The organism is Paraburkholderia sp. SIMBA_054 (assembly GCF_046534875.1).
Taxonomy (GTDB): domain Bacteria; phylum Pseudomonadota; class Gammaproteobacteria; order Burkholderiales; family Burkholderiaceae; genus Paraburkholderia; species Paraburkholderia hospita.
The window spans coordinates 57672-288357 of sequence record NZ_JAWRXV010000005.1; the positions used below are offsets into that span (position 1 = coordinate 57672).

Annotated in this window: 202 protein-coding genes, 2 tRNA genes, 2 pseudogenes and 1 riboswitch (2 of these 207 only partly in view); of the genes and pseudogenes, 91 read left to right on the forward strand and 115 right to left on the reverse strand. The window is 62.7% G+C overall.

The window, feature by feature from the left end; genetic code table 11:
- The 4 genes from pyk to SB822_RS07665 all read right to left on the reverse strand — a co-directional run.
- A protein-coding gene (pyk, locus tag SB822_RS07650) for a pyruvate kinase (protein WP_090836001.1) crosses the window boundary here: on the reverse strand, positions 1 to 231 show its start. 1206 nt of this gene lie to the left of the window's left edge; only the first 231 of its 1437 coding nucleotides appear in the window; its start codon is at positions 229 to 231; its stop codon lies off the left edge, out of view.
- A gap of 479 nt (positions 232 to 710) precedes the next feature.
- The gene (locus SB822_RS07655; RefSeq protein WP_007742613.1) at positions 711 to 1904 is read right to left on the reverse strand and encodes a phosphoglycerate kinase; all 1194 of its coding nucleotides are present in this window, start codon (positions 1902 to 1904) and stop codon (positions 711 to 713) included.
- 217 nt (positions 1905 to 2121) lie between these two features.
- Positions 2122 to 2445: an AzlD domain-containing protein gene (locus SB822_RS07660; RefSeq protein WP_007590098.1), complete on the reverse strand. Its 324-nt coding sequence runs from the start codon at positions 2443 to 2445 to the stop codon at positions 2122 to 2124.
- Positions 2442 to 3197, reverse strand: coding sequence for an AzlC family ABC transporter permease (locus tag SB822_RS07665; RefSeq protein ID WP_007590096.1), 756 nt, complete (start codon positions 3195 to 3197; stop codon positions 2442 to 2444). Before SB822_RS07665 ends, SB822_RS07660 begins: the two co-directional genes overlap by 4 nt.
- 312 nt (positions 3198 to 3509) lie before the next feature.
- On the opposite strand from SB822_RS07665, the gene SB822_RS07670 reads away from it, so the two are divergent.
- The 6 genes from SB822_RS07670 (at position 3510) to SB822_RS07695 (ending at position 8312) form a co-directional block, all read left to right on the forward strand.
- Positions 3510 to 4433, forward strand: a complete 924-nt coding sequence (locus tag SB822_RS07670) for a branched-chain amino acid transaminase (protein WP_007590094.1) — start codon at positions 3510 to 3512, stop codon at positions 4431 to 4433.
- A 72-nt stretch (positions 4434 to 4505) separates the two neighbouring features.
- Positions 4506 to 4700 (forward strand): zinc-finger domain-containing protein, encoded by a 195-nt coding sequence (locus SB822_RS07675; RefSeq protein WP_007590092.1) that lies wholly within the window; start codon positions 4506 to 4508, stop codon positions 4698 to 4700.
- Between the two features lie 188 nt (positions 4701 to 4888).
- Positions 4889 to 5914, forward strand: a complete 1026-nt coding sequence (gene waaF, locus SB822_RS07680) for a lipopolysaccharide heptosyltransferase II (protein WP_079484343.1) — start codon at positions 4889 to 4891, stop codon at positions 5912 to 5914.
- 189 nt (positions 5915 to 6103) lie between these two features.
- Complete coding sequence (locus SB822_RS07685) at positions 6104 to 6550, forward strand: nuclear transport factor 2 family protein (protein WP_007590089.1); 447 nt, start codon at positions 6104 to 6106, stop codon at positions 6548 to 6550.
- Positions 6551 to 6628: 78 nt separating this feature from the next.
- Positions 6629 to 7711, forward strand: coding sequence for a hydrolase (locus tag SB822_RS07690; protein ID WP_244144571.1), 1083 nt, complete (start codon positions 6629 to 6631; stop codon positions 7709 to 7711).
- Positions 7704 to 8312: a DUF2946 family protein gene (locus SB822_RS07695; RefSeq protein ID WP_079484337.1), complete on the forward strand. Its 609-nt coding sequence runs from the start codon at positions 7704 to 7706 to the stop codon at positions 8310 to 8312. Before SB822_RS07690 ends, SB822_RS07695 begins: the two co-directional genes overlap by 8 nt.
- On the opposite strand, the gene SB822_RS07700 is transcribed toward SB822_RS07695, so the two are convergent.
- Positions 8309 to 9997 (reverse strand): M48 family metalloprotease, encoded by a 1689-nt coding sequence (locus tag SB822_RS07700; protein ID WP_007590084.1) that lies wholly within the window; start codon positions 9995 to 9997, stop codon positions 8309 to 8311. The two genes, SB822_RS07695 and SB822_RS07700, sit on opposite strands and share 4 nt — an antisense overlap.
- Before the next feature lie 235 nt (positions 9998 to 10232).
- Here SB822_RS07700 and moaC point away from each other — a divergent pair, with 235 nt between their 5' ends.
- Entirely contained in the window at positions 10233 to 10709 is a 477-nt protein-coding gene (gene moaC, locus SB822_RS07705; RefSeq protein WP_079484331.1) for a cyclic pyranopterin monophosphate synthase MoaC, read from the forward strand.
- 103 nt (positions 10710 to 10812) lie between these two features.
- On the opposite strand, the gene SB822_RS07710 is transcribed toward moaC, so the two are convergent.
- From SB822_RS07710 to recA, 9 genes are all read right to left on the reverse strand, one after another.
- Entirely contained in the window at positions 10813 to 12603 is a 1791-nt protein-coding gene (locus SB822_RS07710; RefSeq protein ID WP_410854445.1) for a PglL family O-oligosaccharyltransferase, read from the reverse strand.
- A 124-nt stretch (positions 12604 to 12727) separates the two neighbouring features.
- The gene (gene ltrA / locus SB822_RS07715; protein ID WP_410854446.1) at positions 12728 to 14434 is read right to left on the reverse strand and encodes a group II intron reverse transcriptase/maturase; all 1707 of its coding nucleotides are present in this window, start codon (positions 14432 to 14434) and stop codon (positions 12728 to 12730) included.
- A gap of 1261 nt (positions 14435 to 15695) precedes the next feature.
- A complete protein-coding gene (locus SB822_RS07720) occupies positions 15696 to 16313 on the reverse strand; it encodes a pilin (RefSeq protein ID WP_090835972.1) in 618 nt (205 codons plus the stop codon).
- A gap of 138 nt (positions 16314 to 16451) precedes the next feature.
- Entirely contained in the window at positions 16452 to 17177 is a 726-nt protein-coding gene (locus SB822_RS07725) for a TerC family protein (RefSeq protein ID WP_007590075.1), read from the reverse strand.
- Between the two features lie 160 nt (positions 17178 to 17337).
- Positions 17338 to 18219 carry a succinate--CoA ligase subunit alpha gene (gene sucD / locus SB822_RS07730; RefSeq protein ID WP_007737368.1) on the reverse strand — a complete coding sequence of 294 codons (882 nt, stop codon included), beginning with the start codon at positions 18217 to 18219 and terminating at the stop codon, positions 17338 to 17340.
- A gap of 115 nt (positions 18220 to 18334) precedes the next feature.
- A complete protein-coding gene (gene sucC, locus SB822_RS07735; RefSeq protein WP_007586116.1) occupies positions 18335 to 19504 on the reverse strand; it encodes an ADP-forming succinate--CoA ligase subunit beta in 1170 nt (389 codons plus the stop codon).
- 55 nt (positions 19505 to 19559) lie between these two features.
- Positions 19560 to 20309 (reverse strand): DUF2889 domain-containing protein, encoded by a 750-nt coding sequence (locus SB822_RS07740; RefSeq protein ID WP_007737367.1) that lies wholly within the window; start codon positions 20307 to 20309, stop codon positions 19560 to 19562.
- Positions 20310 to 20491: 182 nt separating this feature from the next.
- Positions 20492 to 21262: a recombination regulator RecX gene (gene recX, locus SB822_RS07745; RefSeq protein WP_090835971.1), complete on the reverse strand. Its 771-nt coding sequence runs from the start codon at positions 21260 to 21262 to the stop codon at positions 20492 to 20494.
- 7 nt (positions 21263 to 21269) lie between these two features.
- Positions 21270 to 22346 carry a recombinase RecA gene (gene recA, locus SB822_RS07750; protein WP_007586120.1) on the reverse strand — a complete coding sequence of 359 codons (1077 nt, stop codon included), beginning with the start codon at positions 22344 to 22346 and terminating at the stop codon, positions 21270 to 21272.
- A gap of 235 nt (positions 22347 to 22581) precedes the next feature.
- Here recA and SB822_RS07755 point away from each other — a divergent pair, with 235 nt between their 5' ends.
- From SB822_RS07755 to SB822_RS07770, 4 genes are all read left to right on the forward strand, one after another.
- Positions 22582 to 23322, forward strand: a complete 741-nt coding sequence (locus SB822_RS07755) for a response regulator transcription factor (RefSeq protein WP_007586121.1) — start codon at positions 22582 to 22584, stop codon at positions 23320 to 23322.
- A gap of 9 nt (positions 23323 to 23331) precedes the next feature.
- On the forward strand, positions 23332 to 24879 hold the full coding sequence (locus SB822_RS07760; protein ID WP_090835970.1) for a sensor histidine kinase: 1548 nt from the start codon (positions 23332 to 23334) through the stop codon (positions 24877 to 24879).
- A 228-nt stretch (positions 24880 to 25107) separates the two neighbouring features.
- On the forward strand, positions 25108 to 26766 hold the full coding sequence (locus SB822_RS07765) for an MFS transporter (protein WP_007586123.1): 1659 nt from the start codon (positions 25108 to 25110) through the stop codon (positions 26764 to 26766).
- Between the two features lie 89 nt (positions 26767 to 26855).
- A tRNA-Met gene (locus tag SB822_RS07770) sits at positions 26856 to 26932 on the forward strand.
- A 104-nt stretch (positions 26933 to 27036) separates the two neighbouring features.
- Here SB822_RS07770 and SB822_RS07775 read toward each other — a convergent pair.
- On the reverse strand, positions 27037 to 27480 hold the full coding sequence (locus SB822_RS07775; protein ID WP_007737366.1) for a MarR family winged helix-turn-helix transcriptional regulator: 444 nt from the start codon (positions 27478 to 27480) through the stop codon (positions 27037 to 27039).
- A 157-nt stretch (positions 27481 to 27637) separates the two neighbouring features.
- Between SB822_RS07775 and SB822_RS07780 the strand changes: the two genes are divergently transcribed.
- Positions 27638 to 29176 (forward strand): DHA2 family efflux MFS transporter permease subunit, encoded by a 1539-nt coding sequence (locus SB822_RS07780; protein WP_090835969.1) that lies wholly within the window; start codon positions 27638 to 27640, stop codon positions 29174 to 29176.
- An 11-nt stretch (positions 29177 to 29187) separates the two neighbouring features.
- Here SB822_RS07780 and SB822_RS07785 read toward each other — a convergent pair whose 3' ends face one another.
- The gene (locus tag SB822_RS07785; protein ID WP_176133862.1) at positions 29188 to 29865 is read right to left on the reverse strand and encodes a FadR/GntR family transcriptional regulator; all 678 of its coding nucleotides are present in this window, start codon (positions 29863 to 29865) and stop codon (positions 29188 to 29190) included.
- A gap of 281 nt (positions 29866 to 30146) precedes the next feature.
- On the opposite strand from SB822_RS07785, the gene dgoD reads away from it, so the two are divergent.
- Positions 30147 to 31295 carry a galactonate dehydratase gene (gene dgoD, locus SB822_RS07790; RefSeq protein ID WP_090835968.1) on the forward strand — a complete coding sequence of 383 codons (1149 nt, stop codon included), beginning with the start codon at positions 30147 to 30149 and terminating at the stop codon, positions 31293 to 31295.
- Between the two features lie 290 nt (positions 31296 to 31585).
- Complete coding sequence (locus SB822_RS07795) at positions 31586 to 31888, forward strand: hypothetical protein (RefSeq protein ID WP_007586135.1); 303 nt, start codon at positions 31586 to 31588, stop codon at positions 31886 to 31888.
- 50 nt (positions 31889 to 31938) lie between these two features.
- Here the strand turns inward: SB822_RS07795 and SB822_RS07800 are convergent, their stop codons facing one another.
- Both SB822_RS07800 and copC read right to left on the reverse strand, forming a co-directional pair.
- Positions 31939 to 32868: a CopD family protein gene (locus tag SB822_RS07800; RefSeq protein ID WP_007737363.1), complete on the reverse strand. Its 930-nt coding sequence runs from the start codon at positions 32866 to 32868 to the stop codon at positions 31939 to 31941.
- Positions 32865 to 33242, reverse strand: coding sequence for a copper homeostasis periplasmic binding protein CopC (copC, locus tag SB822_RS07805; protein WP_090835967.1), 378 nt, complete (start codon positions 33240 to 33242; stop codon positions 32865 to 32867). Before copC ends, SB822_RS07800 begins: the two co-directional genes overlap by 4 nt.
- A 441-nt stretch (positions 33243 to 33683) precedes the next feature.
- Here copC and SB822_RS07810 point away from each other — a divergent pair, with 441 nt between their 5' ends.
- The 4 genes from SB822_RS07810 (at position 33684) to SB822_RS07825 (ending at position 38275) form a co-directional block, all read left to right on the forward strand.
- Positions 33684 to 34415: a c-type cytochrome gene (locus tag SB822_RS07810; protein WP_079500062.1), complete on the forward strand. Its 732-nt coding sequence runs from the start codon at positions 33684 to 33686 to the stop codon at positions 34413 to 34415.
- Between the two features lie 20 nt (positions 34416 to 34435).
- Positions 34436 to 35734 (forward strand): cytochrome c, encoded by a 1299-nt coding sequence (locus SB822_RS07815; RefSeq protein WP_007586147.1) that lies wholly within the window; start codon positions 34436 to 34438, stop codon positions 35732 to 35734.
- Positions 35735 to 35909: 175 nt separating this feature from the next.
- Complete coding sequence (trhA, locus tag SB822_RS07820; protein ID WP_007586149.1) at positions 35910 to 36530, forward strand: PAQR family membrane homeostasis protein TrhA; 621 nt, start codon at positions 35910 to 35912, stop codon at positions 36528 to 36530.
- 197 nt (positions 36531 to 36727) lie between these two features.
- The gene (locus SB822_RS07825) at positions 36728 to 38275 is read left to right on the forward strand and encodes a DEAD/DEAH box helicase (RefSeq protein WP_090835966.1); all 1548 of its coding nucleotides are present in this window, start codon (positions 36728 to 36730) and stop codon (positions 38273 to 38275) included.
- A gap of 56 nt (positions 38276 to 38331) precedes the next feature.
- On the opposite strand, the gene SB822_RS07830 is transcribed toward SB822_RS07825, so the two are convergent.
- Both SB822_RS07830 and SB822_RS07835 read right to left on the reverse strand, forming a co-directional pair.
- A complete protein-coding gene (locus tag SB822_RS07830; protein ID WP_090835965.1) occupies positions 38332 to 38856 on the reverse strand; it encodes a hypothetical protein in 525 nt (174 codons plus the stop codon).
- A 129-nt stretch (positions 38857 to 38985) separates the two neighbouring features.
- Positions 38986 to 39813, reverse strand: a complete 828-nt coding sequence (locus tag SB822_RS07835; protein WP_090836000.1) for a ferritin-like domain-containing protein — start codon at positions 39811 to 39813, stop codon at positions 38986 to 38988.
- 426 nt (positions 39814 to 40239) lie between these two features.
- Here SB822_RS07835 and SB822_RS07840 point away from each other — a divergent pair, with 426 nt between their 5' ends.
- Positions 40240 to 41019, forward strand: a complete 780-nt coding sequence (locus SB822_RS07840; RefSeq protein WP_007586161.1) for a DeoR/GlpR family DNA-binding transcription regulator — start codon at positions 40240 to 40242, stop codon at positions 41017 to 41019.
- A 380-nt stretch (positions 41020 to 41399) separates the two neighbouring features.
- Complete coding sequence (locus tag SB822_RS07845; RefSeq protein WP_007586164.1) at positions 41400 to 41597, forward strand: hypothetical protein; 198 nt, start codon at positions 41400 to 41402, stop codon at positions 41595 to 41597.
- 184 nt (positions 41598 to 41781) lie between these two features.
- On the opposite strand, the gene SB822_RS07850 is transcribed toward SB822_RS07845, so the two are convergent.
- The gene (locus SB822_RS07850; protein WP_079500204.1) at positions 41782 to 42171 is read right to left on the reverse strand and encodes a hypothetical protein; all 390 of its coding nucleotides are present in this window, start codon (positions 42169 to 42171) and stop codon (positions 41782 to 41784) included.
- A gap of 203 nt (positions 42172 to 42374) precedes the next feature.
- Here SB822_RS07850 and glpD point away from each other — a divergent pair, with 203 nt between their 5' ends.
- The 3 genes from glpD to SB822_RS07865 all read left to right on the forward strand — a co-directional run bounded on the left by glpD (position 42375) and on the right by SB822_RS07865 (position 46374).
- Positions 42375 to 43904, forward strand: a complete 1530-nt coding sequence (gene glpD, locus SB822_RS07855; RefSeq protein WP_007586169.1) for a glycerol-3-phosphate dehydrogenase — start codon at positions 42375 to 42377, stop codon at positions 43902 to 43904.
- A 144-nt stretch (positions 43905 to 44048) separates the two neighbouring features.
- A complete protein-coding gene (gene glpK, locus SB822_RS07860) occupies positions 44049 to 45548 on the forward strand; it encodes a glycerol kinase GlpK (RefSeq protein WP_090835964.1) in 1500 nt (499 codons plus the stop codon).
- Between the two features lie 139 nt (positions 45549 to 45687).
- Positions 45688 to 46374: an HAD family hydrolase gene (locus SB822_RS07865; protein WP_007586173.1), complete on the forward strand. Its 687-nt coding sequence runs from the start codon at positions 45688 to 45690 to the stop codon at positions 46372 to 46374.
- 1292 nt (positions 46375 to 47666) lie between these two features.
- Here the strand turns inward: SB822_RS07865 and SB822_RS07870 are convergent.
- The 5 genes from SB822_RS07870 to SB822_RS07890 all read right to left on the reverse strand — a co-directional run bounded on the left by SB822_RS07870 (position 47667) and on the right by SB822_RS07890 (position 52681).
- Positions 47667 to 48818 (reverse strand): IS110 family transposase, encoded by a 1152-nt coding sequence (locus tag SB822_RS07870; protein ID WP_090835963.1) that lies wholly within the window; start codon positions 48816 to 48818, stop codon positions 47667 to 47669.
- Between the two features lie 83 nt (positions 48819 to 48901).
- Positions 48902 to 49636, reverse strand: a complete 735-nt coding sequence (gene ribB, locus SB822_RS07875) for a 3,4-dihydroxy-2-butanone-4-phosphate synthase (protein WP_007745306.1) — start codon at positions 49634 to 49636, stop codon at positions 48902 to 48904.
- Between the two features lie 217 nt (positions 49637 to 49853).
- A riboswitch (FMN riboswitch) is annotated at positions 49854 to 50024 on the reverse strand.
- 75 nt (positions 50025 to 50099) lie between these two features.
- A complete protein-coding gene (locus SB822_RS07880) occupies positions 50100 to 50804 on the reverse strand; it encodes a helix-turn-helix domain-containing protein (protein WP_090835999.1) in 705 nt (234 codons plus the stop codon).
- Positions 50805 to 51086: 282 nt separating this feature from the next.
- A complete protein-coding gene (locus tag SB822_RS07885) occupies positions 51087 to 52265 on the reverse strand; it encodes an MFS transporter (protein WP_090835962.1) in 1179 nt (392 codons plus the stop codon).
- 20 nt (positions 52266 to 52285) lie between these two features.
- Entirely contained in the window at positions 52286 to 52681 is a 396-nt protein-coding gene (locus SB822_RS07890; protein ID WP_007745312.1) for a VOC family protein, read from the reverse strand.
- Between the two features lie 114 nt (positions 52682 to 52795).
- On the opposite strand from SB822_RS07890, the gene SB822_RS07895 reads away from it, so the two are divergent.
- From SB822_RS07895 to SB822_RS07950, 12 genes are all read left to right on the forward strand, one after another.
- On the forward strand, positions 52796 to 53797 hold the full coding sequence (locus SB822_RS07895; protein WP_090835961.1) for a LysR family transcriptional regulator: 1002 nt from the start codon (positions 52796 to 52798) through the stop codon (positions 53795 to 53797).
- Between the two features lie 191 nt (positions 53798 to 53988).
- Positions 53989 to 55359 carry a tRNA (N6-isopentenyl adenosine(37)-C2)-methylthiotransferase MiaB gene (gene miaB, locus SB822_RS07900; RefSeq protein WP_086916968.1) on the forward strand — a complete coding sequence of 457 codons (1371 nt, stop codon included), beginning with the start codon at positions 53989 to 53991 and terminating at the stop codon, positions 55357 to 55359.
- Positions 55360 to 55392: 33 nt separating this feature from the next.
- On the forward strand, positions 55393 to 56475 hold the full coding sequence (locus tag SB822_RS07905) for a PhoH family protein (RefSeq protein WP_090835960.1): 1083 nt from the start codon (positions 55393 to 55395) through the stop codon (positions 56473 to 56475).
- A gap of 30 nt (positions 56476 to 56505) precedes the next feature.
- The gene (ybeY, locus tag SB822_RS07910) at positions 56506 to 56967 is read left to right on the forward strand and encodes an rRNA maturation RNase YbeY (protein WP_007745316.1); all 462 of its coding nucleotides are present in this window, start codon (positions 56506 to 56508) and stop codon (positions 56965 to 56967) included.
- Between the two features lie 87 nt (positions 56968 to 57054).
- Positions 57055 to 57708: a gamma-glutamylcyclotransferase gene (locus tag SB822_RS07915; RefSeq protein ID WP_039902966.1), complete on the forward strand. Its 654-nt coding sequence runs from the start codon at positions 57055 to 57057 to the stop codon at positions 57706 to 57708.
- A gap of 1009 nt (positions 57709 to 58717) precedes the next feature.
- The gene (locus tag SB822_RS07920) at positions 58718 to 59614 is read left to right on the forward strand and encodes an HlyC/CorC family transporter (RefSeq protein WP_007746529.1); all 897 of its coding nucleotides are present in this window, start codon (positions 58718 to 58720) and stop codon (positions 59612 to 59614) included.
- Between the two features lie 33 nt (positions 59615 to 59647).
- Entirely contained in the window at positions 59648 to 61387 is a 1740-nt protein-coding gene (lnt, locus tag SB822_RS07925; RefSeq protein ID WP_090835959.1) for an apolipoprotein N-acyltransferase, read from the forward strand.
- Positions 61388 to 61615: 228 nt separating this feature from the next.
- Positions 61616 to 62623 carry a glycine--tRNA ligase subunit alpha gene (gene glyQ / locus SB822_RS07930; RefSeq protein ID WP_007746531.1) on the forward strand — a complete coding sequence of 336 codons (1008 nt, stop codon included), beginning with the start codon at positions 61616 to 61618 and terminating at the stop codon, positions 62621 to 62623.
- A 15-nt stretch (positions 62624 to 62638) separates the two neighbouring features.
- A complete protein-coding gene (gene glyS, locus SB822_RS07935; protein WP_090835958.1) occupies positions 62639 to 64738 on the forward strand; it encodes a glycine--tRNA ligase subunit beta in 2100 nt (699 codons plus the stop codon).
- Between the two features lie 10 nt (positions 64739 to 64748).
- The gene (gene gmhB, locus SB822_RS07940) at positions 64749 to 65306 is read left to right on the forward strand and encodes a D-glycero-beta-D-manno-heptose 1,7-bisphosphate 7-phosphatase (protein ID WP_007746533.1); all 558 of its coding nucleotides are present in this window, start codon (positions 64749 to 64751) and stop codon (positions 65304 to 65306) included.
- A 38-nt stretch (positions 65307 to 65344) separates the two neighbouring features.
- Positions 65345 to 66103: a lysophospholipid acyltransferase family protein gene (locus tag SB822_RS07945; RefSeq protein ID WP_007746534.1), complete on the forward strand. Its 759-nt coding sequence runs from the start codon at positions 65345 to 65347 to the stop codon at positions 66101 to 66103.
- Between the two features lie 60 nt (positions 66104 to 66163).
- Entirely contained in the window at positions 66164 to 67021 is an 858-nt protein-coding gene (locus tag SB822_RS07950; protein ID WP_007746535.1) for a M48 family metallopeptidase, read from the forward strand.
- An 805-nt stretch (positions 67022 to 67826) separates the two neighbouring features.
- Here SB822_RS07950 and gloA read toward each other — a convergent pair.
- From gloA to SB822_RS07980, 6 genes are all read right to left on the reverse strand, one after another.
- Positions 67827 to 68213, reverse strand: coding sequence for a lactoylglutathione lyase (gene gloA, locus SB822_RS07955; protein WP_090835957.1), 387 nt, complete (start codon positions 68211 to 68213; stop codon positions 67827 to 67829).
- Between the two features lie 114 nt (positions 68214 to 68327).
- The gene (locus tag SB822_RS07960) at positions 68328 to 69455 is read right to left on the reverse strand and encodes a porin (RefSeq protein ID WP_090835956.1); all 1128 of its coding nucleotides are present in this window, start codon (positions 69453 to 69455) and stop codon (positions 68328 to 68330) included.
- 217 nt (positions 69456 to 69672) lie between these two features.
- Positions 69673 to 70503 carry a 16S rRNA (adenine(1518)-N(6)/adenine(1519)-N(6))-dimethyltransferase RsmA gene (rsmA, locus tag SB822_RS07965; RefSeq protein ID WP_090835955.1) on the reverse strand — a complete coding sequence of 277 codons (831 nt, stop codon included), beginning with the start codon at positions 70501 to 70503 and terminating at the stop codon, positions 69673 to 69675.
- A gap of 20 nt (positions 70504 to 70523) precedes the next feature.
- The gene (gene pdxA, locus SB822_RS07970) at positions 70524 to 71525 is read right to left on the reverse strand and encodes a 4-hydroxythreonine-4-phosphate dehydrogenase PdxA (RefSeq protein WP_007582674.1); all 1002 of its coding nucleotides are present in this window, start codon (positions 71523 to 71525) and stop codon (positions 70524 to 70526) included.
- A gap of 13 nt (positions 71526 to 71538) precedes the next feature.
- Entirely contained in the window at positions 71539 to 72918 is a 1380-nt protein-coding gene (locus SB822_RS07975; protein WP_007745139.1) for a peptidylprolyl isomerase, read from the reverse strand.
- Positions 72919 to 73033: 115 nt separating this feature from the next.
- A complete protein-coding gene (locus SB822_RS07980; RefSeq protein ID WP_086915859.1) occupies positions 73034 to 75403 on the reverse strand; it encodes an LPS-assembly protein LptD in 2370 nt (789 codons plus the stop codon).
- Positions 75404 to 75629: 226 nt separating this feature from the next.
- Between SB822_RS07980 and SB822_RS07985 the strand changes: the two genes are divergently transcribed.
- Together SB822_RS07985 and murU are read left to right on the forward strand one after the other, a co-directional pair.
- Positions 75630 to 76706 carry an aminoglycoside phosphotransferase family protein gene (locus SB822_RS07985; RefSeq protein WP_086915858.1) on the forward strand — a complete coding sequence of 359 codons (1077 nt, stop codon included), beginning with the start codon at positions 75630 to 75632 and terminating at the stop codon, positions 76704 to 76706.
- A 24-nt stretch (positions 76707 to 76730) separates the two neighbouring features.
- Entirely contained in the window at positions 76731 to 77420 is a 690-nt protein-coding gene (gene murU, locus SB822_RS07990) for an N-acetylmuramate alpha-1-phosphate uridylyltransferase MurU (RefSeq protein ID WP_090835998.1), read from the forward strand.
- An 800-nt stretch (positions 77421 to 78220) separates the two neighbouring features.
- On the opposite strand, the gene SB822_RS07995 is transcribed toward murU, so the two are convergent.
- Complete coding sequence (locus SB822_RS07995) at positions 78221 to 80104, reverse strand: ABCB family ABC transporter ATP-binding protein/permease (RefSeq protein ID WP_090835954.1); 1884 nt, start codon at positions 80102 to 80104, stop codon at positions 78221 to 78223.
- 268 nt (positions 80105 to 80372) lie between these two features.
- Here SB822_RS07995 and SB822_RS08000 point away from each other — a divergent pair, with 268 nt between their 5' ends.
- Complete coding sequence (locus SB822_RS08000) at positions 80373 to 80768, forward strand: acyl-CoA thioesterase (protein WP_007579793.1); 396 nt, start codon at positions 80373 to 80375, stop codon at positions 80766 to 80768.
- 73 nt (positions 80769 to 80841) lie between these two features.
- Here the strand turns inward: SB822_RS08000 and SB822_RS08005 are convergent, their stop codons facing one another.
- Both SB822_RS08005 and SB822_RS08010 read right to left on the reverse strand, forming a co-directional pair.
- Entirely contained in the window at positions 80842 to 83964 is a 3123-nt protein-coding gene (locus SB822_RS08005; protein WP_090835953.1) for an EAL domain-containing protein, read from the reverse strand.
- Positions 83965 to 84157: 193 nt separating this feature from the next.
- Positions 84158 to 84634: a nitrate reductase associated protein gene (locus SB822_RS08010; RefSeq protein ID WP_007579789.1), complete on the reverse strand. Its 477-nt coding sequence runs from the start codon at positions 84632 to 84634 to the stop codon at positions 84158 to 84160.
- Between the two features lie 116 nt (positions 84635 to 84750).
- On the opposite strand from SB822_RS08010, the gene fdhD reads away from it, so the two are divergent.
- Positions 84751 to 85572, forward strand: a complete 822-nt coding sequence (gene fdhD, locus SB822_RS08015; RefSeq protein ID WP_007745223.1) for a formate dehydrogenase accessory sulfurtransferase FdhD — start codon at positions 84751 to 84753, stop codon at positions 85570 to 85572.
- Positions 85573 to 85593: 21 nt separating this feature from the next.
- Here the strand turns inward: fdhD and SB822_RS08020 are convergent, their stop codons facing one another.
- From SB822_RS08020 to SB822_RS08110, 19 genes are all read right to left on the reverse strand, one after another.
- Entirely contained in the window at positions 85594 to 86358 is a 765-nt protein-coding gene (locus SB822_RS08020; protein WP_007579785.1) for an enoyl-CoA hydratase, read from the reverse strand.
- 894 nt (positions 86359 to 87252) lie between these two features.
- Positions 87253 to 88452 carry an acetyl-CoA C-acyltransferase gene (locus SB822_RS08025; RefSeq protein WP_007579783.1) on the reverse strand — a complete coding sequence of 400 codons (1200 nt, stop codon included), beginning with the start codon at positions 88450 to 88452 and terminating at the stop codon, positions 87253 to 87255.
- 113 nt (positions 88453 to 88565) lie between these two features.
- A complete protein-coding gene (locus SB822_RS08030; protein WP_090835952.1) occupies positions 88566 to 91001 on the reverse strand; it encodes a 3-hydroxyacyl-CoA dehydrogenase/enoyl-CoA hydratase family protein in 2436 nt (811 codons plus the stop codon).
- A gap of 126 nt (positions 91002 to 91127) precedes the next feature.
- Positions 91128 to 92915: an acyl-CoA dehydrogenase C-terminal domain-containing protein gene (locus SB822_RS08035; protein ID WP_090835951.1), complete on the reverse strand. Its 1788-nt coding sequence runs from the start codon at positions 92913 to 92915 to the stop codon at positions 91128 to 91130.
- Positions 92916 to 93009: 94 nt separating this feature from the next.
- Positions 93010 to 93615, reverse strand: coding sequence for a TetR/AcrR family transcriptional regulator (locus SB822_RS08040; protein WP_007579775.1), 606 nt, complete (start codon positions 93613 to 93615; stop codon positions 93010 to 93012).
- Positions 93616 to 93854: 239 nt separating this feature from the next.
- Entirely contained in the window at positions 93855 to 95117 is a 1263-nt protein-coding gene (gene clsB, locus SB822_RS08045; protein ID WP_007579773.1) for a cardiolipin synthase ClsB, read from the reverse strand.
- A complete protein-coding gene (gene nudB, locus SB822_RS08050) occupies positions 95114 to 95590 on the reverse strand; it encodes a dihydroneopterin triphosphate diphosphatase (protein WP_079500071.1) in 477 nt (158 codons plus the stop codon). The genes clsB and nudB overlap by 4 nt, the downstream gene beginning before the upstream one ends.
- A 174-nt stretch (positions 95591 to 95764) precedes the next feature.
- A complete protein-coding gene (gene aspS, locus SB822_RS08055; RefSeq protein ID WP_090835950.1) occupies positions 95765 to 97564 on the reverse strand; it encodes an aspartate--tRNA ligase in 1800 nt (599 codons plus the stop codon).
- 72 nt (positions 97565 to 97636) lie between these two features.
- Complete coding sequence (locus SB822_RS08060; protein ID WP_079497998.1) at positions 97637 to 98293, reverse strand: DUF502 domain-containing protein; 657 nt, start codon at positions 98291 to 98293, stop codon at positions 97637 to 97639.
- Positions 98294 to 98360: 67 nt separating this feature from the next.
- Positions 98361 to 98720, reverse strand: a complete 360-nt coding sequence (locus SB822_RS08065) for an FmdB family zinc ribbon protein (protein WP_086918014.1) — start codon at positions 98718 to 98720, stop codon at positions 98361 to 98363.
- A 132-nt stretch (positions 98721 to 98852) separates the two neighbouring features.
- Positions 98853 to 100553 (reverse strand): group II intron reverse transcriptase/maturase, encoded by a 1701-nt coding sequence (gene ltrA, locus SB822_RS08070; RefSeq protein WP_410854447.1) that lies wholly within the window; start codon positions 100551 to 100553, stop codon positions 98853 to 98855.
- Positions 100554 to 101802: 1249 nt separating this feature from the next.
- The gene (locus tag SB822_RS08075; RefSeq protein WP_090835948.1) at positions 101803 to 102450 is read right to left on the reverse strand and encodes a thiopurine S-methyltransferase; all 648 of its coding nucleotides are present in this window, start codon (positions 102448 to 102450) and stop codon (positions 101803 to 101805) included.
- A 22-nt stretch (positions 102451 to 102472) separates the two neighbouring features.
- Entirely contained in the window at positions 102473 to 104056 is a 1584-nt protein-coding gene (gene ubiB, locus SB822_RS08080) for a ubiquinone biosynthesis regulatory protein kinase UbiB (RefSeq protein ID WP_007579762.1), read from the reverse strand.
- Positions 104057 to 104071: 15 nt separating this feature from the next.
- Complete coding sequence (locus SB822_RS08085; protein ID WP_007579760.1) at positions 104072 to 104719, reverse strand: SCP2 domain-containing protein; 648 nt, start codon at positions 104717 to 104719, stop codon at positions 104072 to 104074.
- A 108-nt stretch (positions 104720 to 104827) separates the two neighbouring features.
- The gene (locus tag SB822_RS08090) at positions 104828 to 105817 is read right to left on the reverse strand and encodes a Tim44 domain-containing protein (RefSeq protein ID WP_090835947.1); all 990 of its coding nucleotides are present in this window, start codon (positions 105815 to 105817) and stop codon (positions 104828 to 104830) included.
- 38 nt (positions 105818 to 105855) lie between these two features.
- A complete protein-coding gene (gene ubiE / locus SB822_RS08095; RefSeq protein WP_007579755.1) occupies positions 105856 to 106587 on the reverse strand; it encodes a bifunctional demethylmenaquinone methyltransferase/2-methoxy-6-polyprenyl-1,4-benzoquinol methylase UbiE in 732 nt (243 codons plus the stop codon).
- A 71-nt stretch (positions 106588 to 106658) separates the two neighbouring features.
- Complete coding sequence (locus SB822_RS08100; protein ID WP_007579753.1) at positions 106659 to 107072, reverse strand: gamma-butyrobetaine hydroxylase-like domain-containing protein; 414 nt, start codon at positions 107070 to 107072, stop codon at positions 106659 to 106661.
- A gap of 7 nt (positions 107073 to 107079) precedes the next feature.
- Positions 107080 to 107508 (reverse strand): HIT family protein, encoded by a 429-nt coding sequence (locus SB822_RS08105; protein WP_007579752.1) that lies wholly within the window; start codon positions 107506 to 107508, stop codon positions 107080 to 107082.
- 33 nt (positions 107509 to 107541) lie between these two features.
- Entirely contained in the window at positions 107542 to 111621 is a 4080-nt protein-coding gene (locus SB822_RS08110) for a DUF3683 domain-containing protein (RefSeq protein ID WP_410854448.1), read from the reverse strand.
- A gap of 593 nt (positions 111622 to 112214) precedes the next feature.
- Between SB822_RS08110 and ilvA the strand changes: the two genes are divergently transcribed.
- The 3 genes from ilvA to queF are packed head-to-tail and all read left to right on the forward strand — an operon-like array spanning position 112215 to position 115474.
- Entirely contained in the window at positions 112215 to 113738 is a 1524-nt protein-coding gene (gene ilvA, locus SB822_RS08115; protein WP_007579750.1) for a threonine ammonia-lyase, biosynthetic, read from the forward strand.
- A 12-nt stretch (positions 113739 to 113750) separates the two neighbouring features.
- Positions 113751 to 114653 (forward strand): 5'-nucleotidase, encoded by a 903-nt coding sequence (locus SB822_RS08120; protein ID WP_090835945.1) that lies wholly within the window; start codon positions 113751 to 113753, stop codon positions 114651 to 114653.
- Positions 114650 to 115474, forward strand: coding sequence for an NADPH-dependent 7-cyano-7-deazaguanine reductase QueF (gene queF / locus SB822_RS08125; protein ID WP_090835944.1), 825 nt, complete (start codon positions 114650 to 114652; stop codon positions 115472 to 115474). Before SB822_RS08120 ends, queF begins: the two co-directional genes overlap by 4 nt.
- Positions 115475 to 115651: 177 nt before the next feature.
- Here queF and SB822_RS08130 read toward each other — a convergent pair whose 3' ends face one another.
- The 4 genes from SB822_RS08130 to SB822_RS08145 form a co-directional block, all read right to left on the reverse strand.
- Entirely contained in the window at positions 115652 to 116791 is a 1140-nt protein-coding gene (locus tag SB822_RS08130) for an IS481 family transposase (protein WP_410854449.1), read from the reverse strand.
- A gap of 709 nt (positions 116792 to 117500) precedes the next feature.
- Positions 117501 to 117887 (reverse strand): RidA family protein, encoded by a 387-nt coding sequence (locus tag SB822_RS08135; protein WP_007579747.1) that lies wholly within the window; start codon positions 117885 to 117887, stop codon positions 117501 to 117503.
- Between the two features lie 52 nt (positions 117888 to 117939).
- Positions 117940 to 119427, reverse strand: a complete 1488-nt coding sequence (locus tag SB822_RS08140; RefSeq protein ID WP_007579746.1) for an N-acyl-D-amino-acid deacylase family protein — start codon at positions 119425 to 119427, stop codon at positions 117940 to 117942.
- A 3-nt stretch (positions 119428 to 119430) separates the two neighbouring features.
- Complete coding sequence (locus SB822_RS08145; RefSeq protein ID WP_007579745.1) at positions 119431 to 120321, reverse strand: MurR/RpiR family transcriptional regulator; 891 nt, start codon at positions 120319 to 120321, stop codon at positions 119431 to 119433.
- Positions 120322 to 120462: 141 nt separating this feature from the next.
- Between SB822_RS08145 and SB822_RS08150 the strand changes: the two genes are divergently transcribed.
- The gene (locus SB822_RS08150) at positions 120463 to 121740 is read left to right on the forward strand and encodes an amino acid deaminase (protein ID WP_007579744.1); all 1278 of its coding nucleotides are present in this window, start codon (positions 120463 to 120465) and stop codon (positions 121738 to 121740) included.
- Between the two features lie 58 nt (positions 121741 to 121798).
- Here SB822_RS08150 and SB822_RS08155 read toward each other — a convergent pair whose 3' ends face one another.
- Entirely contained in the window at positions 121799 to 122269 is a 471-nt protein-coding gene (locus SB822_RS08155; RefSeq protein ID WP_007579743.1) for a MarR family winged helix-turn-helix transcriptional regulator, read from the reverse strand.
- Between the two features lie 35 nt (positions 122270 to 122304).
- Positions 122305 to 123900 (reverse strand): MDR family MFS transporter, encoded by a 1596-nt coding sequence (locus tag SB822_RS08160; RefSeq protein WP_007579742.1) that lies wholly within the window; start codon positions 123898 to 123900, stop codon positions 122305 to 122307.
- A gap of 143 nt (positions 123901 to 124043) precedes the next feature.
- On the opposite strand from SB822_RS08160, the gene SB822_RS08165 reads away from it, so the two are divergent.
- Positions 124044 to 124886 carry an EcsC family protein gene (locus tag SB822_RS08165; protein ID WP_090835004.1) on the forward strand — a complete coding sequence of 281 codons (843 nt, stop codon included), beginning with the start codon at positions 124044 to 124046 and terminating at the stop codon, positions 124884 to 124886.
- Here SB822_RS08165 and SB822_RS08170 read toward each other — a convergent pair.
- The 9 genes and pseudogenes from SB822_RS08170 to SB822_RS08210 all read right to left on the reverse strand — a co-directional run bounded on the left by SB822_RS08170 (position 124856) and on the right by SB822_RS08210 (position 136147).
- Entirely contained in the window at positions 124856 to 125806 is a 951-nt protein-coding gene (locus SB822_RS08170) for an alpha/beta hydrolase (protein ID WP_090835056.1), read from the reverse strand. The genes SB822_RS08165 and SB822_RS08170 overlap by 31 nt on opposite strands.
- 169 nt (positions 125807 to 125975) lie before the next feature.
- Entirely contained in the window at positions 125976 to 126410 is a 435-nt protein-coding gene (locus SB822_RS08175) for a CHRD domain-containing protein (RefSeq protein WP_007579738.1), read from the reverse strand.
- A 163-nt stretch (positions 126411 to 126573) separates the two neighbouring features.
- Positions 126574 to 131059, reverse strand: a pseudogene (locus SB822_RS08180) (ATP-binding protein).
- Complete coding sequence (locus tag SB822_RS08185; protein WP_079498024.1) at positions 131043 to 131789, reverse strand: aquaporin; 747 nt, start codon at positions 131787 to 131789, stop codon at positions 131043 to 131045. The pseudogene SB822_RS08180 and the gene SB822_RS08185 overlap by 17 nt, the downstream one beginning before the upstream one ends.
- 183 nt (positions 131790 to 131972) lie before the next feature.
- The gene (locus SB822_RS08190; protein WP_090835001.1) at positions 131973 to 132614 is read right to left on the reverse strand and encodes a response regulator transcription factor; all 642 of its coding nucleotides are present in this window, start codon (positions 132612 to 132614) and stop codon (positions 131973 to 131975) included.
- 87 nt (positions 132615 to 132701) lie between these two features.
- Positions 132702 to 133412, reverse strand: a complete 711-nt coding sequence (locus SB822_RS08195; protein ID WP_318225110.1) for a response regulator transcription factor — start codon at positions 133410 to 133412, stop codon at positions 132702 to 132704.
- 144 nt (positions 133413 to 133556) lie between these two features.
- Positions 133557 to 134201 (reverse strand): response regulator transcription factor, encoded by a 645-nt coding sequence (locus tag SB822_RS08200; protein ID WP_007743424.1) that lies wholly within the window; start codon positions 134199 to 134201, stop codon positions 133557 to 133559.
- A 425-nt stretch (positions 134202 to 134626) separates the two neighbouring features.
- Positions 134627 to 134821 (reverse strand): hypothetical protein, encoded by a 195-nt coding sequence (locus SB822_RS08205; protein WP_143055679.1) that lies wholly within the window; start codon positions 134819 to 134821, stop codon positions 134627 to 134629.
- 42 nt (positions 134822 to 134863) lie between these two features.
- The gene (locus tag SB822_RS08210; RefSeq protein ID WP_090834996.1) at positions 134864 to 136147 is read right to left on the reverse strand and encodes an MFS transporter; all 1284 of its coding nucleotides are present in this window, start codon (positions 136145 to 136147) and stop codon (positions 134864 to 134866) included.
- A 116-nt stretch (positions 136148 to 136263) separates the two neighbouring features.
- Here SB822_RS08210 and SB822_RS08215 point away from each other — a divergent pair, with 116 nt between their 5' ends.
- The 9 genes and pseudogenes from SB822_RS08215 (at position 136264) to SB822_RS08255 (ending at position 144356) form a co-directional block, all read left to right on the forward strand.
- Positions 136264 to 137157, forward strand: a complete 894-nt coding sequence (locus SB822_RS08215; protein ID WP_007579731.1) for a LysR family transcriptional regulator — start codon at positions 136264 to 136266, stop codon at positions 137155 to 137157.
- Positions 137158 to 137544: 387 nt separating this feature from the next.
- The gene (locus tag SB822_RS08220) at positions 137545 to 138258 is read left to right on the forward strand and encodes a c-type cytochrome (protein WP_007579730.1); all 714 of its coding nucleotides are present in this window, start codon (positions 137545 to 137547) and stop codon (positions 138256 to 138258) included.
- A complete protein-coding gene (locus SB822_RS08225; RefSeq protein WP_007743404.1) occupies positions 138255 to 139610 on the forward strand; it encodes a c-type cytochrome in 1356 nt (451 codons plus the stop codon). The genes SB822_RS08220 and SB822_RS08225 overlap by 4 nt, the downstream gene beginning before the upstream one ends.
- Before the next feature lie 42 nt (positions 139611 to 139652).
- Positions 139653 to 139835, forward strand: coding sequence for a hypothetical protein (locus SB822_RS08230; protein ID WP_007579728.1), 183 nt, complete (start codon positions 139653 to 139655; stop codon positions 139833 to 139835).
- A gap of 2 nt (positions 139836 to 139837) precedes the next feature.
- Entirely contained in the window at positions 139838 to 140410 is a 573-nt protein-coding gene (locus tag SB822_RS08235) for a cytochrome c oxidase subunit II (RefSeq protein ID WP_007579727.1), read from the forward strand.
- Positions 140397 to 142022 (forward strand): b(o/a)3-type cytochrome-c oxidase subunit 1, encoded by a 1626-nt coding sequence (locus SB822_RS08240; RefSeq protein ID WP_007743403.1) that lies wholly within the window; start codon positions 140397 to 140399, stop codon positions 142020 to 142022. The genes SB822_RS08235 and SB822_RS08240 overlap by 14 nt, the downstream gene beginning before the upstream one ends.
- Complete coding sequence (locus SB822_RS08245; RefSeq protein WP_007579725.1) at positions 142019 to 142831, forward strand: c-type cytochrome; 813 nt, start codon at positions 142019 to 142021, stop codon at positions 142829 to 142831. The genes SB822_RS08240 and SB822_RS08245 overlap by 4 nt, the downstream gene beginning before the upstream one ends.
- Before the next feature lie 369 nt (positions 142832 to 143200).
- Positions 143201 to 143740 carry a PAAR domain-containing protein gene (locus SB822_RS08250; protein WP_007743401.1) on the forward strand — a complete coding sequence of 180 codons (540 nt, stop codon included), beginning with the start codon at positions 143201 to 143203 and terminating at the stop codon, positions 143738 to 143740.
- Positions 143740 to 144356 (forward strand): annotated as a pseudogene (locus SB822_RS08255) (type VI secretion system amidase effector protein Tae4). The gene SB822_RS08250 and the pseudogene SB822_RS08255 overlap by 1 nt, the downstream one beginning before the upstream one ends.
- 498 nt (positions 144357 to 144854) lie before the next feature.
- On the opposite strand, the gene SB822_RS08260 reads toward SB822_RS08255, so the two are convergent.
- Complete coding sequence (locus SB822_RS08260; protein WP_086915761.1) at positions 144855 to 146504, reverse strand: methyl-accepting chemotaxis protein; 1650 nt, start codon at positions 146502 to 146504, stop codon at positions 144855 to 144857.
- 335 nt (positions 146505 to 146839) lie between these two features.
- Between SB822_RS08260 and SB822_RS08265 the strand changes: the two genes are divergently transcribed.
- On the forward strand, positions 146840 to 147664 hold the full coding sequence (locus SB822_RS08265) for a hypothetical protein (protein WP_007743396.1): 825 nt from the start codon (positions 146840 to 146842) through the stop codon (positions 147662 to 147664).
- 18 nt (positions 147665 to 147682) lie between these two features.
- Here the strand turns inward: SB822_RS08265 and SB822_RS08270 are convergent, their stop codons facing one another.
- The gene (locus tag SB822_RS08270; RefSeq protein ID WP_007743395.1) at positions 147683 to 148588 is read right to left on the reverse strand and encodes a LysR family transcriptional regulator; all 906 of its coding nucleotides are present in this window, start codon (positions 148586 to 148588) and stop codon (positions 147683 to 147685) included.
- Positions 148589 to 148723: 135 nt separating this feature from the next.
- On the opposite strand from SB822_RS08270, the gene SB822_RS08275 reads away from it, so the two are divergent.
- Complete coding sequence (locus tag SB822_RS08275) at positions 148724 to 149467, forward strand: SDR family oxidoreductase (protein ID WP_007579718.1); 744 nt, start codon at positions 148724 to 148726, stop codon at positions 149465 to 149467.
- Positions 149468 to 149870: 403 nt separating this feature from the next.
- Here SB822_RS08275 and SB822_RS08280 read toward each other — a convergent pair whose 3' ends face one another.
- The 6 genes from SB822_RS08280 to SB822_RS08305 form a co-directional block, all read right to left on the reverse strand.
- Positions 149871 to 150341, reverse strand: coding sequence for a hypothetical protein (locus SB822_RS08280; protein WP_090834984.1), 471 nt, complete (start codon positions 150339 to 150341; stop codon positions 149871 to 149873).
- Positions 150338 to 152377, reverse strand: a complete 2040-nt coding sequence (locus SB822_RS08285; protein WP_244144485.1) for an integrase — start codon at positions 152375 to 152377, stop codon at positions 150338 to 150340. Before SB822_RS08285 ends, SB822_RS08280 begins: the two co-directional genes overlap by 4 nt.
- A complete protein-coding gene (locus tag SB822_RS08290; protein ID WP_244144484.1) occupies positions 152370 to 153926 on the reverse strand; it encodes a site-specific integrase in 1557 nt (518 codons plus the stop codon). The genes SB822_RS08285 and SB822_RS08290 overlap by 8 nt, the downstream gene beginning before the upstream one ends.
- Positions 153913 to 155187: a tyrosine-type recombinase/integrase gene (locus SB822_RS08295; protein WP_090834981.1), complete on the reverse strand. Its 1275-nt coding sequence runs from the start codon at positions 155185 to 155187 to the stop codon at positions 153913 to 153915. The genes SB822_RS08290 and SB822_RS08295 overlap by 14 nt, the downstream gene beginning before the upstream one ends.
- A gap of 127 nt (positions 155188 to 155314) precedes the next feature.
- A complete protein-coding gene (locus SB822_RS08300; protein ID WP_410854450.1) occupies positions 155315 to 155857 on the reverse strand; it encodes a single-stranded DNA-binding protein in 543 nt (180 codons plus the stop codon).
- Between the two features lie 138 nt (positions 155858 to 155995).
- Positions 155996 to 157183, reverse strand: coding sequence for an MFS transporter (locus SB822_RS08305; protein WP_007579716.1), 1188 nt, complete (start codon positions 157181 to 157183; stop codon positions 155996 to 155998).
- Between the two features lie 285 nt (positions 157184 to 157468).
- Between SB822_RS08305 and uvrA the strand changes: the two genes are divergently transcribed.
- From uvrA to SB822_RS08320, 3 genes are all read left to right on the forward strand, one after another.
- Positions 157469 to 160591 carry an excinuclease ABC subunit UvrA gene (gene uvrA / locus SB822_RS08310; RefSeq protein WP_079484260.1) on the forward strand — a complete coding sequence of 1041 codons (3123 nt, stop codon included), beginning with the start codon at positions 157469 to 157471 and terminating at the stop codon, positions 160589 to 160591.
- A 21-nt stretch (positions 160592 to 160612) separates the two neighbouring features.
- Positions 160613 to 161698, forward strand: a complete 1086-nt coding sequence (locus tag SB822_RS08315) for an AI-2E family transporter (RefSeq protein WP_410854451.1) — start codon at positions 160613 to 160615, stop codon at positions 161696 to 161698.
- Between the two features lie 310 nt (positions 161699 to 162008).
- The gene (locus SB822_RS08320; protein ID WP_410854452.1) at positions 162009 to 163247 is read left to right on the forward strand and encodes a PepSY-associated TM helix domain-containing protein; all 1239 of its coding nucleotides are present in this window, start codon (positions 162009 to 162011) and stop codon (positions 163245 to 163247) included.
- A gap of 78 nt (positions 163248 to 163325) precedes the next feature.
- On the opposite strand, the gene purU is transcribed toward SB822_RS08320, so the two are convergent.
- From purU to SB822_RS08345, 5 genes are all read right to left on the reverse strand, one after another.
- A complete protein-coding gene (gene purU / locus SB822_RS08325) occupies positions 163326 to 164189 on the reverse strand; it encodes a formyltetrahydrofolate deformylase (protein ID WP_079484254.1) in 864 nt (287 codons plus the stop codon).
- Between the two features lie 70 nt (positions 164190 to 164259).
- Positions 164260 to 165108, reverse strand: a complete 849-nt coding sequence (locus SB822_RS08330) for an NUDIX hydrolase (RefSeq protein WP_410854453.1) — start codon at positions 165106 to 165108, stop codon at positions 164260 to 164262.
- A 38-nt stretch (positions 165109 to 165146) separates the two neighbouring features.
- The gene (locus SB822_RS08335; protein WP_007579710.1) at positions 165147 to 165761 is read right to left on the reverse strand and encodes a LysE family translocator; all 615 of its coding nucleotides are present in this window, start codon (positions 165759 to 165761) and stop codon (positions 165147 to 165149) included.
- Positions 165762 to 165797: 36 nt separating this feature from the next.
- Complete coding sequence (locus SB822_RS08340) at positions 165798 to 166364, reverse strand: adenine phosphoribosyltransferase (RefSeq protein WP_007579709.1); 567 nt, start codon at positions 166362 to 166364, stop codon at positions 165798 to 165800.
- A 121-nt stretch (positions 166365 to 166485) separates the two neighbouring features.
- Positions 166486 to 168489, reverse strand: a complete 2004-nt coding sequence (locus tag SB822_RS08345; RefSeq protein ID WP_007579708.1) for a monovalent cation:proton antiporter family protein — start codon at positions 168487 to 168489, stop codon at positions 166486 to 166488.
- A gap of 148 nt (positions 168490 to 168637) precedes the next feature.
- Between SB822_RS08345 and kdsD the strand changes: the two genes are divergently transcribed.
- The 11 genes from kdsD to SB822_RS08400 all read left to right on the forward strand — a co-directional run bounded on the left by kdsD (position 168638) and on the right by SB822_RS08400 (position 178248).
- Positions 168638 to 169621, forward strand: a complete 984-nt coding sequence (kdsD, locus tag SB822_RS08350) for an arabinose 5-phosphate isomerase KdsD (protein WP_410854486.1) — start codon at positions 168638 to 168640, stop codon at positions 169619 to 169621.
- Positions 169621 to 170181, forward strand: coding sequence for a KdsC family phosphatase (locus SB822_RS08355; protein ID WP_007579706.1), 561 nt, complete (start codon positions 169621 to 169623; stop codon positions 170179 to 170181). Before kdsD ends, SB822_RS08355 begins: the two co-directional genes overlap by 1 nt.
- Positions 170178 to 170774, forward strand: coding sequence for an LPS export ABC transporter periplasmic protein LptC (gene lptC, locus SB822_RS08360; protein ID WP_007579705.1), 597 nt, complete (start codon positions 170178 to 170180; stop codon positions 170772 to 170774). Before SB822_RS08355 ends, lptC begins: the two co-directional genes overlap by 4 nt.
- 30 nt (positions 170775 to 170804) lie before the next feature.
- Positions 170805 to 171482: a lipopolysaccharide transport periplasmic protein LptA gene (lptA, locus tag SB822_RS08365; RefSeq protein WP_007579704.1), complete on the forward strand. Its 678-nt coding sequence runs from the start codon at positions 170805 to 170807 to the stop codon at positions 171480 to 171482.
- On the forward strand, positions 171479 to 172261 hold the full coding sequence (gene lptB, locus SB822_RS08370) for an LPS export ABC transporter ATP-binding protein (protein ID WP_007579703.1): 783 nt from the start codon (positions 171479 to 171481) through the stop codon (positions 172259 to 172261). The genes lptA and lptB overlap by 4 nt, the downstream gene beginning before the upstream one ends.
- A 217-nt stretch (positions 172262 to 172478) precedes the next feature.
- Complete coding sequence (locus SB822_RS08375; RefSeq protein WP_007579702.1) at positions 172479 to 173999, forward strand: RNA polymerase factor sigma-54; 1521 nt, start codon at positions 172479 to 172481, stop codon at positions 173997 to 173999.
- 175 nt (positions 174000 to 174174) lie between these two features.
- Positions 174175 to 174534: a ribosome hibernation-promoting factor, HPF/YfiA family gene (hpf, locus tag SB822_RS08380; RefSeq protein WP_007579701.1), complete on the forward strand. Its 360-nt coding sequence runs from the start codon at positions 174175 to 174177 to the stop codon at positions 174532 to 174534.
- A 300-nt stretch (positions 174535 to 174834) separates the two neighbouring features.
- A complete protein-coding gene (locus SB822_RS08385; protein ID WP_035538101.1) occupies positions 174835 to 175350 on the forward strand; it encodes a PTS sugar transporter subunit IIA in 516 nt (171 codons plus the stop codon).
- Between the two features lie 258 nt (positions 175351 to 175608).
- A complete protein-coding gene (gene hprK / locus SB822_RS08390; protein WP_007579699.1) occupies positions 175609 to 176577 on the forward strand; it encodes an HPr(Ser) kinase/phosphatase in 969 nt (322 codons plus the stop codon).
- 77 nt (positions 176578 to 176654) lie between these two features.
- Positions 176655 to 177548 carry an RNase adapter RapZ gene (gene rapZ, locus SB822_RS08395; RefSeq protein ID WP_007579698.1) on the forward strand — a complete coding sequence of 298 codons (894 nt, stop codon included), beginning with the start codon at positions 176655 to 176657 and terminating at the stop codon, positions 177546 to 177548.
- 64 nt (positions 177549 to 177612) lie between these two features.
- Complete coding sequence (locus SB822_RS08400) at positions 177613 to 178248, forward strand: LON peptidase substrate-binding domain-containing protein (protein ID WP_007579697.1); 636 nt, start codon at positions 177613 to 177615, stop codon at positions 178246 to 178248.
- Between the two features lie 9 nt (positions 178249 to 178257).
- On the opposite strand, the gene mutY is transcribed toward SB822_RS08400, so the two are convergent.
- Complete coding sequence (gene mutY / locus SB822_RS08405; RefSeq protein ID WP_410854454.1) at positions 178258 to 179361, reverse strand: A/G-specific adenine glycosylase; 1104 nt, start codon at positions 179359 to 179361, stop codon at positions 178258 to 178260.
- Positions 179362 to 179368: 7 nt separating this feature from the next.
- Positions 179369 to 180199, reverse strand: coding sequence for a bifunctional DNA-formamidopyrimidine glycosylase/DNA-(apurinic or apyrimidinic site) lyase (gene mutM / locus SB822_RS08410; protein WP_007743381.1), 831 nt, complete (start codon positions 180197 to 180199; stop codon positions 179369 to 179371).
- Between the two features lie 290 nt (positions 180200 to 180489).
- Between mutM and SB822_RS08415 the strand changes: the two genes are divergently transcribed.
- The 8 genes from SB822_RS08415 (at position 180490) to hisC (ending at position 187607) form a co-directional block, all read left to right on the forward strand.
- A complete protein-coding gene (locus SB822_RS08415; RefSeq protein ID WP_007579694.1) occupies positions 180490 to 182331 on the forward strand; it encodes a tetratricopeptide repeat protein in 1842 nt (613 codons plus the stop codon).
- Entirely contained in the window at positions 182331 to 182963 is a 633-nt protein-coding gene (gene lolB / locus SB822_RS08420) for a lipoprotein insertase outer membrane protein LolB (RefSeq protein WP_079484239.1), read from the forward strand. The genes SB822_RS08415 and lolB overlap by 1 nt, the downstream gene beginning before the upstream one ends.
- 26 nt (positions 182964 to 182989) lie before the next feature.
- Positions 182990 to 183871: a 4-(cytidine 5'-diphospho)-2-C-methyl-D-erythritol kinase gene (ispE, locus tag SB822_RS08425; RefSeq protein WP_410854455.1), complete on the forward strand. Its 882-nt coding sequence runs from the start codon at positions 182990 to 182992 to the stop codon at positions 183869 to 183871.
- 51 nt (positions 183872 to 183922) lie between these two features.
- Positions 183923 to 183999, forward strand: a tRNA-Gln gene (locus SB822_RS08430).
- A 47-nt stretch (positions 184000 to 184046) separates the two neighbouring features.
- On the forward strand, positions 184047 to 185003 hold the full coding sequence (locus tag SB822_RS08435) for a ribose-phosphate pyrophosphokinase (protein WP_007579691.1): 957 nt from the start codon (positions 184047 to 184049) through the stop codon (positions 185001 to 185003).
- Between the two features lie 154 nt (positions 185004 to 185157).
- Entirely contained in the window at positions 185158 to 185769 is a 612-nt protein-coding gene (locus SB822_RS08440; RefSeq protein WP_007579690.1) for a 50S ribosomal protein L25/general stress protein Ctc, read from the forward strand.
- 121 nt (positions 185770 to 185890) lie between these two features.
- Positions 185891 to 186493, forward strand: coding sequence for an aminoacyl-tRNA hydrolase (gene pth, locus SB822_RS08445; RefSeq protein ID WP_007579689.1), 603 nt, complete (start codon positions 185891 to 185893; stop codon positions 186491 to 186493).
- 34 nt (positions 186494 to 186527) lie between these two features.
- Positions 186528 to 187607, forward strand: a complete 1080-nt coding sequence (gene hisC / locus SB822_RS08450) for a histidinol-phosphate transaminase (protein ID WP_410854456.1) — start codon at positions 186528 to 186530, stop codon at positions 187605 to 187607.
- A 65-nt stretch (positions 187608 to 187672) separates the two neighbouring features.
- Here the strand turns inward: hisC and SB822_RS08455 are convergent, their stop codons facing one another.
- The 3 genes from SB822_RS08455 to rsmD all read right to left on the reverse strand — a co-directional run bounded on the left by SB822_RS08455 (position 187673) and on the right by rsmD (position 189341).
- Complete coding sequence (locus SB822_RS08455; protein WP_007579687.1) at positions 187673 to 187930, reverse strand: YfhL family 4Fe-4S dicluster ferredoxin; 258 nt, start codon at positions 187928 to 187930, stop codon at positions 187673 to 187675.
- A gap of 145 nt (positions 187931 to 188075) precedes the next feature.
- A complete protein-coding gene (gene coaD, locus SB822_RS08460; RefSeq protein WP_410854457.1) occupies positions 188076 to 188585 on the reverse strand; it encodes a pantetheine-phosphate adenylyltransferase in 510 nt (169 codons plus the stop codon).
- A gap of 117 nt (positions 188586 to 188702) precedes the next feature.
- Positions 188703 to 189341, reverse strand: coding sequence for a 16S rRNA (guanine(966)-N(2))-methyltransferase RsmD (gene rsmD, locus SB822_RS08465; protein ID WP_007579685.1), 639 nt, complete (start codon positions 189339 to 189341; stop codon positions 188703 to 188705).
- A gap of 300 nt (positions 189342 to 189641) precedes the next feature.
- Between rsmD and ftsY the strand changes: the two genes are divergently transcribed.
- Entirely contained in the window at positions 189642 to 190802 is a 1161-nt protein-coding gene (gene ftsY / locus SB822_RS08470; RefSeq protein WP_410854458.1) for a signal recognition particle-docking protein FtsY, read from the forward strand.
- A gap of 87 nt (positions 190803 to 190889) precedes the next feature.
- Here ftsY and maiA read toward each other — a convergent pair whose 3' ends face one another.
- Together maiA and SB822_RS08480 are read right to left on the reverse strand one after the other, a co-directional pair.
- A complete protein-coding gene (gene maiA / locus SB822_RS08475; RefSeq protein WP_007579683.1) occupies positions 190890 to 191534 on the reverse strand; it encodes a maleylacetoacetate isomerase in 645 nt (214 codons plus the stop codon).
- Positions 191535 to 191568: 34 nt separating this feature from the next.
- Positions 191569 to 192267: a fumarylacetoacetate hydrolase family protein gene (locus SB822_RS08480; protein WP_079498078.1), complete on the reverse strand. Its 699-nt coding sequence runs from the start codon at positions 192265 to 192267 to the stop codon at positions 191569 to 191571.
- A gap of 266 nt (positions 192268 to 192533) precedes the next feature.
- Between SB822_RS08480 and ybiB the strand changes: the two genes are divergently transcribed.
- Together ybiB and leuA are read left to right on the forward strand one after the other, a co-directional pair.
- The gene (ybiB, locus tag SB822_RS08485) at positions 192534 to 193502 is read left to right on the forward strand and encodes a DNA-binding protein YbiB (protein ID WP_007579681.1); all 969 of its coding nucleotides are present in this window, start codon (positions 192534 to 192536) and stop codon (positions 193500 to 193502) included.
- A gap of 513 nt (positions 193503 to 194015) precedes the next feature.
- Positions 194016 to 195674, forward strand: coding sequence for a 2-isopropylmalate synthase (gene leuA, locus SB822_RS08490; RefSeq protein WP_410854459.1), 1659 nt, complete (start codon positions 194016 to 194018; stop codon positions 195672 to 195674).
- Between the two features lie 154 nt (positions 195675 to 195828).
- On the opposite strand, the gene SB822_RS08495 is transcribed toward leuA, so the two are convergent.
- Together SB822_RS08495 and SB822_RS08500 are read right to left on the reverse strand one after the other, a co-directional pair.
- Positions 195829 to 196212, reverse strand: a complete 384-nt coding sequence (locus SB822_RS08495) for a nuclear transport factor 2 family protein (RefSeq protein ID WP_079484215.1) — start codon at positions 196210 to 196212, stop codon at positions 195829 to 195831.
- Positions 196213 to 196257: 45 nt separating this feature from the next.
- Positions 196258 to 196821, reverse strand: coding sequence for an acyloxyacyl hydrolase (locus SB822_RS08500; protein WP_410854460.1), 564 nt, complete (start codon positions 196819 to 196821; stop codon positions 196258 to 196260).
- Between the two features lie 349 nt (positions 196822 to 197170).
- Between SB822_RS08500 and rpoH the strand changes: the two genes are divergently transcribed.
- From rpoH to cydX, 5 genes are all read left to right on the forward strand, one after another.
- Positions 197171 to 198106 (forward strand): RNA polymerase sigma factor RpoH, encoded by a 936-nt coding sequence (gene rpoH, locus SB822_RS08505; RefSeq protein WP_007579677.1) that lies wholly within the window; start codon positions 197171 to 197173, stop codon positions 198104 to 198106.
- A gap of 314 nt (positions 198107 to 198420) precedes the next feature.
- The gene (gene cydP, locus SB822_RS08510) at positions 198421 to 198693 is read left to right on the forward strand and encodes a cytochrome oxidase putative small subunit CydP (protein ID WP_410854461.1); all 273 of its coding nucleotides are present in this window, start codon (positions 198421 to 198423) and stop codon (positions 198691 to 198693) included.
- Complete coding sequence (locus SB822_RS08515; protein ID WP_007731567.1) at positions 198683 to 200272, forward strand: cytochrome ubiquinol oxidase subunit I; 1590 nt, start codon at positions 198683 to 198685, stop codon at positions 200270 to 200272. The genes cydP and SB822_RS08515 overlap by 11 nt, the downstream gene beginning before the upstream one ends.
- Positions 200273 to 200339: 67 nt before the next feature.
- Positions 200340 to 201476, forward strand: a complete 1137-nt coding sequence (gene cydB / locus SB822_RS08520; RefSeq protein WP_079484212.1) for a cytochrome d ubiquinol oxidase subunit II — start codon at positions 200340 to 200342, stop codon at positions 201474 to 201476.
- 26 nt (positions 201477 to 201502) lie between these two features.
- The gene (gene cydX / locus SB822_RS08525) at positions 201503 to 201622 is read left to right on the forward strand and encodes a cytochrome bd-I oxidase subunit CydX (RefSeq protein ID WP_007579673.1); all 120 of its coding nucleotides are present in this window, start codon (positions 201503 to 201505) and stop codon (positions 201620 to 201622) included.
- Between the two features lie 71 nt (positions 201623 to 201693).
- On the opposite strand, the gene nagE is transcribed toward cydX, so the two are convergent.
- The 5 genes from nagE to SB822_RS08550 form a co-directional block, all read right to left on the reverse strand.
- Positions 201694 to 203454 (reverse strand): N-acetylglucosamine-specific PTS transporter subunit IIBC, encoded by a 1761-nt coding sequence (nagE, locus tag SB822_RS08530; protein ID WP_007579672.1) that lies wholly within the window; start codon positions 203452 to 203454, stop codon positions 201694 to 201696.
- 109 nt (positions 203455 to 203563) lie between these two features.
- Complete coding sequence (ptsP, locus tag SB822_RS08535) at positions 203564 to 206152, reverse strand: phosphoenolpyruvate--protein phosphotransferase (protein WP_410854462.1); 2589 nt, start codon at positions 206150 to 206152, stop codon at positions 203564 to 203566.
- Positions 206153 to 206165: 13 nt separating this feature from the next.
- A complete protein-coding gene (locus SB822_RS08540) occupies positions 206166 to 207173 on the reverse strand; it encodes an SIS domain-containing protein (protein ID WP_410854487.1) in 1008 nt (335 codons plus the stop codon).
- The gene (nagA, locus tag SB822_RS08545) at positions 207166 to 208269 is read right to left on the reverse strand and encodes an N-acetylglucosamine-6-phosphate deacetylase (protein WP_410854463.1); all 1104 of its coding nucleotides are present in this window, start codon (positions 208267 to 208269) and stop codon (positions 207166 to 207168) included. The genes SB822_RS08540 and nagA overlap by 8 nt, the downstream gene beginning before the upstream one ends.
- An 83-nt stretch (positions 208270 to 208352) precedes the next feature.
- The gene (locus SB822_RS08550; RefSeq protein WP_007579668.1) at positions 208353 to 209087 is read right to left on the reverse strand and encodes a GntR family transcriptional regulator; all 735 of its coding nucleotides are present in this window, start codon (positions 209085 to 209087) and stop codon (positions 208353 to 208355) included.
- A gap of 377 nt (positions 209088 to 209464) precedes the next feature.
- Between SB822_RS08550 and SB822_RS08555 the strand changes: the two genes are divergently transcribed.
- Complete coding sequence (locus SB822_RS08555; protein WP_410854464.1) at positions 209465 to 210388, forward strand: GNAT family N-acetyltransferase; 924 nt, start codon at positions 209465 to 209467, stop codon at positions 210386 to 210388.
- A 94-nt stretch (positions 210389 to 210482) separates the two neighbouring features.
- Here the strand turns inward: SB822_RS08555 and SB822_RS08560 are convergent, their stop codons facing one another.
- On the reverse strand, positions 210483 to 211295 hold the full coding sequence (locus SB822_RS08560) for a MetQ/NlpA family ABC transporter substrate-binding protein (protein WP_079484196.1): 813 nt from the start codon (positions 211293 to 211295) through the stop codon (positions 210483 to 210485).
- A 332-nt stretch (positions 211296 to 211627) separates the two neighbouring features.
- Between SB822_RS08560 and SB822_RS08565 the strand changes: the two genes are divergently transcribed.
- On the forward strand, positions 211628 to 212446 hold the full coding sequence (locus tag SB822_RS08565) for an FkbM family methyltransferase (protein WP_410854465.1): 819 nt from the start codon (positions 211628 to 211630) through the stop codon (positions 212444 to 212446).
- Positions 212447 to 212453: 7 nt separating this feature from the next.
- Here the strand turns inward: SB822_RS08565 and SB822_RS08570 are convergent, their stop codons facing one another.
- The gene (locus SB822_RS08570) at positions 212454 to 214220 is read right to left on the reverse strand and encodes a methyl-accepting chemotaxis protein (RefSeq protein WP_410854466.1); all 1767 of its coding nucleotides are present in this window, start codon (positions 214218 to 214220) and stop codon (positions 212454 to 212456) included.
- Positions 214221 to 214436: 216 nt separating this feature from the next.
- Here SB822_RS08570 and SB822_RS08575 point away from each other — a divergent pair, with 216 nt between their 5' ends.
- Positions 214437 to 214727, forward strand: coding sequence for a YciI family protein (locus tag SB822_RS08575; protein WP_007579663.1), 291 nt, complete (start codon positions 214437 to 214439; stop codon positions 214725 to 214727).
- Between the two features lie 81 nt (positions 214728 to 214808).
- On the opposite strand, the gene SB822_RS08580 is transcribed toward SB822_RS08575, so the two are convergent.
- From SB822_RS08580 to SB822_RS08600, 5 genes are all read right to left on the reverse strand, one after another.
- Entirely contained in the window at positions 214809 to 215426 is a 618-nt protein-coding gene (locus tag SB822_RS08580) for an SCO family protein (protein ID WP_410854467.1), read from the reverse strand.
- Between the two features lie 4 nt (positions 215427 to 215430).
- Positions 215431 to 216336, reverse strand: coding sequence for a heme o synthase (gene cyoE / locus SB822_RS08585; RefSeq protein WP_007579660.1), 906 nt, complete (start codon positions 216334 to 216336; stop codon positions 215431 to 215433).
- 5 nt (positions 216337 to 216341) lie between these two features.
- A complete protein-coding gene (locus SB822_RS08590; RefSeq protein ID WP_007579657.1) occupies positions 216342 to 217451 on the reverse strand; it encodes a COX15/CtaA family protein in 1110 nt (369 codons plus the stop codon).
- A 51-nt stretch (positions 217452 to 217502) separates the two neighbouring features.
- Positions 217503 to 218174: an SCO family protein gene (locus SB822_RS08595; protein ID WP_079484182.1), complete on the reverse strand. Its 672-nt coding sequence runs from the start codon at positions 218172 to 218174 to the stop codon at positions 217503 to 217505.
- 69 nt (positions 218175 to 218243) lie between these two features.
- Entirely contained in the window at positions 218244 to 219011 is a 768-nt protein-coding gene (locus tag SB822_RS08600) for an SURF1 family protein (RefSeq protein ID WP_410854468.1), read from the reverse strand.
- Positions 219012 to 219098: 87 nt separating this feature from the next.
- On the opposite strand from SB822_RS08600, the gene SB822_RS08605 reads away from it, so the two are divergent.
- Positions 219099 to 219308 carry a twin transmembrane helix small protein gene (locus SB822_RS08605; RefSeq protein WP_007579652.1) on the forward strand — a complete coding sequence of 70 codons (210 nt, stop codon included), beginning with the start codon at positions 219099 to 219101 and terminating at the stop codon, positions 219306 to 219308.
- 342 nt (positions 219309 to 219650) lie between these two features.
- Here SB822_RS08605 and SB822_RS08610 read toward each other — a convergent pair whose 3' ends face one another.
- From SB822_RS08610 to SB822_RS08645, 8 genes are all read right to left on the reverse strand, one after another.
- Positions 219651 to 220508 (reverse strand): cytochrome c oxidase subunit 3, encoded by an 858-nt coding sequence (locus SB822_RS08610; protein ID WP_007579650.1) that lies wholly within the window; start codon positions 220506 to 220508, stop codon positions 219651 to 219653.
- A gap of 153 nt (positions 220509 to 220661) precedes the next feature.
- On the reverse strand, positions 220662 to 220868 hold the full coding sequence (locus SB822_RS08615) for a DUF2970 domain-containing protein (RefSeq protein ID WP_007579648.1): 207 nt from the start codon (positions 220866 to 220868) through the stop codon (positions 220662 to 220664).
- A gap of 36 nt (positions 220869 to 220904) precedes the next feature.
- Positions 220905 to 221519 (reverse strand): cytochrome c oxidase assembly protein, encoded by a 615-nt coding sequence (locus tag SB822_RS08620; RefSeq protein WP_410854469.1) that lies wholly within the window; start codon positions 221517 to 221519, stop codon positions 220905 to 220907.
- A gap of 63 nt (positions 221520 to 221582) precedes the next feature.
- Positions 221583 to 221720: a cytochrome oxidase small assembly protein gene (locus tag SB822_RS08625; protein ID WP_167306949.1), complete on the reverse strand. Its 138-nt coding sequence runs from the start codon at positions 221718 to 221720 to the stop codon at positions 221583 to 221585.
- A 104-nt stretch (positions 221721 to 221824) separates the two neighbouring features.
- Positions 221825 to 223438, reverse strand: coding sequence for a cytochrome c oxidase subunit I (gene ctaD / locus SB822_RS08630; RefSeq protein WP_410854470.1), 1614 nt, complete (start codon positions 223436 to 223438; stop codon positions 221825 to 221827).
- 47 nt (positions 223439 to 223485) lie between these two features.
- Entirely contained in the window at positions 223486 to 225159 is a 1674-nt protein-coding gene (gene coxB / locus SB822_RS08635) for a cytochrome c oxidase subunit II (RefSeq protein ID WP_024162998.1), read from the reverse strand.
- 71 nt (positions 225160 to 225230) lie between these two features.
- On the reverse strand, positions 225231 to 225710 hold the full coding sequence (locus SB822_RS08640) for a DUF2244 domain-containing protein (protein ID WP_035986818.1): 480 nt from the start codon (positions 225708 to 225710) through the stop codon (positions 225231 to 225233).
- Between the two features lie 269 nt (positions 225711 to 225979).
- Positions 225980 to 226939: a methyltransferase domain-containing protein gene (locus tag SB822_RS08645; protein ID WP_079484174.1), complete on the reverse strand. Its 960-nt coding sequence runs from the start codon at positions 226937 to 226939 to the stop codon at positions 225980 to 225982.
- Between the two features lie 89 nt (positions 226940 to 227028).
- On the opposite strand from SB822_RS08645, the gene SB822_RS08650 reads away from it, so the two are divergent.
- Both SB822_RS08650 and trmL read left to right on the forward strand, forming a co-directional pair.
- Positions 227029 to 227835, forward strand: coding sequence for a ComF family protein (locus tag SB822_RS08650; protein WP_410854471.1), 807 nt, complete (start codon positions 227029 to 227031; stop codon positions 227833 to 227835).
- Between the two features lie 18 nt (positions 227836 to 227853).
- Positions 227854 to 228324: a tRNA (uridine(34)/cytosine(34)/5-carboxymethylaminomethyluridine(34)-2'-O)-methyltransferase TrmL gene (gene trmL, locus SB822_RS08655; RefSeq protein ID WP_410854472.1), complete on the forward strand. Its 471-nt coding sequence runs from the start codon at positions 227854 to 227856 to the stop codon at positions 228322 to 228324.
- On the opposite strand, the gene SB822_RS08660 is transcribed toward trmL, so the two are convergent.
- The 4 genes from SB822_RS08660 to grxC form a co-directional block, all read right to left on the reverse strand.
- A complete protein-coding gene (locus SB822_RS08660) occupies positions 228297 to 228848 on the reverse strand; it encodes an O-acetyl-ADP-ribose deacetylase (protein WP_410854473.1) in 552 nt (183 codons plus the stop codon). The two genes, trmL and SB822_RS08660, sit on opposite strands and share 28 nt — an antisense overlap.
- Positions 228849 to 229002: 154 nt before the next feature.
- Complete coding sequence (locus SB822_RS08665; protein ID WP_410854474.1) at positions 229003 to 230001, reverse strand: NAD(P)H-dependent glycerol-3-phosphate dehydrogenase; 999 nt, start codon at positions 229999 to 230001, stop codon at positions 229003 to 229005.
- 21 nt (positions 230002 to 230022) lie between these two features.
- Complete coding sequence (secB, locus tag SB822_RS08670; protein WP_007577679.1) at positions 230023 to 230493, reverse strand: protein-export chaperone SecB; 471 nt, start codon at positions 230491 to 230493, stop codon at positions 230023 to 230025.
- 179 nt (positions 230494 to 230672) lie between these two features.
- Positions 230673 to 230686 carry the 3' portion of a glutaredoxin 3 gene (gene grxC, locus SB822_RS08675; RefSeq protein WP_007577681.1) on the reverse strand. It continues 250 nt past the right edge of the window, so the window shows 14 of its 264 coding nt (coding positions 251-264); its start codon lies off the right edge, out of view; the stop codon is at positions 230673 to 230675.

A 230686-nucleotide genomic window follows, 5' to 3' on the forward strand; every position in this document is an offset into this window, starting at 1 on the left:
TTTGCCGACACGAATTTTCGGGCCTTGCAGGTCGGCCATGATGCCGACCTCGCGGCCTGCCTGCCGGGCCGCTTCACGTACGAACTCCGCGCGTTGACGATGATCGTCGGCGGTGCCGTGCGAGAAGTTGAGACGCACCACGTCGGCGCCCGCCTGAATCATCTGCAGCAGGATTTCCTGCGTGCTGGATGCGGGTCCGATGGTTGCGACAATCTTGGTGGCGCGATGCATGAGTCTCCTCGTCTGGATAAGATCGCTGGGATGAACGTTGGGAGTCGGATGCGGAGGCTGCGCAACGACCGGTGCTACATGGGGTGGTGCGCCGTTCGTTCCCTTCGAACCTTGAAGGCCCGGCGTCGAATCGTGGGGGACTGCTGCGATATCTGCTGCCCGCGGCGCTTCGTGCGCCGTGGATCGAGATGCATCGGCTTCGGTGTTTGAGGCGAGAGACACCGTTGCGCTTGAACCGGCTGCCGTGTCTGCCGCATCTTCATGTTGCGTGACATCGATCACGGCCAGTTCGGAATTCTGTTCCTCGGCGACGGCTGTGGTCTGTGCCACTGGCGCGTTGCCGGAAAGTTGCGAGGCCGCCTGTTCGGCGCCCTCGGGTTGCAGCGCTTGTGCGGAGCGCGCTGCGCGCTCCCCTGCCGCTGCCGTGCGCGACGCGTTGCGCGTCTTCTGAGGCTTGTTGGGGGAGCGCGTCGCCATTATCAGGCCCGCGATTCCAGCACAGCGACTGCGGGCAGCTTCTTGCCCTCGAGGAACTCGAGGAAAGCGCCGCCGCCCGTCGAGATATAGCTCACCTTGTCGTGGATGCCGTACTTGGCGATGGCCGCGAGCGTGTCGCCGCCGCCTGCAATCGAGTACGCCGACGACTTCGCGATGGCTTCCGCAAGCGTCTTCGTGCCATTGCCGAACTGATCGAACTCGAACACGCCGACGGGGCCATTCCAGACGATCGTGCCGGCCTTTTCGAGCTGCGACGCGAGCGCCTTCGCCGTTTCCGGCCCGATGTCGAGGATCAGGTCATCGTCCTGGACGTCGGCGACCTGCTTGATTTCGGCCTTCGCGGTCGGCGAGAACTCCTTCGCGGTGACCACGTCCGACGGAATCGGCACCGATGCGCCGCGCGCCTTCGCGGCCTCGATGATCACCTTCGCTTCTTCGACGAGATCCGCTTCGACCAGAGACTTGCCGATCTTCAGCCCGGCCGCCAGCATGAACGTGTTCGCGATGCCGCCGCCGACGATCAGCTGATCGACCTTGTCGGCCAGCGATTTCAGGATGGTCAGCTTGGTCGACACCTTCGAGCCCGCGACGATCGCCACCAGCGGACGCTTCGGCGCGCCGAGCGCCTTGCCGAGCGCTTCGAGTTCAGCCGCGAGCAGCGGGCCGGCGCAGGCAACGCTCGCGTACTTCGCGATGCCGTGCGTGGTCGCTTCGGCGCGATGCGAGGTGCCGAACGCGTCGTTCACGTAGATGTCGCAGAGCTTCGCCATTTTCTGCGCGAGTTCGTCGGAATCCTTCTTTTCGCCCTTGTTCACGCGGCAGTTTTCGAGCAGCACGACCTGGCCGGGCGCGACGTTCACGCCGTTCTCAACCCAGTTCTGCACGAGCGGCACGTCGCGGCCGAGCAGTTCGGCCAGACGCTTCGCTACGGGGGCGAGCGAGTCTTCGGGCTTGAAGTCGCCTTCCGTCGGGCGGCCCAGGTGCGACGTGACCATGACGGCCGCGCCCGCGTCCAGCGCGGACTTGATGGCGGGCACGGAAGCGCGGATGCGGGTGTCTTCGGTGATGTTGCCGGCGTCGTCCTGCGGCACGTTCAGGTCGGCGCGGATGAACACGCGTTTGCCGGATAGTTTGCCTTCGGCGATCAGATCGGAGAGACGCAATACCTGTTTCATGATTGATATGCGAGTTGATTGGAAGGCGGTGCGGACGCTGCGCGAACAGCCAATCGAGAACGGTGCCGGCGGCTTCGCGCGTGTTCCGGGAGACAGCCATTTTAACCGATCGACGGACCGATCTAAGCCCGTCCGAGCGAATCCCAGTATTTGCCGGCCGCAGCGGGCGTTGCGCGATATTGCAGCGCAACATTCACGCGCCCGAAGGCGACCGCCCTCAGAAAATCAACCGCAGCGCCGTGAACACCAGCATTCCGACGACGATCGTGCCGAGCATCGTCCGCCGCCACAGGAACCACGCAAGGCCAGCGAGCGTGCCGTACAGCTCGTGATTCGACAGCGCGACGGACACACCGCTGTCCGTCACGAGCACGTCCGGTACGACCACTGCCGCGAGCGCCGCCGCGGGCGCGTAACGCAGCATCCGTTGCGCGCGCTCTGGCAGCACCGTGCGCTCACCCCCGATCAGAAACAGCGCGCGTGTCAGCGCTGTGACAAACATCATCCCGATGATCGCGAGCCAGATCTGCAGCGTGCTCATTGCGTATCTCCTGGACTCCCCGCTCTGTTGCGAATGCGGCGCAGGTCGGCGCGCTCGACCAGCGCGTCGGCGGCAGTGCCCGCGAGGATCGCCGTCACGACGGCAAGCGGCAGCGCGAGGCGATACGGCAGATCGAACGCGACCAGCGCGACGATACCCGCGACGCTCACGGCCGCCAGCGTGGAGCGCGACGAGATCGCCGACACCATCACGGGAATCAGCGCGAGCGTGCCCGCGAGCGAGAGGCCCCAGTTATCGGGAAAGAGGCTCGCCAGCAGGATGCCGATGATCGACGAGACCTGCCACGACAGCCAGCTTGCGACGGCCATGCCCCAGAAATACGCTTCCTTGCCGGGCACATAGCCAGGCTGGAAGCTTTTCTTCTGGAACAGCAGATAGATGACGTCGCCGTTGAAATAGCCGACCAGCAGCCGCCGGTACAGCGGCAGATACGAAAAGTGAGGTGCGAGGCCCGCGCTGAAGATCACGAAGCGCGTGTTGACCATCGCGGCCGTCAGCAGGATCGTCCAGACGGGCAGCTTGGCGAGCATCAGCGGCAGCACGGCCAGTTGCGACGAGCCCGCGTAGACCAGCAGCGACATCGCGAGCGACTGCGGCACGGTCATCACCGATTTGCTCATCGCGATGCCCGTCACGAGGCCCCAGGAGAAGATCGCCATCAGCGTCGGCGAGTAGGCGCGCGCGCCATCACGGAAAGCGCGGCGGTCGAGATCGGACAAACGAGCGAGCATGAGGCGAATGCAGCGCGGCGCGACGAGCGCCACGATGACAGGAGGTCAGCGCCAGATCGTGTAGCAGCCGCTGGCGCATCCGGTTAGTTTTCAGCGACCGCCGGATTATAGCGTCCGGGGTGCCCGCAAATGCCCGTTGATTGTGCAAAAGACGCTAAAATATCGCTTTTCGCTGTGTGGCCCGAACGCATCTGTCGTGGTCGCGCCACGCGCCGAACACTCGAAACCGACGCCACAGTCGAACGTCACTAGCGACGTCACGATCAGACGTCAGAATCCGAACCCGCGAACCCGCACCGCCTGGAGAATCGTATGTCAATGGCCGACCGCGACGGCAAGATCTGGATGGATGGCAAGCTCATCGACTGGCGCGACGCCAAGATCCACGTCCTCACCCATACGCTGCACTACGGCATGGGCGTCTTCGAAGGCGTGCGCGCCTACAAGACAGTTGACGGCGGCACGTCGATCTTCCGTCTTCAGGAACACACCAAGCGCCTGCTGAACTCGGCCAAGATCTTCCAGATGGACGTTCCGTTCGACCACGAAACGCTCGCCGCCGCGCAGCGCGAAGTCGTCCGCGAGAACAAGCTGGAGTCGTGCTACCTGCGCCCGATCATCTGGGTCGGCTCGGAAAAACTGGGCGTGTCGGCCAAGGGCAACACCATTCACGTCGCGATCGCCGCATGGCCGTGGGGCGCGTATCTCGGCGAAGACGGCATCAAGAAGGGCATCCGCGTGAAGACGTCGTCGTTCACGCGCCATCACGTGAACGTGTCGATGGTCCGTGCGAAGGCGTCGGGCTGGTACGTCAACTCGATCCTCGCGAACCAGGAAGCCACGGCCGACGGCTACGACGAAGCGCTGCTGCTCGACGTCGACGGCTATGTGTCGGAAGGCTCGGGTGAGAACTTCTTCCTCGTGAACAACGGCAAGCTGTACACGCCGGATCTCTCGTCGTGCCTCGACGGCATCACGCGCGACACCGTTATTACGCTGGCGAAAGATGCGGGCATCGAAGTGATCGAAAAGCGCATCACGCGCGACGAAGTCTATACGTGCGACGAAGCGTTCTTCACGGGCACGGCCGCCGAAGTCACGCCCATCCGCGAACTCGACAACCGCACCATCGGCTCGGGCACGCGCGGCCCGATCACGGAGAAGCTGCAAACGGGCTTCTTCGACATCGTGAACGGCAAGAGCGCGAAGTACGCGCACTGGCTGACGAAGATCTGAATCTGAACGGGCACGTCGCGGCAGGCAGAAAGCCGGGCGCGCCCGCATTGTGCATACAACGAGAAAGTCCCTATGAGCGAAATCAAGGAAATGCCGCTGGTCGAACTGTCGGCGAAAGATCTTCCCGCGTATTGCCCGAACCCGTCGATGCCGCGCTGGAGCAACCATCCGCGCGTCTTTATCGACGTGACGCACGGCGAAGCGCGCTGCCCCTACTGCAGCACGCGCTACAAGCTGCGCGACGGCGAAGTGATCAAGGGTCACTGATCCGCTGCACCGCTTCATCTGCCGCCTGGGCTGCGGCGCCGCGCGTCGCTCAATGGAGCGGGCGGAAGGTTGAACTTCCCGCCGCGCGCGCCGATATAGCCTGAGCTGCAGTCCACACTCCCTGACAACCCGGCACCGCGCGCCTCGAGCGCGCGGCGCCTTATTTTAGACATCGGAAACTCACCCTGATGCGTCGCGCGTTGGTTATCGCACCGAACTGGATCGGTGACGCATTGATGGCGCAGCCGCTGTTTGCGCGCCTCGTGAAATTGCATCCGCGTATCGCGATCGATGCCGTCGCGCCCAGTTGGGTCGCGCCTGTGCTCGAACGGATGCCGGAAATCCGTGATGTCTACGCGACCGATCTCGCGCACGGCAAGCTGCAGATGCTGCGCCGCTGGCAGCTCGCGAGCGACTTGCGCGACGTCGGTTATGACGCGGCTTACGTGCTGCCCAATTCGCTGAAGTCCGCGCTGATTCCGTGGATGGCGGGCATTCCGCTGCGCATCGGCTACACGGGCGAAAGCCGCTACGGGCTCTTGAACGTGCGGCACGCGAACCCGCGCAAGGACGAGCGTCCGCCGATGGTCGGCCAATACGCGGCGCTTGCGTACGCGCCCGGCGCGAAAGTGCCCGAGGATCTCCCGCCGCCCCGGCTCGACGCCGACCTGAACGAAGCGTCGCGCGTGTCGACGCGCTTCAATCTGGACACGCGCGTGCCGCTGCTGGTGTTCTGCCCCGGCGCCGAGTACGGCCCGGCGAAGCGCTGGCCGCCCGAACACTTCGCGGCGCTCGCGCAGATGGTCGGCCAGTCGTTCCCGTACACGAAGATCATCGCGCTCGGCTCGCCGAAAGACGCACCCATCGCCCAGGCCATCGCCGACCGCGCGCCGAACGTGCGCAACCTGTGCGGCCAGACCGCGCTGGGCGAAGCCTGTGCGCTGATTTCGCGGGCGAGCGCCGTCGTCACCAACGATTCCGGGCTGATGCACGTCGCAGCCGCGCTGCGCCGTCCGCTCGTCGCCGTGTACGGATCGACCGATCCGCGCCACACGCCGCCCTTGTCGGACCTCGCAAAGGTACAATGGCTGCATCTCGAGTGCAGTCCGTGCTTTCAGCGCGAATGTCCGTTGGGCCATCTGAACTGCCTGCGGCAACTGAGCGCCGAACAGGTGTTCGACGATCTGCGTGGAATGTTGCTCGCGCAACGCTGAGCGCCGGATCGCCGGGCCGCCGGATCGTCAAAGCACGTGATGCGCTATTCGTCGAGCTTCGCGCGGGGCGCCGCCCCGTGCGCCTGCAGCGTCATGCCCGCGTCTTGAGGCGCGAGCATGCTGGCGGATGGCCTGCTGCATATCACTGACCCGCAACCGCGTGCCTTGCGCGCAAGAGACTGACGAGCCATGCCACGTTTTGCCCACATCTTCGAAGCCGCTGCTGACACGTTGAATGCCTATTACCAGGCAGTCGCGGAGGTCAATATCGACAGTTTGATGGGCTTGTGGATCGACGAGGAATTCGTCAGTTGTATCTGCGCCGACGGCTCGCATCTGCACGGTCTCGACGCGATCCGCTCGGGGCTGACCGTTCAGCTCGAAGCGCAGCCGGTGTCGATCGAGCCACTCGACATCCGCGTTTACGACAGTCTCGGCACCGTTGTCTATGCGATTGCCGAAGCGCATCGGCCCGCCGACCCGGCCGCCGTGCCAGCGATGATCTTCACGACCTATGTGATGGTCCACGAGCGCGGCGAATGGAAGATCGCGCATATTCACGCGAGTGCGATGCCGAACGAAACCGCCTCGCAGTTTGCTGCGAAAATGAGACATGGTCAGGGCGCGCTGCACTGACGCGCCCCGCGAGACCAGCTTGACGGAAGTTCCGGCGAAAACTTCGGCCAGGCGCTTCGACTGAATACCGGTGTTGGCATGAGCACGACCCACGACAATAAAGCTTCTTCCAGACCGGCCCTCGATGCAGCCGCGGCTGCGGTTGGGGTTGCCGTGGGCACGTCAGTCGACGCGACCGTCGACATGCTTTACCGCGCCCCGCTCTGGCTTCCCAACAGCCACATCCAGACCATCGTTCCCGCGCTGTTCGGCCGCCGTCCCGAGGTGACCTACCGGCGCGAGCGCTGGGATACGCCGGACGGCGATTTCATCGATCTCGACTGGCTGGTGCCCGATCCGCTCGCGGCCTCTCCCACAGCCGATGCGCCGCTGTTCGTGCTGTTTCACGGGCTCGAAGGCAGCTCGGACTCTCACTATGCGCGCACGTTGATGGCGAGCGCCCAGATACGCGGCTGGCATGGCGTCGTACCGCACTTTCGCAGTTGCAGCGGTCCGATGAACCTGTTGCCGCGCTTCTATCACCTCGCCGACAGCAACGAAGTCGACTGGGTATTGCGGCGGCTGCGCGAGCAGCACCCGGGGCCGATTGTGGCGGCCGGCGTGTCGCTGGGCGGCAACGTGCTGTTGCGCTGGCTCGGCGAGCGCCGCGAAGACGCGTCGATCATCGCGGCGGCGGCGGCGATCTCCGCGCCGCTCGACGTGCACGCGGGCGGCCGCGCGCTGTCGCAAGGCTTCGGGCTGATCTACACACGCAGCTTCCTGAAAACGCTCAAGCTGAAGGCGCAGCAGAAGCTTGAACAGTATCCCGGCCTGTACGATCTGAACGACGTGCTTGCCAGCCGCACGATGCACGCGTTCGACGAGGTCGTGACGGCGCCGCTGCACGGCTTTCGCAGTGCGGACGACTACTGGACCCGCTCGACCACGCGCCCGCTGCTCCCCGAAATCACCGTGCCGACACTCGTGCTCAACGCGCGCAACGACCCGTTCCTGCCGGGCGCAGTCCTGCCGTCGCGCAGCGAGGTATCATCGACGGTGGAACTCGATCAACCGGAGCACGGTGGACACGTCGGCTTCATGACGGGCCCCTTCCCCGGCCGGATCGACTGGCTTTCGCGCCGGATCTTCGGCTACCTCGACCCGTTCACGCGACATGGATGACATCGTCAAGCAGGCCCTGGCCAAATGGCCAAACGTGCCGCATTGCACCGGCTGGCTGCTGCTCGACCGGCGCGGCAACTGGCGTATGCGCGATGAAGCGGCGCAAGCCGCAGGCGCGCCCGGCGAGCCGATCCGGCATACCGCCCTGCTCGGCTTCATCAACCGCAACTACGAAGCCGACGGAACAGGCCAATGGTTCTTCCAGAACGGGCCGCAGCGTGTATATGTCGAACTCGGCTACACGCCGTTCGTCGTGCGGCTCGCTCGCGATGACGTTAGCGGAAAACTCGTGTTGACGGATCAGGGCGGCAAGGCGTTCGAGCCGGCCGCCGTGTATCTCGACGACGAAGGCGGCATTCTTTTCATCGATCGCTCCACGCCCGCGCGTACCGCGGTGCTGCACGACCACGATCTCGATCTTTTCTCCGAGCACACGGATCTTGCGAGCGACGGTCAAAGCGGTGATTTCCACTGGCGTGTCGGCGAGGTCTTGAAGCTCGAGGCCTTGCGCAAGGCCGAGGTCGAGAAGCGCTTCGGATTCGTCGCAAGTCCTGCAGCGCATGTCGCTGCGGGCAGCGCCTCGTCCCAAGACAACCGCTAGCTGCTGTTCTTCTCGTCCTCGCGCTCTTCCTTATAGCGCGCCTCGAACTCATGCAGCCGCGCGTCGATCGTCGCGAGGTCGTAGTAGCCGACCGATTTAATGTCGCGCGCTTCCTTCAACTGCCGGATCGCCGACGGCCACGCCCCTTCCAGCGCGAACTTCTCCGCAAGCGCGCGATGCTGCGTCAGCGCGTCACCCGTTCCGACGCTCGCCTGCGCAAGATAACGCCACCAGACGGGCTGCTGCGGATCGGCGCGCGTCTCGCGTTGCGCCTGCGCTTGCGCCTCGCCGAAACGACGTGCGGTGAGCAGCGTCTGCAGACGCATCTCGATGGCCGCGTGCGATTGCGGCCAGCGCTTTTGCGCGATTTCCGCGAGACGCACGGCTTCGTCGTTGCGTCCGGCGCGCCGGGCGATATCGACGGCAAGTACGTCTAGGCTCGGCGAACTGCGTGAAGGATCGCCCTCGGCGCGCACTTTGGCGTCGAACGCAGAGCGCGCGGTCGCCAGCGAAGCCGAAGCGTCGTCGTATCGCTCGAGCAGCATCTGCGCGTACGCGATGCCGTACCAGTTGCCCGCCACGTTGAGCGCGGTACGGTCTTCGATTTCGGATCGCATCCGCGAGATGTCGTCCGCGTATTCGCTGCGCGAGCGGTCCTGCAGCACGCGCGCCCGCGCGCGCACGAACGTGTATTCCGACGACTGGCGCGGCTGCCGGTACGGCGAACGGCGCGCGCGGTCGGACATGTCGGCGATACGCTCGCCCGTCAGCGGGTGCGTGCGCGCGTAGGCGGGCGCGCCGGCGTCGCTCATCGACGCGCGATCGAGCCGTTCGAAGAACGACACCATCCCGTATGGGTCGTAACCCGCGCCCGCGAGCATCTGGAAGCCAACGCGGTCCGCTTCGTGCTCGGCCGCGCGCGAGAAGCGCAGCTGGTTGTCGACGGCATAGGCCTGCCCGCCAATGGCGATCGCACTGCCCAGATCGCCGCTATGCGCGAGGACGCCCGCCAGCACGCCGAGCAGCATGCCCGCGAGCGCCGCGTAGCCACTGTGCTCGCCCGCCGTGATCATCCGCGCGATGTGCCGTTGCAGCACGTGACCCATTTCGTGCCCGACGACGGACGCGAGCTCCGATTCCGTCTGCGTCGCGACGATCAGCCCGGTGTTCACGCCGATAAAGCCCCCCGGCAGCGAGAACGCGTTGATCTGCGCGTCGCGCATCGCGAACAGATCGAAATCCGGACGATAGCCGCCGATGAACTGCGCACTTGCAGCCGCCGCGAGCTTTTCGGAGATCGAGTTCAGATAGTCGCGTACGAGCCAGTCGTCGATATAGTCCGGATCGGCGCGGACTTCGCGCATCACGCGTTCGCCGAGCTTGCGTTCGGCTTGCGGCGTGAGCGAGCCGCCCGAGCCGTCGCCGAGATCGGGCAACTGCTGGGTCGACATCGGCGCGCGCAGGCTTGCGTTGCCGCCGGGGTTGCCCGAGAAGCGCGACTGCGCGCCGCCGTAGAGGCCGAACACACCTTGCGCGATGTCGGGCGGCACGGCTGTCGCGCCGTACGTGTCGAGCGGCCCGGTGACGAGCGGCAGTTCCGACAGGTTCGACGGCTGCGCGATGATCGCGGGCGGGACGGCGAGCGTGACGGACAACAATGCAGCGAGAAACCGTTTCAGACGCATTGCGGACGATGTGCGAAATCGAAAGCGGCGTAAGGTGCCGGAAGGAATGGGCCTTGTTTTCGATTGTACCGGGTGATGTGGGCGCTTCGGCTTCCTCGTCAGTGCACGGATGGCGGGTTGCCCACAGTCAGGCATCCGCACGCTTTGTGCGCTATCGTGATTCTTCGCCGTCCCGCGCCCGACTGCCCCGCGGCGCCCGCGCTGCTATGATAGGCGCCCTCTGAAGGAGCCAACCATGCCCGAACTCACTCATTTCGACGCAGCCGGCCAGGCGCATATGGTCGACGTCGGCGGCAAGGCGGAAACGAAACGCATCGCGGTCGCGCGCGGAACGATCCGTATGCTGCCCGCCACGTTCGATCTGATCCGCAAAGGCGAAGCGAAGAAAGGCGACGTGATCGGCATCGCGCGTATCGCCGCGATCCAGGGCGCGAAGCGCACCGCCGATCTGATTCCCTTGTGTCATCCGCTGGCGCTTACCCGCGTTGCGGTCGATTTCGAGCTCGACGAGTCGGGCCCAGCGGTGCATTGCCGCGTACAGGTCGAGACGCTCGGCAGGACGGGGGTCGAGATGGAAGCGCTGACGGCCGTGCAGGTCGGGCTGCTAACGGTCTATGACATGTGTAAAGCCGTCGATCGCGGGATGACCATCACCGATGTGAAGGTGATGGAGAAGCATGGGGGGAAGTCGGGGGATTGGGTGGCGGAGTGAGGTTTTGCTACGCACCTGCGTGGCTTGCCTGTTAAGTCTTACCCACTCTCGCTGAAGCAGCGGCGCGTCCAACGCGCCGCTTTCGTATTTGACGGCTGACGCATCAATCCTCGTCGTCGCCCTCTTCGTCGTCGTTGTTGATGTCCTTCGGCGGCGTGCCGTACTTCTTCATCAGTTCCGCCTTGAACGCCGCCAGCGTCTTCTGCTGATCACACAAATCGTACAGATACGCGAGCTGCGAAGGCCAGTCATGCAACTCCTCGGCGAAGATCTTCAGACGGTCGACGGTATCGAACGCGCCGTTGGTGTCGCCGCTCAACGCTTGCAACACCGCATAACGGCGCAGCACCGTTTCGCCCGGCAACAGCGCCATCGCCTGGCGGTGCATCGCGAGCTTGTGCGGCAGATCCTGCGCGTTCATCGGCAGGAGCGTCGCCATCCCGTACTCACCCCACGCACCGAACAGGAACGACGGGTCTTCACGATACTGGTCGAACGGATGCGAGCCGTAATACAGCACTTCGGAGCGCGCATAGTCGCGATAGATCGGATAGAGCGCAGCCAGTCCACCGAACACGATCACAAGGAACGCGCCGAACGACATGCCGCCCGGAATCAGCCGCAGCGGCTTCGTGTCGAGCAGACCGATCACGAACATCGCCGGCAGCAGGAAGAACATGTACTGCTGCGGATACTCGACGAGCGCATGCATCACCAGCACGCCGATCAGCGCGAGACCGAACACGCGCGCGGCCGTATGCGGCGCGCGCACGACGCGCACGAACCACGCAGCGAGACCGAGCAGCACGATACCCAGTCCGATCAGGCCCGTCTTCGCGAGCAGATCGATGAAGATGTCGTGCGAGTTGTTGGCAATCTCGACGCCGCCCAGCGCTTTCGCCAGATCGAACTGATAGCGCGGAAATTCGCCCCAACCGACGCCCAGCAACGGATGGGTGCGGAACATCGTCCAGCCGTACTTCCACAGCGCGAGACGCGGCGCGATCTGGCTCGAATCCTTCATGCGCTCGGCAGCCGACTGGGCCAGACCGAGATCGTAGTGAACGTTCGCCCAGCGGATCGCGGCATTCACCGCGAAAAACAACACGGCGAGCACGACGGGAATCAGCCACTCGCGATTGCTGCGGCGGCGCGACGGATTGCGGCGCTGCTCGGCAAACGCCATCCAGAACCCCGCGACGACGATCACGCCCATCTGCAGCCAAGGTCCGCGCGACACGGTCAGCGCCAGCCCGCCCGAAAAGATCGCCGTCACGAGCAGCCAGATGAATACGTTGATACGCCGCGTCTGCACGAGGTACATCGCGCCCGCAGTTGCGAACGCGATGTACGTCGCGAGGTGATTGGCCTGCGCCATGTTGCCGAACGGGCGGCGCTCGGTCATCACGCTGTATGCGACCACGAGCGGCGTCACCTTCACCTCGAGGTGAAACAGCTGGATCGTCTGGCAGAACACGGCAAAGAGGCCGCCCACGACCAGCGCGAACGCCGCCACCGTGAACGCGTTTTCCGTCAGATTCGCCCTGCTGAAACCGAAGCCGGCGTGCGTCGCCATGAACGCGGCAAGCAGGAAGCCGGCGCCGAGCCAGTTCATCGATGGCTGCGCGACGGGCAGCACGAGCGACTGCGCGACCAGCACGAGCCCGAAGCCCAGCGGCACCAGCGCGACGACGGGCGACGCGAACGCGACGCGCGGCCGTGCCGTCGACACCAGAAACGCGATACCCGCGCCCAGCAGCTGATAGAGCGACAGCGCCGTGAACTCGGCGTAGAAGGTCGGAATCGGATAGGTGTGGTTGACGACTGCATACGGCAGGATCAACGCACACGCCAATAAGAACAGTGAAAGATAGCGTGCGAAGGGGTTGGGCATGAGTAACCGGGGACGTCAGGTAGGGTAGCCCCCCTTCCTTGCGGAAGAGGGGCCCCCTAAGAACCGTACGTGCGAGTTTCCCCGCATACGGCTCAAGCCTACATATTTCTTATACGAAGCCCCGTTAGTGCTGCAACGGGGCCGGCTTAGCTACGACAAGTTTACCAACGTGCACTTGCCGGTGGCAGTCCGGGTGAAGCAATACCCTGTTCGATAGAGCGTCTGAACCGCCATACATCCGATACTCCAGATGATGGTCGTGCCAACCCGTCTCGTCCGTCAGGGCACAGCCACAGTGCGCACACCGCCCGCTCTGTGACATGTACAGCGAACCCCATTGCTTTCGGTAGCGCATCGAATCCCACATACGCTCCTGCCGCAGATGCTCGCCGTATTGCTCCCACACGAGATCAAAGGGATTGAATTCCCCCTTGACCTTCTTGTGGCGCCTGATTTCCGTACCGCTGATTTGGTACAACTCAAGCAGCCCCTTACTACCGTCCTCGCGAATGACAGGAGCAGCGAACACCCAATGCCGATTACCAACGGAGTGAAAGTACTTCCGCCTCACCCAGTCGGCGTTCTTATTCGGATGCCGCCGCTTGGACCACCGCCAGAGCCGCTGAAACACCAACGACTCCATGCGGCTGTACGCCTGCTTGGCCACTACAGGGCAGTGATACTGCGCCCAGCCCCGTAGTATCGGATTGAGCAGGCGGATTAACTCCTCCTGCTTGACCGCCTTATGACCGCTGATCGTATCCGCCACCTTGCGATAGAACGTCTGCACGTTCTTCTTGCTTGGCTTGATGAGTAGCGTTCCCGAGTACTTCCGGAAGTTCCACCCAAGGAAATCAAAGCCTTCGTCAATATGAACGATCCGGGTCTTCTCCTCCGATAGTTGCAATCCCCGCACTTCAAGGAAGGCTTCTACCCAAGGCCTGACTTCGCGTTCCAGCATCTCTTTCGAGTCGCCGGTAATGACGAAGTCGTCCGCGTATCGCACCACATTCACTTTCAGCTTCTTCGCCTTCCCGATTCCAAATTTCGCAGTGAGCTGCGCAACCAGTTCACGTTCCAGCCCGTTCAACGTCACGTTTGCCAGCGTCGGAGAGATGATGCCTCCCTGCGGCGGACCGGCCATCGTCGCCTGTAGCTGCCCTTTGTAAATCAGGCCAGCTTTCAACCATTTGCGGAGGATCACCCTGTCCATCGGGACATTGCTTTCCAACCACTTGTGGTTGATGTGGTCAAAGCATCCTTTGATGTCCGCTTCAAGTACCCATTGCGCTGATCTGCGACGGGCCATGACAACGAAAATCTGAGACATGGCATCAGCCGTCGAACGGTTAAGCCTGAACCCATAAGAGTTCGGGTCACTCGTCGACTCTGCTACCGGCTCCAAGGCCAGCAGATACAGGGCCTGCATCGCCCTATCCCGCATGGTCGGAATGCCCAGAGGGCGCTCCTTCCCATTGGCCTTGGGGATAAAGACCCTCCGTAATGGCAGAGCCTTATATCCGTGCCGCTTCAACCTGCCGACGGCTTCCCATCGGCTCTCAGGCGAATCCCATAGCTCGCGATCGACTCCAGCCGTTCGCGCACCCTGGTTCTGCGTAACACGTCGCACCGCATACAGCTTTGCGGACAACGTGCGGGTCAGCATCCGTTGCAGGGCTTTCACCCTGCGCCAGTCGCCTTCCCGCGTCGCCTTCGCAATTCGAATCTGCATCCCTCGCACGTTCCGTTCAACCCGACGCCAATCTACGGCGTGCCAGTTGTCCAGCGCGTGGGAAAGCGCAGATCCGGTCTTTCGACCAGATACTTTCATGCTGCTCTCCTACCTTGGATTAGACCCCCGGCAGAAGGCGCATCTCCCCCAGCGGGGAAGACACACCCCGCTGGGGAACAACAGAAACCTCAATATGAGCGCATGCACTCATATCTCGGACAAAAACCACAGTACGGGCGCATGCGCCCGCATCTAACCAAGTGACAGAGGGTAGTCAGCCGTCTTGCGACGGTAGACCAGACGGAAGTCTGCCCGCTTTCGCGTGGAGTGATGTTCCAACCCCTATCCGGACCATTACAGCCCGACCTTCGCTTTTTCCGTCCTCCCATACCTGCACAATCAACAGCGTCCCTTGCGGTTCGCCTGCCAGCCTGACCGCGCTGGCAACCATACAGGCTTACCACGTTCCCGGCATGTCACACGACTGACGTAGGTTCTGCCTCTTCCCCGGTGGCTGAGTGACGACGTAATCCGACGGTTGAGCGGATTAACCAGCCACGTACCTTTTGGTTAGAGCCCAATGTTCAAGCAGCTTTGGCTCCTCAGTGCTTACGAGGTTTATCAGCAGTTCACTTACGTTAACCTTATCAGCCAGCCTAGCTCCTCAACCCCCTTGCTGCTGGGAGTCTCCAGACCGTCCCTCACGGAACCAATCTGCCCGAAACGTCCGGGGGCTACATTGTCAGAAGAGCTTCACACCCCACCGTTGCCAGTGACGCATGTCTTCCTAGGCTACTGCTGGTCGTACAGCAGGTTCACTTCCTCGCCCAGACAGCAGGCGAGGCAAAACAATGACACACCGAGCTTTCGCTCGTATCGTCTAGCGACTCCGTTGCCTACTGGCGCAGGAATTGCACACATCACCCCGCCCTGTCGGCGGGAATGAAGCCGCTGACTGGGCGGGACCTGACGGTAATCAGGTCAATGCAATGCGGTATCCGGCAAACTGCTCCGGGTCCCGCTTTCACTAAAAAGCGTGCTCACAAGGAGCACGTCTACTGCTTCAATTGCGGCCCACAAGGGGGCCGCCTGCGGAGGGCATGGTGATCCGGCCAAGACCGTTTCAATAACCCTCTAGTCGATGCCCCGTAACGTAGGGCATACGGACACGAGCGTGCGTGTCGCACCAACCGGCGCACTATACAAAAAAATCCTTACGCTGTGCGCCGGCTCGGCGGAAATAACCCGGAATCGGGCCGTGGCATGGACATTTTTGCCACGGCCTTTGATGCGGGTTCGGTTTATACCGGGCTCATGCCGGACTCATGCCCGACTTACGTCGCGAATCTTCCACGTCCACTCAGCTGCGGCACTCGGGCGGCGCGAGATTCGACGGCAGCGTCGGAGCATCGGCGGGCAACGGACCAGCTCCCGGGGCCGGCAGCGACGAGGCAGCCTTGCCGCCCGCGAAGCATTCCCACGTGATGGTCCCCTTCTGCGCCGCGCCTTTCGTCAGCGCGACGCGGGCTGTGGGCGTGTCGGCGCTGTCGGGCGCAGACGGCACGAACACGATCGTGTTCGCGCCGTCGTCCGAGACGCGCGCCGCGAACGCGACGGTAATCTGGCCCGTGTCGTCGTCGATATGGATCGACTGCACGTTGCGTGTGGCGGGCGGCGACGCGTAGCCGCTGCCGAATGCATTGCCGCTGCCGGCGTTCTCACCGACGGTCAACTGCGCCGCGGACGCCAGCGACAACCCCTCGCCGACGCGGCTGCGCGCGAGATAGTCCTGATACGCGGGAATCGCATACGCGGCGATCACGCCGACGATGGCCAGCACGATCATCAGTTCGATCAGCGTGAAGCCCCACCAACGCCTGATGCGAGCAAGCGGGACGGGCCATGAGCCCGACGAACGGGCGCGCAGCCAGGGCGCACAAAACGTGGACAACGAAGCAACGGCAACGATAGCGGTCATCAGCAGGCTCCTCAAAACGAAAGCGCCTGCCCCGGGAATCAGGACAGGCGCTTCGATCGTAGCGAGCCGTGAATCGCGCCAACAGTCGGCCGAATGGCTAATGGTGCACGGGCGGATGCATCGGTAAAGTGACTGCGGTCAATGCGTGCCCGGCGGGGTATCGCCGGCGATACGGCTTGCGTTGCGCCGCTTCATCGCATAACCAAGGATCACGACGAACAGCGCGCAAGCGATGCTCATGCCGTACTCGGCAACGGGCGTATCGAGCACGGGCCAACGGTCGCCCGCCGGGTCGTTGATGATGAGACCGCCCGCGATCCAGCCGAGCAGCGCGCCGCCCAGCGTAATGACGACGGGATAACGGTCCAGCAGCTTCAGCACGAGCTGGCTGCCCCAGACGATCAGCGGAATGCTGACGATCAGCCCGAACACGACGAGGGCGATGCGGTGATGCGGCTCGGCGGCCTCGGCGGCGCCGGCAATAGCGATCACGTTGTCGAGGCTCATCACGGCGTCGGCCACGATGATCGTCTTGATGGCCGCGACCAGCTTGTCGGCGGGTTTGACATTCGCGTGCGCGTCGGGCGCGGGTGCCAGCAGGCGCACGCCGATCCACAGCAGCAGCAGGCCGCCCGCGAACTTGAGCAACGGCACATCGAGCAGAGCGACCGCAAACGCTATCAGCGCGACACGCAGCACGATGGCGCCCAGCGTCCCCCACAACACGCCCTTCGTGCGCTGCGCGGGCGGCAGGTTGCGGCACGCGAGCGCGATCACGACGGCGTTATCGCCACCCAGCAGGATGTCGATGACGATGATCTGGAAGACGGCGCCCCAGTGGAGCGTAGTGAGGAATTCGAGCATGGAAAGCAGGATAGAAGGTAGCGAAAGCAAACGGCAACAAAAAAGCGAGGCAGCAATTGCTCGCTCCCTCGCTTATCGTCGCGTCTTACGAAAGGACTTCGTAAGAGTATCAAAAAATGCCGGCACTGACCGGCGTTTCTTGAGCTTATCGCAACACTTCTTACAGCATCGCCTTCAGAAGACGCGCCATTTCCGACGGGTTCTTCGTGACCTTGATACCGCAGGCGTCCATGATTTCCAGCTTCGCGTCGGCCGTATCCGCACCACCCGAGATCAGCGCGCCGGCGTGGCCCATGCGCTTGCCCGGAGGCGCCGTGACGCCAGCGATGAAGCCAACCACCGGCTTCTTCATGTTGTCCTTGATCCAGTAAGCAGCGTTCGCTTCGTCCGGGCCACCGATTTCACCGATCATGATCACGGCGTCCGTTTCCGGATCGTCGTTGAACATCTTCATCACGTCGATGTGCTTCAGACCGTTGATCGGGTCGCCGCCGATACCGACTGCCGACGACTGGCCGAGGCCGATCGCGGTCAGCTGGCCAACTGCTTCATACGTCAGCGTGCCCGAACGCGACACGACGCCGATGCGGCCCTTGCGGTGGATGTGACCCGGCATGATGCCGATCTTCAGTTCGTCCGGCGTGATCGTGCCCGGGCAGTTCGGTCCGAGCAGCAGCGTCTTGCGGTTTTCCGCGCGCATGCGAGCCTTGAGTTCGATCATGTCGCGAACGGGGATGCCTTCCGTGATGCAGATCGCGAGATCGAGATCGGCTTCGACGGCTTCCCAGATTGCAGCAGCGGCGCCTGCGGGCGGCACGTAGATGACCGAGACGGTCGCGCCCGTTTCTTCCTTGGCTTCCTTCACGCTAGCGTAGATGGGAATGCCTTCGAAATCTTCGCCAGCCTTCTTCGGGTTCACGCCCGCGACGAATGCTTCGCGGCCGTTTGCATATTCACGGCATGCGCGCGTGTGGAACTGACCGGTCTTGCCGGTGATGCCCTGCGTGATGACCTTGGTGTCTTTGTTGATCAGAATCGACATGTATTGACCTCTGTTCGTTTGGTGGCGTGCTCAATAGCGTTGCGCGCGGCAAATACGCTTTGCCCGCGCCGCTCGCACGCCGCCATTCGTAATCCGGTGATAAGCGCCGGGGCGATCAGGCCTTGCCTGCGGCAGCCGCGACGACCTTCTGCGCAGCTTCTTCCATGCTGTCTGCCGAGATGATCGGCAGGCCGGAATCGGCCAGCATCTTCTTGCCGAGGTCTTCGTTCGTGCCCTTCATGCGCACGACGAGCGGCACTTGCAGATCGACCGCCTTCGAAGCAGCGATCACGCCTTCCGCGATCACGTCGCAACGCATGATGCCGCCGAAGATGTTGACGAGAATCGCCGTCAGGTTCGGGTTCTTCAGCATCAGCTTGAACGCTTCCGTGACCTTCTCGGTCGTCGCGCCACCGCCGACGTCGAGGAAGTTCGCCGGCTCGCCGCCGAACAGCTTGATCGTGTCCATCGTCGCCATCGCCAGACCAGCGCCGTTCACCAGGCAGCCGATGTTGCCGTCGAGCGAGATGTACGCGAGGTCGAACTTCGACGCTTCGACTTCAGCCGGATCTTCTTCGTCCAGATCGCGGTAAGCGACGATTTCCGGATGACGGAACAGTGCGTTCGAATCGAAGTTGAACTTGGCGTCCAGCGCGATCACCTTGCCGTCGCCCGTCAGGATCAGCGGGTTGATTTCGGCCAGCGATGCGTCCGTTTCCCAGAATGCCTTGTACAGGCCTTGCAGGATCGCGCGCGCTTGCGGGATCGATGCGTCGGGCACGCCGATCTTCTTCGCGAGATCGTCAGCTTCGGCGTCTTTCAGACCCGTCGACGGATCGACCGCGATCTTGTGGATCAGCTCGGGCGTCTTTTCTGCGACTTCTTCGACGTCCATGCCGCCTTCGCTCGACGCCATCACGACGATCTTTTGCGAAACGCGATCGATCACGAGACCGACATACAGTTCCTTCTTGATGTCAGCGCCTTCTTCGATCAGCAGGCGATTCACCTTCTGGCCTTCCGGGCCCGTCTGGTGCGTGACGAGCTGCATGCCGAGGATCTGGTTCGAGTACTCACGAACCTGGTCCAGCGACTTCGCAACCTTCACGCCGCCACCCTTGCCACGGCCACCCGCGTGGATCTGAGCCTTGACGACCCACACCGGGCCACCGAGCTCTTGAGCGGCCTTGACCGCATCATCCACCGAGAAGACCGGCTTGCCGCGCGGTACCGCGACTCCGAATTTCCGCAGGATTTCCTTACCCTGGTACTCGTGAATCTTCATGCGTGATTCCCTTCAGTCTGAGAGTTGGATTGAACTTCGCTTCCGGCTGGACCGCTTACTCCGGACGCGCCGTCTTCACGGCCTGTCCGTTGGGTGCGGCATCCGCGCGATCCGCTGAACGCGGCGCGTGGCCGTACCAGCGCGGATAAAACTGTCGCACCGCCTCGCCGTCGAACCGCAGCGCATGGCAGCGGCCCAACTGGAATGGCGGTTTGTCGTTTGATTGCTCGCTCGCCTGTTCGCTTGCTTGCCCGCTCGAAGCGTTGTCTTGGGCGTCTTGTCCCGTGCTGCCTTGCGTGCCTCGGGTTGAACCGTCTGCCGATCCAGTGGATGAACCCGCGTGCTCCTCGCTTCCTGGCCCGCCTTTGTCGGTATTCCACACGTCGCCCGCGAACGCCTGGATGGCGGCAGTCGGCAGGATTGCGCACAACTCGGTGAGATGCGTGCAGCCTGTCGTGCCGGCCAGCAAACGGGCAGCATCGCGACGGAAGTTTTGCAACAGATTGAGCCCGATGAGGGCGCGATAGGCGGGATTGGAGACTTCACACAGACCGGGATACGGAACCCAGTCGGACGACGCTTCAGCGTCGACGACATTGAGCTTGCGATCGATCGTGATGCGGAGCCAGAGTTCATGGATCGGCAGGCCGTTCGGCCGGACACCCGACGCAAGCTTAACGTCACGCGGCTTGTCGTCGGTGAGGCATGCCTCGATATCCCACAGCCCATCTTCACGCTCGTATGCGTCCGCTCGGATTGCGCGGCGATGGCGCAACTGTCGGGACACTGGCGGAGAGAGCGGCATGCGAGAACAAAGGCCGGATTTAAGAACCGTTGAATTTTAGCATACTGGGTATTTGAGACTGGCCGAAGCCCGCAGAGGCTTAATGGGGCCGGGTTTGAGCGGTCTCGAGGGTGGCGTGGCAGCCTGGTGTTTCGTGCAGTGCGTCATTTTTTTGCGCGTCGCACGCCGGCCTATTCGGACGGTCAGTCTTCGTCGATACCCTTGAGAATCTTCCCGATGATTCCCTGAGAAAAACCCCGCGTGGCAAGAAAGCGCGCCTGCTTTGCGCGTTCGTTGGGTGTTTCGGGCAACGCGCCGAACTTCTTGCGCCACACCGCCTGAGCCCGCGCCAGTTCGGTTTCGCGTAACTGCGCGCTCACTTCTTCGACCAGTTCCTGTCCGACCGAATGACGCTTGAGTTCGTTGACGATGCGGCCCGCGCCCATGCGCGATGCACGCCGATTAAGCAGGCTTTCCGCGAAACGAGAATCCGACAGCCAGCCTTCGCTTTCGAGCGAATCCAGCAATGCGTCGATTGATTCGCCCTCTTCCGCGTATGGCGAGAGCTTGCGCGACAACTCCGCGCGACTGTACTCGCGGCGCGAAAGATAGCCGAGCGCACGGCCTTTGAGAGAGCGTGTGGGACGTTGTGAGGCGCGGCTCGCTGTATCAGCGGGTTTGCCTTCGCCTGGCTGGCGACGCGAGCGCGTATAGGTGACTTCTTCGCTGCTGGCATCCGCGTCCGGGCGGTCACGCGAAGCGGCACCCAGACCGGCGGCACGATCGTGAGCATCGAACGATTCGAATGGATCGAAGTTGTCGGATGACGAGTCGTTTGAAAACGATGCTGCCGTAGAAGCAGACGGGCTTGAAGACAAGCGTGACGACGATTCGAATGCATCGTCGTCACGCGGGCCGCCCGCGCTGCGTCCTGCGCCCGTAGTCGAGGAAGCAGAGCGGCCCTTGCGTATCACGCGACGATTACTCCTCTTCGCCCACTTCCTCGTCGGCACTGACGGCAGCGCCCGCCGGCATGGCATTCACGCCCAGCGACTCACGGATACGGTTTTCGATCTCGCGTGCAATGTCCGGATTCTCGCGCAGGAATTCACGCGCGTTGTCCTTGCCTTGACCAATGCGTTCGCCGCTGTAGCTGTACCAGGCGCCCGCCTTGTCGACGATCTTTGCCTGCACGCCGAGGTCGATGATTTCGCCCTGACGCGAGATACCTTCGCCGTAGAGGATGTCAAAGATCGCTTCGCGGAATGGCGGCGCCACCTTGTTCTTCACCACCTTCACGCGCGTTTCGTTGCCGATCACTTCGTCGTTCTTCTTGATCGAACCGATACGGCGAATGTCCAGACGCACCGACGCGTAGAACTTCAGCGCGTTACCACCCGTGGTGGTTTCCGGGTTGCCGAACATGACGCCGATCTTCATGCGGATCTGGTTGATGAAGATCACGAGGCAGTTCGTGCGCTTGATCGTGCCCGTCAACTTGCGCAGCGCCTGCGACATCAGACGCGCCTGCAGACCCGGCAGCGAATCGCCCATTTCGCCTTCGATTTCGGCCTTCGGCACCAGCGCCGCGACCGAGTCGATCACGATCATGTCGATCGACCCCGAACGCACCAGCGCATCCGCGATTTCGAGCGCCTGTTCGCCGGTGTCCGGCTGCGAAACCAGAAGGTCGCTGACGTCCACGCCGAGCTTTTGCGCGTACTGAATATCCAGCGCGTGTTCCGCGTCGATGAATGCTGCCGTGCCGCCAAGCTTCTGCATTTCGGCGACGACCTGCAGCGTCAGCGTGGTTTTACCCGACGATTCCGGCCCGTAGATTTCCACCACACGGCCACGCGGCAGACCACCGACGCCCAGCGCGATGTCGAGCCCCAGCGATCCCGTGGAGACCACCTGGATATCTTCGACTGCCTCACCCTGGCCGAGCCGCATGACCGACCCTTTGCCGAACTGCTTTTCGATCTGCGCAAGCGCGGCCGCGAGTGCCTTGCTCTTTTCCGCAGTCAGTCCAGCCGAGCCTTTCTTGCTTTCTTCCATGAATCGTCCTTTGCTATGATGAACGGCGTCTGAGGCAGGTGTGCAGGCCGTTGTGAACCCGGTTCGACCAACCAGCACGCTAAACGCAGACACTGTATAAAAAAACAGTAGTCTTGGCAAGCCCGATTCGCATGCGGACGTCCACATGTGCAAACGGACAACACCGACTACCAACAAAATCTTTCGGAGACGCTGTGCGCCGGAGCACCCCGGTGCCGGCCGGGCAGGGCGCATCATGCGAATTCTCATTGCCGAAGACGACAGCATACTCGCGGACGGTCTCGTCCGATCACTCCGCCAATCGGCATACGCCGTTGACCATGTGAAGACGGGAGCGGAAGCGGATACCGCGCTGTCGATGCAGACTTTCGACCTCGTCATCCTCGATCTCGGCCTGCCGAAAATGTCCGGCCTCGAAGTGCTGCGGCGTCTGCGCGCGCGCAATTCGAACGTACCCGTGCTGATCCTGACGGCAGCCGACAGCGTCGACGAGCGCGTGAAGGGCCTCGATCTCGGCGCCGACGATTACATGGCCAAGCCCTTCGCGCTGAACGAGCTCGAAGCCCGCGTGCGTGCCCTCACGCGGCGCGGCGCGGGCGGCGGGCCGACCGTCGTCAAGCACGGCTCGCTGTCGTTCGATCAGGTCGGCCGGATTGCCTATGCCAATGAGCAGGTTATCGATCTGTCCGCGCGTGAGCTAGGATTGCTCGAAGTCCTGTTGCAGCGGATCGGGCGGCTGGTGTCGAAGGAACAGCTGGTCGATCACCTGTGTGAATGGGGCGAAGAGGTCAGCAACAACGCGATCGAGGTGTACGTGCACCGGCTGCGCAAGAAGATCGAACCGAGCGGCGTGCGCATCATCACCGTGCGCGGGTTGGGTTACTGTCTGGAGAAGGCTGCGCCCCAGACGCCGGCGCAGCAGTCCGAGCCGTCCGACGCGCCCGCTGCGATGCCAGCAAGCCACTACTTCAAGTAAAGGCGTTCCATGTCCGTCCGCGCACCGCGCGCCACGGCGCACGCGGCGGATCTCGACGAAGTCCGCGACGCGCGCTACGCGAATCCTTTCGCGCCGCCCGATGAAACCGAGGCGGCTGCGGAGACGCGTCCGCGTTCGCTCTTCGGCGAGATCCTCGACTGGATGCTCGCGCCGTTGCTGCTGCTATGGCCGATGAGCCTTGCCGTCACGTACCTGGTCGCGAAGTCGATTGCGAACGGACCGTTCGATCGCGCGCTCGAAACCGACGCCTACGTGCTCGCGCGGCAGATTCACCCCGTCAATGGCATCGCCGAGCTGACGCTGCCCGATTCGACGCGTGATTTTCTTCGTGCCGACAATATAGATAGCGTGTTCTATCAGGTGCTCGGCACACGCGGCGAGCTGGTTGCAGGCGACCGCGACATGCCGCTGCCGCGCGAGGAAGACCGGCCGCAGCCGGGCATCGTCGAGTTTCGCGACGACATGGTGCGCGGCAACGACATCCGCGTCGCGTACACCACCGTCGAGTTTCCGCAGACGCCGGGCGCGCAGCCCGTGCTCGTGCAGGTGGCCGAAACGCTCGATAAACGCAGCGCGCTCGCCAACGACATCATCAAGGGCGTGATCCTGCCGCAGTTCGTGATCCTGCCGCTCGCCATCCTGCTCGTGTGGTTCGGGCTGTCGCGCGGTCTTGCGCCGCTGCACGCGCTGCAGGCGCATATTCGCGCGCGGCGCCCCGATGACCTGTCGCCGCTCGAAGCGCGCCGCGCGCCGCCGGAAATCGAGCCGCTCGTCACGTCGTTCAACGATCTGCTGACGCGTCTCGAACAGAACATGGAACTGCAAAAGCGCTTCATCGCCGATGCCGCGCATCAGATGAAGACACCGCTCGCGGGCTTGCGTACACAAGCCGAGCTGGCGCTGCGCCAGGATGCGTCGGCGGAAGTGCATCGCTCGCTCGAGCAGATCGCGACGAGCTCGGAGCACGCCGCGCGGCTCGTCACGCAGTTGCTTGCGCTCGCGCGCGCGGAGAACCGCATGTCCGGCCAGATCTTCACGCCCGTCGAGATTGGCGACGTTGCCCGCAGCGCCGTGCGCGACTGGGTCCAGCCCGCGCTCGCAAAGCAGATGGATCTCGGCTACGAAGGTCCGGAGACGCCCGAAGAAGCGATCGAAGTGGAAGGCAACCCCGTGATGTTGCGCGAGATGCTGTCGAACCTGATCGACAACGCGATCCGCTACACGCCCGCAGGCGGACGGATCACCGTGCGGGTGCGGCGCGACGACGTCGCCCGCATGGCTCATCTCGAAGTAGAGGACACGGGCCTTGGCATTCCCGCCGCCGAGCGTGAACGCGTGGTCGAGCGCTTCTACCGGATTCTCGGGCGCGAAGGTGACGGCAGCGGACTGGGTCTGGCCATCGTCCGCGAAATCGCGACGATGCACGGCGGCACGCTTGCCATCGAGGACAACGTCTATCAGACGTCGCCGCGCCTCGCCGGAACCCTCGTTCGCGTCAGCTTAAGGATGATGGATCGTGTACGGGATTTACCCTAATCCGTCAGTTTCACGCATTTCAGTCAGCACTAACATGCCACCAGTTTAGCCGCAATAAAGCATGCAATAGCCGACGTTGCGAACATTAAGCGAGAAATTCCACGATTTTCAACACTCTCAAACAAACCCTTCCCGAGTCAGAAGGCCGTAAGTTTCCACTCCAATAATCGCTACACGGACACGCCCGACCTGGCGAGCCGCGACTGATATCAATACTGGAGACGACATATGGCTACCGTAAGCGGGCAAATCTCGCACGCGCCGATGACGAAAGAAGAGAAACGGGTAATCTTCGCGTCATCGTTGGGGACGGTTTTCGAGTGGTACGACTTTTATCTGGCTGGCTCGCTCGCGGCCTTCATCAGCAAGAGCTTTTTCTCAGGCGTCAATCCGACAGCCGCATTCATCTTTACCCTTCTCGGCTTCGCGGCCGGTTTCGCAGTGCGTCCGTTCGGCGCGCTGGTGTTCGGGCGGCTCGGCGACATGGTCGGCCGCAAGTACACGTTCCTGATCACAATCGTGATCATGGGCCTGTCGACCTGCGTGGTCGGTTTCCTGCCGGGCTATGCGGCGATCGGCATGGCATCGCCGGTGATCTTCATCGCGATGCGTCTGCTGCAGGGTCTTGCCCTCGGCGGCGAGTACGGCGGCGCCGCGACTTACGTCGCAGAACATGCGCCCGCCAACCGTCGTGGCTTCTACACCGCGTGGATCCAGACGACGGCAACGCTCGGCCTGTTCCTGTCGCTGCTCGTGATTCTCGGCGTACGCACGGCAATGGGCGAAGACGCGTTCGGCGCATGGGGCTGGCGCATTCCGTTCGTCGCGTCGCTGGCGCTGCTCGGCATCTCGGTGTGGATCCGGATGCAACTGCACGAGTCGCCGGCTTTCGAGCGCATCAAGGCTGAAGGCAAGACGTCGAAGGCACCGCTGTCGGAAGCCTTCGGACAATGGAAGAATCTGAAGATCGTCATTCTGGCTCTGATTGGCGTGACGGCTGGCCAGGCAGTTGTCTGGTACACGGGCCAGTTCTATGCGCTGTTCTTCCTGACGCAGACGCTGAAGGTCGATGGCGCTAGCGCGAACATCCTGATCGCGATCGCGCTGCTGATCGGCACGCCGTTCTTCCTGTTCTTCGGTTCGCTGTCCGACCGGATCGGCCGCAAGCCGATCATCCTGGCAGGTTGCCTGATCGCGGCGCTGACGTACTTCCCGCTGTTCAAGGCACTGACGCACTATGCGAACCCGGCGCTCGAAGCCGCGACGCAGAAGTCGCCTATCGTCGTGATCGCCAATCCGGACGAGTGTTCGTTCCAGTTCAACCCGGTCGGTACGTCGAAGTTCACGAGTTCTTGCGATATCGCGAAAGGCGCGCTGTCGAAAGCTGGCTTGAACTACGACAACGTGGCGGCGCCGGCGGGCACGCTCGCGCAGATCAAGGTCGGCGACACGACTATCGATACTTATGACGGCAAGGCCGCCGACGCCAAGGACGCGGGCAAGACGTTCGACAAGAACCTGGGCACCGCGCTGAAGACGGCTGGATATCCGCCAAAGGCCGATCCATCGCAGATCAACTGGCCGATGACCGTTGTGATCCTGACGATCCTCGTCATCTACGTGACGATGGTGTACGGGCCAATTGCGGCGATGCTGGTCGAGATGTTCCCAACGAGGATCCGCTACACGTCGATGTCGCTGCCGTATCACATAGGCAATGGCTGGTTCGGCGGCTTCCTGCCAGCGACGGCGTTCGCGATCGTCGCGGCGAAGGGCAATATTTACTCAGGGCTGTGGTATCCGATCATCATCGCGCTGGCCACCTTCGTGATCGGTCTGCTTTTCGTGCGGGAGACCAAAGACTCCAATATCTACGCCCAAGACTGAGCGCGGCGTAGGTAACCGGAGTTCTCGCAAAAAGTTGTCGCGCGGGGGTTGACAGCCCCCGCCGGCATCTTCATAATCTCGCTTCTTTTGGCGAATTAGCTCAGCCGGTTAGAGCGACGGAATCATAATCCGCAGGTCCGGGGTTCGAATCCCTGATTCGCCACCAGCTTCAAAAAAAGCCGCTGTTTCTCACGAAACAGCGGCTTTTTCATTTCCAGCTCAGCGGAAAATTCGAAGACCGCGCAATCGATCCAGACAAGGGCGCACTCTTCACTTATCGACGATCCTCGTCAAATTCCCCCGCACCTTCTGCAGCAACGAAATGAGCTGCTTCGTCTCTTCCTCGGTCAGCCCGCTCAGCCCTTCGGCCGCGACCTGATCGCCGACCCGCTTGGCTTCGTCGAGCGTCCGTTCCGCCTTCTCCGTGATCCTGATCTGCTTCTCGCGCCGGTCGCGCGGATTGCCCAACCGCTCGATCCAGCCGCCCTCCTCCATCCGGTCCAGCAACCGGCCAGCCGAAATCGGCGCGACTTCCAGCAGGTCCGCGAGCCGCGCCTGGTTGATATCGCCGTAAAACGACAGATACGCGAGCGCCCGACACTGCGCGCGCGTCAGATCGACCGACAGCCGCGCGAGGTCGTCGAAACGCTTGCCGACCAGCCGGCCGACATCCGAAATGAGAAAGCCGAAGCGCTCGTCAAAATGGGTTTTCATCGCGCGATTATACGAAGCGGCGCGCCATGCCAATTTCCCCAAAGCGCGCAGTACGCCCAAAACGCGCAGCGTACAACGACTTCGGGAAACTCAGCGTATGCATAAGAATCTTCGGCCTATACAATAAGCATGCTTACTATTCTGAAGACTCAGCCTCATGGCCTCCGATTCGCCGGCAGCAAAACCCGCCGTCGAGCTGAACCGTCCGATGATCACGATCGCGATCATGCTCGCGACGCTGATGCAGACACTCGACAGCACCATCGCCAACGTCGCGCTCCCGCATATGCAGGGCACCTTGTCGGCATCGCAGGATGAGATCACGTGGGTGCTCACGTCGTACATCGTGGCCGCCGCGATCGCGACGCCGCTGACCGGCTGGCTGTCCGACCGGCTCAGCGTCAAGCGTCTGCTGATGTTCGCAGTGGGCGGCTTCACGATCGCATCGGCGTTGTGCGGGCTGTCCGAAACGCTGACGCAGATCGTCGCGTCACGGCTGTTGCAGGGCATCTTCGGCGCGTCGCTGGTGCCGCTGTCGCAGTCGATCCTGCTCGACATCAATCCGCGCGACAAGCAGGGCCAGGCGATGGCCGTGTGGGGCATGGGCGTGATGGTCGGCCCGATTCTCGGCCCGACGCTCGGCGGCTGGCTCACCGACAGCTACAACTGGCGCTGGGTGTTCTTCATCAACGTGCCGGTCGGTGCCTTCGCGCTATTCGGCATACTGACCTTCCTTCCGTCGCGCGAACCGAAACATGACGCCAAATTCGACGCGTTCGGCTTCGCGACGCTCGGCCTCGCTATCGGCGCGTTGCAGGCGATGCTCGACCGCGGCGAACAGCTCGACTGGTTCGGCTCGCATGAGATCGTGATCGAAGCGCTGATCGCGTCGATCAGTTTCGCGTTCTTCATCGCGCATACGGCGACTGTCGGCAAGACGTCGTTCTTCAAGTACGAACTGCTGAAAGACCGCAACTTCGCGACGGGCACGATTTTCATCTTCATCATCGGCGCAGTGATGTACGCGACGCGCGCGCTGCTGCCGCCGATGCTGCAGAACCTGATGAACTATCCCGTCGCAACGACGGGTCTCGTGACGGCGCCGAGCGGCGCGGGGACGATGATCGCGATGCTGTTCGCGGGACGCCTGCTCAAACATATCGACGCGCGCCTGATGCTGCTCGCGGGCTTCGTCATATCGGCGTTCGCGCTGTGGCAGATGATGCAATACACGATCGTGCTGTCGGAGTCGGATATCGTGTGGCCGGGCGTGATCCAGGGCTTCGGCCTCGGTCTCGTGTTCGTGCCGCTGAGCGCGCTGACGTTCTCGACGCTGACGCCCGCGTTGCGTGCCGACGGTACTGCCACCTATAGCCTGATGCGCAATATCGGCAGCAGTATCGGCATTTCGATCGTGCAGACGCTGCTCACGCGCAACACACAGGTCTCGCACTCGGATCTCGCCGCGAACGTGACGGCGTTCAATCCCGTCGTTGCGCCGATCCTCGCAGCGGGTTCGCGCATGGACATGGCCGTGCTCGATGTGTCGATCACCCAGCAGGCCGCGATGATCGCTTATCTGAACGACTTCAAGCTGATGTTCGTCGCGACGCTGGCCGTGATCCCGCTCGTGCTGCTGATTCGCCCGTCGCGCAGGGTGCCCGACGAATCGGTCGCACATGCGGCGATGGATTGAGCCGCACGCTTTCAGCCTTCGATCCGCCCACGCGTCACGCCGAGCAACGAAGCCATCGCGTGACGCGCGCGCGGCGCATCGCGATCGCGGATCGCTTCGAACACGGCCGTATGCTCGGCCAGCGACGCGTTGAACACATCGGCGCGCTTCGCGTTCAGCCGCAATTGCGCTTCCAGCGTGCGTTCGATCAGCGTGCCGAGTGGTATCAGCAGTTCGTTGCTGCACGCGGCGAGCACGCTCAGATGGAATTGCAGATCGGCACGCACCCATTCGTCGACATTGCGCGCCGCGACCATCGCCGAATGCGCGGCGTCGAGCGCGCCGAACGTCGCGTCGCTGTGCGATGCGGCGGCAAGCGCAGCCGCGTACGGCTCGATCATCTCGCGCATTTCCTGCAGCTTGAGCGCGAAATCCATCGCGGGCGCCACGCGTGAATACCAGTCGAGCACATCCACATCCAGCAGGTTCCACGCGGGCTTTGGACGCACACGCGTTCCCACGCGCGGCCGCGATTCGATCAGCCCTTTCGACGTCAACGTGCGCAACGCTTCGCGCAGCACCGTGCGGCTGACGCCGAACGTCTCCATCAACTCCGCTTCGCGCGGCAGGATCGATTCGGGCGCATAGTCGCCGCGCAGAATGGCTGTGCCGAGCAGATACGCCACGCGGCCGTGCAGATCTCGCTGAATGTCGGTTCTCCTGATGCTGATTGTGGGTTGATCTTGTGCCCTGCACCGTGCGACGGGCCAACGCGGACCGCCCGCGATTATCTTCGATCGCATCTGCGAAACCCATCGCCACCGAACAAAACCTTTCGCCAAATAATACTATTAATAGTATTTAAAGGCGATTTTGTTGTAGGATGTGGCTCCTCAACGGCCGCCGCCGCCACGTCCAATTAGCGGGACGAACAGGCGCGCCGCGGCCATCAACTGCAATCGGCTTTGCAAGCAAAGGAGACGCTCCCGCCATGAAGATCACCAAAATCGAGACATTCATCGTTCCGCCGCGCTGGTGCTTCGTGAAGATCGAGACCGACGAGGGCATCGTCGGCTGGGGCGAGCCGGTTGTCGAAGGCCGCGCGCACACTGTCGCAGCCGCCGTCGACGAACTCTCCGACTATCTGCTCGGCAAAGACCCGCGCAACATCGAAGACCATTGGCAGGTCATGTACCGCGCCGGCTTCTATCGCGGCGGCCCGATTTCGATGAGCGCGATTGCGGGCGTCGATCAGGCGTTGTGGGACATCAAGGGTAAATTCCACGGCGTGCCCGTGCACACGCTGCTCGGCGGCCAGGTGCGCGATCGCATCAAGGTGTATTCGTGGATCGGCGGCGACCGCCCAAGCGACGTCGCGAACAATGCGCGCGCCGTCGTCGAGCGCGGCTTCAAGGCCGTGAAGATGAACGGCTCCGAAGAGTTGCAGATCATCGACACCTTTGACAAGGTGCAAGGCGTCATCAACAACGTCGCGGCTGTGCGTGAAGCGGTCGGCCCGAACGTCGGCATCGGCGTGGACTTCCACGGCCGCGTCCACAAGCCGATGGCGAAGGTGCTCGCGAAGGAACTCGATCCGTTCAAGCTGATGTTCATCGAAGAACCCGTGCTGTCGGAGAACGTCGAGGCGCTGCGCGACATCGTCAACCAGACGAGCACGCCGATCGCGCTCGGCGAGCGTCTGTACTCGCGCTGGGACTTCAAGCACATTCTCGCGGGCGGTTACGTCGACATCATCCAGCCGGACGCGTCGCACGCGGGCGGCATTACGGAGTGCCGCAAGATCGCGTCGATGGCGGAAGCCTACGACGTCGCGCTGGCGTTGCACTGCCCGCTCGGTCCGATCGCGCTTGCCACGTGCCTGCAGATCGACGCCGTCAGCTACAACGCGTTCATCCAGGAACAGAGCCTTGGCATTCACTACAACCAGGGCAACGATCTGCTCGACTACATCAAGAACCCGGAAGTCTTCAAATACGAAGACGGCTTCGTGTCGATCCCGCAAGGGCCGGGTCTCGGCATCGAAGTGAACGAGGAGAAGGTGCGCGAAATGGCGAAGATCGGCCATCGCTGGCGCAACCCGGTGTGGCGTCACGAGGACGGCAGCGTCGCCGAATGGTAAGCAACCAGACGCGATATCGCGAATGAAACACAAACGCCGCCTTCGGGCGGCGTTTGTCATCTGACAACCCGTAGTGTCTTCGAAGACGTTACGGCGGCATGCCGCGCGCGCGGCGTATCAGTAACGTTACACAGTTGACGCGCGACGCCTTTCGACGCCTCGCGCGGCGTTGGCGTTCACCGCGAAAACCCATGCCGGACAAGCGTTTCAGCCCGATGCACCGTGCTTCGCAACGCCTGGCCCACTCCTTGCTGAATGGTATGCAAACAACCATTCGAAGAGGGGCTGCCATGGGCGAATTCCTTCCCGACTATCTGATCCGCGAACAGGCCGCCATTGGCGCGCTGGTCGTATTCGGCGTGCTGCGCGTGATCGGCGCGGTGCTTGCGTTTCAGCGCGGCTGGCGCATCTCGACGGTCGAGCGGTGTTTCATCGCTGCAGCATTTATCTATTGCCTGCCGCAGCTGCTGGATCTGCTCACGCACATGACGAGTTCACACGTGGCGGCAGCGGAACTCGAAGGCAAGGTCGCGGGCTGCGCGATCGGTCTGTTCTTCGCGCCCGTCGTCGGCCACAAGCTCGGTTACGAATGACCGCTTGCAGCCGGCGACGGGCCCGACCGGCGCGACTGGCTTCATCGCGCTCAGCCGAGCGCCGCGAAACCCGGCACGCTATGCGACAGGACAGCGGCGGCCGCGAAGATGCCGAGCATCGCGAGCGCTTCGAGATACAGCAGGTTGGCGAACGTATGCGCGTCCATCGTCGACGCCGTGCGACGCAAGCGCGGCAACGCCGAAAAGCGGTTCAATCCGCCTAGCACCAGCGCCAGCGCAACCAGCGCGAGCTTGAGCATCAGCACGTGCCCCCAGGTACTCGTTTCGATCGCGAGGAACGAATTGCCCGAACCCCGCGCCGCGTTGAACACGCCTGAGAGCAGCACGAACACGACAGCAACCAGCGACACATTCGACAACTGCGTCGCCGTGCGGATCAGCACGCCGCGCGCGATCGACGTGCCGAGCGCCGGCAGCACCGAGAGCCCGGCCGCGAGCACGAGGCCGCCCCACACGGACGTCGTGAGCACGTGCAGCGTGTGCATGCCGATGGCCGCCGACGCCACGCCCGCATCCGCCGCGTGACCCAAGGTCGCCTTACCGCCCGCAATCGCGATCACGGCAAGCCACAGCAGCGCGTTGCGCAACACATTGGTCTGCCGTGCAAACGACACGAGCAGCAGCACCAGCGCCCCCGCAAACGCGACACTCCAGCCGAAGCCGACGTGCGTTTGCGACAGCATCGTCGGCACGACGCCGAACGCTTCCGGCAAGCGCACGCCCGCCATCTCGGCCGCCTGATAAAGCAGCCAGCCGAGATCGGCCAGCACCAGCACGATCGCGGACGCCTGCATCGACCGCTGCGCGCGCAACCATGCGGGGCGCGCGGGCGCGATCTTCGCCTGCGCATCGTTGACGAGCCACGCGCTGAGCAAGGCCGAACCGACGGCAAACGCAAACGCGACGTTCATGAGCGCGGCCATCGCGACCTGCCCGATCCACAATCCGTCGACTCTCATTTGACGGCGAAGGCGTAGCTGCCCTTCGTCCGATGTCCGTCTTCGGCGACAGCCGTCCATTGCACCGTGTAGCGCCCCGGCGCGAGCGGCTGCAGCCCGAGATGCATGGTCTTCGTGTCCTGCGGATCGACCTGCGAGGCTGCCGATGCAGCCGGTTTGTCGTTGGCATCGACGAGCGCGAGCTTGCTGAACGCCGGCTCGAGCGGCTCGCTGAAGTGGATCGTCACGGCCGAGGGCGCGGCGACTTCAGCGTCCGGCGCGGGATCGCGCGACGTGGGCGTCGCGTGGGCAAAGGCGTTCGACGCGACGGCGAGCGACACGCCGCACGCCGCGAGCCAGCGAAGCGGCAAGCGAGAAAGCAAGGAGAAATTCATAGGCTGGCTGTAGGTGGAAAACGCGGGGACGGTCCGGATAGTACGCTTCGATGTTTTGCGGCCCTGTCAGTTCAACAACGACCGGGCCTTGCCCGAGGCAAAGCGCCTACACGAATTCGCTCAAAACTGGAACATCGAGAGGCAACAAAGCGACAGCGGCCGTCGATGCAAAATGCGCAATCTTAAATTAGTTGGAAGCGCTACCGCCAGGCCGGCACTCAACCGGAAGCACGCCAAGAACGCGAACGATGGCGGCGAATTGCGTCAACTTGTCGCATCGAGCGTGTCGCTCGGGCGCGTCAGGCATGAAGTTCGTCGCATGTGGCAAATAGTCACCATTACCCATCGATGATAGAATGCGAGGTCGCTGCGCACCGTCCGCCGCATTCATCGCGCTGCACACACCGATCCGTTCGAAGTTCGGCCAGGCCCCCGATAATGATGGAGTTACGCGTGTCTTCAAGACGCATTTTTCGACCGCTGCTCGCCCTGTTGCTGATCGGGTGTGCAGGCGTATCTGGCGCTGTACAAGCGCAAACCCAGCCTAAAGCTCCGGACACGATGGAAGCGCGCGTGCAAGGTTGCACGGCGTGTCACGGTTCGAAAGGTCAGGGCACGGATAACGACTATTTTCCGCGTCTCGCCGGCAAGCCGGCCGAGTACCTGTACAACCAGTTGAAGAACTTCCGTGAAGGCCGGCGCAAGTACCCGCCGATGAACTACCTCGTCACGTATCTCTCCGACGACTACCTTCACGACATTGCAACGTACTTCTCGCAGCAGCGTCCGCCGTATCCGACGCCGTCGAAACCGACGGTCGCCGATTCCGTGCTCGCGCGCGGCAAGGAAATTGTGCTGAACGGCGACGCGTCGAGGCAGATTCCCGCTTGCGCGGCGTGCCACGGCAAGTTGCTGACGGGCATGGAACCGGCTATCCCGGGTCTGGTCGGCCTGCACATGGACTACATCAGCGCACAGCTGGGCGCATGGCGTTCGGGTTCGCGTCACGCAATCGAGCCTGACTGCATGCACACGATCGCCACGCGTCTGACGGACGCCGACGTGAACGCAGTCGCCGCGTGGCTGTCCACGCAGCAGGCGCCGCAGAACCCCGTGCCGGCACCCGCCAAATCGTTGAAGACTCCGCTTGCCTGCGGCAGCGAACCGCAATAAGGCACCGGGAGAGACAAACAATGAAACGCAAGTCTTTGTTCGCGCTTTCGGCCGTCGTCGTGGTAGCGGCTGCCGCGCTGGTTCCCGTCCTGTGGTCGGGCAGCGACTATCTGCATAACGGCACCGCCGTCGCAGCCACGCCGGCAGACCAGGCTGCAATGATCAAGAAGGGCGAGTACCTCGCCCGCGCTGGCGACTGTATCGCCTGCCACACGGTGCGCGGCGGCAAGGAGTTCGCCGGCGGCCTGCCGATGGCCACGCCGTTCGGCACGCTGTTCACGCCGAACATCACGCCTGACGACCAGTACGGCATCGGCAAGTGGTCGCAGGACGACTTCTACCGCGCGATGCACACGGGCCGCTCGAAGGACGGCAGCCTGCTTTATCCGGCCTTCCCGTTCACGAGCTACACGAAGGTCTCGCGCGCCGACGCGGACGCGATCTACGCGTACCTGCGTTCGGTCCCGCCCGTCGCGGTGCCGAGCCGTCCGCACGAACTGAAGTTCCCGTTCAACAACCGGAACCTGCTGATCGGCTGGCGCACGTTGTTCTTCCGTGAAGGCGAGTACAAGGCGGACCCGACCAAGTCGGTGGAATGGAACCGCGGCGCGTATCTGATCGAAGGCCTCGGCCACTGCGGCATGTGCCACACGTCGATCAACGCGATGGGCGGCCCGGTGAACTCGGCTGCGTTTGCGGGCGGTCTGATCCCGCTGCAGAACTGGTATGCGCCTTCGCTGACGTCGAACAAGGAAGCCGGCCTCGGCGACTGGGACATCAAGGACATTTCCGATCTGCTGAAGACTGGCGTGTCGCAACGCGGCGCGGTGTTCGGTCCGATGGCTGAAGTGGTTCACAACAGCCTGCAGTACATGTCGGACGAAGACATCCACGCCATGTCGACGTACCTGAAGACGATTCCGCAGAAGGACGAAGCGCCCGAGCATCTGCAACTGGAGACGTCGCAACAGTTCGGCAGCGAACTTTTGAAGCAAGGCCAGAAGATCTACGCTGACAACTGCGCGAAGTGCCACGCGGAGAACGGTCTCGGTATGCCGCCGTCGTTCCCGCCGCTCGCGAACAATCCGTCGATCCAGATGCCGTCGGCCGTGAACCCGATCCGTATGGTGCTGAACGGCGGTTATCCGCCGAGCACGGGTGGCAATCCGAAGCCGTATGGCATGCCGCCGTTTGCCCAAGCGCTGTCGAATCAGGAAGTGGCAGCCGTTGTGACGTACATCCGCCAGTCGTGGGGCAACCACGGCACGGCTGTGTCGCCGCAACAAGTGTCCGATCTGCGTTCGGCGCCGCTCGACTAAGCGTCGTCTGAAGGTTCAGGGCGCGGCCTGCGATAATCGCGGCCGCGCCCTTCGCTTTTTTCAGGAGCGTGGTTTCGAAGTTGATCGGCGTCGAAGACATCCGGCCTATCGGGCGTATAACGTTGGTCCCGTGTTGATTGTCGGATGAGATGGGCATCATGCAGGAGGAAGTGCCGTGCAAATCGGGGAGCGTCTGAACAGCATCACCCACCTCGTCGGCGCCGTGCTGTCGGTGGCGGGGCTGGCGACGCTCGTGACGATGGGCGCGCTCGACGGCGATGCGTACAAGGTCGTGAGCTTCAGCGTCTATGGCGCGATGCTCTGCGCGCTGTACGGCATCTCGACGCTGTATCACAGCGTGCGTCGTCCGCGTCTGAAAGCGATCTTGCAGAAGTGCGATCACTCTGCGATTTATCTGCTGATCGCGGGCAGCTACACGCCATTCACGCTGGTCACGTTGCGTGGTCCATGGGGATGGTCGCTATTCGGAGTAAGCTGGGGTCTGGCCGCGCTCGGGATCGTGCAGGAACTGACGCTCGGGCGACGCACCCGCAGCGTATCGATGGTGCTGTATGTGCTGATGGGATGGCTCGCGCTCGTTGCCGTCCGTCCGCTGGTCACTGCATTGCCGGCCGCGGGTACGGCCTGGCTGCTGGCTGGCGGAATCATCTATAGCGCAGGCATCTACTTCTTCATCAACGACGAGCGCATCCGGCACGGACATGGCATCTGGCACCTGTTCGTACTCGCCGGCAGTCTGTGTCAGTTCGTCAGCGTCGCGCGTTATGTCGCATGAGGCGCATGACGGCGGATGCAACTTAATGCCAGTCGACGTGTCTGCATAGCTCGTCGAGCAATTCGGCACGCATCTAGCGTGCCGCCGATTTCTCCGTGAACGGTGAGTGTCGGGCGAGCGATCATGCGAGTCGCCCGCGAACGCGCCTTCTGGCCGCGTTTGACACCGTTTGCACAATTGCATTGCAAAGAGTTTTTATGTCTTTTGATTCCCTCGGCTTGTCCGAACAGCTGGTCCGCGCAGTCAACGAACTCGGCTACACATCGCCGACTCCGATTCAGCAGCAAGCCATTCCCGCCGTGCTCAACGGCGGCGATCTGTTGGCCGGCGCCCAGACGGGCACGGGCAAAACGGCCGGCTTCACGCTGCCTATCCTGCAACGTCTTCTCACCATGCCGCCCGCGCCGGGCGGCAAGCGCGTCGTACGCGCGCTGATCCTCACGCCGACGCGTGAACTGGCCGCGCAGGTCGAGGAAAGCGTGCGCGCGTATGGCAAGTATCTGAAGCTGAAGTCGACTGTGATGTTCGGCGGCGTCGGTATCAACCCGCAAATCGATGCGTTGCGGCGCGGCGTCGATATCGTCGTTGCGACGCCTGGGCGTCTGCTCGACCACATGCAGCAGAAGACCATCGACCTGTCGCATCTCGAGATTCTCGTGCTTGACGAAGCTGACCGCATGCTCGACATGGGCTTCATTCACGACATCAAGCGCGTGCTCGCCAAGCTGCCGCCGAAGCGCCAGAACCTGCTGTTCTCGGCCACCTTCTCGGACGAAATCAAGGCGCTCGCCGACAACCTGCTCGATTCACCCGCGCTGATCGAAGTCGCACGCCGCAATACGACAGCCGAATCGGTCGCGCAGAAGATTCACCCTGTCGACCGCGATCGCAAGCGCGAGATGCTCACGCATCTGATCAAACAGCACAACTGGTTTCAGGTGCTCGTGTTCACGCGCACGAAGCATGGCGCGAACCGTCTCGCCGAACAGCTGACGAAGGATGGCATTAGCGCGCTCGCGATCCACGGCAACAAGAGCCAGTCGGCCCGCACGCGTGCGCTGGCCGAGTTCAAGAACAACACGCTGCAGGTGCTCGTCGCCACCGACATCGCGGCGCGCGGCATCGATATCGACCAGTTGCCGCACGTCGTCAATTTCGATCTGCCGAACGTGCCGGAAGACTACGTGCACCGTATCGGCCGCACGGGCCGCGCGGGCGCGACGGGCGAGGCGGTTTCCCTGGTGTGCGTCGATGAGCTTCAACTGCTGAAGGACATCGAGAAGCTGATCAAGCGCGCCGTGCCGCAAGAAGTGATCGCGGGCTTCGAGCCGGATCCGAATGCACGGCCCGAGCCGATCCTGCGCCGCGGCCAAGGCGGTGGTGGTGGAGGTGGCGGCCGTCAGCCGCGCCAGGGTCAAGGCCAGGGTCAAGGGCAGCGGCAAGCTCAAGGGCAGCAAAAGCGCGAAGGCTCGGCCAACGGGAACAATGGCGCATCGCGCGGCGGCCAACGCGCTTCGGGCGACAAGCCGAAGCAGCAAGCCAAACCGCAAGCGGCCAAGCCTGCGCAGGCGCGCGCCGATGGCTCGCGTCATCAGGACAACAAGCCGCGTGCCGTCGCGCATGAAGGCAACGCGCGTGCTCCGCACGCACCGCGCAAGCCGCACGGCGCCAATCCGGGTGCATTGCTCGGCGGTGGCGGCAAGCCGCGCTCTGGTGCGCCGCGCGGCGGTCAGCGCGGCAACTGACGCAACACGGAGACGCCCGGCATTTTCAATGCGGGCGTCTCACACTTGTCCGACTGCTATCTGCCAGCCGCCGCGCCGCCGGCGGCTTTCTTCAGGTACTCGATCTGCTGCGTCCAGCGCTCGAGCACTGCATCTCTCCCCTCTTCCAGGTCGAACGTGATGCCCGCCGTCAGGCGCGCATAGCGCACGCGATGCGCTTCGCCGGATTCGATCGACCCAGCGAAGCACGCAAGGCCCGCAGCATCCGCGCTCATCGGCGCGAGCGCGAGCTGAATCTGATAGAACGCCTCATCGAACACGAACGTCAGCGCGGCACGGCCGCTGCGCGCAATTGCCTGCGCGGCGCGCGATTGCGGCCACAGCGCGACGCATAGCGTGCGCGAGTCCGGCGCGTACAGTTCGCCGATGCCGAGCAGCGACGTACGCAAATGTGCGCCGCTTTCGTCGACGGTCAACAGCGATGCCGTAAAGCCGACCTTCGATGCGAGCGCCGAGCCGTCGAACAACGCGCGCAATTCGGCCGGCCATTCGTCGAATATCTGTTGATCGAGTGCGCGGTTTTGCTCCGCGGATGCGGTCATGGGTCATTCCTCCGTCGTAGCCACGCTGGCGCGCGGCGTTCAGCGCAAATGCAAATGGCCCGCTTGCAGGGCGGGCCATTCATGCGTCAACAGCCCAGGCCTTCGACGCCCGGCTGCGTACCGCGACGCTCAGCGAAAAAAGACGTGCTGCGTGATCTTCGCGAGCGGGTAATGGACACCTGGCTGAATCTTCGCCGGCAAATCGAGCGGCTTGAGCAGCATCTTCACACACATATCGGCCGACAGGTTGTGCCGCACGAGCTTGTTCACGCGTGCAGCCTTGTCGCGGTTATACACAGGGTCGTTGACGCGTTCGGGATAGCGGATCGCGAATACGTGACGCAGCGCGATCTCCGAGTCTTCGTTCTTGATCTCCATCACGCGCCGCATCAACGCGCCAAGCACGGCGAGCCGGCCATTGCCCTCGATCTTGTTGTACTTCTTGAAGTACTTGAAAAAGTGCTTGTAGTGACGGACTTCGTCGGTGCGGATGTTGTCGGTGATTTCCTTCAGCACGGGTTCGTCCGAACACACGCCGATCGCCCGATACAGCGTAGCCGTTCCCGTCTCGACGACGCAGCGCGCGACCATCTCCAGCGCGCGGGTCTTCTCGAAGTCTTCCATGTTGCAGGTCTTCGAATACTCTTCGAAGAAGTTGTGGAACGCCGTGTCCCAATCGAACTCGGGCCAGACGTGCGCGATGTACGCCTTCAGCGCGCGGCCGTGCTGCATCTCTTCGGGCTCCCATTCGTTGTTGAGCCACGCCGACACCTCGGGATCGCCGTTGAAGAACCTGCTCAGATTGCTCGTGTAAAGATCAGTACCGCTTTCGATAAACGAGGCTGCGCAAAGCAGTAACAAGAGGTCTTCATTGGCGACCGCGCGTTGACGGTCGATGTGATTGAGATCGATGTCTTCGATGCGCCAGGGCATCACGTGACCAGCCTCGTTGTGCATAAAAGTTCGCTCCGAAAACTGTAGCGCCTCGTGCGCGGGCTGAACCGCGCCTATCCCGGTTCGACCGCCGCCCTTGACGCCTACAGTGCCTTGCAACATTGAATTTTTATCTTCATCTTAGACGCTGCTCTGCAAATTCGCAGACAACAGAGCAGAGACCACGCGGGATCGACGCAGTTCCACCCGAACCTTGATTGATCGTGCGAATGCACAAAAGACTACACATCGGATGACTCGAACAACCTGGCAAGCGCGAAGTCGCACGACAAAGCTGCATCGCACAGGTGCCTTACGCTTCCTTTCGACCAGCGCTCCGGCGATCGAAAAAATTCGAACACAAACCAACGACGACGAACACAACGAAGGTCTTACAATACGGCCAAGCCAACCTTCGCCCGCTTCAGGTGCGGCGCTCACAAAAACATCATGACACGAGACCCCCGCCTCACGCTTAACGCACGTCAACAGGAACTGCTGGAGTGGGTGCAACGCGACGGCTTCGTCACGGTCGACGATCTGGCCGCGCACTTCGACGTGACGCCGCAGACGATTCGCCGCGACGTCAACTGGCTCGCCGACATGAATCTTCTGCGTCGCTATCACGGCGGCGCGAGTCTGCCGACCAGTTCCGAGAACGTCTCGTACAGCGCGCGGCAGCGGATGTTCCATGACGAGAAGCGGCGCATCGCGGCGCTGGTCGCCACGCACATTCCGGATCAGGCGTCTCTCTTCATCAATCTCGGCACGACGACGGAAGAAGTCGCACGCGCGCTGAACCGGCATCGCGGGCTGCGCGTGATCACGAATAACCTGAACGTCGCGAGCATGATGAGCGGCTACCCGGATTGCGAGGTGCTGGTGACGGGCGGGATCGTGCGTCCGTGGGACAAGGGCATCGTCGGCGAACTGACCATCGACTTCATCCGCCAGTTCAAGGTCGACTTCGCGATCATCGGCACGTCGAGCATCGAAACGGACGGCACGCTGCGCGACTTCGACACGCGCGAGGTGCGTGTCGCCGAGGCGATCATCGAACATTCGCGCACGGTCTTCCTCGCCGCCGACCATTCGAAATTCGGCCGCCCGGCGCTCGTACGCCAGGGGCATCTGAACCAGATCGATTCTCTCTTCACCGACGCGCCGCCGCCGCCCGACATGACGGAAACGCTGACGAACGCGGGCACGCAGGTCTATATTGCCGAGTGACCTTGGGCACGGCCTGCGACGCGAAGGCTAACGCAGGCCGGCGGCGTCGCGAGTCCGTTTCCGCCATGCTGCACCGCACGCAAAACCTCCAGTGAAATCAAGGATTTGCTGCGCCCAGCAGACCGCCTCTCACACGCGGCGCTGTCAACGGGAAAATTTACAGGGGCCCATTTGGACTTCCGGCCGCGATTGACTACACTCCAGTTCCCCAACGTCCTTAAACGTCCCTGGACTGAGCGGAATGCAGTGGACATGGGGTGAAGCAAGCACAACTTCAGGCCTGATCCGCGGGATTCACCGCCCGCTGGATCCTCCGTCTGCCGGCAGGGCCGTCGGCGGGCGCAAAGGCCACCCGACTACGCTTGACATGGAGAGAAACGATGCTGAGTCCGCATGAATTCGCCACGTTGTTGCTCGTCAAGGACGCCCCTAACCAGGTCGATATGGAACGCGAAGAACTCGACGCACTGCTCGAACGGCAGCTCGTGGAGCTCGAAAGACTCGCGTCGGGCTTGCAACAATGGCGCATCACGGAATCGGGAGACACGGCTCTTCGCGCGATCAAGCGCTTTTCCTGACGGCAATCGAGCGAACTTAACGCGCTTGCCAGTCATATCACTGCGGCCGTCGGCGTGTTCGCAACGGACACGCGAGCATACGGACGCCTGGACGGTCACGCGGCTTGCCCGCCTGGCCGTCTTTATGTTTTCAGGCTTGCCACGTCATCTTTGAACGACGCGCCCGCGCGCGCCAGTCGAGACCTTAGCCGCTGCGCAGCGTCGGATCGACGGCTGCGCGCCAGCTCAGCGCCTTTACGCGCTGAGTGTTGAAGAACTCCACCCACTGACGGCGCGCCTGCGGGTCCGCGCTCGCGCCCTGCGCCGCGTAGCGCTGCGCCAGCGCCGTCTGGAACGCGCAGTAATCCGCCCTCGACAACCCGCCACGCTTGTTCGCCACATACGCGTCGAACAGCGTCACATAGACGGATTGCGCGTCGCTGCCGTAGTCGGCCGGCTGGCTTCCGCACATCGCCTGCAGATCCGCGAACGACGGCGCGCCCAGCGTTCCGTTCAGGCTCGGCGTGCTGACGCATCCCGTCAACACCGCCGCGATCGACAGCGCCGCCGCGCCCGTTTTCCAGAGTCCACGCATGAAATTCACCTCGTATCGCCGCAATCCGGCTCGTTGCCGGAAGTATCGTCTGCGCGCGGCAAACGTGCCACCGGCGCGCGGAATCGCGCACCAATCCAAGGCAAGTCGAACTTTACTTTTTCGAATATGTTCATTAAAGTTTCGAAAACGAACATTACGACTTTACATCAACCCTACTTTTTCCTCCGTCAGGGGCATTCCGGGTGACGCAAGACTCCATTTACGACCTGCTCGTCGTCGGCGGCGGGATCAACGGCGCGGGTATCGCGCGCGATGCAGCGGGCCGCGGCCTGTCCGTGCTGCTGTGCGAACAGGACGATCTGGCTGCGCATACGTCGTCGGCCAGCACCAAGCTGATTCACGGCGGTCTGCGCTATCTGGAATACCGTGAGTTTGGGCTCGTGCGCAAGGCGCTGCAGGAACGCGAGACGCTGCTGCGCGCCGCGCCGCACATCATGTGGCCGCTGCGCTTCGTAATGCCGCATATGCCCGATCTGCGGCCCGCCTGGTTGATCCGCGCCGGTCTCTTTCTCTACGACCATCTCGCGCGCCGCGAATTGCTGCCCGGTTCGCGCGGCATCGACATGCGCAAGCACCCGGCGGGCAAGCCGCTCATCGACTCGATCAAACGCGGGTTCGTCTATTCGGACGGCTGGGTCGACGACGCGCGTCTGGTCGTACTGAACGCGCTCGACGCACAGGAGCGTGGCGCGACTATTCTGACGCGCACGAAGCTCACCGGCGCGACGCGCGTGAATGGCGAATGGCATGCGCAACTGCTGCGCGCGGACGGCTCCACTTTGACAGTGCGCGCGCGTTCGATCGCGAATGCCGCTGGCCCGTGGGTCGGCGACCTGCTGCGCGGGCCGCTTGCACGCGAGGCGAACTACAGCGTGCGGCTCGTGAAGGGCAGCCATATCGTCACGCGCCGCCTGTTCGAGCACGATCACGCGTACATCTTCCAGAACCCGGACAAGCGCATCATCTTTGCTATCCCTTACGAGCGCGACTTCACGCTGATCGGCACGACGGACCTCGAATACAACGGCGATCCGTCGAAGGTCGCGATCGAGCCGTCCGAAACGCAGTATCTGTGCGACTCGATCAACCGTTACTTCAAGCAGCACATCGCGCCGCGCGATGTGTGCTGGACGTACTCCGGCGTGCGTCCGCTGTTAGAGGACGAGAACGCGGACAACCCTTCCGCCGTCACGCGCGACTACCGGCTCGAACTCGACGCGCCGGCGGGCGAGGCACCGCTGCTGTCGGTATTCGGCGGCAAGATCACGACGTTTCGGAAACTCGCGGAAGAAGCCGTCGACGATCTCGCGCGCGTGTTGCAGCACGACAAGCCGACTTGGACCGCGGGCGCCCCGCTGCCGGGCGGCGATATCGCACATGCGGACTTCGAGCGCTTCGCGTCGCAGTTCGCACAACAGCACGCATGGCTTCCTGCCGCGCTCGCGCGCCGCTATGCGCGGGCTTATGGCACGCGTGCCGAACGCGTGATCGGCGCCGCTCGCTCGCTCGCCGATCTCGGGCAGCAGTTCGCGCCCGGGCTGTATGAAACGGAACTGCGCTATCTGCGCGAAACGGAATGGGCGACGACGGCGCGCGACGTGCTGTGGCGCCGTTCGAAGCTCGGCCTGCATGTTGAGCCCGGCACGCTCGAAAACGTCACGCGCGACATCGACGCGTGGTTCGCCCGCGCGACGACCAGGCAGCACGCCTGACGGCCGGGCGCACGCGGTCATGCGCCAGCGCGCGGCGATTCCGCCGCGCCGCCGTGCATGCAACAATCCGCGCAGGCACTTTATTTCGCGTGACCTGAGCGCGCCGCCGCGCCGGTCCGACAAAAAACGCATGGAGAAGAGACGATGCAGGATCAGTACATCCTGGCGCTAGACCAGGGCACCACGAGTTCGCGCGCGATGCTGTTCGATCGCAAGGGCAATGTCGTCTCGGTCGCGCAGAAGGAATTTAAGCAGATCTATCCGCATCCGGGCTGGGTCGAGCACGATCCGCAGGAAATCTGGGCGACGCAGGCGGGCGTCGCAGCCGAAGCTGTCACGCATGCGGGCCTGAACGGTACGTCGATTGCCGCGATCGGCATCACCAATCAGCGCGAGACGACGATCGTCTGGGATCGCGAAACGGGCCATCCCATCTACAACGCGATTGTCTGGCAAGACCGGCGCACGGCTGACTTCTGCGACCAGTTGAAGGCGCAAGGTCTCGAACAGACATTCCGCGCGAAGACCGGCTTGCCGATCGATTCGTACTTCTCCGCAACGAAGATCCGCTGGATTCTGGATAACGTCGACGGCGCGCGCGAAAAGGCGCGGCAAGGCAAGCTCGCGTTCGGCACGGTCGACAGCTGGCTGGTGTGGAATTTCACCAAGCACGAATTGCACATCACCGACGTGACCAACGCGTCGCGCACGATGCTCTTCAACATCCACACGCTGCAATGGGACGACGAGCTGCTCGACGCGCTCGACATTCCGCACAGCATGCTGCCGGAAGTGCGTCCGTCGTCGGAAGTGTATGGGCCGACCAAGACGACCGTGTTCGCGTCGAAGATTCCGCTTGCGGGCATCGCGGGCGACCAGCACGCCGCACTGTTCGGCCAGATGTGCACGCGCTCGGGCATGGTGAAGAACACCTACGGCACCGGCTGTTTTCTCGTGATGAACACGGGCACGAAACCGATCGAGTCGAAGAACAATCTCGTGACGACGATTGCCTGGCAGATCGGCGATCAGGTCAACTATGCGCTCGAAGGCAGCATCTTCATCGCGGGCGCTGTCGTGCAGTGGCTGCGCGATGGCTTGGGCATCATCCGCAGTGCGTCGGAGATCGAGGCGCTCGCGCTCGGCGTCGAGCACAGCGACGGCGTGTACCTGGTGCCCGCGTTCGCCGGCCTCGGCGCACCGCACTGGAACGCGCGCGCTCGCGGCACGCTGTTCGGCGTCACGCGCGGCACCACGTCCGCGCACATTGCACGCGCGGCGCTCGATTCGATCGCGTATCAATCCGTCGACGTGCTCAAAGCGATGGAAGCCGACTCGGGCATTCACATCGACGAACTGCGTGTGGACGGCGGCGCATGCGCGAACAATCTGCTGATGCAGTTCCAGGCCGACATTCTCGGCGTGGATGCCGTGCGTCCGCAGGTGAGCGAAACGACGGCGCTTGGGGCCGCATATCTCGCGGGACTCGCGACGGGCTACTGGAAGGACATCGACGAATTGCAGAGCCAGTGGAAGCTCGAACACCGCTTCTCGCCGTCGATGCCGGGCGATCAGGCGAAGGCCTGTCTCGACGGCTGGCAACGGGCGATTCGCGCGGCGAAGGCGTGGGCCGACGCGCCCTGATCCGACGCACGTCCGTGCGCGCCGTGTCGCGCGACCCATCCGGCGCGCCGGGCCGCAATGCACGTATCATGTCGCTTTCGGCCCGCAGCGTTGCTTGCGTCCTGGCTCTTGCGGGCCGCGCTTTCGTTCCATTTTCCGCATGATCGATCATCTCATTTGCGACTGCGACGGCGTGCTCGTCGACAGCGAAGTCATCGCCGACCGCGTGATGCACGACACGCTCGCCGCCACTTTTCCCGCGCTCGATTTCCACGAGATCTGCAAGACCGCGTTTGGTCAGCAGACTTCGCGCTTTCTGGAGAGCGTTCAAGCGGCATTCGATATCGAGCTGCCCGTCGACTTTTTGCAGACCGTCGAGGCCAATGTCGAAAGCGAGCTTGCGTCGTCGCTGTCGGCGATTAGTGGCGTGCGGGATGCACTGCTGCGCGTGTCGCTGCCTGCTGCTGTCGTGTCGAATAGTCGGATGATGCGGGTGAGCGCGTCAGTGCGCCGCGCCGGGCTGGCCGAGATTTTTGGACCGCGGGTGTTTAGCGCTGAGCAGGTCGCGCGGCCGAAGCCTTATCCCGATGTGTATCTGTTTGCTGCGGAGCAGCTGGGCGTCGAGCCGTCGCGGTGCATTGTGGTTGAAGACAGCGTCGCTGGGTTGAACGCCGCGCGGGCGGCGGGGATGATGACGATTGCGTTTGTTGGGGCTAGTCATATTCCTGATGGCTATGCCGATGTGCTGCGGAATATGGGGATCACGCGGATCATGCAGCATATGGATGAGTTGCCCTCAATTGTTCAGGCGGGGATGCGGGGGGAGTTTGGGGGCGTGCAGTCGTAGTTGAAGGTTTTTTGTCTGCGACGCTTTGGTTTGAGGCTTGTCGCCGGTATTCGTTTTTGCGGCTTCGCGGCGCGGGCGGTTTGGTTTTTTGTTTTGTTGTCTGCGACGCTGGGTGGTTGGCTTATGTTTTCGCTGGCATCCGCGTGTTGCCTTCGCGCTTCAGGCGTCGCCCCTGTGCGGGGCGGCACCTACTTTTCTTTGCCGCCGCAAAGAAAAGTAGGCAAAAGAAAGCGGCTCACACCGCTAATTCTTGTCCTTGCCTGACGGCCCCCAACTGGTCCCACGCTTCACACGGCAACCACGTGACTTATGTTCGTTGCTAGCGCTCTTGCGGTGCGCCTCACCCACTTCACGCGCCCGCGTCGCAGCATGCCGTGCCAGATATTCCACCGCCGCCCAGGTGGCAAACTGTGTGTAGGCCGTAGCGCTACACAGGCCTCACTTCGGACCGATAGCGCACGCATGCCATCATGTAAGAGCGCCAAGCTATACGACGGGACAACCTACACACAGTTTGCCACCTGGGCGGCGGAAACCATTCGCTGCCGCTAGCCCGAGTTCGGGTGTTTGAAGTGGGTGAGGCGCTCATTCGACACGTTGGCAACGAACGCGAACAGAAATGCTGCCGTGTGAAGCGTAAGACCCTTTGGGGGCCCTCAGGCAGGAAGAAGTGTTGGCGGTGTTAGCCGCTTTCTTTTGCCTACTTTTCTTTGCGGCGGCAAAGAAAAGTAGGTGCCGCCCCGCACAGGGGCGACGCTTGAAGCGCGAAGGCAACACGCGGATGCCAACGAAAACACAAGCAAACCAAACCGCTTGCGAAGCAAACACCGCATCGCGGATGCCAGCAAAACCCCAAGCACCCCACCCAGCGTCGCAGACAAAAAAACCTTCTATGGGGAATGGAAAGTCAAGCCCTGTTCAAGATAAAAATTCTGTTATGCGAAGTACATCTCCCTGTCCGTCGTCTACGGCCAGCCTGCGGGTCGCCTACTATGACCAGACGCAGGCTGGCCGTAGACGACCCGTGAAGCACAGCTGATGGCATACAGCTTTTTGCAGCCTGGCATGTCAATGTCGCGTTCAGGTCAGGGTGTCTGTTGACCGGTCAGTGCCGGGTCGACCTTCTATCCGTGCCGACCTGGCTGGCCGGTCACCTCATGCCGCATGCGCAAAGCGCTGGCGTCACCCTGTTACCGACGCGCCCCATCTCAAAGAAACGGCTACCTGCATGGGTAGCCCGGCTTTTTTCCGGGCGCGTTGACCTTTAGATGCCGTGCTGCGTGTGATGTCATTCAGGTGTTCGCGATATTGATCGTCCGTGGTTTGAGTATCGCCCCGTCGGGAATCTCGCCGTGTTCGAGATAGCGCCACAGCGCGATCGCGAGATGCCGTGCGAGCGCCACAATACCGATGCGCCGCAGCCGCTTGCCGGTCCCGGCAAAGCGCTGGTTGAACCAGTGGCTGAGCTGGCTGTCGGGCTGCCACCGCAGCCAGCTCCATGCAAGCTCCACCATCAGCCACCGGCATCGCCGGTTGCCGGCCTTGCTGATGCCCAGTTCGACCTCGCTGGTGCCGCTGGCATAGGGCGTGGGCGTCAGGCCCAGGCAGCCGGCCAGCTCCCGGCGGTTGCGAAACTGTCGCCAGCCAAATAGTTCCCTGACCAGGGTCCAGGCGCTGCCGGTACCGATGCCCGCAAGCTGTGCGAGCAGCGCCATGCCGGGGTGCGCGCCGCTGCGCACCTGCTGGTCCTGCTGCGCTTCGAGCCGGCGAATCTGCTGGCGCAGCAGCGTGAGCCGCTCATACTCGCGTTCAATCTCGGCGCGCAGGCCTGGCGGCAACTGCTCGCGCTGCCGGGTCCACCAGTGAGTCCAGATCCGGCCACCGACATACCGGACCCGAAGGTTATGCAGCACGAGCAGGGAGCGGATCCGGTTGGTGTGCGCGGTGCGCTCCTTGCGCAGGCGTTCGAGCTCACGGTGCAGGCGCCGGTCATCTTCCTGCTCGGGCGTCGGGATGCGCGCCACGGCCCATACCCGCCGCTCGCCGGTGTGATAGCGCATCAGCATCGAAAGCAGCTTGTCGCTGTCAAGCCGGTCCGTCTTCGCGCGACGGGCACGCCGGTTCACCTCGATACTGGCCGAATCCACCACGAGATTGGCGATGCCCTGCTCGGTCAGCCAGCGGTGCAGCCAGAAGCCGTCGCGGCCGGCCTCGTAACAGCTGTAGACAGGAGTATCGGCGCTGAGGTGGCAGCGCGCCCTGGCGTTTGCGATGGCGGTGAGGACCGCTGTGGTATCGCCTGCGGCGACCGTACAGCGGCTGGGTGCACGCTGGCCATCACCCAGTGAGAGCTTCCAGCTCTTCTCGCCCAGTTCAAAGGCCATGTACAGCCGGCCACCTACTGTCGTATTCTGCCCACGGAGGGTTGTGTCAGGCGCATCCATTTGCGTGCTCCTTCGGAGAAACGAGTCTGGAAACCCCGTTTTACTCCAGCGGGCTTCCTTCCACAGCCCTCCCGCATAGCATCTCAAACCTCGAGACAAGCCTCCCGCGCGAAGGCCATCGCGCGCCGAAACTCAACCAGTTCCGCGATAGTGAGCATAGGCATATCGTGCTGAGCGGCGAAACGCTCGACATCGGCACCTCGCATCATCGTGCCATCAGCATTCATAAGCTCACACAACACCCCAGCGGGCTTGAGCCCCGCCAAAGTCACCAGGTCGACAGTCCCTTCCGTGTGCCCACGCCGCGCCAACACCCCGCCCGGCATCGCCCGCAACGGATACACATGACCCGGACGCACAATGTCCGCTGGCTTCGCGTTATCAGCAATCGCGGCACGAATCGTCGTGAGCCGGTCAGCGGCAGACACACCCGTCGACACACCTTCACGCGCTTCGATCGACACCGTGAACGCCGTCGTGTTGCGACTTTCGTTATGAGCAGTCATCGGCGGCAATTCGAGCGCGCGCACCCTGTCGTCCGTCAGGCACAGACACACAATGCCGCTGCACTCGCGGATAAACAGCGCCATCATCTCGACGCTCATACGCTCAGCCGACATGATCAGATCGGCCTCATTCTCGCGATCGTGATCGTCCTGAAGCACAACGGCACGGCCCTCGCGCAACGCGTCGAGCGCGGCGACGATGCGCGGCGGAATGGATTCGGTGGCAAGCAGGGGAAGATCGGCGGCCGCGTCCTCAGCAACGACAGACGGCGCAGGCCAAACGAATGCAGCAGATGTAGATACTACGGACATGTGAAACGCTCCTCGCAAGAGTGTGGGCGAAAAACGTTTCAGGGCATTGCAAACAGACAAACGCGTCCCGCGAGCCGCAAGCGGCTGCCATGCAACAAATGGACAACGCATTCGCGCGCCGCTCGCAACGAGCAGCACGGCAGCGGCCATTCCGCACGGGACCGAAGTAAAGCGCACATGCGCCAACCCGGCCGACAGGAGACTCAGATGACTATCTGCACATCTTCTTCCATCCGGACTCTAACCGTCGGCTCTGGCCTCTCACCAGATCTGCTGACCCTGCAACTCAAACTACAACGCAGGCGCTCGCGGGCTCGCAGACTCGCGCTTCGTAAAGCGCCGCCTGCATACCGCCGGTGGGGAATTTCGCCCCGCCCTGAAGACGTACTGATTGCCGGATCGATCCGGCTCGCAGAGCATACAACAACCGCGCGTGGCGTGCAGCCAGCGCGTGCTTCATGTTTCAGCCTTCGGAATGCGCGTGCGCGAGCGGCGCATCATGCGGCACATCCCAACGCGGCGGCGTCTCCGCATTCACGGTCACGCGAAACGCGCGCGCTTCCGTGTCGCCGGGATTGCGCAGGCTGTGCGGCTGGTCGGCGTCGAAGACGATCGAATCCCCCGTCGCCAGCAACTGCCGGCGATCGTGCACGCTGACTTCGAGTGTGCCCACACTGACGACGAGATTCACCGTCGTCCCCGGCGCGCGACGCGTGCCAGGCTCGGTATGCAGCGGCGCGATACGCAGCTCGTGAAACTCCGCGGTCGACGGCTCGGAATCGGGATGCAGCGCGCGCGTCCAGTACCGGCCATTCGACGTGACGACGCGCGCCGAGCGATCCGCCGGCAAATGCTCGAAGCCGTTCACGGCATGCTGGCGCAGGAACGCCGCAACCGACACCTTCAACGCCGCCGCGACCTTGCACAGCACCTTGATCGACGGCACGCTGCGCGCCGACTCGATCTGCGCGAGCATCGCGCGCGACACGCCCGACGCACGGGCCAAAGCATCGAGTGACAACTGACGCTCCGCGCGCAACCGCGCGAGGTTCACGCCGACGCGGTGTTCGAGCGCGTCGAAATCCGAGGAACGCGTATCGTCGTGGGCGTGGGCTGCGTCGTGACCTTCGGACGCGCGGTCGCGCACGAGCGCAAGCGGTGACTGCATGATGACCTCCAGAAGCCCCGCATCGGTGCGGAGCAAGCACTAATGGAGGCAAGCCTAGCACCCGGTTTTCGCGCGCCCAACGAAGTTATCTTCACACTGTTATCACGATCGCAGAGGACCCTTATGCGCTGGCGTGCGATGCGTTCAGCACGCAGCGTCGGTGGTAGCGCGCGTTCCCGGGCGCGCGGACTTCATCGGCACGAGACGCAAAGACCGATGCCCACGCATCGCTGCGTGGGCATCGGAAACATCATACGAAGCGCGAACGCGCACTCGCCAAACTCAAACCCGCTCGCGCACATCCCGCGCGACGACAGCGGCGGGCGCATCCATCCGCGCTGCAATCCATGTCAGCGCCAACGCGGCCAGCGCGACGAGAGCGGCCACATACGGCAACGCGTCGAGCCCGTAGCCATGGCTGATCGCCAGCCCGCCGAGCCACGCGCCGCCCGCATTGCCGACGTTGAACGCGCCGATGTTGAGCGTCGACGCCAGATTCGGCGCTGCCTTCGCCTTTTCGACAACACGCATCTGCAACGGCGGCACGGTCGCGAACGCCGCGATTCCCCAGATGAACACCGTGACGGCTGCTGCAATCTGCGAATGGCTGGTGTGCGCAAACACGGCCATCACCACGGCGAGCGCGATCAGAATCCCCATCAGCGACGGCATCAGCGACCGGTCCGCCAGCTTGCCGCCGATCGTGTTGCCGACCGTGAGACCGACGCCGAACAGCACGAGAATCAGCGTCACGCCGTGCGGCGTGAAGCCACTCACCTGCTCAAGAATCGGCGCGATGTAGGTGAACACGACGAACACGCCGCCGAAGCCGAGCACCGTCATCGTCAGCGCAATCCACACTTGCGGGTCCTTCAGCACGCGCACTTCGTGACCGAGGCTCGCCGGGCCCGTGTCATGACGGTTCGGCACGAGCGCCGTGACGCCCGCCAGCGACAACACGCCGAACGCGGCGACGATCCAGAACGCGGCGCGCCAGCCGAACTGCTGGCCGATGAACGTGCCGAACGGCACGCCGAGCACATTGGCCAGCGTCAGGCCCGTGAACATCAGCGCGATCGCGCTTGCACGCTTTTCCTGCGGCACCAGCGACGCGGCCACCACCGCGCCGATGCCGAAGAACGAGCCGTGCGCGAACGACGTCACCACGCGCGCGATCATCAGCACCGAGTAGTCGGAGGCGATCGCGCACAACACATTGCCGACGATGAACACGCCCATCAGCAGTTGCAGCGCGAGCTTGCGCGGCATCTTGCTGGTGACGACGGCAAGCAGCGGCGCGCCGACGGCCACGCCGAGCGCGTAGCCGCTGACGAGCAGACCGGCGGAAGGAAGCGAGACGGCGAGATCTTTCGCCACGTCGGGCAGCAAGCCCATGATGACGAACTCGGTCGTGCCGATGGCGAACGCGCTGATCGCGAGCGCAAGCAAGGGAATGGGCATGGAAAGCTCCAGACGACGATTCAGAAGGACGCGCGCCGGACATTGCACGCCGCCGTCACGAACTCGATGACGACGGACGATGCCAGCGCGACGAACAGTTGCACTTCACCCGAAAGCGGCACATCGGCGGTCTGATAGGCGACGCCGGCCTTCTCCAGCCGTGCGAGCAGCGCCTGCCACTGCGTGTCGTCGTCGAGACGGAACGCGATGTGGTCGATGCGCGGCGTCACACGACCCGAGTGACCCGGCAACGTCGAATCGACGAGGTGGATCACGGCGCGGCCGTCGGCATAAAGCCAGTAACCGCCGACGCCGAACGGCGGCCGTGCGCCCTCCTCCAGCCCGACGACATCGACGAAGAAGCGTCGAGTGGCGTCGAGATCAGGGGTGACGATCGTCGCGTGGTCGAGATGCATGATGCGGGCTCCGGGTAAACGCGGATTTCGCGTTTTCAGGACCGGATTGTCCGTGAACCTCGTTCATTTGATAATTGGCGTACCATTTGAAGGATTTTCAAACGGTGTCGAATAATGACCGACAACCTGGGTGATATCCGGCTATTTGTCGAAGCGGCGCAGTTGGGCAGCCTGTCGGCGGCGGGCCGAAAGCTCGGCCTCACGCCCGCGGCGGCCAGCGCGCGCCTCGCGAAACTCGAAGGCGGACTAAAGGCGCGCCTGTTCGAGCGCACGACGCGGCAACTGCGTCTCACCGACGAAGGCCGTCTCTACCTGAACTGCTGTCAGCAGGCGCTGCGCGCGCTCGACGACGGAGAAGCCGCGCTTCAAGCCGGCCAGAACGCGGTGCGCGGCAAGGTGCGCATTTCCGCGACATCGGATTTCGGGCGCAATCTGCTGATGCACTGGCTCGACGAATTCAATCTGCTCTACCCGGACGTCACGTTTGCGCTGACGCTGTCCGATTCGCTACAGAATCTGGTGCAGGAAGACATCGACCTCGCGATCCGCTTCGGTGTGCCGCAGGACAGCTCGCTCGTCGCGCGCGGGCTCGCGCCGAATCCGCGGGTGTTGTGCGCGTCGCCGGAATACATCGCGCGGCGCGGCGAGCCGAAAGATCCGCTGGATCTGGCGCGCTTCGACTGCATCGTGCTCGGCACCGCGTCGGGGCCCGTCAACGAATGGCGCTTCACGCGCGGCGCTGAGACCGTCACGTACACGATTCCGCTCGAATCGGCGCGCGAAACCAATGACGGCGCGGTCGCCCGCGAATGGGCGCTGCGCGGCTACGGCATCGTGATCAAGTCGATGTGGGACGTCGAGGCCGATCTGAAAAGCGACGGCCTGCGCGTGCTGCTGCCCGAATGGCGTTATCCCGATGCGCCGCTGCACGCGCTCTATCACCGCAACCGTTTCATGGCGCCGCGCGTGCGCGTGCTGCTCGATTTTCTCGCCGAGCGCTTCACCAGGGTGACGGGAGAGCTGGAAGCGCAACTTGGCTTACCGCCGCAGGGCGGCGCCCGAAAGACGCCCGCGCGCACGCGCAAACCGCCCGCCAGCACGGAAACCGGTGCATGACGCCGTCCCGGCACGCCACCAAAGCCCCACGCAGCTAAGGGCTATAATGTTGGACTACGCTGTAAAAACGCGTTTCGGGCGCTTCGGACCCGCTTACCGTCCGATTCTCCGCGCTGCGGCGCCACGCGTTTTTTGTCTCTTCACCTTTTATTGACGCCCCCAGGTTAACTACTGCGACCGGCGAACACTCGATGACCAAGAAAGTTTATGTAAAGACCTTTGGCTGCCAGATGAACGAGTACGACTCCGACAAGATGGTCGACGTACTCGGTGCGGCCGAAGGCCTCGTCAAGACCGACACTCCCGAAGACGCCGACGTCATTCTGTTCAACACCTGCTCGGTGCGCGAAAAGGCGCAGGAGAAAGTCTTCTCCGATCTCGGCCGCGTGCGCGAACTGAAAGAAGCGAACCCGAATCTGCTGATCGGCGTGGGCGGCTGCGTGGCGAGCCAGGAAGGCGCGTCGATCGTTTCGCGCGCGCCTTATGTAGACCTCGTTTTCGGCCCGCAAACCTTGCACCGTCTGCCGCAGATGATCGACCAGCGCCGCGCGAGCGGCCGTCCACAAGTCGACATCAGTTTCCCGGAAATCGAGAAGTTCGATCACCTGCCGCCGGCGCGCGTCGATGGCCCGAGCGCGTTCGTGTCGATCATGGAAGGTTGCAGCAAGTACTGCAGCTACTGCGTGGTGCCGTACACCCGCGGCGAGGAAGTGTCGCGTCCGCTCGACGACGTGCTGACGGAAATCGCCGGTCTTGCCGATCAGGGCGTGCGCGAAGTCACGCTGCTCGGTCAGAACGTGAACGCCTTTCGCGGCGCGATGACAGTCGGCTCAACCGAAATCGCCGACTTCGCGACATTGATCGAATACGTCGCGGAGATTCCGGGTATCGAGCGGATTCGCTACACGACGTCGCATCCGAAGGAGTTCACGCAGCGCCTGATCGACACCTACGCGAAGGTGCCGAAGCTCGTGAGCCATCTGCATTTGCCCGTGCAGCACGGTTCGGACCGCATCCTGATGGCGATGAAGCGCGGCTACACCGTGCTCGAATACAAGTCGGTGATCCGCAAGCTGCGCGCGATCCGTCCGAACCTGTCGCTGTCGACGGACATGATCGTCGGCTTCCCCGGCGAGACGGAAGAAGACTTCGACAAGATGATGCAACTCGTGCACGACATGAGCTACGACACGAGTTTCTCGTTCATCTACAGCCCGCGTCCCGGCACGCCCGCCGCGAACCTGCACGACGACACGCCGCGCGAAGTGAAGCTGCGCCGTCTGCAGCATTTGCAGGCGACCATCGAGGAAAACGTGCAGCGCATCAGCGCGGCGATGGTCGGCAAGATCGAGCGCATTCTGGTCGAGCGCCCCGCGCGCAAGGACCCGAACGAACTCGCGGGCCGTACCGAGAACAACCGCGTGGTGAATTTCCCCGCGCCCGTTGATTCACACGCTCGCCTGATCGGGCAGATGATCGACGTGAAGATCGTGCATGCGTATCCGCACTCGTTGCGCGGCGAACTCGTGATGGTTCACGACACCGCACCCGCCACTCATTAAGCTGTAGCGCACTGACAGGACCGAACTCAAGCCTTGAAGACCACTCAGCAACATCTGGAATTCACTGCGCCGCGCGACGACAACGCGCGGCTTGCCAACCTCTGCGGACCGCTCGACGAAAACCTGCGGCAGATCGAGCAAGCGCTCGACGTTACGCTGCAACGACGCGGACACCGCATCAGCATTCGCGGGCGCGGCGCGAAAATCGCGCTCAATGCGCTCGAAAACTTCTACAACAGCGCGCGCGATCCGATCTCCGTCGACGACATCCAGCTTGCGCTCGTCGAAGCGCGCCACCCAGGCACCAACGGACGCGCGGGCGGCAACGGTGAGGCAGCAGCCGACGGGCGTTTTCGCGGCGACCCCGATCATCCGTTCGACGAACCGGCGCATGAAGGCGTAGAGGACGAGGAAGAACTCGGTCCGAAGCTGTATACGCGCCGTGCCGATCTGCGCGGCCGCACGCCGGCGCAGCGCGAGTATCTGAAGCAGATTGTCTCGCACGATGTCACCTTCGGCGTCGGCCCGGCGGGCACCGGCAAGACGTATCTGGCCGTCGCGTGTGCGGTTGACGCACTCGAACGCGATCAGGTGAAGCGCATCGTGCTGACGCGCCCCGCCGTCGAAGCGGGCGAGCGGCTCGGCTTCCTGCCTGGCGATCTCGCGCAGAAGGTCGATCCGTATCTGCGTCCGTTGTATGACGCGCTTTACGATCTGCTCGGCTTCGACAAGACCGCGAAGATGTTCGAGCGCCAGATGATCGAGATCGCACCGCTCGCGTACATGCGTGGCCGCACACTGAATCACGCGTTCATCATTCTCGACGAGGCGCAGAACACGACGCCCGAGCAGATGAAGATGTTCCTGACGCGTATCGGCTTCGGCTCGAAGGCGGTCGTCACGGGCGACACGACGCAGATCGACTTGCCGCGTGGCCACAAGAGCGGGCTGATCGAGGCGCAGCGCGTGCTCGAGGACGTGCGCGGCATAGCGCTCACGCGCTTCACGAGTGTGGACGTGGTGCGTCATCCGCTCGTCGCGCGTATCGTCGAGGCGTACGACGCGGCGTCGCAGAAGGAAGCGGCCGCCGCCGAAGCCGCCAACGCAGCGAAGTAACGCGGACATGACCCGGACGAAGAACGACGCATGAGCCGCGCCCCGAAACTGTCGCTGAACCTGCAATTTCCCGCTGGAAAAGCGTGGCCCGAGCACAAGGCGCTGTTGCCGAAGGCAACGGTCGCCGCGTGGATCAAGGCCGCGCTCTTCGCGGACGCCGAACTGACCGTGCGTTTCGTCGACGCCGACGAAGGCCGCACGCTGAACCGCACGTATCGCGGCAAGGACTACTCGACCAACGTGCTGACGTTCGCCTATGCGGAATCGGAAGACGATCCCGTCACGGGCGACCTGATCTTGTGCTGCCCTGTCGTCGAGAAGGAAGCGAACGAACAGGGCAAGCCGCTCGAAGCGCATTACGCGCATCTGCTCGTCCACGGCACGCTGCACGCGCAAGGCTACGACCACGAAGACGAGGCCGAAGCCGAAGAAATGGAAGCCATCGAAACCGAGGTGCTCGGCAAGCTCGGCTTCCCCGACCCGTACGAATAAGGCTCGATAGCAGAAATGTTGAGCCGGCATCGCCGCCTGGTCGATCGCAGGCTCTGACAACCCAGACAGCCAACCGATCGAATCAACGTGAGCCAACCCCTTTCATCACCGACGCCGCGTCAACCGTGCCCCGACTATCCGCCGTCGCTCGGCGAGTCGCGGCTGTTGACGGACGATGAACTGCGCGCGTCGCTCGAGTGCGCACTGAGAGACTGGGATCGCACTAGCGACTTGTGGCTGTTCGGCTATGGGTCGCTGATCTGGAACCCCGGTCTGCCGACTGTCGAGGCGTTGCGCTCGCGGGTGCATGGATATCATCGCGGGCTGTATTTGTGGTCGCGTGTTAATCGCGGGACACCGGAGCAGCCCGGGCTTGTGCTTGCGCTGGACCGTGGCGGGTCGTGTAGTGGGATTGCGTTCAGGCTCGCCGCTGAGGGCGCGATGCCGCATCTGGAAGCGCTGTGGCGGCGCGAGATGGCGATGGGTTCGTATCGTCCGGCGTGGCTGCCGTGCGTGCTTGCCGACGGGCGGCGCGTCGATGCGCTCGCGTTTGTGATGCGGCGGGATGTGGCTTCTTATACGGGCAAGCTGTCTGATGATGTTGTGAAGGCGGTGCTTGGGTGTGCTTCCGGGCGATATGGCACGACGCTTGATTATGTGAGTCGTACGGTTGAGGCGCTGCGGGAGAGTGGTATGCCCGATAGAGCGCTCGAGGCGCTGTTGGCGAGGTGTCGGGGGTAGGTTTTTTTGTCTGCGACGCTGCGAGGTTTGCTTGTGTTTTCGCTGGCATCCGCGCTACGGTGTTTGCCATTCACGCGTCGCCCCTGTGCGGGGCGGCACCTACTTTTCTTTGCCGCCGCAAAGAAAAGTAGGCAAAAGAAAGCGGCTAACACCGCCATTTCTTGTGTTTGCCTGAGGGCCCCCAAAGGTTCCTACGCTTCACACGGCAATCACGTGACTCATGCTCGTTGCCAGCGCATTGAACGAGCGCCTCACCTGCTCCACGCGCCCGCGTTGCGGCACGCCGTGCCAGATATTCCGCCGCCGCCAAGGTGGCAAACTGTGTGTAGGCCGTAGAGGCACACACGCCTCACTTCGGACCGATGGCGCACGCGCACCACCATGTATGAGCGCCAGGCTATACGACGCGACAACCTACACACAGTTTGCCACCTGGGCGGCGCGAACCATTCGCTGCCGCTAGCTTTTGTTCGGGTGTTTGAAGTGGGTGAGGCGGTCATTCGAAGCGTTGGCAACTCGCGTGAACAGAAATGCTGCCGTGTGAAGCGTAAGACCGGTTGGGGGCCCTCAGGCAAGAAGAAATGTTGGCGGTGTTAGCCGCTTTCTTTTGCCTACTTTTCTTTGCGGCGGCAAAGAAAAGTAGGTGCCGCCCCGCACAGGGGCGACGCATGAACGGCAAACACCGTAACGCGGATGCCAGCGCAAACGCGGGCACAGAGCGTTGAAAGCCCGCGCAGCCCCCCACCCGGCGTCGCAGACAAAAAAACCAAACCGCTGGCCCACTACGAAAAACCTAATTTTGACCACACGCCCCCCAACCCCCAGATATCAGTTAGGATAAAAGCGAGCGCTTTCCGCCGAAAACCATCGTACCCCCGGTGGAACCAGCCGGCCCAAACCGGAAAATACGCCCTGCACCACGCGGTGGCCCCAGGACACGGTCCTGCCACGCACGTGGTGTATCCTTAACACTCTGCAACAGCGCGTCCAGCTTTCCGGGCGCACCACCATGAACGATTCGTATCCCAGTCGACGCCATACCAGCGACAAACCCCAGGAAAAGCGCTCCCTCCTCGAGCGATTGACCGACTTCATCTCGCCCGAGCCCGATTCTCGCGGCGAACTTCTCGAAATCCTGCAGGACGCGCACGAACGCAATCTGATCGACGCAGATTCGCTGTCGATGATCGAAGGCGTGTTCCAGGTTTCCGAGCTCTGCGCGCGCGACATCATGATCCCGCGCTCGCAAATGGACGCGATCAACATCGCGGACGCCCCCGACGAATTCATTCCGTACATGCTGGAAAAGGCGCACTCGCGCTATCCCGTGTACGAAGGCAATCGCGACAATGTGATCGGCGTGCTGCTCGCGAAAGATCTGCTGCGCTACTACGCTGAAGGCGAAGCCGACGTGCGCGGCATGCTGCGCCCCGCCGTGTTCATCCCCGAATCGAAGCGTCTGAACGTGCTGCTGCACGACTTCCGCGTCAACCGTAATCACATCGCGATCGTCGTCGACGAATACGGCGGCGTCGCGGGCCTGATCACGATCGAGGACGTGCTGGAGCAGATCGTCGGCGACATCGAGGACGAATACGATTTCGACGAAGAAAGCGGGAATATCATCGCGTCGCCGGACGGACGCTATCGCGTGCGCGCGCTGACCGAGATCGAGCAGTTCAACGAAGAGTTCGGCACCCATTACTCCGACGAGGAAGTCGACACGATCGGCGGCCTTGTCACGCACCATTTCGGACGCGTGCCGCATCGCGGCGAGAAAGTAAAGCTCGACGACCTGATCTTCGAAGTGCTGCGCGCCGACGCGCGCCAGATCCACATGCTGCTCGTGCGCCGCGATCCGCTCGCTGGGCAGCGCGAACGCGACGCCCAGCACGTGCAGACCTGATTCCCCCGTTTCCCTGAAGCCGACCACGCAAGAATGGCCGACCCGATCACTTCCCGTCTGCGCCGCGGCGTGACGTCCGACGCAGCCGATGCAAACATCGGGCGCGCCCGGACGTTGCCGTGGTGGCACTACCTCGCCGCCGCAGCCGCCGGCGCGCTCAACACGCTATCCTTCGCGCCCACGCCGCACGGCGGCTGGCTCGAACTCGCGATCTTCGTTTTCTTCTTCGCGTGGCTCACGCGCACCACGGGCTGGAAAAGCGCGGCCCTCACCGGCTTCGCGTTCGGCTTCGGCAACTACGTGTCGGGCGTGTGGTGGCTGTACGTGAGCATGCACTTCTACGGCGGCATGCCGGCGCCCCTCGCGGGCACGGCACTCGTGCTGTTCTCGCTGTATCTGGCCGTCTATCCGGCGCTCGCAGCTGGCGTCTGGTCGTTCTGCGCAGGACACGCGCGCAACGGCAAACTCGTCGACGATCAGCCGTTTTCGCCCACCTGGCACGGCGCCTTTGCGTTCGCGAGCGCGTGGGCGATCGGCGAATGGCTGCGCGGCACGGTGTTCACCGGCTTTCCGTGGCTCGCAAGTGGCTACGCGCAGGTCGATGGGCCGTTTGCGGGATTCGCGCCGATTGTCGGCGTGTACGGCGTCGGCTGGGTGCTCGCGCTCGCCGCCGCGCTGATCGCGCAGGCCGTGCTGCGTTCGCTGACCTCGAAAAATGGCAATGCACCCGCTGCGCCGCGAACCGTGCGCGTTGCGGTGCCTGCCGCGATTGCCGTCGCGCTGATCGCAGCGGGCCTCGTGCTGCCGCTCGTTTCGTGGACGACGCCCGCCAACGCGACGCTGACCGTGCGCCTCCTGCAAGGCAACGTGAAGCAGGACATGAAGTTCGAAGAGTCGGGCGTGAAAGCAGCCATCGACGAATATCAGCGGATGATCACAGCAAAGCCCGCCGATCTCATCGTCACGCCGGAAACAGCCATTCCTGTGCTCGCGCAGGCGATCCCCGAGTCGTTCGCGCTCGCCGTGCGAAATTTCGCGGATTCGACGCATTCGTCGATTCTGTTCGGCGCGGTCGGCGGAACGATCACGCCGGAAGGACGCGTCGTCGATTACACCAACAGCCTGTTCGGCATCACGCCGGGCCAGACGGGCGTGTATCGCTACGACAAGCATCATCTCGTGCCGTTCGGCGAGTTCGTGCCGTGGGGCTTCCGCTGGTTCGTGAATCTGATGAACATTCCGCTCGGCGATTTCGCGCGCGGCGCGCCCGTGCAGAAGCCGTTCGTCGTGCACAACCAGCCGGTCGCCGTCGATATCTGCTACGAAGACATCTTCGGCGAGGAAATCGCGCGCACGGTGCGCGAGAGTGATTTGCCGGCGGGCGTGCTCGTCAACTCGACGAATCTCGCGTGGTTCGGCGACACGATCGCGCTCGATCAACATCTGCAGATCGCGCGCATGCGCTCGCTCGAAACGGGGCGCCCCATGCTGCGCGCGACGAACACGGGCGCGACGGCCGCGATCGACGCGCACGGCAACGTCATCGCGCGCCTGCCCACATTCACCCAAGGTTCGATCGAAACAACCGTGCAAGGCACGACGGGCTTCACGCCGTACGTGACGAGCGGCAACAACACGGTACTCGCCGTTTCGCTGCTGTTCCTCGCATTTGGTTTTGCGTTCGGTCCGGGCCGCGATCGGTCGGGCCGCGCCAAGGTGCGCAACGGCACGAACAGCGTAAGCACCGACACAAAGCACGACGACAACGCCTAACATCAAGTCATACGGGCGGCGCAACGCGAAACAACACAACGACGCGCCCCCGTCGAATCACCAGGCCCCAGAAAGTCTCAAGCCACCGGCAATCCGGTAAAATTCAGGGTTTTACAGCACTGGGCCGCGCAACCGGCCGGCTATGGAGCGGACGGCCAGCACGACCGGCACGCCCCCAGGCCGCACGGCATCCGCGTCCTGCCTGAAAGGCACCCTTCAAGGCACTTCATGCTCACGTTTCAGCAAATCATCCTGACGCTGCAATCCTATTGGGACAAGCAGGGTTGCGCGCTGCTCCAGCCGATCGACATGGAAGTCGGTGCGGGCACTTCCCACGTCCATACGTTCCTGCGCGCGATCGGCCCCGAGCCGTGGCGGGCAGCGTATGTCCAGCCGTCGCGCCGTCCGAAGGACGGCCGCTATGGTGAGAACCCCAACCGTCTGCAGCACTACTACCAGTATCAGGTCGTGCTGAAGCCCGCGCCGGAAAACATCCTCGACCTGTACCTCGGCTCGCTCGAAGCGCTCGGCTTCGACCTGAAGCAGAACGACGTGCGCTTCGTCGAGGACGACTGGGAAAACCCGACGCTCGGCGCGTGGGGCCTCGGCTGGGAAGTGTGGCTCAACGGCATGGAAGTGACGCAGTTCACGTACTTCCAGCAGGTCGGCGGCCTCGACTGCAAGCCGGTGCTCGGCGAAATCACGTACGGTCTCGAGCGTCTCGCGATGTATCTGCAGAAGGTCGAGAACGTCTATGACCTCATCTGGACCGAGTGGGAAGAACAAGGCCCGAACGGTCCGGAAATGCGCCGCCTCACGTATGGCGACGTGTATCACCAGAACGAAGTCGAACAGTCGACGTACAACTTCGAGCACGCCAACACCGATCTGCTGTTCACGTTCTTCAACAGCTACGAAGCCGAAGCGAAGCGGATGATCGAAGTGCCGCTCGCGCTGCCCGCTTACGAACTCGTGCTGAAGGCCGCTCACACCTTCAATCTGCTCGACGCGCGCGGCGCGATCTCCGTGACGGAACGCGCGGCGTATATCGGCCGCATTCGTGCGCTGTCGCGCCTCGTCGCGCAGGCTTACTACGACTCGCGCGAAAAGCTCGGCTTCCCGATGCTCGGCAATCCCGTGCATGGCGTACCCGGCCTCACCACCGACGAACAGGACGCCGCGATGCCCACGTGGGCGCCGCCGCTCAAAGTCGAACGCAAGATCGACCAGGACTGACGAGACCAAGAAGACATGACGCAATCCCATCAAGCCACCCTGCTCGTCGAACTGCTGACCGAGGAACTGCCGCCCAAAGCACTCGCGCGCCTGGGCGATGCGTTCGCGGAAGGCATCGCGCAACGTCTCGCCGCGCGTGATCTGATCGAAGGCGAACTGTCGTTCGAGCGTTACGCCACGCCGCGCCGCCTCGCCGTCACCATCAAGAACGTTCGTAGCGTCGCGCCGGAAAAACACGTACGCGAAAAAGTGCTGCCCGTGTCCGTCGCGCTCGATGCGAACGGCCAGCCCACGCCGCCGCTCGCGAAGAAGCTCGCGGCGCTCGGCTTCCCCGATTTCTCGGTGAACGATCTCGAACGCGCGAACGACGGCAAGGCTGACGCATTCTTCCTGCGCTATGCAGCGCCCGGCGCGACGCTCGCCGAAGGCCTGCAGACGGCGCTCGACGAGACGCTCGCCAAGCTGCCCATTCCGAAGGTCATGACGTATCAGCGCCCGGACGGCTCGAACGTGCAGTTCGTGCGCCCCGTGCATCGTCTGACGGTGCTGCATGACAAAGAGGTCGTGCCCGTCACCGCGTTCGGCATCGATGCCGACGACACCACGCTCGGTCATCGCTTCCTGTCCGAAGGTTTCGTGCAGATCCAGCATGCCGATCACTACGCCGAGACGCTGATGCATCGCGGCCACGTCGTGCCGAATTTCTCGGACCGCAAGGAAACCATCCGCACGCATCTGCTCGCGCAGGCAAACGGCGATCAGGTCGTGATGCCCGAGTCGCTGCTCGACGAAGTGACGTCGCTGGTCGAATGGCCCGTCGTCTACGCATGCACGTTCGAGGACGAGTTCCTGCAAGTACCGCAGGAATGCCTGATCCTCACGATGCAGACCAACCAGAAATACTTCGCGCTCACCGACGCGAACGGCAAGCTGCGCTCGCGCTTTCTGATCGTGTCGAACATCGAGACGAAGACACCTGTCGAGATCGTCGAAGGCAATGAGCGCGTGGTGCGCCCGCGCCTCGCCGACGCGAAGTTCTTCTTCGAGCACGACAAGAAAAAGCCGCTCGCGGACCGCGTGCCGCAACTCGCGAACGTCGTCTATCACAACAAGCTCGGTTCGGCGCTGCAACGTGTCGAACGCGTCGAAGCGCTGGCAGGCGCGATCGCGCAGATGATCGGCGCGGACGTCGCGCTCGCGAAGCGCGGCGCGCATCTCGCGAAGGCCGACTTGCTTACCGACATGGTCGGCGAATTCCCCGAGCTGCAAGGCACGATGGGCACGTACTACGCGCGCCACGACGGCGAGCCGGAAGAAGTCGCGCTCGCGTGCTCGGAACACTATCAGCCGCGCTTCTCCGGCGACGCGTTGCCGTCGACGGTGACGGGCACGATCGTCGCGCTCGCGGACAAGCTCGAAACGCTGGTCGGTATCTGGGGCATCGGCCTGCAACCGACGGGCGAAAAAGATCCGTTCGCGCTGCGCCGTCACGCGCTCGGCGTGCTGCGTATCCTCGTCGAAAAGCAGTTGCCGATCGACCTCGTCGAACTGCTGCGCGTCACCTATGCGCAATTCGCGAACGTGCCGAACGTCGCCGATTCGACGCAAGCTATTTACGAGTTCTGCATCGACCGTCTGCGCGGCCAGTTGCGCGAACGCGGCTACTCGGCAGGCGAAGTGGATGCCGTGCTCGCGCTCAACCCGACGCGTTTCGACGACATCGTCGCGCGCCTGGATGCCGTACGTGAGTTTGCGACGCTCGTAGAAGCGGCGTCGCTCGCGGCGGCAAACAAGCGCATCTCGAACATCCTGAAGAAGTCGGAAGGCGCGAACGCGAACGGCGTGCAGATCGCGCTGCTCGTCGAAGCAGCCGAAAAAGCGCTGCATGCGCAGCTCGAACAGGTCGCGCCGCGCGTGCAGTCGCAACTGGCCGCGCGCCAGTACACGGGCGCGCTGTCGGCGCTCGCGGCGCTACGCGAACCCGTCGACACGTTCTTCAACGACGTGATGGTCAACGCCGAAGACCCGGCGCTGCGCGCAAACCGCCTTGCGCTGCTCGGCGCGCTCCATCAACAGATGAACTGCGTCGCGGACATTTCGCGTCTGGCAGCCTGAGCGACGCATCATGGCGACTGCAAAGAAACTGGTAGTGCTCGACCGGGACGGCGTGATCAACGCCGACTCGGACGCGTTCATCAAAACACCCGACGAGTGGGTCGCGTTGCCCGGCAGCCTCGAAGCAATCGCGCGGCTCAATCAGGCCGGCTATCGCGTGGCGATTGCGACGAATCAGTCGGGTATCGGCCGCGGCCTGTTCGACATGGACGCGCTCAACGCGATGCATCTGAAGATGCATCGCGCGGCGGCTGCCGTCGGCGGGCGCATCGACGCCGTGTTCTTCTGCCCGCACACGGCCGACGACCACTGCGAATGCCGCAAGCCGAAGCCCGGCATGCTGAAGATGATCGCGGAGCGCTTCGAGATCGAACCGGAAGAGACGCCTTGCGTCGGCGATTCGTTGCGCGATCTGCAGGCAGGCGCCGCGCTCGGTTTCGTCCCGCACCTCGTGCTGACGGGTAAGGGCAAGAAGACGCTCGAAGCAGGCGGCCTTCCCGAAGGTACGGTCGTGCATAACGACCTGCGCGCGTTCGCACTCGACTTCCTCGCCGAAGAACAAGAATGATGCGTGCCTAGCACGCCCTCACCTCACTGACCACGCCGATGCGCTTCATCCGCTCGCTGTTGCTGCTGATATTTTTTGCGGTCTTCACGATTCCCTACGCGACCGCGTGCTTCATCGCGTTTCCGTTCATGCGCGCCGATAACCGCTACTGGATGGCTGTCGGCTGGTGCCGCACGACGCTCGCTGTCGTGCGCTGGCTGAACAACATCCGCTACGAAATACGCGGCATGGAAAACCTGCCGAACGGTCCCACCGTGTTGCTGTCGAAACATCAATCCGCGTGGGAGACGCTCGCGTTTCCCGCGTTGATGCCGCGACCGCTCTGCTACGTGTTCAAGCGCGAGTTGTTGTATGTACCATTCTTCGGCTGGGCGCTCGGCATGCTGAAGATGATTCAGATCGACCGCAAGGAAGGCAAGAATGCGTTTGCATCGGTGACGCGGCAGGGCGCGCGACGCATGTCCGAAGGCGCGTGGGTCATCATGTTCCCGGAAGGCACGCGCACGCCGACGGGCAGGCAGGGCAAGTACAAGACGGGTGGCGCGCGCTTCGCGGTTGCGACGGGCGCGGCCGTCGTCCCCATCGCGCATAACGCAGGGCGCGTGTGGCCGCGCAACTCGTTTATGAAATATCCGGGTATAGTCACAGTGTCGATCGGCAAACCGATCGACACCACCGGGCTCACGCCCGACGAAGTGAACACGCGCGTTGAAACGTGGATCGAGGCCGAGATGCGTCGTATCGATCCGGCCGCTTATGGCGACGAGCAAAGCACGCCCGCCGCCGCCCGTATCTGACGCGCCACGCTGCAATGCGCACATGCGCGCGTTGCAGCGTATCAGCGCGAAGTGAGTCCGATGCAGAAGTCTTCCAAGCCGCAGCCTGCTGCGGCGCTCGATAGCCGGCAACTCGATCTGCCGCTCTTCGACGAGCCGGGCAAATCTGCCGCGCCGCCGCAACCCAAGTCCGCTGCTCCCCTCGCTCCCGATGGTTCGAAACTGCGCAGCGTCACGCTTGGTGCGCGCACGTTGCATTACGGGCTGAAGCGTTCGTCGCGGCGCTCGATCGGGTTTGCGATCGACAGCACGGGGCTGACTATCACCGCGCCGCGGTGGGTCACGCTCGCTGATATCGAAACGGCGATCGCCGAAAAGCAGCGCTGGATTTTCACCAAACTCACTGAGTGGCAGACGCGCACCGAGCAGCGCGTGATGCCGCGCGTCGACTGGAAAGATGGCGCTGAGTTGCCCTATCTTGGGCGGACTGTGCGTGTGACGCTTGCGGCTGCGAATGGTCAGCTTGTGTACGATGCGGCGGGGAATATGCTCGCGTTGCCGCTGCCGGCGCAGGCTGATCCGCAGCAGATCAAGGATCGCGTGCAGGGGTGGCTGCAGAACGAGGCGAAGCGGATTTTCGGTGAACGTCTTGTCGTGTATGCCGAGAAGCTCGGGGTTTCGTATCGGGCTTATGGGCTTTCTTCCGCCGCGACGCGGTGGGGTAGTTGTTCTAGCGATGGAAAGATTCGCCTTAACTGGCGGTTGATTCACTTTCCTTTGTCCGTTATTGACTACGTCGTCGCGCATGAACTCGCGCATTTGCGCGAGATGAACCATAGTCCTAAGTTCTGGCAGACGGTTGAGTCGATTTTTCCCGAGTTTCGGGAGGCTAGGCAGACGTTGAAGCATCATCCGCCGGAGTTGTTGCCGACTCTGTGATTTGGGGTTTGTCTGCGACGCTGGTGTGGTTTGCTTGCCTTTGTGCTGGCATCCGGAGGGCGGTGTTTGCTGCGCCAGCTTTCTGGTTTGCATGTGGTTTCGCTGGCATCCGCGCTTTGTTAGCCTGCTTCACGCGTTGCCCCTGTGCGGGGCGGCACCTACTTTTCTTTGCCGCCGCAAAGAAAAGTAGGCAAAAGAAAGCGGCTAACACCGCCAGTTCTTGTTACTGCCTGAGGGGCGCCACAGGGTCTTACGCTTCATACGGCAATCACGTGACTCATGTTCGCTGCCAACGCTTCGAATGAGCGCCTCACCCGCTTCACGCACCCGCACTACTGCACGCCGAGCCAGATCGTCCACTGCCGCCCAGGTGGCAAACTGTGTGTAGGCCCAAGTGCTCCCCACGCCTCACTTCGGACCGAATGCGCACGCGTCCCACCCTGTAAGAGCGCTACCCTGTACGACGCGACAACCTGCACACAGTTTGCCACCTGGGCGGACGAAACCATTCGCTGCCGCTAGCTCATGTACGGGCGTTTGAAGTGGGTGAGGCGCTCATTCAGCGCGTTGGCAACGCCCGCAAACAAGAACGCTCCCGTGTGAGGCGTGGGGACGTTGGGGGCCCGTGGATAAGAAAAAGAATTGGCGGTGTTAGCCGCTTTCTTTTGCCTACTTTTCTTTGCGGCGGCAAAGAAAAGTAGGTGCCGCCCCGCACAGGGGCGACGCTTGAACCACGAAGGCAAATCGCGGATGCCAGCACAAAGGCAAGCAAACCACACCAGCGTCGCAGACAACAAAAAAACCCTTAACCCTTCCGCTGAATAAACTCGATCTTGTACCCGTCAGGGTCAGTGACAAACGCGATAACAGTCGTACCGTGCTTCATGGTCCCTGCCTCCCGCACAACCGTCCCGCCCTGTTCCTTGATCTTGGCGCATGCGGCATACGCGTCATCAACCTCAACCGCCAGGTGCCCAAACGCATCACCCAAATCGTACGACTCGGTATCCCAATTGTGAGTCAACTCGATAACCGTGCCATCTTTCTCATCTTCATACCCAACAAACGCAAGCGTAAACTTGCCCTCAGGATAATCATTGCGACGCAGCACTTTCATCCCGAGCAACTCGGTATAGAACTTGATCGAGCGGTCGAGATTGCCGACTCGAAGCATGGTGTGAAGAAGGCGCATTGTGCACTCCAGTATTGTGTAGGGATGTAGAGGGCGTAAATGTACAGAAAAACAGAAAACGCCGCGCTCGCCAAACCCAAGCTCGCGGCGTCCACACGCCCCATAAGCAAAACTTTAGAACAGATGCCGCAACCCTGTCATCAGCCCAATCTGCGTACCCTTCTGCGCAAGCCCAACACCATTCACACCCTGCAATTGCGCGCCAATCAGATCCCCGCGATACAGCGAGTAATCACCTTCCACATAGACATCCGTGCGCTTGGACAAACTGTAGTCAGCAACGATCTGATACTGCCACGCAGAGCCATCCTGCGCCGACGTCTTGCCGTCCTGCAATGTCCGCCACACATTCGCTGCGAAATGCCACGCAGCGCCCACCTGCTGGGTGATACCGCCCATTATCATCCGACGCCGTGAAAAGTCCGTGTACTTGAGCGCCGCAAGCACAGGCGCCGTAAACGGACCGTTCGCGAAATTCGAAAAGCCCGCGTCGTTCTGATTGACGATATAGCCGAGCGCGAAGCGCGTCTGGTTCCACGTGTACGACGCACCAAACGTCCACGCTTTCGCCGCGCTGCCATTGACGGAATCGCGCGACTCCTCATACGCGCCGCCCAGATTCACAGGCCCGCCACTAGGCGCATAAGCAAGGGCCGCCCCGTACTGCGAACCATACGACTGGTGCCCCGCGACCCCACCGAACGCATACCCGACCGACAACAACACGTCATGCGCGCGCGCCTGATACTGCACCTGATTGCTCGTCCAGATGCCGCCCGACATCGTCACTTCGGGCTGGAAGCTGAAGTCGTAAGGAATCCACGGGTTGCTGCCATAGCCACCAATCGTGATGCCTTCGATCAGCACGTTCGGCATCCGCCCAAAGATCAGCTTGCCGTACGACGACGACTGCACGCCGACCTGCGCCTCATTGAAAAACGGCAGCGTCGGATCGCTCTGACCGCTGTTGATGTAGATACGGTTTTCGAGCTTGAAGAAGGTCGACCAGCCACCGCCCAGGTCCTCGACGCCGCGCAAGCCCCAGCGGCTCTCCGACATGCCGCCATTGCCGAGGCCGACGCTCGAGTCACCGTTCTTGTTCACGTGCGTCATATAGCGGACGCTTTCGTCGACAATGCCGTATAAGGTGACGCTCGATTGCGCGTGTGCCGTCGCGCACGTCAACGCGGGCGAAAGCGCCGCCCACGCGCAGAACCTCAGTCTCTTGCTCCCCTTCGTCATACCGTCTCCTGATCCATCCTGCATGCGTAAGTGCGTGGGAATGTCTTAAAGCGGCGCGGCGTCGCTGACGCGCAAATAGGCGAACGCAAGCAAGCGTAAGATTAATCTGTATGAAGAGTCGGGAAGATAAAAGAAAGCCCGCGTGTTGCGGGCTGTCTACAGTGGCCTTTGCAGATACAACGAGTCGTAATTGTGACTTGACTCGCTGCGTTTCCGGCTACTTCGGCGAAGCCGCCGATACGGCCTGCGCGACGGATACATACTCTGCGACGGGCACGTCCTCCGCGCGGCGTTGCAGATCGAAGCCGAGCGCTTCGAAATCGACGGTATCGCGATATGCGGACAGCGTATTGCGCAACATCTTGCGACGCTGCGAGAACGCCGCCGTGACGAGTTCACCGAGCGTCTTTTGATCGACGGAAGGCAGTTCGTGCGGCGCGTACGGAATCATGCGGACGATCGCGGAATCGACTTTCGGCGGCGGCTGGAACGATTCGGGCGGCACGTCGAGCAGCTTGTCGATCACATAGCGGTACTGCAACATCACCGACAGTCGGCTGAACGCCTTGGTGCCCGGCTCCGCGACCATCCGCTCGACCACTTCGTTCTGCAGCATGAAATGCTGATCGATCACGCGCTCTGCGAAGGTGACGAGATGAAACAGCAGCGGGCTCGAAATGTTGTACGGCAGATTGCCAACAATTCGCAGCGTGGGCTTCTCGCCAGCTGCCGCGAGCGCGCCGAAGTCGAACGCGAGCGCGTCGCCTTCATGCAATTCGAGTAGCTCGCCGAACTTCTTCTTCAGACGCCCGATCAGGTCGCGGTCCAGTTCGACGGCGTGCAGCGGCGCTTCGGGCGTCGCGAGACGCCCGATCAGCGGCTCCGTCAGCGCGCCCAGCCCCGGTCCGATTTCGACCATGCGCTCGCCGCGTTGCGGACGGATCACGTCGACAATCGAATCGATGATGCCCAGGTCGACCAGAAAATTCTGTCCGAAGCGCTTGCGCGCGAAATGGCCCTGGTGCTGTTTGCTTGAACTGTTGGACATCGATAGAAGCTACAAAAAAATCATGCGGCGCGACGGTTGCGCGCCATGGAAACTGCGGTGTCGATTGCGGCGATCAGGCTGCCCGCATCGGCGCGGCCCGTGCCGGCGAGATCGAGCGCCGTGCCGTGATCGACAGACGTGCGAATGATCGGCAAGCCCAACGTTACGTTGATGCCTTCGCCGAACGTCGCGTATTTCAGAACGGGCAGGCCCTGATCGTGAAACATCGCCAGCACGCAATCGGCTTCGTTCAGATAACGCGGCTGGAACAGCGTGTCAGCAGGATACGGGCCGCGCGCGTCGATGCCCAGCCCGTTCGCCTGTTGCAGCGCCGGCGAGATCACGTCGATTTCCTCGCGGCCGAGATAGCCGTTTTCACCCGCATGCGGATTCAGGCCAGTGACGAGAATACGCGGCGCGGGCAGGCCGAAATGGTGCCGCAGGTCATGGTCGATGATGCGCAGCGTGGCGACGAGGCCCTCGACCGTCAACGCTGCCGACACGTCCTTCAGCGGCAGATGCGTTGTGGCGAGCGCGACGCGCAGCGGCCTTGCGCCCGTGCCCGCCAGCATCATCACGACGCGCGGCGTGTTGGTGCGCTCCGCCAGATATTCCGTATGACCGGTGAACGGCACGCCGGCATCGTTGATCGTGCTCTTTTGCAGCGGCGCGGTGACGATAGCGTCGAACGTGCCCGCGAGCGCGCCATCGATCGCGGCATCGAGCAGGCCCAGCACGTACGGCCCGTTCTTTGCGTCGAGCTTGCCGGCCTGCGCGGGCACGGCGAGCGCGTGATGTTGCGTGTCGATGCGGCGGCCCTGTTGCACCGCCCAGTCGATCCCGACAGCCTTCGCACGGTCGGTCATCAGGCCGCTGTCGCCGAGCACCGTGAAGTGCGCGTCGGGCCAGTGCGCGCCCGCCGCGGCGAGCGCCTGTGCCGTCAGTTCAGGACCGACGCCAGCCGGCTCGCCCGTGGTGATCGCGATGTTCAGCGGTGCGTTCGAGGGCTGGGCAGCGGTCATGACGATTCCAGAGTTATTGCGCGGATGTACCAGTGGTCGGGTTCGCCTTGTAATCGACATACGCGGTGTCGCGCAGTTCACGCAGCCAGTCGGCGTAGGCCTGTTCCGCCTTGCGCTGGCCGATGGCCTGGCGCGCGAGGTCCATCTGCTGCGAGACCGATCCCTCTGCTTCGCGGCGGCCGAGCACCTGAATCAGGTGATAGCCGTATTCGCTTCGCACGGGCTGGCTGATCTGGTTGTCCTGCAGCGCGTTCATCGCGCGTTCGAACTCGGGCACCGTTTCGCCTGGGCTGATCCAGCCGAGATCGCCGCCTTGCGACGCCGAGCCGTCCTGCGAATAGGTGCGCGCAAACTTGTCGAAATCGCCCTGGCCCGTTTCGATCTCCTGGCGGATTTCGAGCAGCTTCTGGCGCGCCTGCGGCTCCGACATGCCGTCGCCAACGCGCAGCAGGATGTGGCGCACGTGCGTCTGCGTGAGCTTGGTCGAATCGGCGGAAGCCGCGCCTTGGCCTGAACGGCGATCGACGAGACGCACGATCTCGAAGCCGTCGTTGGTGCGGATCACGGACGGATTGACCTGGCCCGGACGCAGCGTCGAAGCTGCCGTCACGAATTCAGCCGGCAGTTTGGACGGTGACTGAAAGCCAAGGTCGCCACCCTTCGATGCATCCGCCGCCTGCGAATTGGCCTTCGCGAGCTTCTCGAAGTTGTCGCCCTTCAATGCTTCCTGCAGCAGCCCATTCGCCTTCGTCTGCGCCGCTTCGATATCCGTCTGCGACGCGTTGAGCGGCGCCTTCACGAGGATATGCTCCAGGTGCAGATCGCTGGTGAGGCCGGCCGTCGGCCCACGCTGGCTCGCGATGTAGTTCGCCACTTCCGCGTCCGACACGGTGACCTTGCTGTCCACTTCCTTCTCGCGCAGACGCGACAGGATCAGCTCGGTCTTTGCGTCGCCCATGAAAGTCGACCAGGGCACGCCTTGCGCCTCGATACGCGCGCGATACATTTCGAGCGGCATGTTGTTGGCCTGCGCGAGACGTTCGAGCGTGCGTTGCACCTGCGCGTCGTCGACGTTGATGCCGTCTTCTCGCGCCCTCTGCAACTGGATGCGCTCCAGCACCATCTGGTTGAGCACCTGCTGGCGCAACTGATCCGCAGGCGGAATCGGCGCGTGCTGCTGGGTCAGCCGCTTCGTGATCAGGCTGACGCGCATGTCCAGCTCGCGCTGCGTGATGACGCCGTTGTTGACGACAGCCGCGATCGTATCGACCGTTTGAGCATTGTTGTTGCCGCCCAGCGCCTGCGCATGCGCAGGCGCTGCCAGCAGAATGGAAGCGGCCGCAGCGAAGCCGGTCGCGAACGTTGCCAGGCGAAGCTTTTTCATGATTGCCACAGATACTCCAGTGATGTCGGGCACGCTCGGCCCGTCTTGTCTGTTCTGCGAACGACGCGGCATCGATCTGTCACTCGCGACTCGCTCATAGGTGACCCCGTCATTCGCGACCCCGTCATTCGTAGTTGTTGAACTGCGATTCGGGCGGCGGCGGCGGCGGTGGCGGCTGATAGCCCGCCACGCTTGCGCGGAACGCGGACATCAGCCCGTTGTCGACGCTCGACAGCCCCTTGAACGTCAGCTGTGCGAGCACCCGCGTGCCGGACGTCTGGCTGCCCGTCGTGTTCACCCCGTTTGCGTAGCGCTGAAAACCCACGCCGAGCGTCCAGCAATCCGCGTCGTATTGCACGCCGAGAAGCGCGTCGACGGCGCGGTGTCCTTTCAGGTCGTAGTTGATTCGTCCTACGCCGAACACACGGTGCATCAGCGGCCATTGGCCCGAGATCAGCAGCTGGTTGATCGGCTGGTTGTCCAGCGTCGTGTTGGCGCGCGTGTAACGGTAGCCCACGTTGATGACCTTGCCTGCTGCCGGGCTGTACCCGAAGCCGACGCTGGTCTTGACCAGCTGGTTGTTGTCCGCATTATATTGGAACGCCGTTTCCGAGGCGAAACCCGCCCCGAGCTTCAGCGACGCGCCGAGAATCAGGTCCGAATGCGTCGCCTGTTCCGAAGACTGCGGCGTCTGGTTCAGCGTGACGCGCTGATCGCGGAAATAGTACTGCTGCGCGATCACGAAGCGCGCTCGCTCGTCGCCCGTCGCCGGGTTCAGGAACCGCGTGGTGAGGGCGGCCGTCACACGGTTCGCATCGGCGATACGGTCGTTACCGACGAACGTATTCGGCGTGAAGATTTCCGCGAGGCCGAAGTCCGACTCAGCGGTATCGAACAGCGGCGCGAAGTTCTGGTTGCGATACGGCGTGTAGACGTAGTACAGACGCGGTTCGAGCGTCTGGATGAAATCCTGCCCGAACAGGCGCACCGAGCGGTCGAAGATCAGGCCGGTGTCGAACGAGAAGGTCGGTATCGACTCCGTGAAGTTCTTCGGCTGGTTCGCGGGCGAGCCCGTGCCGATGTTGCTCAGGTCATACGACGCGAAGTGCCATTGCACCTTCGGCGTGACGAAGTAACCCGGACCGATGACGGAGTACGACAGGTACGGATTGAAGACGACGCGATCGCCTTCCGTCGCGTCCGCCGTCGTGATGCGAAAGCGCGTGTAGTCCGCTTCCGCGCCGAAGTCGAAGCCACCGACGTTGTACTTCGCGTACTTCACGTTCAACTGCGGCTCGCGGCCGTAAGGCGCGGTGGACGGCGAAAGCGTCTGCCAGTGCTGCTCGCGCGCGAGCACGGACCACGGCCCGTTGTTGTACGTGAGACCCGCTTCCTGCTGGTACAGCAGCTGCGTGCCGTTCAGGAACTGGTTCGTCGACGACGACAGGTCTTCCGGATAGGTGTTGTCCGAGACCTTGTTGTAGTAGATGTACCCGCCGAATCCCGAACCGAAATTCTGGTTGTGCTGGATATACAGCGCATACCGGTTCGTGTGGGTAATCTTGTCGTCGGGCAGATACTCACCCGTGATCGAGCCGCTATAGGTCGGCGACAGATAGCGGAAGTTCGCCTGCAACTGCACGCCGCGCTTCGACAGGATGCGCGGCGTCACCGTCAGGTCGCGGTTTGGCGCAATGTTGAAGTAGTACGGCAGCGCCAGCTCGAAACCATTGGTCGAACTGAGCGACGCCGTCGGCGGCAACAGGCCGCTGCGCCGCGCGCCCGACAGCGGGAACGACAGCCACGGGCTCGCGAACACGGGGACGCCCTGGAAGAACAGCACGCCGTTGTGCGCGACGCCGTCGTCGGCGCCCGTGTCGAAATCGAACTCACTGCCCTTGATGTACCATGCCGGATCTTCCGCGCACTGGCACGCCGTGTAGGTGCCGCGCGTGAACACCGAGCGCTCGTTGTCCAGCAGATCGACGCGCTCGGCACTGCCCGAACCGCCCGTCACCGTGAAGTGATATTTGGGCGTGGTCATGAAGCCTTCGCTCGACTCGATCTTCATGTGCGCTTCCGGGCCCGAGAACGTGGCGCCGTTGCCCGACAGATGGACATTGCCGTAAGCATCGGCCATGTCCGTATCCTGATCGTAATGAAGCGCGTCGGCTTTCAGCGCCGAGTTGGTGCGGCGGACTTCCGCGGCACCCTTGGCCGCGATGTCCTGGTCAGCCGTGCCCGTCGTCGAGTCGCCCAGCACGAAGGTGGCGGGGCTCTGGCCATTAGGTGTCGAATGTTCTTCGAGTTGCGGAGCCAGCCGCAGGCCCCACGGCGCGTCTATCGGCTGCGCCTGCGCCGCCTCTCCCGCCAGCTGCGCATGCGAGAGCGCGGGCAGCAGACCCGGAACGGCGACCAGCGCCGCTGCGAGCCGCCTTCTGCGCGGCAGGGCGTCAGAGGAGGAAGTGGTTCGGAAAAGCTGTCTAGGCGGCATGTATCGTTTGGCGTATCGGCCCTGCTGTCAGTTCATTTGCCCGGTCATCAGTCACGAGTTGCCGCCTGTGCAATCGGGCATCGAATGCACAACTATTGACGATTCATGCAGCGGTAAGGCGGGCGATCCAACGAGATGCGCGAGAACTGACGCGAGTCGCGTCAAAAAAGTCGTGGGGTATTATATGGCAAGACGTTGCCCACCCCGATTTTGTCCCCGGCTTTTCATGACGCTTCCCCTCGTATCTTCCCTTACATCCGCTTCTTCGACGGCGGACGCCCGGCTCGAGCTTCTTGGCGCCTGGCTGCAAACCCACGCCGGTCGCTACAGCCTTGACCTCGCCACGCTGAAGCCCGCTTCCGCCGATGCAAGCTTTCGCCGCTACTTCCGCCTCGCGGGCAGCGGCGCCGAGCTTGTTGCCGGCGGCGCGACGGTGATCGCCGTCGACGCGCCGCCGCCCGAAAAATGCCGTGAATTCGTGCAGGTGGCGGGTTTGCTGGCCGACGCGGGCGTGCACGTGCCGCGCGTGCTGGAAGTGGATCTCGACGCGGGCTTCATGCTCGTCACCGATCTCGGCACGCAGTCGTATCTGTCGACGCTGCAACAGAGCAGTCCCGCCGAAGCCAAAACACTGATGCGCGATGCGCTTGATGCGCTGATCCGCTGGCAGCTAGCCTCGCGCGAAGACGTACTGCCGGCCTTCGACGAAGCCTTCCTGCGCCGCGAGATGGAGCTGATGCCGGAATGGTTCATCGGCCGGCATCTCGGGCAGGAAGTGGATAAGAACACGCGCGGCGTGCTCGATCGCACCTTCGCGCTGCTGGTCGCGAGCGCGCGGGCGCAGCCGCAGGTTTTCATGCTGCGCGATTTCATGCCGCGCAATCTGATGATCGCCAGCCCGAATCCCGGCGTGCTCGACTTTCAGGACGCGGTGTACGGCCCGATCACATATGACGTTGCGTCGCTGCTGCGCGATGCGTTCATCGGTTGGGACGAAGAGTTCGAGCTGGACTGCTTCGTGTACTACTGGGAGCGCGCGAAAAAGGCAGGGTTGCCCGTCGATGCCGACTTCGGCGAGTTCTATCGACAGGTCGAATGGATGGGCCTGCAGCGGCATATCAAGGTGCTCGGCCTGTTCTGCCGGATCAACTATCGCGATAGCAAGCCGCATTACATGGCGGATCTGCCGCGTTTCATCGGCTATGCGCGCAAGGTATGCGAGCGTTACCGGCCGCTCGTGCCGTTCGCCAGGCTGCTCGATGACCTCGAAGGCCGCGCCGTCGACGTCGGCTATACGTTCTGACGGGTGAAGAACTTGAACAAAGCGATGATCTTCGCCGCCGGGCGCGGCGACCGGATGCGGCCGCTGACGGACACGTGTCCGAAGCCGCTGTTGAAGGTGGGCGGCAAGGCGCTGATTGAATGGCAGATCGAGCGGCTGGCAGACGCGGGGTTTACGACGATTGTCGTTAATCATGCCTGGCTCGGCGCGCAGATTGAGGATGCGTTGGGCGATGGTTCGCGGTTTGGTGTCGAGTTGCGTTATTCCGCCGAGCATGAAGCGCTTGAAACGGCGGGTGGGATTGCCAAGGCGTTGCCGCTGCTGGAGGACTCAGGCACGCCTGAGGTGTTCGTGGCTGTTGCTGGTGATGTGTACGCGGATTTTGATTATTCGACGCTGCTCGCGGCGGGTGCCCGTCTTGCTGCTGCGGATTTGCCGGGGATGCATCTCGTGATGGTGCCGAATCCTTCGTTTCATCCTGAGGGGGATTTTGTCCTCGGCGGCGATGGGCTGTTGGCGCTTGAGGGCTCGCCACGGTATACGTTCGGTAGCATCGGGCTCTATGACACCCGGATGTTTCGCGATCTCCCGGTTGGGACGCGGCGCGCGCTTACGCCGTTTTATCGCGAGACTATTGCGCAGGGGCGCGCTACTGGGGCGCTGTATGACGGGTTGTGGGAGAACGTTGGGACTCCGGCGCAACTTGAGGCGCTTGATGAATTGTTGAAGGTGTAGGTTTTTTTGTCTGCGACGCTGAGTGGTTGTTTTTGCTTTTGCGCTGGCATTCGCGATGTGGTGTTTGCTGCGCAAGCGGTTTGGTTTGCTTGTGGTTTTGCTGGCATCCGCGTTTTGCCTTCGCGCTTCATGCGTCGCCCCTGTGCGGGGCGGCACCTACTTTTCTTTGCCGCCGCAAAGAAAAGTAGGCAAAAGAAAGCGGCTAACACCGCCAACACTTGACTTTCACCCACGGGCCCCCAGCGTCCCCACGCTTCACACGGCAGCTTTTCTGTTCGTGCTTGTTGCCAACGCTTTGAATGAATGCCTCACCCGCTTCGAATGCTTCTGCACGGGCCAGCGGCAGCGAACGGTATGTGCCGCCCAGGTGGCAAACCGTGTGCAGGTTGTCGCGTCGTACACGTTAGCGCTCTTACAGGGTGGGGCGCATGCGCAATCGGTTCGAAGTGAGGCGTGCGAAGCACAGGAAGCCGACACACAGTTTGCCACCTGGGCGGCGGTGGACTGTCTGGCCCGGCATACTGGATTGTGGGTGCGTGAAGCGGGTGAGGCGCTGATTCAGAGCGCTGGCAACGAGCGTGGGTCACGTGATTGCCGTGTGAAGTGTAACACCCTGTGGGGGCCCTCAGGCAGGACCAAGAATTAGCGGTGTTAGCCGCTTTCTTTTGCCTACTTTTCTTTGCGGCGGCAAAGAAAAGTAGGTGCCGCCCCGCACAGGGGCGACGCTTGAAGCACGCTAACGCAATCGCGGATGCCAGCGAAAAAACAAGCAAACCACCCAGCGTCGCAGACAAAAAAACTCACGCCCCATCTCCAGGCAAATCCAAAACCTCTTCCGCGTGCGCAGCACGCTCCTGCTGCAAGGCCCACATCTGCGCAAACAACCCACCAACGAGAAGCAGTTCCCCAAAAGTCCCGCGCTCGACGATGCGCCCCTTATCCATCACGATAATCTGCTCCGCATGCACAACCGTCGACAACCGATGCGCAATAATCAAAGTCGTCCGCTCGCGAGCAATCAAATCCAACTCGTGCTGGATAGCACGCTCTGACCGTGAGTCAAGCGCCGAAGTTGCTTCATCAAACAGCAGCACGGGCGGATTCTTCAACACGGTCCGCGCAATCGCAACACGCTGCTTCTCACCACCAGAAAGCTTCAACCCACGCTCGCCAACAGGCGTGTCATACCCTTTGGGCAAACTCTCGATGAACTCATGAATATGCGCCGCGCGCGCCGCCGCGATCACTTCGTCGCGCGTCGCCGAAGGCCGGCCATACGCGATGTTGTAATAGATCGTGTCGTTGAACAACACAGTATCCTGCGGCACGATGCCGATCGACGCCCGCAGCGAATCCTGCGTTACATCGCGAATATCCTGCCCATCGATGCGAATCGCACCGCCCGTCGCGCGATCCAGATCATAGAAGCGAAACAGCAGCCGCGCGAGCGTAGATTTGCCCGAGCCGCTATGGCCAACCACAGCCGTGGTCGTGCCCGCTGCAATCGTGAAACTCACGTCATGCAGGATCGGACGTGCAGGCTCGTAGGCAAAGTTCACATGCTCGAAGCTCACCTGCGCGCCGCTCACGACGAGCGGCAACGCATCGGGTGCATCGGGCACTTCGCGCGCCGCGCCAAGCAGCGTGAACATGCGGTCCATATCGGTAAGGCTCTGCTTCAGTTCCCGATACACAACACCAAGAAAATTCAGCGGAATATACAACTGCAACATGAACGTGTTGATTAGCACGAGATCGCCAAGCGTGAGCCGCCCCGCCATCACACCCTGCGTCGCACGCCACAGGATAAATACGAGCCCCGTACCGATGATCGCCTGCTGCCCGAAGTTCAGCGCCGACAGCGAGTTCTGCGACTTGATCGCCGCCGCACGATAGCGCTTCAGGTTCTCGTCGTAACGCTGCGCTTCCCATTCCTCGTTGTTGAAGTACTTGACCGTTTCGTAGTTCAGCAGCGAATCGATGGCGCGCGAGTTCGCCTTCGAATCGAGCTCGTTCATCGTCCGGCGAAAATGCGTGCGCCACTCGGTCACCTTCACCGTGAACGTGATGTACGCGGCCAGCGCGATGAACGTGACGATCGCGTAGTACGCCTCGTATTTGACGACGAAGAAGCCGAGCACGAGACCGACTTCGACGAGCGTCGGCAGAATGCTGTAAAGCGAATACGAGATCAGTTGCGTGATGCCGCGCGTGCCGCGTTCGATATCGCGCGACATGCCGCCCGTCTGCCGCTCGAGATGAAAACGCAGCGACAGCGCATGCAGATGTCGGAACACTTTCAGCGCCAGTTGCCGCACCGCGCTTTCCGTCACCTTCGAAAAGAGAATTTCGCGCAGCTCGGTGAAAAGCGACGTCGACAGACGCACGACGGCATACGCGACCACCATCAGCCCCACGCCGCCCAGCAGCACAATGGCCGGCGCGTTCGTCGCGCGGCCGAGCGCCGTCAGGTGCTGCACGGAAGCCAGACTGTCGACGATGCGCTTCATCACGATCGGCACGCCCAGATTGGCAACCTTCGCGCCGATCAGGCAGCTGAGCGCGAACACGACGCGCCACTTGTAGGTCGCGAGGTACGGCAGCAGCGAGACGATAGTTTGCCAGTCGTTGCGCGGCAGATTCGAAATCGGCGACGGTTCGGACGAAGCGGAAGAGCGACGCATAGTTATGTTGTGGGGAAAGCCTGCACGCTTGACGCGTGACTCGTGGGGAATGTGACGGGCAAGTGCGTTCGACGAACAAAACGGCATCCCGAACGCGACACACCAGCAATAAGTGCCAACGTGCGCTTTCCCGTACAATTCCTGATCTAGCAACATTGTCGCAGAAGCCGGCTGGCGCCGCTTTCGCCGCGCTGACACTGGTCTTCCCGGTCATGCCGTCGTCGCGAGCGCCATCCCTGCCGACCCAACTGAATTCATGGATGCCCCGATGACCCAGACTCTCAACCTCCCGCAGAAACCGTGCGCGCTGCGCGTCGTCCCGCAACCGTCGGATGCGAACGTCCATGGCGATGTGTTCGGCGGCTGGATCATGGCGCAAGTCGATATCGCCGGCTCGATTCCCGCAAGCCGCCGCGCGAATGGCCGCGTTGCGACCATCGCCGTCAATTCGTTCGTGTTCAAGCAGCCGGTGTTCGTCGGCGATCTGCTGAGCTTTTACGCGGATATCGTGAAGACGGGCAACACGTCGGTCACGGTCGCCGTCGAGGTCTACGCGCAGCGCATGAGCCTCTCGGAAGAAACAGTGAAGGTGACGGAAGCGACCCTCACCTATGTCGCGACGGACAGCGACCGCCGCCCGCGCGCGCTGCCGGAACTGGACTGAGTTGCCGGACTGATTCCGGCAGGCCGCGCCCACGTAGCGCGCGGCCTTGAATGCTCCCCTGAAAGCCTGACGATCAGGCGTTCGCCGCGATCATCGCCGCGTTCTCGGCGCCCCGCTGCAGCATGCCGGGAATCGCATCGTGGGGCAGCGGCTTCGCGAAGAAATAGCCCTGCATCTCATCGCACGCGCGCTCCTTGAGGAAGTCGAGCTGCGTCGACGTCTCCACGCCTTCCGCAATCACCTGCAGATTCAGCGAGTGCGCGAGCGCGATGATCGCCGACGTGATCGTCTCGTCGTCCGACGATTCGCCGATATCCGACACGAACGACCTGTCGATCTTCAGCCGGTCCACCGGGAAGCGCTTCAGATAGCTGAGGCTCGAATACCCCGTGCCGAAGTCGTCGATCGCAAGACCGATGCCGAGCGCGTGCAGTTCGTTGAGCATCGACACGGCCTCTTCCGCGTTGCGCATGATGGTGCTCTCGGTCAACTCAAGCTCCAGATACTGCGGATCGAGGCCCGTTTCCTCCAGTACCTGCATCACGAGCTTCGCGATATCGCGCTGCTGGAACTGCCGCGCCGACAGATTCACCGACACGCGCGCGGGCGGCAAGCCTTCGTCCTGCCACGCCTTGTTCTGACGGCACGCTTCGCGCAGCACCCATTCCGACAGCGGCCCGATCAGTCCGCTTTCCTCGGCGACGGGAATGAACTGCGACGGCGGAATCAGGCCGACTTCCGGGTCGCTCCAGCGCACCAGCGCTTCCATGCCGACCACCTGCCCCGTTTCGATATCGACCTGCGGCTGGTAATGCAGCAGAAACTCGTTGTCGCGCAGCGCGCGGCGCAGACGCCGCTCCAGGTTCAGCCGCGCGCCCGCCGACACGTTCATCTCCGGCTGATAGAACTGGAACGTGTTGCGGCCCATGTCCTTCGCCCGGTACATAGCGAGATCGGCCTTCTTCATCAGCGTCTCTGCGTCGTCGCCGTCCTGCGGGAACAGACTCGCGCCCATGCTGCAGCCGACATACAGCTCCGTGCCGTCGAGCCACACCGGCTCCGAGATCGACGCCCGCACGCGCTCCATCCACGCGATCAGCGACTGCTCGTCGACGGTATCCGTCATCACGATCACGAACTCGTCGCCGCCGTGACGCGCGACCGTGTCGCTGGCCCGCGCGCAACGCGCGAGACGGTCCGCCACCACCGACAGCAGCCGGTCGCCGACGCTATGCCCCAAGCTGTCGTTGACATTCTTGAAGCCGTCGAGATCGATGAACACGACAGCCACGCCCTTGTGATGCCGCTGCGCGACGATCAGCGCATGCTGCAGCCGGTCGCGCAGCAGATTGCGGTTCGGCAGGCGCGTGAGGCTGTCGTAGTTCGCCTGATATTCGAGCTGTTCCTGATAGCGGATCAACGCCGTCACGTCGTTGATGACGGCGATGTGGTGCGTGGTCTGGCCGTCGGCGTCGGGCACGGGCGCGATATACAGCTGATTCCAGAACAGCGCGCCGTCCTTGCGATAGTTGCGCAGCACCGCGCTCACTTCGCGATTCGCCGACAACGCCTGCCGGATCGCGGCAATGCCTTCCTGATCGCGGTCGTCACGCTGCAGCAGGCGGCAGTCCTGGCCGATCACTTCCTGCGGATCGTAGCCCGTGATGCGCTTGAACGCCGGGTTCACGTACTCGATCAGATTGCCTTCCTTCGAAGGTGCGGTGATCAGAATGGCGTTGACGCTCGCATCGAGCGCGCGGCTTTGCAGGCGCAGCGCGAGGTCTGCGCGCTTGCGCTCGGTGATATCGGTGTACGAACCGAGCACGCCGATCACGCGGCCGTCGCTGTCGGTGAACGGCAGCTTGCTGGTCACCGTCGTGCGATGCACGCCGTCGATCACCATATCGGTTTCGTAGTTCATCTTCGGAACGCCGGAGGCCATCACCTCGGTATCCTGGCGGCTAAGCTCGTCGGCGAATGCGCGCCACGGCATGTCCTCGTCGCGCTTGCCGATCACCTGCTCCGGGTAGGCGAGGCCCGCGTCGCGCGCGAACGCCATGTTGCAGCCGAGATAGCGCAACTCCTTGTCCTTCCAGAAAATGCGCTGCGGGATGTTGTCGATCACCGTTTCCAGCATCTGGTTCGAACGCTGCGCTTCGGCTTCGGCGTTGATCTGCTCGGTGACGTCGTCGGCGAGCACGAACAGTGCGGGCCGGCCCATGAAAGTCATCGCGTGATACGAGATGTCGGCGCTGATCTGCGAGCCGTCCTTGCGCCGGTGATGCCAGATGCCCGCCATCGTGCGCGGGCCGCCCGGCGCCACGTCGCTGCGCTGCAAGTGCGATTCGAGCCGCGCGACCTCTGCGTGCGGGCGGATCGCGCGCACGGTCATCGCCAGAAATTCGCTCTCCGAGTAGCCGTATTGCTGCTCGGCCGCCGTGTTGACGGCGAGAAAGCGCAGCGTGTCGCGGTCGAAGATGTACATCGGCACGGGATGCTGCTCGAACAGCCCGCGAAAACGCTCGTCGTGCCGATGCAGCGCTTTCGCGATGCGCAGCTTTTCGCGCGCGACATTTTCCCGCGCGCCGAACGTGTAGATCAGCAGCCCGCTGCCCGCGAGCATCGTCACGATCAGGAACAGCATCGCGTAGCGAGAATCGCGCATCGATGCGTCGAGTGCCGCCTTCAGCGACAGGTCTTCCTGCACGCGCAACTGGTCCATCCGCGCTTCGAGCCCGTCGACTTCCATCCCAAGACGCGTATAAGTCTGCGCAGCCCATGCGCGTGAGCCGTCCTGCTCCGGCGCGGTGGTTTTGGCGAGCGCAAGCGCGATGTCCTGCTGAAGCCGCGTGCCGTCGGACGTGAGCTGCGCGAGCGCGCCAGCGACGTTTGGCTGGTTCGCCAGTTGCTCGCGCAGCGCCCTGTCGATCTTCGCAAGCGACGCGGACATCCCTGCCGCCGCCTCGGCGGGCGCCGGCGTGGCCGATGCCTCGTAACGGCCGAGCACGCCGAGGCCGTCTTCGAGCGTCGCGCGATAGGCTTCCAGATTCTGGCGGATAGCCGTCGAGCGGACCGTGCGCGCATCGGCGTCGCGCTGTCCGCAAATCTGCGTGTACGCGACGAAGGCGTTCGCGCCGACCGCCGCGGCGACGACCGCCAGATTGATCAGCAGCCGCTTCGATAGAAAAGAGATCATAGGTTCCGAACGTCGTTCGATCCTGCAGGCGGGGGCGCGCGGGAAGCCAGTCAGATGCGCAATCACATGCGGCGCGCACGGACGACGCGGACGAACGAGCGCAGCCGGGCGCAGCGCTTTACGCGCCAACCTTTGGATAACGGCAGCGATCGGAAGAGATTGAGGGCAAAAACGAAAAAATCTTGCGCCAGATTCAGCTGGCGAGGCCAAATTCCTTCATTGCCGGCAGGAAATCATGGTTGCTCGCCGTCTTGCGCGACAGTTTGGCGAGCACGTAGCGCTGAAACGGCTCGAGCCGCGCCCACTGCGTGGCGCTCGGCGCCATCAGACTGGCGAGCTGGGCCTGATTCAGAACGGTATCCGGCACGACTGCAGTGTCGCGCCATGCCGGGTTATCCTCGGGCGTGAACCATTCGGGCTCGATATTCGCGTGCGTGCGCATCATCTCGAAGAGGGCGTGATCGAAGTTCGGCTCGATCGCAGTGTCGTCTTCGACGGGAAAGCGCGCCAGCAGCACGCGGTCTTCGTGCGGCAGCATCTGCCATTGTTCGAGCGAGATCCGCAGCCCGAAACGGTCGAGATTGAATCGGACGACCATCGGTATGAATTTCAGATTCTCCGAAGATTCAACCTCGAAGTTGAACAGCAGGGGCGCATCATTGAGTCCCATGACAGATTCCTCTTGTTCGGCGGGCAACGCGCTATGCCGGTCTGAGGTATTTTAGAACCATATTGGCGGCGCGGCGGCCCTAAGCCGGGTCGCAGCATTCGTGCAGGAGTCAGCAGGTGAACGAACTGGAAACGGGCGAACAACCGGGCATCGTTGAGCAGGCGGTGCGCCGGCACCGCGGCGGCGCGGTCGAGAGCGTCGCCGATCATGTCGGCCAGGAGTGGCCCGTCGCGCTCGTCTTCAACGGCATTTCGCACGCGGTGATGATGTGCACGCCGCGCGACCTCGAAGAATTCGCGGTGGGTTTCGCGATTTCGGAAGGGATTGTCGAGCGCGGCGCGCACATTCAGGACATCGAGGTCGAGTTCCGCGACGGCAAATTGCCGCATGCGGAAGTGCAATTGACCGTCGTGCAGCAGGCGTTCGTCGCGCTGAAGGAGAAGCGCCGCGCGCTGTCGGGCCGCACGGGTTGCGGCGTGTGCGGAATCGAGAGCATTGATCTGCTCGATCTGGCGCCGGAACGCGTGCCCGACACGGGCTTTTTGCAGCGCCTGGCGCCCGATGCAATCGCTCGCGCCGCGAAGGAACTGCCCGCGCACCAGGCGCTCACGAAGATGACGGGCGGCCTGCACGCCGCCGCGTGGTGCGACGCGACGGGCGCGATCCACTATGCGTTCGAGGACGTGGGGCGTCACAACGCGCTCGACAAGCTGATCGGGCGGCTGTCGCTGGATCGCGTCGATACGAAGGAAGGCTTCGTCTTTCTGTCGAGCCGCGCGAGCTACGAACTGGTGCGCAAGGCGGCGCGCGTCGACATTCCGATGGTCGCGACGATTTCGGCGCCGTCGTCGCTGGCGATTACGATTGCACGCGAAGCGGGCGTGCGGCTGGTGAGCTTCTGTCGCGAAGCGGGCTACGTCGATTACGACACTGTCTGACGCGGCCGCCTCGTTTCCCGTTTAGCTGAACTGGCGGAAGTCTGGTTTGCGCTTCTCGAAGAACGCCTTGAACGCTTCCTTTGCTTCGGGTGCGAGCAGCATCTTGGCGAAGTGCACGGCTTCGTCGGTCATTTGGGTCTGGATTTCGTGCTGCGCGGCGCGTTTCATTAGTTGCTTGGTCACGCGGAGCGACGATGCGGGCAAGGCGGCCAGTTTTTGCGCCTGCTGCAGCGCGAACGCGTCCACTTCTGCCGCAGGCAGGATCCGGTTCACGAAGCCCATGCGTTGCGCTTCTTTGGCGTCGAACGGTTCGCCGAGCATCAGCTTTTCCGCTGCCCCTTGATAGCCAGCGACGCGCTGCAGCAGCAGCGACGATGCGGCTTCCGGGCACAGGCCCAGTTGTGCGAACGGCAGTGAGAAGGTTGCTGTGTCGGCGGCGTAGACCAGGTCGCAGTGCAGCAGCAGCGTTGTGCCGATTCCTACGGCTGCGCCGGCCACTGATGCCACTAGTGGTTTTTCCGCTGAGCTGATTGCGCGCAGGAACTGGAAGACCGGTGCGTCGTCGCTGACGGGTGGTTGCTTCATGAAGTCTTCCAGGTCGTTGCCGGCGCTGAAGATTCCCGCGCTTCCGCGGATGAGCACCGCGCGGGTGGCCGGGTCTTGTTGCGCTTCGACCAGCGCGTCGGCCATCGTTTGGTACATCGCTGCCGTGATCGCGTTTTTCTTTTCTGGGCGGGCGAAGGCGATTGTTAGCACGTCGTGCGTGCGGGTGATTTCGATGTCCATTTGTCACTCCTCCATGTTTTTGCGCTTCTGCGGTTGGCATTTGCGATGCCGTTCGCCTTTTCGCCTGGCGTCCGGGTTAAGGGGTTTGCTGCGCACGCTGGTGTGGTTTGCTTGAGGTTGCGCTGGCATCCGCGCTTTGCCTTCGTGCTTCAAGCGTCGCCCCTGTGCGGGGCGGCACCTACTTTTCTTTGCCGCCGCAAAGAAAAGTAGGCAAAAGAAAGCGGCTAACACCGCCAGTTCTTCTTCCTGCCTGAGGGCCCCCAACCGGTCCCTCACTTCACACGGCAACTTTCCTGTTCGCGTTCGTTGCCAACGCTCCAATCCAACGCATCACCCGCCTCACACACCCGCGTCGCAGCGTGCCGTACCAGATATTCCACGGCCGCCCAGGTGGCAAACTGTGTGTAGGCCCCAGGTGCTCCGCACGCCTCACTCCGGACCGACAGGGCAAGCGTCCCACCCTGTAAGAGCGCCGATTTATACGCCGCGACAACCTACACACAGTTTGCCACCTGGGCGGCGCAAACCATTCGCCGCCGCTAGCCCATGTACCGGCGTTTGAAGTGGGTGAGGCGTTCATTCGAAGCGTTGGCAACGCACGCAAACAAGGACACTGCCGTGTGAAGGTCGGGGACGTTGGGGGCCCGTGGATAGCAACACTGGCTGGCGGTGTTAGCCGCTTTCTTTTGCCTACTTTTCTTTGCGGCGGCAAAGAAAAGTAGGTGCCGCCCCGCACAGGGGCGACGCCTGAAGCACGAACGCAATGCGCGGATGCCAGCGCAAACACCCAAAAACCAAACAGCTTTGCGCAGCGAACACCGTATCGCCGATGCCAGCGAAACCAAATGCGAACCGCTAATACACCAGCGGCCCGCAAGCAAAACCCCACACCACTCAAACCCGCTCAATAATCCCAGCCGCACCCATACCGGTGCCCACACACATCGTGACCATCCCGTACTTCAAATTCCGCCGCCGCAGGCCATGAACAACGGTAGAGGCACGAATCGCCCCAGTCGCCCCCAGCGGGTGCCCCAACGCAATAGCCCCGCCAAGCGGATTAATCTTCGCCGGATCGAGCCCAAGATCGTTGATAACAGCCAGAGACTGCGCGGCGAAAGCCTCATTCAGCTCGATCCAGTCGATATCGTCCTGCTTGAGCCCTGCGGCCTTCAGCGCCGCCGGAATCGCTTCCTTCGGCCCGATCCCCATGATCTCCGGCGGCACACCGCGCACAGCGAAGCTGACAAACCTGGCCAACGGCGTCAGATTGAACTGCTTGAGAATCTTCTCCGACACCACGATCAACGCGCCCGCCCCATCCGACGTCTGCGAACTATTTCCCGCCGTCACCGAACCCTTGTTCGCAAACACCGTGCGCAACTTCGCAAGCCCTTCCATCGACGTATCCGCGCGCGGACCTTCATCGAGCCTCACCTCACGCGTCTTCACCTTCACTTCGCCCGTCGCGAGATCGGGGAAACGCTCGGTGATCGTGTAGGCCGCGATCTCGTCGTCGAACTCGCCCGCCTGTTGCGCAGCAACCGCCTTGCGATGCGATTCGACCGAAAACTGGTCCTGCTGCTCGCGGCTCACCTTCCAGCGCTCCGCAACCTTCTCGGCCGTCAGGCCCATCCCGTACGCAATACCGACGTCTTCATTGCGATCGAAAATATGCGGCGACAGCGACGGCTTGTTGCCCATCATCGGCACCATGCTCATCGATTCGCAACCGCCCGCGATCAGCACGTCCGATTCGCCGACGCGAATGCGATCCGCCGCCATCGCGAGCGCCGTTACGCCCGATGCGCAGAAGCGGTTCACCGTCACGCCGCCGACCGTGTTCGGCAAGCCGGACAGCAACGCGCCCATGCGCGCCACGTTCAAACCTTGCTCGGCTTCGGGAATCGCGCAGCCGACAATCGCGTCTTCGATCAGCGATGTGTCGAGGCCCGGCACCTGCGCGACAGCCGAGCGGATCGCGTGCACCAGCAGTTCGTCCGGGCGCGTGTTCCTGAACATCCCGCGCGGCGCCTTGCCGATCGGTGTGCGGCTCGCGGCGACGATATATGCGTCCTGCAATTGCTTGGTCATTTTTGAGGTTCTCCTGTCGACCAGAGTTGGCGGTTTAGCGCCTTACTCTGGTCCCATGGCATGTCGATCAGAGTTAGCGCTTCAGCGCTTAATCTGGTCCTATGGCGAATCGATCAGTTGCGCACCGGCTTGCCCGTCTGCAGCATGCCCATGATCCGTTCCTGCGTCTTCTGCGTGCCGAGCAACTCGACAAACGCGCGACGCTCCAGCGCCAGCAGCCATTCTTCATCGACGAGACTGCCCGCTTCGACGTCGCCGCCGCACACCGCTTCCGCGATGCGGCTCGCGATCAGGTAATCGTGCTCACTAATGAAGCGACCATCGCGCATGTTGACGAGCGACGCCTTGATCGTCGAAATCGCCGAGCGTCCGGCGACAGGCACCTGCGTCACGCGCAGCGGCGGACGATAGCCCGCGGCGGCCAGCGCGCGCGCTTCTTTCTTCGCGGTGTCGAGCAGTTCGAAGACGTTGAAGACGATCGTGTCAGACGGCTTCAGGTAGCCCATCGCGCGGGCTTCGAGCGCCGAGCCGGAGACCTTCGCCATCGCCGCGTTCTCGAACGACTTCTGCAAGAACTTGAGCAGATCGTTGGTCGCGCCGACTTGCGTCGCGGCCTCGGCGGCACGCAACGCCGCTTCCTTCAGCCCGCCACCCGCCGGCACGAGGCCGACGCCCACTTCGACCAGACCGATATAGCTCTCGACATGCGCGACGCGCTTCGCGCTATGCAACACCAGCTCGCACCCGCCGCCGAGCGCGATGCCCGACACGGCCGCGACCACGGGCACGTTCGAATACTTCACGCGCAGCATGCCTTGCTGGAACTTCTTCACGAACGGCTCGATGCCCTTCGCGCCGCCCATCATGAAAGCGGGCATCGCTTCTTCGAGATTCGCGCCCGCCGAGAACGGGCCGCCCGGCGCGCCGAGTTTCAGCGACGTCGGTTGCCAGATGACGACGGCCTTGTAGTCCTTCTCGGCGACATCGATCGCCTGCGTGATGCCGTCGATCACCGACGGTCCAATCGTGTTCAGCTTGCTCTTGAACGACACGATCAACACGTCGTTCTCGCCCGCGCGATCGTCGACCCATGCGCGCACGGCATCCGTCTCGAACACAGTCTTACCGTACGTCTTCGGATCGGCGCCTGTTTCGCCTGCGAGCGGCGCGCGGAACACTTGCCTGTCGTACACGGACAGCGACGAGCGCGGCACGAAGCGCTTTTCAGCCGGCGACCACGAGCCTTCGTTCGTATGCACGCCGCCCTTTTCGGCGACAGCACCTTCCAGCACCCACACGGGCAGCGGCGCGTTCGACAACGCCTTGCCTGCCGCGATGTCTTCCTGCACCCACTCGGCGATCTGCTTCCAGCCCGCCGTCTGCCAGCCCTCGAACGGACCTTCGTTCCAGCCGAAGCCCCAGCGGATCGCGAGATCGACGTCGCGCGCGTTGTCGGCGATCGACTCCAGATGCACGCCGATGTAATGGAACACGTCGCGGAAGATCGCCCACAGGAACTGCGCCTGCGGATGCTGCGATTCGCGCAACAGCTTCAGGCGTTCGGCGGGCGGACGCTTGAGAATGCGGCCGACCAGCTCATCCGCCTTCGCACCGCCATCGACATAGCTGCCCGTCTTCGCGTCGAGCACCTTGATCGCCTTGCCTTCCTTCTTGTAGAAGCCCGCGCCCGTCTTCTGGCCGAGCGCCCCTTGCTTCACCAATCCGGCGAGTACGGCAGGCGTTTCATAGACCGGGAAGAACGGGTCGTCGGTGAGGTTGTCCTGCATCGTCTTGATGACGTGCGCCATCGTGTCGAGACCGACCACGTCCGCCGTGCGGAACGTCGCCGACTTCGCGCGGCCGAGGCGGCTGCCCGTCAGATCGTCGACTTCATCGAAGCGCAGACCGAACTTCTCGGCTTCCTTGATCACCGCGAGAATCGAGAAAATGCCGACGCGGTTCGCGATGAAGTTCGGCGTGTCCTTCGCGCGCACCACGCCCTTGCCGACCACGCTCGTCAGGAAGGTTTCGAGTTGATCGAGGATTTCCGGGCGCGTCGCCGTGGTCGGGATCAGCTCGACCAGATGCATGTAGCGCGGCGGGTTGAAGAAGTGCACGCCGCAAAAGCGCGCCTTCAGTTCGTCGGAGAACCCGTTCGACAGTTCGGTGATCGACAGGCCCGATGTGTTGCTCGCGAAGATCGCGTTTCGGCCGATGTGCGGCGAGACCTTCTTGTACAGGTCGTGCTTCCAGTCCATCCGCTCGGCGATCGCCTCGATCACCACGTCGCATTCGGCGAGCTTCTCGATGTCGTCGTCGTAGTTGGCGGGCTGGATGTATTGCGCGTCGTCCTTCACGCCAAACGGCGCGGGCGACAGCTTCTTCAGGTTTTCGATCGCCTTCAGTGCGATGCCGTTCTTCGGGCCTTCTTTGGCTGGCAGGTCGAACAGCAGCACGGGCACCTTCGCGTTGATCAGGTGCGCAGCGATCTGCGCGCCCATCACGCCGGCGCCGAGTACGGCGACCTTGCGAATGATCAGATTGCTCACGTCGTTCCTCCGGGGCGTTATGCGGTGTCGCGAGTCACCGCGCGCGGGCTTAGATGGGCGGCGCGCGGCGTATGTGTGTGAGTGTGGCGGCGGCGCATGACTGTCGTGCGCCGCCTCGCGATGGCTTTAGAACAGCGCTTCGTCGACTTCCATCAACGTCTTCGAGCCGGCGCGCGCGGCGCGAATCGTCGAGGCCGTTTCGGGCAGCAACTTCGCGAAGTAAAAGCGCGCGGTGGCGAGCTTCGACTTGTAGAACGGATCACCGGATGCTTCGTTGTCGAGCGCGATGCGCGCCATGCGGGCCCAGAAGTACGAGAACACCAGGTGGCCGACCGTGCGCAGATACGGCACGGCCGCGGCGCCGACTTCGTCCGGGTTCTGCATTGCCTTCATGCCGATTTCCATCGTCAGCTTCTGCACCTTGTCGCCGATATCCGCGAGCGGATTGACGAACTCCTGCATCTCCGGCTTGATGCCTTCTTCCTCGACGAAGTCGGTCACCAGCTTGCCGAACTTCTTGAGCTTCGCACCCATGTCGCCGAGCACCTTGCGGCCCAGCAGATCGAGCGACTGAATCGAGTTCGTGCCTTCGTAGATCATGTTGATGCGCGCGTCGCGCACGTATTGCTCCATGCCCCACTCGGCGATGAAGCCGTGGCCGCCGTAGATCTGCATGCCCATGTTCGTGCCTTCGAACGCGTTGTCCGTCAGGAAGGCCTTGATGACGGGCGTGAGCAGCGCGACGAGGTCGGCGGCGTCCTTGCGCACGGATTCATCGGCGTGCGACAGCTCCTTGTCGATGTTCAGCGCGGCCCAGTACGTGAAGGCGCGCGCGCCTTCCGCGTAGGCCTTCTGCGTGAGCAGCATGCGGCGCACGTCGGGATGGACGATGATCGGATCGGCGGCCTTCTCGGGCGCCTTCGGGCCCGTCAACGAGCGCATCTGCAAACGCTCCTTCGCGTAGACGAGCGAGTTCTGATACGCGACTTCCGTCAGCCCCAGACCCTGCATGCCGACGCCCAGGCGCGCCGCGTTCATCATCACGAACATCGCGTTGAGGCCCTTGTTCGGCTCGCCGACCAGCCAGCCCTTAGCGCTGTCGAGATTGATCACGCACGTCGCGTTGCCGTGAATGCCCATCTTGTGTTCGATCGAGCCGCACTTCGCGCCATTGCGCTCGCCGGGGTTGCCGTTCGCGTCGGGTATGAACTTCGGCACGACAAACAGCGAAATGCCCTTCGTGCCTTGCGGCGCATCCGGCAGGCGCGCCAGCACGAGGTGAACGATGTTCTCGGCGAGATCGTGCTCGCCGCTGGAAATGAAGATCTTGGTGCCGCTGATCGCGTACGAGCCGTCGCTATTCGGCTCGGCCTTCGTGCGCAGGATGCCGAGGTCGGTGCCGCAATGCGGCTCGGTCAGGCACATCGTGCCCGTCCATTCGCCCGACACGAGCTTCGGCAGATAGGCCTGCTGCAGCTCCGGCGTGCCGTGCGCATGCAGGCACTCGTAGGCGCCGTGCGACAGGCCGGGGTACATCGCCCAGGCCTGGTTCGCCGAGTTCAGCATTTCGTACACCGCGTTGTTGACGAACGCGGGCAGGCCCTGGCCGCCGAAGTCGGGATCGCAGCCGAGCGCGGGCCAGCCCGCCTCGACGTATTGCCGGTACGCTTGCCTGAAGCCCTTCGGCGTGGTGACGACGCCATCGCCTTCGTATTTGCAGCCTTCCTGATCGCCGCTCTGGTTCAGCGGGAACAGCACTTCCGAGCAGAATTTGCCGGCTTCCTCGAGCACCTGGTTGATCGTGTCGGCATCGAGATCAGCGTGCTTCGGCATCTGTTTGATCTCGGCTTCGACGTTCAGCAGCTCGTGCAATACGAATTGCATGTCGCGCAACGGCGCGGCGTACTGTCCCATGAGTCTCTCCAATCAATCCAAAGGTGTTGGCTCGAGCTCCGCTGCCAGCCTCCGCGCCGTCTGGATCCATCCGATGAGGACCCACCCAGCTCCGCTAGCGGCTTGCGCTCTCGCTCTGATACGAAACAATCAGTTTTTCCAGCGCGGCCCACGTCAGGCGCACGGCATCGGGCAGATGCAGGAAGCGTGCGTCATGATGCAAGCCGAGCGTGAAGCTATACAGTTCGAAAAGCATCAGTTGCGGATCGGTGTCCGCGCGCAGATGCCCTTCGTCCATTGCCTGCGAAATGGCTCGCGTAAGCGCCGCGCGCCACATCGTGACGCTCGCGACCAGTTGCTCGCGCACCGCGCTGTCCGCGCGATCGTCATACTCGACCGCGCCGCTGATGTAGATACACCCAGTCGTCACTTCCTGGATGCGCTTCTCGATCCAGCGCGAGATCATCGCGCGCAAGCGCGGCAAGCCTCGGGGTTCGCGCAGACTCGGGAAAAACACCTCGTCCTCGAAACGACGGTGATATTCGCGCACCACTTCGACCTGCAGGTCTTCGCGCGACCCGAAATGCGCGAACACTCCGCTCTTGCTCATCTGCATGCGCTCGGCAAGCAGACCGATCGTCAGACCTTCCAGTCCGTCGCGGCTTGCCAGATCAAGTGCTGCATCGAGAATCGCGGCTCGCGTTTGTTCGCCTTTTCGCATAGCTGTGTACCGTCTGATTTGACCGAAAGAAAAATCGAACGGTCGTACCATTATTGTGGGCGACCGTCCGCGAGACAAGGACTTTATTAGAAACGGGTTTCTAACACGTTCTGATTTTCCGTCATTCGCCTATAAGAGGATGCGGAATTTTTAGAATCATTTGCCAGAACTGATCTGAGATGTCTCCGATTATTGATTATTATGAATAGGCTTTTGTCTGCCTTTTTCTGTATCGCCTCTTAATCGTAGCCGCCCACCGTCAGCAGCTTCATCGCGAGCCGGTAGGTGTTGTACGCAAACCAGTTCAGCAGACGCTCGCCGGCGGGACGCGCCGCATAGTGCTTCTCGTCGATGCGGCGCCCCTCGTCGAACGCGGCGACGATCGCGGTGCGCAACTGGTCGATCTCAGGGTGCAGCACGAGCACGACGTTCGCCTCGTTGTTCAGCATCAGGCTCAGCGCGTCGAGATTCGACGAGCCGACCGTGCCCCAGTTCGAATCGACCACGGCGACCTTGCCGTGCAGCATCGTCTTTTCGTATTCGGCGATCTTCACGCCCGCCTTCAGCAACGTCCGATACAGGAACGGCACCGCGTAATCGAGCATCGCGAATTCCTTCCTGCCGATCACGAGACGCACGTCGATGCCGCGTTGCGCCGCGTAGATCAGCGCGCGCCGCAGCTTGCGTCCGGGCATGAAGTACGGATTGGCCAGCAGCACTTCGGAGCGCGCCTGTCCGATCGCGGTGAGATACGCCTTTTCGATTGCGCGCCGGTTGACGAAGTTGTCGCGTGCGACGAACGCGACGCACGGCTCGGCCATCGCGCGCATGTCGGCCGTACGGGCGCTGCGGCGCACGCGCACGAAGCGTTCAGTCGCGGCCTGAGGCGTCGCGCCACCGACGGGCGGCGGCACGAGCGCCGGACGATGGCCGATGCGGATGCGCTCCCACTGCACGTCGAAGGCTTCGAGCACGTCGGCCACGACGGGGCCTTCCAGCTCGACGGCGAAGTCCCAGCGCGCGTAAGGCAGACGCGTGCCGTTCTGATCGTAGTCGTCGACGACATTGATGCCGCCGCAATACCCGAATTCGTCGTCGACGACGGCGAGCTTGCGGTGCGTACGCGAGAAGCCGAATCGCCCGAAGATATGCGGGTTATAGATGCGATGCTCGATGCCCGCGGCCTGCCAGTCGTTGAACATCGGCAGGCGTTCGGTGCCGACACCGTCGGTGATCACGCGCACGCGCACGCCGCGCGTGGCGGCGCGGACCAGCGCGTCGGAGACGGGACGGCCGGAGGCGTCGTCGCAAAAGATGTAGGTTTCCAGCGCGACGTTGCTTTTCGCCGCGTCGATCCGTTCGATCAGCGCAGCAAAGTACGTCTCGCCCGCCGTGAACAGGCGCACCGAGTTGCCGGAACAAAAGCGATACCTGGACCAGTAGCGCCGGCCGGGCAAATGCTGTGTCAGCCGGTCGAAGCGGCGGCCGTCGCCGCCGCTCATCGGCAACGCTCCTTCACGCGTTGCGGCAGTTGCAGGATCGCGTCGCGGTTGGACCACGAGAAGCAGCGCTCGGCCGCCTCTTGCCAGGGCAGCCACAGATGCGCGGTGTGCTCGAGCGGCGCCAGCGTCACTTCGAGACGCTGCGGCACCTGCAGGCTGAACCAGTGCTCGGTGTTGAGCGTGACGCCTTCCGCATAACGGTGACGCCAGGTCGGGAAAATTTCGAAGTCGATATGGTGATGCCAGTCGACGAGCGCCTCACGCGGCACGACCTCGCCGCCAATCACGATGCCCGTCTCTTCCGCCACTTCGCGGATAGCCGTCTCGCCGATCGGTTCGTCGATGTGATCCTTCGAACCCGTCACGGATTGCCAGAACGCCTCCCGGTCGGCTCGTTCGATGAGCAGCACGTCGAGATCGGGCGTATGAATGACGACGAGTACGGATTCCGGAATCTTCGGCGGTTTCGGCATGGTGATAAAGCGGGGCGCGGTTTTACTGACTGGACCGCGCGATTGCATGTCGGACGGCAGAGCTTACAACGACTGTAACGCAAAAAGCGAAAAAGGCGCATAACGCGCCTTTTTCGCTAGTGGTTTCGCGGGCACGTCGTTGTTTTAACGACGCAACCGCGCAAACGGTCACATTTACGCTTTCTGCTCGGGCTGACGCAGGCGGATGTGCAGTTCGCGCAACTGACGCTCGTCGACTTCGCTCGGCGCCTGCGTGAGCAGATCCTGCGCGCGCTGCGTCTTCGGGAACGCGATCACGTCACGGATCGAGTCTGCGCCCGCCATCATCGTGACGATGCGGTCCAGACCGAACGCGATACCGCCGTGCGGCGGCGCGCCGTACTGCAGCGCGTCCAGCAGGAAGCCGAACTTCAGACGCGCTTCTTCCGCGCCGATCTTCAGCGCGCGGAACACCTTGCTCTGCACGTCTTCCTGGAAGATACGCACCGAACCGCCGCCGATTTCCCAACCGTTCAGCACGATGTCATAAGCCTTTGCGAGGCAGCGGCCCGGGTCCGTTTCCAGATACTCGAGGTGCTCGTCCTTCGGGCTCGTGAACGGATGGTGCGCGGCGACGTAGCGGTTTTCTTCCTCGTCGTATTCGAACATCGGGAAATCGACGACCCACAGCGGCTTCCAGCCCTTCTCGACCAGACCGTTGGCCTTGCCGAACTCCGAATGGCCGATCTTCAGACGCAGCGCGCCGAGGCTGTCGTTGACGACCTTCGCACGATCCGCCGCGAAGAAAATGATGTCGCCGTCCTGCGCGCCCGTGCGCTCGATGATCGCCGAGATGGCCGCATCGTGCAGGTTCTTGACGATCGGGCTTTGCAGGCCGTCACGGCCCTTCGCCACTTCGTTGATCTTGATCCACGCCAGACCCTTCGCGCCGTAGATACGCACGAATTCCGTGTAGCTGTCAATGTCGCCACGCGACAGCTCGCTGCCCTTCGGCACGCGCAGCGCCGCGACGCGGCCGTCCTTCGTGTTCGCGGGCGTGCTGAACACCTTGAAGTCGACGTCCTTCATTGCGTCCGTCAGTTCGGTGAACTCGAGCTTGACGCGCAGGTCCGGCTTGTCCGAACCGAAACGGCGCATCGCTTCCGAGTACGGCATCACGGCGAACTTCGCGTCCAGTTCGACGCCGATCGTTTCCTTGAACACATGACGCGTCATGTCTTCGAACAGATCACGGATTTCCTGCTCGCCCAGGAACGACGTTTCGCAGTCGATCTGCGTGAATTCCGGCTGACGGTCGGCGCGCAGGTCTTCGTCGCGGAAGCACTTGACGATCTGGTAGTAACGGTCGAAGTTCGCGACCATCAACAGCTGCTTGAACAGCTGCGGCGACTGCGGCAGAGCGAAGAACTGGCCCGGGTTGGTACGCGACGGCACGAGGTAGTCGCGCGCGCCTTCCGGCGTGCTCTTGGTCAGCATCGGCGTTTCGATGTCGATGAAGCCGCGCGAATCCAGGTACTTGCGCACTTCCATCGTCACGCGATAACGCAGGCGCAGGTTGTGTTGCATCTGCGGACGACGCAGGTCCAGCACGCGGTGCGTGAGGCGCGTGGTTTCCGACAGGTTGTCGTCGTCGAGCTGGAACGGCGGCGTGACCGACGCGTTCAGCACGTTCAGCTCGTGGCACAGCACTTCGATCTTGCCGCTCGTCAGGCTGGCGTTGGTCGTGCCTTCCGGACGGTTGCGCACGACGCCCTTCACCTGGACGCAGAATTCGTTGCGCACGCCTTCGGCCGTCTTGAACATCTCAGCGCGGTCCGGGTCGCAGACGACCTGAACGAGGCCTTCGCGGTCGCGCAGGTCGATGAAGATAACGCCGCCATGGTCGCGGCGCCGGCTCACCCAGCCGCACAGCGACACAGTTTGACCCAGCAGGTGTTCGGTCACCAGACCGCAGTATTCAGATCTCATCGACATGATGTTTGTCTTTCGTTTTGCATTGGTTGAACGGCGCGCGCCGCACGGCATGGCCGGCGGCGCGAACCGGCATTACAGCGGTGGCTCGACGGTCGTGCGGCGCTCCGGCGCCGGCTGATTCGCGGGCGGAGCAACGACGCCCATCGAGACGATGTACTTGAGTGCGGCGTCGACGCTCATGTCGAGCTCGATCACTTCGCTTTTCGGCACCATCAGGAAGAAGCCGGACGTCGGGTTCGGCGTGGTCGGCACATACACGCTGACGTGCTCTTCCTTGAGATGGTTGACGACGTCGCCGCCGGGGATGCCCGTCAGAAACCCGATGGTGTAGGAGCCTTTACGCGGGTATTCGATCAGCAGCGCCTTGCGAAACGCATTACCGCTCGACGACAGCAGCGTGTCGGACACCTGCTTGACGCTGGTGTAGATCGGGCCGACGACGGGAATGCGCGCGACGATCAGTTCCCACCAGCCGACCAGCTTCTGCCCGACGAAGTTCTGCGTCAATAGACCGACAACAAAAATGAAAGCGAGCGTCAACACGGCGCCGAGACCCGGCAGGCGGAAGCCGAGCATCCGCTCCGGTTGCCACGAACGGGGCAGCAGCAGCAGCGTCTGATCCATCGTGCCGATGATCAGGCCGAGCACCCACAGCGTGATGGCAAGAGGCACCAGCACCAGCAGGCCAGTCAGGAACACCGATTTGAGCGTCGTCTTTTTCGTCGTCATGTATACCGCCAGAAATCCGCGCGACTGCATTGCGCGGCGTCTACGTCACCCTGAGGTGGCGAAACTGCTAGGTGCCCGAGCCGCTCGCGGGAGCGGGCGCCGCTGCCGGTGTCGGCGCGGCAGCCGGCGTAGTCGTGGAGGCTGCGCTGTCGGACGAACCCGTCGCCTCCGGCTTGCTGTCCGTTTTGGACGCCGACGCGTCCGGGGCATTGCTGGCAGCGTCGCCCGACTTGTTGCCCGAATTGCCGCCGCGGAAGTCCGTGACGTACCAGCCCGAACCCTTCAGCTGGAAGCCGGCGGCGGTGACCTGTTTGCGGAAAGCATCGGTTCCGCACTCCGGGCATTGCGTCAACGGGGCGTCGCTCATTTTCTGGAGCACGTCCTTCGCGAAGCCGCATGACTCGCAACGATAAGCGTAGATCGGCATGACCTTGTCCCTACTGAAAACTCTTTGAACGCTTGGTAGGGTAGCCCCCTTTCCTCTCGGAAAAGGGGCCCCCTAGGAACTGTACGTGCGAGTTTCCCCGCATACAGCTCGAGCCTACAAAACAAAGTCCTGCTAGTGCAGGACCGGCTTAGTTACAACCGTACCACGGGCATGAACCTGCTGATGGCAATGAGGGTGTAGCAATACACGATTTGACAGAGCGTCAGAGCCGCCATGCATCCGATATTCAAGATGATGGTCATGCCAGCCCGTTTCCTCAGTCAAGGCGCAGCCGCAGTGTGCGCAAAGCCCACTCTGTGACATGTACAACCGCGCCCATTGCTTCCGGTAGCGCATTAAGTCCCACATGCGATCCTGTCGCAACTTCTCGCTGTATTGCTCCCACGTTGGATCAAAGGGGTTGAATTCGCCTTGAATCTTGGTGGGGTACCGGATAGTTGTACCACTTAGCGAGTACAACTCTTGTATCGTCCTCGTACCATCCTCACGAACCACAGGGACACCAAACACCCACTGCCGACTCCCAACCGAGTGAAAGTACTTCGTTCTCACCCACGCGGTTGTCTTCTTTGGGTGCCTTCGCTTAGACCACCGCCAGAGCCTGCCAAAGATCAGATACTCCATGCGGCTGTACGTCTGCTTGGCTGAGACGCGATGGTGATACTGCGCCCATCCGCGCAACATTGGGTTCAACAGGCGAATCAGATTCGCTTGCGTGACCGTCTTGTTGCTGCTGATCGTATCCGCCACCTTGCGGTAAAACGCATGCGCGTTCTTCCGACTCGGCTTGATGAGGAGCGTTCCCGAGTACTTCCGAAAATGCCACCCAAGGAAATCGAACCCGTCATCTATATGCGTGATCTGCGTTTTCTGCTCCGAGAGCTGCAAACCTCTAGCAGCGAGGAATGCTTCCACCCAAGGCCTGACTTCCTGCTCCAGTATCTCTTTCGAGACACCAGTGATCACGAAGTCGTCCGCATATCGCACCACGTTGACTTTCAGGCCCTTCGCCTTCCCGATTCCGAACTTCACACGCAGGTGTGTTATCAGGTCCCGTTCCAGCCCGTTCAGCGTCACATTTGCCAGCGTTGGGGAGATGATCCCTCCCTGAGGCGTACCGGCCTCAGTCGCCTGAAGCTGACCCTGATAAATCAGGCCAGCTTTCAACCACTTCCGCAGGATTTCCCTGTCCATTGGGACATGGTTAATCAGCCAGTCGTGATTGATGTTGTCAAAGAACCCTTGGATATCGGCTTCCAGTACCCATCGGGACGAATCCTTCCGGGACGTGCAAACACGTATCTGGGCCATGGCGTCAGCCGTAGAGCGGTTGATCCTGAATCCATACGAATTCGGGTCGCTCGTCGACTCAGCCACAGGCTCAAGGGCCAGCAGATGCAGGGCTTGCATCGCCCTGTCCCGCATGGTCGGAATGCCCAGAGGGCGTTCTTTCCCATTGGCCTTTGGGATAAAGACTCTCCGTAAGGGCAGAGACTTATATCCGCGCCGCTTCAACTTGCCGATGGCTGCCCACCGGCTCTCAGGCGAGTCCCAAAGTTCACAATCGACACCAGCCGTTCGTGCACCCTGGTTCTGCGTAACACGTCGCACCGCACACAACTTTGCGGACAACGTGCGGGTCAACATCCGTTGCAGGGCTTTCACCCGGCGCCAGTCGCCTTCCCGCGTCGCCTTCGCAATTCGAATCTGCATCCCTCTCACGTTCCTTTCTACCCGACGCCAATCTACGGCGTACCAGTTGTCAGGCACGTGGGAAAGCGCAGACCCAGTCTTTCGACCAGATACTCTCATGCTGCTCTCCTACCTTGGATTAGGTCCCCGGTAGAAGGCGCATCTCCCCCAGCGGGGAAGACACACCCCGCTGGGGAACAAGAAAAACCTCAACGTGTGCGCAAGCGCCCACGTCTCGGACAAACAACTCAATACGGGCGGACGCACCCGCATCTAACCAAGTCACAGAGGGTAGTCAGCCGTCTTGCGACGGTAGACCAGACGGAAGTCTGCCCGCTTTCGCGTGGGATGATGTTTCAATCCCTATCCGGACCATTACAGCCCGGCATTCGCTTGCTCCGTCCTCCCATACCTGCACAATCCACAGCGTCCCTTGCGGTTCGCCTGCCCGCCAGAATGCGCGGGCAACCGTACAGGCTTACCACGTTCCCGGCACGTCACACGACTGACTTAGGCTCTGCCTCTCCCCCGGTGGTTTAACGACGACGTAACCCGAGCTTTGAGCGAGTTATCCAACCACACACCTTTTGGTTGATGCCGTAGCAGCTTCAGCACCACAATTCTTACGAGGTTTATCAGCAGTTCACATACGTTAGCCATATCAGCCAGCTTAAGGTCTCAACCCCCTCGCTGCTGGGAGAATCCAGGCGCTAATCTCACGATTCGCACCCACCGGTTAACCCGGGACCTATTGTCAGAGAAGCTTCATACCCCACCGTTGCCAGTGACGCATGTCCTCTTAAGCTACTGCTGGTCGTACAGCAGGTCCTCTATCTGCACCCGAGGGTTCAGAGCGGACAATGACACACCGAGCTATACGCTCATGTCGGTTCGCGAAATCCCTTGCCGTGGAGGGCGCAGGAAAATGCATACAACACCCCACCCAGTCGGCGGAGGTGAAGCCGCTGACAGGGCGGAGACCTAACGGTAATCAGGTCAATGCAATGCGAGGTCTCAGATAATGTGACATACCGAGCCTCGTCGGAACGAGATCCGGCATACCACTACCGGTCCCGCTTCGCTAAAACAGATGCCCCACTTCTGAGCAGTTGCGTCGAGGGACTCGCGCCCCTTCCCGATGCTCCGCGTGGCACCTTCGCGGTCGGTCAAGCTCGTACTGACGCCTCCTTTACCGCTAGTCGATGTCCCTTACGTTGGGACTACCCGGACACGAGCGTGCGTGTCGCACCAAAGCCTTGAATTATAGCCGCAAACAATGGCACGCCCCGGAATTCGGGGTGGAACGGCCGACGCAGCCGCCACACTTTAGATGAGGTCGGCGGAGTCGGGAATCAAGCCCTTGCCGCGTCTATGCACCGCGCCGACGCAAGGTCAGCCAGCGCTCGCGTCCGGCGAAGACGGGGATCGAGTCGTCGACGGGTTCGTCTTCCAGCAACTCGAAATGGGCCGACAGCAGCGCGTCGAGTTCGGCGCGCTCGATGATGAACGGCGGGCCTTTTGGCGAGCCTTTCGGCGAGCCCTCGCCGATGAAAAAGAAGCCAGCGAGCAATCCGCCCGCGGGCAAGAGTTCAGCCATGCGCGCCAGCCAGTCCCCGCGCCGCGACGGCGGGAGCGCGCACAAAAATGCCCGCTCGTAGATCCAGCCCGGCTCGAATGGCGGCGTGTACGTGAAGAAATCCGCTTGTTCGACGAGGCTCGCATGCGCGCCTAGTTGAGCGCGCGCGGCTTCGACAGCATGGGCCGCAAAGTCGATCGCCCGAAGCGTCCAGCCTTTCTCGGCGAGCCACCACGCTTCGTACGCGCTGCCGCAGCCGGGGATGAGCACCGGCATCGGCGCGTGCCGCTCGACGAACGCCTTGAACGCCGACGGCACGCCCGCCTGATCCCACGGCGTGAAACCGCGTTCGAAGCGTTCGTCCCAGAAGCCGGGCGCGTTCGGATCGCGGCTTTCGAAAGCTGGCGGCGCGGGAGAAACATTCGGCTTGGGATCGCTCATCGATAGATCTCGTGAAACGTGTTCAATAGCCGCCGTAAGCGATGGCGAGCCATGCGCGCGCCAGCACGGCACCGACGCCCACGGCCACGCCGAACATCAGCAGACCTTGCAGCAGCCGGTTCGTGCGCTTTTGCTCCAGCAGAATCTGGCGGATGGTTTCGTCGTTGATACCACGCTGCTGCGCGTCGTGACGCTGCGCCAGCATGTGATGGATCAGCCGCGGCAGTTGCGGCAGCGTCTTGCTCCACTGCGGCGCCTCGATCTTCAGCCGCTCGTACCAGCCTTTCGCGCCGATCTGCTCGTTCATCCAGCGTTCCAGATACGGCTTCGCGGTCTTCCACAAGTCGAGTTCGGGATCGAGTGAACGGCCCAGCCCTTCGACGTTCAGCATCGTCTTCTGCAGCAGCACGAGTTGCGGCTGGATTTCCACGTTGAAGCGGCGCGACGTCGAGAAGAGCCGCATCAGCACCTGGCCAAGAGAAATGTCTTTCAGCGCGCGATCGAAATACGGCTCGCAGACCGCGCGGATCGCGCTTTCCAGTTCTTCGACGCGCGTCGTGGGCGGCACCCAGCCAGACTCCAGATGCAGCGTCGCAACGCGGTGATAGTCACGCTTGAAGAACGCGAGAAAGTTCTGCGCGAGATAGTTCTTATCGAAGTCCGACAGCGCGCCGATGATGCCGAAATCCAGCGCGATATACCGGCCGAAGTGCACCGGATCGAGACTGACCTGAATGTTGCCTGGGTGCATGTCCGCGTGGAAAAAGCCGTCGCGGAACACCTGCGTGAAGAAAATCTCGACGCCCTCGCGCGCGAGCTTCGGAATATCGACGCCCGCCGCCCGCAGCGTATCGACCTGGCTGATCGGCACGCCGACCATCCGTTCCATCACGAGCACGTTCGCCGTGCAGTACTCCCAGTACATCTCCGGCACGAGCAGCAGATCGAGGCCCGCGAAGTTACGCCGCAGCTGGCTGCCGTTCGCGGCTTCGCGCATCAGGTCGAGCTCGTCGTGCAGATACTTGTCGAATTCCGCGACCACTTCGCGCGGCTTCAGGCGCTTGCCGTCCGCCCACAGACGCTCCGCCCACACGGCGATGTCGCGCAGCAGCGCGAGATCGGAATCGATCACAGGCAGCATGTTCGGCCGCAGCACCTTCACGGCGACCTGCTTACCGGCGTGCTGGCCCGTCTTCAAGGTCGCGAAGTGAACCTGCGCAATCGACGCGCTCGCCACGGGTACGCGCTCGAAGTCGTCGAAGATCGTATCGACGGGCGCGCCGAGCGACTTTTCGATGATCGCGATCGCCACCGCCGAATCGAACGGCGGCACCTGGTCCTGCAGCTTGGCAAGCTCGCTGGCGATGTCGGGACGCAGGAGGTCGCGGCGCGTTGACAGCACCTGGCCGAACTTCACGAAAATCGGCCCGAGACTTTCGAGCGCAAGACGCAGCCGCACGCCCGGCGGCTGGTCGAACTTCCGGCCGATCGTGGTGATACGCAGCAACATCCGCACGCGGCGGTCGTTGATGCGGCTCAGCATCATCTCGTCCAGCCCGAAGCGGATGACGGTAAAGAAAATCTTGAGGAAACGCAGAAAACGCATGGTTGAGCCCGGTGACTAGCGCGTGCCGCGCGACGTGGCGGCGCCGCCCGGCGCATTGGCGCCGCGGGCTTCGACCTTCTGTTCGAGACGCTCGATGCGCTTTTCGACGCGCGCGAGCGCGTCGCGGGCGCGCGCCAGCTCGACGTTGAAGTCGTCGAGCGCGGTGCGGCGCACGAGCTGCGGGTTTTCGTCCAACAGATATTCGGCTACCGATTCGACCAGATTACGGCCCGTGCGCAGCGCATGATCGCCGACCGTGCGCGCCACCGACGCGATCCGCCACGCTGGCCCGTCGCCGATCAGCTTCGCCAGATCCTCTTCCGGCTCCCAGCGCAGATGCTCGGCGAGCTTTGCGATGACCGTGGCGAACTCGGCGTCGCCTTCGATCTTCACGTGCTTCATCACGGCCGCCTGGCCGCCTTGCAGGAATACGGGGACGGCGTCCGGCGGCACGGAGACGGTGACGTCGAATGTGTTGTGCGCTTCGCTTTCGTCGACGGCGCTCAGATAGCCGTCCGGCTGCACCAGCAGGATCAGTGTGACGGGAGGACAGGACAGCCGCGCAATCTTGCCGGCGTACGGGGTGAGACGTTCGCGCGCCCACGTTTCGCGAGCGAGCAGATGGTTGACGGCAGCAGCGAAGGGCTTGGCGGCAAGGGTCATCGGCAGTGGAAAGAGAAAACCCGCGCCGGCGACTGCCGACGCGGGTTCCCATTGTAACGTCCGTTCGCTTCGAGCCTGGCTCTGCCGAACGGCTAATCCTTTACGGGATCAGTGATGATTCGCTTGCTGGATGCCTGCGAGCAACCAGCCTTCGCCGTTGCGCTTCGACAGATTCCAGATTTCCTCGAACGACTCCGCCGCACTGCCCGACGTTTCGCGGATCAGGCCGTGGAAGCGCACGCTCGCGAGATATTCGCTGCCGCGATCTTCGACGCCCAGCAGATCGGCGTCCAGCTTCACGACGTCCGTCTGGTTCTTTTCGGCGCCGCGCGAGCTCAGGTCGACCTTCACTTCGGCGAACATTTCGGGTGTCGTGAACTCGCGGATGTCGTCCATGTTGCCCGCGTCCCACGCAGCCTGCAGACGCACGAAGTAGACCTTCGAGTTGCGCAGGAACGCTTCCGTATCGAAGCCTGCCGGAACAACCGGCGCGGCTGCGACTTCAGGCGTCGTCAGCGGGTTGCCTTGCGGCCCGAGGTACGAACCAGCCGGCGGCGCCGTGTAGCGCGGCTCCTGCGCGTAACCCGTGCCGCCCGCGTTCAGCGTCGGCGCGCCGCCCGCGTACGCCGGCGTCTGCGCGTCGCGCTTGCGGCCGAGGAACTTGCGGATCAGCCAGACGGCGACAAACGCGATCAGCGCGATCACGATCAGGTTCGACATCATGCCGGCGAACGCTTCGCCAAGACCGAAGTGCGACAGCAGCGCCGCAATGCCGAGACCCGCCGCGAGACCGGCGATCGGCCCGAGCCAGCGCGAGCGGTTAGGCTGCGCGGCCGGCGTGGGCGGCGGCGTGGCGGGACGCTGCTGCTGCATCGCCTGCGACGGCGCGCCCGGCGACTGCGAAGGCGCCGACTGCTGTGACGGCTGGGTGATGTTCGACTGACGCCCGATACTGCGGCCGCCGCCCATGCGTTTCGCTTCGGCGTCGAGCGAGGCCAGCGTGCCGATCGAAATCAGGCCGACCATCGCGATCAGTCCGATTCTCCTCGCCCATGCCCCCTTAACCTTACAACGAGACGACAGATTCGAATCAGACATTTCTGCAATTTCCTTTTAAAAACGAGAAGTTAGGGACATTAGTATTTCGTCCCCACATGTAAGGCTACCACGCCAGCTGACAAATTGTAATATTTGACGGCTTCAAGGCCTGCTTGTTCCATGATCGTCTTCAAAGTTTCCTGATCCGGATGCATACGGATCGATTCAGCCAGGTAGCGGTAGCTCTCGGCGTCCTTCGCGAAGCGCTCGCCGAGCCACGGCAGCACCTTAAAAGAATAGACGTCGTACGCCTTCTTGAGTGGGTCCCACACTTTCGAGAACTCCAGCACGAGCACGCGCCCGGCCGGTTTCAACACACGGCGCATTTCCGCAAGCGCGGCGTCCTTGTGCGTCATATTGCGCAAGCCGAATGCCACCGTCACCACGTCGAAGTAGTTGTCCGGAAAGGGGATTTTTTCGGCGTCGCAGAGCAGCGTCGGGGTGATGATGCCCTTGTCGATCAGGCGGTCACGGCCCACGCGCAGCATCGATTCGTTGATGTCCGTGTGCCACACTTCGCCCGTCTCGCCCGCCTGCTTCGCGAAGGTCTTCGACAGATCGCCCGTGCCGCCCGCGATGTCGAGCACCCGGTAGCCGGGCCGCACATTGGCCTGCGCGATCGTGAATGCCTTCCACGCGCGGTGCATCCCGCCCGACATCAGGTCGTTCATCAGGTCATAGTTGGAGGCGACCGAGTGGAACACGCCGGCCACTTTCTTCGCTTTTTCCTGTTCGTCGACTGTCTGATAGCCGAAGTGGGTTTTGGTCATCGCGCTTCGTCCTTTCGCGTATTCTATGAAATTGTTGCGCCGCATCAAGCGACGGGAAGGCGGGCATCGTATCAGTGTCTGTGGCCGTGCGCAGGGCCGGATACGGGCATCGGCGCGTCCCGGTCGACGCCTGCCGCCTTAAGTTTGTCGAAATAGTCGGCCCAGAGTTCGTCCTGCCGGGTCGCGAGGTCCCACAGCAGGTCCCACGAATAGATGCCCGTGTTATGGCCGTCGGAGAAAGTCGGCTGCAGCGCATAGTTGCCGACGCCTTCTAGCGCCGTGATCGACACTTCGCGCTTGCCTGTCTGCAACGTTTCCTGACCCGGGCCGTGGCCGCGCACTTCCGCCGACGGCGAATAGACGCGCATCAGCTCGAACGGCACGCGGTAACTCTTGCCGTCCGCGTACTGCAATTCGAGCACGCGCGACACGGCATGAACGACGACGCCGGCGGGCACCGGCGTGTCGGGTTTCAATCCACTCATGATGACCTCAGGCGAGAGCGTGTTCGATTTCGCCGCGTACCGCTTCGCGCAGCAACGTGGCCTGCGCGCGGCGCTGCGACAGCATCGCCTCGGAAACCGTGCGCTGGCGCGGCGCCCAGATGGGCAGCGGGAAATGCGCGTCGTTGGAAAACCGGGGAATCACATGCCAGTGCACGTGCGGCACCTGGTTGCCGAGACTCGCCAGATTCACCTTGACGGGTTGCAGGATGCGCCGGATCGCGCGCTCGACGGCATACACCGCGCGCATCACACGGTCGCGCTCGCCGTCGCCCAGATCGGAGAACTCGGCGACATGCCTGTTCCAGATCACGCGGCAAAAACCGGGGTAGTCATGTTCGTCGGCGAGGACGACACGCAGCGTGTCGTCCTGCCACAGTACATCGCCGCCGTCCTCACGGCAGAAGATACAGTCCATCGTCGTCCTCGAACGGAGCCTTATATCGTGCCATTAGACCAGCACGCGCTCGATTCCGCCATTGTTCGCGCGCTGCACATAGTCGGCCATCCAGTTCTCGCCGAGCACGTGTCGCGCGATTTCGACAACGATATAGTCCGCTTCGATATTCGCGTCTTCGTTGTAGCGCGACAGGCCTTGCAGACAGGACGGGCAGCTTGTCAGGATCTTGACGTCGGGCGCTGCGCCGCTTGCGCCGTCCACGCCGTTCGGTTGCGGGCCGTCACCCGCCTTCACCACCGAACCCGGCTGCGCATTCGCGCCCGCATCGGCGACAACGGGAATGCCGCGCAGCTTCGCTGCACCCTTGCGGATTTCCTCTTCCTTACGGAAGCGCACCTGCGTCGAAATATCCGGACGCGTGACTGCCAGCGTGCCCGACTCGCCACAGCAACGATCGTTCTTCTCGATCTTGTAGCCGTCGTTCTTCTCGGCGCCCATCAGTTCGTTGACCAGCTTGACCGGGTCCATCGTCTTGATCGGCGTGTGGCACGGGTCGTGGTACATGTAGCGCATGCCCTTCACGCCCTCGAGCTTGATGCCCTTCTCCAGCAGGAATTCGTGGATGTCGATGATCCGGCAGCCCGGGAAGATCTTCTCGAATTCGTAGCCAGCCAGCTGGTCGTAGCACGTGCCGCATGACACGACCACGGTCTTGATGTCGAGATAGTTCAGCGTGTTCGCGACACGGTGGAACAGCACACGGTTATCCGTGACGATCTGCTCGGCCTTGTCGAACTGGCCCGAGCCGCGCTGCGGGTAGCCGCAGCACAGATAACCCGGCGGCAGCACCGTCTGCACGCCCGCTTCCCATAGCATTGCCTGGGTGGCGAGACCGACCTGCGAGAACAGGCGCTCGGAACCGCATCCGGGGAAGTAGAACACCGCTTCCGAATCGACGGTCGTGGCCTTCGGATTGCGGATGATCGGGACGATCTTGTTGTCCTCGATATCGAGCAGTGCGCGCGCCGTTTTCTTCGGCAGGTTGCCCGGCATCTTCTTGTTGACGAAGTGGATCACCTGCTCGACCACGGGCGGCTTGCCCGTCGTCGCGGGCGGATGCGCCGTCTGCTTCTTGACGAACTTCTTCAGCACCTCGTTGCCGAGGCGCTGCGCCTTGTAGCCGACGCCCATCATCGCGGTGCGCGCGAGATTGATGGTCTGCGGATTGGTCGCGTTGAGGAAGAACATGCCCGCCGCGTTGCCCGCGTTGAACTTCTTCTTGCCCATCTTGCGCAGCAGGTTGCGCATGTTCATCGTGACGTCGCCGAAGTCGATCTTCACCGGGCACGGCGTCACGCACTTGTGGCACACGGTGCAGTGATCGGCGACATCGTTGAACTCGTCCCAATGCTTGATCGACACGCCGCGGCGCGTCTGCTCTTCATACAGGAACGCCTCGACCAGCAGCGACGTGGCGAGAATCTTGTTGCGCGGGCTGTACAGCAGGTTCGCGCGCGGCACGTGCGTCGCGCAGACGGGCTTGCACTTGCCGCAACGCAGGCAGTCCTTCACCGAATCGGCGATCGCGCCGATATCGGACTGCTGCATGATCAGCGATTCATAACCCATCAGCCCGAACGACGGCGTGTACGCGTTGCGCAAATCCGCGCCTTCGAGCAGCTTGCCCTTGTTGAAGCGGCCATGCGGATCGATGCGCTGCTTGTACGCGCGGAATTCGCCGATCTCGTCTTCCGTGAGGAATTCGAGCTTCGTGATGCCGATGCCGTGCTCGCCGGAAATCACGCCATCCAGCGAACGCGCGAGCTTCATGATGCGCGCCACCGCGTGATGCGCGTCCTGCAGCATCTCGTAGTTGTCGGAGTTGACGGGGATGTTCGTATGAACGTTGCCGTCGCCCGCGTGCATGTGGAGCGCAACGAACACGCGGCCGCGCAGCACCTTCTTATGAATAGCCTGCGCTTCGTCGAGGATCGGCTTGAACTCGCCGCCGTTGAAAATCTGGCGCAGTTCCGCGCGGATTTCCTGCTTCCACGACACGCGCACCGTGCGGTCCTGGACGATATGGAATACGTTCGCGTCCGGCTGATCGTCAACGCGATCCGCGAATTTCTCCGCGAGCCCCGCATAGCCGAGCCCCACCAGATAGTGCTGCGCTTCACGCAACGACAAATCGAGCTTGTCGCGCAGGAATTCCCAGCGCTTCTTCACATGGCCGAGCAGTTCGAGCGCCTGCTGCACGCGATCTTCGAGCAATTCTGCGCTCGGAATTTCGTTCGCGTCGTCGCTCTTGCCGAGCGGCAGCTTGCCGCTCTTGAAGAACACTTCGAGCGCGTCGATCAGTTGCAGCTTGTTCTTGATCGACAGTTCGATGTTGATGCGCTCGATGCCGTCCGTGTACTCGCCCATGCGATTGAGCGGAATCACGACGTCTTCGTTGATCTTGAACGCGTTGGTGTGCTTCGCGATCGCGGCCGTGCGGCTGCGATCGAGCCAGAAGCGCTTGCGTGCCTCGGCGCTCACGGCGACAAAGCCTTCGCCGCTCTTGCCGTTGGCCATGCGGATCACTTCCGACGTCGCCGTCGCGACGGCGTCCGCATCATCCCCGACGATATCGCCGATCAGCACCATCTTCGGAAACGAGTTGCGCTTGCTCTTGGTCGCGTAGCCGACAGCGCGCAGATAACGCTCGTCGAGGTGTTCGAGGCCCGCGAGAATCGCGCCGCCCCGCTTCGACGTTTCGAACAGATAGTCCTTGATTTCGACGATGCTCGGAATCGCCTCGCGCGCCTGGCCGAAGAACTCGAGGCAAACGGTGCGCGTATGCGCAGGCATCTTGTGCAGCACCCAGCGCGCCGACGTGATCAGGCCATCGCAGCCTTCCTTCTGGATGCCCGGCAGACCGGCGAGGAATTTATCCGTGACGTCCTTGCCGAGACCTTCCTTACGAAAGCGCCGGCCTTCGATGTCGAGCATTTCCGTGCGCAGCAGCTTTTCGCCCGGCGCGTATTCGCCATCGAACCACTTGAGTTCGAAGCGCGCGACGGGAATGTCGTGAATCTTGCCGAGGTTGTGATCGAGGCGCGTGACTTCGAGCCAGTTCCCTTCCGGGTCGACCATGCGCCACCACGCGAGGTTGTCGAGCGCCGTGCCCCACAGCACGGCCTTCTTGCCGCCCGCGTTCATCGCGACGTTACCGCCGATGCACGATGCGTCCAGAGACGTCGGATCGACGGCGAACACATAGCCCGCCTGTTCGGCCGCTTCCGTCACACGGCGCGTGACGACGCCTGCGCCGGAGAAGATCGTCGGCACCTTGTGCGCGACGCCGGGCAGCTCCGTCAATTCGACCGCGCCGAGTTGTTCGAGCTTCTCGGTGTTGATGACGGCCGAAAACGGCGTAAGCGGCACTGCGCCGCCCGTGTAGCCCGTGCCGCCCCCGCGCGGAATCACGGTCAGACCGAGTTCGAAGCACGCCTTGATGAGACCGGCGATTTCGGCTTCCGTGTCCGGCGTCAGCACGACGAACGGGTATTCGACGCGCCAGTCGGTCGCGTCCGTCACATGCGAGACGCGCGCGAGGCCGTCGAAACGGATGTTGTCCTTCTGCGTCTGGCGGCCCAGCACTTTGGTCGAGCGGCGGCGCAGGTCGGCCATCTTCTCGAACTCGCCCGCAAACGCGTCGACGGCGCGGCGCGCGGCGGCGACCAGCGTTTCGACACGCGCCGCGCGATCGACGCCCGCATCGTCGCCGTGCTCGACGAGGTCGGCGCGGCGGCGCTTTTCGATTTCGGTCAGACGGTGATTCAGCGCTTCGATCAGCAGCGCGCGGCGCTTCGGGTTGTCGAGCAGGTCGTCTTGCAGGTAAGGATTGCGGCGTACGACCCAGATGTCGCCGAGCACTTCGTACAGCATGCGCGCCGAGCGGCCGGTGCGGCGTTCCGCGCGCAGCTCGTCGAGGGCGGCCCACGCTTCGTCGCCGAGCAGACGGATGACGATTTCGCGGTCGGAGAACGACGTGTAGTTGTACGGGATTTCGCGCAGACGCGGTTCGGCGTCGGCGGCGACGTTGGCGGCGGCGCCGTGCGGATCGAAAACTTGAGGTGCGTTCATGTTTGGACGACTCGGTAGGTCAGCGGCGTGCGCTCATCGTTGAGGCCCGCTGACAGTGCGCGTGGGGCGCAATGCTGGAAATCTTTCTAGTGTGCGAAGCCGCAACCGGCAGGCCAGCGCCCGGGATCGCCGGGGATATGGCTGGAACGTGGGTGGCCGGTCGCCTCGCGGCGATCAGAGGCAGCTACACGATCGTGCATGCCGCACGTGCCGCTGCGCCGCGGGACGAGACTCGCGCGGTACGGGCATCAAATGGGCGATCCGAGGCTGCCAGTGCATCTTCCGATCCTTGTTCCAAAATAGGATTCTACCGCATGATCCTATTGCGCGTTGACGCTCGAATGTAAGCGCGACAAGCCTTTGCGCGTTCGCTTGACAGAATTCGCCACGAAATTGCCAGGCGGCGACGCACCCAAAATGCATCGCATCCGTGCCCACGCTGAGCCCGATTTTTCGACCGTCCGGTCGGCTGGCCAAGCTTGCCGATAAAGCGAATGCAATCGGACAAATCCCGGATCAGCCACGTCCGGACAGACGGTTGGCGCTATCATTGATCCTTTCCCGTCCGAAATAGCGCATCGCGCGTGACCCGCATGGCTTCCCACGACTACCTGAAGAAAATCCTCACCGCCCGCGTCTACGACGTCGCGCGTGAGACCGAACTCGAACATGCGCGGAATCTGTCCGCACGGCTGCGCAACCCGATTTACCTGAAGCGCGAAGACAATCAGCCTGTCTTCTCGTTCAAGCTGCGCGGCGCCTACAACAAGATGGCGCACATTCCCGCCGACGCCCTCGCGCGCGGCGTGATTACGGCTTCGGCGGGCAACCATGCGCAAGGCGTCGCGTTGTCGGCGGCGCGTATGGGCGTGAAGGCGATCATCGTGGTTCCCGTGACGACGCCGCAGGTGAAGGTCGATGCCGTGCGCACACATGGCGGCCCGACCGTCGAAGTCGTGCAGTCGGGCGAATCGTTCAGCGACGCCTATGCGCACGCCGTCAAGCTGCAGGAGCAACACGGCCTGACCTTCGTCCATCCGTTCGACGACGAATACGTGATCGCCGGCCAGGGCACGGTTGCGATGGAAGTGCTGAGCCAGCATCAGGCGCCCATTCACGCGATCTTCGTGCCCATCGGCGGCGGCGGTCTCGCTGCTGGCATCGCGGCGTACGTGAAATCGGTGCGGCCGGAGATCAAGGTGATCGGCGTGCAAACCGACGATTCGTGCGCGATGGCGCAATCGCTGAAGGCGGGCAAGCGCGTGACGCTGAACGAAGTCGGTCTGTTTTCGGACGGTACGGCCGTCAAGCTGGTCGGCGAAGAAACGTTCCGCCTGTGCCAGGAATATCTCGACGAAGTGCTGACCGTGGACACCGACGCACTGTGCGCGGCGATCAAGGATGTCTTCCAGGACACCCGCAGCGTGCTGGAACCGGCCGGCTCGCTGGCCGTCGCGGGCGCGAAGCAGTACGCGGAACGTGAAGGCATCGAAAACCAGACGCTGATCGCCATCACGTCCGGTGCGAACATGAATTTCGACCGCATGCGCTTCGTCGCGGAGCGCGCGGAAGTCGGCGAGGCGCGCGAGGCTGTGTTCGCGGTGACGATTCCCGAAGAGCGCGGCAGCTTCAAGCGTTTTTGCGAACTGGTCGGCACGCGCAGCGTCACCGAGTTCAACTACCGTATTGCCGATTCGGCGTCGGCCCATATCTTTGTCGGCGTGCAGACTCGCAATCGTAGCGAGTCCGCGCAGATCGCGGGCGCGTTCGAGGCGCACAACTTCGCCACCGTCGATCTGACGGGCGATGAACTGTCGAAGCAGCACATTCGCTACATGGTCGGCGGACGCTCGCCGCTCGCGCACGACGAACGCCTGTTCCGCTTCGAGTTTCCCGAGCGGCCGGGCGCGCTGATGAAGTTCCTGTCCTCGATGGCGCCGAACTGGAACATCAGCCTCTTCCATTACCGGAACCAGGGCGCGGACTACAGTTCGATCCTCGTCGGCATTCAGGTGCCGTCGGCGGAAGATTCGGAATTCGCGCGCTTCCTCGCGACGCTCGGCTATCCGTATTGGGAAGAGACATTGAACCCGGTGTATCGACTGTTCCTTGGATAACGAAGCACGCGCATGGCCTTTTCGCTCGACGACAAACTGGTAGTGGCGATCTCCTCGCGCGCGCTGTTCGATTTCGAGGAAGAAAACCGCGTGTACGAGGATGGCAATCTGCGCGACTACGAAGCGCTGCAGCGCGAGCGGCTGAACGTGCCGGCCAAGCCGGGCGTCGCGTTTCCACTGATTCGCAAGCTGCTTGCGCTGAATACGGGCGCGCACTGCGTGGAAGTGGTGATTCTGTCGCGCAGCGATCCCATTAGCGGCTTGCGCGCCTTCAGTTCGTGCCGCGAACATGGCCTGGCGATCGAGCGCGGCGTGTTCACGCGCGGCCGCGCGCCGTTCGCGTATCTGAAGCCGCTGAATGCGTCGCTGTTTCTGTCGGCGAATCAGGACGACGTGCGCGATGCTTTGGCCGCCGGATTTCCCGCTGCACGCGTGTTGCCTGAATCGGCGAAAATGGCGAGCAAGTATCCGGACGAAATCCGCATTGCGTTCGACGGCGACGCCGTGCTGTTTTCCGACGAAGCGGAGCGCGTGTTTCAGAAGGACGGCTTGGGCGCGTTCGTCGGTCACGAGATCGACAACAAGGATTTGCCGCTTGCCGATGGACCGCTGAAGCCTTTGTTGAAAGCGCTGCATCGACTGCAGACGCTGGCTGACGAAGCAGCGCCGATGCACATTCGCACTGCGCTGGTGACCGCGCGTTCGGCGCCTGCGCACGAGCGCGCGATACGCACATTGATGGCCTGGAACATCGAAATCGACGAAGCGATGTTTCTTGGCGGGCTGGACAAGAGCGCGTTTTTGCGCGAGTTCGAGCCGGACTTTTTCTTCGACGACCAAATTCGCCACTGCGAGTCGGCCCGTGACGTGACAGCGATCGGGCATGTATTGAGTGGCATCGTGAACGCATCATGACACCCGAACAATCACCGCTGGGCAAACCGTCCAGCTACACCGAACAGTACGACGCATCGCTGCTCTTTCCGATCGCGCGGAAGAATGCGCGCGAGCAGATCGGTATTGGCGCGACGTTGCCGTTTTTCGGCACGGACATCTGGAACGCGTATGAGCTATCGTGGCTGAATGCGCGCGGCAAGCCGCAGATTGCGATTGCCACTTTTTATATTCCGGCGGAGTCGCCGAATATCGTCGAGTCGAAGTCGTTCAAGCTGTATCTCGGCTCGTTTGCGCAGACTTCGTTCGATTCGATCGAGACGGTTCGCGACACGATCAAGCGGGATGTTTCTGCTGCGTGTGGGTCGTCCGTGTCGTTGCATCTTTATCCGCCGGCGGAGTTTTCCAAGCTCGCGATGGATGAGTTTGAAGGGACTTCGCTGGATCGGCTCGATCTGGATACCGATGTTTATCTGCCGGATGCTGGGTTGCTCAAGGCTGCGCTTGATGAGGCGCCTGTTGAGGAGACGCTGTTCTCCAATCTTTTGAAGTCGAATTGTCCGGTGACGGGGCAGCCTGATTGGGGTTCGGTGCAGATCCACTACGTGGGGCCGCAGATCGATCAGGCTGGGCTGCTGCGGTACATTATTTCTTATCGAAACCACACTGGGTTTCATGAGCAGTGTGTCGAGAAGATCTTTCTTGATGTGCTCAAGGTTTGTCGGCCTGTGAAGCTGGCTGTTTATGCGCGCTATACGCGGCGCGGTGGGCTGGATATCAATCCTTTCCGTACTAACTTTAATCTGCCGATGCCGGATAATTTGCGTACCGCAAGGCAGTGAGTTGGTTTTTTGTCTGCGACGCGGGGTGGTTTGCTTGCCTTTGCGCTGGCATCCGCGATTCGTTAGCTTGCTTCACGCGTTGCCCCTGTGCGGGGCGGCAACTACTTTTCTTTGCCGCCGTGTACAGACTGGAGACATCGTTGACACATGTACAGGGACATCGCTGACACATGATGGTCAGGGTTTGGGCTCCTTCAGGTCAAGTTTTTCGACACGCTGATGGGCGAACCAGAACTCGATCACCCCGTCTTCGTCCTCGCTCGGGCGGGCTGCCACATGCAAGCCCTTGAGCGCAATCGAGAGCTTCAGTTTCTCGCCCCGGAAGCGCACCACGCCGCTTGAGTTGACCAGTAAAACTTCATCGCCGGACTCGTATTCGGGCTCCGGGAGGCGATCGGGCATCCTGCTCAGGCTGCACGCGTAGCGGGTGACCGGCGTGGCCATCCCGAGTGCCTCGTGTGGACGCTCGGTGTTGTACACCTGCCGCCAGCGATCCAGTTCCTGCTGCACGTGCTCGTGCGTGCTGAAGGCGTGCCGCTGCAGCACTTCGGCCTTCAGCGAGCGGTGAAACCGTTCGTCCTTGCCATTGGTCTGCGGGTGATACGGCCTGCTGTAGCTCACATGGATACCCAGCCGGATCAGCCAGACGGCGAGCTCGGTGAGCTGTCCCGGCGCGCTGGGCGAGCCCCACGGCGCGCCGTTGTCGGTGTTGATGCGCGAGGGTAGCCCGTAGCAGCGGAACGCCTGCTCGAGCGCTTCCTGCACGACCTGCGTGGTGGTGCGCGAGCAGGCGCTCAGCACGATGTTGTAGCGCGAGTGATCGTCGATGACCGTCAGCGGCGCGCAGCGCCCGCTCTCCAGGGTCGGGAAGTCGCCCTTGAAGTCCATCTGCCACAGCGAGTTCGGATGCTCGTGCTCGAAGCGTTGCCAGTGCTGGCGCTGTCGCGACGCGTGTTCGTCGATCAGCCCGTGGCGCCGCAGGATCTCGGTGATGGTGGCAGGCGCGGGCACCTCGGTCTGGCCCAGATCGCGCAGGCGCTGTGCGATCTTGCGTCCGCCCCAGCCGTGCTGGCAGCGCAGGTCCAGCACCAGCGCTTCGATGTGCTCCGGTGAGCGTGTGGGGCTGTGATGCGGGCGGCGGGAGCGGTCGGCCAGTCCGTCGACGCCTTCGCTCTTATGGCGTCCAAGCCACTTGTAGCCCGTCTGACGGGTGATCTTGTATTTGCGGCACAACTCGCTGAACGGCACCGCCTGCGTGGCGGCATCGCGCACGAAGTCTTCGCGGAGATTCATGGTGTCTTTTGCATCCCAGGGCATGGTTGGAATCCGGGCGTTTGATTACCCGAAAGTGTCAGTCATGTCCCTGTACACCTGTCAGCTATGTCTCCAGTCTGTACACCGCCGCAAAGAAAAGTAGGCAAAAGAAAGCGGCTAACACCGCCAGTTCTTGTGTTTGCCTGAGGGCCCCCAAAGGTTCCTACGCTTCACACGGCAATCACGTGACTCATGCTCGTTGCCAGCGCATCGAACGAGCGCCTCACCTGCTCCACGCGCCCGCGTTGCGGCACGCCGTGCCGGATATTCCGCCGCCGCCCAGGTGGCAAACTGTGTGTAGGCCGTAGAGACACACACGCCTCACTTCCGACCGATAGCGCGCGCTCCACCATGTAAGAGCGCCAGGCTATACGACGCGACAACCTACACACAGTTTGCCACCTGGGCGGCACATACCATTCGCTGCCGCTGGCCCGTGTATAGGAATTTGAAGCAGGTGAGGCGCTCATTCAGCGCGCTGGCAACGCAGGCGAACAAGGACGTTGCCGTGTGAAGCGTAGGACCGGTTGGGGGCCCTCAGGCAAGAAGAAATATTGGCGGTGTTAGCCGCTTTCTTTTGCCTACTTTTCTTTGCGGCGGCAAAGAAAAGTAGGTGCCGCCCCGCACAGGGGCAACGCTTGAAGCAAGCTAACGAATCGCGGATGCCAGCACAAAGGCAAGCAAACCACCCCGCGCCGCAAGCAAAAAAACCTTACACCGCAGGCTTCTTATAAGCGACGCAGTCAACCTCAACTTTACAGTCGATAACCATCGACGACACCACACATGCCCGCGCAGGCGGATTCGCCCCAAAGTACTCCTTGAACACCTTGTTAAAGGAAGCAAAATCCCGCGGATCATCGAGCCACACCCCACACCGCACGACGTGCTCAGGCCCATACCCGGCCTCGGTCAAAATTGCCAGCACGTTTTGAATGGTCTTGTGCGACTGCTCAACGATCCCGCCATTGATCACTTCGCCGTTTTCCATCGGCGTCTGCCCCGACACGAACAGCCAGCCATCCGCCTCGACCGCACGCGCAAACGGCATCACCTGACCGCCCGTACCTTTGCCACCTTCAACGCCATAACGCTTCATCGTTCAACTCCTGTAACGTAAGCGCGTCCGCACCCAATGCGAATGCAAAAATTCAGAAACCCTGCGTAAGCTCAGCCCGCGACGCCGCCGTCGCCCCACGCGCCACAAACCTGCCCGCGCGCTCGCCCGTCGGCTTGCCATCGAGATACGACAGCACGCCATTCACCCACACCGCGTCGATGCCGTCGGCCGCCTGCTGCGGCTTGTCGAACGTCGCCGCGTCGCGCACGCGCGCCGGGTCGAACAACACGAGATCGGCGTGATAGCCGATGTGCACCTCGCCACGCTCCTTTAACCCAAAGCGCCGCGCAGACAAACTCGTCATCTTGCGAATCGCCTCTTCCAGCGGAATCAACTGCTGATCGCGCGCATAGTGGCCCAGCACGCGCGGAAACGCGCCCCACAAACGCGGATGCGGCAGCGGATCGTTCGGCAGGCCATCGGAGCCGACCATCGTCGCCGGATGCGAAAGGATGCGCCGCACATCGTCCTCGGACATGTTGTGATAAACGGCGCCCGCCGGTTGCAGCCGCTTCGCCGCTTCCTGCTGCGGCACACCCCATTCCGCCGCGATCTCCTTCACCAACTTGCCCGCCATCTCGGGATGCGGCGTCGACCACGTGATCGTGATGTCGATATCGCCCGTCACCTGCTTCACGTCGAGCGTCGACGAACTGCGGTTGTACGGATAACAGTCGCAGCCGACAGGATGAAACTGCCGTGCGCCTTCCAGCGACGCCAGGACCTCGACACTGCGCCCCCAGTTCGACGGCCCCGCGCATTTCAGGTGCGAGATGATGACAGGCACGCGCGCGTGCTTGCCGATACGGTACGCCTCGTCCATCGCATCGAGAATCGCATCGAACTCGGTGCGCATGTGCGTCGTGTACAACGCGCCCGCCACCGCGAGCGGCTCGGCGAGTGCCATCACTTCTTCCGTCGGCGCGGCGAACGCGGAGCTATACGCGAGCCCTGAACTCAACCCCAGCGCGCCATTCAAGAGCGCCTCTTCGAGCTGCACGCGCATCCCGTCGATTTCCTCGTGCGTCGCCGCGCGGTCGAGCCGGTCCATATGGTTGTTGCGCAACGCCGTATGTCCGATCAACGCGCCGACATTCACGGACGGCTTCGCTTCATTCACGGCATCGACATAGGCGGCGAACGTCGGATACTGAAACGCATCGCGCGGGCCGAGCAGGTTCATCGGATCGGGTGGATCGCCCTTGAGCGACACGGGCGACGCGCTGATCCCGCAATTGCCGACGATCACCGTCGTCACGCCCTGCGTGATCTTCGGCAGCATTTGCGGCGAACGGATCACGTGCGTGTCGTCGTGCGTGTGCACGTCGATGAAGCCCGGCGCGAGCGCGCGGCCGTTCGCCTCGATCACCTCTTCGGCCAGCCAGTTCGACAGGTTGCCGATCGCGGCAATCCTGCCGTTGCGCAACGCGACGTCGCGTTCGGCAGGCGGCGCGCCCGTGCCGTCATACAGTTGCGCGCCGACGATCAGCGTATCAGCGGCTTCGGGGTGCGAATGCATGGATCAATCTCCTAGCGGTTGTCGGTCGCCGCCGCCGCGATGCGCATCGAGCGCATGCTTCATGCGGCGCAGCAGTTCGCGGCTCTCGTCGCCGAGGCTCACGGCCAGTTCGGTGACGAGCACGTCGAGCGCCATCATCATCGCGTAACGCGACGACGACGGCTTGTAGATGAAATCGGTTTCGAACGCGACGATGGGAATCACCCAGTCGGCCATCTTCGCAAGCGGCGACGCGGGCGCCGTCAACGTGATGAGCGTCGCGCCATAGCTGCGCGCGATCTTGCAGCTGTCGACCATTTCCGGCACGCGCCCTGTCGTCGAGAGCGCGATCACCACGGTATCGCGCGAGACCGTCGATGCAACCATGCGCTGCAGCAAACCGTCCTGATACGTCGCAACGGGCCGCCCCAGTCGCACGAGCCGAAAGCGCATTTCATCGGCAAGCGCCGTCGAGCCTCCGCCCATGCCGAACACGTAAATCATGCGCGCTTCGCGCAGCGCGGCGGCGGCCTGCGCCACAGGCGCCTGACACAGCAACTGATGATTGTGCGTGAGCGCCGTCTGCAGCTCGTCGAACACGCGCGTCGCCAATGGCTCGGGCGTATCGGCCTGCGCGCCAGGCTGCAGGAACCGCTGACCGACGGCAGCCGCCTGCGCGAGCCGCAGCTTGAGTTCGCGCACGTCACGGCAGCCAACCGCTTTCGCGAAGCGCGTAACCGTTGCGACGCTCACTTGTGCCCGCTCGGCCAACGCGCCGATGCTCGCCCGCGATGCGCCCGTCAGATCGTCGAGAATCAGCGCCGCGACCTTGCGCTCAGCCGAGCGCAATTCGGGCGCGCATTCTGCAATGCGGGCGACAATGTCGAAAGCAACGGGTTCGGCGGTGGAATTCATGGCTCGCAAGCACCACGCGCCGCCGGTAACATTGCTCGGCGCACGCGTGGTACTAAATAACATTTCATCAAACATCGTACTTTCGGTAACATACGAAAGTCAACTTCGATTCGATTTAACTGGCCGATGGAGCAGGATGACATGAAAGTTACAAACTATCAGGGAGCCACGATCGACCCTTATAGCAAGGGCTTGGGCAACGTACCGGGCGCGAGCATCCAACTGACGGACGCGCCGCGTCTCGAATGGAATCTGCTCGACGAAGACGTGAGTCTGCCCGCCGCCGTTCTGTATGCGGACCGTATCGAGCACAACCTGAAATGGATGCAGACGTTCGTCGCCGAGTACGGCGTGAAGCTCGCGCCGCACGGCAAGACGACGATGGCGCCGCAACTGTTCCGCCGCCAGATCGAAACGGGCGCGTGGGGCATCACGCTTGCGACGGCACATCAGGTGCGCGCCGCGTATCACGGCGGCGTATCGCGCGTGTTGATGGCGAACCAGCTGGTCGGCAAGCGCAACATGCTGATGATCGCGGAACTGCTGAGCGATCCGGACTTCGAGTTCTTCTGTCTCGTGGATTCCGTTGAAGGCGTCGAGCAGCTTGGCAACTTCTTCGGCTCGGTAAAGAAGCAGTTGCAGGTGCTGGTGGAACTCGGCGTGCCTGGCGGTCGCACAGGTGTGCGCGATGACGCGCAAACCCATGCCGTGCTCGATGCGATCGCGCGTTACCCGGATTCGTTGAAGCTCGCGGGCATCGAACTGTATGAAGGCGTGTTGAAGGAAGAACAGGAAGTGCGCGACTTCCTGCGCAGCGCCGTGAAGCTCACGCTCGAACTGTCGGACCAGGGTCGCTTCGCTCGCACGCCGGCCGTGCTGTCGGGTGCGGGTTCGGCGTGGTACGACGTGGTCGCGGAAGAATTCTCGAAAGCGTCGCGCAAAGACCGCATCGAGATCGTGCTGCGCCCGGGCTGCTATCTGACGCATGACGTCGGCATCTATCGCAAGGCGCAGACGGATATCTTCAAGCGCAATCCTGTCGCAAAGCGCATGGGCGAAGGGTTGTTGCCCGCGCTGCATCTGTGGGCGTATGTGCAGTCCATTCCCGAACCGGATCGCGCGATCATCGGCCTCGGCAAGCGTGACTCGGCGTTCGACGCCGGCTACCCCGAACCCGCGAAGCACTATCGTCCGGGCACGCAGGCGCCACGCGATGTCGCCGCCGATGAAGGTTGGGAAATTTTCGGCTTGATGGATCAGCACGCCTATCTGCGGATTCCCGCAGGCGCCGATCTGAAAGTCGGCGACATGATCGCGTTCGATATCTCGCATCCGTGCCTGACGTTCGACAAGTGGCGTCAGGTGCTGGTGGTCGATCCGTCGTATCGCGTGACGGAAGTGATCGAAACGTTCTTCTGATTGTTCTTCGATCGAAGCGGCGCTGCGTCTCACGACACAGCGCCGTTTTTTTATTGGCTCAGCGTCCGGTTTGCGTCGCTTCCACATCCGTCGCCGCAGACGCGGCTACTTCGCCGATGCGCGCTTCGAGCATCGTCAGCGCGCTCGACAGGCCAGCTAGCACATCGTCGGGCAAGGCGGCCATCGTGTCGTGCAGAAACGCATTGCGGTTCGGCAAGCTCGTTTCGATCGCGGCGCGGCCTTCCGCCGTGAGCTTCACATTCGTGATGCGGTTGTCGCGCTCGTCCATGCTGCGCGAGATCCAGCCCATCGCTTCGAGCGACTTCAGTTGCCGCGTCAGCGCGCCCGGATCGATACGCAAGCGTTCGACCAGCTTCTTCTGCGACGACTCGCCCGCCTGCTCGTACAACGCGAGCAGAATGCGCCAGCGCGGCATCGGATGCCCGACGCGGCCTTCGAACGCCGACATGAACGCGCGGTACGTGCGTCCAAACTGATGCAGGATAGCGACGCGGTCCTGTTCTTCCATGATCTATCTTCGATTCAAAAGCGCTTACATTCCCGTCAATCCGCGTGGATGACCGGCTCGATCTGCTTGCGCAGTTTGACGGGTGGCACGCGCCGGCTCTGCCAGATCGCGAACAGCGACACCAGCGCGCCGAGCATCAGGCCGATATGGATCGCGCCCACCAGCGACTCGCGCGCCGACTCCAGCAGCACGGCACCATTGTGCCCTGCCTTCGCGAGTTCGCTCAAAAGTGTGTGCTGCGCGTCGCGGTTCACGAGGATCTGCGGATCGCCGAGATCGGCGAACCATTGGCTCGCCTGATCGCCGTCGAGCGCGCTGCGCACGCCACTCGCATACATATGCGTGACGAGCGTGCCCGTCAGCGCCGTGCCGATCATCCCGCCGATCATCCGCAGCGATTGCAGCAGCGCCGTCGCGATGCCGAGATGCTCGCGGCCCGCCGTCTGCTGCGCGAACACGGTGAGATTCGGCAGCACGAAGCCGAGGCCAAGGCCGCCGAAGGTCATGAACAGCATCAGCAGCCAGTGCGGCATCGAGCGCGTCGCAATCACCACGCCGAGCGACGCTGCCGCGAATAGCGCAAAGCCGATGAACAGCATCACATTCGGGTTCGGCACGCGCGACACGATGCGCCCATTCGCAATACTGCCGATCGTGATGAACACGACGAGCGGCGTGATCACGAGTCCGGCCTCGTTCGGCGTCATGCCGAAGCCGCCCTGAAACAGCAGCGGCGCGTAGAACAGCAGCGAGAACATCGCGAAACCGCCGAGCACGGCCAGCACGAATAGCGCGGACAGGCTCTTGTTGCGGAACATGTCGATGGGCAGAATCGCTTGCGGGAAGCGCTTTTCCCACTTCCACAACGCAATCGCGCACGCGACGCTCACGACCAGCAACGCAAGCGCCGAAGCCGTGACGCCGTGCTTCGGCAGCAATTCGACGAACATCTGCAAGCTGCCGAGCGACAGCGCGATCAGCAGCGCGCCTGGCCAGTCGAGCCGCATCTTGCCTTTATGAACGACATGCCGCAGGTGCGGCAGATAACGCCACACGAAAAACAGCGACAACAAGCCGACGGGCAGATTCACGTAGAACACCGAGCGCCAGCCGTAGTACTGCGTGAGAAAGCCGCCGAGCGACGGACCGATGGCATTCGCAATGCCGAACGCCGTGCTCATCAGTACCTGCCAACGCAGCCGGACCACGGAATCGGGAAACAGATCGGGGATGCAGGCGAACGCGGTGCCGACCAGCATGCCGCCGCCGATGCCCTGCAAGCCGCGCGCGATCACCAGGAACAGCATGTTGTTGGCCGCGCCGCAGAGCACGGAAGCCGCCGTGAACACGACGATCGATGCAATGACGAACGGCTTGCGCCCGTAGTAATCGCCGAGGCGCCCGAAGATCGGCACGGTAATCACCGACGTCAGCAGATACGACGTCGCGACCCACGCGTAAAGTTCGAAGCCCTTGAGATCCGCGACGATGGTCGGCAGCGCGGTGCCGACCACGGTCTGGTCGAGCGCGACGAGCATCGAGACGAAAGAGACGCCGAGCATCGCCAGTAGCGACTCCCGGAACGGTAAGACTTGCCCACTCGAGTGGTGGGCGGCGGTATGCACGGCCATTTTTGATAGAGCAACAGTTGACGCGTCAACGATATGGAATCATACCATGCTGAATGGTTCTAATCCGGGTGCGTCGATTGCGGCCGTTTCATCAGACCCGTTTCATCCGACGCTTCTAAAAATTCCGAAATTCAGGGAGATTCATGGAACCGACTATGCTCGCCGCCCCGCCGCTTTCCGCGGACGACCTCGCGGCCCTGCGCCGCGCCAAACACGAGCTTGAAAGCCCGGCGCTGGCGATGAAGCTCGCCAGCATCGTCGGCTCGCCGATGGAAAAACTGATTTCGCGCATGCCGTCGATCGCCAGCGACAAGGTCAACGACGCGACCCAACTTGCGCTGCGCAAATGTCTGCAGATCGCGCTGCGCACGCTCGGGCGTCCGATGGCCGGCGCGCCGCTCGGCGTCAGCGACCGGCCGAGCAATCTGCTGCACAAGTTCGCGGTCGCGACGACGGGCGCGGCGGGTGGCGCATTCGGGCTGTTCGCGCTGCCCGTCGAGCTGCCTGTCACGACCACGCTGATGTTCCGCTCGATCTGCGATATCGCTCGCAGCGAGGGCGAGGATCTGACTTCCGTCGATACGCAACTTCAATGTCTGACAGTGCTAGGGATGGGCGGCACGTCGAAAGCCGACGACGACGCCGATTACGGCTATTTCATCATGCGAGGCGCGTTGGCGCAGGCGGTATCGAAAGCGTCGTCGGAGATCGCGACGAAGGGTTTCACGACGCACGGCTCGGCGGCGCTGCTGCGGCTGTTGAACACGATCGCGGCGCGCTTCTCGGTGCAGGTGAGCGAGCAGATCGCCGCGAAGTCGATTCCGGCGATCGGCGCGGTGCTCGGCGCGATGGTCAACACCGTGTTCATCGACCACTTCCAGCAGGTCGCGCACGGTCACTTCACCGTGCGCCGGCTCGAACGCCAGTACGGCATGGACGCCGTGCAGGCCGCTTATCAGGCGATCGACCTTTCGCTCGCCGGATGAACGTCGCGCGGCTCGCTCGTCACGCGCGCGACGAAACGCGCGGCGAGATCGAGCGCGCGGCGCGCTTCGGGAATGAACGGCGCCCAGAGCTGCCACACGTGCGGCATCTTGCGCCAGATCTCGAAGTCGATATCGACGCCCGCTGCGCGCGCCTTGTCCGCGACGCGGCGCGAATCGTCCAGCAGGACTTCTGTGCTGCTCACCTGCATGAAGAGCGGCGGCAGACCCTTCAGGTCTGCGAAGAGCGGCGATGCGTACGGATGGGTAGCCGGCGTGTCGCCGAGATACAGCCTCGCGGCCCGCGCGATGGAAGGACCGTGAAACATCGGATCGATGCCGTCGTTGGTTTGCAGCGACGCGCCCGTCGCCGCGAGATCGGTCCACGGCGAAAACAGGATCGCGCCTGCCGGCAACGGCTCACCCGCATCGCGCAACGCGACGAGCGTCGCGAGCGCGAGGCCGCCGCCCGCCGAATCGCCTGCGAGCACGATCGAGTCGGGCTTCGTGCCGTCTTCGAGCAAGCTACGGTACGCGGCCAATACATCGTCGAGCGCGGCGGGAAACGGGTTCTCGGGCGCGAGCCGGTAATCGAGCGAGAACACGCGCGCGCCGCTGCGCGATGCGAGACCAAAGGACGCCGCGCGATGCGTCTGCGGCGAGCAGAAGTAATACCCGCCGCCATGCAGATAGAGGATCGTCGCCGTGTGCCTGCCGTCGACGCGCGTCAGCCATTCGCCGCGCAACGGCCAGTCGTGCTCGCCATAGCGCTCATCCAGCGTCCAGCCCGACGGCACACGCGGCGTGTACGCGCGCTTCGCCGTCATCCTGCGCGCGCGTTCGGCGCTGATCGTCGGATGCCGCGTCTGCGGATGAAACTGACGGCGCAGGAACCAGCATGCCAAGGCGCTTTGCCAACTCATCGGGGCACTCTCCATCGCGGGTTGAATCGCCATGGTACGTGGCTTTCGACGCGCTTCAATCGAAGGCGGCTTCTATTGGCGACGTGGACAGGCGCGCGCCGCTTGAAAAGAAAAATGGCCGGAACCGCCGCTGACGGTTCCGGCCATCGTGTTCGATTGCGTGCTTCGTTTAATTCGCCGGCAACACCTGGCCGCGAATTTCACCCGTCGGATTCTGCGCGGTGTGAACGTTGAAGTACCACTGACCGCCCATCAGGTCGGTGACCTGTTGCTCTGTCAGCGTCGCGGAACCTTTGATAGGAGTGGCCAGCGCGTTCTTGTCGATGGGCACCTGCACCTTGGCGTTCTGCCCGACGGGTGCAGGACCGTGGAAGTGCGCCATCGTCACGGGTCCCGACAGGCTCTCGTAAGTCGCTGTCCACTTGAGTGTGTTCGTCGAAGTATCGAACGTGGCGTTCAGTGCGCCATGTCCGTGACTCACGCGCGGTGGCACTTCACTCGACGGCTCGAGGTCGGCCTTCAATTCCACCGTATCCGCCAGCGCGACACCCGACGCCAGCGCCCACAAGACAGCAACCATGCTCAGCTTTCGAATTGCAATCATCGTTCTCTCCGAGTCTTTGCGCTCAGGATCGGCGTCGCGTCACGCGCAGTGCGTAAGCGGACGCCGTCTCATGCGCCAGCACATACTAGTGTAATTCGGAGCGCTGCGCGTGACGCACGCGCAGCGGTGCAAAGCGTTGCGAAGCAGGAGAAGGAACGGGAAGTCAGGCGAGCAGCGCCGCCTGCTCTTCGATGCCGTCGAGCATCGTATTGCACGTGCGCACGAGCGCAATGCCCTCGCTGCGCAGTGTGTCCGACGGCGCCGAAGTCAAGTGCTGCCGGTACTGTTCGAGCGCGCCGAGCAGCGGCGGATACTGCAACACACCCACCGCGCCGGCGACGCGATGATGCCATTGACGCAACGCCGGGACATCGAGGTCGTTCAGCAGCGGCGGCAACGCGCGCAGATCGTCGCGCACGGCCGACACGAATGCATCGAGCAGCGACTTGACCGTCGACTCACTGCCCCAGATCTGCGTCAACTGGCTGAGATCGACGGGAACGAATGCGATGCTGCCGACGTTCGCAGGTCCCGCATCGGGGACGACAGCAGCCGTCGCGTCGCCTTGCGTGGCGGGCCGCGCGCTGTCCGCGCCGAACCAGCGGCTCAGATATTCACGCAAGGTGGCGAGGCGCGTCGGTTTGACGAGGCAATCGTCCATGCCTGCCTCGCGACATGCCTTCAGATCTTCGGGCGCAGTGTTCGCGGTGATCCCGAGTATCGGCAGGTGCTCGCCCGTCAGTTGCTCGCTTTCGCGCACGGATCGCGCCAGTTCGTAGCCGGACATGATCGGCATGTGACAGTCGGTAATCAGGAAGCCGTACGGTGTCGCATCGAGTGCTTCAAGTGCCTCGGCGCCGTCATTGACGACATCGCACGCGAAACCGAGCAGCGCCAGTTGATGACGGATCAGTTCCTGATTGACGGGATGATCTTCGGCGACGAGCACGAGGCGCCCGCTCGCAATCGCGCGCTCCCGATCCGGCGGCGCGGCGGCGGCTTCGGCGGCGCCGGGATGACGCGCAGGCGTCGGCGAAAGGCCCGTCAACGCGGCCGCGCACGCCGCGCTCAAGCCACGCCACGAGATCGGGTTGATGCTCACGCGCACGGCGTTATCAACGATCCGATAGCCCGTCGGCTTCGGCTTCTCGGTCAGGCTGATAATTTTCGCGCCGGACTGCGCGACGGCCGGCGGCAGCTCGACGCCGTCGCCGACGAACACAAGGTCCACACCTCGCAGCGCTCGCGGATCGCGCAACTCGACAAGGTCGGCACCGGCGCAACGCAGCTCGATGCCAAGCGCCGCGCCGAAGTGCGCAAGCGCCCTCGCGACGCACGCATCCGGCGTCGCGACGACGCCGCGCTTGCCGCGCAATCCGCCCGCCGTGTAGTGCTGCATTTCGAGCGGCATCCGCAACCGCAGCGTCATGTGCGTGCCTTCACCAGGCGTGCTCGACAACGACAGCGCGCCGCCCATCAACGCGATCAGTTTGCGGCAGATCGTCAGCCCGAGGCCCGTGCCGCCGAAGCGCCGCGTGGTCGACGATTCCGCCTGCACGAAAGGCTCGAACAGGCGAGCCTGGACTTCAGGCGCGATACCGATACCCGTATCGACGACGGTTATCTCGACCGTTTGTCCCGCCTTGCTCTCCTCGACTACCTTCACGTTCACATCGACCTCGCCCCGCGGCGTGAATTTGATCGCGTTGCCGAGCAGATTGAACAGGATTTGTCGCAGGCGTACGCTGTCGCCGCGCAGCGTTGCGGCGACCTGCGGATCGATATCAACGCGCACTTTGAGACCTTTCTCATGCGCACGCCCCGCCAACAGGCCAACCGCCGTATCGACCAGATCACGCAGGTCGATCGGCTCGGATTCGATGGTCAGTCGTCCCGCCTCGATCTTCGAATAATCGAGCAGGTCGTCGAGAATCTGCAGCAGCGCACCCGCCGATTCGTGAATCATCCCGAGCATCTCGCCCTGGTCGGCATCGAGCCGGGTGCGCTCCAGGACTTCGACAAGTCCGAGCACGCCATTCATCGGCGTACGGATTTCGTGACTCATCATCGCGAGGAAATCGTCTTTTGCGCGCGACGCCGCTTCGGCCAGATCGCGCGCGCGCCAGTTCGTCGGCGCGCAGCCGTTCGATGCTCGCGTCGACCCAATAGCCGCTCCAGACGGTCGCGTCACTCTGCTCGCGACGCGGCACGAGCTCCGCGCGAACCCAGCGCTGCTCGCCGGGACCATCGATCCGAAACTCCAGGTGCAGCGGCTCCGACATTTCGGCGGACCGCTCGAGTGCGGCGACGACGCCGGGACGGTCGTCCGCGCAAATGGTGCCGAAATTGAGCGTGGCGCGCCGCATCAGAACGGCACTGTCGTAACCCAGCAACTGTTTGGTATCGCCGCCCACATAGGGGAACGTGTACTGGCCATCGAGCCCGCGGCGCAACTGGAACACCACGGCCGGCAACGAGCTGGTTACGTCGACGAGGCGCCGCTGTGTTTCGTTTGCCAGCATTTCGGCGCGACGGATATCCGTAATGTCGACGAGCGTGCCGAGCACGCACAGCGGCGTACCGTCGACGCCGTTGCAGACGCACACGCAAAAGAGACCGTGCCGGCTGTCGTACTGACTGTCTTCGAACTCCAGTTCGATCTGTGTGGCCAAGCCGCTTTGCAGCGCCTCGCGTGTCAACTGCTCGAGACGCAAGCTGTTGTCCTCGCCCCAGGCATGAACGTCCGCGCTCGTGCGGCCGATCACGGCTTCGCGCCTGAGGCCCGTCGCTTGTTCATAAGCCCGGTTGACGCCGATGTAGCGCCCTTGCAGATCCTTTGCGACGAGCGGATACGGGACCATTTCCATCATCGTCTGCTGGAAGTTCAGTTGCGATTCGAGTTCGCGCTCGGTGCGCTCGCGCCGCGTGACTTCGCGCTGCAGCAACACGTACGCTCGCAACGTCAGCAGCAGCACGACGCCGATGCCGATCAGCACAGGCAGCAGCCGCAGTGCCGTCACGCTCCAGCCGCCTTGCGGCGGTGCGTCGCCTGTCACCCATTTCTGACGGATGCGCTGGCGCTCCGAAGCAGGCATCGCGAGCAGCGCGCGGTCGATCAGTCCCGCCAGCGTCGCGAGGTCGTCACGAACCGCGAAGCCGACAGGATCTGGCTCGCGCACTACGCCGACCACTTTCAGCACGCCCGCATATTCCCGTGTCAGCGCAGCATCGATTTCGGCGACGTTGCCAACCAGCGCGTCGGCGCCGCCGGCGGCCAGCAGTTTCAGCGCCGCATCGAGATTTGGCGCGACCGTCGCGTGCGTCGCGACGACGCCATACAACTCGAATGGCAACGCCCCTTGGCTATGCATCGACACCACGATGCGGCGCGCAGCAAAATCGTTGAGGCCGCGCGCAGCAGGTTCGGCTTCGCGCGCGACGATGACAAGCGGATACGTTTCGTACGCGCGGGTGAATGTCGCATGCTCCAGTTGGGGATCATTGCGCGTGGCAGTCGCGAGCAGCGGGACGTTGCCGCGGTTGAAATCGGCAATCGTGGTCGTCCAGTCCTTCGCCGGCGCGCGGTGGAACGAGAGGCCGAGCGTGCGGCCCAGATAGTCGAGATAGTCGGCGGCGATGCCCGAGGGACGGCCGAGGTCGTCGAGCGTGCTGAACGGCGCCCAGTCGGCGTCGAAACCAACAGAGAGCGGCGGAAGCGACCTGAGCCACGCCTGCTCTTCACGGCTCAGCACGAGATTGGACGCCGCCGATGCGGGCCGCGCTTCGAAGCTGCCGCCGATCCAGCGCGCCCGGATTGCGGCTTCGTCGTCCGGTCGCAGCGCGGACAGCCCGCGGTCCAACTTGTCGCGCAGGTCGCTTTTCCCGGCGGGCACGGCGAAGCGCATCTCGCTCGCCTGCCCCGTCTCCTCGAACGCGATACTCAGGTCACGGAATTCCGGATCCGCTAGATAATGCCGCACGGCAGGCGTAAAACCGAAATAGGCGTCGTCGTCACCCCGCTTGATTGCGCGCAACGCGGCAAGCGTGTCGGTGAAGCTATCGATATGTGCTCGAGGGAATCGCTCGCGCAGGACGGCGCCGAGCGCGAACCCGCGCTCGATGGCGACGCGCGCGCTTTGCACCTGGGCCTCGCCGGACAAAGCCATCGCATTGCTCGCCCGCGTCACGACGGAAGTCGATCCGCGGAAATACGGCACCGAGAATGACAGGCAATGCTCGCGCTCCGGCGTGCGGGCGATGCTCATCAGCACATCGACGCGATTCGCGCACGCCGCGGCGAGCAGCTGGTTCAGGTCTGGAAACGACTTCGTCGTGATCTCGACGTCCGGCCCAACGACGGCGCGCAGATAGTCGACGCTCAGCCCGGTGAACCGGCCTTCCTGAAACATCTCGAAAGGCGACCAGCCGCTGGCGAGCACGCCGACTATCAGTTTGGGAGGAAACGCTTGTGGACGCGCGCCGAGCGCGGCATTGGCCTGCTGACCGCTCAGCAGTATCAACAGCAACGCAAGGCTTGCCTTCAGCGCCAGGCGGACGCCGATCAGCCAGGCGCGATGTGTGGAACGAACACGGGAATGAGCGGAGATGCGCGAACAGTACATGTGCGTACGCTCACGCCGACTCGCCATGCCGGCTCTCGCGGGGCGGCCGCGCGAAGATATCGCCCGGGTCGCCGAACAGTCGCGAATGGAGCAAGCCGGCGAGCATGCCGCCCGCCAGCGGAGCCGCCCAGAAGAGCCACAACTGGTCGAGCGCCCAGTCGCCGACAAACAGAGCCGGGCCAGTCGAACGCGCGGGATTCAACGATCCGTTGGTGATGGGCGTCGCGACGACGTAACTCAGCATCAGCCACACGCCTGCCACGAGCGGATCGATCAGGTTCGCCGATTGGCCGTTGGACACGAGCATGCGCGCCAGCACGAACGCAAACGACATGGTGATTTCGACGGCCAGCGCGGAATGAAGCTGATAGTCGTCGGGAGAATGGTCGCCATATCCGTTCGCGCTGAATTCACTCGCTGCGAGTTCGAAGCCGGGACGGCCGCTGGCGATGTAGACGAGCAGCGCCGTGCCCGCGAGCGCACCAAGCACCTGCGCTGCGATATAGGGCGCGAGATCGCGGACGGGAAACCGCTGCGCGGTCACGTAACCGACGGTGACGGCGGGATTGAAGTGAGCGCCGGAGAAGCGCCCGAGTACGTAAGTCGCTGTAGCCAGCGCGAGACCGAATGCGAGCGGCACAGCTAAAACGCTATTACCTTGCGCGCCGGTGTTGAGCACGGCCGTGCCGCACCCAACGAACACGAGCCACGCCGTCCCGGCACCTTCGACAACCAATCGCTTTCCCAGCCCTGACATGCATCCTCCCGTAACGGCTCGTCCCGACAACTTTTTTGAGACGATTTACATGCTCGCGCCTGGTGTCGATTGATTTGCATGGCAAATCAATGGTGTTGGCGCCGCTCCCCCGCGATCCGGGAGTCCAACAGAAGATTGTTGTTCCGTTGAACGAGATAGAGAATCGGACAACTCCGAAATCATTCAGGTGAGGCCGATCTGGCAGGCATAGTCGATTACATCGGCCTCCGTCTCGAGCCCCAGCTTGCGCATCGCATTGCGCTTCTGCGTGCTGATCGTCTTCGCGCTGCGGTTCAGCTTGGTGGCAATCTGGCCGATCGTCAGGCCGCTCACGTACATCGTGAAGACTTTCCATTCGCCCGCGCTCATCACGCCTGCCCGCGGTTGCGGTGTGCCCGCCTTCGCAATGGCGGCGCGCGCGTGATCTGACAAATAACCCTGGCCAGTCAGCGCGGCGTCGATCGCGTGAACCAGCGATGCGGTGATATCGCGCTTGTCGACGATCGCGGCAACGCCATGCTGCAGCAGCCCCATCAGGATCGACGGCTGATGGATCATGGTGAGCACGACAACCGGCAACTGAGGCGTGTGATGCAGCAGCCGCCGCAGGAACTGGATCGCGTTGCTTTCTCCGTCGATGCCCGGCATGCCAATATCCGTTACGACGACGTCGCATGCGCACGCATCGAGCAGTTCGGCGAGTGCCTGCGTGCTCGCTGCTTCGCCCGCCACCGACACATGTGCGATCTGTTCCAGCAAACACCTGACGCCCATGCGCACGCACACGTGATCGTCGGCGACGATGACGCGAATCTTGTTTTCCATCTTGTTGTGATCTTGTTGACGGACCGTCACCGTACAGCGCGTTCCCCTCGAGGACGGTCACTTCGCCAGGGTCGCAGCTTCGCTGCGTCAGCCTCTTTTGCCCGACCCGCCTGGGCCACTTGATGGATCGTCAGGCACCAGACCGTGTTCGACGGCGAACCGGAACAGATCGGCATCGCTCTGCAGCGACAGCTTGCGCATTGCAGTACATTTCTGTGCGCTGATCGTCTTGACGCTACGACCGAGCCTCAGCGCAATTTCGGTCACTCCGCGCCCGGTCGCATAGTGCGTCAACACTTCGAGCTCGCGTCGCGAAAGAACCTGTCGGACATAGTCGATCCGGCGCGACAACGTAGCGTCGGCGAGCAACGCGCGAATGGCGGGACCGACATAGCATTCGCGCGCCAACGCGGTGATGATCGCCACATGAATCAGATCGATACGGTCGCGCTTGCTGACGACCGCACCCACGCCCAGCGAAATCACCTTTTGCAGGGAATCCGCCGCGATTTCCATGGTCAGCACCACGACCACGACGTCGGGATGACGTTCCTTGAACTGTCGAACCATATCGACGCCGTCGCCATATGCGCCACCGGGCATGTACAGATCCATGACGACAAGCTCGCATTTGACACGCTGCGCCTCGGCGAACAACTCCGATGAGTCCGTTGCCTTCCCAACGATCTCGATATTTGGAAACCCCGACATCAGATTCTCCATCGCGAGTAGGACCAGCGGATGGTCGTCGGCGATGATGGTGCGGATTGGCAGTGTCACATCCTTTCTGATATTCACGCGTGGTCGCTCCCTGTGCTCTGTAGCTTGGTATTGATTCGGCGAGCCCTTAGCCGGCTGAGGATCAGACATTCAACCGCTCCCCGACATAAGACTTATCTGAATTTGGAAGAATCATTTAGCGATGAAATTTGATTAGTTATCCTACGCAACTTTCTGCACAAGACCATACGCTCGCACGAACGCAAAAAGCCCCGGATCATTGCTGACGCCCAGCTTCGCCATTGCGTCGCGCTTTTGCCGGCTGACCGTCCGGACATCCCGCCCGAGGTCGCGGGCGATTTCGGAGATCGACTTGCCGCGCACGAACATGCGGATCACTTCGGCCTGGCGCGGGGAAAGATTGCGCATGGGCGACATCCCAAGCGGCTCACCGCTCGCTTCTGCGAGCGTCAGCAGGATTGACTGGCTGACGTAGGAACGGCCTGCGCCCGCCGCGCGGATAGCCGCGGCCAGCTCGTCCATCGATTCGCTCTTGTTGAGCATGCCGATCACGCCGTCGGACACGATCGACCGGAGAATGGCAGCGTTGGTCAGACTGGTCAGCACGACGATGCGCACCTCGGGCCAGCCGCCCCGGATGCGCCGGATGAGCCGCAGCCCGTCATCCGCGTCACCCGAAGCATCCGGCATGGTCAAGTCCGTGACCAGCACATCGCATGAGGTCTTACCCATCAGTTGAACGAGCGACGAAGGGCTCGTCGCCTCGCCGACGATCGTGAATCCTCCGTGCGCCACGAGCGTGGCCCGGATACCGAGCAGAACAAACGGATGATCGTCTGCCAGCATGATTCGAAGATTCACTATTGCCGCCTTGTTATTGGTTTGTGTTTGTCGATGTCGAAACGCTCATTTCGCAGCAACGTCGAAACGAGTCCGCTTTACGACAACGCTCGCGACATATAACGAATCATGTTCCGACAATATGAATCAAAACATTTGCGGCAAAAATGGAATATCAGAGAGTTCCGAATCAATGGCCGATTCAAAGACAAACTACAAGTTTCGTTGAGTAATTACCGATTTCAGACACTTCCATTGAGATAGTGCTTAACCATTTTCATCGCACTATTTCCGAAATTTCCAAAGGCATGTTAGGAAACCACAACGGGCAGGATGCTGGCGCGCAGAGGCAGTCGGCGCACTGGGCCCGCTCTCGCAAAATCGCGCCAATGCATCTTAGATTTGCAGTGAATACGAGGTACGCCACAGAGTCACTGTCGTGCAATATGCTCTTGAGAGAAGAACCCGCTTAGAAACCGAAACCCATAAAAATCAACCTCTAAAATAATTCCTACTTTCATGACGGAAATATCAGACGCATCACATCGATTTCCAGCCATAGGGTGAATTCGATTAATTTCACCTTGAAGAAATAACACCAAAATAAAAAAAGGCGTCCGGCTCATGACCGGACGCCAACAGAGATGTTCAAAAAAGTGTCGACGCGATCACGCCCTGGCTCTCGACGCATACCGCGCCGTGCGCACGGGCCGCGGGAAGACGGGCAGCGCAATCAGCGCGCACACGCTCGCGATTGCCCACACGGCCGGCCACGAGGTCGCCGCGAGCAGCGGCGGAATGGCAAGCGGTGTGACGAACAGGGTCATGAACGCGCACGTGTTGCCCATCGCCAGCGCGGTACCCGCGCGGCGCGTGCCCGCGAGCGTCGCAAGTTCCGTGTAGGCGACGCCGTGCCATGCGGACGCGCTCACGCCGCCGAGCACCACCATCGCCGCCAGCACGACCGCGATCGCGCCGTGCGCGCCGTTGGCGCCCGCGGCAATCAACGCGAGCGTCGCGAACAGCAGCGCCGTCAGCACGCTGCAGGCGCGCATGTACTGGCGCCGGTTGCCGTGCCGGTCCGTCCAGCGCCCGCTCCACACGCGCGCGACGGCGGCGCCCGCCTGCACGGCGACCATTGTCCCGCTGATCTCCAACACGCCTGCATGGCCGAAGTCGTGCAGAAAGACCGTCGCGAACGTCACGACGGCCAGTTGCGGCACGCACAGCACGCCGATGCCCAGCGCGACACGCCACACGCCGGCATCGCGCAGCGGCGAATGGGGCGTGGCGGGCGCGGCAGGCTCGGCAGGCGAAGCAGCGAGCTCGCCGCCAGCTGCATGCTGCCCGCCCGACGCAGCCGCTACGGGCGGCTCGTGCAGCCAGCACCACGCGAACCACGCGGTCACCGTGCACAGCACGGCGAGCACGCCATACACGGCCACAAAGCCGAAATGCGCGGCAAGCGACGGCAACGCCAGCGCGCCCAACCCGCCGCCTGCGGGCACGGCCGTCTGCCGGATGCTCATCGCGAGGCCGCGCTCGCCTTCGCGAAACCACGCCATCACCGCGCGCCCGCTCGATCCGTTGACGCTGCCGCCCAGCAGCCCGACAGCCAGCAATCCGAGCGCGAGCGGCACGATGCCCGGCGCATCGGCGCCGTTCGGCACCACGAAGCCTGCCATCGCGGTAAGCGCGGCCGCCGTCGTCAGAAGGCCGAGCAGCAGCACGCGCCGGTCACCCCAACGGTCGGTGAGCAATCCCCACGGCAATTCGCTGATGGCAATGCCGAGCCCCAGCATGCCGAGCACGAGGCCCAGCCCGCCGTTGCCGATGTGATAGCCGTTGCGCAGAAAAATCGCCGTCGTCGGAATGCCCGAAAAAGCGGCCGAGAAGCTCGCGTTCGCGGCAAAGCCGACGCCCAGCACCTTCCAGCGGTGATTGCCGCCCATTCCAGATCCCTGTCCCACGATCGCCTCCAGTTGTATCGGTTGACGGCTATCGTAGGATTGGACGATCAATCGGAAAAGCGGGAAAATAGGATGTCATCCATCGGAGAATCCGAAACATGATCCAGCGTGCGTTCGACCTTGCACAGTTGCGCACCTTCGTTGCCGTCGCGGAAGCGGGCAGCGTGTCGGCGGGCGCGGAACGCGTGTTCCTGTCGCAGTCGTCGGCGAGCGAGCAGTTGAAGAAGCTCGAAGAGCGCGCGGGCCAGCCGCTGTTCCTGCGCGGCAAGCAGGGCGTCACCCCGACGCCCGCAGGCGCGAAGCTGCTCGACCATGCGCGCCGCATTCTGGCGATGAGCGAAGCGGCATTCGAAGATCTGCAAGGCCGCTCGCTCGACGGCGAACTGCGCATCGCGATCACCGACTACTACCGGCCGCACGACGTCGCGCGCGTGCTGAAAATATTCTCGGAGCAGCATCCGCGGCTGCGTCTGCATGTGACCGTGCTGCCGAGCGCGGTGATCGACAGCAGCGTCGAAAACGACACCACGTTCGATATCGGCCTGTCGCTGCGCATCGTCGCGCCGGACACGAAGCGCGCGGCATCCAACAGGCCGCACGAGGCGAGCACCGTCGTGCGGCGCGAGAAGCTGGTGTGGGCCATGTCCGCCGACGCCGATCCGCGACACGTCGCCACGCCTTTCCATCTCGTGCTGCTGCCGTCCACTTGTCAGCTGCAGCGCTTCGTCGTCAGGTTGCTCGACGAGAACAAGGTGTCGTATCTGATATCGCATTCGGCATCGGGCATGGCGGGTCTTCAACTGGCGTTGAAGGCGGGGCTTGGTATCTCGTGTCTGAATGAATCGTCGATCGGCTCGGGCATGGTGCCGTGTCCGCCGACGATCGGCCTCCCTCAGTTGCCAGCCGTCGAATTTCATCTGCTGCCCGGACGTCCCGGCGAAAGCGCACGCGTCAGCGATGCGCGCGAAGCGTTCATGCGCCTGCTCGCGTGAATGCGATTGCAGTATCTGCACAAGTGCTTAGTTGACACGACAATTACTGCAACTGTTTTTGCTGCGTTGAAACGCGACCAATTGCCATCTATGATGATTGCAACGTCACCGTCATCGTGATGCCTTAATGTATCAATGCGTTTGCCTGATCGAAGGCAAGCGCGAAGCATGCGCGCGCGTCAATCCGTACCCTCATCTGCATGCTTTTGCGGACTTGACTAGACTGTCGGCGCCGCGCATCGCGCATGTAAGAGCAGCAATCATTCGCATGTCATGGGTCGCTGATGCGGCCGCGGTAGAGAAGCAAAAGAGAAGAGCGCAATGCGTCTCTTCCCAAGGGTGCAACACAACGATACCTACAAACCCTATTTCCCTACGAGGCCAGTCGTGCATCGCAGAACCATCGGCTCTTCGATCCTTTTGCTGCTGTGCGCCCTTTGCGCGCGAGCGTCATTCGCGGCGTCGAACGACGCACCCGCGCCGTCGGCGATGGACGAGAAAATGCACGCCTGCACGACCTGTCACGGCGCGCAGGGCCAGGGGCGCAACAACGATTACTTTCCGCGTATCGCGGGCAAGCCCGCCGAGTATCTGTTCAACCAGTTGACGGCATTTCGCGACGGCGGCCGCACCTATCCGCCGATGGGTTATCTGCTCGCGTTTCTCCCCGACGAGTACCTGCGCAAGATCAGCCAGTATTTTGCCGATCTGCAGCCGCCGTATCCGAATCCCGACACCAACCCGGTGCCGCAAGCGACGCTCGATTACGGCAAGCAGGTCGTCATGCAAGGCGACACGAAGCGCGGCATTCCGGCGTGCGCCGCCTGCCATGGCGAGCGGTTGACGGGACAGCAACCTGGCATCCCCGGACTGCTCGGTCTGCATGCGAGCTATATCGCCGGACAGATGGGTACGTGGCGCTCGGGCACGCGTCACGCGGTCGCGCCCGACTGCATGCACACCATCGCCGTGAAGCTGAGCGACAAGGACATCACCGCCGTATCGAGCTGGCTCGCGCGCCAGCCGCGTCCCGCCGATCCGCGTCCCGTGCCGCGATTGCCCGGCAAGCTGCCGCTCGCATGTGGGAGCCAACCGGAATGAAGACTCTCTCCTTTAGCTCCTTGTCGATCAGCTCCGTGTATCGCCTGCCACGCGCCGCGCGTGTCGCGCGCCGCATCACCGTGTCGCTCGCCGTGGGCGCCATGTTCACGCTCGTCGCGCTCGCGCCGCGCTCGCCGCTCGTCGCCACCGCGCATGCAGCAGAAACCACGGCGCCTGCGGGCCCAGACACTCGCCCCGAGATCGTCAAGCGGGGCGAGTATCTTGCGCGCGCGGGCGACTGCGTCGCCTGCCACACGGCGCCGCGCGGCAAGACGTTTGGCGGCGGCCTCGCGATGGAGACGCCGTTCGGCACGTTCTTCACGCCGAACATCAGCTCCGACAAGGAGTACGGCATCGGCAAATGGACAGCCGACGAGTTCTTCAAGATGATGCGCACGGGCAAAAGTCCCGACGGCAAGCTGATCTATCCCGTGATGCCGATTGCGGCCTACACCAAAGTCACGCGCGAAGACTCCAACGCGATCTTCGCGTATCTGCAGTCAGTGGAACCCGTGCATCAACCGAGCCGCAAGCTGGAACTGCGCTTCCCGTTCAATCAGCGCGAGCTGCTGATCGGCTGGCGCTCGCTGTATTTCCGCGAAGGCGAGTACCAGCCGAACCCGAGCCGTTCGGTCGAATGGAATCGCGGCGCGTATCTGGTGGAAGGACTCGGCCACTGTTCGATGTGCCACACAAAGATCAATCTGCTCGGCGGCTCGTCGAAGAGCGAGCAGTTCGCGGGCGGCCTGATCCCGGTGCAGAACTGGTACGCGCCGTCGCTCACGTCCGACAAGGACGGCGGTCTCGGTGACTGGAGCATCAAGGACATCGTCGATCTGTTGCAAGCGGGCATCTCGGATCGCGGCGCGGTCTACGGCCCGATGGCCGAGGTCACGTATCACAGTCTGCAATACATGACCGATGACGACGTGAAGGCGATGGCCGTCTATCTGAAGACGCTGCCCGACAACGATCCCGGCCGCAAGACGGGCCCGTCGGCGACCGTGAAGCCGGCCGTGTTCGAGAACGGCCAGCGCATCTACATGCAGAAGTGCGCGACCTGTCATGGCGAGCACGGCGAAGGCCATCTGCAGCACTATCCGCCGCTCGCGCACAATCAGTCGATCGAAATGGACTCGGCCGTCAACCCGATTCGCATCGTGCTGAACGGCGGCTTCCCGCCCGGCACGCGGCGCAATCCCGAGCCGTATGGCATGCCGCCCTTTGCGCAGGAACTGAACGACAACGATCTCGCCGCCGTCGTCACGTACATCCGCACTGCGTGGGGCAACCACGGTTTGCCCGTGACGGCGAAGCAGGTCAACGAACTGCGCAAGGCGCCGTTGCACTAGCCCACATCATTTGCATGAACCCTGTCCTCGGAGATATGGCAGATGGACCCTAACGATCACTCCGGCGACCACTACGGCAACGCTTCGGACGACGAAGTCGAACGCATCGTCGCGCAAGGTCCGCACGGCGCGATCGCGGTCGCGGGCGTCGCGGCCGTGGTGGTGCTGGCGATCTGGATCGGCTTCTACTTTTTCGTGTTTCTGCCGCGCGGCGTCATTCACTGATCATGTCGACCCAACCTTCCCATTCCCCGGATAACGGCCATGGCGTCGCCGAGCGCTCCGAAAAGCGCTGGGCCTACTTCGTCATCGCGATCGTCCTGTTCATGCTCGTGGTCGTCGTGTACTCCGGGCTGCACCAGGCCATGATGCCGCCGTCGCGCGTCGAAACCGTTGACCCGTCGCGGCTGCAGATGTCGGGTGAGTTCGTCGAAAGCAATCTTGGCACGGGCGTCGATCCCGACGGGACCGTCGTTGTGCGCTTCATCGCGCAGCAATACTCGTTCACGCCGCAGTGCCTGCTGGTGCCCGCCGGCACCGACGTCACCTTCCGCACGACGAGCGCCGACGTCGTGCACGGCCTGCTCGTCACGGACACGAACATCAACTCGATGGTCGTGCCCGGCTACGTCGCGACGTTTTCCTCCTCCTTCGACAAACCCGCCGATCACCTGATGCCCTGCCACGAGTTCTGCGGCTTCGGCCATCAGACGATGTGGGCGCACGTGAAGGTGATCGACAAGGCTGCCTTCTTCGAACAGGCAAAACAACATCGGAGGCTCAGCTGTGTTTCACGCTAAGCGACTCGTTCTCGCGCATTTCTGGCTCGCGTTCATCGCGTTCGGAATCGCGCTGCTGCTGGGCGCATGGCAGATGCTCGTGCGCAGTCCGCTGCATCCGTGGATCGGTGACCCGGAGCTGTACTACCGCTCGGTGACGGCGCACGGCACAGTCATGGCCTACGTACTGCCCACGCTCGTCGCAATGGGCTTCGGCTATGCGATCGTCGAACTGGCGCTGCAACAGGTGCTCGTCGGCCTGAAGTGGGCGTGGGCCGGGTTCATCCTGCTCGTGGTCGGCGCGGTGATGGCGATGGTGCCCGTTGCGGCCGGCCAGGCGTCGGTGCTCTTCACGTTCTATCCGCCGATGATCGGCAGCCCGTTCTATTACCTCGGCGTCGTGCTCGTGGTGGTCGGCTCGTGGATCTGGGTCGCGCTGATGGGCGTCAACCTGCACGTCTGGAAGCGCGCAAATCCCGGCAAACCGGTGCCGCTCGCGATGTACGCGAACGTGGCGGGCGCGTATCTGTGGGCATGGACGGCCGTGGGCGCCGCGCTCGAAATCCTGTTCCAGATTCTGCCCGTCGCGCTCGGCCTGAAATCGACCATCGACGCGGGCCTCGCGCGCGTGCTGTTCTCGTGGACGCTGCACGCGATCGTCTATTTCTGGCTGGTGCCGTCGTATATCGCGTACTACACGCTGGTGCCGCGCGCGATTGGCGGCAGGCTCTACAGCGATTCGATGGCGCGCGTGTCGTTCATCCTGTTCCTCGTGTTCGCGATGCCGATCGGCATTCACCACCTGTTCGCCGATCCGCAGGTCGGTGCGGGCTTCAAGTTCGTTCACGCGGTGTTCACGGGCATGGTGTCGGTGCCGACGCTGCTCACCGTGTTCACGATCTGTGCATCGGTGGAAATTGCCGGGCGGCTGCGCGGCGGCAAGGGCGCATTCGGCTGGCTGAAGGCGTTGCCGTGGGACAACCCGATGATGCTCGTCATCGCGTTCTCGTTCATCATGCTCGGCTTCGGCGGCGCGGGCGGGCTCATCAACATGAGCTATCAGCTGAACGAGACCATCCACAACACGCAGTGGGTCACGGGGCACTTCCATCTGATCTTCGGCGGCGCCATCGTCATCATGTACTTCGCGATCGCGTATGAGTTGTGGCCGCAACTGACGGGCCGCGCGATCGGCTCACTGCGGCTGATCCGCTGGCAGTTGTGGCTGTGGTTCATCGGCATGATGGTCGTCACGCTGCCGTGGCACTACGTCGGTTTGCTGGGCGCGCCGCGCCGCATGGCGTACTACGACTACAGCAATCCCGCGATTGCGCCGCAAGCTGTCTGGGTTGCCGTGTCGGCATTCGGCGGGTTGATTCTGGTGATCTCCGGGTTCCTGTTTCTCTACATTCTCGCGAAGGCGCAGTTCGGCGTTATCGAGCAGCCGAAGCAGTTCCGCTTCAGCGCACCCGTGCATCCCGTCGAACGCGTGCCCGCTGCGTTGAACAGCTTTGGCCTGTGGGTCGCGCTGATGATCGGACTGACGATCGTCAACTACAGCGTACCCATCGCGCAACTACTCGGCTTGCAGCAGACTTCGGTGCCGGCCGTATCGGTGGGAGCGCGGTCATGAGCGAAGAACGCGTCTTCAGCTTCAGCAACCGATGGTTCACGACCAGCGTCGGCGGCGTGATCGCGATTGCGATCGTGGCGGCTCTGATCGGCTTTATCTGGCTGCCGTCGAAGCATCCCGACTTCACGCAGCGCGGCTTATGGGCGACGATCTGCAGCGCAGCGGGCGCGCCGTCGACGTGGTTCACGCAAAGCGACAACGTCGCCGGCCCCGCGCCGAGCAACGTGCTCGTGCTGCCGCCTCTGCCGCCGTGGGGCCGCACGCGTCCCAGCGCCGAGTCGATCGGACGTGGCGCGACGCTCGCGCAGAACTGCTCGATGTGTCATGGCGTCGAAAGCCTGATCCAGGTCACAGCGCCCGTGCTCGCGGGGCAATATGCGGACGTGGTCTATAAGCAATTGCGCGACTACCAGAGCGGCCAGCGCGCGAACGCGATTATGCCGCCCATCATCGCGCAGTTGAACGACCGCGATCTGCACGATCTCGCGAATTACTATTCGACGCTGCCGCGCCCCGCCGCCGTCGAACAGGCCACGACCGAAGACGCGACCATCCGCAAGTTCGTCAACGAAGGCTCGCCGATGCGCAACATCGCGCCTTGCGCGGCCTGTCATGGCGATCGTGACCGCAAGGGCGCCGCGCCATGGCTTGGCGGGCAATCGTCGGTGTATATGGCGGCGCAACTGCGCGCGTTCGCGGACGGCGACCGTCACAACGACATCAACGAACAGATGCGCAACGTCGCGCGGAATATGACGCCTGAGGAGATCGACGGGGTCGCGAAGTATTACGCTGAAAGGCAGCCTTAGAGCGTGACGCTGGAAGACAAACGGCGGTGCAAGCCTGAAGGCTTGCACCGCCGTTTTGCGTTTTTATACGAACCGACCGAATGCACGGGGGCGCGATCTCAAGGCATAGCCAACACTACTTCACCAGACTGACGGGAATTCATGCCCGCCGCATTCATGTGCGCCAACTCGACGTCGAGCCCGAACTCTTGACTTTCTTTTACATAATCAGGGGCAAGCGCCGGTTATCCTCGTTAGACCACTTCATCCGTGGCTATTTGGCCTACGTGGAGACAAATCGATGCGTAGAAACAAGTACAACAAAATTATTCTCGTAGCTCCGAGAGTCAGTGCGTCCGCCGATACGCGCAGGAAATCTCGGGAGGTCGCATGACAACGTCGAGACTCGTCGCAAAAGGCGACACGACGACGACCAAAGGCCGCGTCATGGGCGGTTCGTCAACATGGTATGCAGACAACGGACAAGCATTCGCTCTGTATCACGACCGGGCAACGTGCGGGAATTGCAAAGGACTGTTTCCGATCCTGGGCAGCGCCCGGGACTGGATGGAAAACGGGAAGCCGATGGTGAAGCATATGGACCGGGTACTGTGTCCATGTGGGAAAAACCATGTACTTGCCAGTGGAGCTTCCTCGCTTCTGCACACGAGCGGCGCCGACGCAACGACGACAAGCAATGTCTCGTTCACGGCGCCAACAAACTCGACAACGTGTGATGAACAGGTTCATGCCGTCGCCCGCATGGCGCTCGATTTCTACTCCTACTTCATCGAAACGGCAGACGGGAGAGCTTTCTCGGGCCGCGTCGCCGAAGGTGGCGACCTGCCACGCGTTGCGACCAACACTGGGGCGGACTATCACATCTACTGGGGCGACGAAGCGCTGGCTAGAGAACAAGGAATTGAATAATGCCGAACAGCAGAACCATTGTCAGGACGAATTCCAAACAGGCTCCATCAAGGACGTGCAGCTGCGCGTGGTCACCTTCCAGGAGTTGTGGGACAACTATCCATCGGGAAATCCTTACAACAATTCAGTGTACAAGGATCAGTGCGCAATCCGCATGAGTGTGATGTTTCATCGTGTCGGCATCGAGATGAAGTCGTTTTCGGAAAAACTCGTCCGGCCTCTGTCGGATCGACCATCAATCGGGCGGATTATCCTCGACGGCAAAGCCACGGCCACTCGCGCCGACGAATTGGGAGAATGGCTGAAGTTGCAGCCGTTTGCGGGACTTCCAAAGGCCGAAGATATTACTGGCTCAGATTGGGAATCGAAGGTGAAAGGGCGCACGGGTATCGTTGAGTTTTCCCGTTATTGGACGCGCGCAGGTGAAACGACTTCCAATGCAAGCGGCGGCCACATCGACCTCTGGAATGGAGCACGCCTGACAATTAGCAGCGCGCCGGATGCCGTTGCAACGATTAGCCGCTATTTTGGCGGACAGTCCTTCTTTCCGGGAACGGATTTCGGCTGGTCCGACCTTCGGAACGCGAAGCAGATTCTGTTTTGGCAAATCAAATAATGCACCGATTCCTCGGGACCTTCGGGTTTGCTTTCATAGGCTTGCTCAGTGTCTTTGCGTGGTCCTCAATCGATACCCGGTTGTGTGACGCGTATGCCCGGCTATGTATCCCGCGCGCTGGTGAGTGCGGGGCGGATTAGACACTTGCCCTATCACGACGCAAGTGTTTGCCGAGTTCGCCTTATATCTGCTTGCCCCGCCGGTTCTCTTCGCAGGGCTAGGATATTTGCTATGCGCAAGACGCAGCAACTTTCCACTCGTAGCAAAATGCATTGCGATAGCGATAGTCGTGCATTGGCTCTCGACGTTCGTCGCGATGCGCGTCTTTCACATCTGAAAATTGCTTCCTGGAAGCGAAAAAGCCGCGCTCCCGCGCGGCTTTTTCATATGGCGTGGATCGATCTTTCGATGCCCACGAACATCCTTCGTTCGTTGGCGCTCCAGCCTGAATCGCCAACATCAATCGCGCGATGCATGAGGTACGAACTGCGCTGTGCATCAAACCGCTTCCACCGCCTCCATTTGCATCGCCACTCCCTGCTTCTGCGTCACAACCCGGCGCGCAGCACCCCGCGACGCCGACGCCTGCCCGCTATCCGTCCTGAACACGGCCACCGCTGTCGTCAGCCGGCGCGCCTGCTCTTCGAGCGAACTTGCCGCTGCCGCCGCCTGCTCGACGAGCGCCGCGTTCTGCTGCGTCACTTCATCCATCTGCGCGACGGCGAGATTCACCTGATCGATGCCCGTGCTCTGCTCGGTTGCGGCCTCGGCGATCTCGCTCATGATCGCGCTGACACGCGCGATTGCATCGACGATGTCCGTCATCGTCGAACCTGAGCGCTGCACGAGGTCCGCGCCCGCCGTCACGCGCTCGTTCGATTCGCCGATCAGACCTTTGATCTCCTTCGCCGCTGCCGCGCTACGCTGCGCAAGCGAGCGCACCTCGCTCGCCACCACCGCAAAGCCGCGGCCCTGCTCGCCTGCGCGCGCCGCCTCGACAGCCGCGTTCAACGCGAGAATGTTGGTCTGAAACGCGATGCCTTCGATCACGCCGACGATATCCGCAATACGCCGCGAGTCGTCGACGATCTTCTGCATCGTGCCGACCACCTGCTGCGTGAGATCGCCGCCCTGCGCTGCGAGCGTCGATGCGCCCTGCGCGAGCGAACTCGCCTGCTTGGCGTTATCGGCCGTCTGCTTGACGGTCGACGTGAGCTCCTCGATGCTCGCCGCCGTTTCTTCCAGCGACGCGGCCTGCTCTTCCGTGCGTTGCGACAGGTTCGTATTGCCTGCGGCGATTTCGCTCACGCCCGTATCGATCGAATCAGTGCCGTGACGCACGGTGTTCACCGTCGCGATCAGCGACTCCTGCATCTTGCGCAGCGCGGCCGCGAGACGTCCCATTTCGTTGTCGCTAACGTTGTCGATACGGCCCGTCAGGTCGCCGTTCGCGATGCGCTGGAACTGATCGATGGTGGCATCGACGGGATGCACGATTGCGCGGACCATCATCATGCGTCCGAGCCACGCGAAAATCAGCGTAGCCGCCATGCCGATCGCGACCGCGACACTGATCGTGTAGAACAGTTGCTGTGCTTCCTGGTACCGTTGCTCGGCGTGATCGAGCTGCAGTTTTTCGAGCGTCAGCATCGCCTTTTCATACGCGCTGTAAAGCGGCGACAGCTTGTGCGCCTGAAGTTGCTGGAAGGCCGCCTTGTCGCCGGACTTGAGCGCGGCGAGCGCAGGCTCGGCGCCTTCGTGCAGGAATGCATCGCGCTTGTCCTGCATATCCTTGATGAGACGCTGTTCGTCGGCGTCGTTGCTGGCCTTGCTGATGTAATGCGCGAGGCGTTCATTCGACACCTTCTGGTACGTATCGAAACGCTTCAGCACGGCGTCGGCGCCTTCCTGATCGTTCAGTTCGATCAGCGAGGAGTAGGTTGCCAATGCGAGACGCAGACGCAGTAGCTGGCCAGCGCTGCCTTCGAGATCCGCCACGGCGGGCGTATCGACGGTGTACATCTGTTGCAGCGACGCATTGCTCTCACGCAGCGATAACAGCCCCGCCGCCGCGCCGATCAGCAATACCACGCCGAACAGCACGACCATCAACGTGAGGTATGCGCGAATCGAAAGACCTTTCAACATGAAGCATGTCTCCTATGGCCGCCTGACGGGAATCTTCCGTTTCCACGGCAAGCTTGCTGCGCCCAGGCCCATCGGCAAGGTCCGCAACCCGATTAAAAGTTAAGCAAACGCACCACTCAGTTACGGCTGATTCGAAGAAAACTTTATGGCTTGTAAGGTCGCTTTCGGCTGAAACGCTCGCGAATTGATCTGGCGCATAGACATTCGTCGCCTTGCTAAATATTTCTTCTCGCTATTTGGGTTTGGCGTACGTGATTTAACGATTCCGATCGACACTTGCCCGCGCTTCGAAGTTGTTGGACAGTAGCGAAGCGACGGCTACGCGGACCATGCTCATGCAAGAGACCTTGTCAGCGCTCGTGGTGTTCGCCCTGCTTCTGGCGGGAACAGGCGTCGGCTTTTTCGGCAAGGCTTATCTGCCTGAAGAGCATCGCAGGCACGAGACGCTTCAGCTGATCCAGCTCGTGATGACGATGCTCGTGACGTTCGCGGCGCTGGTGCTGGGCTTGCTCACGGCATCCGCGAAAAGCAGCTTCGATACCGTCGGCAACGACTTCCGCTCTTATGCCGCCGAGCTGATCCAGCTCGACATGGCGCTGCGCCAGTACGGTCCCGAGGCGCAATACCCGCGCACGCTGCTGCGCTCGTACACCGCTGCGGCGATCGCCGCGACGTGGCCCGGGGAGAACCCGCCGTCGGGCGATTATCCAAGGTTCAAGAGCGATCTGAACCACGACAAGCTCGAAGGCATCGGGCTCGGCGAAATGCTGAACGAATCGTTCGTCGCAGTGCGCAAGCTGCAGCCCATCGACAGCTACCAGCAGCACACGCAGGCGGAATGCATCGCGCGTTTCGAGCGCGTGATCCAGGCGCGCTGGACGTTGATCGAAGAAGCGCATAGCTCGATCTCGAAGCCCTTTCTCACCACGCTCACCTTCTGGCTGATGATCATCTTTCTATGCTTCGGCATCGTCGCGCCTCGCAATGCGCTGGCGCTCGTGATGATCATGCTGGGCGCGGTGTCGATTGCATCGGCCGTGTTTGTGATCGTCGATCTCGACACGCCGCTGACGGGCCCGATCGTGTCCTCCAGCCTGCCGATGCGCGATGCGCTCGCGCATCTCGACCGCGCTTTAGCGCGACCCTCAGGCGACCACTAGCCGGTTATCGGCCGACCTTCAGCCGACCTTCAGCCCGCCCGCCGCGTCGAAGATCTCGCGCAGCCATTGTGCGAACACCCGCACGCGCGACGACAACTGACGGCTTTGCGGATAGAGCACGGTGACGGGCATCGGCGGCGGCGGGAATTGCGCCAGCACGACAACGAGGCTGCCCGCGGCGAGTTCGCTTTCCACGCGATAGCGCGGCACCTGCACGAGACCGAGCCCAGCGACGGACGCACCCGTGTACAGATCGGTGCCCGTCACGGAAACGACCGCCTCCAGATTCACCTCGACGATGCGTTCATCGACGGTGAATTCGAGCGGCAGCGCGTTGCCCGTCGCGCTCGACATGTAATTGACGGCGCGATGCGTGGTGAGCGCGGCGAGATCGCCGGGTACGCCGTGCCGGTCCAGATACGCCGGGCTCGCGACCGTCACCTGTTCGAGCCGCGCAACGCGCCGCCCGACCATCGACGAATCCTGCAGATTCCCCGCGCGCAGCACGCAATCGACACCCTCGCGCACCAGATCGACCAGGCGGTCGTCTTCGCCGATATGCAACTCGATGCCCGGATAGCGCGCCAGAAAATCCGGCAGCGCGGGCACGATGAAATGCCGCGCGAGCGTGCCTTGCAGATTCACGCGCAGCAGACCTTTTGGCGCGGCGTCGCGAAACGAACCTTCCGCTTCTTCCATGTCCGCAAGCAGACGTACGCAGCGGCGGTAGTACGCTTCGCCGTCGTGCGTGAGGCGCACGGTGCGCGTCGTGCGTTCGAGCAGCCGCGTGCCGAGCCGTTGCTCCATCCGCTTCATCAGGTTCGTGACGGTGGCGCGCGGAATCTGCAGATCGTCCGCGGCACGCGTGAAGCTCTGCCGCTCGGCGATGCGGACGAACACCTGCATTTCCTGAAAACGGTCCATGGCGGTGCGCGGCGGCTGGCTTCCGCGCAATTATTGAAGTGAATGGAATGATGATACCAACTTTCGGCTGATTATCTCTGCGTCGAGATATCCGATCATCCTTCTCACCCACTCACCACTTCAAGGAATCGGATCATGAACAACGTCAAGAATGCACAGGTTGCGATCGTCACGGGCGCGTCGCGGGGTATCGGCGCGGCAATCGCGCGTCGGCTCGCCAGCGACGGGTTTGCGGTCGTCGTGAACTACGCGGCAAGCTCGAAGGAAGCGGATGCGCTCGTCGCCGAATTGAAGGCGCAGGGCGCAGCGGCGATTGCGGTGAAAGCGGACGTCTCGAACGCCGACGACGTGCGCCGCATGTTCGAAGCGACGGAACAGCAGCTCGGCAAGGTCGACGTGCTCGTCAACAACGCGGGCATCCTGAAGACGGTGCCGCTCGCCGAAACCAGCGACGCACTCTTCGCGCAAACCTTCGATATCAACGTCCGCGGCACGTTCAACACGCTGCGCGAAGCAGCGACGCGGATGAACAACGGCGGACGCATCGTCAACTTTTCGAGCACGACACTCGCGTTGAACATGCCGGGCTACGCGATCTACAACGCGACCAAGGCGGCCGTCGAATCGTTCACGCACGTGTTCGCGAAGGAACTGCGTGGGCGGAACATCACGGTCAATGCCGTGGCGCCGGGGCCGGTGGCGACTTCGCTGTTCCTGGACGGCAAGACGGAAGAGCAGATTCAGACGTTCGCGAAGATGCCGCCGCTGCAACGTTTGGGACAGCCGGAGGATATTGCTTCCGTGGTCGCGTTTCTCGCAGGGACGGATGGCGCGTGGGTAAATGGACAGGTTTTGCGGGCGAATGGCGGGGTGGCTTGAGGCCCGGCGCCTGGCGCTTTACACGTAATTTGCCTTTGCGATTCGGCCGGAACGTCGGCATGTAAAAAAACACCCCGCTCGATGGCGGGGTGTTTTTGTGTTCGTTCGTCGACGCTTGCGGTCTGGGACGGATTAGAACGGTTCTGGGCACTTTTTAATGTAAATAGCGCCTGAAGTCCTTTATGAATAATGCCTTCATTGCTACAGAGTCATAGCAGATGTACATAAATTCGCGAGCTACAGGTTTTTTAGTTACGTTTTTGGTCAGCCCGGCGTAGCCGGGCTCTTGCTTTGTTTCTTCGCTTTTCGGTCAGCGATATCTCTCAACCGCTTTTCAGGGGGGCGTGGGGGAGCGCAGCGACAAGTTATCCACAGACTCCTATGCTGCAATGACCGGCCCCTCTCATCGAGGAGTCTTGCTGGCCACCGTTGGCTTCCGTGTCGAGCGCGACTGCTTGCTTTGTTCACGGTCCACGGCAGGAAGTGGATTGTTCAAGAACTCGTTGGTCAGGTTTCGAGTGTGGGCGTTGTAGGCCCAGCGAGCAAACTGCTCCAGCAGGGCATTGTTCTCGGCCACAAGCCGCCGGTTTTCCGCTTCCAGCCTGGCTACCCGGTCCAAGGCGACTTGCAACTCCGGCGACGTTGCCTCCCGGGGCTGTGCATCCTCTCCCGACAGGGCCTTCTTCCGCACCGCAAAGGCCAGCCGGATTCGCTCGTGACGGTGAAGCGCCTGCCGCGTGTATCTAAGGCCCTCGCGCCTCTCGACTGCTTCGATAAGCGCTTCCCAGGTCAACCTGCCGCTCCAGCCATCAAGCACTTCTACAATTTTGGCGACGACCGAGTCATCAAGGTTCTTCTCTCTGACCCGGGTCATGCTGCCTCCTCAAATGTCGGTGCGGAGTCTCCACCTGCGCGCGACGGCAGCAATGCACGCGCTTGCGCCGCCTGCTCAAGCCGGGACGGAATGTCTGCAGGCATCAACTGGATGACGGCACCGAGCGGAACAAAGGGGTCATCCAGAATGTCGAGCAGCGCCGTTATCCGGGCGAGTTGCACCCGATGGTGCTCGGCCCATTCGCCCGCGCCAAGTTCACCCTCGGCGTCCGCCTGCTCCGCCATCGCCAGCAACCGCGTCGCCTCGGCATGGGCCTGTCGGATGCGATTTTCCTTATCCGACTCGCCCTTCACGCAAACCTGTTCGCCGCAGTTGAGGCAATCTCGGTGCATCTGGCACGGCGACATCACATAGTCATGGATGCAGTAGCCGAAGTCCGTCGTGTGTGCCGTCGGCACCTTCAGCCGAGCGAATTCGTCCCGGGTGATGAATACTGCGCGGTGTCCAGTGGCCAGCGGACCAAACATACGCGTGTCGTCGCCGACTGCAGTCCGGATGCGCGCGACGACGGCCTCGGGCGTCTCATGGTCGTAGTAGCGGTTCTGCCGCACGTCCTTCCGGCCGGACCACTTGGCTATGTCAAGCTGGCTCAGACCACCAGCCTGCGCGAGTGTGTTCAGGTAGTGGCGGAATTGATGAGTATGGACGCGAATCGGACTGCCGTCCGGCTCGTAGAAGCCGCAACGGTCGAAGATGGACTGGATACCCTTGGTCGCCCCAGCGCCTAATCGAGGGTGAATATGCGAATCCGTCAGCCTTTCAATGACGCAGCGGATGCGCCCTCGCGACGCGTGCAGCGCATTGCGCTGAATCACGAAGAGCGCGTCACTGTATTTAAGGCCCGTTTTCTCATCAGCGACGGGAAATCCCCGAGGCAGTCGTCGAATCACCGCGGTCTGCACATCGGAGAAACGGACGTAGTTCTTCCCACCCATAGAATGCCTGGGGACTCGGTTGGTTTCGCACCATCCGCGTGGCGAACTCTCGTCCGTCGGGTCAGCAAAGACGATTTCTGCAATGTCGGCCATACTGAGCCATTCTCTCGTTCGGAAGTGCTCAATATCTTCAGGCAGGTAAAGTTGGTCCGGGTTCTTTTCGTACCAGTGGGCAACTTCACGCGCCTCATCGGTGAGCTTGCGGATTTTGCTGACCGCCTCCTCGACGACGCCACCCATCGACGGAATAATCCACTTGACCATTGGCGGGGCCCCCTTCGCAGGCCACCATCTCAGACCGTAGGCATCTTCATCGGAGCCCTCACGTTTCTGCCGCACTTCGCAATCGACCGGAAGGCATAGCAGTTCGCTGATACGGTCCGGAGCCGAGCAGAGTATTGCGGTGAACGACGAGACAAGGACGTCTGCCGGTGCAGTAGCCATCCGGAAGACATTTGGGAGCGCGTCAAGCGCCGCCTGGCTCGGCATCTTGGCCAACCGGCGCTGGTCAGCCTCCTTGCCAACCCTGACCGCATCGCTGGGCCGCTTCAGGGGATTCCGCCATCGGGTTGGTATAGCGGTCAAACAGTTGTCGCACAGGAAGTTGGCGATTTTTTCGAGTTGACCGGCGGTCCTGTATGCGGTGGTCGGTGCGGTTCGCTCACCGAGACGCTGAGCAGCGCGGTTTAGAACGTGACTATTAATCCGCACCGGGTCTGCTGTTCCAGTCTCCAGTAGTGCAGCTTCGAGTGCCCTGAGGGCAAGGATGCGCTTTCCTACGTCGTGCGTCGGGTTCATGCCATGCTGGTATCGCATGTAGGACTTCGCGAAGGACTTGAACGGTTCGCGCATCATGACGCGCACCGGGTTGTTGCACGTATCGAGGTCGCTGAATACCAGCCGCAGCGTCTTAACCTTTCCTGCAAGCTTGATTGTGTCGGACACGTCCCAGGAGTCAGCCTCAAAGTCGAGCGACTGGCCGAATATCGTGAGCTTGGTCCTGCACAGGTCGATGAGGGCCGCCAGATTGGCCTGCGCATCGAGGTCGGCCTGCGGCACAAACGTAACGAGGTTAGTCATTGGACGCGCTCCTTTCATCGCGAGCAGCCTCGCAGAGCTGTACGACCTCGGCAACAGCCAGGATGGTACGGTCGTTAATTGACGCGATTCGCGCATCGCCGGCCGCCATCAAACGCTCCCGCTCTGCAATTAGATACTCCAAGACCGTCTCATGCGGGCCATCGAGCCACGGTTCAAAACTGTTGCAGGTGTAGCAAGCGATAGGTTTCAGGAACCCGCAGAAGCCGTGTTTGCCACAGCTGGATATCGCCTCGAATTTGCCGGTTACCCCGGGTGCCCGTATCTGGCTCGCCGGGTCGTCGCTCCTCGTGGCCTCGGACGGACCGTTGATGAGCTTGCCGGCAAACGCCTGCGCGAGCGGAGCGAGCTGCATCGCGACTGCGCGGTCGATGCGTTCAACAATAGCCGGCGTAGACTGTACGTACACGCCGACGTTTTGCGTGTCGGAATGGTCGAGCAGCTCGGCTATCACCAGCTCGCCATGGCCTTCTTCGGCTGCACGAGTGCCTACCGTCTGGCGAAACCTCTTTGGCCCGATATGGATGATGTCACCGGTGCGCTCCGAGATGACCTCGAGCACCCTCATCACCGAATTAATCTTTCTCCCGATTTGACCAGATGTCTGGTGATAGTCAAACCCAGCAATCGCTCCGTCCACTTTCTCTCCGGGAAACAGCGGGGCGTCCAGGGGGGCCTCGAGCAAGCCGGCGAAACGCGTCTGGACCTCGTGAGCATGTCTGGCTACCAGCGCCCCAATCTCGGGAGTCAGCACGCGGTCCCTGAATTCGCCTCGCGCGTCACTGTCACGCCTCTTCGCCCTTGGCATCCGGAGTGAATAAGTCGTTGAGCCGTCCTTTTCATGAACAACAACAACATCGCGGACTTTCAACGCCGCGTACTGCGTCGGCCGCTGACCCAGCATCATCAGCAGCCAGCACAACACATACGCTTCCATGCCGACGTCACGCTGGGCATAGGCGGCGTTGAGTGCCGTTTGCAGCGCCTCCAGTTCCAGTGCCGTGAACGGCCCATTCACAGGGTCCAACGTGGCTACGTCTACTCCCTTAGGGTTACCTTTCAGCCGAATCTGGTCCAAGAGCATGTCGGCATCTGATGTGACGCCGGTATAACCAAGCAGCCGCCAACGCTTCAAGAAGCCTGAGACGGTACCCAAATACCATTCATTATCCGGTCCAATATGCGACCTGTAGTTCAGGAGGTCCACACTTGAAATCGCGACCAGAGGGGCTTTGCTCGTTTCGGCGACAAATCCAAACAGATGGCGCGCCCGATAGAACATGTTCCTCAAATGTGGCAGCGACTGATTCTGAGCGTACCAAACGAGTGTCGACCGGAACGCCAACTCGAAGTGGCTTCCGAGTTCAGGCAATGTGCCGAATTGGAGTTTTGCGCTGAAGGTGGGCTCTCGCAGTGCCCACTCGTCGTCACGGGGGTCGAATATTGCGCCCCCACGAGTCTTAACACTGACTGGCAGGGTACCGGCATATGGCACAACGACCGGCAAATCAACACCGTTACTCGTTCTCATTGTGTGGTTTCACCATCTTGTTCTGCAGTTGCAGCGAGGCCACGCGCGCCTTCCGCTCGATTTCCCGTCGGGTATAGGTTTCGGCCGTGCCCGACGTCTCCGACCAGCCCATCAGGTGCGACCGGGTCTTCTTTTCCTTTTCCGGGTCCATGCCCTGCTCGTCAGCGTTCTTCGAGAAGTTGTAGTTATTCGTGTGGCGGAACAGGTGCGGGAAGACACCCATCAGCTCAGGATGCTTTGCGCTGAGCACGCTGAATATCTTGTTCAGCCCTCGCAACGAGAGCGGCGCTCCACCGTTGGCCACGAACAGAAACGCATGCCTCCGTGCTTCGGGGAAGCGGCGTCGTTCCTCCAGAATGTAATGCCGCGTCCGACGCGCCAAATCGTCACTGATAGGTAGAAGACGGTCGGCCGTCTTGGCATTGGGCTGATGAACGCGCGGGTCGCTGGGGTCATCGGCGCGTCGGGCGATAAACACTTCGTTCGCCCGGAAGTTCACGTCGTTGACCTTTACGCCAAGTAGTTCACCGCGCCGAACGCCAAGGCCCATGAACCAGCGCACGATGAGTTCGTTGCGCACTCTGGCGTGCCGGCCTTGCCACGGATTCTCCGGCGAATTGATATCGACAACTTGCCAGAGACGTTCCTGTGCGGCGTCGTCGAGCGCCCTGCGGCTATGCGTTTTGTTGCGGCTTTTGCCTGTCGGAATTCGAGCAGCCAAGCCGGCGACCAGAATGTCCCTGGCATTGAGAAGTACCGCGCGCGAGGGATGGCGGGCGCTCAGACTCAGCAAACGCCGGTCGGCTAGCCAGCCAATGAACTGCCGGATGTACCGTATCCGCACACCAGCGGAATCGCCAGCGACTTCTGGAAGGCTTCTGTTCGCCCTAGCCCGGTAGCTTTCGATGGAAACGGCCGCTCGCCCGGACGCGGTCGTACACGCATCGACCTGCGCCTCGATATCCGACATCGGAAGACGGCACAGTTGCACGAGTGCATCGAGTTCGCCCAGTTCCAGCAGTTGTCCTTCCAGCATGCGCCTGGCCAAGTCGATTCGATGCTGGTCGCAGAAAAGCAGGAACACCTTCAGCGCGCGCAGCACCTGCTCAATGGTGGCGCTCGCCCGATTGCGCGCCCGGAACTCACTGAGGACGAAGACCGTGGGGTCGAACAACGGCACGCCAGTGCGGACGTCTACCAGCAGCGGGAAGCGCTCGCCTGACTCAAAAACGGTGTTCCTGACGGTGTAGCGTTCGGCCATTTATTTACATTTTTAAAGTGCCCGGTTCGCAGCACGATACAAGGCCACATAAAAAATGTAAATAATAAAAAAGCCCGCAACCACAAGGGTTACGGGCGAGATAACTACACTTTCCTAAAAGTACCCGTCAGAACGGAATATCGTCATCCATCTCATCGAACCCGCCGCCGGCCGGCGCGCTCGGACGGCTCTGACCGCCGCCACCGCCGCCCGACGCACGGCCAGCACCACCGCCGCCACCGCCCGACATGCGGCCACCACCGCCACCGCCGCGCTCCATCGACTCACCACGGCTATAACCGCCGTCATCGCCACCACCGGCGCCGCCCGCGCCGCCGCGGCCACCGAGCATCTGCATCTGTTCAGCGACGATTTCTGTCGAGTAACGGTCGGTGCCGTCCTGCGCCTGATACTTGCGCGTGCGGATGCGGCCTTCGATATACACCGCGGAGCCCTTCTTCAGGTATTCCGACACAATTTCAGCAAGGCGCCCGAAGAACGAAATGCGGTGCCATTCCGTCATTTCCTTGAATTCGCCCGACTGCTTGTCCTTGTAGCGATCGGTCGTGGCAAGGCGAATGTTCGCCACTGCGTCGCCGCTCGGCAGATAACGGACTTCCGGATCGGCACCCAGATTGCCGACGAGAATGACCTTGTTCACGGATGCCATGAGTTTCTCCTGTTGATTCCGTTGCAGGCGACGCGGCGCCGATGGCGCTTCGCGCCCCAGCCGCCTGTGTCAGTGAACGGAAAGCGCGCCGCTGCGCCCCGATTGACCGCCGCCTTGTAAATTCGTGCCGTAAAAGCTCTATGCCTTGCGTGGCGGCTGTTTCATGCTGGCCGCGATTATAAGCCAGCAAGCGACAAGCCCTGAGCATGCAAAAAACACGGCGCTCTGTCCATCCACTTTCAGAAGCCAGCCGCCGATCACACCGCCCATTGCAAGGCCGATCGACTGCGTGGTGTTGTAAACGCCGGCCGCCGCGCCCTTGCGGGTGCCCGGCGCCAGCTTCGACACCAGCGAAGGCTGCGAAGCCTCGAGAATATTGAAGCCGAGAAAGTAGACGAACAGAATCGCTGCCACAGTCAGAATGGTATGCGGTGCGATGCCGAGAAGTAACTGTCCGATCAGGATAAGACCAATCGCACCCAGCAGCACCGGCTTCATCTTGCCGCGCTTTTCCGCGGCGATGATCGCCGGGACCATCATCACGAACGCCAGGCCCATCACGGGCAGGTAAATCTTCCAGTGCGACGAAACGGGCAGGCCGCCCGCTTCCAGAATGCGCGGCACGACGAGGAACAGCGCGGTCTGCGTGGCATGCAGCACCAGCACGCCGAAGTTCAGACGCAGCAGTTCCTTGTTGTGCAGGACTTCGTGGAACGGCGCGGGCACATGCACTGGCTTCGGCGCATCGGGAACGATCCACAGCACCACACCGATCGCGAGAATCGAGAAAATGCCGACCAGCGTGAACAGGCCGCTCATGCCGAGGTAGTGGAACACGATCGGCGCGCCGACGATCGCCACCGCAAACGACACGCCGATCGAGCCGCCCACCATCGCCATCGCCTTCGTGCGATGCTCTTCGGCCGTCAGATCCGCGATGAACGCGATCACCGCCGACGACACCGCGCCCATCCCCTGGATCACGCGGCCGACGATGATCCACGTCATATCGTGCGCGGACGCGGCGACGAAACTGCCCAGCGCGAAGATCAGCAAACCCATTGCGATGACCGGCTTGCGGCCGATCATGTCGGAAACCCAGCCGTAGAAGATGTACAGCAGCGATTGCGTCACGCCGTACGCGCCAAGCGCAATGCCGACCAGCAACACGTTGTCGCCGCCCGGAATCGTCTTCGCGTAGATCGAGAAGACGGGCATGATCATGAAGAGACCCAGCATGCGCAACGCGAAGATCGCGGCAAGCGACACGGTCGCGCGCAACTCGGGCGCGCTCATGCGTGTGGAGGTGGCGGACGGATTGGACATCGGGAACGGTTATTGAATGAACGGACAGCGAAATCGCGTGGTAGCCCGCATGCACGACGCACGCGCAGCCTCCGACGCTGACCGAGCTTACAACGAGTGCCTGGTGCCTTGCAGAAGGCAGAAATCGCCCTTACATACGAGCCATTCCCCGCAACGCTGAACCGCGAAAAAACGACGCTTTCGTCTTTGTCAGCACGCCGTTTGCGCACTGTCAGGAAGCCGTAACGGCGGTCTGGAAAAGTCGTTATAGTAGCAGGTTTAGCCTTCTCCTCTTCCCGCCGGTTCATGGAACAAATCCGTATCCGTGGGGCTCGGACCCACAACCTGAAGAACGTCAATCTCGACTTGCCGCGTCACAAGCTGGTCGTGATTACCGGCTTGTCCGGCTCGGGCAAATCGTCGCTCGCCTTCGACACGCTCTACGCCGAAGGCCAGCGCCGCTATGTGGAGAGCCTGTCCGCGTACGCCCGGCAATTCCTGCAATTGATGGAAAAGCCGGACGTCGATCTGATCGAGGGTCTGTCGCCCGCCATTTCGATCGAGCAGAAAGCGACGTCGCACAACCCGCGCTCGACGGTCGGCACGGTCACCGAAATCCACGACTACCTGCGACTTCTTTACGCACGTGTCGGCACGCCGTATTGCCCGGACCACGAAATTCCGCTGGAGGCGCAAAGCGTCTCGCAGATGGTGGACGCCGCGCTCGCGTTGCCCGAAGACACGAGGCTGATGATCCTCGCGCCCGTGGTCGCGAACCGCAAGGGCGAGCACACCGAGCTGTTCGAAGACATGCAGGCGCAAGGTTTCATCCGTTTTCGCGTGCGCTCGGGCGGCGGCACGGCGAACGAAGGTGTCGCGAAGATCTATGAAGTCGACTCGCTGCCGCAGCTGAAAAAGAACGACAAGCACACGATCGACGTCGTCGTCGACCGTCTGAAGGTGCGCGCCGACGCGAAGCAGCGTCTGGCCGAATCGTTCGAAACCGCGCTGCGTCTCGCCGACGGCCGCGCAATCGCGCTTGAAATGGACACGGACAAAGAGCATCTGTTCAGCTCGAAGTTCGCGTGTCCGATCTGCTCGTACTCACTGCAGGAACTGGAGCCGCGCCTCTTTTCGTTCAACAATCCGATGGGCGCGTGCCCGGAGTGCGACGGCCTCGGCCAGATCACGTTCTTCGATCCGAAGCGCGTGGTCGCGCATCCGTCGCTGTCGCTCGCGGCGGGCGCCGTGAAGGGCTGGGACCGGCGCAACCAGTTTTACTTCCAGATGCTGCAAAGCCTTGCGGCGTTCTTCGAATTCGACATCGACACCGCGTTCGAAGATCTGCCGGAAAAGGTGCGCCATATCCTGCTGTATGGCTCGGGCAAGCAGACGGTGCCGTTCTCGTACATCAACGAGCGCGGCCGCACGTCCGTGCGCGAGCATGTGTTCGAAGGGATCATTCCGAATCTGGAGCGGCGTTATCGCGAGACCGACTCGGTCGCGGTGCGCGAAGAACTGGCGAAGTATCAGAACAACCAGGCGTGTCCGTCGTGCGAAGGCACGCGTTTGCGCCGCGAAGCGCGCTTCGTGCGCATCGGCACGGATGGCGACGCGCGCGGCATCTTCGAGGTCAGCGGCTGGCCGCTGCGCGACACACTCGGCTATTTCCAGACGCTGCGGCTCGAAGGCTCGAAGCGCGAAATCGCCGACAAGGTCGTCAAGGAAATCGTTGCGCGTCTGATGTTCCTGAATAACGTCGGGCTCGATTACCTGTCGCTGGAACGCAGCGCCGAAACGCTGTCGGGCGGCGAGGCGCAGCGCATCCGTCTCGCGTCGCAAATCGGCTCGGGGCTGACGGGCGTGATGTACGTGCTCGACGAACCGTCCATCGGCCTGCATCAGCGCGACAACGACCGCCTCATCTCGACGCTCAAGCACCTGCGTGACCTCGGCAACTCGGTGATCGTCGTCGAGCACGACGAAGACATGATCCGTATGGCCGACTATGTCGTCGACATGGGGCCGGGCGCGGGCGAGCACGGCGGCATGGTGATCGCCGAAGGCACACCTGACGAAGTGCAGGCGGACCCGGCGTCGATGACGGGCCAGTATCTCGCCGGCGCGCGCCGCATCGAATTCCCCGATGACCGCAAGGCGCCCGACGAGCGCCATCTGCGCATCATCGAGGCATACGGCAACAACCTGCGACACGTGACGCTCGATCTGCCCGTCGGTCTTTTGACCTGTGTGACGGGCGTGTCGGGTTCGGGCAAGTCGACGCTGATCAACGACACGCTGTATCACGCCGTCGCGCAGCATCTTTACGGTTCGTCCGCGGAGCCGTCGCCGTTCGAGGCGATCGAAGGGCTCGAGCATTTCGACAAGGTCATCAACGTCGACCAGTCGCCGATCGGCCGCACGCCGCGCTCGAATCCCGCCACGTACACGGGCCTCTTCACGCCGATCCGCGAACTGTTCGCGGGTGTGCCCGCCGCGAAGGAACGCGGCTACGATCCGGGCCGCTTCTCGTTCAACGTGAAGGGCGGCCGCTGCGAATCGTGCCAGGGCGACGGCGTGCTGAAAGTCGAAATGCACTTCCTGCCGGACGTATACGTGCCGTGCGACGTGTGTCACGGCAAGCGCTACAACCGCGAAACGCTCGATATCCAGTACAAGAGCAAGAACATCAGCGAAGTGCTGGAGATGACGGTCGAGCACGCATACGACTTTTTCAAGGCGGTGCCCGTCATCGCGCGCAAGCTGAAAACGTTGCTGGACGTGGGCCTCGGCTATATCCGGCTCGGCCAGTCGGCAACCACGCTGTCGGGCGGCGAGGCGCAACGCGTGAAGCTTTCGCTGGAACTGAGCAAGCGCGACACAGGTCGCACACTGTATATCCTCGACGAGCCGACCACGGGTTTGCACTTCCACGATATCGCGCTGTTGCTCGAAGTGATCCATCGGTTGCGCGATCAAGGAAATACCGTGGTCATCATCGAGCATAATCTCGATGTGATAAAAACTGCCGACTGGGTCATCGATCTCGGCCCCGAAGGCGGCGCCGGCGGCGGTCAGATCATCGCGCAAGGCACGCCGGAGCAGATTGCGAAGTCGAAGGCAAGTTTTACCGGACGGTATCTCGCGCCGCTGTTGCAGCGCGACAAGGCGGCAGACGAAGCGGCAGCAGGCGCGGACTATGCGAAGCAGGTGGACAGCGAAGAATCTGACGACGAAGCGGAGGCAACTGTCATCGAAGGCGCTGCAGAATCGGTGAAACCGGCCGTAAAACCGGCAAGGTCGAAAAAGGCCGTTGCCGCAGATGCGCCGAAACCGGCATCGAAATCGACAGCGAAACCAGCGGCAGGAACAGCAAGAGCAACGGGCAAGGCACCGGCGAAGGCCGGCAAGCCGAGCGTCAAAACCTGAGGTTGGAGACTATACAAAGCCATGGCCAAGCGTAATCCGGCCCGTGATGACGGGCAGGTGCAGGATCTGCGCCCTCGCCCGGTCAGGCTGACCAGCGACATGAGCCTGCCGAAACTGTCGGCGGTCGAAGTCGGCAGCTACATTGTCGCGCTCCTCGCGATGTGGGCGGTGCTCGAACTCAAGCTGCTGGGCGCGCTGCTCGCCGGCATGCTCGTGTTCCAGCTCGTCCATACGCTGGCGCCGCGCATCGAAAAACACATGTCGAGCGGGCGCGCGCGCTGGCTCTCGGTGGTGATTCTCTCCGCGGTGATAGTCGGCACGCTGACGGGCTTCACCGTCGCCGTCATCGACCACTTCGAGAAGGACGTGCCCAGCGTGCAGAAGCTGCTCGACCAGGCGATGTCGCTGATCGATCAGGCGCGCGGCCGTCTGCCTCAATTCGTCGCGCAGAACCTGCCCGTTTCCACCGAGCAGATGAAGGAAAAAGCCGCCGTGCTGATGCAAACGCATGCGAGCACGCTGTCGCAAGGCGGCAAGAACGCGGCGCGCATCTTCACGCATGTGCTGATCGGCATGATCATCGGTGCGATCATCGCGGTTGGCGCGACCAGGCATATACAGCGGCTGCCGCTGTCGACGGCGTTCATCACGCGCGTCAGCCGTTTTGCCGATGCGTTCCGCCGCATCGTGTTCGCGCAGGTGAAGATCTCGGCGATCAACACAGTGTTCACGGGCATTTTCCTGTTGCTGCTGTTGCCGCTCTTTCACGCGCCGCTGCCGATGGCGAAGACGCTCGTCATCCTCACGTTCATCGTCGGCCTGCTGCCCGTGATCGGCAATCTGATCTCGAATACGCTGATCGTGGCTGTGGCACTCTCGGTGAGCTTTCCGGCCGCTGTGACGGCGCTGATCTTCCTGATCCTGATCCACAAGCTCGAGTATTTCCTGAACGCGCGCATCATCGGCGGGCAGATCGAGGCGCGTGCGTGGGAACTGCTGATCGCGATGCTCGTGATGGAAGCCGCGTTCGGTATTCCAGGCGTGGTCGCCGCGCCGATCTTCTATGCGTACATCAAGCGCGAACTGATCTATCTGCGGCTCGTGTAACGCGACAAACGGGGTGCACACCAACACAAAGGGCGACCGCGAGGCCGCCCTTTTTCATTAGAAGTGGGCGACGATAGCGGCCCGGAAAGCCGTGCGCGACAATTTGTCGCACCCTCGCAACATTTACATTAACGGCACCGCGCCGGACGTCGCGTCGCGTCGCACGGAAATAAAAGACGTCCGTCCTTACGAAACTCTTGCGACATCCCCGTTCGCCCCATAAGGAATCGTTCTTATTCGCAAGGCATCACGCCGTCATGTCCGCCATTTTTCCGCCGTCCACGGCCGTCGCCTTCGACGGGAGCTGCGCATGAGACCCGTGCTCGTGCGTCTGCATCGCTGGTTCGGCATCGGCATCGCGCTGTTTCTGTTCGTCGCGGGACTGACGGGTGCGCTGATCGCGTGGGATCACGAACTCGACGCGATGCTCAATCCGACATTCTTCTATGCGCGCAGCGACGCGCAGCCGCTGCCGTCGCTGGAACTCGCGCGCCGCGTCGAAGCAGCCGATCCGCGCCTTCAGGTGACCTATCTGCCGCTATCCGTCGAACCGGGGCACGCGTTGCAGATGATGGTGCTGCCGCGCGTCGACCCGAAAACGAACCAGCCGTACACGCTCGACTTCAACCAGATCGCCGTCGATCCCGCGACAGGCGCAATCCAGAGCCGCCGTGAATGGGGCGCGCTGTCTGTTGCGCGGCTGAATCTGATGCCGTTCATCTACAAGCTGCACTACACGCTGTTCCTGCCGTTCACGGGCGGCATCGACATCGGTACGTGGCTGATGGGTATCGTCGGGATCGTGTGGATTTTCGATAGCGTGATTGCGCTCGTGCTGTCGTTCCCGAGCATGAAGGCGTGGAAGAAGTCGTTCGCGTTTCGTGTGCGGCGCGGTGGCTACGCGCTCACATTCGACTTGCACCGCTCGGGCGGTGTCTGGATCTGGGGATTGCTGCTGATGATGGCGGTGACGTCGGTGTCGATGAATCTGTCGGGACCTGTCGTGCAGCCGATCGTCAAGTTCTTCTCGACGCTCACACCGACGCCGTTCACCGATCCGTCGCTGCTGCCCAACGCGAAGCCGAACGAAGCGCCGATCGCGCGCGAAGCGATCCTGAAGCAAGCGATCCAGGCGCGCGCCGACAAGCACATCGAAGCGCCGCCGGGCGCGATCTACTACGCGCCGATGTTCCATGTGTACGGTATCGGCTATTTCGGCGCCGGCGACGACCACGGCGACGGCGGTCTCGGCAACGCGTGGACGTACTGGAACGCGCAAACAGGCCAACCGCTAGGCGCGCAGATTCCCGGCAAGGGAACAGTAGGTGACCTCTTCATGCAGGCGCAATTCCCTCTGCATTCGGGGCGCATTCTCGGCGTCGGCGGACGAATCCTGATCAGCTGTGTCGGCGTGATGGTCGCCGTGCTGAGCGCAACAGGCCTCTTGATCTGGTTGAAGAAGCTGAACGCGCGCCGCCAGGCGTCGAGCGCACGCAAGACAAAGACGCGCGTCGTTCAGACGCAGACGGAAAGCGCGGCTTCGCGCTAACGCATCACCCGTTTCGCCAAATAAAAAACCGGCGCTGCCGATCACGACACGCGCCGGTTTCAAGCAAAACAAAACGAATCAGCGGAACACGACCGTCTTGCTGCCGTTCAGCACGATACGGTGCTCGACGTGCCACTTCACCGCGCGCGCCAGCGTCACGCATTCGACGTCGCGGCCAATCGCCGTCAATTGATCCGGCGTCATGCTGTGATCGACGCGCTCCACTTCCTGCTCGATGATCGGGCCTTCGTCGAGATCCGTCGTCACATAGTGCGCGGTCGCGCCGATCAGCTTCACGCCGCGATCGAACGCCTGGTAATACGGCTTCGCGCCCTTGAAGCTCGGCAGAAACGAGTGGTGGATGTTGATCGCGCGCCCGGCCAGCCGTTCGCACAGTTCCGGCGACAGAATCTGCATATAGCGCGCGAGCACCACCAGATCCGCCTTGCTTTCGTCGATCACTTCGAGCACGCGTGCTTCCTGCTGCGCCTTCGCGTCCTTCGACGTCAGCGGGAAATGATGGAACGGAATGTCGTAGCTTGCGGCGAGCTGATAGAACTCCTTGTGATTCGAAATGATCGCCGGAATCTCGATGTTCAGTTGCCCCGTGCGATAGCGGAACAGCAGATCGTTCAGACAGTGGCCGATCTTCGACACCATGAGCACGACGCGCGGCTTCTCGTTCGCGTCGTGCAGTTCCCAGCGCATGCCGAACTGCTCGGCGAGCGTCGTGAACGCAGTGCGCAGCGCGTCGAGACCAGGATCGCCGCCCACCTGCTGGAAGTGGACGCGCATGAAAAATTCACCCGTGTGGCTGTCGCCGAATTGCGCGGAGTCGAGGATGTTGCTGCCGCGCTCGAACAGAAAACCCGACACGGCGTGAACGATGCCGGGCCGATCGGCGCACGACAGTTTGAGAATAAAGCTGTGTTCGGTCGACATGACCTCGGTGACTCCCTTCTTCAGTGCGTGTTTCGTGGTGTGTCTTGCCGCGCCTCGCTGCGTCTCGTCGTCAGGCGAGAACGGGCGGTGCGAATAGCGCGTCGATGCCTTCGCATGCATCTTCGTCGATCCAGCGCCGGCGCAACAGGCAATCGAGCGTCGCGAGGCTTGCATCGACGGTCATCGCGCCTTCTTCGATCGCCTGCGCGACATCTTCGATGCGCGCCAACCGATGCTCGCCGACTTCGCCGTCCTGATTGCGCGGCGCAAAGTCTTCAGGCAACGCGAGGTCATAGATGAAGATCTGCTCGGCCTGCGTGCCTTCGGGCAACGATTGCAGCACATGCGCGGTGCGTCCGGCGACAGCGCGCGCGGCGATCTCCTCCGGAATGCCCGCTTCCTCCCAGCACTCCTTGACGATCGTCTCGGCGAGGCTGAAGCCCCAGCCGATGCCACCCGCGACGACGTTGTCGAGCATGCCGGGATCGGTTGCCTTCGTGTCGCTGCGGCGCGCGATCCACAGCTGCGGCGCGCGACCCGTATATTCTACGACGCCGTTCAGATGCACCGCGTACGTCATCGTGCCGAAAAAGCGCGATGCCGCACGCTCGATATAAGCGAGCGGCGGCGCATCGAATGCATTGCGGATCGCATAGGTTTCGTCGCGCCAGCCGGGAATGCAGCCCTCGGCGGCAAGCGCGCCGATCACCGAACCAAGCGCCGCGCTGCGCAGATCGACGGTGCTGAATTGCGACGAAAGCGCGACCTGCTGCGCGTCGATGTCGAACACATCGGGCCAGCGCTGGAGCAGCGGCACGTCGCTCGCCCGAACCCATCCGACACGCTCGCCGTCGATCACAAACGGAACATGCAAGGCGGGATCGAAACGACGTGCGGCGACGATGCAAGGCAAAGACATGAAAACTCCGGACAGCGTGATGGATGAAGCGCGATGAATCAATCGCGCAGCGCGACGCGAATGCCGATTGCGATAAACGTCGCGCCCGCAAGCCGGTCGAGCCACACGCCCGCGCGCGGCCGGCGCTTGAGCCATCCGCCGATCATGCCCGCGCACACGCCGAACAGCGAGAACACAACGACCGTTTGCAACATGAACAGCACGCCCAGTTCGAGCATCTGCAGCGTGACGCTCTGCGCGCCATGCGGATCGACGAATTGCGGCAGGAACACGACGAAGAACAACGTCACCTTCGGATTGAGCATGTTGCCGATCACGCTCTGACGGAAGATCGACGCGAGCGGTTGCGGCGGACGCTCGTGCGCCGTCGCGAGACCTTTGCTGCGCAGTGCCTTGATGCCGATCCAGATCAGATACGCCGCGCCCGCGAGCTTGAGGACCTCGAACGCAACGGGCGACGAACGCAGCACGGCCGCGATGCCGAGCGCGGCGAGCGTCGTGTGAAACGAAATGCCGGCCGCGAAACCGAGCGCCGCGACGAAGCCTGCCGCGCGTCCCTGCGAAATGCCGCGCGCGAGAACCTGCAGGTTGTCGGGACCGGGCGCGAACGTGATCGCTATCGACGTCGCGAGGAAAAGCAGGAAGTTGGGCATCGCGCTTAAGCTCCGTTCAAGGGACGTGCAAAGGGATCAGTGGCCACCGAACGTCGTGACGGTGAAAAGCGGCAGGCCCGCTTCACGTAGCAGCTTCGAGCCGCCGAGATCGGGCAGATCGACAATCGCAGCACCTTCGATCACCGTCGCCCCGAGACGCTCCAGCAGCTTCTTGCCCGCCATCATCGTGCCGCCCGTCGCGATCAGATCGTCGACGATCACGACGCGGTCGCCAGGCTTGCAGGCGTCCTCGTGAATCTCGACAGTCGCCGTGCCGTATTCGAGTTCGTACGATTCAGACACCGTCTTGTACGGCAGCTTGCCGATCTTGCGGATCGGAATGAAACCGAGGTTCAGCTCGTACGCGAGAATCGGCCCGATGATGAAGCCGCGCGCATCGAGCCCCGCGACATAATCGAGCTTCTGGTCGATATAGCGCTGCACGAACAGATCGATCAGCACGCGCAGTGTCTTCGGCTTTTGCAGAAGCGGCGTGATATCGCGGAACTGCACGCCGGGCTGCGGCCAGTCGGACACCGTGCGGATCTGGCTGTTGATGTAATCGGCCGGATCGAAAGGCTGATTCGCAGGCGCGTTGGACATGATGACTCCAGACGGGTCCGTCAAGACCCTGATATTTCCAGTGAATTGCATGAATGCCGCGCGCGTTCGTCTAGCGTGGGAACGGCGCAGCGTGATCTACGGTGAAGAATGACAGCAAGCGTCAGGCCGCCGCCGCGCCCGCACGCCGATGCTTCGACAAACGTTCTTCCGCTTCGGACAGCGCTTCGGGCAGGCCGCGCAGCACGACGATGTCGCTCGCGCGCAGCTTGGTCGACGGATCGGGCTCGACGCCGCGAATGCCGTGCCGGCGAATCGCCGTGACGTCGACGCCAAGATCGAAAAGCCCGAGTTCTTCGAGCGTGCGCCCGACAGCATCCGCCTTTTCGTCGACGGGCACCGATTGTAGCCGCACCTGCTCGTGACCGTCGTCGTCCTCGACGTCGTCCGCGCCGTGGAAGTAGCCGCGCAACAGACTATAGCGCTCGTCGCGCAGTTCCTCGACACGCCGCACGACGCGCCGCATCGGCACGCCCATCACGACGAGCGTGTGCGACGCCAGCATCAGACTGCCTTCGACGATCTCCGGAATCACTTCCGTCGCGCCCGCGGCGAGCAGCTTTTCGAGGTCGGAATCATCGACGGTGCGCACGATCACGGGCAGCGTCGGTTCGAGTTCGTGGATGTTGTGCAGCACGCGCAGCGCGGACGGCGTGTTCGCATACGTGATCGCAACAGTCGCCGCGCGATGGATACCCGCCGCAAGCAGCGACTCGCGCCGCCCGGCGTCGCCGAACACGACTGACTCGCCCGCCGCTGCTGCAGCGGCGACGCGGTCTGGATCGAGGTCGAGTGCGACATACGAGAGGCCTTCGTGCTCCAGCATGCGCGCGAGGTTCTGCCCGGCGCGGCCGTAACCGCAGATGATCACGTGGCCGCTTTGCTTCAGGCTTTGCGTCGCGATGCGCGTCATCTGCAACGACTGCATCATCCATTCTGTCGACGACACGCGCAGCACGAGACGATCTGCGTTCTGGATCATGAACGGTGCGGCGAGCATCGACAGCAGCATCGCGGCGAGAATCGCCTGCAACAGCGTCGCGTCGACGAGATGTTTGTCGAGAATCAGGTTGAGCAGCACAAAACCGAATTCGCCCGCCTGCGCGAGCCCGATACCCGTGCGCATCGCCACGCCCGGCGTCGCGCCGAAGAGACGCGCGAGGCCCGTGATCATCACCGCTTTCAGCAGCACCGGGCCGATCAGGAACGCGAGCACGATCAACGGATGCTGCCAGATCACCATCGGATTCAGCAGCATGCCCGTCGTCACGAAGAACAGACCGAGCAGCACGTCGCGAAACGGCTTGATGTCCTCCTCCACCTGATGACGGTACGGCGTCTCGGCGATCAGCATGCCCGCGATGAACGCACCGAGCGCGAGCGACAGGCCGAATTTATCGGTGATGAACGCGGCGCCGAGCGTCACCAGCAGCAGGTTCAGAATGAACAGTTCCTGCGAGCGCCGCCGTGCGACCACGTTGAACCAGCGCGTCATGAACTTCTGGCCAACGATCAGCAGCAGCGCCAGCGCGATCACGATCTTGATCGACGCGATGCCGAGCGACTTCATCAGCTCTTCCGGATTGCCACCGAGCGCCGCGATGATGATCAGCAGCGGCACCACGGCCAGATCCTGGAACAGCAGCACGCCGAAGATATTGCGGCCATGCTCGGTTTCGATTTCAAGCCGCTCCGCGAGCATCTTGCTGACAATCGCCGTCGACGACATCGCGAGCGCGCCGCCCAGCGCGACGCTCGCCTGCCACGAGATATGCACCCAGCGTTCGAGCACGAAGCCGAGCGTGACCGCGACGGCAATCGTGCCGAGCACCTGCAACAGCCCGAGGCCGAACACGAGCCGGCGCATCGAGCGCAATTTCGCCAGCGAAAACTCCAGCCCGATCGAGAACATCAGGAACACGACGCCGAATTCGGCGAGGTTCTGCGCGCCGACCGAATCCGGCACGATGCCTAACGCGTGCGGCCCCACCACGATGCCGACGGACAGATAGCCGAGCATCGGCGGCAGGTTCAGATAGCGGAACACGACGACGCCCACCACTGAAGCCAGCAGCAGGAACAGCGTCATTTCGAGCGGGGAAATCATCGGCAAAAGCGCATTGAAAAGAGCATCCTGGTTCGTCGGCGGAGCCACGCGCAAACGCCCGCGCAGCAAGGTTCAGGGGCCCGTGAAGGCAATGTCCGGAAAGGTCGCTCCCGGCGCGGCGAACAAGCGCCTTTGCTATACTCCCCGGATGATAGCGAAAATCAATGGCGACCGGGCACTTGCGCTCGCTCGCGACGTGCTGGACATCGAAGCGGACGCCGTGCGCTCCCTTCGCGATCATCTCGACGATGCGTTCCTCGAAGCAATCGACTTCATTCTCGGCTGCCGTGGGCGTGTCGTCGTCTCCGGCATCGGCAAATCCGGTCATATCGCGCGCAAGCTCGCAGCGACGCTCGCGAGCACGGGCACGCCCGCGTTTTTCGTGCATCCCGCCGAAGCTAGCCACGGCGACCTCGGCATGGTGACGGCCGACGATGTATTCATCGGTATGTCGAATTCCGGTGAATCGGAAGAACTGGTTGCGATCCTGCCGCTCGTCAAGCGCCTCGGCGCGAAGATGATCGCGATGACAGGCCGCCCTGGTTCGAGCCTCGCCAGGATCGCCGACGTGCATCTATATTGCGGCGTCGAAAAGGAAGCGTGTCCGATGAATCTCGCGCCGACGGCCAGCACCACGGCCGCGCTCGCACTCGGCGACGCGCTCGCGGTCGCCGTGCTCGAAGCGCGCGGCTTCGGTGCCGATGATTTCGCGCGCTCGCATCCGGGCGGCGCGCTCGGCCGGCGCCTGCTCACCTACGTGCGCGACGTGATGCGCACGGGCGACCAGGTGCCTAAGGTGCTTTCGGACGCGACCGTGCGCGACGCGCTGTTCCAGCTTACGGCCAAACGCATGGGCATGACGGCTATCGTCGACGAAAACGAGCGGGTCAAGGGCATCTTCACCGATGGTGACCTGCGCCGCGTGCTCGAGCGCGACGGCGATTTCCGCGCACTATCGATCGATTCCGTGATGACGCACGGCCCGCGCGCGATCGGTCCCGACCGCCTCGCTGTCGAAGCCGTGGAACTGATGGAGCGCCACCGGATCAATCAGATGCTGGTCGTCGATGAAGCAGGCAAGCTGATCGGCGCGCTCAACATGCACGATCTGTTTTCGAAGAAGGTGATCTGATGGCTCCCGCCCTGACCGCAGCCGAACGCGCAAGCCGCGTGAAGCTGATGATATTCGACGTCGATGGCGTACTCACCGACGGCAGCCTGCTGTTTACGGCCGAAGGCGACACGATGAAGGCGTTCAACTCGATGGACGGTCACGGGGCCAAGCTGCTGCGCGAGGCAGGCATCGACACGGCGATCATCACGGGGCGCAAGTCGGGCATCGTCGAGAAGCGCGCAGAGAATCTGCGCATCACGCATGTGTATCAGGGCGTCGAGCACAAGCTCGCGGCATTTGAGCAACTGCTGAAGGAAACGGGCCGCACACCCGAAGAATGCGGCTACATGGGCGACGACTGGGTCGATCTCGCCGTGATGCTGAAAGTCGGCTTCGCGGCCGCACCGGCTAACTCGCACCCCGAAGTGATCGCCCGTGCGCACTGGGTCAGCGAAGCGCGCGGCGGCCACGGCGCGGTGCGCGAAGTGTGCGACGCGCTGTTGCGCGCGCAAGGCCGCTATGACGCGTTGCTCGCAGCCGCATGCAGCGGCGAGGTGCAGCGAGGCCTCGTCGGATGAACCAGTTTCGCTGGACCTCGCTGATCCCGCTCGTCGCGATGGCGGCGCTCGCCGGCATCACGTACTGGCTGCTGCAGGCTACGCTGCCGCGCCAGGACGAAGGCGTGGTCAGGCCGAAACAGCACACGCCGGACTATTTCGCGGACAACTTTTCGATATCCGAACTCGATCAGTCGGGCGCCACGCAATATCGGCTCACCGCATCGAAGCTCGTCCACTACGAGGACGACGAAGTGAGCGACCTCACCATGCCCGCGATTCGCGCGTTCCAGCCGGCCAAACCCGTCGTCACGGCGACGGGCGACCGCGGCACGGTGAACGGCGATGCGTCGATCGTCGATCTGTACGACAACGCGCGGATCGTGCGCGACGCGGGTTTCGGCGACCCGAGAATGCAGGCCGACTCCTCGCATTTCCGCGTGCTCGTGAACGACGATGTCATCGAGACAGAAAAGCCGGTTAAACTTCAGCGCGGCCAGTCGATCATGACGGCCAGCGGTATGAACTACAACAATGTCACCCGGGTCATCCAGCTATTCGGCAACGTGCGTGGCGCCATCGCCCCCGTCGACTCCGGCAGTTCCCAGAAGTAACCCGGGTAAATCCAATTCCAGCGTGACTGCATGAACGAATCGTTCCCCCGTTTTGAGTCCGGCCGCATGCGCGCGTATCGCACGAGCCGCGCCGGGCTTGCGGCACTCCTGATCGCCTTGCCGCTTGCCGGTTTTGCGCCGCTCGCGCATGCCGAACGCGCCGACAAGGACAAACCGCTCAATATCGAAGCGGACAACATGACGTATGACGACCTCAAGCAGGTCAACATCTTCACCGGCCACGTGGTCGCGACCAAAGGCACGATCGTGATCAAGGCGGATCGCGTCGAAGTGACGCAGGACCCGCAGGGCTATCAATATGCAACGGGCACGTCGACGGGCAAGAACCTCGCGTACTTCCGCCAGAAGCGCGACGGCTCCGATGAATACATCGACGGCGATGCCGAACGCATCGACTACGACGGCAAGCAGGACCTCACCACGCTGACCACGCGCGCAACCGTGCGCCGCCTGCAAGGTCTGAACACGATCATGGACGAAGTGCACGGCAGCGTCATCACGTACGACGGCCAGAACGACTTCTACACGGCGAAGGCCGGCAAGGACGTCGCAGGTCCGGGCAATCCGAACGGCCGTGTGCGCGCGATGCTGTCGCCGCGCAATGGCGGCGCCCAGCCGATCAGCGGTCCGTCGGCGACGCTGCAACCGACCAACCAATTCCAGGGACAAGGAACGACGAAGCCGTGAGCGCCCCCGCCCTTCCCCATCGAAAGCCGGCAGGCACCAGCAGTTCGCTCGTCGTCCGCAATCTGAAGAAGCGCTATGGCTCGCGCACGGTCGTCAAGGACGTCTCGCTCGACGTGAAGAGCGGCGAAGTGGTCGGCCTGCTCGGTCCGAACGGAGCCGGCAAGACGACGTCGTTCTACATGATCGTCGGCCTCGTGCCGCTCGACGCGGGCGAGATCGATCTCGACGGCAAGTCGATCAGCCTTCTGCCCATTCACAAGCGCGCGTCACTCGGCCTGTCATATCTGCCGCAGGAAGCGTCCGTGTTCCGCAAGCTCTCCGTCGAGGAAAACATCCGCGCGGTGCTGGAGCTGCAATTCGGCGAGGACGGCAAGCGTCTGTCGAAAGACGCGATCGCGTCGCGCACGGAAGCGCTGCTCGACGAACTGCAGATCGCGCACTTGCGGGAGAACCCTGCGCTGTCGCTGTCGGGCGGCGAGCGCCGCCGCGTCGAGATCGCGCGCGCCCTCGCCACCAATCCGAGCTTCATTCTGCTCGACGAACCGTTCGCGGGCGTCGACCCCATCGCGGTGCTGGAAATCCAGAAGATCGTGAAGTTCCTGAAGCAGCGCAACATCGGCGTGCTCATCACCGATCACAACGTCCGTGAGACACTCGGTATCTGCGATCACGCATATATCATCAGCGACGGTAGCGTGCTCGCGGCCGGCGCGCCCGGCGACATCATTGAAAACGAGAGCGTGCGCCGCGTCTATCTGGGCGAACACTTCCGCATGTAATACGCGCACGCGGCTCCTGGACGCCGCGTGCAGCGCCCTCACGGCCTGATCCCAGGCCGTTTCAATACACGGGTTCAGTAATTTTGACGGGCTACGCTGGCGTGGTATCGCCCGCGTAGTCGGCCGTCCGCGCCAAAATCTGGTGCACACGCGTTTTTGCGGGTGTCGCAAGGTATCGCGGTCGTGGCAAACTCTCTACAATGAATCACACATTGCCATGAAAGCCAGCCTCCAACTCCGCCTGTCGCAGCATCTTGCGCTGACACCACAACTGCAACAGTCCATCCGGCTGCTGCAGCTGTCTACGCTTGAACTGCAACAGGAAGTGTCGATGGCGATCTCCCAGAATCCGTTGCTCGAAACGGAGGACGACTGGATCGCGAGTCCGTTGCGCGTCGCCGCCGACGGCACGGTCATCTCGCAGACGTCGCAGAACACCTCGCCGGAAGGGATGTCGAGTTCGCCGCCGTCTTCGTCGTCGTCCACTTCCTCCGGCGAAAGCCAGGAGAGCGGCGAACCCCAAGGCGTCGACGAATACAACGGCATGGGTTCGGACTCGAACTCGGATGCCAACCAGTGGAATCTCGACGACTACGGCCGTTCGGGCAACGCATCGGACGACGACGATCTGCCGCCGCTGCAAATCCACGAATCGACCACGACGCTGCGCGATCACCTGACTGCTCAACTTCGTGTAACGGGAGCAAGCGCACGCGACCGCGCGCTCATCACGTTCCTGATCGAATCACTCGATGACGACGGCTATCTGACGGCCACCTTCGACGAAATCCTCACCGATCTCCCCGACGAACTGGAAGTCGATACCGACGAACTCAACGCGGCCCTCGCCTTACTGCACAGCTTCGATCCCGCGGGTGTCGGCGCGCGTTCGGCGTCCGAATGCCTGCGTTTGCAGTTGTGCCGGCTCGAGCCATCGCCCACGCGCACGCTCGCGCTCGACATCGTCGCGCATCATCTGGAGCTGCTCGCCGCGCGCGACTTCACGCGTCTGCGCAAATACCTGAAGGCAAGCGACGACGATCTGCGCGAAGCGCATGCGCTGATCCGCTCGCTGGAGCCGTTCCCCGGCGCGGCCTACGGCAAGGCCGAAGCGGACTACGTCGTGCCCGACATCATGGTGCGCAAAACGGCACAGGGATGGCAGGCGGAACTGAATCCGGAAGTCGTGCCGAAACTGCGTATCAACCATCTGTACGCGAATATCCTGCGCAACAATCGCGGCGATCCGGGCAGCGGTTCGCTGCGGCAGCAACTGCAGGAAGCGCGTTGGCTGATCAAGAATATCCAGCAGCGCTTCGAGACGATCCTGCGTGTCGCACAGGCAATTGTGGAGCGTCAAAAGAACTTTTTCGCCCACGGCGAAATTGCCATGCGCCCCTTGGTTTTGCGGGAAATAGCTGATACGCTGGGTTTACACGAGTCGACGGTCTCACGTGTGACAACCGGCAAGTACATGCTCACCCCATTCGGGACGCTTGAATTTAAGTACTTCTTCGGATCGCACGTATCCACCGACACGGGGGGCGCGGCCTCTTCAACGGCCATTCGCGCACTCATCAAGCAACTGATAGGAGCGGAAGACACCAAATCTCCTCTTTCAGACAGCCGCATTGCCGAACTGCTGGCGGAACAGGGTTTCGTCGTCGCTCGCCGTACCGTTGCGAAATACCGCGAAGCACTGAAGATCCCAGCAGTCAATCTGCGCAAGTCTCTTTAGCCCGCTACCTCCTGTGGCGGGTATTTTCCGGCCGCGCCGCTGTTTGGCGGAGCAGGCTGGCCGATGCGACCTGCCAGCAGCCTGTCAAACGGGGGACGGCGTGGCAGATCGAGGGAATCGACCGGCGCTCGCGCGATTCATGCGGACCAGGCGGCCACTAGCTTGGAGAAGCACTATGAATCTGAAGATCAGTGGACACCATCTCGATGTAACGCCAGCGTTGCGAGAATACGTGATCACCAAACTTGACAGGGTGCTAAGACATTTCGATCAGGTGATCGATGGCAGTGTGGTCCTCTCGGTCGACAACCACAAGGAAAAGGAAAAGAGGCAAAAGGTTGAAATCAACCTGCATCTGAAGGGCAAGGACATTTTTGTCGAAAGCTGTGATGGCGACCTGTACGCCGCGATTGACCTGATGATCGACAAGCTGGACCGGCAAGTCATTCGTCACAAGGATCGCCTGCAGGGCCATCAACACGACGCGATCAAGTATCAGCCACTGGCGGCACAACCCGAAGTGCCACCGCAATAAGCCAGTAGAGGCTTTTGCTTAGCCCCGCGAACCGCCCGATATCGGGCGGTTTTTGTTTAGGCGCATGTTGCTTGCGGCGCGTGGTGTTTCATGGGCGTGGTTCGCAGTCCCGCACGATCCGCAGGGCACGCCAATTTTGAGTCATGGCGCGGCGCACCATCGGTAGCAACCCTGTTCTATAATAAATCGGTTACCTTCGGGGTCTTTGTCCAGCCCGAGCCCTGCACAAAGGGATCATTGCGGGTCTCAAGAGCAGGGCTCATCGTGCGTCGCTGGATTCGCCATGAGCAGCTGCGAGGCATGGAACGCTTTTCAATCGCCACAGCGAGGAGAATCCAGGCGACCTTTGCGCCTGTCAACATGAATCGTTTAGCCAAATATCTTCCCCTCGAAAACGTCGTCGTCGGTCTCGCGGTTACAAGCAAGAAGCGCGTATTCGAGCAAGCGGGCCTGATCTTCGAAAACCAGAACGGCATCGCCCGCAGCACAGTGACTGACAATCTGTTCGCGCGCGAGCGCCTCGGTTCAACGGGGCTCGGCGAAGGCGTCGCGATCCCGCACGGCCGCATCAAGGGCCTCAAGCAGCCGCTTGCAGCGTTCGTGCGCCTTGCCGATCCGATCCCGTTCGAATCGCCGGACGGCCAGCCCGTCTCGCTGCTCATCTTCCTGCTGGTCCCCGAACAGGCAACGCAGCAGCACCTTGAAATCCTGTCGGAGATCGCCCAACTGTTGTCGGATCGCGAAGCGCGCGAACGGTTGCACACAGAAGAGGACCGCGAGGCGTTGCATCGCCTGCTGACTCAGTGGCAACCTTGACGTATCGGCGGCGTTTCGCGGCTGAAAACGTAGGAGCCACGGCGCCGGAGCACCGGGTTTGATTCGAGGCTTACGGCGAAGTCCGGCAAACCGGCGTCGCCGCGAGCCGAACATGTTCCGTGCACGCCGTCGCAACACTGGCAACAGCGGACCGGCAACAGCGGACCGGCAACAGCCGGCGCGCAGCGAGCAGGCGGCAGACACTAGCACGCCAGCAGCACCCTAGCGGCACATACGAGGTCAGGGAGTCAGGGATTCATGGATACGTCCAGCATCAACGCCCAAAGCATTTTCGACGACAACGCCGCCGCGCTGAAACTCAGCTGGCTGACGGGGCATGAGGGCTGGGAGCGCGGCTTCTCGGCGGAAACAGTTGCGACTGCAACGTCCAGCGCCGACCTCGTGGGCCACCTTAACCTGATCCACCCGAACCGGATCCAGGTGCTCGGCGAAGCCGAAACCAACTATTACCAGCGTCAATCCGACGAAGACCGCTCGCGCCACATGGCCGAGCTGATCGCGCTCGAGCCGCCGTTCCTCGTGGTCGCGGGTGGCGTCGCCGCGCCGCCGGAACTGGTCCTGCGCTGTACGCGCTCGTCGACGCCGCTCTTTACCACGCCGATGTCGCCGGCTGCCGTGATCGACAGCCTGCGCCTCTACATGTCGCGCATCCTTGCGCCGCGTGCAACGCTGCACGGCGTGTTTCTCGACATTCTCGGCATGGGCGTGCTGCTCACGGGCGACTCGGGCCTCGGCAAGAGCGAGCTTGGCCTCGAACTGATCTCCCGCGGCCACGGTCTGGTCGCCGACGACGCCGTGGACTTCGTGCGCCTCGGCCCGGATTTCGTCGAAGGACGCTGCCCGCCGCTCCTGCAGAATCTGCTCGAAGTGCGCGGCCTCGGCCTGCTCGACATCAAGACGATCTTCGGTGAAACGGCCGTGCGCCGGAAAATGAAGCTGAAGCTGATCGTCCAGCTGGTACGCCGGCCGGACGGCGAATTCCAGCGCCTGCCGCTCGAAAGCCAGACCGTCGACGTACTCGGCCTGCCCATCAGCAAGGTCACGATCCAGGTGGCGGCCGGCCGAAATCTTGCCGTGCTGGTCGAGGCGGCCGTGCGCAACACGATCCTGCAACTGCGCGGCATCGACACACTCCGCGACTTCATGGACCGCCAGCGCCTCGCCATGCAAGACCCTGACAGCCAGTTTCCCGGCAAGCTGATCTGACGCAATGCGCGCGAAGCCGCGGCGGCACAGCGGGTGACACCGGATGCTATGATGAACCCAACGGATTCCACGACTCCATGCGCATTATCCTGATCACCGGTATCTCCGGCTCCGGCAAGTCTGTCGCTTTGAACGCGCTCGAAGACGCGGGCTACTACTGCGTCGACAATTTGCCGCCGCGTTTTCTGCCCGAACTCGCCGCGTACCTCGCGGGCGACGGCCAGGACCGGCTCGCCGTGGCGATCGACGCGCGCTCGGGCGCCTCGCTCGACGACATGCCGCAAATGATCCGCGATCTCGCCGGCCTGCACGACGTGCGCGTGCTGTTCCTGAACGCCAGCACGCAGGCACTGATCCAACGCTTTTCCGAAACACGCCGCCGCCATCCGCTGTCGGGCTCGCCCGCACACGATGCCGACGTCGGCGTGCTGACGTCGCTTGCCGAAGCGATCGAGCGCGAGCGCGAACTCGTCGCTGGGCTCGCCGAATTCGGCCACCAGATCGATACCAGCAACTTGCGGGCAAACGTTTTACGCGCGTGGGTCAAGCGTTTCATCGAGCAGGAGCACACGGGCCTCGCGCTGATGTTCGAGTCGTTCGGGTTCAAGCGCGGCGTGCCGCTCGATGCCGACTTCGTGTTCGACGTGCGCACGCTGCCGAACCCTTATTACGACCGCGAACTGCGTCCGCTGACAGGACTCGACAAGCCCGTCATCGATTTCCTCAATGCACTGCCCGTGGTTCAGCAGATGATCGGCGACATCGAATCGTTCCTGCAGAAATGGCTGCCGCATTTCCGCGACGACAATCGCAGTTATCTCACCGTTGCAATCGGTTGTACGGGCGGACAGCACCGCTCGGTATTCATCGCCGAAACGCTTGCCGCGCGTTTCGCGAGCGAAGCAAACGTGTTAGTGCGGCATCGCGATGCGCCGATCAACGTCGACGACTCATCGAAACTGGTCGCCTGAGTAACCCGATGGTGGCCCGACCGGCCGTCGCTCGCAGCGGCGGTCCTAACCGAAGCGTTGCGCCATGTCCTCTACACCGTCCGTGCTTGCCGATGTGCCGCTGTTTCCTTTGCACACCGTTCTTTTTCCCGATGGACTGCTGCCGCTGAAGATCTTCGAGGCACGCTATCTCGACATGGCGCGCGACTGTCTGCGCGACAACACATCGTTCGGCGTGTGTCTGCTGAAAAGCGGCGGGGAAGTCGCGCAGCCCGATGAGCCGTCCGTGCCGGAGCACGTCGGTTGCCTCGCGGAAATCGACGTTTGCGATGTCGACGAGTTCGGCATGCTGCTGATTCGCGCGCGCGGCACCGCGCGGTTCCGGCTGCTGTCGCATCGTGTCGAACAGGGCGGCCTGCTCGTCGGGATGGCCGAGTTGATCGGCAGCGACGTGCCGCTCGAAGGCACCCATTACATGGAAAAGTTCGGAGCGTGTGCGGAAGTGCTGGAGCGCATCATCGCGACGATCCGCGAGCGCGATGCCGAGAGCCTGCCGTTCCTCGAGCCGTTCAGGCTCGACGATCCGACCTGGGTGTCGAACCGCCTGTCCGAAGTGCTGCCTATCGCGCTAAAGGCGCGGCAAAAGCTGATGGAACTACAGGACGCCGGCGCGCGGATCGACATCGTGCATCACTACATGCAGCAGCATCAGCTGCTGTAGCGCCGGCGTTCAGATCAGCGAACCCTGCAGCCCTTCGAGCAGCTTGCGCACAGGCGCGGGCACGCCATACGCGTCCAGTTCGTTCAGCGACATCCATACGGTGTCGGCGTCGCGTGCGCTCACGGCTTTCGCGGAGTGATCGAACTCCGCAATGCGCGGTTCGATATTCAGCTTGAAGTGCGTGAACACGTGCGTGAGCGGCGCGAGCGGCGACACGTCCGCTGTCGCGCCGAAGTCACGCGCGAGTTGCGCGAGCGCTGCTTCATCCGCCGCTTCCGGCAAGCTCCACAAGCCACCCCAGATACCCGACGGCGGGCGCTTTTCGAGCATCACCGTGTCACCGTCGCGTAGCAGCAGCATCCACGTGCGGCGCGTCGGCACCGTTTTCTTTGGGCGCGCCGCCGGTAGTTCGCGCTGACGGCCCGTCACGTTCGCCACGCAATCGACGGCGAACGGACAGCGCACGCAATCCGGCTTGCCGCGCGCGCACAGCGTCGCGCCGAAATCCATTAGCCCCTGCGTGTAGGCGCTGATGTCGTCGTCGGTCCCATTCACGGGCAGCAGCGACTCCGCCAGCAGCCACATGCCGTTCTCGACTTTCTTCTCACCCGGAAAGCCTTCGACGCCGAACACGCGCGCAAGCACGCGCTTCACGTTACCGTCGAGAATCGTCGCACGGGCGCCAAATGCGAACGATGCAATCGCGGCCGCCGTCGATCGTCCGATACCCGGCAACTCCGCGAGCGCTTCCACGCTCTCGGGAAAGCGCCCGCCATGCTGCTCGACGACGACCTGCGCGCAGCGATGCAGATTGCGCGCGCGCGTGTAGTAGCCGAGTCCGGCCCATAGCGTCATCACGTCGTCGGCGGGAGCAGCGGCGAGTGCGGCGACATCCGGAAAACGCGCGAGAAAGCGCCCGTAGTACGGGATCACCGTCGACACCTGCGTCTGCTGCAGCATGATTTCGGACAGCCAGATTCGGTACGGGTCGCGCGTGTTCTGCCACGGCAGGTCGTGACGGCCGTGTTCGCGCTGCCATGCGATCAGGCGCACAGAGAAATCGGACAGCGTGGGTATCGTAGGAAAAACAGTCGTGGAAGGGGGAACGGACATGAACGGATCAGCGCTGACAGGTCGGACAATAGTAAGTGGAGCGTTGCCCCTGCACGATCTGTTTGATCGGCGTGCCGCACACGCGGCATGGCAGACCCGCGCGATCATAGACGAAATAGTCGAGCTGGAAGTAGCCGCTCTCGCCGTTGCTGCCGACGAAATCGCGCAACGTGCTGCCGCCCTTCTCGATTGCGGCGGCAAGCGTGACGCGCACGGCGTCTGCAAGCAGACCGTAACGTACGAGCGAGATGCGGCCGGCGGCCGTGGTCGGCCGGATACCCGCGCGAAAGAGGCTTTCAGATGCGTAAATGTTGCCCACACCCACGACGATGTCGCCTGCGAGCAGCGCCTGCTTCACCGAAATCTTCCGTCCGCGCGTCTTTCGATGCAGCAGCGCGCCGGAGAACGACGGCGCGAACGGCTCGACCCCGAGGTCCACCAGCAGCGGATGTTCGAGCACGTCGCCCGCCGACCGCGTGTGCCATAACACAGCGCCAAAGCGGCGCGGATCGCGGAAGCGCAAAATGAAGTCGTCGAAAATCCAGTCGACGTGATCGTGTTTCGCAGCGGCCGGCGGATGCGGCACGTTGCGCAGGACCCTGAGCGTCCCCGTCATGCCGAGATGCACGATGAACCAGCCTTCGTCGATCTCGAACAGCAGATACTTGCCGCGCCGCGCCACTTTGTGAACCAGCCGGCCCTGCAGCAAACGCGCGAAACCGGGTGGGATCGGCCAGCGCAACGCGGGCGTGCGGACCTCGACGCGCTTGACACGGTGTCCAGCAACGTACGGTTCGATTCCGCGTCGGGTAACCTCGACTTCTGGTAACTCTGGCATGTTTAGGGCCTGTTATCGCTAACAACGGGCTTGCGCTCGCCGTCGGAATGACCGGGCGCAAAAAATGGAACGAAGTGGATACCGGACGTATCCACAACAAACATGACGCGGCGAATGGCCCTTCCGGTGGCCGACCGCACAAAGGATTTTGCAATCGTCGGAACGCGCCTTTGCGGCCGCAAGCCCGTTATGGGCGCGAATGGGCGCGACTGGTCTGCAACTTGCGTCCGCGCTTATGCGCTTATTGTAGCGAGCGCGTTACAATCGACTGAAACATTGAACGGATATGTATGAACCTGTCCATCGTTAAGCAGTTTTTGAAGCGCCGGACCGGCGCGAATGGCGTGCCGCACGCTGTTTCCGCACGCCGGCTGCTGGGTGTGGCCGCGCTGGCTGTCTGGGCGCTCGGCGCATTGCCCGCGCATGCGCAGGACCAATCGCCCGATACGGATGACAACACCGTCTCCGTGCAAGATGCTTTCGGCCCCGATTCCGCCGACGAAAAAGCCAATCTGCCCAGCGTCGCGTTGACGAGCCAGATCGTGTTCCAGGTGCTCGCGGCGGAAGTCGCGCTGCAGCGCAACCAGCCCGCGCCCGCGTATCAAACCTATCTCTCGCTCGCGCGCGACACGCACGACCCGCGCATGGCGCAGCGTGCGACGGAAATCGCGCTCGCCGCGCAGAGCCCGTCGGATGCGCTGACGGCTGCGCAATTGTGGCAACAGTATGCGCCGCAATCGGAACGCGCCGCGCAACTGGATGCGTCGCTGCTCGTGCTGTCGGGCAAGCCCGACGACGCGAAGCCGATGCTCGCGAAAGAACTCGCGAAGATTCCGCCTGAAAACCGCGGCAACGGGATTCTCGCGCTGCAACTGCTGATTTCGCGCGGGCCGAATCGCATCGGTGGCCTGCACGTGTTGCAGGATCTTGTCGCGAACGACCTGAACCGTCCCGAAGCGCAATTCGCAATCGCGCGTCAGCAACTCATTTCCGACGATGCGCCCGGTGCGCGCAAATCGCTCGAACAGGCGCTCAAGCTGAAGGCCGACTATCTGCCCGCTGCGTTGATGCTGTCGCAGATGGGACCGGAAGAGCGCAAGGAAGGCATTGCGTCGATCGAGAAATACGTGCAGGCGAATCCGAAGTCGCATGAGGCTCGGCTCGCGCTCGCGCAAATGTATCTGGCCAGTGACCGCCTCGACGACGCGCAGAAACAGTTCGAGTTCATGCAGAAGGACAACCCGAACGATCTGACGCCGCTGATGGCGCTCGCGCTCATCAAGATCCAGCAGAAGAACTTGCCGGAAGCGCAGAACTATCTGCAACAGTATGCGCAAAAGGCCGAGAAGACGCCGGGCGCCGATCCGGGTCAGGCCTATATCTATCTCGCGCAGCTGTCGCTTGAACAGAAAGATACGGCAGGCGCGAACCGCTGGCTGGACAAGATTCCCGCCACGAGCACGCAGTACATTCCCGCGCAGATCACACGTGCGCAACTGCTGCAAAGAGACGGCAAATCCGATGACGCGCGCAAGCTGCTCGCCGGCATTCGCACGCAGGACCCGCATGAGCAGGCGCTGATCGCACGCACCGACGCGGCGATCCTGTTTGACGCGAAGCGCTACCCGGAGGCCGAAGCGCGTCTTGCCCAGGCCACCACCGATTTCCCCGACGACCCCGATCTCACGTACGACTACGCGATGGCTGCCGAAAAGAACGGCCATTTCGACGTGATGGAAACGCAGTTGCGCAAGCTGATGCGCACGCAACCAGACAACGCGCAGGCGTACAACGCACTCGGCTATTCGCTCGCGGACCGCAACCAGCGTCTGCAGGAAGCGGACAAGCTGGTCGAGAAGGCGCTGGCGCTGTCGCCGAACGATGCGTTCATCATGGACAGCGTCGGTTGGGTCAAGTACCGGCTCGGCGATACCAACGATGCGATCAAGGTGCTGCGCAAGGCCTACGATCTGCAACCGAACGCCGAAATCGGCGCACATCTCGGCGAAGTGCTGTGGAAGAGCGGTGACCAGGATCAGGCGCGCGCGGCGTGGCGCGATGCCCGTAAGCTCGAACCCGACAACGATACGCTCGTCAAAACGCTCAAACGTTTTCAGGTGAACGATCTCTGATGTACTTTTCTTTTCCTGTGTTTTCCTCTCCAGCGCCGCGCCGCGCGGCGCTGGGTCTCGCAGCCGCAGCCATCGTCGCCTTGTCGGGCTGCGCGTCCGTCCAGCCGCAAGGTCCGTCCACGTCGAATGCAGCAACGGCCGTCACCGCTCAGACCACCCGCGCGTATCACGGCCGCTTCGCGGTTCAGTACGTCGACCAGAACGGCCAGCAGCGCAATGCGTATGGCAATTTCGACTGGCAGGAACGCGATGACACTGTGACGCTGCAACTGCGCAACCCGCTCGGACAGACAATGGCGATCGTCACGTCGTCGCCGTCGGCCGCCACGCTCGAACTGCCGAACCGCCAGCCGCTGACGGCCGATAACGTCTCCACGCTGATGCAGAACGCGCTGGGTTTCGCGCTGCCTGTCGAAGGGCTGCGCTACTGGCTGCAGCCTTCGGTTGCGCCGACATCGAAGGCGACGACCGAGAAAGATCCGCAGCAGGAAACGCGTTTGAAGGAGATTCAACAGGACGGCTGGACGATCGACTACATCGCCTATGCCGATGCGCCTGCAACCGGCGTGAAGCGCGTGAATCTCGCGCGCACCGAACCACCGCTCGACATCAAGCTCGTGCTCGACCAGTAATCCGCACGCGCGCCTTACAAAGACTCATGATCGAAACAAACGACTCGCTGCGCGACTGTCTCGCTCCAGCGAAGCTAAACCTCTTCCTGCATATCACCGGCCGTCTGCCGAACGGATATCACGCACTGCAGACGGTGTTCCAGTTGCTCGACTGGGGCGACACGCTGCACTTCACGCTTCGCGACGACGGCGCGATCACGCGCGGCACCGACATCGCCGACGTTCCCGCCGAGACTGATCTCACCGTTCGCGCGGCGAAGCTGCTGAAGGAACACACGGGCACGCGCCTGGGCGTGAACATCGAGATCGACAAAGTACTGCCGATGGGCGCGGGCCTTGGCGGCGGCAGCTCGGATGCCGCTACGACGCTGCTCGCGCTGAACCGTCTGTGGAAGCTCGATTTGCCGCGCGCGGAGTTGCAGGCGCTCGCATTGAAACTCGGCGCCGATGTGCCTTTTTTTGTTTTTGGAAAAAATGCATTCGCAGAGGGTGTCGGTGAAGCACTCGAGCATGTACAATTGCCGCCGCGCCACTTTCTGGTGGTGACACCGAGAGTTCACGTTCCAACGTCAGCAATTTTTTCAGAAAAAGCGTTGACAAGAGATACAAAGGCTCTCATAATTACGGACTTTCTTGCACAGCAAAGTTGCAGCGCAGAATGGCCTGATAGCTTCGGCCGGAATGACATGCAGCAAGTTGTCGTGGGAAAATACGCGGAAGTTGCGCAGGTGCTTAGATGGTTTGATAACATCGCGCCGGCGCGGATGACGGGATCAGGCGCAAGCGTTTTTGCAGCGTTCCGTAGTAGAGATGAAGCAGTCGCGGCGCAAGCCAAACTGCCAGTCGAATGGAACAGCGCAGTAACGGCAAGTCTGGATACGCATCCACTCTTTGCTTTCGCGGCATAAGTTTCGCGGCACTGAACGGCCTACACGTTCAGTGAAGCTCAAAGTTAGTGTAGGGGAGTCGCCAAGTTGGTTAAGGCACCGGATTTTGATTCCGGCATTCGAGGGTTCGAGTCCTTCCTCCCCTGCCAAAATTTCTCGCAGTTCCTCGCCTCCCACAGCCTGAAGCAGGTGCATGATGAGCAGCCATGACGGCCTGATGGTTTTTACTGGCAACGCAAATCCGGCGCTTGCACAGGAAGTCGTCAAAATCCTCGGTATTCCCCTCGGCAAAGCAATGGTCTCCCGTTTTTCGGACGGTGAGATCCAGGTCGAGATTCAGGAAAACGTGCGTGGCAAGGACGTCTTCGTCCTTCAGTCCACCTGCGCGCCGACCAACGACAATCTGATGGAACTGATGATCATGGTCGATGCGCTCAAGCGCGCATCCGCTGGCCGGATCACTGCAGCCATCCCCTACTTCGGCTATGCCCGTCAAGATCGACGCCCGCGTTCGGCGCGCGTTGCCATCTCGGCGAAGGTCGTGGCGAACATGCTGGAAATCGCTGGCGTCGAGCGGATCATCACGATGGATCTGCACGCTGACCAGATTCAAGGTTTCTTCGACATTCCCGTCGACAACATCTACGCGACGCCCGTTCTGCTCGGCGATCTGCGCAAGCAGAATCACGAGAACCTGCTGGTCGTGTCGCCGGACGTCGGCGGTGTGGTTCGCGCCCGTGCGCTGGCCAAGCAGCTGAACTGCGATCTCGCCATCATCGACAAGCGTCGTCCGAAGGCGAACGTCGCCGAAGTGATGAACATCATCGGTGAAGTCGACGGCCGTACCTGCGTGATCATGGACGACATGGTCGACACGGCCGGCACGCTCTGCAAGGCAGCGCAAGTGCTGAAAGAACGCGGCGCAACGAAGGTGTTCGCTTACGCGACGCACCCGGTTCTGTCGGGTGGCGCTGGCCCGCGCATCGCGGCATCGGCACTCGACGAACTCGTCGTCACCGACACGATCCCGCTCAGCGAAGAAGCCCGCTCGTGCACGAAGATCCGCTCGCTGACGAGCGCCGGTCTGCTGGCCGAAACGTTCTCGCGTATCCGTCGCGGCGACTCGGTGATGTCGCTGTTCGCGGAAGGCTAAAGTATTCGCGAAGACGCCGCATGATGAATGCGGCGCTTTTGCATTCGGCGTGAACGAACGAAGGTTCATGCCGGTTTGTCTGGGGTCTTCAGCCCATAAAGGGTAAGCAAGACCCGTTTTACTGCCTGGTCGCGGGCAGATAATGGAGATTCAAATGAAAGTAGTCGCTTTCGAGCGTAATTTGCAAGGTACGGGTGCGAGCCGCCGCCTGCGTAACTCGGGCAAGACCCCGGGCATCGTGTACGGCGCTGGCGAACCGCAACTGATCGAACTCGATCACAACGCGCTGTTTCACGCACTGAAGAAAGAAGCATTCCACGCGTCGATTCTCGACCTGGAAGTGGCAGGCAAGTCGCAACAGGTTCTGCTGCGCGACGTGCAATACCACCCGTTCCGTCAGATCATCCTGCACGTGGACTTCCAGCGCGTCGACGCATCGAAGAAGCTGCACACGAAGGTGCCGCTCCACTTCATGAATCAGGAAAGCAACCCGGCCGTGAAGACGGGCGGCGCGATCATCTCGCACGTCATCAACGAAATCGAAATCGAATGTCTGCCGGCAGCTCTGCCGGAGTTCATCGAAGTCGATCTGGTGAAGATCGAAGCGGGTCAATCGCTGCACGCAACGGATATCGTTCTGCCGGCTGGCGTCGCACTGGTTGCGCACCTCGTCGCAGAAAACCCGGTGATCGTTTCGGCGCCGGTTCCTGCTGGTGCCCAGTCGGAAGAAGCGTCGGCTGAAGGCGAAAAGCCGGCAGCTGCATAAGACCGCTATCCTCTCGATCCGTTTCAATGGAACGGTCGACGTAACCCGCCGCGGTTCGCCCCGGCGGGTTTTTTTTCGATTTTTTCCAGGCCACGTGGCATGCCGCGTGGTCCACTCGAACATGATCAAGCTGATCGTCGGGCTCGGCAATCCGGGTGCCGAATACACCGCGACGCGTCACAACGCCGGCTTCTGGCTCGTCGACCAACTGGCGCGTGAAGCCGGCGCGACGTTGCGCGACGAGCGGCGCTTTCACGGCTTCTATGCGAAAGCGCGTCTATATGGCGAGGAAGTGCATCTGCTGGAGCCGCAGACGTACATGAACCGCTCGGGTCAATCGGTCGTCGCGCTCGCGCATTTCTTCAAGGTCCTGCCTGATCAGATCCTCGTCGCGCACGACGAACTCGATCTGCCGCCCGGCACCGTGAAGCTGAAGCTCGGCGGCGGGAGCGGCGGGCACAATGGCCTGAAGGACATTTCCGCGCATCTGTCGACCCAGCAGTACTGGCGCTTGCGCATCGGTATCGGTCATCCGCGCGACCTGATTCCCGAAAGCGCACGCGCGGGCGCGAAGCCCGACGTCGCGAACTTCGTGCTGAAGCCGCCGCGCCGGGAAGAGCAGGACGTGATCGATGAATCGATCGAACGCGCGCTCGCGGTGATGCCGACCGTCGTCAAGGGCGAACTCGAACGCGCGATGATGCAGTTGCATCGCAATCCCTGACTGCCCGCCGCGACAGCTAACAGAGGAGCAGAACTTGAGCCGCTACTGGAGCGATATCGTTCACCGGTTGACGCCGTACGTGCCGGGCGAGCAACCCGCGCTCGCGCATCCCGTGAAGCTGAACACCAACGAGAACCCGTATCCGCCCTCGCCCGCCGTCGTGAACGCGATCCGCAACGAGCTCGGCGAGAACGCCGAGTCGTTGCGCCGTTATCCCGATCCGACGGCGCGCGCGTTGCGCGAGACTGTCGCCGCGCATCACGGGCTCAAGGTGGATCAGGTGTTTGCCGGCAACGGTTCGGATGAAGTGCTCGCCACGGTGTTTCAGGCGCTTCTGAAGCACGACAGGCCGATCCTCTTTCCGGACGTCACATACAGCTTCTATCCGACCTACGCGCGCCTCTACGACGTCGCGTACCGGACGATTCCTCTCGACGATGCCTTTCAGATCCGCATCGACGACTACACGCAACCGAACGGCGGCATTCTCTTCCCCAATCCCAACGCACCAACGGGCCATGCACTGCCGCTGTCGGATATCGAACGACTTGTCGCATCGAATCCGGATTCAGTCGTCGTTATCGATGAAGCGTATGTGGACTTCGGCGCCCAATCTGCGATCTCACTGATCGGCAAGTATCCGAATCTTCTCGTCGTGCATACGACGTCGAAGTCGCGCTCGCTTGCGGGGATGCGCGTGGGCTTTGCGTTCGGCGATGCCGCGTTGATCGATGCGTTGAACCGCGTGAAGGACAGCTTCAATTCGTATCCGCTCGACCGTCTCGCACAGGCCGCCGCGACCGCGGCATACAAGGACGACGCGTGGTTCCGCGAGTGCACCGAAAAGGTCATCGCGAGCCGCGAACAGATGACGGCGCAACTGACGGCGCTGGGGTTCGAAGTGGTGCCGTCGTCGGCGAATTTCGTGTTCGCGCGTCACGAAGGCTATGACGCCGCAACGTTGGCCGCGCGGCTCAGGGAAAAGGAAATCTTCGTGCGGCACTTCAAGCTGCCGCGCATCGATCAGCATCTGCGCATCTCGATCGGCACCGATGCCGAGTGCGACACGCTGCTGGATGCGTTGAAGGATATTCTTGGCGGGTACGTCGGCTAAGGCGCCGGCAACGATACAAACGGCGCGCCTCGAATGACACGTACGGCGCGCCGCTTTCAGATGAATCAGGCGCCCTTCGCAGCCTGCAACCCGTTGTACTTCTCCATCAACTGGTCCTGCGTCTCCAGATGTTCCGGATTGCGCGGAATACATTCGACGGGACACACCTGCACGCATTGCGGCTCATCGAAATGGCCAACGCATTCGGTGCACTTCTTCGGGTCGATCACATAGATTTCCGGGCCCATCGAAATCGCGTCGTTCGGGCACTCGGGCTCGCAAACGTCGCAATTGATGCACTCGTCGGTAATCATCAGGGCCATGCTGTTCTCACTTCATGCCGGCACGCGTGCTCTGCACGCCAGCTAACGTTCCGTAATCCGCAATTTTACGCCTGACGGACAGACCACGCTGAGCGTCCGGTTATCGCGGACAACGCACGCGCTACGCCGTCAGGCGCGGCCCGGATCACGGCTTGGCGGCGGCTCGTGCCTCTTCTAGCACGACGACCTTGTCCTGCAGCCGCTTTTCGACGGACGGGAACACGAACTTGCTTACGTCCCCACCGAGTTGCGCAATTTCGCGGACGATCGTGCCCGAGATGAACTGATATTGGTCCGACGGCGTCATGAACATGGTCTCGACGTCGGGCAGCAGATAGCGGTTCATGCCCGCCATCTGAAACTCGTACTCGAAGTCCGACACGGCGCGCAGTCCGCGCACGATCACGCGCGCGTTGTTGACGCGGACGAAATCCTTCAATAGCCCCTTGAAGCTCATCACCTGAACGTTCGGATAGTGGCCTAGCACTTCGTTCGCGATCTCGAGCCGCTCTTCGAGGTTAAAGAATGGCCGCTTGTTGCGGCTATCCGCTACGCCCACCACCAGCGTGTCGAAAATGCTCGATGCGCGACGCACGAGGTCTTCGTGACCGCGCGTGAGCGGATCGAACGTACCCGGATACACGGCGACAACCATGGGATTTCTCCTCTCTACAGACTAGAAGGCGTGCCGGAACACGCCCCGCAGGACTCGTCTGACGACGATACCGCGCGCGTAACGGCAAGCCGCCCGGCGCTTGTTATGGAACGCGCATTATTCCTCATTTTCGCGCTGCAGCAAATGAAAGTGGACAGCGCCTGCCTTGCCCTGCCGTACCACGGACCAGCCTTCCAACGCCGCATGTCCGGCGGCATCGAGCGATTCGCCGGATTCGACATACAGGAAGCCATCCGCGCTGATCAGCGGCGCCGCCAGTTCGAGCGCGCGGTCGAGCAGATCATCGCCGAACGGCGGATCGAGGAACACGACGTCGAACGAGCCGGGCGCGAGGCTCGCGGCGAGACGTAACCCATCGGCTTCGGCAACTTCGATTGCGCCTGCCGCCAGCTTGGCCTGATTTGCCCGCAGTTGCGCCGCCGCGCGCGCATTGCGCTCGACCATCAGCACGCGCGCCGCGCCGCGCGACGCGGCCTCGAAGCCAAGCGCGCCGCTGCCGGCGAAAAGATCGAGACAGCGCTGGCCGTCGAGCCGCTGGCCGAGCCAGTTGAACAGCGTTTCGCGGACGCGATCGGGTGTCGGCCGCAGGCCGTCGAGATCGATCACGGGTAGCGGCGTACGCTTCCAGTCGCCGCCGATAATGCGGATAGTGTGCGGCTGGCCACGGCCGGAAGGCGCGCTTTTTGCGCCGTTTTTTGCACCGGTTTTTGCGCGTGAGGGGGAAGTACGGGACATGCGATTCGTGTGTTGAGCGTGCGCCCGCCGATCGTCGATAAGTACCTCGATCGGGGGGCCGGAGCGCCAACGTTACCACACGCGCGCAGCCGCCTTCGCCAAAGTTCACTACGGCGGTGCACTCGTGCCGGCGCTCACGACGCCGCCTGACGCGCCTGATAAAATGTGCGGCTTCCAGCGCTTCGCATAATTCGCTGCCATGCGAACGCCGCCGAACTGTCGCGTGGCTCGCCGCCGTTCGTCGCCACGCGTTGCCGGGCCAAAGCAGGAATCCGGCGCAATCTCACTCCAGTCCAGACCATGTTCAGCTTTTTCAAACGATTCAAGGGTTCCAAGGCGCCCGACGACACGCCTGAAACGCCGCAGGCCGATTCCGGCGCCGACGTCGACATGCAGGACGTGGCTGAGCCGGAAGCGCCCGCGGCCGCGCGCTCGCAAGCCGTCCCGGACTCGGCTGATGCGCCTGAATTCGATCCCAATTACGTCCCTGACGCCGCCGACTTCGAAGATTCGGACGACGAAGCCGCCGAAATCGTCCCGCCGCCGGTGCCGGAAGCAGCCGAAAAGCGTTCGTGGCTCACGCGCCTTCGCAGCGGCCTGTCGAAGACCAGTTCGAGCATCACGGGCATCTTCGTCGGCGCGAAGATCGACGAAGACCTGTACGAAGAACTGGAAACGGCGCTGCTGATGTCCGACGCGGGCGTCGACGCGACCGAGTTTCTGCTCGAAGCACTGCGCGAGAAAGTGCGCGCCGAACGCCTCACCGATCCGCAGCAGGTCAAGGGCGCGCTGCGCACGCTGCTGGTCGATCTGCTGAAACCACTGGAAAAGTCGCTGACGCTCGGCCATTACCAGCCGACCGTGATGATGATTGCGGGCGTCAACGGCGCCGGCAAAACCACGAGCATCGGCAAGCTCGCGAAGCATATGCAGCACTTCAACCAGTCGGTGCTGCTCGCTGCGGGCGACACGTTCCGCGCCGCCGCGCGCGAACAGCTCGCGATCTGGGGCCAGCGCAACAACGTGACGGTCGTGCAGCAGGAAAGCGGCGATCCCGCCGCGGTGATTTTCGATGCCGTCGGCGCCGCACGCGCCCGCAAGATCAACGTGGTGATGGCAGACACGGCCGGCCGCCTGCCGACGCAGCTTCATCTGATGGAAGAACTGCGCAAGGTGAAGCGCGTAGTCGGCAAGGCGATGGACGGCGCGCCGCATGAGGTGCTGCTCGTCATCGATGCCAACACCGGTCAGAACGCGCTCGCGCAAGTGAAGGCTTTCGACGATGCGCTCGGCCTGACTGGCCTGATCGTGACGAAGCTCGACGGCACGGCGAAGGGCGGCATTCTCGCGGCGATCGCGCGGCAACGTCCCGTGCCGGTGTACTTTATCGGCGTCGGCGAGAAGGTCGAAGACTTGCAGCCGTTCAGCGCCGAAGAGTTTTCGGATGCGTTGCTGGGTTGATGTCTTGTGCTTTTAGGGCTGGCAGCGGTTGAAATACAAAGGGCGTCATGCATTCGCATGACGCCCTTTTTTCATTGCTTCAGAGCTTCACTCGGCATCAGGCTGCACGCCGGGTTCCGCGCGCGCGAACGCATCGAGCGTGTTCGCGTGCTCGCAGATGCGCCGGATGGTCGGATACGGACTCATATCGACATTGAAGCGGTTCGCGTTGAACACCTGCGGGACGAGACAGATATCGGCGATGGTGGGCGTATCGCCGAAGCACAGCTTGCCCGCGCGGCCGTCCGCGACGAGATATTCTTCGAGTGCGGCAAAGCCCGAGCTGATCCAGTGGCGATACCACGCGTCCTTCACCTCGTCGTTCACGCCCACGGTGCGCTTCAGATACTTCAGCACGCGCAGATTGTTCAACGGATGAATTTCACACGCGAGCTGCTGAACGATCGAGCGGACATACGCGCGATCGACGGGCTTCGACGGCAGCAGCGGCGGCTCGGGATGCGTCTCTTCAAGATACTCGATGATCGCGAGCGACTGCGTGATCACGTGGTCGCCGTCTACCAGCGTGGGAACGATGGCATCGTGATTGAGTTCGCGGTACTCGGGCTTGAACTGCTCGCCGCCGTCGCGCAACAGATGCACGGGCAGGTACTCGTACGGCAGGTTCTTCAGGTTCAGCGCGATGCGCACGCGATACGACGCCGAACTGCGAAAGTAGCTGTACAGCTTCATTGTCTTGTACTCCCCCTGAATGGCGCTGGCGATATCAGACGACGCGCACGCTGAACTCGCCCAGCCCGTCCACGCCACCCTTCATCAGATCGCCTTGAACGATCGCGCCGACACCTTCCGGCGTGCCCGTGAAAATCAGGTCGCCTGGTTGCAGTTCAAAGAGCGTCGACAGATACGCGATCGTCTCGGCGACGGACCAGATCAGTTGCGACACGTCCGAACGCTGCTTTTCCTCGCCGTTGACGGTGAGCCAGATCGCGCCCTTGCCGACGTGACCGACTTTCGAAACGGGATGGATCGGGCCGAGCGGCGCCGAATGGTCGAAGCCCTTTGCCGTGTCCCACGGACGGCCCAGCTTTTTCGCTTCCGCCTGCAGGTCGCGGCGCGTCATGTCGAGACCGAGCGCGTAGCCGTAGACGTGATCAAGCGCGTTGTCCGCCGAGATGTTCTTGCCTGCCTTGCCGATTGCCGCGACGAGTTCCATCTCGAAGTGCACGTTCTTCGACTGCGCGGGATACGGAAATTCGCCCGTTGTGCCCGGCGCGACATACAGCACGGCGTCGGCGGGCTTGGCGAAGAAGAACGGCGGTTCGCGATCGGGATCATGGCCCATTTCGCGTGCGTGCGCCTCGTAATTGCGACCGACGCAGTAAATGCGGCGCACCGCGAATTGATCGTCCGATCCGACGACTGGCACTGCCGTCACCGGCGCTGGCGCAAACACGTAACCCATTCCGTTCTCCGTCTTCTATTGAGCCGCTCCGACGCGGCGAAGCATTGAGTGTAACGCGCCGCCGATTCGCGCGTAGCCTGGCCGAACGGCCAGGTGGCGCGCGCTGAAGCCCTCCCGTAAGGTTCATGGCAGGCCATGAATTTGCTCGCATTCTGCAGGCGCACCCGGCGTGCGATACTCGAAAGGAAAACGTAGCGCGCCGTAGCAGCGCTCGCGGCGCGTGCAAAGCGTCGTTGCCCGCCGTCCCCCACATACCGATTTGCCCGATGACCGATCTCACCGACACCACTCCCTTTCCCTGCGCCCGATTCATCAAGGAAATCGGCCGCGGCCCCAACGGCGCGCGCGCGCTCACGCCGGAGGACACGCACGCGCTGTACAGCGCGATGCTCGACGGCCGCGTCTCCGACCTGGAACTGGGCGCGATCCTGTTGGCGTACCGTGTGAAAGGCGAATCCGCCGACGAGCTGGCAGCGATGCTCGCCGCCGCCCACGCTTCGTTCGCGCCCGTCAACGTGAAGCACGGTGCGTATCAGGCCGTGTCGATTCCGAGCTACAACGGCGCGCGCAAGCAGCCGAATCTCGTGCCGCTGCTGGCGCTGCTGCTCGCGCGCGAAGGCGTGCCCGTGCTGGTGCACGGCGTGACGGAAGACCCCGGCCGCGTGACGAGCGCCGAAATCTTTGCGCATCTGAACCTCGCGTCCGCGCAGACGCACGCGGCTATTGAAACGAGCCTCGCAAACCAGCGGATCGCGTTCGCCCCCATCGGCACACTCGCGCCGAAGCTGGCGCGGCTGCTGTCCCTGCGTCGGCGGATGGGCGTGCGCAATTCGACGCACACGCTCGTGAAGATTCTTCAGCCCTTCGCGCCCGCGGGCCTGCGGCTCGTGAACTACACGCACCCGCCGTATCGCGAGAGCCTGACGCAGTTGTTCGTCTCGCATCCCGATATGGCTGTCGGCGGCGCGCTGCTCGCGCGCGGTACCGAAGGCGAGGCCGTCGCCGATACACGCCGCCAGGTGCAGATCGATTGGCTGCATGACGGCATCTGCGAGACACGCGTCTCGGCCGAGCGCTCGTCGCCCGATGCGCCCGAGGTCGACTTGCCCGAAGGCCGCGATGCGCCGACCACGGCTGCGTGGATCGCCGCTGTGCTGGACGGCGAAGCGCCCGTGCCGGCTGCGATCACGCGGCAGGTCGAACTGATTGTCGACATCGCGCGGAAGGCCGCCTGACAAGGGCTGACGGCCTTCCCGCTCGCCTCGGCGAACGCTCCCAGGAACGCATCGCAGCGAATGGTGGGTTGACAGCCCCCCGCCGCCTCGCTTATCTTGTAAAAATGCGTTCCATTCCGAACACCCTCCGAATTACCCTCGGCCGCCTAGCGCGGCCCCTATCGCTACGTCTAGCGTAAGCAAGGCGTAGCGCCGCACGCAGTCGCCACAGCGGCTCGCGGCGGTCCTCAAAAGCAGTTCCTGTTTCACCCCAGTCCGTAGTTCCTTCATAACCTGTAGTCGTCCGTATTCGTCCGTTTACCACTCGGACGAATCGCGAGGGTCAAATGCACGTTGCATGGGCTTCCTTTCCGATCGTTGCCTTCGTCGTCGTTCAGACGACGCTGTTTGTTCGCGCCCGTTCGTTGCTCCCGCTAGCGCCCGGCTTGCGGGACGTGCATCTGTGGCAGCCCGCCAGCCGCTCGACGCCACCTCACCCAGCACACGACTAGACGAATCGAACGAGGCCTCAACATGTTGCGCAACCCTGCCGAGAAGTACCGCCCCTTCCCCACCGTCCGTTTGACCGGCCGCAAGTGGCCCACCCGCACGATCGAGCGCGCGCCGATCTGGATGAGCACCGATCTGCGCGACGGCAACCAGTCGCTGATCGAACCGATGAGCATCGAGCAGAAGACAGAGTTCTTCGAGATGCTCGTCGCGATCGGTTTCAAGGAGATCGAAGTCGGTTTTCCGTCGGCGTCGCAAACCGACTTCGATTTCGTCCGCAAGCTGATCGACGAAAAACGCATTCCCGACGACGTGACGATCGAAGTGCTCGTGCAGTCGCGCGCCGACCTGATCACGCGCACGTTCGAGGCGCTCGAAGGCGTGCCGCGCGCGATCGTCCATCTGTACAACGCGATCGCGCCGTCGTTCCGCAAGATCGTGTTCGGGCTGTCGCAGGAAGAGGTGAAGGCGCTGGCCGTCGAAGGCACGCGGATCATTCGCGAGCACGCCGACGCCCGCCCGCAGACGCACTGGACCTACCAGTATTCGCCCGAAACCTTCAGCATGACGGAGTTGCCGTTCGCGCGCGAAGTCTGCGACGCCGTCGCGCAGACGTGGCGCCCGACGCGCGATCACAAGATGATCGTCAACCTGCCCGCCACCGTCGAAGCCGCGACGCCGAACGTGTACGCCGACCAGATCGAGTGGATGGACCGCAATCTCGGCTATCGCGACAGCATCGTGTTGTCGGTGCATCCGCATAACGACCGCGGCACGGCCGTCGCCGCAGCCGAACTCGCGTTGATGGCGGGCGCGGACCGCATCGAAGGGTGTCTGTTCGGCAACGGCGAACGCACGGGCAACGTCGATATCGTGACGCTCGCGATGAACCTCTACACGCAGGGCATCGACCCCGGCCTCGATTTCTCGGACATCGATGCCGTGCGCCGCGTGGTCGAGCGCTGCAACCAGATTCCCGTCCACCCGCGTCATCCGTATGCGGGCGATCTCGTCTACACGGCGTTCTCCGGCTCGCATCAGGACGCGATCCGCAAGGGCTTCGCGCAGCAACAGCCCGATGCCGTCTGGGAAGTGCCGTATCTGCCCATCGATCCCGCCGACGTCGGCCGCAGCTACGACGCCGTGATCCGCGTAAACAGCCAGTCCGGCAAAGGCGGCGCGACGTATCTGGTCGAGCGCGGCATGGGCTTCGTGTTGCCGCGGCGCGTACAAATCGAATTCAGCCACGCGGTGCAGACGGTGGCGGATCAGTCAGGCGAGGAAGTGACGGGCGACGCGATCTGCGCGCTCTTTGCCCGCGAATACTTCGAGGCGGACGGTCCGGCACAGCGCGTCAGCGGATCGACGGTGCGCTGGAACAAGCGCGAGATCGCCGTGCCCGCGACGGCGGCGGCGAGCGTCGACGGTCATGAGGCGTATGCGAAGGCGGTCGCGCAGGAAATGGCGGCGGCTTCGAAGCAAACCATCGAAATTACATCGTTCGAGACGGCGCGCACCACGGACGGCCGCACGATCGTGTTCGTCGCCAGCCGCGTGGGCGAGCAGCCGATGCGTCATGGCATAGGCGTAGCGGAGGACGAAATGACGGCCGTCGTCGATGCCGTCGTCAGCGGCGTCAATCGCGCGGGTTGGGCGGCTGCCGACCGGCGCGTCGCGGCGTAACGGCAAGAAGTAACGTAACAGCAAACCGAGGCAAGGCGAAAACGAACAGGCAAGACCGCAGAAGCGCAAACGCCGGCGATTCAACCGTCGCCGGCGCGCACGGACCGCTCACAAAGTGGCCTCCGTCAGGAAAAGAGTGATGGTGCGATCCGCGTCACTCGATTGCGCAACGCGTCGCCTGCCACGCGATCAGCTGCCACTTGCCGTCTTCCTGCGCCTGAATCGCCATGTAGGCGATCGGAAAGAGCAGCGCGCCGCTATTCGCTTCCATCTCGATCAGCGCGCGCCCCGTGACGACACAAGTCTCGCGTCCGACAGGCATCACGTCCTGCGACTGCACCTCGATCTGGCGATAGCGGCGGCGCCCGGCCGTGATGGCGTCGATGAACTGCTGCTTCGACTCGCGCTTGCCGTTCGTGTGGACGTAAATGACGTTGTCCGACAGCAGCGCGTCGAGCTGCTGTCCGTTTCCTTCCACCATCGCGCGAAAGCGATCGCGCTCCAGCCCGCGAATCGCTTCAATCACTTTTGCCGGCATCGCGTTCGCCCCTATCGACGACGGCGCCGACAGCGGCAGCGGTCGTCAGAAGTTGTACTGCACGTAAATCTGCTGGAAATTTATACCAGGATTCGGCTCTTTGATACTTGCATTGGAGATGTGCTGAAAGCGGTAGCCAAATTGGTACTGCTGATGCGAGCCGAATTGCGCGCCGACGCCCACCATGTCGGCGAACTGGAACGCGGAACTGAGCGTGTAACTCGACGCGATGCGCGGATGGGTCAAAACCCGTACACCAATGCCCGCCTCGATGAACGGACGGATCGCGCCCGAGCCCTTGATGAACCGCACGACCGGCGTCACGCCGAATTCACCGATATTGTCGTGATCGTTGCCTTCGTCCGTATGCCACCACGCGGCGTGCGCCTCGCCGATCAGCGCGAAATGCCAGTCGCCGATTTCCCACCAGGTCAGATTAGGGTCCCAGACGAAGCCAAGGTCGAGCTTTCGAACGTGGTGCTCGGCGAGACCGCCCGCGATCTGAACGCCGAACTGGTCCGCCGAAGCCAGACCCGATACGCCGAAAAGCGCGGCAGCGACGGCAAATTTGAGTGCCAGATTCGACGAGGGGTTGTTCTTTTTTTCCATCGTACGTCCACCGAATACGAGGTTTAGCAGGGACATCGTGCAGCGACATTCTAGAGACCGCAGCAACTATCGGACCCTTAATAACAACTGAAAACTCACAAATAACTGCTTCTGTTTTCGAAAAAATCTTACCGACGATTTCAGAATCATGCCGCAGCCGAGGAATGCTAAGCGTTCGGTGCCAAACCCGCAGATGAGGTACGATGCTATTGAACGTGCATTTTCGATAGGAAAGAGGGAACTTGCATGCCCCTATGGCTTCTAAGTATTAGCACTCGGTAAATGAGAGTGCTAACATCCATCGTGGTCCGCTTTGGCGGACATTTGTCTGAATAAAGGAGTTTGCTACGTGAGCAACACATTGACCCTTCCGAGTACTTTGAGCCAGTCGTCGGCTAAGGCCGCTCCGGCAGGTGCACTGGCGCTCTCGCACGCTTCTCTTCTGCCCGGCCAGCTGGGCAATATCGACGCCTACATCCAGGCCGTGAACCGGATTCCGATGCTGACGCCGGCAGAAGAGCGCCAGTACGCCACCGAGTTCCGCGAGCAGAACGATCTCGGCTCGGCGCGCAAGCTCGTCTTGTCGCATCTGCGACTGGTCGTGTCGATCGCGCGCAATTACCTCGGGTATGGTCTGCCGCACGCCGACCTGATCCAGGAAGGCAACATCGGCCTGATGAAGGCCGTGAAGCGGTTCGACCCGACGCAGAACGTGCGCCTCGTGTCCTATGCAATGCATTGGATCAAGGCCGAAATCCACGAGTACATCCTGCGCAACTGGCGCATGGTGAAAGTGGCGACGACCAAGGCGCAACGCAAGCTGTTCTTCAACCTGCGCAGCCACAAGCAAGGCTTGCAGTCGTTCACGCCGGACGAGATCGAGGGCCTGGCGAAAGAGCTGAACGTGAAGCGCGAGGAAGTGGCCGAGATGGAAACACGGCTGTCGGGCGGCGATATCGCGCTCGAAGGCCAGGTCGAAGACGGCGAAGAAGCGTTCGCCCCGATCGCCTATCTGGCCGATTCGCACAGTGAGCCTACAGCCGTGCTGGCCGCGCGTCAGCGTGACCGTCTGCATAGCGACGGTATCGCGAGCGCGCTGGAGTCGCTCGATCCGCGCAGCCGCCGCATCATCGAAGCACGCTGGCTGCAGGTCGAAGACGACGGTTCGGGCGGCTCGACGCTGCATGAACTGGCCGACGAGTTCGGCGTATCGGCGGAGCGGATTCGCCAGATCGAAGCAAGCGCGATGAAGAAAATGCGCACCGCGCTGGCCGAGTACGCGTAACCTCAGAGAAGCAGCGGGCGCACGCCGGTTACCGGCCGCACCCGTTTCGAAACAGAGCCCCGCTCTTCGCAAGAAGGCGGGGCTTTTTCTTGCGCGTCGTCAAATATTGCGTCAATTCGCGTCAATGTCGAGACATTGCCTTGACCTCGCGCAGAACGTGACTTATTAGTGATAGGGACCGGCCACCTCGCGACACGATGACGCGGGCCCGTCCGTCAGCCCATTCCTACAATGGTTGTGCATGCGCCAGTGCCGCGAGTGATGCGCACTGTGTCCTGCCGGGTCAACCGGCGCGATGTCGTTGCCCATAAAACATGGCCATAACGCTCAATCACAGGAATGCCACCCGCCGCACGCTCGCCAGCCGCATCGTCGCGTGGGCTCGCGGCCCGACCTTCGCCCGCGACATCCTGATCGTGCTCGCGATCAAATTCGCGCTTCTGTTCGCACTCAAGTTCGCGTTCTTCAATCACCCGCAGGCGCAGAACATGTCGCTGCCACCTGCGCAGGTCGCCCAGGCGCTGCTGTCGGTGCCCGCATCCGTCCCACCGCCGCCTTCGACTCAAGGTGTCAACCATGCCCGCTAGCGACGTCGTCGATCTCTCTCGCCTGCAATTCGCCGTCACGGCGCTGTATCACTTTCTATTCGTGCCGCTGACGCTCGGGCTGTCGTGGCTGCTCGTCATCATGGAAAGCGTCTACGTGATGACGGGCAAGCCGATCTACAAGGACATGACGCAGTTCTGGGGCAAGCTGTTCGGCATCAACTTCGCGATGGGCGTCACCACAGGTCTGACGCTGGAGTTTCAGTTCGGCACCAACTGGTCGTATTACTCGCACTATGTCGGCGATATTTTCGGCGTGCCGCTGGCCGTCGAAGGGCTGATGGCGTTCTTTCTGGAATCGACTTTCGTCGGGCTGTTTTTCTTCGGCTGGAACCGGCTGTCGCGCATCCAGCATCTGATGGTCACGTTTCTCGTCGCGCTCGGCTCGAACCTGTCCGCGCTGTGGATCCTGATCGCGAACGGCTGGATGAACAACCCGGTCGGCGCGGAGTTCAACTACGAAACGATGCGCATGGAGCTGTCGAGCCTGTTCGCCGTGATCTTCAATCCCGTCGCGCAGGTGAAGTTCGTGCATACGGTGTCGGCGGGCTATGTGACGGCGTCGATGTTCGTGCTCGGGCTGTCGTCGTGGTATCTGCTCAAGCGCCGCGACATCGACTTCGCGGTGCGCTCGTTCGCCGTCGCGGCCGGCTTCGGGCTGGCGTCCACGTTATGCGTGATCGTGCTCGGCGACGAATCGGGCTACACCACGGGCGAAGTGCAGCGGATGAAGCTCGCCGCGATCGAGTCCGAATGGGAAACCGCGCCGCCGCCCGCGCCATTCACGATTGTCGGCATTCCGAACCAGCAGGCGGAGCGCACCGACTACGCGTTGCGGGTGCCGTACGCGCTCGGCATCATCGCGACGCGTTCGCTCGACGAGCCTGTCATTGGTCTGAAAGAACTGATGGCGCGCAACGAGACGCGCATCCGCAACGGCATGCTCGCGTACGACGCGCTGCAAAAGATCAAGCAAGGCGACGCCAGCGACGCAACGCATGCTGCCTTCGACCAGCACAAGCAGGACCTCGGCTACGGCCTGTTGCTCAAGCAGTTCACGCCGAACGTCACCGACGCCTCCGCCGAGCAGATCAAACAGGCCGCAAAGAAAACCGTGCCGCCCGTTCTGCCCGTGTTCTGGTCGTTCCGGCTGATGGTCGGCCTCGGCATCCTGTTCCTCACGACGTTCGTGCTCGCGTTCTTCTTCTGCGCGCAACGCTCGCTGCTGCGTGACAACCGGCGCTGGTTCCTGCGCTGGGCCGTGTGGGCGATTCCGCTGCCGTGGCTCGCGGCGGAGTTCGGCTGGATCGTCGCGGAAGTCGGGCGCCAGCCGTGGACCATCGCGGGCATTCTGCCGACGTCGCTATCGGCGTCGAGCCTGACGGCGGGCGATCTGTATCTGAGCCTCGCGGGCTTCGTCGTGTTCTACACCGCGCTTTTCATCATCGAGATCACGTTGATGTTCAAGTACGCGCGGCTTGGGCCTTCGTCGCTGCATACAGGGCGATACCACCACGAGCAGACCGCGAAGCCGGCGGTCGGCGCGAATACGGCGGCATGAGCGGCATCGACCGCGATATCGACAGTGACACCCTTGCCGTCGCAGGAAAACACGAGGAAACATCGCTATGGATTACGCAACCCTCAAAGTGATCTGGTGGGTGCTCATCGGCGTGCTGCTGATCGGCTTCGCGCTCACCGACGGCTTCGACATGGGCGCAGCGATCCTGCTGCCGTTCATCGGCAAGACGAACGCGGAGCGGCGCATCGTCGTGAACACGGTCGGCGCGACGTGGGAAGGCAACCAGGTCTGGCTGATCACCGCGGGCGGCGCGATGTTCGCCGCGTGGCCGCTGGTGTATGCCGCATCGTTCTCGGGCTTTTACTTCGCGATGCTGCTCGTGCTGTTCGCGCTGTTCTTTCGCCCAGTCGGCTTCGACTATCGCGGCAAGCGCGATGATCCGCGCTGGCGCACCGCGTGGGACTGGGCGCTGTTCGTCGGCGGCTTCGTGCCGGCGCTGGTGTTCGGCGTCGCGTTCGGCAACCTGCTGCAAGGCGTGCCGTTCCAGTTCGATCAGGATCTGCGTGTCACCTATCAAGGCAGCTTCTTCGAGTTGCTCAATCCGTTCGCCTTGCTTTGCGGCGTTTTGAGCGTGTCGATGCTGGCCGCGCACGGCGCGGCGTTCGTCAAGATGAAGGCGGATGGCGTCGTCGCGCGGCGCGCATCGATTGCGCTGCGCATTGCGTCGCTGGTCGCGGTCGCGCTGTTTCTGATCGGCGGCGTGCTGGTCGCGACGCTGGTCGGCGGCTATCAGATCACCGAACCCGCGCCATTCGATACCGTCGCGAATCCGCTGCTGAAAAACGTGATCGGCGCGCCGGGGCTGTGGCTCACCAACTACGCGACGTATCCGTGGATGGTCGCCGCGCCTGTCGCGGGCGTCGTCGGCGGCGTGCTCGCGCTCCTGCTGGCGAGTTCGCGTTTCGAGCGCAGCGCCTTTCTATCGACGTCGCTGATGGTGATCGGCGTGATCCTGACAGCGGGCTTTTCGATGTTTCCGTTCATCATGCCGTCGTCGCTCGATGGACGCAGCAGCCTCACCGTCTGGGATTCGACGTCGAGCCGGATGACGCTGCAGATCATGCTGATCGCGGTAATCATCTTTCTGCCGCTGATACTCATCTACACGAGCTGGGTGTATCGCGTGATGCGCGGCAAAGTGACCGCCGACATGATCGAACAGAACCATCATTCGATGTACTGACACGCCGCGCGCAAGAGGAGCGAACCATGTGGTATTTCAGCTGGATTCTCGGTATTGGACTTGCGCTCGCGCTCGGCATCATCAACGTGATGTGGCTCGAAGCGAACAATGCCGTCGAGCCTGACGCCGACCCGGACCAACGTTAAGCGGGTAAACGAAAATCGGCGCCCCGAGGGGCGCCGATTTCATTTGCCAAAAGCTCAGGCCAGGACGAACGTCAGGCCGTTGCCGTCAGGCGCGTCGACAGTTGCTGCGCGTAACGCTGCGCATCTTCGCCAACGACGATGTGGAACGTATCCGTCGACACCCACGCAACGCTCAGCGTGTCGAGACGCTGGCGATCGACGGCCGACGGATCGCGCACGACGATACGCAGACGCGTCGCCGCGACGGCTTCGAGCGAAGCGACATTGGTCGCGCCGCCGAACACAGCAAGCCAACGCAGCGGGTCCGGATCGAGCGGGCCGTTGCCCGTCGCAGCAGCCGGAGCCGCAGCGGCAGCAGCCGGCTTGGCCGACACAGCAGCAGGCGAAACAGCCGCCACCGCGCCGCCGCTCGCGATCGTCGTACGGATTTCATCGGCGATCATGTCCGCTTCCGGTCCGATGATCACCTGCACGTTGCCGCCGCCGCGATTCAACACGCCGCGCGCGCCGATCGACTTCAGACCGTTCTCCGACACCTTCTCCGAATCCACCACCGACAGACGCAGACGCGTCGTGCAAGCATCGACCACCGACAGATTCGCCGCACCGCCCAGCGCCGCGATGTAACGCTGCGCGCGCGTGCCCGACGCTGCCGGCGCACCTTCGACAGGTGCCACATAACCGGCAGACGCGTACGACTCATTGGCCACTTCCGGCGTTTCCGCCTCACGGCCCGGCGTCGCCATGTTGAACTTGCGGATGAAGAAGCGGAACAGACCGTAGTAGACGATGGAATACGCGATGCCGATGGGAATCGCTTCCCAGCCCTTCGTCGACAGGCCGTAGTTCAGCACATAGTCGATCGCGCCCGCCGAGAACGTGAAGCCGAGCTTGATGCCGAGCGCCGAGCAGATCGCAAGCGACAGACCCGTCAGCACCGCGTGAATCGCGTACAGCACAGGCGCGAGGAACATGAAGCTGAATTCGATCGGCTCCGTCACGCCCGTCAGGAACGACGTCAGGGCCATCGAGAACAGCAGGCCGCCGACCATCGCGCGGCGCTCCTTCGGCGCTTCATGGAACATCGCGAGACACGCTGCGGGGAGACCGAACATCATGACCGGGAAGAAGCCCGTCATGAACGTGCCCGCCGTCGGATCGCCCGCGAAGAAGCGGTGCAGATCGCCCGTTACAGCGGCGCCGCCCGGCGGCGTGAACGAGCCGAACACGAACCACGCGAGCGAGTTCAGGATGTGATGCAGGCCCGTTACCAGCAGCAGACGGTTCAGCAGACCGAACACGAACGCGCCGACTGCGCCCGCCGTCGTCAGCCAGTGGCCGGCTGCGTCGATGGCGCCCTGAACAGGCCCCCACGCGTAGCCGAACACGATGCCTAACACCAGACACGCCACCCCCGTGACAATCGGCACGAAGCGTTTCCCTCCGAAGAACGCGAGGTAATCGGGAAGCTTGATGTCCTTGTACTTGTTGTACAGCATCCCCGCGACGATACCGGCGATGATCCCCGACAGCACGCCCATGTTGAGCTTGTCGTTGATGTCCTTCATCACGGCCACTTCGATCAGATAACCGATCGCGCCCGCCAGCGCCGCAACGCCGTTATTGTCCTTCGCAAAGCCGACAGCGACGCCGATCGCGAACAGAAGCGGCAGGTTGTCGAAGATCGCGCCGCCCGCGTCGGCGATCATCTTGATGTTGAATACATCGGGCTGGCCGAGGCGCAGCAACAGGCCGGCGACGGGCAAAACCGCGATTGGCAGCATCAGTGCGCGGCCAAGGCGCTGAATCTTCAGAAACGGATTTCCATCCATTGATACCTCCACTCCTTTGTCTCGTGTAGTTGCGTAATTGCTTTACATGCTGGTTGAAATGTCGAGCTGACGGATCCGGCTTTTCAGACTGGTTGCGACGCAAGCGCCATCAGTCTTGCGGCCAGATTTCGCGGCTCAGGGCTCTTACCGCTTGTGCCGATTCGAGCGCCAGAGCGTCCTGGGCGCGCTGACGGCACAACTGATAATCGAGTTTGCGCACGCGCGCCTTGATGCCCGGCACGGATACGGGGTCAACGGACAGTTCCGTCACGCCGAGGCCGACGAGCAGCGGCACCGCGAGCGGATCGCCCGCAAGCGCGCCGCACACGCCGATCCACTTGCCGTGCTTATCGGCGCCCTGCACCGCCGCCGAAACGAGGCGCAGCACGGCCGGATGCAGGCCGTCCGCCTGAGCGGCGAGATCCGGCTGGCAGCGGTCCATGGCGAGCGTGTATTGCGTGAGATCGTTGGTGCCGATCGACAGGAAGTCCGCGTGCTTCGCCAGTTGATCGGCGAGCAGCGCCGCCGACGGCACTTCGATCATCACGCCGACTTCAATCTTCTCGGTGCGGCCCGCTTCGGCTGCAAGCTCGTCGATCCGCTTGCGCAGCCGCACGAGTTCGCCCACGTCCGTGACCATCGGCAGCAGGATGCGCACTTTGCCCAAGGGCTGAACTGCGAGCAGGCCGCGCAACTGGTCTTCGAGCAGATCCGGGCGCACCTGCGCGAGTCGGATGCCGCGCAGGCCGAGCGCCGGGTTCGGCTCGGGCGGCAGCGTCAGGTAATCGACTTCCTTGTCTGCGCCGACATCGAGCGTACGGATGATGGCCGTGCGGCCCTTCAGCGCCTCGACGATCGACTGATAGCTCTGGCGATGTTCGTCGACGGTCGGCGCCGCCTCGCGATGGATGAACAACAGCTCCGTGCGCAGCAGGCCCACGGCGTCTGCGCCGTTGTCGACAGCAGTGGTTGCGTCCTCGAGTGTCGCGATGTTGGCGGCGACTTCGATCGCGCGGCCATCGCTGGTGGCGGCGGCTTGCTGCGACGTGCGGCGATTCACTTCGCGCACGCCGGCCAGACGCTCACGCTCGTTGCGCGCCCGTTCGACATCGAGTGCGCTCGGCGCGTATTCCAGACGGCCCGCCGTCGCGTCGACGACGACCTGCGTGCCGTCGGCGATCGCGTGCAGCGCGTCGCCCATCGCGACCAGCGCGGGAATGCCCGCCTGACGCGCGATGATCGCCGCGTGCGACGTCGCGCCGCCGCGCGCCATCACGAGCGCGGTGACACGCTTGCGATCCAGCGACGACAGATCGGACGGCGTGAATTCGTCCGCGCTCAGCACGGCTTCATCGGGCAGCGAGCGCGAAGCCGCGTTCGAGTAACCGAGCGCGCGCAGCACGCGCTTTTCGAGGTCGCGCAAGTCGGCGGCACGTTCGGCGAGCAGCGCGTCATCGACCTTCGACAGCACGCCGATCTGCGCACGGATCGCGTCGCGCCACGCAAAGCCCGCGCTCTTGCCGAGGCTGATCAGATCGCGCGCGGCGTCGATCAGCGTCGGGTCTTCGAGCAGCACGCGATGCACCGCGAAAATGCCCGCTTCGCCATGCGCGCCGCGTTGCGACGCGTCGCGCACGGTCGTGTTCAGTTCGGCGTCGACGGCGGCGATCGCCTTGTCCAACTGACGGCTTTCCGCGGCGGGCGTGTTGCCCGTCGTCTCCGGCGGATCGATGTCGGCATCGTCCCAGCGCACGAGCTTGCCGACGGCGATGCCGGGCGCCGCGCACACGCCCGCGAGCGTGTTCGGCGCGAGCGGCTCGCCCGTCTTCGGCACGGTTGCAACGGGCGCCGGCGACAACTGGCGCGCGGGCTTTTCTTCCGCTTCGCCGTGCGCCTCGCGCGTCAGTTCGCGCACCACGGCCTCGACGGCCGCACCAGCCTGCGCGCCGATACCGACGATCTCGACCGTCGCGCCCTGCCCCGCGCCCAAGCCGAGCAAGCCGACGACACTTTCAATCGCCGCCTTCTTGCCTTCGAAACGCACTTCGACGCGCGCATCGAGACCGCGCGCCGCTTCGCGCGCACGCGCCGCCGGACGCGCATGCAGACCGCCAGCATGTTCAAGCACGATCGTCTGGCGCGCTTCTTCGCTCACGCTCGATGCTTCGCGCGATGCCGCCACAGCCGCGCCGTCGCGCACGCGCAGCGTCAGGAGCGGCGACTCGCCTGCCTTGAGCACGCCATCAGCCGCAGCGCGCTCGACGATCTCGAACGCATCCGAATTCGCAATCGCGATCACCGACACGAGACTCGGCGCACTGCGCGCAACCGCGTCTTGATCGAACTCGATCAGCACGTCGCCCGTGCGCACGCTCGCACCCTGCTCGATCATCGGCGCGAAGCCCTTGCCGTTCAGTTCGACCGTGTCGATACCGATATGCAGCAGGATTTCGGCGCCTTCCGCCGTCGTGATCGTGACAGCATGGCCGGTGCGCGCCAGATGCATCACGACGCCGTCGCACGGCGCAACGAGCTTGCCTTCCAGCGGATCGATACCGATACCGTCGCCGAACATGCAGCCCGAAAACACCGGGTCGGGCACCTTCGCGAGCGGGACGACGGGACCCGTCATCGGCGCGAGCAGGACAATATGGCCTTCGGAATGGCTCTTCAAACGGGACTCCTCGACACGTCGCATCTGCATCTCTCGATCAATGAGTTTCGGTGACTTTCATCAGATGGCGCGGCGCATCAGGATTGCGTCCGCGAGCGGCGGCGAGGCCGGCAGCCATCACATAGAAAGAAAGGATTGCGGCAATCGGATCGAGCGCGGCATGCGCCGTCGATACGAGCGGCAAGGTGGCTTCGGGCACGTCGTCCGGTGCGGCGAGCAGCACGCGCGCGCCACGTGCCTGCATGTCGCGTGCGAGCTGCAACAGGCCTGCCTGCTCCGGTCCGCGCGGTGCGAACACGAGCAGCGGATAGTCGCGGTCGATCAGTTCCATCGGACCGTGACGCACTTCGGCGCTCGAAAACGCCTCGGCCTGGATGCCCGACGTTTCCTTGAGCTTCAACGCCGCTTCCTGCGCGATCGCGAGGCCCAGACCACGGCCGATCACGATCATGCGTTCGGCGTCGCGCAGTTCATCGACGGCCTTCGACCAGTCGAGCGCGCCTGCGCGGCGCAGTGCGTCCGGCAGCGCCTTCAGGCCGTCGAGCAACGCTTCGTCCTTCTGCCAGTGCGCGACGAGTTGCGCCGACACGGACAGCATCGCGATATAGCTCTTGGTCGCCGCGACGCTCCGTTCGGGACCGGCAAGCAGCGGCAGATAGAACTCGCACGCGTCTTCGAGCGGCGAGCCGGGCACGTTGACAGCGGCCACGGTCAGCGCACCCGCTTCGCGCAGTGCCTGCATCGTGCCGACCAGATCGGGGCTCTTGCCCGATTGCGAAAACCCGAGCGCAAGCTGGTTGCGCACCTGCAGCGGCGCTTGTTGAAGGGTCGCAACGGACATCGGCAGCGACGCGACGGGCAGGCCGACGCGGCTCATCGTCAGCGAGGCGAAGTAACTCGCCGCGTGATCCGAGCTGCCGCGCGCCACCGTCAGCGCGACATGACGCGGCTCCTGTGCGAGCCGGGCCGCGAGCGCTTCCACGCGCGACGTATCGTTGAGTTGCGCGGCGACCACGTCAGCGGACGCCAGCGCCTCTTTAAGCATATTCGACAATCGATTCTCCTTCGACGTAAGTCGCCGTCAACGCCAGTTCGCGATCGAACACGACGATGTCTGCCCACGCGCCGCGCGCGAGACGGCCGCGGTCTTCGAGGCCGAGATAGTCGGCGGCGTAACGGGACATACGGTTTGACACATCGGCCATCGGCAGGCCGAGCGATACGAGGTTGCGCAGCGCCTGATCCATCGTCAGCGTGCTGCCTGCGAGCGTGCCGTCGGCAAGGCGTACGCCGCCGAGGCACTTCGTCACGTGCTGGCTGCCGAGGCGATATTCGCCGTCAGGCATGCCCGTCGCCGACGTGCTGTCCGTCACCACATAGAGGCGCGGAATCGCGCGCATCGCGGCGCGGATTGCGCCCGGATGAACGTGCAGCAGGTCGGGAATGATTTCCGCGTACTCGGCGTGCGCGAGCGCCGCGCCGACCATCCCGGGATTGCGGTGATGCAGCGGCGACATCGCGTTGAACAGGTGCGTGAAGCTGCGCGCGCCGTGCTTCATCGCGGCGACTGCGTCGTCGTACGTGCCGAGCGAGTGGCCGAGTTGCACGCGTACGCCGCGCGCGTTGATCTCGGAGATGATCTCCATGTGGCCGGAAATTTCCGGCGCGATCGTGACGACGCGGATGGGCGCGATCGACAGATACTTCAGCACTTCGTCGAGCACAGCCGACACGGCCGCGTCAGGCTGTGCGCCGAGCTTGCCGGGGTTGATGTACGGTCCTTCGAGGTGCACGCCGAGCACACGCGCGCCGCCCGACACACGGTTCTTCGCGACGTCGCCGAGGCCCGCGACGACGGCCATCAGCTCGTCGCGCGGCGCCGTCATCGTGGTGGCGAGCAGGCTCGTCGTGCCGAAGCGCGCATGCGTGCGCGTGATCGCCTCGATCGCGTTGCCCGCTTCCATCACGTCGGCGCCGCCGCCGCCATGCACGTGCAGGTCGATGAAGCCGGGCAGGATGTACAGCGCGTCGTTGGTCGACGGATCGGCGGCGTTGCCCGTGATGGCCGTGATGCGGCCGTTTGCGGATTCGATCGTGCCGTGGATCCAGCCTTCAGGGGTGAGTATGTTTCCGGTCAGCATGAGTCTCTCTGATGTTGCGTTATGCAGTGCGTGACTGATTCGCGGTTCCGTTTGTCTGCCGTCGCGCCTGTCAGCGCGCCAGCTCACAGCCGCAGTTCAGCGACGAAGTCGTAGTAGTCGTCCCGGCAATAGGTATCGGTGAGTTCGATGGCACGCTGATCCGCGCTGTAGCCCACGCGCGTGATCAACAACAGTGCGCTGCCTTGTTCGAGGTCCATCAGTGTGGCGATCTCGCTCGACGCATTGACGGCGCGAAAGTGCTGCAGCGCGCGCACGACGGGCATGCCGCGCTGCTCCAGGTAACTGTAGAGCGAGCCGCCGATGGCCTGCGGATCGGACACGATCGACACGGGCAGCGACGAATGCTCGACCGCCATCACAATGCCGTCGGCGCGGCGCAGCCGGCGCAGGCTCGCGACGGACGCGCCCGGCGACAGCCCCAGATGCACGATCTCGTCGCGCGTCGCGCTGCGGACCTCGCGTTCGAGCCAGATCGAATCCGGGCGGAAGCCGCGCTGCTCCATCTTCTTCGTGAAGCCGGTGAGACGCGACAGCGGATCTTCGACGCGCGGCGTGATGAAGCTGCCCGCGCCGCGCGCGCGCCGGATCAAGCCTTGCTCGACCAGCAGCGCAATCGCCTTGCGCGCCGTGATACGCGACACGCCGATCGCATCGGACAACGAGCGCTCCGACGGCAGTGCCTCACCCGCCGACCACACGCCGCAATGGATCGCCGTCGCCAGATTGCGGGCGAGCTGCAGGTACAGCGGCGTGACGTTGTGGGCGTCAGGTGTCAGTGCGGACCAACGGGTTTCCATATGGCTCGGTCGGGGATCGTGAGGAGACTGGACTGCTCGGCCTGCGAAACTGGAGCCCATTATATAACCACAATAATACCAGTCAACGAGCTGGTATCTAGCTGGTCTACACCAAGCAAACCCTTGCTCAATAAGGAATTCCGCGAATTAAGCGGTTTCCAACTGACAGCCCGCTGGCATTAGGACATACCCGCATCTGAGACCAGTTGCCCAACTGGTCCTCACGAATCGTCTGTCAAGTTGCGTGCGTTAACCCGCAAATGTCATACCTCTTTATTAACGATCTGGTGCAAACTTCGAAATTCGCGAGCGATCACTCGATGGAAACAACATAGCTTGGTGAACCGAATGACAGGCCAATACGGGGAGCGGAAACGGTGAACGATCCCGCTATAGTCCGGGCGGAAGCCGTCCGCCATTTCAATCGTTTTTACACGCAGTACATCGGGGCACTGCACGAACATCTGCAGAAAAGCCCGTATTCGCTGACCGAGGTGCGGGTCATGCACGAACTGTCGCGCAGCGAGCACCAGACGGCGGCGGCGCTCGCGCGCAATCTCGGCATCGACAGCGGCTATCTGAGCCGGCTGCTGTCGAGCTTCGAACGGCGCAACCTGATTTCGCGGCGGACGTCGGAGATCGACGCGCGCCAGTCGCTCGTATCGTTGACCGAGGCGGGGCTTGCCGCGTACCAGCCGCTCGACGCCGCCGCGCTCGACGAGGTCGGCGCCGTTCTCGCGCGGCTCGCGCCGCATTCGCAGGATCAACTGATCCACGCGATGAAGCTGATCGAGCGCCTGCTCGACGAGCGGCCGCGGCATAGCATCGTCACGCTGCGCGCGCCGCGTGCGGGCGAATACGGTTGGCTGGTGTCGCGCCAGGCGCAGCTGTTCGCATACGGCCACGGCTGGGACCACACGTTCGAAGCGCTGCTCGCGCAGCAGGCCGGGCGCTTCGCGCAGGGTCACGACACGTTGCGCGAAATCTGCTGGGTCGCGGAACAGGATGGCTTGATCGTCGGTTCGGCGCTCGTCGCGGCGGCATCCGACACGCAGGCGAGTGTGCGTATGCTGTATGTCGAACCGGACGTACGGCGGCTCGGCATCGGTGCGCAACTGATCAACGAATGCGTGCGCTTCGCGAAGCGCGCGGGCTACCGTACGCTCTCCGTCGAAAGCGAGAGTTCGCTCGACGACACGCGGCGGCTCGTTACGCAGGCTGGCTTTACGCTCGTATCGACGGCACCCGAACGGCGCTTTGGACGCGATCTCGTCATCGAACAATGGGAGCGCGCGCTATAGCGGCTGCGTCTCGTGCCTTCGCTACGCGCACAAAAAAAGCGCCACGGTCTCCCGTGGCGCTTCTCTTTCAAATCATGCGATCAGGCCGCGTCGCTTAGAACGACGGCACGACCGAACCCTTGAACTCCGTCTTGATGAACTGGCGCACGTCTTCCGACTGATACGCCGCGACCAGCTTCTTCACCCACGGCTGATCCTTGTCCTTGATACGAACGGCGATCAGGTTCGCGTACGGGCTGTGCACGTCTTCGAGCGCGATTGCATCTTTGGTCGGCTGCAGGCCGGCTGCCAGCGCGAAGTTCGTGTTGATCGCGGCGGCATCGACGTCGGAGAGCGAACGCGGCAATTGCGCTGCGTCCAGTTCGATCAGCTTCACCTTCTTCGGATTGTCGGCGACATCGAGCGGCGTCGCGTTGCTGCCGTTCGTGCCCGCGCCCGCCTTCAGCTTGATCACGCCTTGCGACTGCAACAGCAGCAATGCGCGATTTTCATTCGACGGATCGTTCGGAACCGCGACCTTCGCGCCTTGCGGCAGATCCTTCAGCGACTTCAGCTTCTTCGAGTAGACGCCAAGCGGCGAGATGTAGGTCAGACCGGCGTTGACGATCTTGTAGCCACGCTGCTTGATCTGGCTGTCGAGATACGGCTGATGCTGGAAGCTGTTCGCGTCGAGATCGCCTGCGTCGAGCGCGGCGTTCGGCTGCACGTAGTCGTTGAACTCGATGACCTTCACGTTCAGGCCTTCGCGCTTCGCGACCTTCTGCACTACCGACCAGATTTGCGCGTCGGGGCCGCTGATCGTGCCGACCTTGATGACCTTGTCGTCGGCACGTGCGCCGAAGCTCGTGACGAGCGCCGCCGAAGCGAGCGCTGCGGAAAAGACCTTGATGAGTGTTCTGCGCTGCATGTGATTCTCTCTTGACTGCCTTGTTTCGGATTCGTATTCGACAGCGGGCACATTGACGTAGCCCGCGAAGTGTCGAGCCCTAAATCGTCTCACAGCCGCGCGTCGATGGGAAATACAGGGTTCGCATATGGGTATGCGCGTTGTCCCGCGCGGCTTTGTCACGGGGTTGCATGGCGTGCCTCGTTGCGCATGGTGTTTTAGGAGTCGTCCTATAGGGGCATACCCGCCGCCTTTTTAAGATAAGCATGCCTACCAAGCCCAATCGATTCGTCGGGCGCATCTCACCCAGCCTTCGTTGCAGACACTCCACTCACGACTCAAACGAGAGACACATGTCATATCCCGCTCGCCCCATCGCCTTCGTTCTCGCCTCGACCAACCACGGCAACATGATCGTCAACCGCAACGATTTCGCGATCAAACAGGACGGCGGCGTGTTCGGCGTCGGCTTTCAGTTGCTCACGGCATCGCAGTTCGATCTCAACGAAATTAAACTCGCACTCCTGATTCTCGACCTGCGCCGCCGCCATTTCGGCGACGGTGTTGTCGCGATCGACGGTGGCGCGAACGTCGGTGTGCATACGATCGAATGGTCGCGGCACATGTACGGATGGGGCGAGGTGCATTCGTTCGAAGCCCAGGAAGCTGTGTACTACGCGCTGGCGGGCAACATCGCGCTCAACAACTGCATGAACGTGCGAGCGCGGCTGACGGCACTGGGCGAAAGCTGCGGAGAGATGATCGTGCCGCGGCCCGACTATACGCGGCCCGCGAGCTTCGGCAGTCTCGAACTGCGCCAACGCGAAAATACCGAGGCGATCGGACAACCGATCTCCTACGACACGCAGGACGGCGTCAAGGTGCCCGTGATCGATCTGCCTTCGCTGAGCCTCAATCGGCTGGACTTTCTGAAGCTCGACGTCGAAGGGATGGAACTCGACGTGCTGCGCGGGGCACGCGCCGTGCTCGAACAGCACCGCCCCGTCATGCTGATTGAAATGATCAAGTCTGATCGCGACGCGATTCAGACTTTTCTAACCGAACTCGGTTATCGTCAGTTCGACTATGGAATCGATCAACTGGCGATCCACGAATCCGACCCGACCTTGCAGCACATCCATCAAACCGAGAACGGTCTCGTTCTCGGTTGAGAAGCCGTTAGAAGGTGGTCCAATCGTCACCGGATGACGACGCCTTTACCGGACGCGCCGACGCATCCATCTTCATGGCGGGTCTCGCGGCCTCGCGCGCACCGAGATCCGCCTTCGTTGCCGTCGCGGCTGCGGCGGCTGCCGGCTTCGCGGCTGGCTTCGCCGCTGCATTCACGACCTTCTTCGCTGCCGCAGGAACCGTCTTCGCAGCGACCATCGGCTCACCGCCATTTACCCGGAACGCACCGATCGTCTGACGCAGACGCGTCGCCTGATCCTGCAGCGACGCAGCAGCCGCCGCAGCCTGCTCGACCAGCGCCGCGTTCTGCTGCGTGACCTCGTCCATCTGCGTGACCGCACGTCCCACCTGCGAAATGCCGCTGCTCTGCTCCTCCGACGCCGCGGCGATCTCACCCATGATGTCCGTCACGCGGCGCACCGCCTGCATGATCTCGCTCATCGTCGTGCCTGCCTGCTCGACGAGCGTGTAGCCGTTGTTGACGCGCTCCACCGATGCGCCGATCAGTTGCTTGATTTCCTTCGCCGCCGTCGCCGAACGTTGCGCAAGGCTGCGCACCTCGCCCGCGACGACCGCGAAGCCGCGGCCCTGTTCGCCCGCGCGCGCCGCTTCGACGGCCGCGTTCAGCGCGAGAATGTTCGTCTGGAACGCGATGCCCTCGATCACGCCGATGATGTCCGAGATCTGCCGCGAGCTGTCGTTGATCTCCGTCATCGTGCTGATCACACGGTTGACGACCTCGTTGCCCTTCGTCGCGATCTCAGACGCATTGTTCGCAAGGCCGCTCGCCTGGCGCGCGTTGTCGGCGTTCTGCTTGACGGTCGCCGTCAGCTCTTCCATGCTCGCCGCCGTTTCCTGCAACGACGCCGCCTGCTGCTCCGTGCGCTGCGACAGATCACCGTTGCCCGCCGCGATCTCCTGCGTAGCCGACGCAATCGACTCCGCCGACTGACGAATCTCGCCGATCGTGCGCTGCAAGCGGCTTTGCATCTCGTTCATCGCGGCCATCATGCTCGACGAATCGTTCGCGCGCACGGACACGATCTGCGTGAGGTCGCCCGTCGCGATACGCGCCGCGAGCTTTGCGGCATCCTGCGGCTCGCCGCCGAGGCTGCCGCGCACATTGCGGATGATCAAAAGCATCGCGAACGAAATCCCCGCGCCGATCACCAGCACGACGATGAAATGCTCGATCAGGTTCGCGTAGTAAGCGGTATCGATGTCGCGCACGAATACGCCACTCACGATGTTCCAGTCCCACGGCGCGAAACGCACGGCATAGCTGATTTTCGGCACAGCCTCTTCGCTGTGCGGCAGACGTCCGCGGTATTCGGCGAAACCTTTGCCCGTCGCCTTCGCCGCATCGACGATCGACACGTACAGGAGCTTGCCGTCCGGGTCCTTGAAGTCGCCCACCGCTTTGCCGTTCATCTGCGGCAAGGTCGGATGCATCAGCACGACGGGCTTCGAATCCATCACGAACAGATAACCGGACTCGCCGTAGCGCATCGTCGCGAGACGCGCGAGCGCTTCGCGCTGCGCATCGGCCTCGCTCATCTTGCCGGCCTGCGAAAGTGCGTAATAGCCGCTCACGACCCCTTGCGCGGCATCGACGAGATTCACCATGCCTGCCTTGCGCTCGTCGAGCATTGTCGAGCGGGTTTCCACCGCGCTCCACAATCCGACGCCCAGCAAGCCCAGCCATACGAGCACAAGCGATAACCACAGCTTGCGGTTCAGACTCATCCTACTCATTGTGTTGGTCTCTTGTGGTGTGGTCACATCTTTGGCAAATCTGCGGCGCCCGCTTAAGACAGAATGGGCGCAAACGATTGCTCTCCTGGATAACGGCAAATCGATGCGCCGACTTGAGGCGGCCCGCCAGTCACGCCCCGCGCCGTGTCAGCCGATAATGGCGGGATGCGGCGCCTACGCGCGCCGTTCGCCTCTTCCCCATTTGCGAGGTTTTTTATGTATGTCGTCTCCCTCAGCTACACGGCATCGCTGGATCGTGTCGACGATGCGCTGGAAGCGCACCGCGCGTTCCTGACGCGTCAGTTCGACGCGGGCGTGTTCATCATGGCAGGGCCGAAGGTGCCGCGCGACGGCGGCGTGATCATCGCGGCGGGTATCGAACGATCGAGACTCGACGAGATTCTCGCGAGCGATCCATTTGCGCAGCAGAAGGTGGCGCGCTATGACGTGACGGAGTTCAAGGCGACGCGGATGGCGCCGGGGATGAATCTGAAAGCGCCCGAGTGAACTGGGGCTTAGAAAATGAAAAAGGCTGCACGTCGTCGTGCAGCCTTTTTCATTTCAATGTGCGACTTTTGCGCCGCTCGCTCAGCCGAGCAACAGCTTCAGATCGTGCACCCACGGCGATGCGCCCTGCCCGTCACGGGCGAAAAGACGCAGCTTGCCGTCGGTATCGAACACGTAGCTCGCGGCCGTGTGATCCATCGTGTAGCTGTCGGGCGTCTTGCCCGGCACCTTCGCGTAGTAAACGCGGAAGTCCTTCGTCACCTTCGTCAGCTGCTCCTGATCGGCAGGGCGCAGGCCGACGAACGTCGGATTGAACGCGGGCACGTACTGCGACATCAGTTCAGGCGTATCGCGCTCGGGATCGACGGTGACGAACAGCACCTGCACGCGCTTCGCGTCTTCGGGGCCGAGTTGCTGGAGCGCCTGCGAAAGCTCGGCCATCGTCGTCGGGCAGACGTCGGGGCAATGCGTATAGCCGAAGAACATCACGACGACCTTGCCCTTGTAGTCGGCAAGCGAGCGCAGCTTGCCGCTCGTATCGGGCAACGAAAAGTCGGCGCCGAACTGCTTGTTTCCCGTGATATCGACGTTCGTGAACGCGGGCTGTTCCTTCCCGCATCCCGACATCAGCGCCGCGCCGCCGAGCGCGCACGCGACGAGAGCAACGCGCGCCGCGCGCGCGAACCGTTTAGTGAGCATGGTATTACGCGCCGATCAAGGCACGCGAATAGTGGTCGATCAACAGCGCCGCAAACAGCAGCGACAGATAAACGATCGAATAACGGAAGGTTTTACGCGCGAGGTCGTCGGAATATTCCCGATAAATCTTCCACGCATACGCGAGGAACACGGCACCCAACAGAACCGCCGACGCCAGATACACGATTCCGCTCATGCCCGAGATAAACGGCATCATCGTGACCGCGAACAGAATGATGGTGTACAGCAAGATATGCAGACGCGTGTACTGCTCGCCGTGCGTGATCGGCAGCATCGGCAGGCCAGCGTTTTCGTAGTCCTTTCGGCGATACAGCGCGAGCGCCCAGAAATGCGGCGGCGTCCACACGAAGATGATCAGCACGAGAATCCACGCGTCGCCGGGCACGGCGCCCGTCACGGCCGCCCAGCCGAGCGCCGGCGGCATCGCGCCCGATGCGCCACCGATCACGATGTTCTGCGGCGTATAAGGCTTGAGCAGCAGCGTGTAGACGATCGCGTAGCCGACGAAGGTGGCGATGGTGAGCCACATGGTCAGCGCGTTGGTGAACGTATAGAGCGTCCACATGCCAAGGCCGCCGAGCACGGCCGAGAACAGCAGAATCTGTGAAGTGGTGATCTCGCCGCGCGCCGAAGGACGCCACGCGGTGCGGCGCATTTTCGCGTCGACTTTCTGTTCGACGAGACAGTTGATCGCGAACGCAGCGCCCGCCAGCAACCAGATGCCGACTGCGCCGCCGATCAGCACCGTCCACGGCACCATGCCGGGCGTGGCCAGGAACATGCCGATCACTGCGCAAAACACGGCGAGCTGCGTGACACGCGGCTTCGTCAGCGCAATGTATTGAGAAATCCGGCTACCGGGCGAATGGGGGAGAGTTGTGCTGTCCATGTGGGTCACGCTGGCGCGGCGTCGCGCGCGTGAACGACGGCGCGGCCGGGACGGCTATAAGCGATTCGAAAGTTTAGCATAACGAGCAGGAGCAGCAGGATCGCGGCCCCGCCGTTATGGGCGACGGCAATGGGCAAAGGCCATTGCAAAACGATGTTCGACAGGCCCGTGATGAACTGGATCACGATCACGAGCAGCACGCCATTTGCGGGCCGCCGCAGCGACTCGAAGCGGCGCATTTTCAGCGCGAACCACAGCAGATACGCGACCACGACGAACGCGAACGTGCGATGTGTCCAGTGGATCGCGACCAGCGCATCCTGCGTGATCATGTCGCCGTCGCCCGTCATGCCGAGCGCGCGCCACAGATGGAAGCCGTGCTCGAAGTCCATCGGCGGAATCCACTGGCCGTTGCAGGTCGGAAAATCGGTGCAGGCGAGCACCGCGTAGTTCGTGCTGACCCAGCCGCCGAGTGCGATTTGCACGATCAGCAGCGCGAGGCCGAACAGCGCGGCAACACGCCACTGCGACGCTTCGGGCTCGTACGCGGGTAGCGGCGTCTGACGCGCGGCGAGCCAGCCGAGCGTGCCGAGCAGCGCGAGCCCGAGCAACAGGTGAATCGTCACGATCACGGGTTGCAGCTTCATCGTCACGGTCCATGCGCCGAACGCGCCCTGCACCAGAATCAGCAGCAGCAGCGACGTCGGCCACAACGGCGATACATGCAGCGGACGGCGCTTGATGCGCGCGACCCACGCGATGACCGTCTGCGCGACGATCAGCACGCCGATCGCCATCGCGAAGTAGCGGTGAATCATCTCGATCCATGCCTTCGTCATGCTGACGGGGCCCGACGGCATCGCGTGATACGCGGCATTGATCGCCGCGTGCGCGATGAACGGCGACGACGTGCCGTAGCAGCCCGGCCAGTCCGGGCAGCCGAGGCCCGAGTCGGTCAGGCGCGTGAAGCCGCCGAACATCACGAGGTCCAGCGTCAGGAAGGTCGTGACCCAGACCAGCTTGCGGAACTTGTTGTCGTCGGCTTTCACCCACACGTACGACAGCGGCAGCAGCGCAACGCACAGCCCGATCAGTCCCAGTTGCAATACGAACATCTATCTTTCCTTCTCTCGCCACCAGGCGAGTTTCAACGTGCTCGCGGCACTTTAGCCGATACCCGAATTTCTGAGCAGTTTCGTGACATCACCTTTGATCTTGCTCGGGTTTGCGTCTTTCGGGAACCGCATCATCAGGTTGCCGTTCGGGTCGACCATATAGATGTGATCGGAGACCTGTGTGCCTTCGTCGGCGGGCAGCCATGCGCTCACTTCCTTCGGATCGGCGATCAGCATCTCCGTGTCCTTGTACGCGTTATCGACGACGTCGGGCACCTTGCTGGCATCCGTGCGCAGAAACACGTTGACGATGCGCTCGCGCTCGCCCGCCTGGGTCGCGCGCACCTGGCGCATGAAATACAGCTTCGTCACACAAGGCTTGTCGCATGCGCTGCTGTCGACGGAAATCAGCAGCCAGCGGCCGCGCAAGGACGCGAGCTTCATCGGCTTGCCGTCCTCGGCCGTGACGACGAGCGCGTCGGGGATCGGGCGTTGCGGCTCGATCAGCGTGCCGTAGCTCGTCGCGCTGCCCTTCGGCTTGATCACGTAGTACGTGAAATAAGACCCGATGACGGGCGCCGCGCAGACCAGCGCGATCAGCAGCAGTGTCCAGCGACCGCGCTGCCACGAGCCTTTGCCGTTCGGCTGGCCCGGAACCTTACCCTGCCCGCGTTGCGCGGGTTGCTGTCCGGTTTGCTGCGAACGGGGGTTTTGCGTCGACACTCGTGATCCTCTTTTCATGATGGCGCTTGCATCACGCCTGTAAGCTGCAGCCGAGCGACGCGTGAAGCATCACGCCCGGGGCGCCTGTCCGTTGTTGGCCGCGTCGCCGCCTTCCGGTCCCTTGCTCTCGATCCGATTCGCATTCTTCGCCGCACGCCGGGCCGCATACAGGCCGAAAATCACTGCTGCGGCGGCCATGCCCCACCACTGGGCCATATAGCCGTAGTTGCGTTCGACGCCCGACGTCGGCGCGGGCCAGTCGCGCACGAGCTTGTCGCCGTCGTCGCTGGTCTGCTGGATCACGAACGGCTGCAGCGGCAAGCCCGTTTCCGCCGCGTACGATGCAACATCGAGATTCTGGCGAATCGTCTGATGCGCGGCCGAGCCACCCTCACCGAGTTCGTACGCGCGGGTCGCGTCGGCACGCGCGATGCCTTCGATTTCGATCTCACCGTTCGGCGTGTCGTACGGCGCGATCGCCGTGCGCTCGTTCATGTTGCGCGGCAGCCAGCCGCGATTGACGAGCACAACGCCGCCGTCGCGCAGTTTAAAGGGCATCACGACGTAAAAGCCCGGCTGGTCGTTATACGGGCGATTATCGAGGTACACCACTTGCTGCGGCATAAACTGTCCGAACGCATGCACGCGATGAAACTCGATGTCCTTCAGCGCGACGGGCGCGGCGCCCACGGTCTGCGCGGGCGCGTTCTCGAACTGCGTGATCTGCGCCTGCAACGCTTCCTTCTGATGCGCGCGGTCGCGCTGCCAGAAACCGAGCCGCACCGTCACCGCGACGACGATCAGAATCAGCAGCATCGGTATGAGACGAATCTTCATCGTGCGATTCTGGTCGGAACACGAACCATTGCGTGCGGTGCGATAATGAAATCGTTGCCTTCGCTTTCCTGAATTTCAGTTGGTTCCATGCACATTCTCGTTCCCATCGCGTTCGTTCTGATCATCGGCAGCATGGTGTCCGCGCTGTACTTCATGATGCACGACCGGGGCAGAACGAAGCGTATGGTCTGGTCGCTCGCGACACGTGTCGGCCTGTCGATTACGCTGTTCCTGTTCATCTTGTTCGCGAACTGGATGGGCTGGATTCATTCGACGGGCATTCCGTACGGACGCTGACGGCACACGTCCAGCACGTTCAGCGGTAACAGCACGCAGTCTCGCAGTGCGCCGACCTGACGGTGCCGTCTCAAATTGACGGCGAAGTATGCCACTTAATTTCGCGCCGATCAGGCAATACATCGTTACGCAATCGGCGAAATCCTCACACCATCGAAGCAAAACGCCGCCCTGACGGGGTCGAGGGCGGCGCTGTCCAAGTCTTTTACGATACAGCTCTCACACCAACGCGTTCGACGCTCCGACCGCGCCTGATGCCAACCGCTTTCAGGCTGCCTGCGGTGCCTCGATGCGTCGATATGACGCACGATTTGCGCAGGCTCCGTGGCGTTCGAACGACGCTTACAGCCAGTACACGACGATATACAGACCCAGCCACACGACGTCGACAAAGTGCCAGTACCAGGCCGCGCCTTCGAACGCGAAGTGATGATCAGCCGTGAAATGGCCGCGAATCATACGCACCAGCACAACGGCCAGCATCGTGCCGCCGAGGAACACGTGGAAACCGTGGAAGCCCGTCAGCAGGAAGAACGTCGAGCCGTACACGCCCGATGCGAGCGTCAGGTTCAGTTCGTTGTACGCGTGGAAATACTCGAAGCCTTGCAGGAACAGGAACGAGATGCCCAGCACCAGCGTGGCTGCGAGCCATGCAATCGCTTTCGTGCGGTGATTGTCGCGCAGCGCGTGGTGCGAGACCGTCAGCGTCGCGCCCGACGACAGCAGCAGCGCCGTGTTGATGGTCGGCACGGGCCACGGCGTCATCGACTTGAAGTGCGACACGAGATCAGCCGGTCCGATGTTCGGCCATACCGCCGTGAAATCCGGCCAGATCAGCTTGTAGTCGAGACTGCCAAGCTGATGCATCGCGATCTCGCGTGCATAGAACAGCGCGCCGAAAAACGCGCCGAAGAACATCACTTCCGAAAAGATGAACCAGCTCATGCTCCAGCGGTACGACGCATCGACTTTCTTGCCGTACATCCCGCCTTCCGACTCGGAGATCGCATCGCCGAACCAGTGGTACAGCGTGAAGAGCAGCCAAAGCAGACCGACCAGCGCCGTGATGGGCGCCCACGGCTCGCCGTTCACCCACGCCGCAAACGATCCGAGCATGACCAGCAGGCCAATCGCAGCGCTGATCGGATGCCGCGACGGGTGCGGTATGAAATAGTACGGGCTCTCGTTTTGACCGCTCATCGTTGATTCTCCACTTCAGTCCAGTTGTTCTGCTTGGTCCGGTTGAATCCGCAGCCGACTGCGCTGCGCCCCGGCTCTATCTCCAACGGCGCGCTGCGTTGCGCCGCCCTGCTCCATCCACTTCCGCGAAGACCGCCATGCCGCCTTGCCGCGCTAACCGACCACCACGCGCACGATCAGGATCAACACCCCGATGAAAATCGCCGCGCCGATCAGCGCCGCGATGATCACGTGCAGCGGATTCAACTGCGTGGCATCCGCTTCCAGATCGCGCCGTTTGCGCACACCGAAAAACGACCACATCACCGCTTTCATCGACTGGCCGAAACTGCTCTTCCTGCCGCGACCGCTATCGTTCATATCCTCGCCTTCTTTGGGCAAGCGTCGTGGTACGCGTCAGGCCGGGTTCGTTGCTTTCGCTGCGCCGTCCGCCGCCTGACCTTGCGTGCCGCGCGCCGTGGGTGCAGGCGCGTTCAGTTCGAAGAACGTGTACGACAGCGTGATCGTCTTCACGTCTTTCGGCAATTTCGGATCGACGACGAACACGACGGGCATCCGCTTCGACTCGTTCGCCTTCAACGTCTGCTGCGTAAAGCAAAAACACTCGATCTTCTTGAAGAACTCCGTGGCCTGCTTCGGCGCGTAGCTCGGAATGGCCTGAGCCTGGATCGTGCGCGCCTGCTGGTTGCTCACGTCGTACATCACCGTGGTCACTTCACCCGGGTGCACGTCGATACTGTTCTGCTCCGGCTTGAAACCGAGCGGTCCGCGCGCATTCGCGTCGAACTCGATCGAAATCGTGCGGCTCATGTCGACCTGCGTGTTCTTCGCCTCGCGCGCCGTTGCATCACGCTGCACGAGGTTGTTGATGCCCGTGACCTCGCAGATCGCGCGATACATCGGGATCAACGCAAAGCCGAAGCCGAACATCAACAACGCGACGACGACGAGCTTGAACAGCATCGGACGGTTAAAAGAGCGGTCGGCCCCGGCGGGCGGTTGCGTCGACATCGAACTTCCTCAACAGATCACATGCACAGGTGAGTCCAACTCGTCACGGCAGGTCAGGTCAGGTCACGAAGCAAACCAGACCTGCTTGACGACGGCACCCAGAAAAAAGACGGCGACGACGGCAAGCAGAATCAGACCGAGTCGCAGATTCCCTGCACGAACTTCTTCAGGCGTACGGCTTTTTTGTGGATTCCGGGTCATGCTGACGTTTCTTGATGCTGCGTTGCTGCGTGATGATTCGGTCCCGCTTCGGTCCAGCCGGTCCGCTCCGGCACTGCTTAGCCAGAGCGGACTTCGAAGGCGGCTTATTCGACCGTCGGCGGATTTTCGAACGTGTGGAACGGAGCCGGGCTCGGCACGGTCCACTCGAGGCCCGTTGCGCCATCCCACGGCTTGTCGCCGGCCTGTTCGAGTTCGCCGCCGCCGCGATACGCCGGCAGCGCGACCGCGAACAGGAAGTACACCTGCGCGAGACCGAAGCCGAAGGCGCCAATCGTGATGACCTGGTTCCAGTCGGTGAACTGCGCCGGGTAGTCGGCATAACGACGCGGCATGCCGGCGAGACCGACGAAGTGCATCGGCAGGAACGCGAGGTTGAAGAAGATCAGCGACGACCAGAAGTGGATTTTGCCGCGCGTCTCGTTGTACATCCAGCCCGTCCACTTCGGCGACCAGTAGTACCAGCCGGAGAACAGGCCGAATAGCGAACCCGCCACCAGCACGTAGTGGAAGTGCGCAACCACGAAGTAAGTGCCGTGATACTGGATGTCGAGCGGCGCCATGGCGAGCATCAGGCCCGTCAGACCGCCGAACGTGAACACGAACAGGAAGCCCACCGCGAACAGCATCGGCGTTTCGAAGGTCAGCGAACCGCGCCACATCGTCGCTACCCAGTTGAACACCTTCACGCCCGTCGGCACGGCGATCAGCATCGTCGCGTACATGAAGAACAGCTGGCCCGTGACGGGCATGCCCGTGGCGAACATGTGGTGCGCCCAGACCATGAACGACAGGATCGCGATCGACGCCGTTGCGTACACCATCGAGCTATAGCCGAACAGCGGCTTGCGCGCGAACGCCGGGATCACCTGCGACACGATCCCGAACGCCGGCAAGATCATGATGTACACCTCGGGGTGGCCGAAGAACCAGAAGATGTGCTGATACATCACCGGGTCGCCGCCGCCTGCCGCGTTGAAGAACGACGTGCCGAAGTGGCGGTCGAACAGCACCATCGTGATCGCGCCAGCCAGCACCGGCATCACGGCGATCAGCAGGTAGGCCGTAATCAGCCACGTCCAGACGAACATCGGCATCCTCATCAGCGTGAGGCCGGGTGCGCGCATGTTCAGGATCGTCACGACGATGTTGATGCCGCCCATGATCGACGACGCACCCATGATGTGGACCGCGAAAATCGCGAAGTCCATGCCCGGGCCCATCTGCGTCGACAGCGGCGCGTACAGGGTCCAGCCGGCGGCCGTCGCGCCGCCCGGCACGAAGAACGAGCCGACCAGCAGCACGGCAGCGACGGGCAGCAGCCAGAAGCTGAAGTTGTTCATCCGTGCGAAGGCCATGTCCGATGCGCCGATCTGCAGCGGAATCATCCAGTTCGCGAAGCCGACGAACGCCGGCATGATCGCGCCGAACACCATGATGAGGCCGTGCATGGTGGTCAACTGGTTGAAGAACTCGGGACGCATGATCTGCAGGCCCGGCTCGAACAGCTCGGCGCGGATGCCCAGCGCCATCACCCCCCCGGACAGGAACATGATGAACGAGAACAGCAGGTACAGCGTACCGATGTCCTTGTGGTTGGTGGCGTACAGCCAGCGGCGCCAGCCATGCGGCGTCTCGTGGGCATGATCGCCGTGAACATGCTCGTGCCCCGCGGCTACATCGTGTCCGATGCTAGACATGACAATCTCCTAAATCTCGAATGCTGCTTTTCTCTGACTGTGACACGTCAGGCCGCTGGGCTAATCTCGACACGGCGTGCTTCCTTCGCGTCCGCACCGCCCGTGATCGTCTCCGGCTTCTTCAGAATAATGTGGTCTTCGGCGATGCCTGCTGCCTTCAGCGCGTCGCGCACGGCTTCGGCGCGCGCCTTCGCGAGCTTCGCGTTCTTGTCGGCGGAACCCGTTGCGTCGGTGTAGCCCGACAGCGTGAACTTCGCGTCCGGGTGCGCCTTCGCGTAGGCGGCGGCTGCGTCGATGGCAGCTTTGGCGTCCGCGGGCAGCGTGCTCTTGTTCGTTTCGAAGTAGACGCTGGCGGGCAGCGACGCTTGCGGCGCCGATGCCGCTGCGTTGTCCGATGCGCCTGATGCAGCCGCGGGAGCCGATGCGCCCGCTTCGCCGCTAGCCGCAGCCGCGCCGCTCGCGCCTTCCGCGCCGCTCGCCGCGACGGCGTCCGACGCGGCAGCCGCCGCCGCGCCCGCCAGGTGATCGCCACCCGCCGGCAGACGGCCGTTGCGTGCATCGGCGATCTGCTTCGGTTGCAGGATGTCGCCCGTGTGGTTGCCCCACGCGTTGCGCTCGAAGGTGATGACGGATGCGATCTCGACGTCGTTCAACGTCGGCGCCCACGCCGGCATCGCGTTCTTGCCCTTCAGGACGACGCTCACATGCTCGGCGAGCGGGCCGTTTGCGACCTTGCTGCCGTCGAGCGCCGGGAACGCGCCCGCGCCCTTGCCCGTCGGCTGGTGACAGACGGCGCAGTTCGCCGCGTACACCTTGCCGCCGCGCTCCGTCAGCTCGGCGAGCGTGTAGTTCTTGTTCGGATCGTCCAGACCGGCGGCCATTTTCTTCTTCTGGTCGTCGACCCACTTCGCGTAGTCGTCGTCCGACAGCACGGTCACGACGACGGGCATGAACGCGTGTTCCTTGCCGCACAGCTCGGTACAGAAGCCGCGAAAGGTGCCAATCTTCTCCGCCTTGAACCAAGTGTCGCGCACGAAGCCGGGGATCGCATCCTGCTTCACGCCGAACGCGGGCACGTACCACGAGTGCACGACATCGTTGGCGGTGGTGATGATGCGAATCTTCTTGTTGACGGGAACGACGAGCGGATTGTCGACTTCCTGCAGATAGGTATCCGTTTTCGGCGCGCGGCCGTCGACCTGGCTACGCGGTGTGGTCAGCGTGGACAGGAAGCTGATGCCTTCGCCCGGGCCCTTCACGTAGTCGTAGGCCCACTTCCACTGATAGCCGGTGACCTTGACGGTGACATCGGCATTCGTGGTGTCCTTCATCGCGACGACCGTCTTGGTGGCGGGCAGCGCCATCAGCACGACGATGATGAACGGGACGATCGTCCAGATGATTTCGACGGTGGTGCTTTCGTGGAAATGCGCGGCTTTGTAGCCCTTCGACTTGCGGTGCGCAAACATCGAATAGAACATCACGCCAAACACGCCGATGAAGATCACCGTGCAGAGGATCAGCATGAATGTGTGGAGGCTGTAGAGCTCTTCGGCAATCCTCGTCACGGGCGGCTGGAGATTGATCTCGTTGACGCGGGGGCCGCCCGGACTGTCGCCGATTGCATGGGCAGCGCCGGCGAAGAGCAGCCCGCTACACGCCAGCACGCCCACGAGGGCTCGCTTGATTGTTTTCATAGCTTCCTTACCCAAAATTTCCATTCAAACCCTCGACCCCGCTGGAAGGCTGCCTCTCGTCTTCTGGAACGGCGCGCGATTCAATACGCAACTTTTTACGCCTGACACTGCCTGAGCCACAGGCGCAGTTCGTCGGCGAATTGTGCGCGCCGATATTGCGCAAGGTGCTGCCCGACCGCGACCGTCTCGCCACGCGAAACCAGTCTGATCCGGTCGCGCGGCGTCGCTCCTGGTTCTACCCGCACCCAGCACGGGTTGAATTCGAACTGCGTGAGATGCTCGGCGCTGACCTGTTCGATCACGAGCCGGTTTGGAAACAGCCGGATGCGCTCGTAATCGACAGCATGGCGTGCATAGATGGCAAATGCGACACCGACAGCCAGCAGCTCGATACCCGTGAACGGCAACACCAGCCATGCACCGCACAGGACCAGCAGGAATGCTATTAAGAGCGAGAATGCCGCGAGCGACACATAGAAGAACACGAATTGCCGCGGCGAAGCCGAACAGTTGCGCTTCATCAACCAGTCCTTGAGGACGGGTTCTGACTCAGCCAGCAGATCGGTTGCATTCATCGCTGCCTCCCGCGAACCGCCAGTCACCGCATACCGCCAATGCCATCCACGCCCAGCGCAACTACGCTACCCGAACCGCGAAGGCCTCGGGCCTGTCGCTCCTATTGTGTGAGCTTTAAGCGACAAACTGACGCATTATAGGGCCGATCCAGGGCATCCACAAGCAACGCTCTATCGGCCGAAAAGCCAAGCCACACAAGCCTCTGCGCCGTTTTGACGCACTTTTCGGGCCGCTAATTTCGAGCATAACGGATGCCCTCTTTACCGCGTCAACGATTGCCCTGCCGCCCTCTTCCGATATCTTCTATTCGCACGATTCCGTGCCCTTCGGGGGTCATTCTCGGCACCGCCTTCCAAGCATGTCCGTAGATCACCTCGAAGGTCAGAGGGATCGTGCCATCGGCGCGCCGACGCGCCTCCAGCGCGGCCAGCAGCGCTTTTTGCATGCGCCTCGAAGCGACACCCGGCGACGCCTCGCGCCGGAACGGATAGGCGCCCCAGCGACGCACGTCGGCAAGCAGCGACTCCGGCGACTTGTACGTGATGGTCAAGGTCTCCTGGTCCATCACGGGAATTTCGAAGCCACTTTCGACAAGCATATCGCCCAGATCGTGCATGTCTACGAAGTCGATTACATGTTTGTGCGTATTGACGCCGTGCGCCGCTTCGATTTCGGCATACGCGCCGCGCAGTTCTTTCAGCGTGTCAGGCCCGAGCGTGCTGAACATCAGTAGGCCGTTGACCTTCAGCACGCGCTGCCATTCGGGGAAAACGAGGTCGGGCCGCGAGTGCCAGTGCAGCGCGAGATTCGACCAGATGAACTCGAATGCACCCGCTGCAAAAGGCAACGCGGAAAAATCCGCCTGAGCAAAGCGCGGACCGCGCGAGCCGAGCGCCTTACCGAGCGATGCGGGCAAAAAACGGCGCCAACTGGTGTCGGTAGCGTCGTGCTGGACCGCGCGCGCGAGCATCGCGCGTGAAAGGTCGGTGCCGAACACGGGCGCCTCGGGGAAGCGCTCACGCAACGCAGGGAGGTCGTCGCCCGCGCCGCACCCGGCGTCGAGCACCTGCGCCGGATTGACCTTGATGTAGTCGAGCCGTTCGCGCATGCGTTGTGCGATCTCGCGCGGCAGGAACGCGACATCATTGAACGTCGCGGCCCGGCGGTCGAAAATCTTCCGGAGACGGCGCGAATCATAGGCCGGACGGCCAGTTTCGGTGGGAGACACGGTTATTCGAGTCGTGCGGACGAAGAGTGCGAAGTATACTCGCTCGATTCCGTCCCTTCAGCGTCAGCGGCCTTCGGAGGCGTGTCGATATGCCGAATTGGGCTTTCCGGTGGTCTCGCGCAACACTTTCCGGGCGACCGCTTCACGAACGGTTCATCGAGGTCGCGCAACGATCCATCTCGAAACTTCCGGCGCTCGCGCGTTGCGCGTTGCCGAACCCGTGTGCGTTGTGCGGCAATATGTCGCATCGAGCGCTGTGCAGCTTTTGCGACGAGGCGTGGTGGAACGAAGCGCGGCTGCGCTGCACCGTCTGCGCGATGCCGTTGAGCGGCTTCCGGCGGGCAAGCGTCATGCATTACCGCTGCGGCGACTGTCTCGCCGTGCCGCCCGCGTTCGACGCGACCGTGGCGCTTGCCGACTATCGCGCGCCGCTGGACGCGCTAGCCGTCGGCCTCAAGTTCCGCGCGCGGCTTGCGCTCGCGCATGAGTTCGCGCGGCGGCTCGCGTGGTCTGCAACGGATGCGCTCGACGAACGCGATCGCCCGGATGTCGTCGCGCCCGTGCCGCTATCGGCGCGGCGGCTGGTCGAGCGCGGCTACAACCAGGCATGGGAAATCGCGCGGCCCTGCGCGAAAGCGCTCGGCATTCGCGGCGACGCGACGCTCGTGCGGCGCGTGATCGACACGGCGCCGCAATCGAAGCTCGATCTCGATGCGCGCAGGCAGAATGTCGGCCGCGCGTTCGAAGTGGCAACGCGGGTGCAGGGTTTGCATGTCGCCGTCGTCGACGATGTGATGACGACGGGCGCGACACTCGATGCACTGGCTCGCACGCTGAAGGCAGCCGGCGCGCGGCGCGTGACGAATCTCGTCGCGCTTCGCACGCCGAAAAACTAGTTTCCGACTCACCTTGATATGTTCAACGTCGTTCTCGTCGAACCTGAAATTCCGCCGAACACCGGCAACGTGATCCGCCTGTGCGCCAACACGGGCGCGCGCCTGCATCTGATCGAGCCGCTCGGCTTTCCGCTCGACGACGCCAGAATGCGCCGCGCCGGCCTCGATTATCACGAGTACGCGCAGATGCGCGTGCACCCCAACTGGGACGCGCTGATCGACACCGAAGCGCCCGATTTCTCGCGCATGTTCGCGTTCACGACGCGCGGCTCCAGCCCGTTCCATTCGCACGCGTTCCGGCCCGGCGACTGGTTCGTGTTCGGCGCGGAAACGCGCGGCTTGCCGGACGCCGTGCTGAGCCGCTTCCCGGATACGCAGCGCGTGCGCCTGCCGATGCGTCCCGACAATCGCAGCCTGAACCTGTCGAACACGGTCGCCGTAGTCGTGTTCGAGGCATGGCGTCAGGCGGGCTTTGAAGGCGGAGCCTGAAGGCGTCGTTCGAGTTCGGACTTGTAGCGCGTGTGCATCGCTTCGTCGAAGCAGGCGAAGATCACGTGCTCGACCGTAGGCGTTTCCGGCAATGTGTCGATTACCGTTTGAACGGCGATACGCACCGCTTCGTCGGCGGGAAAACGGTAGACGCCGCAACTGATCGCAGGAAACGCGATGCCCTTCGCTTTGGCATCGCGCGCCAGCTCCAGCGAGCGCCTGTAGCACGCAGCCAGCAATTTCGCCTCGCCCCGCTCGCCGCCGTGCCACACGGGACCGACGGCATGAATCACATGACGCGCCTTCAGCCGATGGCCGCCCGTGATCTTCGCGTCGCCCGTCACGCAGCCGCCCAGCGTTTCGCATTCGCGCAGCAGGTCCGGGCCGGCCGCGCGATGAATCGCGCCGTCCACACCACCGCCGCCCAGCAATGATGTATTCGCCGCGTTGACGATCGCGTCGACGTCGAGCGTCGTGATGTCGACGACCCGCGCCTCGAGCGAGCAATGGCCAATGGTAAGCATGGGAAAACCTCCAGATTCGATGCAGCAACGATAGGAGGTGGACAGCAAAAGAAACGAGCCGTTCGGCGTTGGCCATTACCGGCTGTGTAAAAGACCTTCAGGCAATTTGCTGAAATGGATTGCGGGCCGCGAGGCCCGCTTTGGACAACGGCTTTTATTCAGCCTTCGCGTCGCGGCGCAGCAGCGCGCTGACGGCATCGCGTGGCGCGACGCCATTGAACAGCACGTCGCAGACGGCTTCGGTGATCGGCATTTCGATTCCGTGCGACTGCGCGATCGACAGCACGCCGCGTGCGCAGCGCACGCCCTCGGCTACATGCCCGAGCGCGTTGAGGATATCGTCGAGCGACCGGCCGCTTGCGAGCTGCATGCCGACCGTGCGGTTGCGCGACAGATCGCCCGTCGCGGTCAGGATCAGATCGCCCAGACCCGTGAGGCCCGTGAACGTTTCCGCCCGGCCGCCCAGCGCCGCGCCGAGGCGCGACATCTCGGCAAGACCACGCGTGATCAGCGCCGCACGCGCATTCAGCCCGAGACCGAGGCCATCGGCGATGCCCGTCGCGATAGCCAGCACGTTCTTCACCGCGCCACCCACTTCAACGCCGACCACGTCGTCGCCGCTATAGATACGCATTGCACCGTGATGGAACGCCGCGACAGTCCGCTCGCGGCATGCCGCCGACGCACTCGCCACGGTCAACGCGACGGGCAGCCCCTGCCCCACTTCGCGCGCGAAACTCGGGCCCGACAACGTGCCGTTGCTCGCGTGCCCGCCCAACTCCTGCGCGACGACCTGATTCGGCAGCAGTTGCGTGTCAGCCTCGAAACCCTTGCACAGCCGCACGATGTGCGCCGGCACCTTGCCCATGTCGCGCATCGTGCGCAGCATCGCGCGCAAGCCCGCGACGGGCGTCGCGATCACGCACAGCCCGTCGTCGGCGAGTGCGTGATCTAGCGCGAGATCGAGATTCGCTTCGAAGCGAAGGGCGGACGGCAACGCAACGCCCGCCAGATAGCGGGCGTTTTCATGCGAAGTGGAAAGTTCGGCGATGAGCGCGGCGTCGCGCGCCCAGAGCACCGTGTCGTGCCGCGCGGCCAGATGGCCGGCGAGTGCGGTGCCCCATGCACCGGCGCCGAAAACGGCGACCTTCATACCCGGCACCGGCTGCGCGCGTCAGTGATGCGCAGCGCTGCCCGCGCCGGTTTCCTGCGTGGCGATCTGCGCGAGGCGTTGCTCGTACAGTGCCTGGAAGTTGATTTCGGCGAGGTGGATGGGCGGGAAGCCTGCGCGGGTGATCGCGTCGGCGATGTTCGAACGCAGATACGGGAACAGGATGGTCGGGCACGCAATGCCGACGAGCGGATCGATCTGCTCAGCCGGGATGTTGCGGATGTCGAAAATGCCTGCCTGCTTGGCTTCGATCAGGAACGCGACCTTGTCGCTGACCTTGGCCGTCACGGTGCCCGTGACGAGAATTTCGAACACGGTGTCCGCGAGGCGCTCAGCCTTCACGTCGACTTCGACTTCAACCGACGGCATTTCCTGCTCGAGGAAAATAGCCGGCGAATTCGGCTGCTCGAGCGACATGTCCTTCAGGTAAATGCGCTGGATATTGAAGAACGGCTGGTTGTTCTCGTCGGACATGAGTCTCTACTCCCTAAATTTCGTTGCGGCGGACGAATGCCGCCAGATCTCTTTACAAAGCGGGCCACCCCGAAAGGCGGCATCCAGCCGGCCGGTGCGAACCCGGCCTTGTTTTTTCGCTGCCGCACGCCGCCGCCGGCACAACCGGCGCGACGCGAAGGTAAAGCCTCAGCTGAAACTCAGACGACGGCTG

Excerpts from the sequence above, each read along its gene's own strand:
- SB822_RS07655 (WP_007742613.1), bottom strand. The coding sequence starts at position 1,904 with ATGAAACAGGTATTGCGTCTCTCCGATCTGATCGCCGAAGGCAAACTA.
- SB822_RS07660 (WP_007590098.1), bottom strand. The coding sequence starts at position 2,445 with ATGAGCACGCTGCAGATCTGGCTCGCGATCATCGGGATGATGTTTGTC.
- SB822_RS07665 (WP_007590096.1), bottom strand. The coding sequence starts at position 3,197 with ATGCTCGCTCGTTTGTCCGATCTCGACCGCCGCGCTTTCCGTGATGGC.
- SB822_RS07670 (WP_007590094.1), top strand. The coding sequence starts at position 3,510 with ATGTCAATGGCCGACCGCGACGGCAAGATCTGGATGGATGGCAAGCTC.
- SB822_RS07675 (WP_007590092.1), top strand. The coding sequence starts at position 4,506 with ATGAGCGAAATCAAGGAAATGCCGCTGGTCGAACTGTCGGCGAAAGAT.
- waaF (WP_079484343.1), top strand. The coding sequence starts at position 4,889 with ATGCGTCGCGCGTTGGTTATCGCACCGAACTGGATCGGTGACGCATTG.
- SB822_RS07685 (WP_007590089.1), top strand. The coding sequence starts at position 6,104 with ATGCCACGTTTTGCCCACATCTTCGAAGCCGCTGCTGACACGTTGAAT.
- SB822_RS07690 (WP_244144571.1), top strand. The coding sequence starts at position 6,629 with ATGAGCACGACCCACGACAATAAAGCTTCTTCCAGACCGGCCCTCGAT.
- SB822_RS07695 (WP_079484337.1), top strand. The coding sequence starts at position 7,704 with ATGGATGACATCGTCAAGCAGGCCCTGGCCAAATGGCCAAACGTGCCG.
- SB822_RS07700 (WP_007590084.1), bottom strand. The coding sequence starts at position 9,997 with ATGCGTCTGAAACGGTTTCTCGCTGCATTGTTGTCCGTCACGCTCGCC.
- moaC (WP_079484331.1), top strand. The coding sequence starts at position 10,233 with ATGCCCGAACTCACTCATTTCGACGCAGCCGGCCAGGCGCATATGGTC.
- SB822_RS07710 (WP_410854445.1), bottom strand. The coding sequence starts at position 12,603 with ATGCCCAACCCCTTCGCACGCTATCTTTCACTGTTCTTATTGGCGTGT.
- ltrA (WP_410854446.1), bottom strand. The coding sequence starts at position 14,434 with ATGAAAGTATCTGGTCGAAAGACCGGATCTGCGCTTTCCCACGCGCTG.
- SB822_RS07720 (WP_090835972.1), bottom strand. The coding sequence starts at position 16,313 with ATGACCGCTATCGTTGCCGTTGCTTCGTTGTCCACGTTTTGTGCGCCC.
- SB822_RS07725 (WP_007590075.1), bottom strand. The coding sequence starts at position 17,177 with ATGCTCGAATTCCTCACTACGCTCCACTGGGGCGCCGTCTTCCAGATC.
- sucD (WP_007737368.1), bottom strand. The coding sequence starts at position 18,219 with ATGTCGATTCTGATCAACAAAGACACCAAGGTCATCACGCAGGGCATC.
- sucC (WP_007586116.1), bottom strand. The coding sequence starts at position 19,504 with ATGAAGATTCACGAGTACCAGGGTAAGGAAATCCTGCGGAAATTCGGA.
- SB822_RS07740 (WP_007737367.1), bottom strand. The coding sequence starts at position 20,309 with ATGCCGCTCTCTCCGCCAGTGTCCCGACAGTTGCGCCATCGCCGCGCA.
- recA (WP_007586120.1), bottom strand. The coding sequence starts at position 22,346 with ATGGAAGAAAGCAAGAAAGGCTCGGCTGGACTGACTGCGGAAAAGAGC.
- SB822_RS07755 (WP_007586121.1), top strand. The coding sequence starts at position 22,582 with ATGCGAATTCTCATTGCCGAAGACGACAGCATACTCGCGGACGGTCTC.
- SB822_RS07760 (WP_090835970.1), top strand. The coding sequence starts at position 23,332 with ATGTCCGTCCGCGCACCGCGCGCCACGGCGCACGCGGCGGATCTCGAC.
- SB822_RS07765 (WP_007586123.1), top strand. The coding sequence starts at position 25,108 with ATGGCTACCGTAAGCGGGCAAATCTCGCACGCGCCGATGACGAAAGAA.
- SB822_RS07775 (WP_007737366.1), bottom strand. The coding sequence starts at position 27,480 with ATGAAAACCCATTTTGACGAGCGCTTCGGCTTTCTCATTTCGGATGTC.
- SB822_RS07780 (WP_090835969.1), top strand. The coding sequence starts at position 27,638 with ATGGCCTCCGATTCGCCGGCAGCAAAACCCGCCGTCGAGCTGAACCGT.
- dgoD (WP_090835968.1), top strand. The coding sequence starts at position 30,147 with ATGAAGATCACCAAAATCGAGACATTCATCGTTCCGCCGCGCTGGTGC.
- SB822_RS07795 (WP_007586135.1), top strand. The coding sequence starts at position 31,586 with ATGGGCGAATTCCTTCCCGACTATCTGATCCGCGAACAGGCCGCCATT.
- SB822_RS07800 (WP_007737363.1), bottom strand. The coding sequence starts at position 32,868 with ATGAGAGTCGACGGATTGTGGATCGGGCAGGTCGCGATGGCCGCGCTC.
- copC (WP_090835967.1), bottom strand. The coding sequence starts at position 33,242 with ATGAATTTCTCCTTGCTTTCTCGCTTGCCGCTTCGCTGGCTCGCGGCG.
- SB822_RS07810 (WP_079500062.1), top strand. The coding sequence starts at position 33,684 with ATGGAGTTACGCGTGTCTTCAAGACGCATTTTTCGACCGCTGCTCGCC.
- SB822_RS07815 (WP_007586147.1), top strand. The coding sequence starts at position 34,436 with ATGAAACGCAAGTCTTTGTTCGCGCTTTCGGCCGTCGTCGTGGTAGCG.
- SB822_RS07825 (WP_090835966.1), top strand. The coding sequence starts at position 36,728 with ATGTCTTTTGATTCCCTCGGCTTGTCCGAACAGCTGGTCCGCGCAGTC.
- SB822_RS07830 (WP_090835965.1), bottom strand. The coding sequence starts at position 38,856 with ATGACCGCATCCGCGGAGCAAAACCGCGCACTCGATCAACAGATATTC.
- SB822_RS07835 (WP_090836000.1), bottom strand. The coding sequence starts at position 39,813 with ATGCACAACGAGGCTGGTCACGTGATGCCCTGGCGCATCGAAGACATC.
- SB822_RS07840 (WP_007586161.1), top strand. The coding sequence starts at position 40,240 with ATGACACGAGACCCCCGCCTCACGCTTAACGCACGTCAACAGGAACTG.
- SB822_RS07845 (WP_007586164.1), top strand. The coding sequence starts at position 41,400 with ATGCTGAGTCCGCATGAATTCGCCACGTTGTTGCTCGTCAAGGACGCC.
- SB822_RS07850 (WP_079500204.1), bottom strand. The coding sequence starts at position 42,171 with ATGCGTGGACTCTGGAAAACGGGCGCGGCGGCGCTGTCGATCGCGGCG.
- glpK (WP_090835964.1), top strand. The coding sequence starts at position 44,049 with ATGCAGGATCAGTACATCCTGGCGCTAGACCAGGGCACCACGAGTTCG.
- SB822_RS07865 (WP_007586173.1), top strand. The coding sequence starts at position 45,688 with ATGATCGATCATCTCATTTGCGACTGCGACGGCGTGCTCGTCGACAGC.
- SB822_RS07870 (WP_090835963.1), bottom strand. The coding sequence starts at position 48,818 with ATGGATGCGCCTGACACAACCCTCCGTGGGCAGAATACGACAGTAGGT.
- ribB (WP_007745306.1), bottom strand. The coding sequence starts at position 49,636 with ATGTCCGTAGTATCTACATCTGCTGCATTCGTTTGGCCTGCGCCGTCT.
- SB822_RS07880 (WP_090835999.1), bottom strand. The coding sequence starts at position 50,804 with ATGCAGTCACCGCTTGCGCTCGTGCGCGACCGCGCGTCCGAAGGTCAC.
- SB822_RS07885 (WP_090835962.1), bottom strand. The coding sequence starts at position 52,265 with ATGCCCATTCCCTTGCTTGCGCTCGCGATCAGCGCGTTCGCCATCGGC.
- SB822_RS07890 (WP_007745312.1), bottom strand. The coding sequence starts at position 52,681 with ATGCATCTCGACCACGCGACGATCGTCACCCCTGATCTCGACGCCACT.
- SB822_RS07895 (WP_090835961.1), top strand. The coding sequence starts at position 52,796 with ATGACCGACAACCTGGGTGATATCCGGCTATTTGTCGAAGCGGCGCAG.
- miaB (WP_086916968.1), top strand. The coding sequence starts at position 53,989 with ATGACCAAGAAAGTTTATGTAAAGACCTTTGGCTGCCAGATGAACGAG.
- ybeY (WP_007745316.1), top strand. The coding sequence starts at position 56,506 with ATGAGCCGCGCCCCGAAACTGTCGCTGAACCTGCAATTTCCCGCTGGA.
- SB822_RS07920 (WP_007746529.1), top strand. The coding sequence starts at position 58,718 with ATGAACGATTCGTATCCCAGTCGACGCCATACCAGCGACAAACCCCAG.
- lnt (WP_090835959.1), top strand. The coding sequence starts at position 59,648 with ATGGCCGACCCGATCACTTCCCGTCTGCGCCGCGGCGTGACGTCCGAC.
- glyQ (WP_007746531.1), top strand. The coding sequence starts at position 61,616 with ATGCTCACGTTTCAGCAAATCATCCTGACGCTGCAATCCTATTGGGAC.
- glyS (WP_090835958.1), top strand. The coding sequence starts at position 62,639 with ATGACGCAATCCCATCAAGCCACCCTGCTCGTCGAACTGCTGACCGAG.
- gmhB (WP_007746533.1), top strand. The coding sequence starts at position 64,749 with ATGGCGACTGCAAAGAAACTGGTAGTGCTCGACCGGGACGGCGTGATC.
- SB822_RS07945 (WP_007746534.1), top strand. The coding sequence starts at position 65,345 with ATGCGCTTCATCCGCTCGCTGTTGCTGCTGATATTTTTTGCGGTCTTC.
- SB822_RS07950 (WP_007746535.1), top strand. The coding sequence starts at position 66,164 with ATGCAGAAGTCTTCCAAGCCGCAGCCTGCTGCGGCGCTCGATAGCCGG.
- gloA (WP_090835957.1), bottom strand. The coding sequence starts at position 68,213 with ATGCGCCTTCTTCACACCATGCTTCGAGTCGGCAATCTCGACCGCTCG.
- SB822_RS07960 (WP_090835956.1), bottom strand. The coding sequence starts at position 69,455 with ATGACGAAGGGGAGCAAGAGACTGAGGTTCTGCGCGTGGGCGGCGCTT.
- rsmA (WP_090835955.1), bottom strand. The coding sequence starts at position 70,503 with ATGTCCAACAGTTCAAGCAAACAGCACCAGGGCCATTTCGCGCGCAAG.
- pdxA (WP_007582674.1), bottom strand. The coding sequence starts at position 71,525 with ATGACCGCTGCCCAGCCCTCGAACGCACCGCTGAACATCGCGATCACC.
- SB822_RS07980 (WP_086915859.1), bottom strand. The coding sequence starts at position 75,403 with ATGCCGCCTAGACAGCTTTTCCGAACCACTTCCTCCTCTGACGCCCTG.
- SB822_RS07985 (WP_086915858.1), top strand. The coding sequence starts at position 75,630 with ATGACGCTTCCCCTCGTATCTTCCCTTACATCCGCTTCTTCGACGGCG.
- murU (WP_090835998.1), top strand. The coding sequence starts at position 76,731 with ATGATCTTCGCCGCCGGGCGCGGCGACCGGATGCGGCCGCTGACGGAC.
- SB822_RS07995 (WP_090835954.1), bottom strand. The coding sequence starts at position 80,104 with ATGCGTCGCTCTTCCGCTTCGTCCGAACCGTCGCCGATTTCGAATCTG.
- SB822_RS08000 (WP_007579793.1), top strand. The coding sequence starts at position 80,373 with ATGACCCAGACTCTCAACCTCCCGCAGAAACCGTGCGCGCTGCGCGTC.
- SB822_RS08005 (WP_090835953.1), bottom strand. The coding sequence starts at position 83,964 with ATGATCTCTTTTCTATCGAAGCGGCTGCTGATCAATCTGGCGGTCGTC.
- SB822_RS08010 (WP_007579789.1), bottom strand. The coding sequence starts at position 84,634 with ATGGGACTCAATGATGCGCCCCTGCTGTTCAACTTCGAGGTTGAATCT.
- SB822_RS08020 (WP_007579785.1), bottom strand. The coding sequence starts at position 86,358 with ATGGACATCGAAATCACCCGCACGCACGACGTGCTAACAATCGCCTTC.
- SB822_RS08025 (WP_007579783.1), bottom strand. The coding sequence starts at position 88,452 with ATGACCAAGCAATTGCAGGACGCATATATCGTCGCCGCGAGCCGCACA.
- SB822_RS08035 (WP_090835951.1), bottom strand. The coding sequence starts at position 92,915 with ATGGGACAGTACGCCGCGCCGTTGCGCGACATGCAATTCGTATTGCAC.
- SB822_RS08040 (WP_007579775.1), bottom strand. The coding sequence starts at position 93,615 with ATGCGAAAAGGCGAACAAACGCGAGCCGCGATTCTCGATGCAGCACTT.
- clsB (WP_007579773.1), bottom strand. The coding sequence starts at position 95,117 with ATGAGCGGCGGCGACGGCCGCCGCTTCGACCGGCTGACACAGCATTTG.
- nudB (WP_079500071.1), bottom strand. The coding sequence starts at position 95,590 with ATGCCGAAACCGCCGAAGATTCCGGAATCCGTACTCGTCGTCATTCAT.
- aspS (WP_090835950.1), bottom strand. The coding sequence starts at position 97,564 with ATGTCGATGAGATCTGAATACTGCGGTCTGGTGACCGAACACCTGCTG.
- SB822_RS08060 (WP_079497998.1), bottom strand. The coding sequence starts at position 98,293 with ATGACGACGAAAAAGACGACGCTCAAATCGGTGTTCCTGACTGGCCTG.
- SB822_RS08065 (WP_086918014.1), bottom strand. The coding sequence starts at position 98,720 with ATGCCGATCTACGCTTATCGTTGCGAGTCATGCGGCTTCGCGAAGGAC.
- ltrA (WP_410854447.1), bottom strand. The coding sequence starts at position 100,553 with ATGAGAGTATCTGGTCGAAAGACTGGGTCTGCGCTTTCCCACGTGCCT.
- SB822_RS08075 (WP_090835948.1), bottom strand. The coding sequence starts at position 102,450 with ATGAGCGATCCCAAGCCGAATGTTTCTCCCGCGCCGCCAGCTTTCGAA.
- ubiB (WP_007579762.1), bottom strand. The coding sequence starts at position 104,056 with ATGCGTTTTCTGCGTTTCCTCAAGATTTTCTTTACCGTCATCCGCTTC.
- SB822_RS08085 (WP_007579760.1), bottom strand. The coding sequence starts at position 104,719 with ATGACCCTTGCCGCCAAGCCCTTCGCTGCTGCCGTCAACCATCTGCTC.
- SB822_RS08090 (WP_090835947.1), bottom strand. The coding sequence starts at position 105,817 with ATGTCTGATTCGAATCTGTCGTCTCGTTGTAAGGTTAAGGGGGCATGG.
- ubiE (WP_007579755.1), bottom strand. The coding sequence starts at position 106,587 with ATGACCAAAACCCACTTCGGCTATCAGACAGTCGACGAACAGGAAAAA.
- SB822_RS08100 (WP_007579753.1), bottom strand. The coding sequence starts at position 107,072 with ATGAGTGGATTGAAACCCGACACGCCGGTGCCCGCCGGCGTCGTCGTT.
- SB822_RS08105 (WP_007579752.1), bottom strand. The coding sequence starts at position 107,508 with ATGGACTGTATCTTCTGCCGTGAGGACGGCGGCGATGTACTGTGGCAG.
- SB822_RS08110 (WP_410854448.1), bottom strand. The coding sequence starts at position 111,621 with ATGAACGCACCTCAAGTTTTCGATCCGCACGGCGCCGCCGCCAACGTC.
- ilvA (WP_007579750.1), top strand. The coding sequence starts at position 112,215 with ATGGCTTCCCACGACTACCTGAAGAAAATCCTCACCGCCCGCGTCTAC.
- SB822_RS08120 (WP_090835945.1), top strand. The coding sequence starts at position 113,751 with ATGGCCTTTTCGCTCGACGACAAACTGGTAGTGGCGATCTCCTCGCGC.
- queF (WP_090835944.1), top strand. The coding sequence starts at position 114,650 with ATGACACCCGAACAATCACCGCTGGGCAAACCGTCCAGCTACACCGAA.
- SB822_RS08130 (WP_410854449.1), bottom strand. The coding sequence starts at position 116,791 with ATGCCCTGGGATGCAAAAGACACCATGAATCTCCGCGAAGACTTCGTG.
- SB822_RS08135 (WP_007579747.1), bottom strand. The coding sequence starts at position 117,887 with ATGAAGCGTTATGGCGTTGAAGGTGGCAAAGGTACGGGCGGTCAGGTG.
- SB822_RS08140 (WP_007579746.1), bottom strand. The coding sequence starts at position 119,427 with ATGCATTCGCACCCCGAAGCCGCTGATACGCTGATCGTCGGCGCGCAA.
- SB822_RS08145 (WP_007579745.1), bottom strand. The coding sequence starts at position 120,321 with ATGAATTCCACCGCCGAACCCGTTGCTTTCGACATTGTCGCCCGCATT.
- SB822_RS08150 (WP_007579744.1), top strand. The coding sequence starts at position 120,463 with ATGAAAGTTACAAACTATCAGGGAGCCACGATCGACCCTTATAGCAAG.
- SB822_RS08155 (WP_007579743.1), bottom strand. The coding sequence starts at position 122,269 with ATGGAAGAACAGGACCGCGTCGCTATCCTGCATCAGTTTGGACGCACG.
- SB822_RS08160 (WP_007579742.1), bottom strand. The coding sequence starts at position 123,900 with ATGGCCGTGCATACCGCCGCCCACCACTCGAGTGGGCAAGTCTTACCG.
- SB822_RS08165 (WP_090835004.1), top strand. The coding sequence starts at position 124,044 with ATGGAACCGACTATGCTCGCCGCCCCGCCGCTTTCCGCGGACGACCTC.
- SB822_RS08170 (WP_090835056.1), bottom strand. The coding sequence starts at position 125,806 with ATGAGTTGGCAAAGCGCCTTGGCATGCTGGTTCCTGCGCCGTCAGTTT.
- SB822_RS08175 (WP_007579738.1), bottom strand. The coding sequence starts at position 126,410 with ATGATTGCAATTCGAAAGCTGAGCATGGTTGCTGTCTTGTGGGCGCTG.
- SB822_RS08185 (WP_079498024.1), bottom strand. The coding sequence starts at position 131,789 with ATGTCAGGGCTGGGAAAGCGATTGGTTGTCGAAGGTGCCGGGACGGCG.
- SB822_RS08190 (WP_090835001.1), bottom strand. The coding sequence starts at position 132,614 with ATGGAAAACAAGATTCGCGTCATCGTCGCCGACGATCACGTGTGCGTG.
- SB822_RS08200 (WP_007743424.1), bottom strand. The coding sequence starts at position 134,201 with ATGCTGGCAGACGATCATCCGTTTGTTCTGCTCGGTATCCGGGCCACG.
- SB822_RS08205 (WP_143055679.1), bottom strand. The coding sequence starts at position 134,821 with ATGAGCCGGACGCCTTTTTTTATTTTGGTGTTATTTCTTCAAGGTGAA.
- SB822_RS08210 (WP_090834996.1), bottom strand. The coding sequence starts at position 136,147 with ATGGGCGGCAATCACCGCTGGAAGGTGCTGGGCGTCGGCTTTGCCGCG.
- SB822_RS08215 (WP_007579731.1), top strand. The coding sequence starts at position 136,264 with ATGATCCAGCGTGCGTTCGACCTTGCACAGTTGCGCACCTTCGTTGCC.
- SB822_RS08225 (WP_007743404.1), top strand. The coding sequence starts at position 138,255 with ATGAAGACTCTCTCCTTTAGCTCCTTGTCGATCAGCTCCGTGTATCGC.
- SB822_RS08230 (WP_007579728.1), top strand. The coding sequence starts at position 139,653 with ATGGACCCTAACGATCACTCCGGCGACCACTACGGCAACGCTTCGGAC.
- SB822_RS08235 (WP_007579727.1), top strand. The coding sequence starts at position 139,838 with ATGTCGACCCAACCTTCCCATTCCCCGGATAACGGCCATGGCGTCGCC.
- SB822_RS08245 (WP_007579725.1), top strand. The coding sequence starts at position 142,019 with ATGAGCGAAGAACGCGTCTTCAGCTTCAGCAACCGATGGTTCACGACC.
- SB822_RS08250 (WP_007743401.1), top strand. The coding sequence starts at position 143,201 with ATGACAACGTCGAGACTCGTCGCAAAAGGCGACACGACGACGACCAAA.
- SB822_RS08260 (WP_086915761.1), bottom strand. The coding sequence starts at position 146,504 with ATGTTGAAAGGTCTTTCGATTCGCGCATACCTCACGTTGATGGTCGTG.
- SB822_RS08265 (WP_007743396.1), top strand. The coding sequence starts at position 146,840 with ATGCAAGAGACCTTGTCAGCGCTCGTGGTGTTCGCCCTGCTTCTGGCG.
- SB822_RS08270 (WP_007743395.1), bottom strand. The coding sequence starts at position 148,588 with ATGGACCGTTTTCAGGAAATGCAGGTGTTCGTCCGCATCGCCGAGCGG.
- SB822_RS08275 (WP_007579718.1), top strand. The coding sequence starts at position 148,724 with ATGAACAACGTCAAGAATGCACAGGTTGCGATCGTCACGGGCGCGTCG.
- SB822_RS08280 (WP_090834984.1), bottom strand. The coding sequence starts at position 150,341 with ATGACCCGGGTCAGAGAGAAGAACCTTGATGACTCGGTCGTCGCCAAA.
- SB822_RS08285 (WP_244144485.1), bottom strand. The coding sequence starts at position 152,377 with ATGACTAACCTCGTTACGTTTGTGCCGCAGGCCGACCTCGATGCGCAG.
- SB822_RS08290 (WP_244144484.1), bottom strand. The coding sequence starts at position 153,926 with ATGAGAACGAGTAACGGTGTTGATTTGCCGGTCGTTGTGCCATATGCC.
- SB822_RS08295 (WP_090834981.1), bottom strand. The coding sequence starts at position 155,187 with ATGGCCGAACGCTACACCGTCAGGAACACCGTTTTTGAGTCAGGCGAG.
- SB822_RS08300 (WP_410854450.1), bottom strand. The coding sequence starts at position 155,857 with ATGGCATCCGTGAACAAGGTCATTCTCGTCGGCAATCTGGGTGCCGAT.
- SB822_RS08305 (WP_007579716.1), bottom strand. The coding sequence starts at position 157,183 with ATGTCCAATCCGTCCGCCACCTCCACACGCATGAGCGCGCCCGAGTTG.
- uvrA (WP_079484260.1), top strand. The coding sequence starts at position 157,469 with ATGGAACAAATCCGTATCCGTGGGGCTCGGACCCACAACCTGAAGAAC.
- SB822_RS08315 (WP_410854451.1), top strand. The coding sequence starts at position 160,613 with ATGGCCAAGCGTAATCCGGCCCGTGATGACGGGCAGGTGCAGGATCTG.
- SB822_RS08320 (WP_410854452.1), top strand. The coding sequence starts at position 162,009 with ATGAGACCCGTGCTCGTGCGTCTGCATCGCTGGTTCGGCATCGGCATC.
- purU (WP_079484254.1), bottom strand. The coding sequence starts at position 164,189 with ATGTCGACCGAACACAGCTTTATTCTCAAACTGTCGTGCGCCGATCGG.
- SB822_RS08330 (WP_410854453.1), bottom strand. The coding sequence starts at position 165,108 with ATGTCTTTGCCTTGCATCGTCGCCGCACGTCGTTTCGATCCCGCCTTG.
- SB822_RS08335 (WP_007579710.1), bottom strand. The coding sequence starts at position 165,761 with ATGCCCAACTTCCTGCTTTTCCTCGCGACGTCGATAGCGATCACGTTC.
- SB822_RS08340 (WP_007579709.1), bottom strand. The coding sequence starts at position 166,364 with ATGTCCAACGCGCCTGCGAATCAGCCTTTCGATCCGGCCGATTACATC.
- SB822_RS08345 (WP_007579708.1), bottom strand. The coding sequence starts at position 168,489 with ATGATTTCCCCGCTCGAAATGACGCTGTTCCTGCTGCTGGCTTCAGTG.
- kdsD (WP_410854486.1), top strand. The coding sequence starts at position 168,638 with ATGATAGCGAAAATCAATGGCGACCGGGCACTTGCGCTCGCTCGCGAC.
- SB822_RS08355 (WP_007579706.1), top strand. The coding sequence starts at position 169,621 with ATGGCTCCCGCCCTGACCGCAGCCGAACGCGCAAGCCGCGTGAAGCTG.
- lptC (WP_007579705.1), top strand. The coding sequence starts at position 170,178 with ATGAACCAGTTTCGCTGGACCTCGCTGATCCCGCTCGTCGCGATGGCG.
- lptA (WP_007579704.1), top strand. The coding sequence starts at position 170,805 with ATGAACGAATCGTTCCCCCGTTTTGAGTCCGGCCGCATGCGCGCGTAT.
- SB822_RS08375 (WP_007579702.1), top strand. The coding sequence starts at position 172,479 with ATGAAAGCCAGCCTCCAACTCCGCCTGTCGCAGCATCTTGCGCTGACA.
- hpf (WP_007579701.1), top strand. The coding sequence starts at position 174,175 with ATGAATCTGAAGATCAGTGGACACCATCTCGATGTAACGCCAGCGTTG.
- SB822_RS08385 (WP_035538101.1), top strand. The coding sequence starts at position 174,835 with ATGGAACGCTTTTCAATCGCCACAGCGAGGAGAATCCAGGCGACCTTT.
- hprK (WP_007579699.1), top strand. The coding sequence starts at position 175,609 with ATGGATACGTCCAGCATCAACGCCCAAAGCATTTTCGACGACAACGCC.
- rapZ (WP_007579698.1), top strand. The coding sequence starts at position 176,655 with ATGCGCATTATCCTGATCACCGGTATCTCCGGCTCCGGCAAGTCTGTC.
- SB822_RS08400 (WP_007579697.1), top strand. The coding sequence starts at position 177,613 with ATGTCCTCTACACCGTCCGTGCTTGCCGATGTGCCGCTGTTTCCTTTG.
- mutY (WP_410854454.1), bottom strand. The coding sequence starts at position 179,361 with ATGTCCGTTCCCCCTTCCACGACTGTTTTTCCTACGATACCCACGCTG.
- mutM (WP_007743381.1), bottom strand. The coding sequence starts at position 180,199 with ATGCCAGAGTTACCAGAAGTCGAGGTTACCCGACGCGGAATCGAACCG.
- SB822_RS08415 (WP_007579694.1), top strand. The coding sequence starts at position 180,490 with ATGAACCTGTCCATCGTTAAGCAGTTTTTGAAGCGCCGGACCGGCGCG.
- lolB (WP_079484239.1), top strand. The coding sequence starts at position 182,331 with ATGTACTTTTCTTTTCCTGTGTTTTCCTCTCCAGCGCCGCGCCGCGCG.
- ispE (WP_410854455.1), top strand. The coding sequence starts at position 182,990 with ATGATCGAAACAAACGACTCGCTGCGCGACTGTCTCGCTCCAGCGAAG.
- SB822_RS08435 (WP_007579691.1), top strand. The coding sequence starts at position 184,047 with ATGAGCAGCCATGACGGCCTGATGGTTTTTACTGGCAACGCAAATCCG.
- SB822_RS08440 (WP_007579690.1), top strand. The coding sequence starts at position 185,158 with ATGAAAGTAGTCGCTTTCGAGCGTAATTTGCAAGGTACGGGTGCGAGC.
- pth (WP_007579689.1), top strand. The coding sequence starts at position 185,891 with ATGATCAAGCTGATCGTCGGGCTCGGCAATCCGGGTGCCGAATACACC.
- SB822_RS08455 (WP_007579687.1), bottom strand. The coding sequence starts at position 187,930 with ATGGCCCTGATGATTACCGACGAGTGCATCAATTGCGACGTTTGCGAG.
- coaD (WP_410854457.1), bottom strand. The coding sequence starts at position 188,585 with ATGGTTGTCGCCGTGTATCCGGGTACGTTCGATCCGCTCACGCGCGGT.
- rsmD (WP_007579685.1), bottom strand. The coding sequence starts at position 189,341 with ATGTCCCGTACTTCCCCCTCACGCGCAAAAACCGGTGCAAAAAACGGC.
- ftsY (WP_410854458.1), top strand. The coding sequence starts at position 189,642 with ATGTTCAGCTTTTTCAAACGATTCAAGGGTTCCAAGGCGCCCGACGAC.
- maiA (WP_007579683.1), bottom strand. The coding sequence starts at position 191,534 with ATGAAGCTGTACAGCTACTTTCGCAGTTCGGCGTCGTATCGCGTGCGC.
- SB822_RS08480 (WP_079498078.1), bottom strand. The coding sequence starts at position 192,267 with ATGGGTTACGTGTTTGCGCCAGCGCCGGTGACGGCAGTGCCAGTCGTC.
- ybiB (WP_007579681.1), top strand. The coding sequence starts at position 192,534 with ATGACCGATCTCACCGACACCACTCCCTTTCCCTGCGCCCGATTCATC.
- leuA (WP_410854459.1), top strand. The coding sequence starts at position 194,016 with ATGTTGCGCAACCCTGCCGAGAAGTACCGCCCCTTCCCCACCGTCCGT.
- SB822_RS08495 (WP_079484215.1), bottom strand. The coding sequence starts at position 196,212 with ATGCCGGCAAAAGTGATTGAAGCGATTCGCGGGCTGGAGCGCGATCGC.
- SB822_RS08500 (WP_410854460.1), bottom strand. The coding sequence starts at position 196,821 with ATGGAAAAAAAGAACAACCCCTCGTCGAATCTGGCACTCAAATTTGCC.
- cydP (WP_410854461.1), top strand. The coding sequence starts at position 198,421 with ATGGCCATAACGCTCAATCACAGGAATGCCACCCGCCGCACGCTCGCC.
- SB822_RS08515 (WP_007731567.1), top strand. The coding sequence starts at position 198,683 with ATGCCCGCTAGCGACGTCGTCGATCTCTCTCGCCTGCAATTCGCCGTC.
- cydB (WP_079484212.1), top strand. The coding sequence starts at position 200,340 with ATGGATTACGCAACCCTCAAAGTGATCTGGTGGGTGCTCATCGGCGTG.
- cydX (WP_007579673.1), top strand. The coding sequence starts at position 201,503 with ATGTGGTATTTCAGCTGGATTCTCGGTATTGGACTTGCGCTCGCGCTC.
- nagE (WP_007579672.1), bottom strand. The coding sequence starts at position 203,454 with ATGGATGGAAATCCGTTTCTGAAGATTCAGCGCCTTGGCCGCGCACTG.
- ptsP (WP_410854462.1), bottom strand. The coding sequence starts at position 206,152 with ATGCGACGTGTCGAGGAGTCCCGTTTGAAGAGCCATTCCGAAGGCCAT.
- SB822_RS08540 (WP_410854487.1), bottom strand. The coding sequence starts at position 207,173 with ATGCTTAAAGAGGCGCTGGCGTCCGCTGACGTGGTCGCCGCGCAACTC.
- nagA (WP_410854463.1), bottom strand. The coding sequence starts at position 208,269 with ATGCTGACCGGAAACATACTCACCCCTGAAGGCTGGATCCACGGCACG.
- SB822_RS08550 (WP_007579668.1), bottom strand. The coding sequence starts at position 209,087 with ATGGAAACCCGTTGGTCCGCACTGACACCTGACGCCCACAACGTCACG.
- SB822_RS08560 (WP_079484196.1), bottom strand. The coding sequence starts at position 211,295 with ATGCAGCGCAGAACACTCATCAAGGTCTTTTCCGCAGCGCTCGCTTCG.
- SB822_RS08565 (WP_410854465.1), top strand. The coding sequence starts at position 211,628 with ATGTCATATCCCGCTCGCCCCATCGCCTTCGTTCTCGCCTCGACCAAC.
- SB822_RS08570 (WP_410854466.1), bottom strand. The coding sequence starts at position 214,220 with ATGAGTAGGATGAGTCTGAACCGCAAGCTGTGGTTATCGCTTGTGCTC.
- SB822_RS08575 (WP_007579663.1), top strand. The coding sequence starts at position 214,437 with ATGTATGTCGTCTCCCTCAGCTACACGGCATCGCTGGATCGTGTCGAC.
- SB822_RS08580 (WP_410854467.1), bottom strand. The coding sequence starts at position 215,426 with ATGCTCACTAAACGGTTCGCGCGCGCGGCGCGCGTTGCTCTCGTCGCG.
- cyoE (WP_007579660.1), bottom strand. The coding sequence starts at position 216,336 with ATGGACAGCACAACTCTCCCCCATTCGCCCGGTAGCCGGATTTCTCAA.
- SB822_RS08590 (WP_007579657.1), bottom strand. The coding sequence starts at position 217,451 with ATGTTCGTATTGCAACTGGGACTGATCGGGCTGTGCGTTGCGCTGCTG.
- SB822_RS08600 (WP_410854468.1), bottom strand. The coding sequence starts at position 219,011 with ATGAAGATTCGTCTCATACCGATGCTGCTGATTCTGATCGTCGTCGCG.
- SB822_RS08605 (WP_007579652.1), top strand. The coding sequence starts at position 219,099 with ATGCACATTCTCGTTCCCATCGCGTTCGTTCTGATCATCGGCAGCATG.
- SB822_RS08610 (WP_007579650.1), bottom strand. The coding sequence starts at position 220,508 with ATGAGCGGTCAAAACGAGAGCCCGTACTATTTCATACCGCACCCGTCG.
- SB822_RS08615 (WP_007579648.1), bottom strand. The coding sequence starts at position 220,868 with ATGAACGATAGCGGTCGCGGCAGGAAGAGCAGTTTCGGCCAGTCGATG.
- SB822_RS08620 (WP_410854469.1), bottom strand. The coding sequence starts at position 221,519 with ATGTCGACGCAACCGCCCGCCGGGGCCGACCGCTCTTTTAACCGTCCG.
- SB822_RS08625 (WP_167306949.1), bottom strand. The coding sequence starts at position 221,720 with ATGACCCGGAATCCACAAAAAAGCCGTACGCCTGAAGAAGTTCGTGCA.
- ctaD (WP_410854470.1), bottom strand. The coding sequence starts at position 223,438 with ATGTCTAGCATCGGACACGATGTAGCCGCGGGGCACGAGCATGTTCAC.
- coxB (WP_024162998.1), bottom strand. The coding sequence starts at position 225,159 with ATGGAAATTTTGGGTAAGGAAGCTATGAAAACAATCAAGCGAGCCCTC.
- SB822_RS08640 (WP_035986818.1), bottom strand. The coding sequence starts at position 225,710 with ATGAATGCAACCGATCTGCTGGCTGAGTCAGAACCCGTCCTCAAGGAC.
- SB822_RS08650 (WP_410854471.1), top strand. The coding sequence starts at position 227,029 with ATGCCGAATTGGGCTTTCCGGTGGTCTCGCGCAACACTTTCCGGGCGA.
- trmL (WP_410854472.1), top strand. The coding sequence starts at position 227,854 with ATGTTCAACGTCGTTCTCGTCGAACCTGAAATTCCGCCGAACACCGGC.
- SB822_RS08660 (WP_410854473.1), bottom strand. The coding sequence starts at position 228,848 with ATGCTTACCATTGGCCATTGCTCGCTCGAGGCGCGGGTCGTCGACATC.
- SB822_RS08665 (WP_410854474.1), bottom strand. The coding sequence starts at position 230,001 with ATGAAGGTCGCCGTTTTCGGCGCCGGTGCATGGGGCACCGCACTCGCC.
- secB (WP_007577679.1), bottom strand. The coding sequence starts at position 230,493 with ATGTCCGACGAGAACAACCAGCCGTTCTTCAATATCCAGCGCATTTAC.